The 202,521-nt window shown below is 55.8% G+C and carries 174 protein-coding genes, 1 rRNA gene, 3 pseudogenes and 4 riboswitches (1 of these 182 cut by a window edge); of the genes and pseudogenes, 108 read left to right on the forward strand and 70 right to left on the reverse strand.

Translation table 11 applies throughout. The features are described from left to right. The 3 genes from H8S02_RS06530 to H8S02_RS06540 all read right to left on the reverse strand — a co-directional run. Positions 1-353, reverse strand: partial view of a sirohydrochlorin cobaltochelatase gene (locus tag H8S02_RS06530; RefSeq protein ID WP_186969835.1) — the beginning only. It extends 640 nt beyond the left edge of the window; the window shows 353 of its 993 coding nt (coding positions 1-353); it begins with the start codon at positions 351-353; its stop codon lies beyond the left edge, outside the window. 170 nt (positions 354-523) lie between these two features. Further along, positions 524-724: riboswitch (cobalamin riboswitch) on the reverse strand. A 169-nt stretch (positions 725-893) separates the two neighbouring features. Next, positions 894-4,661: an S-layer homology domain-containing protein gene (locus tag H8S02_RS06535; RefSeq protein WP_186969836.1), complete on the reverse strand. Its 3,768-nt coding sequence runs from the start codon at positions 4,659-4,661 to the stop codon at positions 894-896. Between the two features lie 56 nt (positions 4,662-4,717). Then, positions 4,718-4,809, reverse strand: a riboswitch (cyclic di-GMP riboswitch). 138 nt (positions 4,810-4,947) lie between these two features. Continuing rightward, positions 4,948-5,038: riboswitch (cyclic di-GMP riboswitch) on the reverse strand. 271 nt (positions 5,039-5,309) lie between these two features. Continuing rightward, entirely contained in the window at positions 5,310-6,038 is a 729-nt protein-coding gene (locus H8S02_RS06540; RefSeq protein WP_186969837.1) for a transglutaminase-like domain-containing protein, read from the reverse strand. Between the two features lie 108 nt (positions 6,039-6,146). Then, positions 6,147-6,233, reverse strand: a riboswitch (cyclic di-GMP riboswitch). Positions 6,234-6,464: 231 nt separating this feature from the next. Here H8S02_RS06540 and H8S02_RS06545 point away from each other — a divergent pair. Then, entirely contained in the window at positions 6,465-7,541 is a 1,077-nt protein-coding gene (locus H8S02_RS06545; protein ID WP_186969838.1) for a 6-phosphofructokinase, read from the forward strand. A 57-nt stretch (positions 7,542-7,598) separates the two neighbouring features. On the opposite strand, the gene H8S02_RS06550 is transcribed toward H8S02_RS06545, so the two are convergent. The 4 genes from H8S02_RS06550 to H8S02_RS06565 all read right to left on the reverse strand — a co-directional run bounded on the left by H8S02_RS06550 (position 7,599) and on the right by H8S02_RS06565 (position 13,571). Beyond that, complete coding sequence (locus H8S02_RS06550) at positions 7,599-10,181, reverse strand: X2-like carbohydrate binding domain-containing protein (RefSeq protein WP_186969839.1); 2,583 nt, start codon at positions 10,179-10,181, stop codon at positions 7,599-7,601. Between the two features lie 70 nt (positions 10,182-10,251). Then, a complete protein-coding gene (locus H8S02_RS06555) occupies positions 10,252-10,992 on the reverse strand; it encodes a type 1 glutamine amidotransferase (protein ID WP_118685743.1) in 741 nt (246 codons plus the stop codon). Positions 10,993-11,007: 15 nt separating this feature from the next. Beyond that, positions 11,008-12,381, reverse strand: coding sequence for a Mur ligase family protein (locus tag H8S02_RS06560; protein WP_186969840.1), 1,374 nt, complete (start codon positions 12,379-12,381; stop codon positions 11,008-11,010). Positions 12,382-12,701: 320 nt separating this feature from the next. Beyond that, positions 12,702-13,571, reverse strand: a complete 870-nt coding sequence (locus tag H8S02_RS06565) for an AraC family transcriptional regulator (protein ID WP_186969841.1) — start codon at positions 13,569-13,571, stop codon at positions 12,702-12,704. Between the two features lie 294 nt (positions 13,572-13,865). Between H8S02_RS06565 and H8S02_RS06570 the strand changes: the two genes are divergently transcribed. Then, entirely contained in the window at positions 13,866-14,780 is a 915-nt protein-coding gene (locus H8S02_RS06570; RefSeq protein ID WP_186969842.1) for a sugar phosphate isomerase/epimerase family protein, read from the forward strand. A 590-nt stretch (positions 14,781-15,370) separates the two neighbouring features. Here H8S02_RS06570 and H8S02_RS12705 read toward each other — a convergent pair. The 4 genes and pseudogenes from H8S02_RS12705 to H8S02_RS06590 form a co-directional block, all read right to left on the reverse strand. Continuing rightward, positions 15,371-16,177 (reverse strand): annotated as a pseudogene (locus H8S02_RS12705) (PSP1 domain-containing protein); the annotation flags it as partial. A 52-nt stretch (positions 16,178-16,229) separates the two neighbouring features. Beyond that, entirely contained in the window at positions 16,230-17,114 is an 885-nt protein-coding gene (locus H8S02_RS06580; protein ID WP_186969844.1) for a hypothetical protein, read from the reverse strand. Then, on the reverse strand, positions 17,111-17,434 hold the full coding sequence (locus tag H8S02_RS06585) for a cyclic-di-AMP receptor (RefSeq protein ID WP_118685750.1): 324 nt from the start codon (positions 17,432-17,434) through the stop codon (positions 17,111-17,113). The genes H8S02_RS06580 and H8S02_RS06585 overlap by 4 nt, the downstream gene beginning before the upstream one ends. Before the next feature lie 69 nt (positions 17,435-17,503). Further along, positions 17,504-18,958, reverse strand: a complete 1,455-nt coding sequence (locus H8S02_RS06590) for an aminotransferase class I/II-fold pyridoxal phosphate-dependent enzyme (protein ID WP_186969845.1) — start codon at positions 18,956-18,958, stop codon at positions 17,504-17,506. Between the two features lie 506 nt (positions 18,959-19,464). Here H8S02_RS06590 and serC point away from each other — a divergent pair. From serC to H8S02_RS06635, 9 genes are all read left to right on the forward strand, one after another. Continuing rightward, entirely contained in the window at positions 19,465-20,556 is a 1,092-nt protein-coding gene (serC, locus tag H8S02_RS06595; protein WP_186969846.1) for a 3-phosphoserine/phosphohydroxythreonine transaminase, read from the forward strand. 26 nt (positions 20,557-20,582) lie between these two features. Beyond that, positions 20,583-21,734 (forward strand): phosphoglycerate dehydrogenase, encoded by a 1,152-nt coding sequence (locus H8S02_RS06600; RefSeq protein WP_186969847.1) that lies wholly within the window; start codon positions 20,583-20,585, stop codon positions 21,732-21,734. A 595-nt stretch (positions 21,735-22,329) separates the two neighbouring features. Next, on the forward strand, positions 22,330-23,724 hold the full coding sequence (gene rsxC / locus H8S02_RS06605) for an electron transport complex subunit RsxC (RefSeq protein ID WP_118685848.1): 1,395 nt from the start codon (positions 22,330-22,332) through the stop codon (positions 23,722-23,724). 15 nt (positions 23,725-23,739) lie between these two features. Further along, positions 23,740-24,747, forward strand: a complete 1,008-nt coding sequence (locus H8S02_RS06610; protein WP_186969848.1) for an RnfABCDGE type electron transport complex subunit D — start codon at positions 23,740-23,742, stop codon at positions 24,745-24,747. A gap of 3 nt (positions 24,748-24,750) precedes the next feature. Further along, a complete protein-coding gene (locus H8S02_RS06615; RefSeq protein WP_118722627.1) occupies positions 24,751-25,359 on the forward strand; it encodes an RnfABCDGE type electron transport complex subunit G in 609 nt (202 codons plus the stop codon). A 15-nt stretch (positions 25,360-25,374) separates the two neighbouring features. Continuing rightward, positions 25,375-25,998 carry an electron transport complex subunit RsxE gene (rsxE, locus tag H8S02_RS06620; RefSeq protein WP_118722626.1) on the forward strand — a complete coding sequence of 208 codons (624 nt, stop codon included), beginning with the start codon at positions 25,375-25,377 and terminating at the stop codon, positions 25,996-25,998. Next, positions 25,999-26,613 (forward strand): electron transport complex protein RnfA, encoded by a 615-nt coding sequence (locus H8S02_RS06625; RefSeq protein ID WP_118685757.1) that lies wholly within the window; start codon positions 25,999-26,001, stop codon positions 26,611-26,613. A 21-nt stretch (positions 26,614-26,634) separates the two neighbouring features. Next, positions 26,635-27,540 (forward strand): RnfABCDGE type electron transport complex subunit B, encoded by a 906-nt coding sequence (locus H8S02_RS06630; protein WP_407926397.1) that lies wholly within the window; start codon positions 26,635-26,637, stop codon positions 27,538-27,540. Continuing rightward, positions 27,540-27,941 (forward strand): Mini-ribonuclease 3, encoded by a 402-nt coding sequence (locus tag H8S02_RS06635; RefSeq protein ID WP_118685759.1) that lies wholly within the window; start codon positions 27,540-27,542, stop codon positions 27,939-27,941. Before H8S02_RS06630 ends, H8S02_RS06635 begins: the two co-directional genes overlap by 1 nt. Positions 27,942-27,999: 58 nt before the next feature. Here the strand turns inward: H8S02_RS06635 and epsC are convergent, their stop codons facing one another. After that, entirely contained in the window at positions 28,000-28,668 is a 669-nt protein-coding gene (gene epsC, locus H8S02_RS06640; protein WP_186969977.1) for a serine O-acetyltransferase EpsC, read from the reverse strand. Positions 28,669-28,836: 168 nt separating this feature from the next. Between epsC and H8S02_RS06645 the strand changes: the two genes are divergently transcribed. Beyond that, positions 28,837-30,039, forward strand: coding sequence for a nucleotide sugar dehydrogenase (locus tag H8S02_RS06645; protein WP_186969850.1), 1,203 nt, complete (start codon positions 28,837-28,839; stop codon positions 30,037-30,039). Between the two features lie 312 nt (positions 30,040-30,351). Here the strand turns inward: H8S02_RS06645 and H8S02_RS06650 are convergent, their stop codons facing one another. Further along, the gene (locus tag H8S02_RS06650; protein ID WP_186969851.1) at positions 30,352-31,260 is read right to left on the reverse strand and encodes a selenium metabolism-associated LysR family transcriptional regulator; all 909 of its coding nucleotides are present in this window, start codon (positions 31,258-31,260) and stop codon (positions 30,352-30,354) included. A gap of 158 nt (positions 31,261-31,418) precedes the next feature. On the opposite strand from H8S02_RS06650, the gene yedE reads away from it, so the two are divergent. The 3 genes from yedE to H8S02_RS06665 are packed head-to-tail and all read left to right on the forward strand — an operon-like array spanning position 31,419 to position 32,998. Then, positions 31,419-32,519, forward strand: a complete 1,101-nt coding sequence (gene yedE, locus H8S02_RS06655) for a YedE family putative selenium transporter (protein ID WP_186969852.1) — start codon at positions 31,419-31,421, stop codon at positions 32,517-32,519. 21 nt (positions 32,520-32,540) lie between these two features. Further along, positions 32,541-32,762: a sulfurtransferase TusA family protein gene (locus H8S02_RS06660; protein ID WP_186969853.1), complete on the forward strand. Its 222-nt coding sequence runs from the start codon at positions 32,541-32,543 to the stop codon at positions 32,760-32,762. Next, the gene (locus tag H8S02_RS06665; RefSeq protein WP_330601934.1) at positions 32,759-32,998 is read left to right on the forward strand and encodes a DUF3343 domain-containing protein; all 240 of its coding nucleotides are present in this window, start codon (positions 32,759-32,761) and stop codon (positions 32,996-32,998) included. Before H8S02_RS06660 ends, H8S02_RS06665 begins: the two co-directional genes overlap by 4 nt. A 386-nt stretch (positions 32,999-33,384) precedes the next feature. Here the strand turns inward: H8S02_RS06665 and H8S02_RS06670 are convergent, their stop codons facing one another. Together H8S02_RS06670 and H8S02_RS06675 are read right to left on the reverse strand one after the other, a co-directional pair. Then, a complete protein-coding gene (locus tag H8S02_RS06670) occupies positions 33,385-35,136 on the reverse strand; it encodes a vWA domain-containing protein (protein ID WP_186969854.1) in 1,752 nt (583 codons plus the stop codon). Position 35,137: 1 nt separating this feature from the next. Next, the gene (locus tag H8S02_RS06675) at positions 35,138-36,052 is read right to left on the reverse strand and encodes an AAA family ATPase (protein WP_456236874.1); all 915 of its coding nucleotides are present in this window, start codon (positions 36,050-36,052) and stop codon (positions 35,138-35,140) included. Between the two features lie 381 nt (positions 36,053-36,433). Here H8S02_RS06675 and H8S02_RS06680 point away from each other — a divergent pair, with 381 nt between their 5' ends. After that, positions 36,434-36,913: a sporulation initiation factor Spo0A C-terminal domain-containing protein gene (locus tag H8S02_RS06680; protein ID WP_186969856.1), complete on the forward strand. Its 480-nt coding sequence runs from the start codon at positions 36,434-36,436 to the stop codon at positions 36,911-36,913. A 212-nt stretch (positions 36,914-37,125) separates the two neighbouring features. Here the strand turns inward: H8S02_RS06680 and H8S02_RS06685 are convergent, their stop codons facing one another. Further along, positions 37,126-37,563: a sporulation initiation factor Spo0A C-terminal domain-containing protein gene (locus H8S02_RS06685; protein ID WP_186969857.1), complete on the reverse strand. Its 438-nt coding sequence runs from the start codon at positions 37,561-37,563 to the stop codon at positions 37,126-37,128. 994 nt (positions 37,564-38,557) lie between these two features. On the opposite strand from H8S02_RS06685, the gene H8S02_RS06690 reads away from it, so the two are divergent. From H8S02_RS06690 to H8S02_RS06765, 16 genes are all read left to right on the forward strand, one after another. After that, the gene (locus tag H8S02_RS06690) at positions 38,558-39,502 is read left to right on the forward strand and encodes a sugar ABC transporter substrate-binding protein (RefSeq protein ID WP_243166440.1); all 945 of its coding nucleotides are present in this window, start codon (positions 38,558-38,560) and stop codon (positions 39,500-39,502) included. A gap of 11 nt (positions 39,503-39,513) precedes the next feature. Further along, positions 39,514-40,806 (forward strand): sensor histidine kinase, encoded by a 1,293-nt coding sequence (locus tag H8S02_RS12550; protein WP_243166441.1) that lies wholly within the window; start codon positions 39,514-39,516, stop codon positions 40,804-40,806. Then, positions 40,799-41,476 (forward strand): response regulator transcription factor, encoded by a 678-nt coding sequence (locus H8S02_RS06700; protein ID WP_186969980.1) that lies wholly within the window; start codon positions 40,799-40,801, stop codon positions 41,474-41,476. Before H8S02_RS12550 ends, H8S02_RS06700 begins: the two co-directional genes overlap by 8 nt. Continuing rightward, positions 41,473-42,777: an ABC transporter substrate-binding protein gene (locus H8S02_RS06705; RefSeq protein ID WP_186969858.1), complete on the forward strand. Its 1,305-nt coding sequence runs from the start codon at positions 41,473-41,475 to the stop codon at positions 42,775-42,777. The genes H8S02_RS06700 and H8S02_RS06705 overlap by 4 nt, the downstream gene beginning before the upstream one ends. A gap of 205 nt (positions 42,778-42,982) precedes the next feature. Next, the gene (locus H8S02_RS06710; protein ID WP_186969859.1) at positions 42,983-43,408 is read left to right on the forward strand and encodes a PTS sugar transporter subunit IIA; all 426 of its coding nucleotides are present in this window, start codon (positions 42,983-42,985) and stop codon (positions 43,406-43,408) included. 19 nt (positions 43,409-43,427) lie between these two features. Further along, positions 43,428-43,922, forward strand: a complete 495-nt coding sequence (locus tag H8S02_RS06715) for a PTS system mannose/fructose/N-acetylgalactosamine-transporter subunit IIB (protein WP_117489526.1) — start codon at positions 43,428-43,430, stop codon at positions 43,920-43,922. Between the two features lie 39 nt (positions 43,923-43,961). Continuing rightward, positions 43,962-44,819, forward strand: coding sequence for a PTS mannose/fructose/sorbose/N-acetylgalactosamine transporter subunit IIC (locus tag H8S02_RS06720; protein ID WP_186969860.1), 858 nt, complete (start codon positions 43,962-43,964; stop codon positions 44,817-44,819). Position 44,820: 1 nt separating this feature from the next. Continuing rightward, positions 44,821-45,642: a PTS system mannose/fructose/sorbose family transporter subunit IID gene (locus H8S02_RS06725; RefSeq protein WP_118722616.1), complete on the forward strand. Its 822-nt coding sequence runs from the start codon at positions 44,821-44,823 to the stop codon at positions 45,640-45,642. A 90-nt stretch (positions 45,643-45,732) separates the two neighbouring features. Beyond that, positions 45,733-46,008: a hypothetical protein gene (locus tag H8S02_RS06730; protein ID WP_186969861.1), complete on the forward strand. Its 276-nt coding sequence runs from the start codon at positions 45,733-45,735 to the stop codon at positions 46,006-46,008. A 14-nt stretch (positions 46,009-46,022) separates the two neighbouring features. After that, positions 46,023-46,838, forward strand: a complete 816-nt coding sequence (locus H8S02_RS06735; protein WP_186969862.1) for a Cof-type HAD-IIB family hydrolase — start codon at positions 46,023-46,025, stop codon at positions 46,836-46,838. Continuing rightward, a complete protein-coding gene (locus H8S02_RS06740) occupies positions 46,835-47,641 on the forward strand; it encodes a Cof-type HAD-IIB family hydrolase (RefSeq protein WP_186969863.1) in 807 nt (268 codons plus the stop codon). The genes H8S02_RS06735 and H8S02_RS06740 overlap by 4 nt, the downstream gene beginning before the upstream one ends. A gap of 22 nt (positions 47,642-47,663) precedes the next feature. Further along, positions 47,664-47,831, forward strand: coding sequence for a MerR family transcriptional regulator (locus H8S02_RS06745; RefSeq protein ID WP_186969864.1), 168 nt, complete (start codon positions 47,664-47,666; stop codon positions 47,829-47,831). Between the two features lie 34 nt (positions 47,832-47,865). Beyond that, positions 47,866-48,519 (forward strand): PHP domain-containing protein, encoded by a 654-nt coding sequence (locus H8S02_RS06750; RefSeq protein WP_186969865.1) that lies wholly within the window; start codon positions 47,866-47,868, stop codon positions 48,517-48,519. Continuing rightward, the gene (locus H8S02_RS06755) at positions 48,506-48,763 is read left to right on the forward strand and encodes an HPr family phosphocarrier protein (protein WP_117489539.1); all 258 of its coding nucleotides are present in this window, start codon (positions 48,506-48,508) and stop codon (positions 48,761-48,763) included. The genes H8S02_RS06750 and H8S02_RS06755 overlap by 14 nt, the downstream gene beginning before the upstream one ends. Before the next feature lie 12 nt (positions 48,764-48,775). Continuing rightward, the gene (gene ptsP, locus H8S02_RS06760) at positions 48,776-50,425 is read left to right on the forward strand and encodes a phosphoenolpyruvate--protein phosphotransferase (protein WP_186969866.1); all 1,650 of its coding nucleotides are present in this window, start codon (positions 48,776-48,778) and stop codon (positions 50,423-50,425) included. 172 nt (positions 50,426-50,597) lie between these two features. Then, positions 50,598-50,813, forward strand: coding sequence for a hypothetical protein (locus H8S02_RS06765; RefSeq protein ID WP_186969867.1), 216 nt, complete (start codon positions 50,598-50,600; stop codon positions 50,811-50,813). A gap of 51 nt (positions 50,814-50,864) precedes the next feature. Here the strand turns inward: H8S02_RS06765 and H8S02_RS12710 are convergent, their stop codons facing one another. Continuing rightward, on the reverse strand, positions 50,865-50,996 hold the full coding sequence (locus H8S02_RS12710; protein WP_279287277.1) for a hypothetical protein: 132 nt from the start codon (positions 50,994-50,996) through the stop codon (positions 50,865-50,867). A 209-nt stretch (positions 50,997-51,205) separates the two neighbouring features. Continuing rightward, positions 51,206-51,412 carry a hypothetical protein gene (locus tag H8S02_RS06770; protein ID WP_186969868.1) on the reverse strand — a complete coding sequence of 69 codons (207 nt, stop codon included), beginning with the start codon at positions 51,410-51,412 and terminating at the stop codon, positions 51,206-51,208. Between the two features lie 232 nt (positions 51,413-51,644). On the opposite strand from H8S02_RS06770, the gene H8S02_RS06775 reads away from it, so the two are divergent. The 4 genes from H8S02_RS06775 to H8S02_RS06790 all read left to right on the forward strand — a co-directional run bounded on the left by H8S02_RS06775 (position 51,645) and on the right by H8S02_RS06790 (position 62,211). Beyond that, positions 51,645-57,512 carry an S-layer homology domain-containing protein gene (locus H8S02_RS06775; protein WP_186969869.1) on the forward strand — a complete coding sequence of 1,956 codons (5,868 nt, stop codon included), beginning with the start codon at positions 51,645-51,647 and terminating at the stop codon, positions 57,510-57,512. 108 nt (positions 57,513-57,620) lie between these two features. Next, positions 57,621-59,378, forward strand: coding sequence for a sensor histidine kinase (locus H8S02_RS06780; protein ID WP_186969870.1), 1,758 nt, complete (start codon positions 57,621-57,623; stop codon positions 59,376-59,378). Beyond that, a complete protein-coding gene (locus H8S02_RS06785; protein WP_118722609.1) occupies positions 59,375-60,979 on the forward strand; it encodes a response regulator in 1,605 nt (534 codons plus the stop codon). Before H8S02_RS06780 ends, H8S02_RS06785 begins: the two co-directional genes overlap by 4 nt. Before the next feature lie 2 nt (positions 60,980-60,981). Further along, complete coding sequence (locus H8S02_RS06790) at positions 60,982-62,211, forward strand: ABC transporter substrate-binding protein (protein ID WP_186969871.1); 1,230 nt, start codon at positions 60,982-60,984, stop codon at positions 62,209-62,211. An 804-nt stretch (positions 62,212-63,015) separates the two neighbouring features. On the opposite strand, the pseudogene H8S02_RS12555 reads toward H8S02_RS06790, so the two are convergent. Together H8S02_RS12555 and H8S02_RS06795 are read right to left on the reverse strand one after the other, a co-directional pair. Beyond that, positions 63,016-63,186, reverse strand: a pseudogene (locus tag H8S02_RS12555) (DUF6429 family protein); the annotation flags it as partial. 90 nt (positions 63,187-63,276) lie between these two features. Further along, positions 63,277-64,164 carry an AraC family transcriptional regulator gene (locus tag H8S02_RS06795; protein ID WP_186969872.1) on the reverse strand — a complete coding sequence of 296 codons (888 nt, stop codon included), beginning with the start codon at positions 64,162-64,164 and terminating at the stop codon, positions 63,277-63,279. A gap of 274 nt (positions 64,165-64,438) precedes the next feature. Between H8S02_RS06795 and H8S02_RS06800 the strand changes: the two genes are divergently transcribed. From H8S02_RS06800 to H8S02_RS06815, 4 genes are all read left to right on the forward strand, one after another. Beyond that, positions 64,439-65,617, forward strand: a complete 1,179-nt coding sequence (locus tag H8S02_RS06800; RefSeq protein WP_186969873.1) for a Gfo/Idh/MocA family protein — start codon at positions 64,439-64,441, stop codon at positions 65,615-65,617. Between the two features lie 130 nt (positions 65,618-65,747). Beyond that, positions 65,748-66,686, forward strand: coding sequence for a sugar phosphate isomerase/epimerase family protein (locus tag H8S02_RS06805; protein ID WP_186969874.1), 939 nt, complete (start codon positions 65,748-65,750; stop codon positions 66,684-66,686). An 85-nt stretch (positions 66,687-66,771) separates the two neighbouring features. Then, positions 66,772-67,776, forward strand: coding sequence for a sugar ABC transporter substrate-binding protein (locus tag H8S02_RS06810; protein WP_186969875.1), 1,005 nt, complete (start codon positions 66,772-66,774; stop codon positions 67,774-67,776). 153 nt (positions 67,777-67,929) lie between these two features. Then, on the forward strand, positions 67,930-69,582 hold the full coding sequence (locus H8S02_RS06815) for a solute:sodium symporter family transporter (protein ID WP_186969876.1): 1,653 nt from the start codon (positions 67,930-67,932) through the stop codon (positions 69,580-69,582). A gap of 239 nt (positions 69,583-69,821) precedes the next feature. Here the strand turns inward: H8S02_RS06815 and H8S02_RS06820 are convergent, their stop codons facing one another. After that, positions 69,822-70,970, reverse strand: a complete 1,149-nt coding sequence (locus H8S02_RS06820; RefSeq protein ID WP_186969877.1) for an SLC13 family permease — start codon at positions 70,968-70,970, stop codon at positions 69,822-69,824. 615 nt (positions 70,971-71,585) lie between these two features. Here H8S02_RS06820 and H8S02_RS06825 point away from each other — a divergent pair. After that, on the forward strand, positions 71,586-72,065 hold the full coding sequence (locus H8S02_RS06825) for a sporulation initiation factor Spo0A C-terminal domain-containing protein (protein ID WP_186969878.1): 480 nt from the start codon (positions 71,586-71,588) through the stop codon (positions 72,063-72,065). 180 nt (positions 72,066-72,245) lie between these two features. Here H8S02_RS06825 and H8S02_RS06830 read toward each other — a convergent pair whose 3' ends face one another. From H8S02_RS06830 to H8S02_RS06860, 7 genes are all read right to left on the reverse strand, one after another. Further along, a complete protein-coding gene (locus tag H8S02_RS06830; RefSeq protein WP_186969879.1) occupies positions 72,246-72,683 on the reverse strand; it encodes a sporulation initiation factor Spo0A C-terminal domain-containing protein in 438 nt (145 codons plus the stop codon). 791 nt (positions 72,684-73,474) lie between these two features. After that, positions 73,475-75,187, reverse strand: a complete 1,713-nt coding sequence (locus H8S02_RS06835) for a recombinase family protein (RefSeq protein ID WP_186969880.1) — start codon at positions 75,185-75,187, stop codon at positions 73,475-73,477. 13 nt (positions 75,188-75,200) lie between these two features. Next, the gene (locus H8S02_RS06840) at positions 75,201-75,380 is read right to left on the reverse strand and encodes a hypothetical protein (protein ID WP_186969881.1); all 180 of its coding nucleotides are present in this window, start codon (positions 75,378-75,380) and stop codon (positions 75,201-75,203) included. Between the two features lie 80 nt (positions 75,381-75,460). Beyond that, on the reverse strand, positions 75,461-76,663 hold the full coding sequence (locus H8S02_RS06845; RefSeq protein ID WP_186969882.1) for a RecQ family ATP-dependent DNA helicase: 1,203 nt from the start codon (positions 76,661-76,663) through the stop codon (positions 75,461-75,463). Beyond that, positions 76,653-78,260, reverse strand: a complete 1,608-nt coding sequence (locus tag H8S02_RS06850) for a hypothetical protein (protein ID WP_186969883.1) — start codon at positions 78,258-78,260, stop codon at positions 76,653-76,655. Before H8S02_RS06850 ends, H8S02_RS06845 begins: the two co-directional genes overlap by 11 nt. 367 nt (positions 78,261-78,627) lie before the next feature. Then, a complete protein-coding gene (locus H8S02_RS06855; protein ID WP_186969884.1) occupies positions 78,628-80,202 on the reverse strand; it encodes an RNA-directed DNA polymerase in 1,575 nt (524 codons plus the stop codon). A 218-nt stretch (positions 80,203-80,420) separates the two neighbouring features. Further along, positions 80,421-82,682, reverse strand: coding sequence for a hypothetical protein (locus tag H8S02_RS06860; RefSeq protein ID WP_186969885.1), 2,262 nt, complete (start codon positions 82,680-82,682; stop codon positions 80,421-80,423). 453 nt (positions 82,683-83,135) lie between these two features. Here H8S02_RS06860 and H8S02_RS06865 point away from each other — a divergent pair, with 453 nt between their 5' ends. Together H8S02_RS06865 and H8S02_RS06870 are read left to right on the forward strand one after the other, a co-directional pair. Beyond that, positions 83,136-84,038 carry a hypothetical protein gene (locus H8S02_RS06865; RefSeq protein ID WP_186969886.1) on the forward strand — a complete coding sequence of 301 codons (903 nt, stop codon included), beginning with the start codon at positions 83,136-83,138 and terminating at the stop codon, positions 84,036-84,038. A gap of 117 nt (positions 84,039-84,155) precedes the next feature. Then, a complete protein-coding gene (locus H8S02_RS06870) occupies positions 84,156-85,478 on the forward strand; it encodes an ATP-binding protein (protein WP_186969887.1) in 1,323 nt (440 codons plus the stop codon). A 69-nt stretch (positions 85,479-85,547) separates the two neighbouring features. Here the strand turns inward: H8S02_RS06870 and H8S02_RS06875 are convergent, their stop codons facing one another. Further along, complete coding sequence (locus H8S02_RS06875; protein WP_186969888.1) at positions 85,548-85,715, reverse strand: hypothetical protein; 168 nt, start codon at positions 85,713-85,715, stop codon at positions 85,548-85,550. 97 nt (positions 85,716-85,812) lie between these two features. Between H8S02_RS06875 and H8S02_RS06880 the strand changes: the two genes are divergently transcribed. From H8S02_RS06880 to H8S02_RS06905, 6 genes are all read left to right on the forward strand, one after another. Next, entirely contained in the window at positions 85,813-86,100 is a 288-nt protein-coding gene (locus tag H8S02_RS06880) for a DUF960 family protein (RefSeq protein WP_186969889.1), read from the forward strand. Positions 86,101-86,130: 30 nt separating this feature from the next. Beyond that, positions 86,131-87,222: an amidoligase family protein gene (locus H8S02_RS06885; RefSeq protein ID WP_186969890.1), complete on the forward strand. Its 1,092-nt coding sequence runs from the start codon at positions 86,131-86,133 to the stop codon at positions 87,220-87,222. A gap of 1 nt (position 87,223) precedes the next feature. Further along, positions 87,224-88,162, forward strand: coding sequence for a class II glutamine amidotransferase (locus H8S02_RS06890; protein ID WP_186969891.1), 939 nt, complete (start codon positions 87,224-87,226; stop codon positions 88,160-88,162). 174 nt (positions 88,163-88,336) lie between these two features. After that, entirely contained in the window at positions 88,337-88,519 is a 183-nt protein-coding gene (locus H8S02_RS06895) for a helix-turn-helix domain-containing protein (protein ID WP_186969892.1), read from the forward strand. A gap of 147 nt (positions 88,520-88,666) precedes the next feature. Next, positions 88,667-89,221, forward strand: coding sequence for a recombinase family protein (locus H8S02_RS06900; protein WP_186969893.1), 555 nt, complete (start codon positions 88,667-88,669; stop codon positions 89,219-89,221). A gap of 230 nt (positions 89,222-89,451) precedes the next feature. Beyond that, a complete protein-coding gene (locus H8S02_RS06905; RefSeq protein ID WP_118685803.1) occupies positions 89,452-90,057 on the forward strand; it encodes a recombinase family protein in 606 nt (201 codons plus the stop codon). Between the two features lie 223 nt (positions 90,058-90,280). Here H8S02_RS06905 and H8S02_RS06910 read toward each other — a convergent pair whose 3' ends face one another. The 6 genes from H8S02_RS06910 to H8S02_RS06935 form a co-directional block, all read right to left on the reverse strand. Then, complete coding sequence (locus tag H8S02_RS06910; protein ID WP_118722590.1) at positions 90,281-90,523, reverse strand: HPr family phosphocarrier protein; 243 nt, start codon at positions 90,521-90,523, stop codon at positions 90,281-90,283. An 18-nt stretch (positions 90,524-90,541) separates the two neighbouring features. Further along, positions 90,542-91,510: a carbohydrate kinase family protein gene (locus tag H8S02_RS06915; protein ID WP_186969894.1), complete on the reverse strand. Its 969-nt coding sequence runs from the start codon at positions 91,508-91,510 to the stop codon at positions 90,542-90,544. Beyond that, positions 91,503-92,906 (reverse strand): MFS transporter, encoded by a 1,404-nt coding sequence (locus tag H8S02_RS06920; protein ID WP_186969895.1) that lies wholly within the window; start codon positions 92,904-92,906, stop codon positions 91,503-91,505. Before H8S02_RS06920 ends, H8S02_RS06915 begins: the two co-directional genes overlap by 8 nt. 39 nt (positions 92,907-92,945) lie before the next feature. Then, on the reverse strand, positions 92,946-94,007 hold the full coding sequence (locus tag H8S02_RS06925; RefSeq protein ID WP_118722587.1) for an NAD(P)-dependent alcohol dehydrogenase: 1,062 nt from the start codon (positions 94,005-94,007) through the stop codon (positions 92,946-92,948). Between the two features lie 186 nt (positions 94,008-94,193). Then, positions 94,194-95,321: an ROK family transcriptional regulator gene (locus H8S02_RS06930; RefSeq protein WP_186969896.1), complete on the reverse strand. Its 1,128-nt coding sequence runs from the start codon at positions 95,319-95,321 to the stop codon at positions 94,194-94,196. A gap of 179 nt (positions 95,322-95,500) precedes the next feature. Next, positions 95,501-96,661, reverse strand: a complete 1,161-nt coding sequence (locus tag H8S02_RS06935; protein ID WP_186969897.1) for an S-layer homology domain-containing protein — start codon at positions 96,659-96,661, stop codon at positions 95,501-95,503. Positions 96,662-97,352: 691 nt separating this feature from the next. Here H8S02_RS06935 and H8S02_RS06940 point away from each other — a divergent pair. Further along, positions 97,353-98,054, forward strand: coding sequence for a DNA alkylation repair protein (locus H8S02_RS06940; RefSeq protein WP_186969982.1), 702 nt, complete (start codon positions 97,353-97,355; stop codon positions 98,052-98,054). A gap of 58 nt (positions 98,055-98,112) precedes the next feature. Here H8S02_RS06940 and H8S02_RS06945 read toward each other — a convergent pair whose 3' ends face one another. Then, on the reverse strand, positions 98,113-98,322 hold the full coding sequence (locus H8S02_RS06945) for a hypothetical protein (protein ID WP_186969898.1): 210 nt from the start codon (positions 98,320-98,322) through the stop codon (positions 98,113-98,115). A gap of 311 nt (positions 98,323-98,633) precedes the next feature. Here H8S02_RS06945 and H8S02_RS06950 point away from each other — a divergent pair, with 311 nt between their 5' ends. Together H8S02_RS06950 and H8S02_RS06955 are read left to right on the forward strand one after the other, a co-directional pair. Next, positions 98,634-99,644, forward strand: a complete 1,011-nt coding sequence (locus H8S02_RS06950; RefSeq protein ID WP_186969899.1) for a Gfo/Idh/MocA family protein — start codon at positions 98,634-98,636, stop codon at positions 99,642-99,644. A gap of 111 nt (positions 99,645-99,755) precedes the next feature. Further along, positions 99,756-100,406: a sugar phosphate isomerase/epimerase family protein gene (locus H8S02_RS06955; protein ID WP_186969900.1), complete on the forward strand. Its 651-nt coding sequence runs from the start codon at positions 99,756-99,758 to the stop codon at positions 100,404-100,406. 126 nt (positions 100,407-100,532) lie between these two features. On the opposite strand, the gene H8S02_RS06960 is transcribed toward H8S02_RS06955, so the two are convergent. Then, a complete protein-coding gene (locus H8S02_RS06960; protein WP_186969901.1) occupies positions 100,533-101,297 on the reverse strand; it encodes a hypothetical protein in 765 nt (254 codons plus the stop codon). A 399-nt stretch (positions 101,298-101,696) separates the two neighbouring features. Between H8S02_RS06960 and H8S02_RS06965 the strand changes: the two genes are divergently transcribed. The 13 genes from H8S02_RS06965 (at position 101,697) to H8S02_RS07025 (ending at position 117,305) form a co-directional block, all read left to right on the forward strand. After that, a complete protein-coding gene (locus H8S02_RS06965) occupies positions 101,697-102,290 on the forward strand; it encodes a recombinase family protein (protein WP_279287278.1) in 594 nt (197 codons plus the stop codon). A 20-nt stretch (positions 102,291-102,310) separates the two neighbouring features. Continuing rightward, positions 102,311-103,762: an ABC transporter permease gene (locus tag H8S02_RS06970; protein WP_186969903.1), complete on the forward strand. Its 1,452-nt coding sequence runs from the start codon at positions 102,311-102,313 to the stop codon at positions 103,760-103,762. A gap of 9 nt (positions 103,763-103,771) precedes the next feature. Then, positions 103,772-104,554, forward strand: coding sequence for an ABC transporter ATP-binding protein (locus H8S02_RS06975; RefSeq protein ID WP_186969904.1), 783 nt, complete (start codon positions 103,772-103,774; stop codon positions 104,552-104,554). Continuing rightward, complete coding sequence (locus H8S02_RS06980; protein ID WP_186969905.1) at positions 104,538-105,575, forward strand: glycosyltransferase family 2 protein; 1,038 nt, start codon at positions 104,538-104,540, stop codon at positions 105,573-105,575. Before H8S02_RS06975 ends, H8S02_RS06980 begins: the two co-directional genes overlap by 17 nt. Positions 105,576-105,591: 16 nt before the next feature. After that, positions 105,592-106,449 carry a glucose-1-phosphate thymidylyltransferase RfbA gene (gene rfbA, locus H8S02_RS06985; protein ID WP_186969906.1) on the forward strand — a complete coding sequence of 286 codons (858 nt, stop codon included), beginning with the start codon at positions 105,592-105,594 and terminating at the stop codon, positions 106,447-106,449. Positions 106,450-106,462: 13 nt separating this feature from the next. Then, complete coding sequence (galE, locus tag H8S02_RS06990) at positions 106,463-107,479, forward strand: UDP-glucose 4-epimerase GalE (protein ID WP_186969907.1); 1,017 nt, start codon at positions 106,463-106,465, stop codon at positions 107,477-107,479. Between the two features lie 18 nt (positions 107,480-107,497). Then, positions 107,498-108,604 (forward strand): UDP-galactopyranose mutase, encoded by a 1,107-nt coding sequence (gene glf / locus H8S02_RS06995; protein WP_186969908.1) that lies wholly within the window; start codon positions 107,498-107,500, stop codon positions 108,602-108,604. An 18-nt stretch (positions 108,605-108,622) separates the two neighbouring features. Continuing rightward, positions 108,623-109,633, forward strand: a complete 1,011-nt coding sequence (locus tag H8S02_RS07000; RefSeq protein WP_186969909.1) for a glycosyltransferase family 2 protein — start codon at positions 108,623-108,625, stop codon at positions 109,631-109,633. A gap of 84 nt (positions 109,634-109,717) precedes the next feature. Then, positions 109,718-110,686, forward strand: coding sequence for a glycosyltransferase family 2 protein (locus H8S02_RS07005; RefSeq protein WP_186969910.1), 969 nt, complete (start codon positions 109,718-109,720; stop codon positions 110,684-110,686). 44 nt (positions 110,687-110,730) lie between these two features. Beyond that, the gene (locus H8S02_RS07010; protein ID WP_186969911.1) at positions 110,731-113,346 is read left to right on the forward strand and encodes a polysaccharide pyruvyl transferase family protein; all 2,616 of its coding nucleotides are present in this window, start codon (positions 110,731-110,733) and stop codon (positions 113,344-113,346) included. Positions 113,347-113,348: 2 nt separating this feature from the next. Continuing rightward, positions 113,349-114,296, forward strand: a complete 948-nt coding sequence (locus H8S02_RS07015; protein WP_118722571.1) for a glycosyltransferase family 2 protein — start codon at positions 113,349-113,351, stop codon at positions 114,294-114,296. Next, entirely contained in the window at positions 114,293-114,706 is a 414-nt protein-coding gene (locus H8S02_RS07020; protein ID WP_118722570.1) for a GtrA family protein, read from the forward strand. The genes H8S02_RS07015 and H8S02_RS07020 overlap by 4 nt, the downstream gene beginning before the upstream one ends. 58 nt (positions 114,707-114,764) lie before the next feature. Then, a complete protein-coding gene (locus H8S02_RS07025; protein ID WP_207722082.1) occupies positions 114,765-117,305 on the forward strand; it encodes a YfhO family protein in 2,541 nt (846 codons plus the stop codon). Between the two features lie 97 nt (positions 117,306-117,402). On the opposite strand, the gene H8S02_RS12820 is transcribed toward H8S02_RS07025, so the two are convergent. From H8S02_RS12820 to H8S02_RS07045, 5 genes are all read right to left on the reverse strand, one after another. Further along, positions 117,403-117,540 carry an IS3 family transposase gene (locus H8S02_RS12820; RefSeq protein WP_407926396.1) on the reverse strand — a complete coding sequence of 46 codons (138 nt, stop codon included), beginning with the start codon at positions 117,538-117,540 and terminating at the stop codon, positions 117,403-117,405. A gap of 116 nt (positions 117,541-117,656) precedes the next feature. After that, positions 117,657-117,890, reverse strand: coding sequence for a transposase (locus H8S02_RS12825; protein WP_186969913.1), 234 nt, complete (start codon positions 117,888-117,890; stop codon positions 117,657-117,659). Next, positions 117,874-118,221, reverse strand: coding sequence for a Mu transposase domain-containing protein (locus H8S02_RS07035; protein WP_186969914.1), 348 nt, complete (start codon positions 118,219-118,221; stop codon positions 117,874-117,876). The genes H8S02_RS12825 and H8S02_RS07035 overlap by 17 nt, the downstream gene beginning before the upstream one ends. Next, positions 118,218-119,225, reverse strand: a complete 1,008-nt coding sequence (gene istA, locus H8S02_RS07040) for an IS21 family transposase (protein WP_186969915.1) — start codon at positions 119,223-119,225, stop codon at positions 118,218-118,220. The genes H8S02_RS07035 and istA overlap by 4 nt, the downstream gene beginning before the upstream one ends. 433 nt (positions 119,226-119,658) lie before the next feature. After that, positions 119,659-119,997: a helix-turn-helix domain-containing protein gene (locus tag H8S02_RS07045; RefSeq protein ID WP_186969916.1), complete on the reverse strand. Its 339-nt coding sequence runs from the start codon at positions 119,995-119,997 to the stop codon at positions 119,659-119,661. A gap of 439 nt (positions 119,998-120,436) precedes the next feature. Between H8S02_RS07045 and H8S02_RS07050 the strand changes: the two genes are divergently transcribed. The 3 genes from H8S02_RS07050 to H8S02_RS07060 all read left to right on the forward strand — a co-directional run bounded on the left by H8S02_RS07050 (position 120,437) and on the right by H8S02_RS07060 (position 124,533). Next, the gene (locus H8S02_RS07050; protein WP_186969917.1) at positions 120,437-122,623 is read left to right on the forward strand and encodes a zinc ribbon domain-containing protein; all 2,187 of its coding nucleotides are present in this window, start codon (positions 120,437-120,439) and stop codon (positions 122,621-122,623) included. 16 nt (positions 122,624-122,639) lie between these two features. Next, entirely contained in the window at positions 122,640-123,296 is a 657-nt protein-coding gene (locus H8S02_RS07055; RefSeq protein ID WP_186969918.1) for a hypothetical protein, read from the forward strand. A 778-nt stretch (positions 123,297-124,074) separates the two neighbouring features. Beyond that, the gene (locus H8S02_RS07060) at positions 124,075-124,533 is read left to right on the forward strand and encodes a sporulation initiation factor Spo0A C-terminal domain-containing protein (protein ID WP_243166447.1); all 459 of its coding nucleotides are present in this window, start codon (positions 124,075-124,077) and stop codon (positions 124,531-124,533) included. Between the two features lie 114 nt (positions 124,534-124,647). Here H8S02_RS07060 and H8S02_RS07065 read toward each other — a convergent pair whose 3' ends face one another. From H8S02_RS07065 to H8S02_RS07080, 4 genes and pseudogenes are all read right to left on the reverse strand, one after another. Then, the gene (locus H8S02_RS07065; RefSeq protein WP_186969920.1) at positions 124,648-125,457 is read right to left on the reverse strand and encodes a PD-(D/E)XK nuclease family transposase; all 810 of its coding nucleotides are present in this window, start codon (positions 125,455-125,457) and stop codon (positions 124,648-124,650) included. A gap of 45 nt (positions 125,458-125,502) precedes the next feature. Then, a pseudogene (locus H8S02_RS07070) lies at positions 125,503-125,997 on the reverse strand (sigma factor-like helix-turn-helix DNA-binding protein); the annotation flags it as partial. 23 nt (positions 125,998-126,020) lie between these two features. Next, positions 126,021-127,400, reverse strand: coding sequence for a recombinase family protein (locus H8S02_RS07075; protein WP_186969922.1), 1,380 nt, complete (start codon positions 127,398-127,400; stop codon positions 126,021-126,023). Then, positions 127,397-127,558 carry a hypothetical protein gene (locus H8S02_RS07080; RefSeq protein ID WP_186969923.1) on the reverse strand — a complete coding sequence of 54 codons (162 nt, stop codon included), beginning with the start codon at positions 127,556-127,558 and terminating at the stop codon, positions 127,397-127,399. The genes H8S02_RS07075 and H8S02_RS07080 overlap by 4 nt, the downstream gene beginning before the upstream one ends. A gap of 220 nt (positions 127,559-127,778) precedes the next feature. On the opposite strand from H8S02_RS07080, the gene pta reads away from it, so the two are divergent. Together pta and H8S02_RS07090 are read left to right on the forward strand one after the other, a co-directional pair. Then, the gene (gene pta, locus H8S02_RS07085) at positions 127,779-128,789 is read left to right on the forward strand and encodes a phosphate acetyltransferase (RefSeq protein WP_186969924.1); all 1,011 of its coding nucleotides are present in this window, start codon (positions 127,779-127,781) and stop codon (positions 128,787-128,789) included. An 88-nt stretch (positions 128,790-128,877) separates the two neighbouring features. Next, the gene (locus H8S02_RS07090; RefSeq protein ID WP_186969925.1) at positions 128,878-129,318 is read left to right on the forward strand and encodes a hypothetical protein; all 441 of its coding nucleotides are present in this window, start codon (positions 128,878-128,880) and stop codon (positions 129,316-129,318) included. 133 nt (positions 129,319-129,451) lie between these two features. Here the strand turns inward: H8S02_RS07090 and pdxT are convergent, their stop codons facing one another. Then, a complete protein-coding gene (gene pdxT, locus H8S02_RS07095; protein ID WP_186969926.1) occupies positions 129,452-130,006 on the reverse strand; it encodes a pyridoxal 5'-phosphate synthase glutaminase subunit PdxT in 555 nt (184 codons plus the stop codon). A 3-nt stretch (positions 130,007-130,009) separates the two neighbouring features. After that, positions 130,010-130,882, reverse strand: a complete 873-nt coding sequence (gene pdxS / locus H8S02_RS07100) for a pyridoxal 5'-phosphate synthase lyase subunit PdxS (RefSeq protein WP_118723230.1) — start codon at positions 130,880-130,882, stop codon at positions 130,010-130,012. Between the two features lie 262 nt (positions 130,883-131,144). On the opposite strand from pdxS, the gene H8S02_RS07105 reads away from it, so the two are divergent. Both H8S02_RS07105 and H8S02_RS07110 read left to right on the forward strand, forming a co-directional pair. Continuing rightward, positions 131,145-132,542: an alanine/glycine:cation symporter family protein gene (locus H8S02_RS07105; protein ID WP_186969983.1), complete on the forward strand. Its 1,398-nt coding sequence runs from the start codon at positions 131,145-131,147 to the stop codon at positions 132,540-132,542. A 292-nt stretch (positions 132,543-132,834) separates the two neighbouring features. Next, positions 132,835-134,232 carry an alanine/glycine:cation symporter family protein gene (locus H8S02_RS07110; protein ID WP_186969927.1) on the forward strand — a complete coding sequence of 466 codons (1,398 nt, stop codon included), beginning with the start codon at positions 132,835-132,837 and terminating at the stop codon, positions 134,230-134,232. A gap of 292 nt (positions 134,233-134,524) precedes the next feature. On the opposite strand, the gene aroF is transcribed toward H8S02_RS07110, so the two are convergent. Beyond that, on the reverse strand, positions 134,525-135,541 hold the full coding sequence (gene aroF, locus H8S02_RS07115; protein ID WP_186969928.1) for a 3-deoxy-7-phosphoheptulonate synthase: 1,017 nt from the start codon (positions 135,539-135,541) through the stop codon (positions 134,525-134,527). A gap of 182 nt (positions 135,542-135,723) precedes the next feature. Beyond that, on the reverse strand, positions 135,724-136,362 hold the full coding sequence (locus H8S02_RS07120; RefSeq protein WP_186969929.1) for a peptidoglycan recognition protein family protein: 639 nt from the start codon (positions 136,360-136,362) through the stop codon (positions 135,724-135,726). A gap of 1,316 nt (positions 136,363-137,678) precedes the next feature. Here H8S02_RS07120 and speD point away from each other — a divergent pair. The 5 genes from speD to nspC all read left to right on the forward strand — a co-directional run bounded on the left by speD (position 137,679) and on the right by nspC (position 143,702). Further along, positions 137,679-138,443, forward strand: a complete 765-nt coding sequence (gene speD, locus H8S02_RS07125; protein ID WP_186969930.1) for an adenosylmethionine decarboxylase — start codon at positions 137,679-137,681, stop codon at positions 138,441-138,443. A gap of 31 nt (positions 138,444-138,474) precedes the next feature. After that, positions 138,475-139,932, forward strand: coding sequence for an aminotransferase class I/II-fold pyridoxal phosphate-dependent enzyme (locus tag H8S02_RS07130; protein ID WP_186969931.1), 1,458 nt, complete (start codon positions 138,475-138,477; stop codon positions 139,930-139,932). A gap of 16 nt (positions 139,933-139,948) precedes the next feature. Then, positions 139,949-140,806 (forward strand): polyamine aminopropyltransferase, encoded by an 858-nt coding sequence (speE, locus tag H8S02_RS07135; protein ID WP_186969932.1) that lies wholly within the window; start codon positions 139,949-139,951, stop codon positions 140,804-140,806. Positions 140,807-141,310: 504 nt separating this feature from the next. Further along, a complete protein-coding gene (locus tag H8S02_RS07140) occupies positions 141,311-142,570 on the forward strand; it encodes a saccharopine dehydrogenase family protein (RefSeq protein ID WP_186969933.1) in 1,260 nt (419 codons plus the stop codon). A 1-nt stretch (position 142,571) separates the two neighbouring features. Next, complete coding sequence (nspC, locus tag H8S02_RS07145; protein ID WP_186969934.1) at positions 142,572-143,702, forward strand: carboxynorspermidine decarboxylase; 1,131 nt, start codon at positions 142,572-142,574, stop codon at positions 143,700-143,702. A gap of 809 nt (positions 143,703-144,511) precedes the next feature. Here nspC and H8S02_RS07150 read toward each other — a convergent pair. From H8S02_RS07150 to pyk, 3 genes are all read right to left on the reverse strand, one after another. Further along, positions 144,512-145,768 (reverse strand): M16 family metallopeptidase, encoded by a 1,257-nt coding sequence (locus H8S02_RS07150; protein WP_118723237.1) that lies wholly within the window; start codon positions 145,766-145,768, stop codon positions 144,512-144,514. Between the two features lie 124 nt (positions 145,769-145,892). Beyond that, positions 145,893-147,077, reverse strand: a complete 1,185-nt coding sequence (locus H8S02_RS07155; protein WP_186969935.1) for an LCP family protein — start codon at positions 147,075-147,077, stop codon at positions 145,893-145,895. A gap of 12 nt (positions 147,078-147,089) precedes the next feature. Then, complete coding sequence (pyk, locus tag H8S02_RS07160; protein ID WP_186969936.1) at positions 147,090-148,553, reverse strand: pyruvate kinase; 1,464 nt, start codon at positions 148,551-148,553, stop codon at positions 147,090-147,092. A gap of 341 nt (positions 148,554-148,894) precedes the next feature. Here pyk and H8S02_RS07165 point away from each other — a divergent pair, with 341 nt between their 5' ends. The 4 genes from H8S02_RS07165 (at position 148,895) to H8S02_RS07180 (ending at position 150,918) form a co-directional block, all read left to right on the forward strand. After that, the gene (locus H8S02_RS07165; RefSeq protein ID WP_186969937.1) at positions 148,895-149,815 is read left to right on the forward strand and encodes a sugar phosphate nucleotidyltransferase; all 921 of its coding nucleotides are present in this window, start codon (positions 148,895-148,897) and stop codon (positions 149,813-149,815) included. A gap of 13 nt (positions 149,816-149,828) precedes the next feature. Next, on the forward strand, positions 149,829-150,338 hold the full coding sequence (locus H8S02_RS07170; protein WP_186969938.1) for a hypothetical protein: 510 nt from the start codon (positions 149,829-149,831) through the stop codon (positions 150,336-150,338). A gap of 111 nt (positions 150,339-150,449) precedes the next feature. Next, a complete protein-coding gene (gene secG / locus H8S02_RS07175) occupies positions 150,450-150,686 on the forward strand; it encodes a preprotein translocase subunit SecG (protein ID WP_186969939.1) in 237 nt (78 codons plus the stop codon). 1 nt (position 150,687) lies between these two features. Next, positions 150,688-150,918, forward strand: a complete 231-nt coding sequence (locus H8S02_RS07180; protein WP_118685840.1) for a hypothetical protein — start codon at positions 150,688-150,690, stop codon at positions 150,916-150,918. A 548-nt stretch (positions 150,919-151,466) separates the two neighbouring features. On the opposite strand, the gene carB is transcribed toward H8S02_RS07180, so the two are convergent. The 4 genes from carB to pyrR form a co-directional block, all read right to left on the reverse strand. After that, the gene (gene carB / locus H8S02_RS07185; RefSeq protein ID WP_186969940.1) at positions 151,467-154,652 is read right to left on the reverse strand and encodes a carbamoyl-phosphate synthase large subunit; all 3,186 of its coding nucleotides are present in this window, start codon (positions 154,650-154,652) and stop codon (positions 151,467-151,469) included. Then, positions 154,652-155,746 carry a carbamoyl phosphate synthase small subunit gene (locus H8S02_RS07190; protein ID WP_186969941.1) on the reverse strand — a complete coding sequence of 365 codons (1,095 nt, stop codon included), beginning with the start codon at positions 155,744-155,746 and terminating at the stop codon, positions 154,652-154,654. Before H8S02_RS07190 ends, carB begins: the two co-directional genes overlap by 1 nt. A 78-nt stretch (positions 155,747-155,824) precedes the next feature. Then, entirely contained in the window at positions 155,825-156,742 is a 918-nt protein-coding gene (pyrF, locus tag H8S02_RS07195; RefSeq protein ID WP_186969942.1) for an orotidine-5'-phosphate decarboxylase, read from the reverse strand. 63 nt (positions 156,743-156,805) lie between these two features. Then, positions 156,806-157,327: a bifunctional pyr operon transcriptional regulator/uracil phosphoribosyltransferase PyrR gene (gene pyrR / locus H8S02_RS07200; RefSeq protein WP_118685845.1), complete on the reverse strand. Its 522-nt coding sequence runs from the start codon at positions 157,325-157,327 to the stop codon at positions 156,806-156,808. A 405-nt stretch (positions 157,328-157,732) separates the two neighbouring features. On the opposite strand from pyrR, the gene H8S02_RS07205 reads away from it, so the two are divergent. After that, the gene (locus H8S02_RS07205) at positions 157,733-157,903 is read left to right on the forward strand and encodes a hypothetical protein (RefSeq protein WP_158577044.1); all 171 of its coding nucleotides are present in this window, start codon (positions 157,733-157,735) and stop codon (positions 157,901-157,903) included. A 682-nt stretch (positions 157,904-158,585) separates the two neighbouring features. Here the strand turns inward: H8S02_RS07205 and iolG are convergent. Further along, positions 158,586-159,605, reverse strand: coding sequence for an inositol 2-dehydrogenase (gene iolG, locus H8S02_RS07210; RefSeq protein ID WP_186969984.1), 1,020 nt, complete (start codon positions 159,603-159,605; stop codon positions 158,586-158,588). Between the two features lie 419 nt (positions 159,606-160,024). Between iolG and H8S02_RS07215 the strand changes: the two genes are divergently transcribed. The 7 genes from H8S02_RS07215 (at position 160,025) to H8S02_RS07245 (ending at position 169,643) form a co-directional block, all read left to right on the forward strand. Next, positions 160,025-161,047 (forward strand): LacI family DNA-binding transcriptional regulator, encoded by a 1,023-nt coding sequence (locus H8S02_RS07215; protein ID WP_186969943.1) that lies wholly within the window; start codon positions 160,025-160,027, stop codon positions 161,045-161,047. Positions 161,048-161,122: 75 nt separating this feature from the next. Beyond that, positions 161,123-162,385, forward strand: coding sequence for a TolC family protein (locus H8S02_RS07220; protein ID WP_186969944.1), 1,263 nt, complete (start codon positions 161,123-161,125; stop codon positions 162,383-162,385). Between the two features lie 51 nt (positions 162,386-162,436). Beyond that, positions 162,437-163,669, forward strand: coding sequence for a TolC family protein (locus H8S02_RS07225; protein WP_186969945.1), 1,233 nt, complete (start codon positions 162,437-162,439; stop codon positions 163,667-163,669). Between the two features lie 30 nt (positions 163,670-163,699). Beyond that, the gene (locus H8S02_RS07230) at positions 163,700-164,869 is read left to right on the forward strand and encodes an efflux RND transporter periplasmic adaptor subunit (RefSeq protein ID WP_186969946.1); all 1,170 of its coding nucleotides are present in this window, start codon (positions 163,700-163,702) and stop codon (positions 164,867-164,869) included. A gap of 6 nt (positions 164,870-164,875) precedes the next feature. Next, positions 164,876-168,028, forward strand: coding sequence for an efflux RND transporter permease subunit (locus tag H8S02_RS07235; protein WP_186969947.1), 3,153 nt, complete (start codon positions 164,876-164,878; stop codon positions 168,026-168,028). A 139-nt stretch (positions 168,029-168,167) separates the two neighbouring features. Beyond that, positions 168,168-168,827: a hypothetical protein gene (locus H8S02_RS07240; RefSeq protein WP_186969948.1), complete on the forward strand. Its 660-nt coding sequence runs from the start codon at positions 168,168-168,170 to the stop codon at positions 168,825-168,827. Positions 168,828-169,025: 198 nt separating this feature from the next. Then, on the forward strand, positions 169,026-169,643 hold the full coding sequence (locus H8S02_RS07245; RefSeq protein WP_186969949.1) for a phosphate-starvation-inducible PsiE family protein: 618 nt from the start codon (positions 169,026-169,028) through the stop codon (positions 169,641-169,643). A gap of 245 nt (positions 169,644-169,888) precedes the next feature. On the opposite strand, the gene H8S02_RS07250 is transcribed toward H8S02_RS07245, so the two are convergent. Both H8S02_RS07250 and H8S02_RS07255 read right to left on the reverse strand, forming a co-directional pair. Continuing rightward, on the reverse strand, positions 169,889-170,839 hold the full coding sequence (locus tag H8S02_RS07250) for a TIGR03943 family putative permease subunit (RefSeq protein ID WP_186969950.1): 951 nt from the start codon (positions 170,837-170,839) through the stop codon (positions 169,889-169,891). 15 nt (positions 170,840-170,854) lie between these two features. Beyond that, positions 170,855-171,997 carry a CobW family GTP-binding protein gene (locus H8S02_RS07255; protein ID WP_186969951.1) on the reverse strand — a complete coding sequence of 381 codons (1,143 nt, stop codon included), beginning with the start codon at positions 171,995-171,997 and terminating at the stop codon, positions 170,855-170,857. Positions 171,998-172,148: 151 nt separating this feature from the next. Here H8S02_RS07255 and H8S02_RS07260 point away from each other — a divergent pair, with 151 nt between their 5' ends. Beyond that, on the forward strand, positions 172,149-172,868 hold the full coding sequence (locus tag H8S02_RS07260) for a M23 family metallopeptidase (RefSeq protein WP_186969952.1): 720 nt from the start codon (positions 172,149-172,151) through the stop codon (positions 172,866-172,868). A gap of 553 nt (positions 172,869-173,421) precedes the next feature. Here H8S02_RS07260 and H8S02_RS07265 read toward each other — a convergent pair. Genes H8S02_RS07265 through H8S02_RS07275 form a run of 3 tightly spaced genes read right to left on the reverse strand, consistent with a single transcriptional unit; the run spans position 173,422 to position 175,268 of the window. Further along, positions 173,422-174,192 carry a hypothetical protein gene (locus tag H8S02_RS07265; RefSeq protein WP_186969953.1) on the reverse strand — a complete coding sequence of 257 codons (771 nt, stop codon included), beginning with the start codon at positions 174,190-174,192 and terminating at the stop codon, positions 173,422-173,424. Continuing rightward, a complete protein-coding gene (locus H8S02_RS07270; protein WP_186969954.1) occupies positions 174,186-174,893 on the reverse strand; it encodes an ABC transporter ATP-binding protein in 708 nt (235 codons plus the stop codon). The genes H8S02_RS07265 and H8S02_RS07270 overlap by 7 nt, the downstream gene beginning before the upstream one ends. Before the next feature lie 6 nt (positions 174,894-174,899). Then, positions 174,900-175,268: a GntR family transcriptional regulator gene (locus tag H8S02_RS07275; RefSeq protein WP_118686692.1), complete on the reverse strand. Its 369-nt coding sequence runs from the start codon at positions 175,266-175,268 to the stop codon at positions 174,900-174,902. Positions 175,269-175,680: 412 nt separating this feature from the next. On the opposite strand from H8S02_RS07275, the gene H8S02_RS07280 reads away from it, so the two are divergent. Next, positions 175,681-176,583 carry a zinc ribbon domain-containing protein gene (locus H8S02_RS07280; RefSeq protein ID WP_186969955.1) on the forward strand — a complete coding sequence of 301 codons (903 nt, stop codon included), beginning with the start codon at positions 175,681-175,683 and terminating at the stop codon, positions 176,581-176,583. Positions 176,584-176,823: 240 nt separating this feature from the next. Here H8S02_RS07280 and H8S02_RS07285 read toward each other — a convergent pair whose 3' ends face one another. Beyond that, the gene (locus H8S02_RS07285; RefSeq protein ID WP_186969956.1) at positions 176,824-177,516 is read right to left on the reverse strand and encodes a PAS domain-containing protein; all 693 of its coding nucleotides are present in this window, start codon (positions 177,514-177,516) and stop codon (positions 176,824-176,826) included. Positions 177,517-177,803: 287 nt separating this feature from the next. Between H8S02_RS07285 and H8S02_RS07290 the strand changes: the two genes are divergently transcribed. Beyond that, entirely contained in the window at positions 177,804-178,730 is a 927-nt protein-coding gene (locus H8S02_RS07290) for an asparaginase (protein WP_186969957.1), read from the forward strand. Positions 178,731-178,990: 260 nt separating this feature from the next. Next, positions 178,991-180,358: a citrate/2-methylcitrate synthase gene (locus tag H8S02_RS07295; RefSeq protein WP_186969958.1), complete on the forward strand. Its 1,368-nt coding sequence runs from the start codon at positions 178,991-178,993 to the stop codon at positions 180,356-180,358. A 62-nt stretch (positions 180,359-180,420) separates the two neighbouring features. Here H8S02_RS07295 and rnhA read toward each other — a convergent pair whose 3' ends face one another. Next, positions 180,421-180,858: a ribonuclease HI gene (rnhA, locus tag H8S02_RS07300; RefSeq protein ID WP_118686697.1), complete on the reverse strand. Its 438-nt coding sequence runs from the start codon at positions 180,856-180,858 to the stop codon at positions 180,421-180,423. A 272-nt stretch (positions 180,859-181,130) separates the two neighbouring features. Between rnhA and H8S02_RS07305 the strand changes: the two genes are divergently transcribed. Both H8S02_RS07305 and H8S02_RS07310 read left to right on the forward strand, forming a co-directional pair. Then, on the forward strand, positions 181,131-182,435 hold the full coding sequence (locus tag H8S02_RS07305; protein ID WP_186969959.1) for a hypothetical protein: 1,305 nt from the start codon (positions 181,131-181,133) through the stop codon (positions 182,433-182,435). 145 nt (positions 182,436-182,580) lie between these two features. Beyond that, complete coding sequence (locus H8S02_RS07310) at positions 182,581-183,366, forward strand: HAD-IIA family hydrolase (protein ID WP_118686699.1); 786 nt, start codon at positions 182,581-182,583, stop codon at positions 183,364-183,366. 115 nt (positions 183,367-183,481) lie between these two features. Here the strand turns inward: H8S02_RS07310 and H8S02_RS07315 are convergent, their stop codons facing one another. Continuing rightward, a complete protein-coding gene (locus tag H8S02_RS07315; protein ID WP_186969960.1) occupies positions 183,482-184,591 on the reverse strand; it encodes a sensor histidine kinase in 1,110 nt (369 codons plus the stop codon). Between the two features lie 507 nt (positions 184,592-185,098). On the opposite strand from H8S02_RS07315, the gene gap reads away from it, so the two are divergent. The 4 genes from gap to H8S02_RS07335 all read left to right on the forward strand — a co-directional run bounded on the left by gap (position 185,099) and on the right by H8S02_RS07335 (position 188,975). Next, positions 185,099-186,127 (forward strand): type I glyceraldehyde-3-phosphate dehydrogenase, encoded by a 1,029-nt coding sequence (gap, locus tag H8S02_RS07320; protein ID WP_186969961.1) that lies wholly within the window; start codon positions 185,099-185,101, stop codon positions 186,125-186,127. Between the two features lie 224 nt (positions 186,128-186,351). Then, positions 186,352-187,254 (forward strand): tyrosine-type recombinase/integrase, encoded by a 903-nt coding sequence (locus H8S02_RS07325; protein ID WP_186969962.1) that lies wholly within the window; start codon positions 186,352-186,354, stop codon positions 187,252-187,254. A gap of 201 nt (positions 187,255-187,455) precedes the next feature. Continuing rightward, positions 187,456-188,016: an HNH endonuclease gene (locus H8S02_RS07330; RefSeq protein ID WP_186969963.1), complete on the forward strand. Its 561-nt coding sequence runs from the start codon at positions 187,456-187,458 to the stop codon at positions 188,014-188,016. 80 nt (positions 188,017-188,096) lie between these two features. Next, positions 188,097-188,975, forward strand: a complete 879-nt coding sequence (locus tag H8S02_RS07335) for a hypothetical protein (RefSeq protein WP_186969964.1) — start codon at positions 188,097-188,099, stop codon at positions 188,973-188,975. A gap of 511 nt (positions 188,976-189,486) precedes the next feature. Here the strand turns inward: H8S02_RS07335 and H8S02_RS07340 are convergent. Then, complete coding sequence (locus tag H8S02_RS07340; RefSeq protein ID WP_186969965.1) at positions 189,487-189,687, reverse strand: ribbon-helix-helix domain-containing protein; 201 nt, start codon at positions 189,685-189,687, stop codon at positions 189,487-189,489. Positions 189,688-189,807: 120 nt separating this feature from the next. On the opposite strand from H8S02_RS07340, the gene H8S02_RS07345 reads away from it, so the two are divergent. The 5 genes from H8S02_RS07345 (at position 189,808) to H8S02_RS07365 (ending at position 194,321) form a co-directional block, all read left to right on the forward strand. Next, positions 189,808-190,098, forward strand: a complete 291-nt coding sequence (locus H8S02_RS07345) for a hypothetical protein (protein ID WP_117752137.1) — start codon at positions 189,808-189,810, stop codon at positions 190,096-190,098. 20 nt (positions 190,099-190,118) lie between these two features. After that, positions 190,119-191,423, forward strand: coding sequence for a hypothetical protein (locus tag H8S02_RS07350; RefSeq protein ID WP_186969966.1), 1,305 nt, complete (start codon positions 190,119-190,121; stop codon positions 191,421-191,423). A 62-nt stretch (positions 191,424-191,485) separates the two neighbouring features. Continuing rightward, positions 191,486-192,400 carry an FxLYD domain-containing protein gene (locus H8S02_RS07355; RefSeq protein ID WP_186969967.1) on the forward strand — a complete coding sequence of 305 codons (915 nt, stop codon included), beginning with the start codon at positions 191,486-191,488 and terminating at the stop codon, positions 192,398-192,400. 201 nt (positions 192,401-192,601) lie between these two features. After that, positions 192,602-193,213 carry a recombinase family protein gene (locus H8S02_RS07360; protein WP_186969968.1) on the forward strand — a complete coding sequence of 204 codons (612 nt, stop codon included), beginning with the start codon at positions 192,602-192,604 and terminating at the stop codon, positions 193,211-193,213. 553 nt (positions 193,214-193,766) lie between these two features. Continuing rightward, complete coding sequence (locus tag H8S02_RS07365; protein WP_186969969.1) at positions 193,767-194,321, forward strand: hypothetical protein; 555 nt, start codon at positions 193,767-193,769, stop codon at positions 194,319-194,321. A gap of 64 nt (positions 194,322-194,385) precedes the next feature. On the opposite strand, the gene uraA is transcribed toward H8S02_RS07365, so the two are convergent. Genes uraA through rnr form a run of 3 tightly spaced genes read right to left on the reverse strand, consistent with a single transcriptional unit; the run spans position 194,386 to position 198,809 of the window. Continuing rightward, complete coding sequence (gene uraA, locus H8S02_RS07370; RefSeq protein ID WP_186969970.1) at positions 194,386-195,648, reverse strand: uracil permease; 1,263 nt, start codon at positions 195,646-195,648, stop codon at positions 194,386-194,388. A gap of 42 nt (positions 195,649-195,690) precedes the next feature. Beyond that, positions 195,691-196,533 carry a patatin-like phospholipase family protein gene (locus H8S02_RS07375; RefSeq protein ID WP_186969971.1) on the reverse strand — a complete coding sequence of 281 codons (843 nt, stop codon included), beginning with the start codon at positions 196,531-196,533 and terminating at the stop codon, positions 195,691-195,693. A gap of 20 nt (positions 196,534-196,553) precedes the next feature. Then, a complete protein-coding gene (gene rnr, locus H8S02_RS07380) occupies positions 196,554-198,809 on the reverse strand; it encodes a ribonuclease R (protein ID WP_186969972.1) in 2,256 nt (751 codons plus the stop codon). A gap of 312 nt (positions 198,810-199,121) precedes the next feature. Between rnr and trpS the strand changes: the two genes are divergently transcribed. The 4 genes from trpS to H8S02_RS07400 form a co-directional block, all read left to right on the forward strand. Continuing rightward, a complete protein-coding gene (gene trpS / locus H8S02_RS07385; RefSeq protein WP_186969973.1) occupies positions 199,122-200,183 on the forward strand; it encodes a tryptophan--tRNA ligase in 1,062 nt (353 codons plus the stop codon). A 130-nt stretch (positions 200,184-200,313) separates the two neighbouring features. After that, positions 200,314-201,069: an SDR family NAD(P)-dependent oxidoreductase gene (locus H8S02_RS07390; RefSeq protein WP_186969974.1), complete on the forward strand. Its 756-nt coding sequence runs from the start codon at positions 200,314-200,316 to the stop codon at positions 201,067-201,069. Beyond that, positions 201,066-201,863 carry a tRNA lysidine(34) synthetase gene (locus tag H8S02_RS07395; protein ID WP_186969975.1) on the forward strand — a complete coding sequence of 266 codons (798 nt, stop codon included), beginning with the start codon at positions 201,066-201,068 and terminating at the stop codon, positions 201,861-201,863. The genes H8S02_RS07390 and H8S02_RS07395 overlap by 4 nt, the downstream gene beginning before the upstream one ends. Before the next feature lie 598 nt (positions 201,864-202,461). After that, positions 202,462-202,521 (forward strand): 16S ribosomal RNA (locus H8S02_RS07400); the annotation flags it as partial.

Consider the following 202,521-nt stretch of genomic DNA (forward strand, 5'->3'; position numbering starts at 1 on the left):
TGGTCGATGATGATCTGGCTGGTGAAGCCGCGGCGGACCGAGTAGTCCGGGAACGCCTTCTGCATAGCGGCCTCGATCGCGCCGATGGTCTCGCGGCGGCTGTCGTTGTAGCTGGTGCCGAAGCTGACGACCAGCAGCTCGTTTTCGCCGATTTCGTCCTGATTGAGCGGATTATCCAAGCCTGCGTCACCCGTTTCGTAGTTTTCCTCGTCGTCTGCCTGTTCGGCCGCAGCGGTATCCGCGCCCTTGGTATCCTCTGCCTTGTCGTCGGCGGTCTGGCTGCCGCAGGCGGTCAGCGCTGCGAGCATCAGACTTGCGGAGAGCAGCAGTGCGCCCAGTCTCTTGAGTTTCATGTAGGTTTCCTCCTTTTTTTCCTGTCTCCGCCGGCAAGCGCACCGGGAAGAACGATAAAAAGGGTACAGAAAACACGCAGTCCCCCTGCGCCTGTGCGCAGAAAGGGACTGTAATCATGCAGAAGAATGCGGCATCAGTACAGTCAATGACTCGTGACCTGGAAAAGCTTTCCGTACCAACAGAGGCGGCAGGTTTCCTGACTTGCGGATCTGCGCACGCCGCCGCCTTCCCGATGCACAGCATCAGTGACATGAAAAGCGGAGTGTTCCCCGTTTACAGTGACGAGATCGTACAGGAATTGCACCTGTTTCCCTTTTAACCGCTGACCCGGCCGAGGTCGTTCAGCGGCACCGTCTGTTCGCTTGTTTATTTGTTTACGGGCAGAAAAGTCCTGCCGAATGATGTTATTATACACCGCAGCGCCGCGAAAGACAAGGGCAGCCGCCTGTTTTGTGCAAGTTCGGTAAAAATGTACAAGAAACCGGCGGCAGGGAGCAAAAAAACATCCCCCGACACAGGTCGGGGGATGCAGAAGAAATTTACTTTTCCAGTTCGGTCCAGTCGCGGGTCTCGCGCAGCTTGGTCCACTTCTCGAACTGGTTCTCCTTGGTCTGGTAGTAGTGGCTGTTGGTAGCCTCCTGTACGTCCAGATAGAACCACTGAGAAACGTCAGAGTTGTCGCTCCACTTGATCATATCGTCGTGCAGATCCTCTTCGGTCTCGGGGAGACGCTTGAGGACGCGGTTGACGAGCGTCATTGCCTCGGCACGGGTAATCTTGTTGTCCGGACGGAAGGTGCCGTCGGGATAACCGGTGATCCAGCCGTTGTTGGAGGCGGCGCTGATCTCGTTCTTCGCCCAGTGGGACGCGATGTCGCTGAAATCAGCAGTCGTCGTGTTGGCCTTGTCGTCAAAACGGGCTGCGATAGCCGCAAACTCAGCGCGGGTGATCGGCGCATTCGGATTGAATTTGCCGTGGCTGTCGCCCTTCACGATGCCCATAGCGCTCAGCGTAGAAACCGCGTGGTTGTACCATGCGCCGGCCGCTACGTCGGAGTAGCTGTTGGACTTGGTGGAGTTAGCGTCGCGGGTCTCGTCGGTCAGCAGACGGAAGAAGATGGTCGCGACCTCAGCACGGGTGATGCCGTTCTGCGGACGGACGGTCTTGTCCGGGTAGCCGACGATGTAAGCATAGTGATCGTCACCGTTCAGACCGGTCGGTACATCATCCGGAATGGTAACGGTAGGTCTGCGGTGGTGGCCGCCGGAGCTGCCGCCGCTGCTGTTCTTCGCGTAGGTGTAGGTGAATACGGTGTCCTTCTGAACCTTGTAATTATCGTAAGGGGACGTATCCCATGCGCCCGCATGGTAGCCGGAGTTCGGCTTGTCGCCAACGGCCGGGATACGGGTGACCGGAACCACAACGTCTTCGGCTTCGAACGCTTCGCCGGTTTTCTTGTCCTTGCACTGAACGTAAGTTACGATGTCAGCGTTGCCGCCGTCGTTCCACTCGCCGTTTACAACCTTGAATGTAAGACGGTACTCCCAAGCGTCCGGGATGTCGTTGCCGCCCTCGACGTTAAGGTAGTAGTACAGGTCGATGGTAACGTCCTTGGTCAGCTTTTCAAGGTTATCGGTAACGGTGGTCAGACCGGAAACGTAAACGTAGGTCTTGCCGTCAACGGTCTGATTTTTAGCATCAGCCTTGTACAGGTCGGAAACAGCCGTGTTCTCAGCAGCGGGCGTAGCCTCGCCCTTCACTACATTAACCTCAACGCCCTTCTCGTTGTAGAAGTGCTTGTTGACGGTATAGGTGTACTGCTTTGCCGGGTTTTTCTCGAACTTGCCCTCGATGACAACATTGTGCGCAGGCATCTTGAAGCCGCGGATATCGAATGCAGAATCCTTAGAGGTCCAGCCGTAGAAGGTGTAGCCTTCCTGAGTCGGAACGGGTCGGATTGCAACATCGGCATCGAAGTTGTAGACATCAGTGTAGACTACCTCAGTGCCAACCTTGTAGGTTACGTTGTACTGATTGATCTCGAAGGTAGCATCAAAGCGAACGTCCTGCGCCGGCATGGTGAAATGGCCGTTGTCATCAACCTTGATAATGTTTGCTACGTCAGCTGCCGGAGTCCAACCGGTGAAGGTGTAGCCTTCCTTTTCAGGATGAGCGGTTCTTACGGTTACAGTGGAGTCAACCGCATGGTCTTCGATGTCGCCGTACAGCGTTTTGTCAACATAGTAGGACACCTCGAAATCGTTCGGAACCCACTTTGCGTACAGATCCAGGCTGGTCATCAGCGTAGTCGTCTCGTATTTCGTGGTGCAGTTCTTATCGGTGTACCAGCCGCCGAAGGTGTAGTTTTCACGAGCAGTCAGTTTGGTATCCGCATAGCCGCGCGCCGCATATTCATTGCCGGTGGTAGCGGTGTAAACGTCGGTAACGTCATCGCCATAGTTGGAATGGTAGGTGACGTTAACATCTACGTTCTTGACGTAGCCGTCGACATGATAGCCGTCGGTATCGTCGTGCTTTACGGTGTACCAGACAACCTCAGCAATCTGCGGGTTGTAATTGGTGCCGAGCAGCGCGGTAATGTCGGCTGCCGAAGTGTTGGTCTTATCTGCGGGATAAGTCGTGCCGTTCCAGTTGGCCGCGGTGAAGAAACCGAGGTCGGACGGAAGAATCAGATAGCTGGAGTCAACGCCATTGGCACTGAATTCGCCCTTGTCAGCGGCCTCCTTGCCATCTTCGGTCAGATAGCCTTCGTAACCGGTCTTGCGAGTTACGCCCTTTACGCCGCCGTCCGAAGTCTCATTCGGCAGGTAATTTGCCGTACCCTGGCTTGCACCGCTCTTCGGAACGCCGCGGTTCGGCAGCAGGACGAAGTACATAGCCTTCTGGTTTTCCGGCTCCGGATTCGGGTTCGGAGTTTCCTTGGCGGTAAACTTTGCGTACAGAGTCAGGTTTGCATCCGGCATCGTGGTGCCGGTCCATTTCTGGGTCAGCGCCTCGTCAATGTACCAGCCGCCGAAGTCACAGTTATCCTTCGCAACTTCCGGGGTGTTAACCGTCGCATCGGGATAAACTGAACCTGCGGGGGTGTACGTGCCTTCAGCGCTCGTGATTTTGCCGCCGTTCAGCTTGTAAGTCAGCTGATGCGACTGTACCTTTGGCTCGACATAAATCTTGACGGTAGCTTCATCGCGCTTTGCCTTGGTAAGGTCAAGACTGAACCTGTACTCGCCGTCTACCTCACCAACAGTGCCCATAGTCGACGGGTCGAGTTCTACGCGGTTGATGGAATAATTCTCGGACTCGGTCTGACGAACGCGAACCGAAGAAACCGTGAAGGCCTTGTTGTACCAGAACTTCTTGCTGTCAGCGACAGTCTGCGTACCATTTTCCTCAACGATAACCTGATAGGTCACGCTGCGGCGATTAAGATGCTGTGTCTGTTCCTTGTCAACCGTCCAGTCGGAAACGTCGATCTGAACCATCTGAGAATATTCAGTACGAATCAGATAGTAGAATACCAGATGGTCGTTCCAAGCGAATGCAGTCCACTCGGAAGAATCCTTTGCACAGTACTCTAATCTGTCATTCTTGTAACGGATGCTGGTAATTTCGGTACCGGACTGGGTCTTGTCATCGTTAGACAGGGTGGTCTGGTGCTGCAATAAGCCATGCTGCACGCGAGCCTGCCAGAAAACGGTGTTGTAGGTCTCGTCTGCGGTCACATGGCGCTCAGACGGAGCCAGTTCAGCAACGGACTTGCCGTCTTCACCGACAGTATCCTTGTCGATGCTCAGCTTCCAGCTGCCATTGTCGTCTTTTGCGTGGAGGTTGGTAATCCAGTATTCAGCTTCAATCGTCTTAACGCCGTTCAAGCTATAAGCGTCGATGTCCAGCGATGCCATGCTGATTTCACTTTCCGGAGAATTGCTTACTACATCATTATTCTGAGAATTGTTTTTCGAATCTTCCGAAGCGTCGGAAGAAGCGTTGTTATTGCCAGACTCCGTGCTGTCCGTACCGCCGTTTGCTTCGTCGCCAGACGGAGCCGGTGCGGTATTCTGATTCTCGGGCTTTGCCTCGGTCTCAGAAGGAGTGGGATCAGCGGGAGTTTCGGTGGGGTCTGCTGCGGGAGTGGAATCAACCACCGGTACTGCGATTTCTTCGTTCGCCGGAAGAAGTGCGATGTCCTCATCGTCGGCCAGCGCCCAACTCGGGCACATGGTCAGCATCATGACAGTCGCAAGAGCTCCTGCGAGCAGACGTTTGCGCGTATTCTTTTTTAACATATGGAATGCCTCCTTGGTCAGCGTGCATGCTGATCGAGAGGAATTGCAGATGTATTTCTGGCAACCGGCTGCCATGCGGAAGGGGAACCTTCCGTTTAGGCCCTTGGCTTTGCGAGATCGGCTTTCACCGATAGTGCCTTTGTCTGTACAACTTGCTCCTCAACGAGCCGCACAGATCATGTGTGTTTGGGTTTGTGTGCATCTCAGAATGTAATGCAGTTTCAACCTCCAAATAAAATACCCCCTTTACAGTGCGCACAGCTCTGCGAAGGAGGTACATGGTATCACTGGCAACCGGCTGCCGTGCGGAGAAAAGAGCTCCGTTTAGGCCCGTGGCTTTGCGAGACCGGCTTTCGCCGATGGTGCTTTTGTCTGTACCGGTACCCGTTCGCGGGAGTCATGCACAGATTTCGCTGGTCGCTGTCTGCCGGTAAGGCAGCATGCGGAAAACATACTGAGTCCTTTTGCACGGCCGGACAGAATGCTGCGAATCAACACTTTCAGTATACTATAATTATCCGTAAACGACAAGTAAATAATGTAAACTGATTTTGATTCGCGGCGGATTTATACAAAATGACCGCTGATTAAGTACAGAAAAGGGTGAAGTCGGCGTCATCTGTATACAAAGTGGAAGAGTAAAAAGCGTTAAGCGGCTGCTGCGGCGAGCGTATCGCTGGTGTTCGTATAGGTCAGCGGGGATACGCAGTCATGCAGGTTCTTTGCGTTCCTGACATTGCGGGTAACGGCGTAGGTCAGGTCGATCTGGTACCAGCTGCCGTTCAGGTTGACCTTGTTCCATGCGTGATAGCTGGAACCGGCGTAGCCCTTGGTCAGTGCGCACGGGATGCCCTCGCTGCGGCACATTGCCGCGAACAGGGAAGAGAAATCGTAGCACATGCCGGTGGTGCCGTTCAGGGTAGCGGCGGTATCCGGGATGTACTTGGTGATCTTGCCGCTGGTGATCTCATTTGCCAGCTTGTAATCATAGGAGTAACGGTCTGCCATGTAGTTGTAGATGGCGACGACCTTTTCCTCGTCGGTCTTTGCGTTCTTGCAGAGCTCAGCAGCCTTGGCGGAAACAGCGTCACCCTTGGAGAACTGAATGTCCGAGGTGGAGACGAGGTAGGGAGCGAAGCGGTCCTTGACGGCAACGTTCATGGACCTGGACGCTACCTGCTCGTAAGAGGAGCCGGAAACGTTGCGGTACAGGGTTACAGTGTACTTGCCGTCACCCTGGTCGAGCGAGAACGAAGCATCCTTGCCGCTCGGGCAGTCGCGGTAAACCGTCTTGCCGCTGTTGTACTGGATGCCGACCTTGAGCTTGGCACTCGAGGTGTAGTTAACGGTTACATAACCGTGGGATGTGTTGCTCATGTCAACAATGTCATTCGCTGCCGCTGCGGTGAAACCCATCGAGAGGACAGCTGCTGAAAAAACTGTGCAAGCAAAACGAAAAAGCCGCTTCATATCCGGCGATCTCCTTTCGGTAACTGGCTGCCAGCCCTCTCAGAGGGGTAAGGCCCTATAGCTTTGCGTCGCCATCTTTCGATGGTTTTGCTATTATCGTTTGAGATGCGGTCAAAGCGACTGCATCATCTTTTTTTAGTGACTACAGTATAAACCCATACAGCGAGCTTTGTCAACAGAATTCCTGCAAAAAAATCAAAATTCGACAGAAAAATCTCATGCGCACAAATCGCAATGAAAAAAGTATGTAAAATCGCTTTTCCCGTGCGGCATAATATCCTATAATGGGGAGAAGAAAACCGCAGGGAGACCGGCGGGGGAAGGACGATGAATATGAAAATCGGAATGCTTACGAGCGGCGGCGACTGTCAGGGACTGAATGCGGCGCTCCGGGGTGTCGCAAAGACGCTGTATAACGAGATGGGCAAAGGCGTGACGCTGTACGGTATCCGCGACGGCTACCGCGGCCTGATCGAGGGAGACTACCATGAGATGAAGCCGGACGACTTTTCGGACATTCTGACGCTCGGCGGCACCATCCTCGGCACCTCGCGTCAGCCGTTCAAGCAGATGCAGCGCCCCGAAGAGGACAGCGAGCAGACAAAGCTGGATAAAATGCTGAAAACGGTGAAAAAGGCCGGATTTGACTGCCTGGTCATTCTCGGCGGCAACGGTACGCACAAGACTGCGAACCTGCTGCGCGAGAACGGCGTGAACGTCGTCACGCTGCCCAAGACCATCGACAACGACCTGTGGGGGACGGAGCTGACCTTCGGCTTCCAGTCGGCGGTGAACATCGCCTCGGAGGTCATCGACTCCATCCATTCGACCGCTTTTTCCCACTCGCGCGTGTTCATCGTCGAGATCATGGGTCACAAGGCCGGCTGGCTGACGCTGCACGCGGGCATCGCCTCGGGCGCGGACGTCATTGTCATCCCGGAGATCCCGTACTCCGCGAAAAAGATCGCGCAGGCCATCGAAAAGCGTGCGAAGGACGGCAAGCGCTTCTCGATCATTGCGGTCGCGGAGGGCGCGGTCAGCCGCGAGGAGGCGGCCATGAGCAAAAAGGAATTCAAGGCGGCACGCGAGGCCATGCCGTACCCGTCGGTATCCTACCGGCTCGCGGCGGAGTTGAAGGAGCTGACCGGGCAGGAGATCCGCGTGACCATCCCCGGCCATTTTCAGCGCGGCGGCGCACCCTGTGCGGCAGACCGCGTGCTCTCGAGCCGCTTCGGCGCGGCGGCCGCCGAGCTCATCCGTGAGGGAAAGTTCGGAAATATGGTCGCGCTGCGCGATGATAAGATCGTGGCCGTGCCGCTCTCCGAGGTGGCGGGCAAGCTGAAGACCGTGCCGCCCGACTGCGAGATCGTCGCGCAGGCGCGTGCGCTCGGCCTGTCCATGGGAGATTAATAAAAAAGCACCTCCGATATGCCTTTCCGGCTGTCGGAGGTGCTTTTTTATGCGGGTTTAACCGAGCTTTACGCGCTCGCGCAGAGAACCGGTGACCGAAAGCTGAACTGCCTGGGTCTTGTAGCCGGTGCAGGCCACCTGCGCTACATAGCTGCCGCGCTTGACGCTGAAGGAAGCGGTGCCGTCCGCGCCGGTGGTGATGGTCTTGCCGCCGATAGATACCGCCGCGCCGGAAAGCGGAGCGCCGTATTCGTTGGTGACGACGAGCTGGACCGTCTCGAGGATCTCGCCGGTCATCTTGACCGTGCGGCCGGAGGAGACGCTCGTGGTCTGCGTGATGGCCGAGGTGAAGCGCTCGTGCGTTGCCGTCAGCGTGTAGCTGCCGCGCTTGACGTAAACGGTCGCCTTGCCGTCCGAGTCGGTGACGAGGGTCTGTGCAGCGGTGCCGCTCTCGGCATCGTTCGGGGTGAAGGTGACGGTCGCGCCCGAGATGGGCAGACCGAGGTCATCGACCACGTTCGCGGTCAGCGCGTAGGTCGTGACGTAGTTGACGCGCAGCGTCGGGCTCTGGCCCTTGCTCATGACGAAGGTGAAGTCGGCGTAGGTCGCGCCGTCCTTGCCGAACTGGGCGACAGCGGTCTTGCTGAGGGTGACGGTCGAGCCGTCTACCTTGTACTGCCAGTTCTCCTCGAGCGTCTTGCCGCCTGCGCGGATGTTCTTGAGGGTCGCGCCGTCCGCCGGGTTGAGGGTGACGGAGACGTCCTGATAGCCGCCGGACGAGGTGTTCGCGTCGAAATCGACCGAGGAGGGAGCGACTTCATTGACCGGCGCGGAATCCGTGACGGTCAGCGAGCAGCTCGACGAGGAGCCGCGCGTGGGGACGAAGGTGATGGTGTAGCTGCCCTTGCTCTTTTTAGCGAGCGTCTCGCGCAGGAAGGTGACCGTACCCGAGGTTGCGTTGTAGTTGTAGTCCTTGCCGCGCTCGAGCACCGAGCTGCCGAGCTTGACCGTGTCGAGCAGGGTGCCGGCCGGCAGGCTGAGCGTTACGGTGACATCGGCGTGGTTTGCCGAGCCCTCATATTTGTCGAACGTGACCTGCGAGGGGCTGACCGCGCTGAGCGAGGAGTTGCTGACGACGATGCCGATGGCGGCCTTGGTGCCGTCCTCAAAGCTCAGCTCCGCGGTGTAGGTGCCGACAGACAGAGTGGACAGATAGGTCTTGTAGATGCGGATGCCGTTTTTGTCGGAGAGGATGTTGTAATCCGTGCCCTGACGCAGGTTCTTGCCGCCGACGGTGACGCGGGTCAGATCGTTCTTGTCCGCATTGAACAGAAATTCGTAGGAAAAGGCGATGTTGTCCTTGTTGTTGATGTCGATGGACAGGGTAGACGGGGAGACCGAAACGCTCGTCGAGGAGGCGGCGGACTTGCCCGCGATGGTGGCGGTGACGCCGCTGGCGAGCTGTACCTCAGCCGGCTGCATGACAAGCTCGCAGCCGCTCGCGTTCAGCTTTGCGGTCTGCACCGAGCCGTTGCCGGTGACGGTGGTCTTTGCATCCGCGGTCAGCTCGCTGATGAGCGTGCTGCCGGTGGTGACGATGGTGGAAGCGGCTTTGGTGTCCAGATCCCAGACCGAAGCGTCGAGCGAAAGGCTCGCGCCCTCACCGGTCACGGTGACATCGGAGAAGCCGCCTGCATTTGCGGAAAGACCGCTCTCAGAGAGCGAGGCGGAGGACTGCACCTCGGCGGTGCCGATATTGGTCGAGCCGGTCGCGATCACGGTCGGCTTGATGCCCATCGGGTTGGAGACGATGAGGTTCATCGCGGTCACGCCGTCGAGCGTGACGTTGCCGCCGCCGACGATGATATCGCCCTTGACGGTGACGTTGTTCAGGTTGACGTTGCCGGAGAGCACGCCCTCTGTGATGTAGAGATTGCCCTCGATGGTCGCGTCAGACAGCGTGCAGGCCGCCGAGATGGTGACGTTCTTCGTGTCGCCGTTGAAGGCGGCGGCAGTGTACTGTCTGCCGGACTCGCCGAGCGACGAGCCGAGGTAGAAGTACAGGATCTTGGCGATCTCGCCGCGCCTGAGGTTGCCCTGCGGCTTGAAGGTGCCGTCGGTGTAGCCGTTGATGTAGCCCTGAGAGACCGCCTCGGCGACGTAGCTCGTCGCGTAGGAGGAGATTTTGGACTTGTCGGTGAACACATCGAGCTTGGACGCGGACGCAGTCGGTGCATACTTGTGCAGGCGGCCGAGAATGGTCGCGGCCTGCTCGCGGGTCAGCGTGCCCTCCGGGTCCATCCTGTTGTTGCCCATGCCGTTGATGTAGCCGTGCTTGACGGCGATCTGGATGGTCTCATAGTACGTATCCGAGCTTTTGACATCGGAAAAGCTGATGGATGCCTTTTCGGTGAAGTCAAACGCGCGGTTGATGTAGCGCATGAATTCCCAGCGCGTGACCGAGGCCTCGGGGGTATAGTTGCCGGTCGAGGCGGAGGGGTTGATGATGCCGAGCTCGTGGAGCGAGGTCACATAGGGCTTCGACCAGTGCGAGTCGATGTCGGCCGCGAGCGCTGCCGGGACAGTGCCGGCGAGCAGGGCCGCCGCCAGAAAGGCGGAGAAAAATCGTTTCAGTTTCAAAAGTAATCACCTCTTATTATTTATAATAATACCACGTTTCAACAGGTCTGTGTGTTACACTTGTGTGTCATTATCCGTTGTGCGACAGACGCTCCTGCATATAGCGGTGGGCGTTCAGCTCGAGCGTGTCGTCGAGGGGCGCGAGCGGCTCTGCGCCGTCATAGCGGTGGTTGAGCGCGGTCTGAAGGATAAAATCGCACAGGACCGGGTTTTTCGGGAGCAGCGAGCCGTGTGAATACGTGCCGAACACGTTCTTGTAGCGCGCGCCCTCGGTCTTGTCCTCGCCGTTGTTGCCGTTTCCGGAGAGCATCATGCCGAGCGGGGCGACCTGCTCGCTGAGATAAGTCTTGCCGGAGTGGTTCTCGAAGCCGACGACGACCGTGTCGCCGCTCTCCGGGGTGGTCCTGAACATATAGTTGCCGATCATGCGCTCCTTTGCGCCGATGGTGTGCACGCCGATGGCGCCGATGAAGTCGAGCTGCACGCCGTCCCAGGTCTTGTAGTATTCGCCGAGCATCTGATAGCCGCCGCAGATGGCGAGAAAGGTCTTTTCCTCCTCGACCGCGGTGCGGATGTCCTGCGCCTTGCCGGAGGAAAGGTCGCGCAGCAGCACCTCCTGCTCGAAATCCTGACCGCCGCCGATGAAGAAGATGTCGTACTTGTCCGCGTTCAGCGGCTGGCCGATCGAGCATTCGTCGATATTGACCTTGATGCCGCGACCCTCAAGGCGGCGCTTCATGGTGATGATGTTGCCGCGGTCGCCGTACAGATTAAGGATGTCCGGGTACAGATGGCAGATATTGAGTTCCATTTTTTCCGTTCCTCCTTATTCGTAGAACGCCTTGACGTCGGTATGTCTGCCAATCTCGCCACGCAGGTCGAACATGGCGGTGTAGGTCGGCATGATGAAGGCCGGAGCTGCGTCCGCGGCGATCTCACCGAGCAGCTTTTCGTAGTCGCGGACAAGCTCGATGCGCTCGGCCGGGAAGCCTGCGTACTTGAGGCGGAGCGCCATGTCGTCCGCGCGCACGCCCGAGACGAAGATGCGCGTAAAGCGGCTCTGCTGCGCGGCGAGCGCCTCGAAATCGACGTCCCAGATCCAGCTGATGTCCGTGCCGTCCGCGAAGCGGTCGTTGAGCAGGAAGGCGAGCTTGCAGCTGCCGACGTCGTGCGAGATGAGGTTGATGACCTGATTGTAGCCGGCCGGGTTCTTGACGAGCATCATGCGCGCCTGCGCCTGTCCCAGACGGAACTGCTCGGCGCGGCCGAAGCCGCATTCGAACTGGCCGAGGGCGCTGACCGTGGTCTTTTCGTCGATGCCGACCACATGCGCGGCGGCAGCGGCAGCCGCGGCGTTATAGATGTTGTAGCCGCCCGGCAGGTTGACGTGCACCTCGTGAGCGTGTCCGAAAATATCGAGCACGATGTCCGAGGCGTCCGCGCCGGTCGAAATGACCTGTGTGACCGCGACCTCGGGGGCGACGCGGTGGTAGCCGCACTTCGGGCAGCGGAAACCGCCGAGATGGCCGTAGGTGCGGTAGTCATATTCGTACTGCGTCTTGCAGTGGATGCAGTAGACCGCATCGGACAGTTCGTGCGCGGTCTCCGAATAGATGGGGACGTTGACGCCGAAGCGGATGACAGGGTTCGGGATGCCGTCCTCGGCGAGCGAGGCGGTCAGCGAGCAGTCCGCGTTCAGACACAGCGTCGCGTTCGGGACATGGGTGATGCCCTCGCGGATGGCGTTCAGCGTATGCGTGATCTCGCCGTAGCGGTCGAGCTGGTCGCGGAAGATGTTGTTGACGACAAGGCATTCGACGGGAAGATATTCGCTCGTCCGGCGGAATGCGGCCTCGTCGCACTCGATGAGCGCGTGGGTGTAGGGGCATCTGCCCGACAGGGTGGCGTGCTGGGCGAACACGGCGATGATGCCGGTCAGCAGGTTCGCGCCCGACTTGTTGGAGAAATACCTGAGTCCTGCGTCAGCAAACGCCTGCTCGATCATGCGGGAGGTGGTGGTCTTGCCGTTCGTGCCGGTCACGACCGTGACCTTGACGCCGCGCGACAGCTCGCCGAGAATGTTTTTGTCGATCTTGAGCGCAAGTTTGCCCGGCAGGTTGGTGCCACCGCGGCCGAGCTTTCGCAGAACCGCACCCGATGCCTTGCATACCAGGACGGCCAGTCTGGTTCTAAGTCTCATATCCGGACCTCGTTTTCGTTAAAATTCATAGATATAACAAGTATACCGCATTTTCGGATATAGCACAAGGAGACAGGTGAAAAACTTCGGTCTCAAGATTATCGGTCTGCCGATAAAGCGCCTTTTTACGCAAAGGCAGCAGCCGCGCGGCAGCGCGCATTTAACAAGCTTTGCGAAGTAAAGCCATAAAAACCGGGGGCGTGTACCTCGGTTTTTATACTTCTGGAGGGAGAAAGTTTCCGCATGGGAACTTTCGGACGACCCGTGTTCTGCGAAGTCAGAACACAGATTGTCGGAAAAACGATAGTTTTTCGACAGTCTTATATCGGGTACTTCCGGAACAGGCCGGGGGCGATGCCGACGTTGCTGCGGAAGCTGTGGATGAAGTTTTCCTCGCTGTTGTAGCCGGTGGCGTAGGCGATCTCCTTGACCGAGAGCGGGGTCGAGGTGAGCAGATACTTCGCCTTGTCGATGCGGCGGAGGATGATGTATTCATAGGGAGAATAGCCGGTTTTGGCCTTGAACTGGCGCGAAAAGTGCGAAGAGCTCAGAGAGACCGAGGCGGCGACCTCCTGCACGCTCAGCTCCTCGAACAGGTGACGGTTCATGTAGCGGATGGCCTCTGCGATGCGGTCGCTGCCGGCGTGAGCCGGGGAGGTGTCGTCGAGCAGCAGCAGGCCGAGCATGCGGTGGAGCATCTGCGAGAGCTGTGCCTCGCCGGGGCGCTCGTCGGCGGCGCAGCCGGTGAAGATGCTGTCGAGCAGCTGCGCGATCTCGCTGACGCCCGAGGGCATAAAGACCTGTCGGCCGCCGTGCGCCTGAAGGATGCGGCGGTAAAACGCGCGCGTGTTCAGTCCGTTGAACAGCAGCCACGAGAATTCGAGGCCGTCCGAGGCGGCGTAGCGGTAGGGCTCGCGGCAGTCGAACAGCACGACCTGTCCGGCGGCGGCGAGCATTTCCTCTCCGCCGAGCGTCAGCTCCATCGCCCCGTCATGGACGTAGAACAGCATGATATTCTGGTTGTGGTCGCCCTGCATGGCGATTTCCGAGCGGTGGTCGAAGGAATACAGGCTGCTGCAAAAGTAATGACCGCCGCGCGTGGGGTAATAAAAAAGCTCGCGTGCAAGCGAGGACGGGGTGAAGAAATACCGTTCCGAGGTTTGATGCACGCCTTTCTCCGGGATCAGCATAAAACGTCACGCTCCTTTCCTGCATCATAGCAGAATTTACCCTTCCGCGCAAGAGTTAAAGCGCGTCCAGAAAAGAAAAAGCAGGAATTTATACGGAATAACGGATAAAATACGCAGACGTCCAGCATTTGTGCAAAATATAATCAGAAGTGCACAACCGAGAGAAAACAGCAGGATTTCGCAGTCATACGGCGAGATGTATCATTGGCAGAGCGGACAAATCGCCGTATAATAGAGCCATCGAAAGGGAAGCCGCCCTGGAAACGGCACAAAGAGACAAGGAGGAAAACATTCATGAAAATCGCATTTGACGTTGACGTTCTGGCTAAGCAGATGTCCATCAATGATTACGTACACAAGGTCGCAGACTGGGGCTACAAGTACATCGAGCAGTCCCCGCATCCGCGCATCAACCCGTTCTATAAGCATCCGCTGTTCTCCAAGGAGTGCCAGCAGGAGTATAAGCAGGCTCTCAAGGAGACCGGCGTAGAGATCTCGTCCTTCATCGTTGTTTACCGCTGGTCCGGCCCGACCGAGGAGCAGCGCCAGCACGCAGTTGCCAACTGGAAGCGCATGATCGAGATCGCGGTTGACATGGGCGTACCGGTCATCAACACCGAGTTCTCCGGCGACCCGAATCAGCAGGAGATCTGCAACGGCATGTTCTTCAAGTCCATGGAGGAGCTGCTCCCGATCATCGAGCGCGAGGGCATCCGTGTAGAGTGCCAGTCCCATCCGTATGACTTCGTTGAGCTGAACGACGAGGCGTGCGACATCGTAAAGTCCTTCCGTTCCAAGAACCTCGGCTACGTTTACTCGGCGTCCCACGGCTTCTTCTACGACCAGGGCAAGGGCGACGTCCGCCATATGCTCAAGTACGCCGGCGATGAGCTGACCCACGTACTTCTGGCCGACACCTGGAACCAGACCAAGGACTGCCGCTACATCGTCAATCCGCCCTGGCTCAACCAGCGCGGCCGCGCAGACTACACCATCCATCAGCACACCGCCATGGGCGAGGGCGAGGTCGATTTCGACGGCATCTTCGAGACCCTGCGCGACATGGACTTCGCAAACAAGCAGCTGAAAGCCGACGCTCCCAAGGTCGGCGGCGACAACATCATCTGCGTATCCTACTTCGGTTTCCCGGAGAAGATGGAGCAGCAGGCTCCCGAGGCGCTCGAGCGCATCAAGCGCGAGCTGCTGTAAGAGCGCCCCTTGCCGTAAGCGCATATCTTGCAGAAATCTCTCTCTTTTCAATTTCAAATATCTCAAAACGCAAAGGCGCTCCCGTCTACTCAGATGGGAGCGCCTTTGTCTGTAAAAAAGAAACGCAGACAAAAGTCTGCGTTTCGGTTTATCCTTCATTTTCTCCACAGCCTGTGGAGAACTTTTTATTCGGCGCTGTTCTGAGGGGCAGGCGCATTTTCGCCGTTCTGCGGACGGCGGTGTCTGCGGCCGCCGCGCGAGCGGCGGCGAGGTGCACCCTCGCGCGGTTCTGCTGCGGCATTTTCGCCGGTTTCAGCAGGATTTGCATTCTTTTCGATGCGCTCCGGCTTCTCAGGACGGGGCTGGCGTTCGCCCCTTGCCGGACGCTCCGGCTTTTCGGGGCGCGGCGGCCGCTCGCCCTTCGGCTGACGCTCGGGACGCTCGCTCCTCGGGGCACGCTCGCTCCGGGCCGGACGCTCCGCTCTCTGCGGCTTTACAGGGCGCTCGGGCGGCAGGGTCTCGCCGTTTTCCTCGCGCTGACGGCGCTCCTCGGCCATCGCGGCGGCGTTCTGGCGGTTGCGGCACGCGCCCTTGACCACCGTGCAGTCCTCACAGCGGAACTCGGTCAGCGAATGCTCGGGGCTGTCATCGAGCTGCACCTTGCAGATGCCGCGCAGCATCTGGGTCGTGATGACCTTGCCGCGGCCCTCGGGGGTATCGACAACGCTGCCCTGACGCGGCGTGATCTTCTGGAGCTCGGCGTAGGCCTCGTGCTCATATTTCAGGCAGCACATCAGACGGCCGCATACACCGGAGATCTTCGCCGGATTGAGCGAAAGGTTCTGGTCCTTGGCCATGTTGATGGAGACCGGATGAAAGTCGTCGAGGTAGGTCGAGCAGCACAGCTCACGGCCGCAGCAGCCGAGGCCGCCGATCATCTTCGCCTCGTCGCGCACGCCGATCTGGCGCAGCTCGATACGGGTGCGGAACACGCCGGCGAGATCCTTGACCAGCTCGCGGAAGTCTACGCGGCCGTCCGCAGTGAAGTAGAACAGCAGCTTGTTCATGTCGAACGTGCATTCCGCGGTCACGAGGTTCATTTCCAGGCCGCGGTCCTCGATCTTTCGCTTGCAGACGAGAAACGCCTCGTCCGCGCGCTTGCGGTTGCGCTCGAGCGTTTTCATATCCGCCTCGGTCGCAATGCGGATCATGCGCTTGAGCGGCTGCACGACCGACTGCTCGTTCACCTCGGTGTTGCCCTGCACGCACTCGCCGTATTCCAGACCGCGCGCGGTCTCGACGATTACGCCGGTACCGGCGGTGACTTCGGTATCCTGCGGGTCAAAATAATACATTTTTCCGTTTGATTTGAAACGGACTCCGATTATGGTCGTCAAAGGTTTGTCCTCCTGTATCTGTAAAGCAGGGCAGGCGCCCTGCGGGGAAGTGCTACTGGTAGCAGATGCGGTAAACGTCGCTCGTCAGCGCGCAGGTGACAGCGGCAGAGGCCGCGTTGCGCGAGATGCGGTGGACGAGCTCGTCCGTAAAGTCGTAAAAGGCAAGCAGACGCTCGGGCGTGAGCGCAGAGGCAAGCGCCTCAGACTGCTTTGTGAGCGCGGGCTGGAGCAGCGGCTCGTGCAGACCCTCCGCGCGGAAGATCGCGTCGCGCAGCGCAGCCTGCATGACGCCCATCACGCCGATGAGCGCGCGCCGGGGCGTTTTTTCCATGCCGAGCGCCGCGAGCATCATGCTGCCCTCGCGCTTTCCGGCGACGGCGGTCAGATAGGGTGCAAGCAGCCGGGTCGCCTCGTCGTCGGAGACGGCCTGCTCCTCCCCGGACGGCTCGAGCGCGAAGCGCGTGCAGCGGCTGCGCACGGTCTGCAAAAGCGCGTCCGGCTTTTCTGAGGTCAGGATGAAGAACGCGAAGTGCGGCGGCTCCTCAAGCTCCTTGAGCAGCGCGTTCTGCGCGTAGGCGTTCATATTGTGCGCATGGCGGATGACGGTCACGCGGCGCGCGCCGTCGTTCGGGATGATGGCGTTTTCCGCCTTGATGCGCCGCGCAAGATCGACCTTGAGCTCTTCTTCGCCCTCGTCGATGAGGGTAAGGTCGGGATGCACGCCGTCCTGCACCTTGCGGCAGGAAAGGCAGGCGCCGCAAGGGCGCGGCCCGTCCGCCTCGCACAGGATACCGGCGGCGAGTGCGGTCGAGAGCGTTTCCAGACTGCGGCTGTCGTCCCCCGAGAGCAGGATGGTCTGCGGCACGCGGCCGGCGAGCGCGCGCCGCAGGCTCGCCTTCAAGCTGCGGTTGCCGGGGAGCGCGTCAAAGGAGATCACAGCTTTTCAAAGCGCTCGACGCCGAGCACGAATACCGTTGCGCCGCCGACATCGACCTGTACCGGCGCGGACGGGAAAAAGCCCATGCCGAGCTCTGCGGTGGTCGGGATGATCTGCTTGCGCGTGGAGGAATGCTCGCGGATGATGTCGAAGCACTCGTCCAGACGGCTCTCGTCCAGACCGACCAGAATGGTCACGTTGCCGGCCTTGAGGAAGCCGCCGGTGGTCGCGAGCTTGGTGATGGAGAAGCCGGCCTTCATCAGGCTGCTGATTACGTCCTGTGCATCATCGTAATTGATGATCGCGAGTACCATTTTCATAGAAAAATCCCCTTTCGTTCCTGCGTCCGGAGACGATGATTTCCGAAACGTGCGGAAGCACCGCGGCCGTCACTTTTCCGGCATGACAACGGTGATCCTGTCTATATCATTGTACCATCTTTCGCGGATAAGTTCAACGTGCGCCTTTGTAATTTTCTCGCCGGGCCAGAGCAGCGGCACGCCGGGCGGATAGGGCGTCACGGGACGGGCGCAGACGCGGCCCTCGGCGTCCGAGAGCGACACCTCGGCGGAGGGTGCGAACCGGGCGTCGCGCACGCTCATGACGCGCTCGGCAGGGGGGAACGGCCGCGTTTCGGTCGGCAGAGCGGTCTCCCTGCGGCGGCGCGACAGCACGCGCAGGCCGCGTCTCAGACGGTGGATCGCGCCTGCGGTGTCGCTTTCGGTGAGGATGAACACGACGTTTCGCTCGTCCGCCATCTCGCAGGCGACGCCGTGCTCGCTCCACAGCGCATCGGCAAGCGCGTGGCCGGTGATGTCGGTGCCTGCGGTGCAGACGGTCAGACGGCAGGGGTCGAGCGAGGGGAAATCCCGTTCGGTGAGCGCGGTGAAAACCGTGTGTGCACAGATGTATTCGCGCATTTCACGGCAGACGGCGGCGGCCTTCTGGTATTTTTCGCGGCCGGGGCCTTCATTATATGCGCGTGCGAGGTCGATCGATGCCATGATGGGGTAGGAGGGGCTGGAGGTGCCGAACAGGGCGGTGTTCTCGCGCAGGGACGCGCGGTCTGTGCCCAGTCCGGAGAGCAGCACAGCCGCCTGCCCGAGACAGGGCATGGTCTTGTGCATGGAGAGCACGGCCATATCCGCGCCCTCCTCGACCGGCGAAGGCAGGCCGACCGCCGGGAAGTGCGCGCCGTGAGCTGCGTCGACGAGCAGCAGCTTTCCGTGTGCGCGGCACAGGTCGGCGAAGGCCGGAAGGTCGCGGCGCAGGCCGTAGTAGGTGGGCGAGGTGAGCAGGACGGCGCGGATGTCGGGATGGGCGAGCAGCTGACGCTCGGCGTCCTCGACGCGCAGCGCGCCCGTAATGCCGAACGGCTCGAGCAGGGGCGCGGAGAAGAAATACGGCGTGATGTCGAGCAGGGCGCAGCCGTGGCAGACCGAACGGTGCACCTCGCGGTCGATGAGCACGCTGCCGCCGCGGCCGACCGCCGCGCCGAGCATGGCGAGGATGCCCTGCGTCGAGCCGCCGGTGAGGAAAAAGCAGTCGTTCGCGCTGAAATAACGCGCCGCCGCGACCTCTGCGTCGCGGATCGGACCGTCGCCGAGGTAGAGGTTGCCCGTGCCGTAGGTCTCGGTGTAGTCGATGGCGAAAACATCGCGGAACGAGTTGAAAACCGGCTGTCCCTTGTGGCCGGGCATATGAAAGCGCGCCGAATCCGAGGTGGCGAGCAGCTGAAGTGCGTGGAAAAGCGGCGCGCCGGTAAACGGCATCAGCCGGTCGATGGCGTGGCGCTGGCGGCGGTGCAGGGATGCACGGCCGGCCGGCATTTTTCGATGGTGCATGAAGGGTGGCTCCTTACTATAATATATAAGTATTGTTTGTCAGATAAGCTAAGCTTGCGAAATGAAGCAGCCGCGCGGCAGCGCGCATAGCCCGTAGGCCTCTAACCTTGAAAAAATTCAATGAGAGCAAATCCGGGGGCGTGTACCTCGGTTTTTATACTTCTGGAGGGAGAAAGTTTCTGAACAGGAACTTTCGGACGACTCGTGTTCTGCGCGAGCAGAACACAGCTTGTCGGCGAAACTGTAGTTTCGCGACAGCTTTTTAAGTATAGCACGGCAGACCGGAAAATGGCAAATGAAACAGCCGGTATTACAGGCAGAGCTGAATTTTCAGCGTACTATTAAAAATTTTCATAACACCGATTAAAATGTATAATAGCAGGTGCATTTGACCGCGGATTTTTGGGAGATTTTTCGGTAGTCAATCGAAGTATTTTATATTATAATGGATATCACATTCCACAAATAAAACGGAATGTTTATTTTTGAAAGGCAGGCTATCAACTATGGCAGACAATCGTATCTACAATTTCTCCGCAGGCCCCTCCATGCTTCCGGTTCCGGTGCTCGAGCGCTGTGCATCCGAAATGCTGAACTACAAGGGCTCCGGCATGTCAGTCATGGAGATGAGTCACCGATCCAAGGTATATGACGGCATCATCACCGAGACTGAAGCGGCTCTGCGCCGTGTTCTCTCCATCCCGGACAACTACAAGGTGCTGTTCCTGCAGGGCGGCGCTTCGACCCAGTTCGCAGCGATCCCGATGAACCTGCTCAAGACCGGCAAGGCAGATTATGCCCTCACCGGCAACTTCGCAAACAACGCTTACAAGGAAGCGGTCAAGTTCGGCGACATCCATGTTGCCTTCTCCTCCAAGGACCGCAACTTCGACCGCGTTCCGACGCAGGCCGAGCTGGACATCCGTCCGGATGCGGATTACTTCTACATCTGCGCCAACAACACCATCTACGGCACCGAGTACCAGTACGACCCCGAGACCCCGGCAGGCGTACCGCTCGTTGCGGATATGTCCTCCAACATCCTCTCCAAGCCGGTAGACGTTTCCAAGTACGGCGTCATCTACGCAGGCGCGCAGAAGAACATGGGCCCGGCGGGCGTTACCGTCGTCATCGTCCGTGAGGATCTGCTCGGCAGCTACCCGCTGGAGAAGTATCCGGTCATGCTCGACTGGCAGACCATGGCGAACAAGGGCTCCATGTACAACACGCCCCCCACGTACGGCATCTACGTTCTCGGCCTCGTTCTCGAGTGGGTCGAGCAGATGGGCGGCGTCAAGGTCATGCAGGAGCGCGCTGAGAAGCGTTCCTCCATGCTGTATGACTACCTCGACTCGCAGGACTTCTACAAGGCTGTCGCAGAGAAGGCTTCGCGCAGCCACATGAACGTTACCTTCCGCACCGGCGACGACGAGCTCGACGCAAAGTTCGCCAAGGAGTCCATGGCGGCCGGCATGTCCAACCTCAAGGGCCACCGTTCGGTCGGCGGCATGCGCGCTTCCATCTACAACGCAATGCCGATCGAGGGCGTTGAGTATCTGATCGACTTCATGAAGAAGTTCGCCGCAGAAAACAAGTAAGAGATCGTTCGGCAAAGGAGAACAAAATGTATAACGTAAAGCTCTACAACAAGATTTCCAAGGTCGGTCTGGACGATCTGGATGCTGCGAAATATACCTGCTCGGAGGACTTCACCGACTATGACGCGGTTCTGGTCCGCTCCGCAAAGCTGCACGAGGTCGAGTTCCCGAAGGACCTCAAGTGCATCGCACGCGCCGGCGCCGGCGTCAACAACATTCCGATCGACCGCTGCTCGCAGGAGGGCATCGTCGTATTCAACACCCCGGGTGCGAACGCAAATGCGGTCAAGGAGCTGGTCATCTGCGCGCTGCTGCTCGCGTCGCGCAAGGTCGTACAGGGCGCAAACTGGGTAAAGGGCCTCAAGGGCACGCCGGACATCGGCCCGGCGGCTGAGAAGGGCAAGGCGACCTACGCAGGCCCGGAGATCGCGGGCAAGAAGCTCGGCATCATCGGTCTGGGCGCGATCGGCGTCAAGGTCGCAAACGCGGCTGTCGGTCTGGACATGGAGGTCTGGGGCTACGACCCGTTCCTGTCTGTCGACGGCGCACTCAAGCTCGACCGCTCGGTCAAGCACGTTACCGATCTGAACGAGATCTTCGCGAACTGCGACTACATCACCATTCACGTTCCGCTGAACGCTGACACGAAGAACACCATCAGCGCAGAGGCGATCGAGAAGATGAAGGACGGCGTGCGCGTCATCAACCTCGCGCGCGGCGAGCTGGTTGACACCAAGGCAATGGCGAAGGCACTCGAGAGCGGCAAGGTCGCGGCATACGTTTCCGACTTTGCTTCCGACGAGATCCTCGAGCAGGAGAATGCCATCACGCTGCCGCACCTCGGCGCTTCCACCCCGGAGAGCGAGGACAACTGCGCGAAGATGGCCGTTTACGAGATCACCGAGTACCTCGAGAAGGGTACCATCCGCAATTCGGTCAACTTCCCGAACCTCAAGGTTCCGTATGAGGGCGGCTACCGCGTCTGCCTCATCCACAAGAACATTCCGAACATGATCGCGTCCATCACCTCGGCGGTCCACACCAACATCGAGAACATGGGCAACCGTTCGCGCGGCGATTATGCCTACACCATCATCGACCTGGCAGACCAGCCGACCGAGGAGAACCTCGCAGCGCTGCGCGCCATCGAGGGCATGATCTCTGTCCGCGCAATCTAAAAGACTGCATATTCCACAGATTTCAGGAGAGCACAGCATACCGCTGTGCTCTCTTTTAGACTGTCGAAAAACTTCGTTTTTCCGACAATCTGCGTTTTGACTTCGCAAAACACGGACGTCCGAAAGTTCCCATGCGGAAACTTTCTCCCTCTCAAGGTATCCAAGCCGAGGTACACGCCCCCGGCTCGGAAGCGTTTGCGCAGCAAACGCTTTTGAATGCGCGCTGCCGCGCGGATGAAAATAGACTTTATCGACAGGCCGAGGAGAGCACAGCATACCGCTGTACTCTCTTTTGTGTCATGAAGTTGCTTTTCGCTAACCGACGGTCTGTCCGTTTCCGATGATGGAATATGGCTGAACTCATGCGTAATAAACAAAGGAAACTGAGGGAAAACAGACTCGGTTTGGCAAGATGAACAAAGAAAATATGTAATTTGGTTGATTTTTTTTGTAATTAGGACTTGCGCACAAGGTGCATAAAACAGTATAATCTATGTTGTATGGTTGCGCAGTTTGTGCAGCCTGCTCAATTCTGAAGAAGAGGAAGCCGGTCATGCCGGTTCTTCTTGCGCAAAATAACAGAGAGGTGAAAAAAATGGTGTATTCGTTCCGTGGCGGCATACATCCCGGCACTCATGCAGATCCGGGATATAAATCCGCGACAAACACCAAGCCGATCGAGAAGCTGGCTCTGCCCGACGAGGTAATCCTGCCGGTTTCCATGCACATCGGCGCCCCGGCGAAGCCGATCGTATCGGTCGGTGACACTGTGGATCTCGGACAGCCCATCGCAGAGGCCGGCGGCTTCGTCAGCGCTCCGGTCCACGCAACCGTTTCCGGCAAGGTAAAGGCAATCGAGCCGCGCCTGCATCCGAACGGCAGCAAGGTCCTGTCCATCGTTATCACGAATGACGGCGAGGACCGTCCGCACGAGTCCGTACATCCCTACGACTTCGCATCCATGTCCAACGAGGAGCGCATCGAGTGCATCCGTTCGGCAGGCATCGTAGGTCACGGCGGCGCGACCTTCCCGACCCACGTCAAGATCCAGTCCGGTATCGGCAAGTGCGACACGGTCATCATCAACGCCGCAGAGTGCGAGCCGTACATCACGTCCGACCATCGTCTGCTGCTCGAGCGCCCCGAGGAGACCATCGGCGGCCTCAAGATGCTCGCAGACCTGATGGGCGTACAGAACGCGATCATCGCAATCGAGGAGAACAAGGCTGACACCTTCCCGAAGATCGAGCAGCTGATCGCAGATGATCCGCGTCTGCATCTGTATCCCCTCAAGTGCAAGTACCCGCAGGGCGCTGAGAAGCAGCTCATCAATGCCTGCACGGGCCGCGAGGTTCCGTCCGGCAAGCTGCCGGCAGACGCAGGCTGCGCGGTATTCAACGTAGACACCGCGGGCGCGATCTACCGCCGCTTTACCACCGGCATGCCGGTCATCCGCCGCGTCGTCACCATCTCCGGCTCCGCTGTCGCTGAACCGAAGAACCTCGAAGCACGCATCGGCACCCCGATCGAAAAGCTGATCGACGCCTGCGGCGGCTTCAAGGAAGCGCCGAACAAGCTCCTGGCCGGCGGCCCGATGATGGGCAACGCCCAGTTCTCCCTCGACGCTCCGGTCGTCAAGGGCACCAACGCTTTCCTCGCCTTCGCAGGCGATGAGGACAAGCGCGTCAAGGACCCCCAGTGCATCCGCTGCGGCAAGTGCATCAACGCCTGCCCGATGCACCTCCTGCCGATCTACATGAACGTATACGGCAAGCAGGAGGACCTCGACAATGCTGTTGACTGCGGCATGATGGACTGTATCGAGTGCGGTTCCTGTGCTTATGTCTGCCCGGCTCGCATTCCGCTGGTCGCACAGTTCCGTCTGACCAAGGGCAAGATCCAGGCAAAGCGCATGGCAGAGCGCGCAAAGGCTGAGGCTGAAAAGAAGAAGGCCGAGGCTGAGGCGGCTGCCAAGGCAGAGAACAAGTAAGGAGGAAAAACGAAAATGGCTTATGATCTTAGCAAAGTAGTCGTAACCTCCTCGCCGCATATCAAGGCGGACGATGACACCCGGAGCCTGATGCTCGACGTGCTCATCGCGCTCGTTCCGGCACTGGCTGTTGCGATCTACACCTTCGGCGTCCGCGCACTCATCCATGTCATCATTGCGATGGTGTCCTGCGCCGTATTTGAAACCATTTACAACAAAATCGTAAAGCACGAGAACACGGTAGGCGATCTTTCCTGCTTCGTCACCGGCGTTCTGATCGCTTTCAACATCCCGGTCGCAGCTCCGCTGTGGCTGACCGTATTCGGCGGTCTGTTCGGCATCGTTATTGTCAAGATGCTGTTCGGCGGCATCGGCAAGAACTTCATGAACCCGGCGCTCGGCGCACGTGCGTTCATGATGGCTTCCTGGGCCGGCTTCATGACCACCTGGACCGCGCCGCACGCAAAGCTGCCGTTCTTCGGCAACGTTACCGTTACCGACGCGATCTCCACCGCGACTCCGCTCGCAAGCCTCAAGACCGGCACTCTGCCGGACGTTTCGATCGTTGAATCCCTGCTCGGCCAGACCGGCGGCGTCATCGGCGAGACCTCCGCGCTGGCGCTGATCGTCGGCGGCCTGTACCTGCTCTGGCGCAAGGTCATCACCATCAACATCCCGGCGGCGTACATCCTCACCGTTGCAGTCATCACCTTCCTCTTCCCGATGGGCGGCCAGAGCCACCTGCAGTGGATGCTGTATCAGGTGCTTGACGGCGGTCTGATGCTCGGCGCGATCTTCATGGCTACCGACTACGTTACCAGCCCGGTAACCCCGAAGGGCCAGATCGTATTCGGCGTAGGCTGCGGTCTGCTGACCGTATTCATCCGTTACTTCGGCGGTCTGCCGGAGGGCGTATCCTACTCCATCCTGATCATGAACACGCTGGTTTGGGCGATCGACAAGAAGACCCATCCGCGCAAGTTCGGTTATCAGCTCGACAAGGTTAAGAAGGAGGCGCAGTAAATCATGGAAAGCAACAAAAAGGAAGGCGGCATCGTACAGCTTGTCGTCGTACTGGGCCTCATTACGTTCATCTGCGCACTGCTGCTCGGCGTGATCAACGGCGTAACCGCGGACAAGATCGCGCAGAACGCAGTTGAAACCCGCGACGCTGCCATGGCAGAGATCATCCCGGACGCAGAGTTCGAGGACATGAACACCGCTATGAGCGCGGACGACGTTGCAGCAGCTGGCATCTCCCTGCCGGCAGGCCGCACCCCGGCGCAGATCGACGGCGTTTACAAGGCTACCAAGGACGGCGAAGAAGTCGGCTACTGCGTACAGGTAGAGCCGAAGGGCTTCGGCGGCAACGTTACCATGATCGTCGGCATCAACGCTGACGGCACGGTCGCAGGCGCAAAGGTTACTTCTCACTCCGAGACCCCGGGCCTCGGTGCGAAGAGCCAGGCAGACCCGAACTGGATCACCCAGTACGCAGGTCAGGCGGCTGACGGTCAGCTCCAGGTTACCAAGGACGGCGGTACGATCAACGCCATCACCGGCGCGACCATCACCTCCCGTGCAGTAACCGACGGCGTTAATACGGCGGCAGCATATGTCGCTACTCTGGGTTAAGGAGGAAAAGCCACAATGAAATTTTCTGAACAGCTGAAATCGGGCGTTATCCTCGATAACCCGGTTTTCATGCAGACGATCGGTCTTTGCCCGACGCTGGCAACCACCACTTCTCTGCAGAATGCGATCGGCATGGGCGCGGCGGCTACCGTCGTTCTCATCTGCTCGAACGTAGTTATCTCCGCGCTGCGCAAGATCATTCCGGACAAGATCCGTATCGCAGCCTTCATCACGGTCATCGCGACCTTCGTAACCATGATCGACCTGTCCATGCAGGCATTCCTGCCGTCGCTGGCTTCGTCGCTCGGTCTGTTCCTGCCGCTGATCGTAGTTAACTGCATCATCCTCGGCCGTGCCGAGGCGTATGCTTCCAAGAACAAGGTTCTGCCCTCCGCGATCGACGGCGTTGTCATGGGTCTGGGCTTCACCTTCGCTCTGGTTCTCATGGGCTTCTTCCGTGAGCTGCTGGGCGCAGGCACCATCCTGTCCGGCTACGTCAACGGCGTAAACGGCATCGCAGTTCCGTTCTTCAACTCCAACCCGATGGTCATGATGATCCTGCCGGCCGGCGGCTTCCTCATGATGGGCTTCATCCTCGCTGCGATCCAGAAGATCATGGCTGGAAAGGAGGACAAGTAAATGTCTTTTGCATTACCTGCCTCTATGGGCTTGACTGACATTCTGTCGCTCGCTATTGCGGCAATCCTGGTCAACAACTACATCCTCGTTCAGTTCCTCGGCTGCTGCTCGTTCTTCGGCGTTTCCAAGAAGACCGACACCGCGCTCGGCATGGGCATGGCGGTTATCTTCGTTATGGCGATCGCTTCCGCAGCATCCTGGGCTGTACAGTACTTCATTCTCGAGCCCCTCGGTCTGGGCTATATGCAGACCATCGCGTTCATTCTCGTAATCGCAACGCTGGTTCAGTTCGTCGAGATGTTCATGAAGAAGGCTATGCCGTCGCTGTACTCTGCGCTCGGCATCTTCCTGCCGCTGATCACCACCAACTGCGCGGTGCTCGGCGCGGCTAAGACCAACATCTCCAACGGCTATTCGTTCATCGGCTCTCTGGTATACGGTGTTGCAGCCGGTGTCGGCTACACGCTGGCTATCGTACTGTTCGCTTCCATCCGCGAGCGTCTGGACGCAACTTCCAAGTGCCCGAAGTGCTTTGAAGGCTTCCCGATCTCTCTGGTTGCAGCAGCTCTGCTGGCTATGTCCTTCATGGGCTTCTCCGGCCTGTCGATTTGGTAAGGGAGGACACAAGAAATGGATATGCAAAATGTTATTTACGCGGTTGCGGTACTCTTTATCATGGGTATCGTATTCGCGATCCTGCTCGGCGTTGCCGCTAAGGTCTTCGCCGTAGAGGTTGATGAGCGCATCCCGCTGGTACGCGAGTGCCTGCCGGGCGCAAACTGCGGCGGCTGCGGCTTCCCGGGCTGTGACGGCCTGGCTGCTGCGATCGTCGAGGGCCGCGCTCCGGTCAACGGCTGCCCTGTAGGCGGCGCCGCTGCGGCGGAAAAGATCGCAAAGGTACTCGGCGTCGAGGTTGCTGAGGGCGAGCGCAATGTCGCTCACGTCAAGTGCAACGGCGGCTGCAACGCAGTCGACAAGGCTGTATACGAGGGCCTTCAGGACTGCAACGCTGCAATGCGTGTTGCAGGCGGCCCGAAGGCCTGCGCATTCGGCTGCATGGGCCTCGGCTCCTGCGTCAAGGCGTGTGCGTTCGACGCAATTCACATCGTTGACGGCGTAGCAAAGGTCGACGTCGACAAGTGTGTTGCCTGCGGCAAGTGCGTTTCCACCTGCCCGAAGAAGATCATCGACCTCATCCCGGTCTCCAAGAAGGTTCACGTAAACTGCGTGAACAAGGACAAGGGCCCGGCTGTCATGAAGGTCTGCTCGAACGGCTGCATCGGCTGCCGCATGTGCGAAAAGACCTGCAAGTTCGACGCCATCCACGTTGTCGACGGCGTAGCCAAGATCGACTACGACAAGTGCAAGAACTGCAAGATGTGCACCAAGGCCTGCCCGAAGGGCTGCATCGAGCCGGTTCCGACCGCTGAGGAAGTCAAGAAGTTCAAGGAAATGCAGGCAAAGCAGGCTGCTGCCGCCAAGGCTAAGGCTGAGGCTGCAAAGGCTGCTGAGACTGCCGCTCCGGCGTCCGAGGACAAGTAATGGATTATCTTCATCCCAAGCTGGATGATGCCGCTATCGCCCGCATGTCGAGCCTCGCGCTCGCCCATGTGGGCGATGCCGTTTATGAGATACTGGTTCGCACCCATCTCGCCTGCGGCGGCACGCAGACAGCAAAAAATCTGCACAGTCAGACGATAACGCTCGTGCGCGCCTCCGCGCAGGCGAAGGCCATCGAGCACATCCTCCCGGACCTCACCGAGGAGGAGGAGACCGTCTACCGTCACGGCCGCAACGCCAAGCCCAAGACCGTGCCCAAGTCGGCAACGGTCGCGGAGTACGCCCATGCGACCGCGCTCGAGGCGCTGTTCGGCTGGCTGTATCTCAAGCAGAGATACGACCGCATCAATGAGCTGTTCGGCAGGATCGCCGAGACGTTCTGAACGCAAAAAATCCCTCCGAAGAGCGGTTCTCCGGAGGGATTTTGCTTTGCATATGAGATTATTCGTCGGCCTCGCGCTCGCGCGCCTCTTCCTTGCGGAGCTTCTGCTCGTTGGCGTAGACGCGGCTCTGCAGGCGGCAAAGCTCCTGTGCGAGCGGGTCGGGGAGGTTGATCTGATCGAGCGTGTACGCAGGGGAGGGGCCGATGCGCTGACCGGCGATCTTGACGACGCGCGCCTTGATGCCGACGACGGTGGAGTCGGGCGGGACCTCCTGCAAAACGACGGCGTTCGCGCCGATGCGGCTGTTGTCGCCGACGGTAAACGGACCGAGTACCTTCGCGCCCGTCGAGATCAGCACATTGTTGCCGATGGTCGGGTGGCGCTTGCCGGTGTCCTTGCCGGTGCCGCCGAGGGTGACGCCGTGGTAGATGGTGCAGTCGTCGCCGATCTCGGCGGTCTCGCCGATGACGATGCCCATGCCGTGGTCGATGAACAGGCGCTTGCCGATCTTCGCGCCGGGATGGATCTCGATACCGGTCATATGCCGCGCAAACTGCGAAAGCGCACGCGCGAGGAAAAAGTGCTTGTGTTGATAGAGCCAGTGTGCCTGGCGGTGGTAAAACAGAGCATGGAAGCCCTGATAGAGGAGGACGACCTCGAGCGTGGTGCGCGCCGCAGGGTCGCGGTCGCGGATAGAGCGAGCGTCGTCGAGCAGGCCCTTGAAGATCATAATACAGACATCCATTCGTTGGAAATTAAGCGAACCAGCCGTTTCGCTGAAAACACTATGTAATACATTATAGACGTATTCGCGTAAAAATTCAAACACTACGTTGAACTTTGCGAAAAAAGTGGTATAATGTAAGAAGATTACGCTGAATGAGGTAAGAAAACTATGAAAATTACTGTCATGGGTCTTGGCTATATCGGCCTGCCGACCGCGATCACCCTCGCTGAAGCCGGTTTTGAGGTCTGCGGCTTCGACGTCAACAAGAAAACCATCGAAACCCTTCAGGGCGGCCACATCCACATTGTCGAGCCGGGCCTGCAGGAGGCGTTTGAAAAGGCAGTCGCTCACGGCCATCTGCACTTCTCCGACACGCTCGGAAAGTCGGATGTGTTCTATATTTCCGTTCCGACCCCGTTCTACAAGGACGAGACCGGCAGCCACAGGGCGGATCTGAAGTTCGTCGAGTCCGCCGGCCGCATGGCAGGCAAGGTGCTCGAGGCGCCGAACCTCGTCATCCTCGAGTCCACCGTTCCGCCGCACACCTCTGAAATGCTCGCGCGCGTGCTGAGCGAGGAGTCCGGCATCCCGATGGAGAAGATCCATGTTGCGCACTGCCCCGAGCGCGTCATCCCGGGCAATATGATGTACGAGCTGAAGAACAACGACCGCATCGTCGGCGCGCGCACGCCCGAGGCGGCTGAGATGGCGGCTTCCATCTACGAAAAGGTCCTCGACAAGGGCGTCGTACACAAGACCGACGACCTGACCGCCGAGATGTGCAAGCTGACCGAGAATACCTTCCGCGACGTCAACATCGCTTACGCGAACGAGCTGTCCGTCATCTGCGACAAGATGGGCATCGACGTATTCGAGCTCATCAAGCTCGCCAACTGCCATCCGCGCGTCAATATCCTGACCCCGGGCGTCGGCGTCGGCGGACACTGCATCGCGGTCGACCCGTGGTTCATCTACGAGCAGTTCCCGGCGGAGGCCAAGGTCATCCTCGCTGCCCGCGAGCGCAACGAGAACAAGCCGGTCTTTGTTGCCGGCAAGGTCGTTTCCGAGATGAAGAAGGTCACGGATACGGTCGGCGTGCTCGGCCTGTCCTACAAGCCGGACGTTGACGATCTGCGCGAGTCCCCGTCCATCGAGCTCTGCCACGTTCTTCAGGAGAAGGGTGTCAACGTTATCGCTTGCGAGCCGTTCGCCAAGGACGCTGAGGTACAGGGTATCCCGAACGTTTCCTTCGAGGAGATCCTCAAGAAGGCGGACTACCTTGTGATTACTCTGGGTCATACTCTGTTCAAAGATAACAAGAAGTTGATCGCTGAAAAGCCGTACTACGACTGCGTCGGCCTGATGGAGTAAGAACGCAAAAAAAAGACTCCCCTGTTTGCATGTTGTCATCGCAGACAGGGGATTTCTGCGTTTATGCCGCGTCCGTCCCTCTGGACTTCTCTACACAAATATGGTAAGATATGCAGCAATCGAGCAAAGGTGCTTTACAGGGGTGCCTTTGCTCTTTTGTTTTATCAGGGGGAGGGAATGATATGCGCAGACCGGTCTGTGCAGGGCGTGTGCGTCCGTGCGCTGGCTATGAGCGGAGACACACTGTTCCGTTTCTTCGAGCAGTTCGAAAAGCTGCTGTGAGCGTGCGGAGACGGGGGGCAATGGTCAGGCTCATGCCTGCCGCTGCCCGGTCTGATAATATTCCTTCATGAAATCCAGAAAACGTCTCGTCTGCTCCGACATGCGGCGCGCGGACGGATACACGATGTAAAGTCTGCGCAGAAAGGCCGACTGCCCCAGCGGGAACAGCAGCAGTCTGCCCGACTGCGCATCGTTCTGCACGGTCGCGCGCGACAGGATGGAAACGCCCATGCCGAGCGTGATGCAGCGGATGAGCGAGGCCGCGTCATCCATGACGGCGATGACGTTCAGTTCGTCGAGCGACAACCCCATGTTCCGCAGAAAGTACAGCGTTTCCTGCTTGGTGCCCGAGTTGTCCTCGCGCAGCAGAAACGGCTCGCGCAGCAGCGCCCGCAGCGGCTCCTTCTGCTGCTGATATTCCCGGAAATGCGGCGTATTCGGTGCCGCGAGGACCAGCTCGTCCGATGTCACCGGCAGAAATCCGCAGCCGGGCGCGGCGGTTTTCGTGTCGGCAAGACCGATGTCGCAGCCGCCCTCGGAGACCCTGCGTATCACGTCCAGACTGTCCGAGCAGCTCGTGCGGAAGCGCACCTCGGGCGCCTGCGCATGATACGCCGCGAGCAGCTCGGGCAGAAGATGCAGCGACGGCACCGAGGACACGCCGATGTGCAGCGTAGCCTCCTGCTGACTGGTCAGCTCCAGAATCGCCTTGTGCCGCAGGTCGAGGATTTCCGCCGCGTAGCTGTACAGTCTGCGCCCGGCCGGCGTCATGGACAGCGCCTTGGTCGTCCGCTGTAAGAGCTGCGTGTGCAGCTCCTTTTCCAGATTGCAGATGTGCGAGCTGACCGTAGGCTGGGAAAGATACAGCTTTTGCGCCGCGAGCGAAAAGCTCTGATATTTTGCCGTGTATACAAAGGCCTCCAGCTGCCGAATATCCATTTGCCGCGCGTCCCTTCCGTTTCGTTTTCTCTATTATAGGCTGATTTATAGATTTTTTCAATAAGATACAATAAAATATCAATAGAATGAATTTCACATCAAAATCCAGCTGTGTTATACTTTTATCAGATATAAAAGCACAGTAAAGGGAGAAAAACATGAAATTTCTTGACAAGACATGGAAGCTCGCACTGTCCGGCGCGGTGGCCGGTCTGCTGGTCGCGCTGCTGGCGATCTACGGCAACCCGGCGAACATGGCCATCTGCGTGGCCTGCTTCATCCGCGACAGCGCCGGCGCGCTCAAGCTGCACACGGCCGCGCCCGTACAGTATTTCCGGCCGGAGATCGTCGGCTTTGTCTGCGGCTCGTTCCTGCTCGCCCTGCTGACGAAGGAATACAAGTCCACCGCCGGTTCTTCGCCGATGGTGCGCTTTATCCTCGGCGCCGCGATGATGATCGGCGCGCTCGTATTCCTCGGCTGTCCGCTCCGCATGGTGCTGCGCATGTCCGCGGGCGATCTGAACGCATGGGTCGCGCTCATCGGCTTTGCGGGCGGCGTTGCGACCGGCTCGTTCTTCCTCAAGAAGGGCTTCTCTCTCGGCCGCGCCTATGAGGCGAAGCCGCTGAGCGGCGCAGCCCTGCCTGTCCTGCTCGCCGCTCTGCTCGTCATCGGCACGGCGACCGGCGTTTACGCCATGAGCACCGAGGGCCCCGGCAGCAAGCACGCGCCCGTTATCCTTTCGCTGATCGCGGCGCTCATCATCGGCGCGCTCGCGCAGAAGAGCCGCATGTGCTTCGCAGGAAGCATCCGCGACGTCATCCTCATGAAAAACTTTGACCTGCTTAGCATCATTGCGGCGCTGTTTGCGGTCATGGCGGTCTACAATCTCGCCGCCGGTAATTTTCACCTCGGCTTCTCCGTTCAGCCGATCGCGCATTCTCAGCACCTCTGGAATATTCTCGGCATGTACGTTGTCGGCTTTGCGGCTGTTCTGGCTGGCGGCTGTCCGCTGCGCCAGCTTATTCTGGCCGGTCAGGGCTCGTCCGACAGCGCCGTGACCTTCCTCGGCATGCTGCTCGGCGCGGCGGCTGCGCATAACTTCGGTCTGGCCGGCGCGGCGGCAAAGGCTGCGACCGAAACCGAGGCGGCGGTTCCCGGCGGCCCGTCGGCGGCAGGCAAGATCGCCGTCATCGTCTGCATCGTCGTACTGTTCGTCATCGCAGGAACCAATCTGCGCCGAAAAAAAGCGGCTCGATAAGCCGAAAAAGGAGAAAATGCAATGGAAAACTTTGTTGAAGTAGATGTGCGCGGCCTTTCCTGTCCGGAGCCGGTGCTGCTGACGATGGATGCCATGCAGGACAATCCCGGCAGGGCTGTCCGCGTTCTCGGCGACGAGGCGCACACGCGTAGGAACATCGAAAAGATGCTCGACTACGAAAAAAAGAGCTTTGCAACGACCGTTCGCCCGGACGGCTGCTTCGAGATCACGTTTCAGGCGTGAAGCGGACGAGAAAAGCGTACCGGGTGCTCACGTTCCATACCACGGATGCGGCGATGGAGATGGAGGCGTTCTGCCGGGACAGCGGCATCCCCGGCAGGCTGACTCCTGTGCCGCGGCAGCTGTCGGCAGGCTGCGGCATCGCGTGGCGCATGGAGGCGGCGGTATTCGCGCAGTATCGCGCAGATATTGAGCGCAGCAAAATCGAGATCGAGCAGAGCGTCGAGCTTGCTCTCTGAGATATTCCAAAATGATAATAAAATAAAAGGAGGCTTCCCCAAGCGGGGAAGCCTCTCAGTCTGTCTATAAAGTCCGTTTTCACACAGGAAACACAAGCCGCGCGGTAGCGCGCATGAAAAAGCGTTTGCGTAGCAAACGCACGAGCCCGTAGGCCTCTATCCTCAAAAATATTTAATGAGAGCAACCGGGGGCGTGTACCTCGGTTTTCGTACTCTAAGAGGGAGAAAGTTTCCGCATGGGAACTTTCGGACGTCCGTGTTTTGCGAAGTCAAAACACAGATTGTCGGAAAAACGAAGTTTTTCGACAGTCTAAGGATTCCCGAAACGGGGAGCCTCTTTTGTGTTTTCTCAGAAAAATGAGTGTATCATGAGAGCTGCCGGAAAATCAGCCGGACAATTCCCGTATCTCCTCCTGAATGAGCTTTCCGGCGGCAGCGGCAAGCTGATCCATCCGCTGAATGCGGACGAGATCGTGCCCGTAGATCGTTCGTGCATCGGGGACGCTGACGTTCTCGCCCATAAAGACAGCGGCGACCCGTATGCCGCGCTGCCGCAGCGCCCGCACCTCCTCCGCCGTGTCCGCAACGCCTGCCGCGCCGTCATAGCTGCGGCTGAGGGGGCTTTGACCGGTGGGGAGGATGCGGCGGCTGTCGTCCGGACTGGCATCGGTCAGCAGGATGAGCAGATGCCGATCTGCCGGGGCGGTATCCATCAGCTTTCCCGCCATGCGCAGCGCCAGTCCGTCCCGGTTCCAGCCGGCGGCAAAGTAATTGAAAATTTTTCTTTCTGCGTTTTTTTCGCTGAAATCCTTGAGGATTCGCGCGACCGTAAAGCCGCGCAGACTGCAAAAGCTGCTGACGCGGACGGGAATGCCGCAGGCGGCCAGGCTTCTGGCCAGAATATAGCCTTGTGCAGCGATGGTCTCCTGACAGTGCAGGCGCGAGGCCGAGCCGTCGAGCAGCAGATCGACGGTAAAACCGGGATTGCTCTCCTCCTCGCTGCGGAGGAATACCCTTCCGTCGTTCAGCACCGGCAGCCGCCAGATGCGGCGGACGTCCGCGTGACCCTGCCGGGCGGATACGGCGTCCGGCTGCTGCTGCACCTGCATGCAGTTGCGGATATGCCCGGTCAGATGCAGGATGGCGCTTTGATACAGGTCATTGTTTTTGAGGAAATCCGCGCGGTTCCGCTCGGCCTGCTCTGCCGTTTGATCGAAAAGGTGCTGCACATCGGCACGCATGGTTTTGCCGGGCGCCGGCTCGCCCCGGGTAAACCAGAGATGGCAGCCGAGATGGTTGCCGGTGCAGGTCTGCTGCTCGATGAGCGCGAGCTCTTTTGGGGGATACAGACTGCGGCCGAAGCAGCCTTCCACATAATCCCGGTCTTCGTCCTCCTGCTCATTGGAGCGCAGCTGTGCGCGCAGGGCGTTGGACGCGCGAACCATGCCGTTTCCGCCTGCCGCCGCCGAGCGGTCAATGGCCAGATCGTCGGTGCGGACCATCTCGGTCGTGAACAGACGGGTCAGCAGCGGAACCCACCGTTCCCCGAAATGCAGAGAGAACGGCTTTTTTGCATGGGCATCGCCGTCAAAGTGCAGGTATTTCCGAAAGGCCTCGCGGATCGCGTCCGCAAGTTCCTCGCCGCTCAGCGTGCCGGGGCAGGCAAGCGCCGCCGACAGGCCTTTTTCCCACGGGGTCAGCACGGGCGGCTTCTGGCCCAGAACGGATTTCCACCGCGCGGACTGGACGGCGTACACAAGCTGGTTTTTCGCCATCCATTCCTGCCGGGAAAGCCGGTATTCCGAGGCGAAAAAAGCAGAGGCATGCGCGCGCCGCAGCCCATCCAGTGCGGGACGCCCGGGCAGCTCTTTTTCGTATACAGCGTTTTCGAGCGCGAGCCACGCCAGATCGTCGTACATGGTCTGACGGGCGTCGCCGGCCCACGAGGCGAACAGCTTTTTCGGCATATCGTCCCCGAACCACTTGTGCACGAGGCCGATGATGCAGTTCATGTAGAGATCAGGCTGGCCGTCCGAACGCATCGCCAGAAACTGTGGTTCGAATCTGTAGTCGCCGCAGACGGTCCAGACCTGATTGATGGCGCGCCTCTGGCAGGCGCTGTAAGCAGAAATTTTCATATCAGTCGGAAAACAGGCGGCCTCGGTCGAGCTTTTCCGGGATTCTGGCGGCGATGACGTCCCGGATGAGCCCCTGCTCGTAGCTGTCGAAGGCCTTGTTCGTAATGCCCATATCGAGTGCGGCTCCGGCGCGGAGACCCTTCCGGATGAGCCGCAGCGCGTCCAGCATGCCGCGGAGGTCGAGCGCCTTGGAGGAGATCTCGGCGTTCTCGCACTTTTTCTGAAGATCGAGGAACAGCTGCACGAACTGCTCGCGGTATTTCTTTTCCAGAGTGGGGAATTCCTCGGTCAGGAGCCGCTCCAGATTGCCGCCGTCGATGGCGGGCACCTGAATGACGGCGAAACGGCTGGTCAGCGCCTCGTTCAGCTCCCGGGTCCCGGCGTAGCCGTAGTTCATCGTGCCGATGAACCGTGCGGCCGGATGCACCTCCACCCGGTCATAGCCCGGCACATCGATCGACCGGCGGAAATCCAGCGCGGCGTGCAGAACCGCCAGCGCCTCGTTTTTCGCCATGTTGATCTCGTCCAGAACGCCGAAGCCGCCATAGCGCGCGCAGAGATAGATTGGGCCGGGATGGAAGGTCACCTGTCCGTTTTCAAAGGTATCCATGCCGATGAGACCTGCCGCGTCCATATTCACATGGAAGGACACATCCCAGCCGGGGCGCGCAAAGACCTGCGCCAGATTTTCCGCGAGCACATTTTTGCCCGTGGCCTTGCTGCCGGCGAGCAGCAGATTTTCTCCGCACAGAATGGCGGCGACAGCGGCCTCCCAGACCTCTTTTCCGTAATAGTGATACCGCGGTCTTGGCACGCGGTTCAGCAGCTCCGGCGGCGTGGGATAGGTTTTTCGATATTCTTCAATGCCGTCCCGAAGCTCTTTGCTGATCTGCTCCTGCTCTAAAAAATCCAACAAAATCGTGTGCTTCCTTTCTGCCGGGTGCGCAGCGAACACGCGCCTTTTTTCTGTCCTCATCATAGCATGCTGCATCCCGGAAATCAACAGCGCAGAGGACGATTTCAACGGCCCTGTCCGGGCAGCCTGCTGCTCATCAACCTGCTGCCGGTTGCCGGTATGTTCATGGATGTCACTCCGCCCTTCGGGGCGGTTTCCCGCCTGTAAATTTAAAATTCCGCCATAAAACTGTGGCTTTTATCATTTTTCACCAAAACGAACAAAAACACGGCATGAATTTCATTATTTTCAACGCAATATTCCTTGTGGCGCGGCACGGGAAATATGGTATAATATACAATATAAATAATGAATTATTATGCACTTTCGGGAGGTGTAACTATGGATAAGAACATGAATAAGGACGATTTTATGAACGATCTGTACGATTACCTCTGGATGCCGGAGGATGAGCAGGGAGCGCTGTACCTGCATCAGAATATTCTGTTTGGCCGCGCGGCTGACGAGGAGAAAATTGCCTGCGCAACTCTTCCGTATCTGTTCCGGCTCGGCATCACGCCGCAGATGCGCGGTTATGAGATCTTGTGCCGCGCCGTTATCCTGTACCTCCTTGACGGCATTCAGAATTCGACTCACCTTGCCTTGCTCATGACGATTGCCGTCGAGCGCGGCACCTCGCTTGCTTCTGTGGAGCGCGCCTGCGCCGCTGCGGTCAGATATGCGTGGAACGAAGGGTATATGTCCGCAGACGATGAGTGTCCCGATGCCATCACGTTCCGCGAAATGCCGACGTTGACACAGTTTATCGACCGTCTTGCAGCGGCTGTCCGGAGCAAGCTCGGCGACGAAATCAAGCTCTAAACGGGCAGTACATCAGGTATTGCGGCGAAAACTGCGCTTTTATCAGCAGGTAAAATTCGTCCGCTGCTCGCGCCTGCCCTATACTTCAGCATCGTTTTAATTTCGCAGCTGCTTTTCGGCAGCTGCTTTTTTGCGCAGAAAAGCTCCTGCTCCCGATTTGATTCGGATGCAGGAGCTTTTCGAAAGACGGCGTTTTCCCCATTTTTCGGCGTTTAAAGACCGATTGCCGCGCCGTATACGAGCCGGATCATATCCGCAAACGCGGTGATGCAGCCCTTGTTTGTCGGCTTGCGGCGGAATGTTAGAAGCGCCGTGCACGGGTCGCCCTTTATGCCGCGCAGGCCGCCGTTGTTCCATGCCGTCGCAATCGCATGGCGAATCGCGCGCTCCACCGCACTGACCGTCGTACCATGCTCCAAAGCAATCCGCGGGTAAATCGTTTTGGTGATCTCCCGCATCTCCGACGGATTGAGTAAAAACTCGACCACCGCACTGCGCAGATAGCAGTATCCTGTAACATGCGGCGGAATACCAAGCTGGTAAAGATAAGGCGTCAAGCGAAATTCAATCTCCCGCGCGAGAGCGGAGTGTTCTTTTTCGACAGATCCCGCTTTTTCCACAACAACTTCATCATTCATCATCAACATCATAACCACGACCTCCGATAAACAATTCTCTTGAATATGGTATGCAGAAAGGAAATTTCCTTCTTTGATTCCCATTATATCATGCGAAAAAACAGGAAAAAAGAAGAAAAATTCGATGAGTTATCCATAATCTTACTGCTGCGTCGAAAATCGAGACGCTGAACAGCAGGTTGCACAAACGGACGCGGAAAACCCCTCTTTTCGCGCTAAGATTCCGTTAACCGAAAGAATTCAAGGCCGTCTGTGAATGCGACACAGGAAGCCCCAGCCGCCCCCCGGATGAACGGCCGCTTAACCTGTTTTTCACACTGCGTGTCAATATTGTGCGAGAATGCTTCAAATTGCTGTAAAAAACGTCGAATGGCACGCTGTACGGTTTGAACTGCGCTCTTCTATGAAATTTTATATAAAATGAACAAATTCGACATGAAACGACAGAAACGGCATCACCGGACTGAATAAAAAGCCCCGGCCCTGTGTCGCCTTGACAAAGCCGGAGCGTATGCTATAATATAGACAAAGGGACGCTGTTACCGCAGTCAGACCCATTTTAAGTCAAATTTTTTTAGTCATTGACCGTTTGGGTACCAGCCGAGCGGTCAATGCGCTTTTATACAGAAAATGTACAGCAAGATGACTGCACACACTACAAGCCGAAAAGCCTTTTTCTGCACACGCGCCACCTCCTTCCTGCCACGAACCGTGGGAAAGGGAAAGAGGGTCTGACCGCTAAAAGTAACAGCGTCCGTCAGTATTATATCATGTGCAGTCGAAATCTGTCAACGAGCCGCCCTTCGGGGCGGTTTTTTGCTGCTTTCAGCCGAATTTTTGTTTCACAGTGCGCCTGTCGAGACGCTTCATGACCATCCTGCGGCTTCACGATACGCAGGCCTCGCCCGTAAAACGGATGATCTGACAAACCCGCCGCAGCCATCTTTTTCACCGGAAAAATTTATGTTATAATGGTGTCAGCTACTAAAGGAAAGGCGGGATATCGTTGCGCACAAGACCAATCCTTGCGGCAGCGGCGCTGCTGCTGGCGGCCGGACTTGCCGCTGTGACACATGGGGTTGTATCGCAGGCAGACGAGCCGCTCCGCATCGGCACGACGTACATGACGATGAACAACCCGTTTTACAGCGTCATCGATGAAGAACTGCGGCTGGTGATCGAAAGCCGCGGCGATATTCTGCTGACGCGCGATCCGGCACTCGATCAGGAGCGGCAGAACGAAGAAATCCGGGATCTGCTGCATGAAGATATCGACCTGCTGGTGCTTAATCCGGTGGATTACCGCGAGATCGAGCCTGCACTCCGCGAGGTGCAGAAGGCGGGCGTGCCGGTCGTGGTCATCGACTCGCAGGTCAGCAATCCGGATTTGGTCGCGTGCACGATCGCGTCCGACAACTATGGCGCGGGTGTGCTCTGCGCGGAGCACTTGATGAATACGTGCGATTCCGCGAAGGTCGTGCTGATCGAGCACGCTTCCACCAAGTCCGGCATGGACCGCATACAGGGCTTCTGCGACACGCTGGCGTCGCATCCGGATTTTCAGATCATCGGCCGGGCGGACAGTGCCGGTCAGCTTGAGGTCGCCATGCCGCAGATGGACCGGCTGCTCGAGCAGGGCATCGTGCCGGACGCGGTGATGTGCCTCAACGACCCGAGTGCGCTCGGCGCGATGGCGGCGCTGCAGGAGCATGGTCTGCTGGAAAAAACGACGGTCTACGGCGTGGACGGTGCGCCCGAGGCGAAAAGCATGATCAGTGAGGGCGCTATGACGGCTACGGCGGCCCAGTCGCCGATTCGGCTGGGACAGATCACCGCACAGACGGTGTACGCGATTCTGAACGGCGAGGACTACGAAAAAGAGATTACGGTTCCGGTCGAGCTGGTAACGAAGGACAACGTAAACGGATACGACATGGACGGCTGGCAGTAGGAGGGGACGGTATGGCACAGAGTTTGCAGTTTTTCCGCCGCATCATGCTGCTGCTGAACGTGACCGTGGGCGCATTCCTTGTGTGGGTGTTCGGCATGACGCCGGTACTGGCGGCGCGGCAGGCGGACGGCGTGGCGTTCGCACAGAATTTGAGCGCGCTGCCGGCCAAACCGTGGACGCTGGCCATCGCCGTGCTCGGCATGGCGGCGCTTATTCTGGCCGGTGTGCTGCGCCGGCGCGGACAGGGTTTCATCGGATGGATCGAGCCTCTGTTTGCATTATGTGTGATCTTTGCGCTGCATCTGGCCTACAACGGCCTGCTGCTTTATGTGGTCGTGGATCTGATCGACGGCCTGCACGGCAGAACGCGCCGCAGATTTCTCGGCGCGATGACTGCGCTGTTCCTGCTGACCGGACTGGGTGCATTGCAGGGCGCGCTACACGTGGTGCCCTTCTCGGAATATCTGCTGTATTTTGACATGCACACGCGGCAGCTTTTGCAGAGCGTGGTGGATCTGCTGGGTGCGCTGCACCTTATCCTGTTTGTGGTGTATATGGTGGTGCTCATCGGGCAGCGGACCGAGGAAAACTCCGCGATACGCCGCCTGAACGGCGAACTCGAGCAGGCGAACGACCGGCTCTCTGTCATGAATGAGCAGCTGAAAGCCTACGCCGCCGAGAGCGAACGCATGGCGGAAACGCGCGAGCGCAACCGTCTGGCACGGGAAATCCATGACACGCTCGGTCATGCGCTGACCGGCATCACCGCCGGTGCAGATGCCTGCATACAGATGCTTGAGATCTCGCCCGAGATGGCGAAAAAGCAGATGGAACGCATCGCGTCCACCGCGCGCGAGGGCATGAACGAGGTTCGGCGTTCGGTGCGGGCACTGCGGCCGGACGCGCTCGAGCGCATGCAGCTGACTGACGCTGTCGCGAAGCTGTGCGCCGAAATGCAGACGACCTCGCAGGCGGAGATCACGCTCGATTTGCAGACCGAGGATCTGCGCCTGTCGCCGGACGAGGAGGACGCGGTATACCGCATCGTGCAGGAGAGCATCACGAACGCCATCCGGCACGGACACGCGACGGCGGTGCGCGTGCGTATCGCGGCGGAGGAGCGCCGCCTCGGCATTACGGTAACCGACAACGGCTGCGGCTGCGCGAAGATCGAGCCGGGCTTTGGTCTGCGGCATATGCGTGAGCGGCTGCGGCTGCTGAATGGTACATTAAAGGTAAAGAGCGAAAAAGGATTTGAACTGCACGCGGAAATTCCGCTGCGATGGGGTGATGTATATGATTAAAGTGCTGCTTGCGGACGATCAGGAGCTGATCCGGGAAAGTCTGGGCTTTGTTCTGGGGGCGCAGGGCGATATTACGGTAGTCGGCATGGCGAAAAACGGCCGCGAGGCCATCGAGCTGGTGCGGAGCGAAAAGCCGGATGTCGTGCTGATGGACATCCGCATGCCCGAGGTAGACGGCGTGGAATGCACGCGCCTTATCAAGTCGGCGCACCCGAATATCAAGGTCATCGTGCTGACGACGTTCGACGATGACGAGTATGTGTTCAATGCCCTGCGGTTCGGCGCGTCGGGCTATCTCCTCAAGGGCGTTTCGGTGGCTGATCTGACAAATGCGGTGCGCGAGGTCGTGCGCGGCGGCTCGATCATCGCGCCCGATGTGGCGAGCAAGGCTTTAGAGATGTTCGCGCGCATGGCGAAGGGCAACCTTACCATCGGCGTAGACGAAAAGCAGACCGAGGAGCTGCAGGACAACGAATGGCGCATCATCCGCGAGGTCGGCGCAGGCCTGTCGAATAAGGAGATCGCGGCGGCGCTCTGTCTGTCCGAAGGCACGGTGCGCAACTATCTGAGCAGCATTCTCAGCAAGCTCGACCTGCGAGACCGCACGCAGCTCGCCATCTGGGCGGTGCAGACCGGCGTAGCCGGGCGGCCGTTCGGAGGTCCGCTGTGAAGGGGCTTGCAAAGCGCCTGACGGCGGCCGTGCTGCTGACGGCGGTGAGCCTGACGGCGACGATGTACAGCCGCGCGCGTCCGGTCGAGCTGCGGCTCGGCTTTATGGCGGGCAGCTACTGGGACGCGCCGAACGGGAACTGCTATGCCGTCATTGACGCGGCTGTCGAGCGGTTCGAGCGGGAGCACCCGAACGTGCATGTCACCTACACGAGCGGTATCCTCAAACGGGATTACTCGGAATGGCTCATCGACCAGTATCTGCTCGGCAGTGAACCGGATGTATTTCTCGTGCTGCCGGAGGATTTCGGAACGCTGTGCGAGCTCGGTGCACTGGCGCCGCTGGACGGCTGTCTCGCGCAGGATAAAGAGGTCTCCGACACGGATTTCTATCCCGCCGCGCTGCAAAGCGGTGCGGAGAACGGCGTGCAGTATGCGCTGCCATATGAGTGCGTGCCGACACTGATGTGCATCAACAAGAGCCTGCTCGAGAACGAGGGCATTACCGTGCCGTCCGGCGACTGGACGTGGGAGGATTTTTACAATATCTGCGCCAGGGTTACGCGCGACACGGACGGTGACGGCGAAATCGATCAGTTCGGCTGCTGCGGCTACACGTGGCAGGATGCGCTGACAGCAAACGGTGCATCGCTGTTCACCGAGGACGGCGGCAGCTGCCTGATCTCCGAGCCGAAGGCGGTGCAGGCGGTCGCATTTGCGCAGCGGCTTGGCAAGCTCACGGCGGAGACCGTGCCCTCGGCACGGGACTTTGATGAGGGAAAAGTGGCGTTCCGGCCGTTCCTGTTCTCGGATTACCGGACCTATCAGCCGTATCCGTGGCGCATCAAGCGCTATTCGGATTTTTCGTGGGACTGCATTCCCATGCCGCACGGCCCGGCAGGCGGCAACAGCTCGGAGCTGAGCACCGTGCTCGCAGGCATCAGCAGCCGTTCGGCGAACATGACGCTCGCATGGCAGTTTTTGCGCGAGCTGACCGCCAATGCGGACAATCAGTCCATGCTGTTCACGGACTCGCACAGCGTGTCCGCGCTGCGGAGCGTGACCGACTCGGACGAAACCCGCCGGATCCTGCGGCAGGACACGCCCGGCGAGAGCCGGAACGGCGTGGAAATGCTGTCGGACGTGATGGAGCAGGCGGTAGCGGCACCGCGCTTCCGCAATTATGATCAGGCGCTGCTGCTGACCGAAGGACTGGTGCAGAACGCGATGGAGGACGAGCATAATCTGTCTTTGCAGCTCCAGCGCGTCCAGCACGAAGTGCAGGAATATTTACAGGAATAATACGCGAATTTACAGGCGCCTGGCGCTCTGTTTGTGTGATATGCACAGACGGGGCGCTTTTTCTTTGCGTATTTTGATAGCCGGCATGACATTTGTCATATAAAAACAGGACGATTATCACAAGTGAGTCATGACAAAATGCAGATTTCATACAGGATAAAATCCGGTATACTATGCTCAACAAACAGGAAAGAGGGAACGGAAAATGAGATACCTGATTTTAGTCAGCCACGGGACCTTTGCTCCGGGTCTGCACAACACGCTCGGCATGATGGCAGGCAGCGACCGCGAGGACATCCGCTCGACCAGCCTGCTCGACGGCATGGATGTAGACACGTTCCGCGCAAACTTTGCAGAACTTGTCAAGGACATCACCGCTGAGGACGAGATCATTCTCACGGCGGACATCATCGGCGGCTCGCCGCTGACCACCGCACTCGATGTGCTCACCGAAAAGGGTCTGCTGGGCAAAACGCTTGCCATCGGCGGCATGAACCTGCCGCTCGTGCTGACCGCCGCATTCGCGGATGCGGATACGCCGCTCGATGAACTCGAGGCTGAGCTTACCGGCGAGGCAAAGGATCAGATCAAGCGTTTTGCCCTCGGCGGTGACGAGGACGACGATATTTGAGTATAAGGAGGAAAAAATTATGTCTATCTCTTTCATTCGCGTTGACGACCGCATGATCCATGGTCAGACCTGCACGCGCTGGGCGCTCGAGTATCCCTGCGACGGCCTCATCGCCGTAAACGACAAGGCGGCAACTACGCCGGTGCTCAAGGCGGCGTACAAGAACGCAAGCGACAAGAAAACCTTCGTGTGGACGCTCGATGAGTGGCGTGCCAAGTGCGGCAAGGTGCTTGCCAGCAAGGACCGCTACTTCCTCATCACCAAGGACCCGATCACGATGAAGAGCATCCTCGTGGATGATGGCTTTGACCCCGGTGAGGTCAAGACGGTCATCATCGGACCCTGCAACGACCGTCCGGGCGCGACCAAGCTGGGCAACAATCAGGCGATCACTCAGCCGGAGGCAGACGCACTCGAGGCCATCATGCAGAAGGGCTATGAGGTCGAGTTCGCGCTCATCAAGGAGGCCGCTATCGGCAACTGGAAGAAGTTCCGCGGTCAGTTCGGCTACTAAGCTCCGTTTCACAGAATAAAAAGAAAAGAGGGAGAACTTATGCAAGTTCAAGTCTGGCAGGCAGCATTGTTCGGATTACTCGCATGTCTCGCATCCATGCCCGGCCTCGGCGGTACGGTGCTCGGCAACTACACACTGGGACGTCCGCTGGTAGCGGGTCTGATCGTCGGTCTCATCATGGGTGACGTACAGACGGGTATTTATCTCGGCGCGGCCATTCAGGTCGTTTACATCGCGCTCGTAACGCCGGGCGGCACGGTTTCCGCTGACGTTCGTGCTATTTCTTATATCGGCATTCCGCTTTCCATGGTTGCCGTGCATTCCATGGGTCTGAACCCGGCGTCGCCGGAAGGTCAGGCGATGGCCGTAACACTCGGCTCGGCCGTCGGCACCATCGGCACCGTGCTGTTCTATGGCACGGCAACGGTAAACCTCGTTTGGCAGCACATGGGCTGGCGCGCACTGGAAAAGGGTGACCTGCGCAAGCTGTATGTGGTCGATATGGGCCTGCCGTGGATTTCTCACATCCTGTGCTCTTTTATCCCGACCTTCATCATCACCAAGGTCGGCACCAGCATGGTAGACCTGATGAAGGCTTATCTGCCGATGGACGGCGTGGCGATGAAAACACTGTTCACCGTCGGCTCGCTGCTCCCGGCAGTCGGTATCGCCATCCTGCTCAAGCAGGTTGCGACCAAGCCGGTCGACATTCTGGTATTCGTATTCGGCTTCACGCTGGCCGCGTGCATGGGCCTCAACCTGATCGCGGCGTCGATCGTCGGCGGTTTCTTCGCGGTCATCAACTACCGCATCAAGATCCTTGCTTTGCAGAAGGCCGCTCCCGCAGCTGCATCTGCTGCCGCAGCGGAATTTGATGACGATGAGGAGGAGATCTGACATGGCAGAAAAGAAACTTTCCAAGAAAGCGCTGAACAAATCGTTCCGCAACTGGTTTTACGGCCACCTGACCTGCTTCTCGCAGGAGCATATGCAGACGTTCGGCTACCTGTGCGCCATGCTGCCGCTGGTAGAGGAGCTGTACGACACTCGTGAGGAGCAGACCGAAGCCCTCAAGACCTACTCTGCCTTTTTCAATACCGAGCCGCAGCTCGGCACCGTCATCGTCGGCATGACCGCCGGCCTGGAAGAGGCCAAGGCAAACGGCGAGGACATCGACGGCGAGATGATCAACGGCATCCGCGCCGGTCTGATGGGCCCGGTCGCCGGTATCGGTGACAGCCTGCTCGTCGGCACGCTCATCCCGATTTTGCTGGGCGTTGCGCTCGGCATGTCCTCGGGCGGCTCGCCGCTCGGCGCGATCTTCTACATCATTGCGTACAACGTTATCCTGACCCTCGGCATGCGCCTGCTGTACTTCAAGGGCTATGAGCTCGGCGGCAAGGCGGTTGAGATGATCGTCGGTGAAAAGGCGAACGCCATCCGCGAGAGCATCATCATGCTCGGCACGGTCGTGATCGGTGCGGTTGCCGCAAGCTGGATCTCGATTACGACACCGCTCGTCCTGCCCGGTGATATTTCGCTTCAGAAGGATGTACTGGATACCATATTCCCCAAGATCCTGCCGCTGGGAACCGTTATGCTCTGCTACTGGCTGATGAGCAAGAAGAAAATGGCGCCGACGACCGTCATGCTCGTGCTGGTCGGCATTGCGCTGGTCGGCGTGCTGATTGGATTCTTTGATCCGCAGCTCGCATACTAATTCAGATTCACTCAGACTATATCACACTTTCACTTCTCTGGCCGTCGAGCATTTGCTCGGCGGCCGCCGTACAGGAAAGGAGTTTTCCCTATGATGAACAAAACCGCACTGCTGCACGAGGCCAAACAGCAGCAGCAGGCCCTGCGGCAGCTTTCCCACTGGAAGCGAATCGCCATGCTGCTCTCCTCCTGCGCGGCGGTGCTGGCCTGGTGGGGCATCGCGGGCAGCGGACTGCGCTTCGCGGGCGGCGTATGCGGCGTGGTTATCGCGCTGGTGTGCGCGGTCTGCGCGGCTGTGATCGGACGGGGCATCCGCAACGGAAACCGCAATGTCGCCAACATTCTGTCGGCGGCAGAGCAGGCGTAAAAGGAAGAAATGCGATGAATCAACAACAATATCGGCTGCTGTGCATGGATATTGACGGCACGCTGCTGAATTCCGCGCACGAGCTGCCGCCCGGCAGCCGCGAGGCTGTGCGGTCTGCGGCGAAGAACGGCGTGACCATCTGTCTGATGAGCGCACGGCCGCCGCAGGCGGTGTTCCCGATTCGTGATGCGCTCGGCGTGGACGGACCGCTGGCGTGCTGCGGCGGAGGGCTTATCCTGCAAGGAGAAAACCGCCTGGCAGACAGCCGCCTGACCTGTGCGTGCACTCAGACCGTTCTGCGGGAAACACAGGCGCGAGGCATCCACCTGAGCGTTTACCGCGACCTCGACTGGCTTATCGCCGCCGAGGACGAGTGGAGCCGCGCAGAGGCGCAGATAACCGGCGTACAGCCGATGGTCGCGCCGCTGGAGACGCTGTTTACCGACTGGGGCGACGCAGGCGCGCACAAACTGCTCTGCATGGGCGAAAAGAACAAAATCGATGAACTCATTCCGGTACTGGAGGCAAAGCACCTGCCGATGACGCTTGTGCGCTCCAAGGACGAATATCTGGAGGTCATACCGGCAGGCGCGGGCAAGGACACCGCCATGCACGTGCTGTGCGAAGCGCTGGGCCTCACACCGAACGAGGTGATGGCGCTCGGCGATCACGACATTGACGCGCCGCTGCTCCGCGCTGCCGGACTGGGCATTGCGATGGGAAACGCGTCACCGATCGCGCGGGCGGCGGCTGACGAGCTGACCGACTCGTGCGACGCGGACGGCGCGGCACACGCCATTTACCGCCACATCAGGGAGGTGCAGTCATGAAATACCGTTTACTCGCGCTCGACCTTGACGGCACGCTGCTGAATTCGCAGAAGGAGATCACGCCGGAGGTCAGAAAAGCGCTCGCGTGGGCAAAGGAGCGCGGTGTGTATGTCGTTCTCTCGACCGGACGCATTGTCGGCGAAGCGGCGGAGTTTGCCCGTGAGCTGCCCTGCGAGGATTTGATGGTTACGGCGGGCGGCACGGCGATCGCCACTGCATCGGATGAGCGCATTCTGCAAAGCTGGGACATGCCGTGCGAAATCGGCGCAAAGGCGGTCGAGGCGGTGCAGAGCCGGCCGGTGCGCGTGATGATCTACGTCGGCAGTAAAATTTACATCAACGAATATTCCAACCGCGATTTTGTCGCAAACTACCGCGTGGAGGGCTTTCACGCGAACAAAATCGTCGTGGAGGATATTGCCGGTGAGATTCGGAGAAACCATCTGAACGTCACAAAGGTGTACGCCATCGGCGAACGAGCGGTGCTCGAGCAGGCGCTCGCGGAGATTCGGCCGCTGCCGGGTATCACGATCACAAGCTCCGGCTCGGACAATTTTGAGCTTCTGCCCGTCGGTGCGGACAAGGGCCGCGCGCTGACTCGGCTGGGCGAGATGCTCGGCGTGACGCCCGCTGAAATGGCCGCCATCGGCGACAGCGACAACGACGCGGAAATGCTCCGCGCGGTCGGCATGCCGGTCGCGATGGGCAACGCAGACGCGGCGCTCAAGAATCTGGCAAAATACATCACCGCAGACTGTGACCACGACGGCGTGGCACAGGCAATCTATCACATATTCGAATAAAAACAGAGAAGGAGGAGGGCGCATGCCGTTTATGACGATTCCGGAAGCCGCGATCCTGTGGCATATTTCGGTCAGTGAGCTGCGCGAGCTCTGTGAGAACCATATGATTTTGGGCGCTGTGCGCGTGCATCAGCGCTGGTTTATCCCGGAAACGGCGGCCTGCCCCTCGGCGCAGCATCCGCTTTCCTGAACCCTGACGCACCGCCTGAACAGGAGGTCTTTCCATGGCACAAACCGATCTGCACATCCACAGCAGCCTGACCGCAGGCGGCGAGCTTTCGCCGCGCGCACTGGCCGAACGCTGCTGTGAAGCGCGGCTGACACTGGCCGCACTGACCGACCGGCGTGCCGTCAGCGGTGTGCCGGAATGTATCTGGCGCGGCGCACAGCTCGGTGTGCGCATCGTGCCCGGTGTGGAGCTGGACTGCCGCTGGAGGGAACAGGATTTTCTCGTGCTCGGCTATTGTCTCGACATCACCCATCCGGCGCTGCTGGAGATGGAACGGAATGCCCGGGAAAATCCGGTGCAGCCCCCGTTTACGGCCGAGCAGGCACTCGGCCTGATCCGCATGGCAGGCGGGCTGGCCGTGCTCGTGCCGCCGAATGAGATGGACGACACCTTCCCGGTGGCGGCATTCGACGGCATAGCAGCCTATGGCAGTCACGCCCGAGCGGACACTGCGCGGTATCTCTCACTGGCACGCAGATACGGTCTGCTCGTCACCGGCGGCAGCGGCTTTCTCAGCGAAAACAGGCCGCCGCACCGGCCGGGCGCCGTGGACTTTTACGGACAGGAACAGCGGATTTCGGCGGATTTTCTTGCCGCAGCAACCCATTTGAACAAAGAGAAAAGGAGTTTTCATCATGACAGCATTTGAGTACACCATTACGGATTCCATCGGCATTCACGCACGTCCGGCAGGCATGCTGGCGAAGGAAGCCGCGAAGTTTAAGAGCAAGGTTTTCCTGCACTTTGGCGATAAAAAAGCGGATGCACGCCGCCTGATCGCCATCATGGGCATGGGCATCAAACACGGCAATACCGTCCGCGTGGAAGTGGAAGGCGAGGATGAAGCGGAGGCTGCGGCGCAGATCGAGGCATTTTTCAAGGCAAACCTGTAAGGAGTGAGCGAGATGGAGCAGATTTTCGGCAAAGGCGTATCAAAGGGCGTAGCGGCGGGGCCGATCAGCTTTTACCGCCGCCCGAGCGGCGAAATTCCGCGTCGTTCGGTGACGGATACCGCGGCGAAGCTCGCGCGTTTTCATGATGCCTGTGAGACCGCGAAGGAGCAGCTCGGCGCACTGCATGATAAGGCGCTCGCTGAGGCAGGCGAGGATGCGGCCATGCTGTTCGAGGCCCACCAGATGATGCTGGACGATCTGGATTTTGTCGAGAGCATTGAGGGGCTCATCGAAAACGACCGCCTGAATGCGGAGGCCGCCGTCAGCGACACCGGCGCGCAGTTCGCGGAGATGTTCGCCGCGATGGACGACAGCTACATGCAGGCGCGTGCGGCGGATATTCGGGATATTTCGACGCGCGTGGTCGGCATTCTGACCGGCGAGGGCGAGAGCGGCATCGTGTCCGACGTGCCGTGCATCGTGGCAGCGGACGACCTTGCGCCGAGCGAGACCGTGCAGCTGGACAAGTCGCTTATCCTCGGCTTTATCACGGCGGGCGGCTCGGCGAACTCGCACACCGCGATCCTGGCGCGCACGATGGGCATTCCGGCGATCATCGGCGCGGGCGACGCATTGCAGGCCGAAATGGAGGGCAAATACGCTATCATCGACGGACAGACCGGCGAGACGGTCATCGAGCCGGACGACGCCGAGCGCGAGCGCCTGCTCAAAAAGCAGGCTAAGGAGAAGGCACTGAAAGAACTGCTCGATCAGCTCAAGGGCAAGCCGAATGAGACCAGAGACGGCCGGAATGTGATGGTTTACTGCAATATCGGCTCTCCGGCGGATATTGACGCGGTCCTGCAGAACGACGGCGGCGGCATCGGTCTGTTCCGCTCGGAATTTCTCTATTTACAGGGCAGCGACTACCCGACCGAGGACGAGCAGTTCGAGGCATACAAGACGGTCGCGGAGCGCATGGGCGGCAGGCGCGTTATCATCCGAACGCTGGACATCGGCGCGGACAAGCAGGCCGACTATTTCCATCTCGACAAAGAGGAAAATCCTGCGATGGGTTTGCGTGCCATCCGCATCTGTCTGACCCGGCCCGAGGTGTTCCGCACGCAGCTGCGCGCGCTGTACCGCGCGTCGGCTTACGGCAAAATCGCGATCATGTTCCCGATGATTACGTCGGTCTGGGAGGTGCAGGAGATCAAGCGTATCTGCCGCAACATCCGTGCGGAACTCACGGAGGAAGGTGTACCGATGGCGGACAAGGTCGAGCTCGGCATTATGATCGAGACACCGGCCGCCGTCATGATGAGCGCAGAGCTGGCGCGTGAGGTGGACTTTTTCTCGGTCGGCACGAACGATCTGACGCAGTATACGCTGGCTGTCGACCGGCAGGGCGTGGGTCTCGACCGGTTTTTCGACGCGCACCATCCGGCGGTACTGCGTATGATCCGCATGGCGGCGGAGAACGCGCACAGGGCGGGAATCTGGATCGGCATCTGCGGCGAGCTTGGCGCGGATGCGGAGCTGACTGAGACTTTCCTGTCGATGGGCATCGATGAGCTGTCGGTTTCGCCGTCGGCGGTACTGCCGCTGCGGTCGGCCATCCGGTCGATCGACACGACAACGCTTGCTCCGCTGGAGCTGTAAAAAAGAATAAAAGCAGTGGTACTCTTCACGTTTGAAAAGGGTATCACTGCTTTCTTTTGTTTTCACCCGATGTGCCGCCGCACGAGGTAAAAGACTGTTTGGCACAGATTTCCTTTGCATCCGTAATGCGCTGAAATGGAAATACAGGCAAGAGAGAAAAAGGGGAAAAGGCATGGCATACACGATCAAATACTATCTGCACTACGGAATTTTCGGAAGACAGCTGTTCGATACTATAATTTCGTGGGGGACGGCCGGAAAAGTGGCGCTTGCTATCTGGATTGCTGTCACTCTCGCGGAGCTGTTTGTTCTGTGGCGTATCCACAAGAAGGGCGGCTGCACAGACGAAAAAATCTCCCGGCCGGCGAGAGAAAACGGTCGGGAGTGATATGGAGACGAGAATCAGATTACCTTGGAAACTATTGATTTGAGTGAGAGATTATTCGAGGGTCAGCTTTTTGTCGGTGAGGAAGGACTCCTTGCAGTGAAATGCGATCTTGGTGATGTAGGCATCGTGCCAGCGCGGGATGAAGTCCTGATAGCACTCGCGGCATGCGCCATGCTTGCTCATGACCTCAACCAGAGGTCGGTCGGAACTGCGGCGGCCTGCGCCGGGTGAAGGGCGATCCGCATAATACGGTTCTGAGATTTCACAGCAGACCGACGAACAAAAAATGTATCATGGCGCTCGCACAGATGATGCAGGAACGGATGATCTGACAGAACCGAAAATCCCTCCGGAACCATTCGAACAGGGTGGAACCGGAGGGATTTCTGTATTTATGCCAGCCCGTCGCGGATGTGCGCGAGCGCGCCCTTTTCCAGACGGGATACCTGCGCCTGTGAGATGTGTATCTCGCCAAACGAAAGGAAATAAGGCTGAGGAGCGTTTGGATTTCTGTATTTATCGTACCGCAAAACAGCGGTTTTGTCAAGGTTTCGAAGATAAAAGAGGGAAAATGTTGTTTCAAGACGCCGGTCAGGCATATCATCCGGCAGGCGGTAACGCAGTGCTCTGCGCGGTCTGGACTGTTCTGACAATCGGACAACAAATACCATAGGAATTGTGCAACACCGAACAGGGTCAGAACAAACTCCTGCGGATCGCACAACAATTCTGGTTTTGCTTCATTTTCGCTTTGGCGCGGACACGGTACAATAATGGCAGCAGGAAGCCGATGAAATTCGGCCGACAACGAGTAAAGAAGGGAGAATGAAAATGAAACGCAAACGGATCTGTGCATGGTTTATTACACTGGCAATGCTGCTGACGATGCTGCCGTCAGCGCTTGCCGCATCATTTGCGGATACGCGCGGGCACTGGGCGGAGGATGCGATCAGCCGCTGGAGCGACCGCGGTGTCATCCAAGGCCACAATGGAGACTTTGAACCGGACAGTCCCATAACACGAGCAGACATGGCGGTTATCATAGACCGCATAATGGATTACCAGACCAAGGCAGAGAACAAATTCTCTGATCTGGATAATGCGTACTACAAAGACCCGATCCTGCGTGTGGCGCAGGCGGGCGTGATGCAGGGCGACGGAAAAAATGTCCGTCCAAAGGACAAGATCACCCGCGAAGAGGCTGTCAGCATGCTGGCGCGTGCGCTGTCGGTAACGGCAGGCGGCAGCTCGACGAGCTTTGCGGACAACAACCGCATTTCCTCGTGGGCAATGGCGAACGTAGCCGCTTTTGCAAAGAACGGCTATATTGCAGGCCGCAGCGGCAACCGCTTTGAGCCGCAGGCGAATATCACCCGCGCAGAAGTAGTCAAGCTGCTCGACAACATGATTTCGGATTACATCACCGAGTCCGGCACGGTAACGCCCAAGGGCACCGGCATTGTCATCGTCAAGGCCTCCGGCGTGACGCTGAACAAGGCGAAGCTGAGCGGCACGGTCATTCTCGGCGGCAAGGCCGGCGAAGTCAAGGCGATCGGCTGCGAAATCACCGGCAAGGTGGTCAAGATTCATAACTCTACTCTGACGACCGGCAGCACGGGCAGCTCCTCCGGCGGTTCTTCGGGCGGCAGCTCGTCTACGCCTGCGGCACCGAGCGCATATCCGCTCCCCAAGGGTCAGGAGACCTCCAAGAGCCTGGGCGTATTCAATTACGACATGACCTATTTCGTCACGCTGACCGCACAGGACGGCGCGGACATTTATTATGAGATCGCGGAAGGTGCAGACAAGGCAGCTGTCCCGACCACAGCAAGCAAAAAGTTCGATACCTATCAGTATCGTCAGATCGAGATCACCCAGCCGACCGCAAGCGCGAAAGGCCCGGTCACCAAGACCTATAACGTTAAGGCAGTCGCGGTGAAAAACGGCAGGACCAGCAGTGTAGCGAACTGGAACTACGATGTTACCAGCATCCCGCACCACGAACTGAAGGTTGGCGCACCGAAGGACTGGAACGGCAGCGACGTCCCGAACGTAACGCTCATTCAGGATTACGACAGCGACAAGATGTATCTGGTAGAAGGCACCGGCCGCGCAATGGTTCTGGATGCCGGCTACTTTGATGCAGAGGACGCGGCAAATCTGTACGAGACCGCACGAAAGATCGTCGGCGCAGGCAAGCCGATCGACCTTATTATCGGCCACCCGCACCCGGATCACGTGCAGATGACGCATCAGTTCCTGTGCAAGGAAAACAAGGATCTGGGCGCTGAGGTTTATGTCAACGAGCGCGGTATTGAGGTGCTGCGTGATTATGTCAAGCAGTTTGGCGTATCCTCCGGCATGTTCGCAGATGAGGCCGCTGCAAGCGCAGCCTATGATGCACAGCTGGAAACGCTGAAAAACGGTGACGTTTACGACATGGGCGGCACGAAATTTAATGTAATCGAGCTGCCGGGACACCAGGTGGCAGGCATCATGCTGTTCGATGCCGCGACCGGCAATCTGTTCACGACCGACCAGATCGGCAACAACCGCGCACACATCACGGACTCGTTCTGGATGCAGTTCGCAGACCTGTCCCCGACGTTCTTCGCGGACTCGATGGACGTTTACCTGTCCTCGCTTCAGATCGCGCTGGAGCGCGTTGACAGCCTCGGCACGGTAAAGCGCATCCTCACCGGTCACAACGACGTTGTACTGGACGGCACGGCAGGCTATCTGGACAATCTTCAGACGGCGGTGCAGAAGGTCGTTGACGAAGGCTGGAGCGCAGCGACTCCGACCCTGCGCACGCTGGACAGCTTTGAGGGATATCTGGAAAATACCAAGACTGTCGTAGTCGGCGACCGCCTGAAGGACATCAACTGGGTCGGCATCAACGTCAACAAACAGAATTACCTGTCCGACGGCTACCGCGACGGCAATCAGAACAAGATTGCAGACCTGTCCAACCTGTCTGTACACAAGAAGGGCGAGAAGGGCAACCTGCTTTGGAACGACCCGAATTTCGGCATCAATGTAAACTGGCAGTACCCGACGGACGGCACTAAGCCGACCCGCAAGAACACCACCAGCTTTGTCGCTGAGGTGGACGAGAAGACGACTTCGATCGAGATCGTTCCGACCGCAGCTTCCTCCGGCGCGAAGATCACTATTAACGGCGAAGCCGCAGAGTCGGGCAAGACTTATGTGGGCAAGCTGACTGGCAGCAGCGCGCGTTTTGTCATCGAGGTAACGGCAAAGAACGGTTCGGACAGCAAGCGTTACACGCTGAAAGTCAGACAGAAAAACAGCAATCAGGTTGAAGAACCGTATACCTACACAGATTATGATAACTATACTGATCCGTTTTATCCGGATGCACCGGGTACCTTCACGGTAACGCAGTATATGGCGCTGTTCTCGGATACCGAGGGCGCGCAGATCAAGTATACGGTGGACGGTTCTGATCCCAAGACTTCGGCAACTGCGAAGGTTTTTGATCAGACCAAGTTCAAGGCTGCCTCCGGCGCTGGCGGCGCAGAAGTGAAAGAACTCATCACCATCGGCGCAGACACGGACAACTGGGACGGCAGGGCAAAGCAGACCAAGGTAGAGCTGAAGGCTTATGCCTCCAAGGCAGGTATGGAGGACAGCAATGTTGTAACCTTTACCTACATCATTGACCGCATGGCGAAGAATGAGCATAAGAATCGCCTGATGTACGATGAAGGCGATATGAAGGTCTGGAATGTCATTGATTACGACAGCGACAAGATGTATCTGATCAAGGGCACCAAGGGTGCGCTGCTGATCGATGCCGGCATGGCACCGGAAGGTGCGGAAAACCTGTACGAGTATGTATCCAATCTGGCAGGCATGAAAGAGGTAGATCTCTATATCTCGCATGGCCATCCCGACCATACGACGCAGATCGGCGACTTCGTTAAGGCAGGCCGCAAGGTTTATATCAACGAAAAAGACATCCCGATGGCGTTGAACGGCGCAAACGACAAGACCCTGACAGCAGAGGACTTCACCTGCATCGAGGAGGGCTATCAGTTTGATCTCGGCGGCGTCGTGCTCGACAATTATGACATTCCGGGACATACGCCGGGCAGCATGATGCTGCTCGACAAGGCACACAACATTCTTTATTCGTCCGATCAGCTTGGCTGCAATCGCCGCAGCGTTGCAGACTCGCTGACACTGGTAAACAACGATGTTCGCGTACTGCTTTCCAGCCTGCGTATCTTCCGCGATAAGGTAACTGCACTGGACAAAGCGGGCGAAATCGATCTTGACAAACTGGTTACCTGGAGCGGTCATGATGATTATGAGATCAAGGATCTGCCCGGTCATCTGGACACGCTGATCACCGCGGCGCAGAACATCGTGGACTACGGTCCGGAAACCGCTATGCGCACTTCGGTACGCAACACCGGCGGCTCGGACGGCGCTTCCTTCGCAGGAGATCGCTACGCAGATAACGGCACCGGACACTTCATTTGCATGAACGGCAGCAAGGAAAATGTTCTGGCAGGTGAGAATTATACCGCAGTTGATGAACTGGCAAACCTGAAGGTCACGGTTTCCGACGAGACTAACAACAAACTGTGCGGCATTGCGAATATCCATCAGGTAGACGGCACCAATATGTACGCAATCCGCATGGGCAAGCAGAACACGCTGGCCGCGGAGGTGCCGGAAGGTACGAAGAGCGTTGATATTTATCCGACTGCAATGTCCTCGAACGCAACGGTCAAGGTCAACGGAACTTCTGTATCCGGCGGTAAGGTAAGCGTTGATCTGAATAACGGCTACAAGGAGATCACTATTGAGGTCACTGCACCGGATGGCACGACGAAGAAAACCTATGCACTGACCGTCCGCACCCATATCGACCCGGCAAACCCGTATGCAACGCTGTACACCGGCGAGCACACGGAAACCGTAACGCTGGCTAACGGCGAAACCCGCACCTTTACCTCTTATGTCCCGGAAGGCGCACGCGAATCCTGCGCAGGCGTATTTGTTCTGCCGAACAAGGACGAGAGCAAGTTCGACGCATGGAAAGCGCTTGCGGACAGCACGGATACGCAGGCAATCGATGCAGACTGGACCAAGCAGCAGGAAAAGTTCATCGTTGTTTATCTGAATGGCCTGACCTATGGCACGAGTGCAGCAGAACGTGCAGCAGATATTGACTACGTGAACAAGGTTTATGCAGCAGCCTCCGGCCGCACGATGTACTGCATCCATGAGGCGAAAAACTACATGGTAGGCTACGGCGAAGGCGGCACTATCGCACAGATGGCAGCAATGGATCAGACAGCCGTATGGGCAGGCCTGGCCACGGTCGATGCCGGTTCGGTTGAGGCTGACTGGATTGCAGAAAACGGCGCGAAGATGGCCTCCAGCCTGAACGGCTACAATGATATGGAGTCCTCCACCCGCAAGAGCACGATCCCGAAGAGCACGCTGCCGCTTCCGGTATGGATGATCGGTTCGGTCGACAACAATGCAAACGCACTGGCATACTGGAAGACTGCGGATCATATCACTGATAACGATAAGGTGGACGGCAATATCACCAAGTATACCCGCTCGGCGGGGTGGACCGCAGACGAGGATGCGTACAAGATCAACCGCGATACCGCAGCGTACCGCATCTGGACGAGCGAGAGCGCTCCGAAAAACACGGAGAGCACGATCTGGAATGACTTCCTGTTCGGCGTACGCCGCTGGATGGCAGACCCGGGCGGTGACCTGCGCGTTACCAAGGACCCGATCGCAGACCTTCATATGACCCGCCATTACGAAAAAGTCGGCGGCTGGATGCGTGAATGGTACGTTTACGTTCCGGAGAACGCAAAGAACAGCACGAATCTTCCTGTCGTATTCGCAAACCACGGCTACACGCTGAACGGCGGTGTTTACGCCGGTCAGACCGACTGGCACAAGGTCGCAGACGAAAAGGGCTTCATCGTTGTATTCCCGTCGGCAATCCCGGGCAGCATTTCCGAAAACGGCAATGCACCGTTCCCCGCATGGAATATTGCAATGGACCCGACCCGCATGGACGAAATCGAATTCTTCAAGTACATGCTGGACGATTTGAAGAAACACTATTCTATCGACACCGGCCGAGTTTATGCAACCGGTCATTCCTGGGGCTCTCAGATGACGCACGTACTGGCGCTGAATGAGCCGGAGATGTTCGCGGCAGTTGCACCGCTGTCTGGTTTCATCTTCAACGCAGCTGTATTTGAGCAGGTAGAAGCGGCCAAGGCAAAGGGCAGCTACCCGGGCGTTCCGGTTTACATGGCAGCAGGTACCGAAGGCGGCACCGAATGGGCAATCTGCCCGGTTCCGCTGGCAGAGGAAAATTCCTCCGGCAAGACGCTGAGCGACTGGTTCGCGCTGAATGGCTGCACCGGTTCTCTGGACTGGAGCAAGATCAACGGCAGTAATGCAACCAAGGGCAGCCTTGACTGGCAGAACGGCGGCGCGTTTACGAAGTCCGGCCGCTGGTACACCATGACCTGTGAGAAGAATGGCGTTCCGATGGTACAGGCGGAGATCGTAGATTACATGCCGCACGCTACCATGCCCGAGCACTCTGCCCGTGTATGGAACAACTGGCTGAGTCACTACAGCCGCAGTGCAGACGGCACACTCGTTTATAATCATCAGTAAATTTTCCATCTCATTTGCATGCAGACCCTGCCAGCTGGCAGGGTCTGCTCTTTCGTTTTCCGCCCCGGATGTGCTATAATAAATCCATCAACTCACGGAGGTGCAGCCATGAAAATCCGCCGGACAAAACCGACTATGAAGCAGCAGCTGTTTTTGTTTTTCATGCTGGCTGCGGTTCTGGTGTGCCTGATATTCAGTGCGTACTATTTCGTCTCCGAGCAGCGTGTGCTGCGGAACAATCTCGAGCGGGAGAACACGAAGAATTTGCAGTATGCGATTGAAAAGATCGAGGAAAATGCGATGCGCGTGGAGGAGTTCGCAAACCAGATCTGTCAGAACGGGCAGATACGCGCGCTGATGCTGGCAGATGATCCATTTGCTCCGGCGGAGACAATGGCGGTTGCATCCATGCTAGACGAGCAGTTTCAGTTCGTAACGGTTACGGAGGATATTCTGTCGCTTTATCTGATCGGAGAAAACGGTCTGGATATCCGACGCGGCAAGGAGGCGGCGCTGGTCGATCGGGATGCGGTGTACCGTGCTTTTTGCAGTGACGCATTTTTCGCAGATGGCGGCATTGCCTGCTGGGGCAGCGGCGCAGATAATCCGTGCCGGTTCAGCCAGTATGAGACCGTACTGCCGTATAGCCGCCGTATTATCGATGAGACCACCGGCAGAACCGCCGGTTATCTCGTCATCCTGCTGCGCGAGGCCGTGCTGACCAACATCGGTGATGCGCTGCTCGGTCAGAAGAACACAGCGTTCTGTCTGGTCGATACGACAGACTCGTATGTCGTGCGCAGCGACGGCTGGAAAAGGCTGTCGGCCCATACAGAACAGGATTTGCGCCGCATGGCGATGAATGAGGAACACAGGCTGCGGGATGCACCATACCAGTTTTTCAAGAGGAGCTCGAGCGTATATGACTGGTGCATTGTAGAAGCGGTATCGACCTACGAGTTTGCGCAGCAGCGCAGCATTCTGCTGCAGGCGTTCGTGGTAGTCGGTGCGCTGGCGCTGCTGCTGGCGCTTATTCTGGCATCCGTGTTCGCGGAGCGGCTGGTGCAGCCGATACGGAGCATGGCGGACGCGGTAGACCGTATTGCGCAGGGGCAGTTCGACTGTGCGCTGCCGCGCGACAGCGTGCAGGAATATGCCCGGCTGGAGCAGGGCATCGAGCAGATGCAGGACGATATCCGTGCGCTGCTGGACAGCCGCGTACAGCAGGAAAAGGAAAAACGCAAGGCCGAGGTCCGTATGCTCCGTGCGCAGATCAATCCGCATTTCATTTACAATACACTCAATTCGATCAAGATGATGGCGGTCATGCAGGGGTCGCGCGGTATTCAGAATATGACGGAGGCGCTGGGCAGCATCCTGCGGTCAAGCCTGAGCAAGGCAGAGGAGCAGATCACATTGCGGGAGGAGCTGGCTCTGCTGGAGCAGTATATCTATATTCAGAATATCCGCTACAAGGGGAACATTGAGTATGAGGTCGATGTGCAGGATGAGAGCCTGATCGATCTGCGGCTTCAGCGCTTTCTGCTTCAGCCGCTCATCGAAAACGCCATTCTGCATGGCATTGAAGCCGCGCCGCATCACGGCGGCACGATCCGTCTGACGGCATGGAGAGAAAAGCGGGAGATCTACATCTCTGTTGAGGACGACGGAGCAGGTATTCCGCCGGAGATCTTACAGCGCCTTCAGCGTCATGAACAGGTGACGCAGGGCAGCATCGGCGTTCACAATGTGGATGAACGTCTGCGCATGCTGTACGGCAAGGACTGCGGACTGTCCTTTGAGAGCGAGGAGCACGTTCGTACCTGTGTGACGGTACACCTGCGGGAAATGGGGGAGAGCAAATGAGAAAACCGCGCATACTGATCGCGGATGACGACACGATGGTTCGCATTGGACTTAAAACCGTCATTAACTGGGAAGAAAACGGCTTCGTTCTGGTCGGGGAGGCGGCGAACGGACTGGAGGCGATGCAGCTCGTACAGGAAAAGAAGCCGGACATCGTCATTACTGATATCAAAATGCCGGGCATGGACGGCATCGAGCTCATCCGTCAGCTGCGGCAGCAGAGCACGCCGCCGGAAATTCTGGTGCTGAGCAGCTACGACGAGTTCGAACTGGTCAAGCAGGCGCTCAAGCTGGGCGCACGGGACTATCTGCTCAAGCTGAACCTCAATCCGGAGGAGCTGCTGCACAGCCTGCGCGCCATTGCTGCGGAGAATACCGCCGCCTCGCCGCTGTTTTCTGGTGACGACGAGAAGAGCCGTGCGCTGCTGCGTCAGAATTTTCTGTGGGATGTGGTTTCTAATTACTACATGAACGGACAGCAGCTGGAGCAGTCCATGCGTGAACTGGAGATTCATCTGGAGGGCCGTCCGGTGTACTGCATGGTAATCAAGGTGGGCGAGGTGTACCGCTTTGAGGAAGCCACTGCAGAGGAGATACAGACGCTGCGTATTTCGGTCGTTAACATCACGGAGGAGATCGTCAGCGATGTCTGCTGCGGCTACTGTTTTTCCGGGCGTACCGGTGAGTTTGATGTCCTGCTGACTGCGCCGGTGTCGGCGCCGGACGAGGCGGTTCTGCGGCTGGCGAAGAGGCTGCGCAAAATGCTGCATGAATATCTGGAGCTCTCGTGTACGGTGCTGGTCGGCAGCAGCATGCAGCCGGGCGGCGCCGGCATCAAGGAGGCATTCTGGCGGGCAAATGCAGCCGTGTCGCAGCGGTTTTATGCATCGCATGACGGTGTGCTGCTGTGGCGGCAGGATATGGAGCAGACGAGGCAGGACAGCTACAGCCTGTCCGGTGTGCGTGCGGAGCTCAGCGAAATTCTGGTTTCCGGCACGCCGGAGGAGCTGGAGCGAGTGTTTGCGCGGCTCAAAACCGATATGCAGCGGCTGGCGCTCAGCCGTTCCACTGTGCGTGCGATCGCGCTCGAGCTGCTGTACATCGTGCAGGAGCATTTCGAGCGCAATGAACTGCCGATACGCACGGTTCTGACAAACAGCTGCCGCAGTTATGAGGAGCTGCTGCACATGGAAACGCTGGGCGAGGTAATCGCATGGCTTGACGCGCTCCGGCAGGATCTGTCTGATTTTCTCCTTCGAGAGAGCGAAAAAGGCGGTGCGAAGATCGTCGGCATGGCGCAGGACTGGATCGCGGCGCACTACCGCGAAGCAGCGTCCCTGCAGGAGGCGGCACGGGCGGTCAGCCTGAATCCGTCGTATTTCAGCACGCTGCTCAAGAAGTTTACCGGGAAAAGCTATACCGAGCTGCTGATGGAGTACCGTATTGAGCGGGCGAAGGAACTGCTGCTGCTCACGGATGCAAAGGTGTACCGCGTCGGACAGATGGTTGGCTATGAGGATAAATTCTATTTCAGCCGTATTTTCAAGAGGGTCACGGGCATGACGCCCGTCGAGTTCAAAAATCAGCGTCGGGAGGGATAGCGTTGCGGAAAAAAGGACTGCTGCTGCTGGCGGCGCTGCTCGCTCTGTGCGGCTGCACCGCGCAGAGCAATATCGCAGATGTCTCGCACAGGACAATGCTTACCGTGGTGCTGTGGGACTACGACAAGACCAGCTATGACTGGAAGCTGATACGGGCGTTTGAGGACAGCCATCCCGATGTGCAGGTCGAGGTGGTCAGCTATCCGGATGCCTACTACGACCAGAAAATGCAGGCGCGGCTGCTGAGCGGCAGGCAGACCGATGTGTTTCTCTGCCGTACGATGGACTCGCTGTACAAGCTGTATGAATACGGCATTGCGCAGCCGCTCGACGAACTGCTCGCGCAGTACGGACATGACCTGCGGGACAGTGCGGAGCTGGTGCAGATGCAGTTTGACGGACATCAGTACGGAATTCCCTACCGGCGGGATCGTTATGTGCTGCTGTACAACTGCGAGCTGTTTGACCGGGCAGGCATTCCGTATCCGAAAGAGCGGCTGACATGGGAGCAGGTGCACGAACTGGCGCAGCAGATGCAGAGCAGCCTGAGCGAGGGCGAGTACGCGATGATGTCGCTGCCGATGGATATTCAGTGGCTTGCAACGGGGAAAAACAGCGGTTATGATAATGCGGAAAGCATGCGACAGATCATCGGCTGGGTACAGCAGATGCAGCAGGAACGGTGCATGCAGCAGTACAGCACCTGCATCGCGCAGGATATACAGCAGCAGTGCTTTGAACTGGGGCAGTACGGCATGTACATCGGCGGTACGTGGTATCTGAATTATCTGATGACCGACTATCGGGCGGGGCGGTTTGATTTTCGCTGGGGCGTGACGGAAGCGCCGGTCTGGGCGGAGGACCAGAAGAGCAGTGAAACCGTTATCCAGACCGGCATGGGCATCTGCCGTTCCTCGCAGCAGCAGGAGCTGGCGTGGGAGTTCATCCGCTTTGCAGCGGGGGCCGAGGGTGCGAAGATCATGGCGGCGGAGCAGATGATGCCTGCATATCTGGACAGCGAGGTGGAGGAGATCTACCGGAACAGCTTTTACGGCGCGTATCTGGACCCGATGGTATATCTGGATCGGGAAACTGCGGTCGGTGCGTATCAGGATACCAGCAGGGAGCAGGAAATCCTGTGCGATGCCTTCCGGCAGAGCGTGACCGGGCAGAAGGATATCGACACGGCGCTGCGGAACGCGCAGCGGGAGATTGAGGAGCTGAGCAGTTGAAGACCACCTCCGCTCGACCGATTACGGCTTCCGTAATCAGCCTTTGGCAAATCTTGCGGGCACAGATATAATATGATTAAAATCCTGCGGTTACAGGACGCCGTCTTCTGCGAAAACATTCCCAAATCGGATTACATACGAGAAAAATAAAATTATATTCCGAAATCGGAATATAATTTGGTGAACGTCATAACGTGCGCTATAATGGGAACACTATAACGGCGAGGTGAGTGCGTTGGTAGAGCGAAAAGAATATCTGGAGCAGCTGAAGGCATGGAAAATCGAATAAAAAGCTCCAGCCCTGTTGCCTTGACAAAGCCGGAGCGTATGCTATTATATAAATATAAAGGGACACTGCTACAGCAGTCAGACCCTCACAGTCAAGAAATAGAATTGATGACCGTTTCGGTGCCTACCCGAGCGGTCATCGCGCTTTTATACAGAAAATGTACAGCAGGATGACTGCACACATAAAAAGCCGAAAAGTCTTTTTCTGTACATGCGCCACCTCCTTCCTGCCGCAAACTGCGGGAAAGGAAAAGAGGGGCTGACCGCTAAAAGTAACAGCGTCTGTCAGCATCATATCATACGCAGTCGAAACCTGTCAACGAGCCGCCCTTCGGGGCGGTTTTTTGCTGCGGTTTTGATGCTTTAAGAGGGAGAAAGTTTCCGTATGGGAACTTTCAGACGTCCGTGTTTTGCAAAGTCAAAACACAGATTGTCGGAAAGACAGACCCGGTTGCGTATTAAATCGCAGCCGGGTTTTTGGCGTATTCAGAGCAAAAAAAGGTGCTGTCTTTGTTCTCAGCTGCGCTTCCAGTCATCGATCCCATACCGGGCCAGAAGCTTTTGCGCCTGTTCCATACCGCTTTCGGTAATGTAAACGGATTTTGAGCGTGATGGATGACTACCCTGTCTGATGTAATCTGCATCAGACAGTTCATTCAGAATATCGAAGTTATACCCTTTCCAGGCGTAAAAATCGGTTGCTTCATCAAATTTCTCTCCCTGTGAAAACCGGGTAAGGTCAGGCGCTGCTGTGCGTGCGCGCTGCCGAGGTCTTTCCTATCTGTCTGCGGTACGCGACGGTCGGCCGTCGGCGGCGGAGAGCGCCTGTGAGAGATGTTCGCTGCGGTACTGCTTTGGAGAACTGCCGACCTTTTTCACGAACAGATTGATGAGACTGCCGCTGGTGGCGTAGCCGACCTCCTCGGCAATCTCACCGATCGGCTTCTGCGTGTGGACGAGCAGCACCTTGGCGCGCTCGATGCGCGAGTTGATGACATAATCAGCGGGGGAAAAGCCGGTGCGGCGCTTGAACATATGGGCAAAGTAGGACGTGCTCAGGCAGACGGACGAGGCGAGATCCTCAACCGAAATAGCCTTGCCGATGTTGGTACGGATGTACTGGATGGCCTGCTCGATCGGATCGTCCGCCGACATTTCCTGCGCGCTGGGCGCGAGCAGCAGGTCGAAAATCCGATAGATGCGCGCCGAGCTCTGCATGTCGGTTTCCACGCTGTTGCTGTTGTAGAACTGTACCATGTCATACAGCAGATTGCCGATGAGCGTGTTGTTCTCGCAGCGGATAAGCCAGTCCTGCTGGTCGGTGATGCTGCGGCAGAGCTCGTGCGAGTTGGAGCCGTCAAAGTGCATATAGACAAATTCCAGACCATCCTCTGCGTGGTAGTAGTGCGGCTCGACGCAGTCGATGAGCAGGACGTCTCCGGCCTCGGCGACACGGAATTCGCCGCGGTACTCTACGCGGAAGCGTCCCCTGCGGATGTAGACGATGAGCAGCGGCGGATAGCTGTCGCGCTTCATATAGTAATTGTCGGTGCAGAAATAGTGACCGCACCAGGTAGGGTAGAACAGCAGGTCTTTCGCTCTTTGAGATGGAGTGAAAGAGAAACATACGGATTTGCTGAGAATACCGGGGTCGACGCTCTGCATGTATTTTCCTCCCTCGCAGAATACATGAATGAAAGAACAGAATTGATGAACGAATTTTCTGCGTTTTCTGCACGAAAGCAGAATTGATGAATTTTACGGCAGAAACGCTTATTGAATGTGCTGTAAAAATATTTTATACTATGCTCAGAAGTTAGGAAATAGATACAATAAACAAAGCTAATGCGAATTTATTGTAGGTATTTCACAAAACTACAAGCATGTCTATTCAAAGCAGTATTCAACTATTTTTAATTTGAAGAAAGAAGGAAAAATTATGTTCATCGGTGAAAAGAAAATCGCTCGTCCGTTCCGCTGGGGCATCGTAGGCGGAGGCCGTACCTCCGGCGTAGGCTACAAGCATCGTCTGGGCGCAATGCGCGACAACACCTCCTTTGAGCTCAAGGCAGCAGCATTCGACCTCGATTTTGCCCGCTGCGTAGACTTCGGCAAGAACCTGAACATGGACGAGGAGCGCCTGTATCCGGATTACAAGACCATGTTCGCAGAGGAGGCAAAGCGCGAGGACGGCATCGAGGCTGTCGACATCGCAACCCCGAACTTCCAGCATTTTGAGGTCTGCAAGGCCGCTCTGGAGGCTGGCCTGCACGTTATCTGCGAGAAGCCGCTGTTCTTCAAGGTAGAAGAGGGCGAGGAGATCAAGGCTCTGGCCGAGAAGATGGGAAAGATCGTCTGCGTAACCTACGGCTTCTCCGGCTTCGACCTGCTCAGCCAGATGCGCTCCATGATCCAGAACGGCGACATCGGCGAGGTAACCATGGTAGATCTCCGCTACGCACACGGCTTTGCCTGCGACCCGACCGGCGACAAGCAGGCCGAGGGTCAGAAGTGGCGCGTAGACCCGGCAAAGTCCGGCCCGTCCTTCGTACTCGGCGACCTGTCCACCCACACCTTCTACATGTCCGAGCTGGTCTGCCCGCAGCTCAAGCTCAAGCAGCTGCTGTGCGACCGCCAGAGCTTCATCAAGTCTCGTGCTCCGCTGGAGGACAACGCTTACGTTCTGATGCGCTACGAGAACGGCGCGGTAGGCCGTATGTGGGCATCCGCTGTTAACGCAGGCGATATGAGCAGCCAGCACATCCGCATCGTCGGCACCAAGGCTTCCCTCGAGTGGAACGATATGCACCCGGATGAGCTGTACTACGAAGTACAGGGCAAGCCGCGTCAGACTCTGGTCCGCGCTATGGATTACCTCAATCCGGAAGCGCTCGAATATGAGCGCCTGGGCGCACTGCACTATACCGGCCTGATCGATTCCTGGAGCAACCTGTACACCCGTTTCGCGATCGCGATGGACGCGAAGAACCGCGGCGACGAGGAGACACTGAACAGCCTGGTTTACCCCGATCTGGAGCACGGCATCGACGGCATCCGCTGGGTACTCAAGTGCGTAGAGTCCGCTGACAAGGGCGGCGTATGGGTCGATTTTAAGTAATTTTACCCATTTATTTCTCAATTCTCCCATTTCTTTTTCTCTCTTCCCGCTGCTGCCGGACTCCCCCGGCAGCAGCACTCATTAATATCTTCCAATCTGTTGAAATACAAGAAAAAGTGAGGTAAACTATATGAAACTCGCAATCTGCACTGACGTATTCGCTGACCTGTCCTACACGGATATGCTCGACAAGGTAAAGTCCCTCGGCATTGACGCGGTCGAGATGACCGCCGGCGGCTGGGGCGCACGCAAGCACTGCAACACCGCCGAGCTGCTCGCGGACGCAGGCAAGCGTGAAGCGTTCATGATGGAGCTTGAAAAGCGCGGCATGCGCATTTCTGCACTGAACACCTCGTGCAACCCGCTCTGGCCCTCCAAGACCGGCGAGGAGTACAAGAAGTCCATGTATGACTGCGCAACGCTCGCAGGTCTGCTTGGCGTTAAGAAAATCGTAGCCATGGCCGGTCTGCCGGCAGGCAACGAGACCGACACCACCCCGAACTGGATCACCTCTACCGTTTCGTGGCCGGATTTCATGGCTCCGGCTTACGAGTATCAGTGGAAGGTAACCATCGCATTCTGGAACGAGTTCATCGCGCACTGCAAGAAGTGCGGCATTGAGCATATCGCCATCGAGGAGTTCCCGGGCACGATGGTTTGGTCTGCTTCGACCCTGCTCAAGCTGCGCGAGGCTACCGACCCGATGCTCGGCATCAATCTCGACCCGTCCCACATGATGGTTCTGGGCGCAGACCCGATCGCGGCTGCCCGTGCGCTCAAGGGCTGCATCTTCCACGTTCACGGCAAGGATGCGCGCATCGAGCGCGGTCTGGCTGACACCGACGGTCTGCTCGAGCCTCGTCCTGTTACCGAGTCCGCTGACCGCGTTTGGAACTACGTGGCTGTCGGCTGCGGCAAGGACCTGCAGTGGTGGAAGGAATTCTTCTCTGTATGCCACATGATGGGTTACGACGGCGACGTTTCGCTCGAGATGGAGGACCTGACCATGACGGTTGACGCCGGCGTTCATACCTCCATCGACGCGCTCCGCCAGACCATCAGCCAGTAAAATTTCACAACAATCCACATTTTTGCGTACCCCCAAAGGAAGGAAGTCAATCAGTTCGAAAAAAGAGAAAGGGTAGTGTTAAAGTATGAGAAGCAAACTGTTGTCCATGGTACTGACAGGCGCACTGTGCGTCGGCATGCTGAGCGGCTGCGGAGGCCAGACGGCATCGAATGAGGGCGGCTCGTCCGCCTCCTCGGACAAGCCGTATCACGTTACCGTGATCGTCAAGCACACAGACGGTCATTTTAACAAGGTCATCGCAGGCGCGCGCGCCTATGATGCGGAGCACGACAACGTGACGGTTGAAATCCAGTCGCCGACGGCGGCAACGGCGTATGACGAGCAGGTCAACATGATCGAAACCGCGCTCGGCAATCCGGGCATTGATGCGGTCGTGATCGCGCCGCAGCAGTCTACTTCTACCGCCACCCTTGTTTCGTCTACGGACAAGCCGGTCGTCGCGCTCGATACCGACTTTACGTCGGACAAAAAAGCCTGCTTTGTCGGCACCGGCAACGAGGACGCAGCGCTGAGCGGCGGCAAGGCGGTTGCTGAGGCCTGCAAGGCACTCGGCAAGGACAAGCCGACGGCTGTTATCATCGCAGGCGTACAGGGTGACGAGACGCACGAGGCACGTCTGCGCGGCTACCGCGATGCGATCGAAGCCGCAGGCGGTCAGGTGCTCGAAGTGCAGTACACTGACACCATGCCGGACAAAGCAGCCGCCGCTATGGAGGCGGTTATCCAGAAGTACCCGAACGGCGTAGACGCAGTTCTGTCCATCGCGGATGACATGGCGCTTGCAGCTGCAAAGGTTATCAAGGATTCCGGCAACACCAATTACGCAGATACCGTTCTGTGCGGCTTTGACGGCAATCAGTCTGCCATCGAGGCAGTTATGGACGGCTCGCTGACCATCGACATTGCGCAGATGGGCTATGATATGGGCTACAAGGCGGTCGAGGCGGCGGTCGAGGTTCTTGACGGCGGCAAGGTTGAGGGTTTCATCGACTCCGGCTCCAAGGTCGTCGACTCGAGCAATATCGACGACTACATCTCGGACATGAAGACCAAGGGCCTTTGGGAGTAATTCAAACCATATTTGACAGCATAAACAGTTTATTGACTGAGCGGACGCAGAGTTCGACACCTGCGTCCGCCTTAGCTATACGCATTTTTAAGCATTAAATAACAAAGATGGGAAATTAAAGCGGTTATAGACCGCGTGAAAGAGGGGATTCCAATGGTTTGGACAATGGCGACGTTTATCGGCTTCACGATACTTGTTGCAGTTATTTCGTATGTAAAAACAAAGGGTGATGACCAGTCGACCGCAGACGGCTACTTTCTGGCCGGGCGCGGTCTGCCGGGCTTCGTTATCGCAGGCTCGCTGCTGCTGACCAATCTGTCGGCAGAGCAGCTAGTCGGCACGAACGGACAGACATGGAGCGTCGGCATGAGCCCGATGGCGTTCGAGATCGTCGCGGCGCCGTGCTGCATCGTTCTGGCGCTGTTCGCCGCGCCGCGCTATCTGAAAAGCGGCATCACCACCATCCCGGAGCTGATCGGTCTGCGGTATGACAGGAGCACCAAGCTGTGGTTCTCCATCGCATATATCCTGCTGTACATCGTGGTTCAGATCCCGGTCATTCTGTACTCCGGTTCGCTGGTATTCGAGAACATTTTTAATGTTTCCGGCATTCTGGGCGTGACCAAGTTCCAGGCGGTCATCATCCTCTGCATCATCATCAGCATCATCGGCTCGATCTACGCGATCTTCGGCGGCCTGAAGGCTGTTGCGGTGTCGGATACGGTAAACGGTATCGGCCTGCTGATCGGCGGCTTCATGATCCCGTTCTTTGCACTTAGCGTACTCGGCAAGACGGCGGGCGGCGACGGACTGTCGGTCATTGACGGCATGCGCTTTCTGATCGAAAACCATTCGGATATGCTCAACTCCATCGCACCGGCGGACTCTCTGCCGCCTGCGGTTCCGTGGCCGACCGTATTTACCGGTCTGTTCTTCCTCGGCCTTCAGTCCTGGTGCACGCATCAGTCGTTCATCCAGCGTGTACTTGCGGCGAAGAACCTCAAGGAGGCACAGAAGGGCGCTCTTTACTGCGCATTTCTCAAGATCATCGGCTTTATGTACCTTGCGCTTCCGGGCGTTATCGCGTATGCGCTGTTTGAGCTGCAGGGCGATCAGGTGTCCATGATGGACGAAGCGTATCCGCAGCTGGTCGCGCAGGTGGTTCCGGCGCCGCTCATGGGATTTTTCGCCGCGGTCATGCTCGGCGCGATCCTGTCCTCGTTCAACTCGGTGCTCAACTCGGTAGATACCATGTTTACCATGGACATCTACGCGGAGTTCGTCGACCGGAACGCTTCCGAGGACAAGCTTGTCAAGGTCGGCAAGAATGTCGGCATCATCTTCGCGGTGCTGACCACCATCGTTGGTCCGCTGATCTACTTCTTCCCGGCGGGTCTCAAGACCTTCCTGGATTCCCTCGTAATGCTGATTGCACTGCCGGTTCTGACGGCCGTATTCGGCGGCTTCTTTTTCAAGCACCTGCCGAAATACAGTGCAAAGGTCATTCTCGTGCTGCACGTGGTCTGCTATGGCTCGTTCCTGCTGTTCCTCGGTAGCGAGTTCCATTATCTGTACGCCGTTTTCGTGCTGCTGCCGCTCGAACTGCTCGTCATGTTCCTCTTCAATCAGCGTAACAGGGCGAAGCACCCGGAGGCATGGGAGCAGAAGGACGTCGGCGCGGTCGACCTGACCCCGTGGAAGTATCGATGGGTCGCGACGGCTCTCATTCTGATCTGCGTCGCGGCGGTCTACATCGCGTTCTCGCCACTCGGCATCGGTACTTGGAATTATCCGCAGCCGTGGTAAAAGCTCTGTAAGCAAAAAGACTCGACAGACATTTGAACTGCACCCCATCTATTTAGATAGTATATCAACTGTCTAACAAATGGGGTGCAGTTCAAAGTGGTGTAAAGATTAATGATCTTTGTATTGGCACCGAAAATATATTTATTTCTCCGCGGCTTTTCTTCCAGGATGGGAGAGTGCCGCGGAGAATTTTTTGCGAAGAAAGAATTGCTATAGCTTTTGTAATTCAGGGAAAACCTTTATCTAAGAAAAAAATACAATATTAACATGAATATCATGAATATAATATTGGAGGCTGTGAATATTCCCAAATACCTTCCTCTCAGATTCCTGTTGTCTTTTGCAATATATTTGAAACTTATCAGGCTTGCCATGGATGCAATCAGAGTGCCGAGACCTCCAATATTGGTTCCGACAATTAAAGCCCGGTAATTATCTGTAAAGCCGGATAAAAGAAGCGCAGCGGGAACATTACTCATAATCTGACTGGCAAGAACAGCAGTAAGTGTTTCCCTTCCTGCCATGATTCTTTCCAGAAAACTGCTGAATTGCGGAATCCTTCCAAGGTTGCCGATAAAAATAAATAATGCGATAAAGGTGGCAAGCAGGGAGTAATCCACCCTGCTTATATTTTCCCTGTTTCTTAGCAGCGTATATATAAGAACCAATACAAGAGAAATCTGGTATGGAATGATACGTGCAACAGTGAGCAGGCAGATTGTAAATAAGATTAGGTAAGCGGCCAGGTATTCCATGTTAAGTTCTTTTCTGTCAGAGAATCCCAAAAGAGTTTTATCTTTTTCGGAACCGCATACGTGAGGTGCTTTGGCAGCGGCTGCCTGTATCCATATCAGAAGAAGGATAAGTGCTGTGGCGGAATAGGGAAGCATCAGGGTTATTAATTCTGCCGCGGACATCCCTGCTCTGGCATATAGATAAAGGTTCTGCGGATTTCCGATTGGTGTGAGCATGCTTCCGAGATTAGCAGCGATTGTCTGCATGGCTACTATTTTAAGAAGCCAGTAATTGCCCAGTTCCTTTGGCAGTTTATGCACAATGATCAGTGCAAGAGGAACAAAAGTAATCAATGCCACATCATTGGTGATCACCATTGACAGGAAGAAACATAAGAGTACCAACAGCCTGATCATACCCACAGTTCTCGATGTTCCCATCAGCAATTTTTGGGCAAGTATATCAAAAACACCAACAGCCTTCAAACCAGCTACAATTGCCATCAAACAGAAGAGGAGCCCGAGCGTCCTGAAATCGATATAAGTAAAATAAGCCTTATCCGGTCTGACCCAGAACATAGAAAGAAGCGCCAGGATCACTGCAATTGACAAAACAGTTTCTTTCCTGAAAAAAACATATATTTTTTGTAACATAATATTTCCTTTCCGTTCTGATACGACTGCGTATAAGTATATCACAGAAACATCCAGAAAAAAAGAATATCATTTTGTATTGTGGATTGTGTTTGCGATTACCGCCTCATTCCTGTATAATAAAAATGTTATCAATGGCGACATCAAATGTTTCAAAACTGTTTGACCATGCTGCACACAACGGTTCCAACTATCTGAATGGACACTGCTTTGTGAGTGTCATGCTCTGCGTAGCCTGTCTGGAATAGGGATAAAGTATCTTATCTTTCCGTTCCTCTTGGCTATCGTATGTGGCAGAAAAAAGAATCTAAACTGGAACTGGCAGCCTCCATGATCCGGCAGGTTATGCCTGAATTTCACAGCAAAGATCATATCATCATTCTTTGTGACAGCTGGTACATAAAACAGAATCTGGTTTCAATCGTTGATGAATATCCGAATCTGGATCTGATTGGCAATGCAAGGATTGATTCTGTCATGTATGATCTTGCACCTGCACAGACCGGTCGTCGGGGACGTCCTGCCAAACATGGAAAACATCTTTCTGTTGAAACAGATTTTACGTTTTCCAATGAAAAGATTGGTGATTATTATGCGCTTTCGGGAGGTGTAACTATGGATGAAAACATGAATAAGGACGATTTTATGAACGATCTGTACGATTACCTCTGGATGCCGGAGAATGAGCAGGGAGCGCTCTATCTGCATCAGAATATCCTGTTCGGCCGCGCGGCGGACGAGGAGAAAATTGCCTGCGCAACCCTTCCGTATCTGTTCCGGCTCGGCATCACGCCGCAGATGCGCGGTTATGAAATTTTGTGCCGCGCCGTTATCCTGTACCTCCTTGACGGCATTCAGAATTCGACTCACCTTGCCTTGCTCATGACGATTGCTGTTGAGCGCGGTACCTCGCTTGCTTCTGTGGAGCGCGCCTGCGCCGCTGCGGTCAGATATGCGTGGAACGAGGGGTATATGTCCGCAGACGATGAGGGCCCCGATGCCATCACGTTCCGCGAAATGCCGACAGTGACACAGTTTATCGACTGTCTTGCAGCGGCAGTCCGGAGCAAACTCGGTGACGAAATCAAGCTCTAAACGGGCGGTAATGCGGCGAAAACTGCGCTTTTATCAGCAGGTAAAATCCGTCCGCAGGCCGCGCCGGCCATACACTTCAGCATCGTTTGAATTTTGCAGCTGCCTTTCGGCAGCTGCTTTTTATGCAGAAAAGCTGACGTTTGGACGTAAAAACGGACGTTATTTTCCCTTTTTCGGTGTTTAAAGCCCGATTGCCGTGCCATATACGAGCCGGATCATATCCGCAAACGCGGTGATGCAGCCCTTGTTTGTCGGCTTGCGGCGGAACGTCAGAAGTGCCGTGCACGGGTCGCCCTTTATGCCGCGCAGACCGCCGTTGTTCCATGCCGCCGCAATCGCATGGCGAATCGCGCGCTCCACCGCACTGACCGTCGTACCGTGCTCCAGAGCAATCCGGGGGTAAATCGTTTTGGTTATCTCCCGCATTTCCGACGGATTGAGTAAAAACTCGACCACCGCACTGCGCAGATAGCTGTATCCCGTAACGTGCGGCGGGATACCAAGCTGGTAAAGATAGGGCGTCAAGCGAAATTCAATCTCCCGCGCAAGAGCAGAGTGTTCTTTTTCGACAGATTCCGCTTTTTCCACAACAACTTCATCATTCATCATCAACATCATAACCACGACCTCCGATAAACAATTCTCTTGAATATGGTATGCAGAAAGGAAATTTCCTTCTTTGATTCCCATTATATCATGCGAAAAAACAGGAAAAAAGAAGAAAAATTCGATGAATTATCCATAATCTTACTGCTGCGTCGAAAATCGAGGCGCTGAACAGCAGGTTGCACAAACAGACGCGAAAAATCCCTCTTTTCGCGTCAGGATTCCGTTAATCGAAAGAATTCAAGGCCGTCTGTGAATGCGCCGCAGGAAGCCCCGGTCGCCCTCCGGCTGAATAGCAGTTTAACCTGTTTTTCACACTGCGTGTCAATATTGTGTGAGAATACTTCAAATTGCTGTAAAAAACGTCGAATGGAATGCTGTACGGTTTGAACTGCGCTCTTCTATGAAATTTTATATAAAATGAACAAATTCGACATGAAACGACAGGATACGGTATTATCGGATTGAATAAAACGCCCCGGCCCTGTTGCCTTGACAAAGCCGGAGCGTATGCTTTAATATAAATATAAGGGGCGCTGCTACCGCAGTCAGCCCTGTCAGTTAACTAAAAAATAGTTGACTGTTTGGTGCCAGCCAAGCGGTCAACACGCTTTTATGCAAAAGATGTACAGCAAAACTACTGCACATATCAAAAGCCGAAAAGCCTTTTTCCGCACACGCGCCACCTCCTTCCTGCCACGAACCGTGGGAAAGGAAAAGAGGGTCTGACCGCAAAAAGTAACACCAGAAAAAGCAGTGATGAGCTTCACTTTTAGAGGCGGCATCACTGCTTTCTTTCGTTTTTACCCGAGGTGCCACCGCACAAGGTACGTCACGCTGTAATCGCCCTGATGGCCGGAGCGCGAGCGGGGGAAGGTCAGCTTCATCTGCGCGTCCGGGGACTGCGTCGCGGCGGACAGCACCGGCTCGGCGCGGAAGTCGCTTCCGGTGGTGAGGAAAATCTCCAGACGGATGCAGGTTCGGCTCTCATCCGCGTCTACGACGATGCGGTCGACGAGCGCCTTGGACATCTCGCGCGAAAAGCCGCAGTTTGTCTGCCACCGCTCCTCGATGGTGCGGCGCAGGCTTTCCACGCGCCGAATGCGCTGCTCGAGTGTTTTGTCTGCATTCTGCAATTCCTTTCGCTGCTGCTCGAGCGCGGCAAGCTGCTCGTTGCAGGCCTCATTGCGCTGCCTGAACTCCTCGTTCGAGAGTGCCCCGGCAAGCGCGAGATCGAGCAGCTTGTCCTTGCGGCGGGTGACGGTCTCGAGCTCCTGCTCGACCTTCGCGAGGGCAGGGGCATTGTCTTGCTGTGCGGCAAAGGCGCGCAGATTGTCGATGTACTCCTGCATGGCAGTCGAGCGCTCGTCCGTCACCTGCTCGAACACGCGCGCAAGAATGCGGTCGAGCTCATGGCTGTAGACCGTGGGGGAGTCGCAGCCACCCTGTTTTCCCTTTTCGCGGTACAGCTTGCAGTTCCAGCATTCCACCTCGCCGCGGCTTTTGCTTTTATACACATGCCTGTGGAAAGCTGTGCCGTGTTTCGCGCAGATGAGCTTGCCGCTGTAGGCATAGCGGTTCTGCGATGCCTGCGCGTGCTGCTTCATGGTCTGTCCGCGTGCGGCGAGCAGGCGGTTCGCCTCGTCCCACATGGCCTCCGGCACGATGGCAGGCACGCGGTCATCTTCGTGGACGAGCCACTTGTCCTCGCTCAGACGGTAGCTGCGCTTGTCGCGGTAGTCCCGGGAGGCATAGCGCCGACCGGCGTAGCAGCCCTTGTATTTCGGGTTGCGGATCATGCCGTACAGCGTGGAGTAGGTGAGCGGTCTGCCCTGACGTCCGCGAATGCCGCGCCGCTCAAGGTCGTTCGCGATGGCGCGCAGACCGAGGTCGCCTGCGGTGTAGCGCTCGAACACCTCGCGGACTATGGCTGCCTCGTGCTCGACGATCTCAAGCCGTCCGTCGACCTTGTTATAGCCGAACAGATTGTTCTGACCGAGCAGGACGCTGTTTTCCTGCGCACGCTTGAAGCCGAAACGGGTGCGTTCGGACAGCTTGCGCACCTCGTCCTGCGCGATGGAGGACATGATGGTGAGGCGTAGCTCGGCATCCTTGTCAAAGGTGTTGATATTGTCGTTCTGGAAATACACGCCGACACCGAACCGCAGCAGCTCGCGCGTGTAGCTGAGGCTGTCAAGGGTGTTTCGGGCGAAACGGCTGATCTCTTTGGTGATGATGAGGTCAAAGCGACCGCGCTTCGCGTCCTCGATCATGCGGAGGAACTGCTCGCGCCCCTCGACCGAAGTGCCGCTGATGCCCTCATCGACATAGCCGCCGGAAAACGTCCAGTGGGGATTGGCGGCAATGTAATCCTCAAAATAGCGTTTCTGATTGCCGAGACTGTTGATCTGCTCGTCTTTGTCGGTCGAAACACGGGCGTAGTAGGCCACAGCAAGCTCGGTGTCGAAGATGCTGCGGCCCTGCGCCTGCATTTCGTCCAGTCTGCGGACGTCCATGGAGCCGCCTCCCTCAGTTCAGAGTGGTGCCTCGGGGGTGTGTGCTGTCGCGGCCGTGGAGCCTTGTCAGCTTGTCCGTCTGCAAATGGCGGACGAAATCGTGCTCGTCACGGGTGATGCAGCCGCTGCGGAGCATCTCGTCGTTGAGCGCTAAAATCTGGTATACCTGCGCGCGTTCCAATTCGTTATTCATGAAAAATCCTCCTTTGTCATACGGGTGAATACCATATATATACAGATATAGTATATCAATGAGATGCGCGGTTGATACGCTCAACCGAAGTACTTCGCGATGCCCTTCCATGCCTTTTTCGGCTCGGCGATGACCTTTTTGAGCGCGTCAAGGCGCTTTTCGCCGCGATAGTCGGTTGTGTCATTGTTGTTCTGACGAATGATACGGCTGGCGTCTGCGAAGTCCGTTGGGGTGTAAAGCAGAACGGCGCGCGCCTTTTTGCCGTCGCGGCCTGCGCGACCGATTTCCTGTGCGTAGGCATCGATGCCGAGCGGCAGACCGGCGTGCACGACGAGTCGGACATCCGGGCGGTCGATGCCGAGACCGAATGCGTTCGTCGCAACGACGATCGGACGCTTTTTCGTGAGGAAATAACGGTGCACACGCTTTTTTCTGCCCTTTGGGAGCTCGCTGTAGTACGCTTTCGCCGAATATTTCTCCCCGCGCAGGTATTTCGTCGTGCGCTTGACATCGTTGACCGTCGGGCAGTAGACGATGGTCGCGCCGTTCCTGGGCTGGTGCTGCCGGAGCACAGCGTCAAGCATTTTGAGCCGCTGCGTGCGCTTGCGGCGCTTCACATTGTCTTTGCCGCGAACGTTGAATTCCTTGATGGAAAGCTTAATATTCGAACGTTTTACAGAGAAGAGAAAGCGTTTCGGTTCATCCATATGCAGGCTTCGTGCGATATAGCTGAAGTCTGAAGCGGTCGCCGTTGCCGTGAACGCAAGGATTTGCGGCGGTATGCGAAGCGACTTGATGAACGCGCCAATTTCGGCGTAAGCCGGGCGAAAACCGCGGTCGACCTGCGGCAGGATGTGCACCTCGTCCACGACAACGCGGCGCACATGCGCGGAGGCAAGCGCCTCGAAAACCTTGCGATTGCGAAGCTGCTCGGGGGCAAGGTACAGCAGGCCGCCGTTCTGCACGAAGTCGCGCAAAGTCGCTGCGTGGCGGTGCTTGCTGAGGCTCGAGTTGAGGAGGGCGGCGCGAACGCCCTTCTTCTTCAACGCGGAGACCTGGTCCTCCTGCAGGGCGAGCAGGGGAGAAAAAACGAGGGTCAGCTGTCCCGGCTCGTCGAGGAGAGCCGGGAGCTGGAAAAGGAGCGATTTGCCGCCGCCGGTGCAGAGGCGCACGAGAACGTCGCGGTTCTGGAGAATGCAGGAGAGAACCTTGCTCTGTTCTGTGCGAAGCCGGGTCACGCCAAGCTGATGCATGGCGGTGTATACATTATAATTATACATCATTATCTTCCTCCTGACCCGCCGGAATAGCCGGAATGACGGAATTCTTGAACATTTTCGCGGGTATCGCATAATAGCGCCGCGAGGTGCCATCAGTGTTAATTTTAATGTTCTCGCGCTCAAAGATTGAACGTTCTTTGAGTTCCTGCACGACATTCGGGGCGAGTTCGGAGCCGACACCGGCGCGCTGGAGCAGCCGTTCGAACTGCGCCGTGTTGTAGACGAGCATGGGAACGCCGTGGCTCGTATACGGGAACGCCACGGTTTTTTCGAGCTGCTCGAGAGTCTTCGGACGCGGCGAGATGGCATCCTTGTAACGTTCCGGGTCGAGCACAAAGGCAACGCAGTTATCGATAGTCAAGGTGCGCTGCACCTGTGCTTCGCGCTGCTCACGCATCATACGAGCTGTGAGCTGGTCAAAGGCTTCACGGCAGTCCTTACGGGTGAGGAGCGCCTTCCGGATGTAGAGCAGCACGAGAGAAATCCAGCGTTCGGGCGCTTTATAGCGGTAGGCGCTGGGGCGTGCGCTCAAGTCGGACAGCGCATCGTTCAGGTCCGACACAACCGTCGGAACATGCCGCAGCAGTTTCGCGGCGGCGAGGCGGAGCAAATCGGCTTCCGCATCGGTGAGCGTGTGCACGTTCTCCGGCACCTTCACGTTGTGCGCGAGGTGCGAAGGAAAATCTCGCGTTATCATCGTGACGGGGAACGCCGGAAGCGGACGGTCTGCCGCTTCGCCGATGTTGTGGCGGATGTGCGATACCTCAGTCAGCGCGTCCATGAGTGCCTTGCGCGCCGGGTCGCCGATCGGCTCGAGAACGATCATGCGGCCGGCTGCCGACAGCGGATAGACCGGCAGGGAAGCGTTCTCGAAGCGGAAGGTGAACACGCGCTCGAACGGTGCATTCGGCGAGCGGAGCAGGTCTACCGCATGAAAATGTTCGTCGACGCCCTCGCGAACGGTCGCAGACTGCGCGTTCGGCAGCATAAAGTTAAGGAGGAACGCCGGAAGATACTCCATGTCAGGAGCGGTCCAGACCGCGGAGAGGAGTGCAGCCTCGAGGACCGGAAGCGCGAGCGGGTCATTTTTGAGCAGCGCAAGGAACCGCTGTTCATCGAAATCGCCCAACTCCTGCGCGATTTGCACGTTATCGTCGATGTTGTCGAAAAGCTCGTCTGAGACATCGAATACATCATCGGCATACGCCTTGCGACGCGACAGCTCGTCGCACATGATGTATACCAGCTCGACTTCGCGGTCGGTGAGGCCGAGGCCCGGGAGCGGCGGATGCTTTTCCCACGCCGTGCAGCGAACGGCAAAGCGGTAGCGCATGTCGGGATAGCGAATTGCGATCATCGCCCAGCGCTCGCAGCCGTCGGGCCCGCTGACGGTCATGGTGTCGGTCCGCTCGGCGAGGAACCCGACGGTGAGGTCGTCGAACATCACAGAACCGTGTTTCGTGAGAAGAAAGCTGACGCTCGCGTTGGCGCGCCTGCGCAGATGCTTCGGCCAGCTGCCGTCCGCGATCCACTTCGAGTCAAGACGGACCACCGGCGCAGTGGCGGTCGCAGCGAGTTTGCGGTAGAGAATTTCGTTCATTTTTTGTCTTCCTTTCGTAAAAAACGGGTTTTCGAAACTTTTTCGTCTCGATGAATACATTGTAGCAGACAAGAAAATGATGCGCACGGAACCCTGCTCACGGGGTGAAATGAACAGAATGACGGTAAAAATGACACAAATCGAGGCAGAACCGCGTAAATCGCGTCTGTGTCCAAAAGTGCCGAGGGGGCTCGCTCACGGGGTGGTTAAAAATAAATTTGATCGAGCGCAAAAAAACGCTCCGACCTTCAATGGTCGGAGCGGAAATGCTGCTCAATTTGTCTTAACTGGTTTCATCTCCTCATTTGAGACTTTGCGATTTAGTGTTCATGGGGATACGTCGGATATCATCTATGATGCGTGTTATTTATTCTATATCAGTATTGGCTGTAGTGGTGCCATCTATTATTTCCTTTCGGATAAAACTGACTCCGGCTTTCTTCATTGCTTTCCACCGGTCGGATAAATTACCTTGGGATAAAGCTTCATAACAGAACAACCAGTAACGATCCATGTCTGTATTTTTCAGGTTTTTGGCTGCTTCATGAAGAGGTTTTACTCGTGAGGCTCTTCTATTCCAGTGATTTTGCTTCATGAAGTAAACCCAGGTCGTAGTCAGCAGCAGGCAATCACCGCTTTTGATTACATAGTCCAGCGCATTATGATAATCGTTTTCAAACTTTTCAAGCGTGAAGTCAAATCGAATTGCAAAATAAATTGCATAACACAGGCTTTCATAATTATTTAGTTTGACAGCATCGTAATATATTATCTCTGACAGAGATTTGATATCGCTTGTATTGACTTCATATGGTGTGAACACATACTCTTCCATTAAATGCAGAAGGTACGGATAAAGTGCAGCCATATGCATGAACCTCTTTGCCGCAAGCTTCTTTCCATTATCAGAAAGCTGTGCTCCTTTCAGTTTTTTGATGGCATAATTGATAATTGCGAAGTCCCCCGTTTCCGTTGCCAGCGATAATGCCGTGTCAATAAACGTGTTGACTTGCGGGTATTCCACCATTCCTGACGTACCAATTTTGGGCAAATCACTCAGTTGGTGCTTCCAGTTCTTCTCTATCCCAATAGGAAGTTCGATAATCTTTGTTTTCCTGTGATTTAGCGGCAAATCAAATTCACGAAGAGCTTGTTCGAGATCTTGCAGAAATCGCTGTGCTTCATCATGGCTGCCAACATAGCAATCATAATCGTCTATATTTCGAGTATAACGATAGCCCTTATCATAAAGCTTCTTATCGACTACAGTCAAAATAATCTCTGAAAGCAAATTTGAGGTATGTGGTCCGATAAGTAAACCGTGTGTTTCGCCATTGCGCATAGCTGAACATGCTTGATCAATCTTGTTGTACCAGCAAGAGTCATCACGGCTTGTTTTCTTTGCCCGTTTTTTCCCTACTAAAGCCCACGGAATGGAATGCGTATAGATGCTGGGAAAGCATGTGGAGATATCGGCTTGTGCAATGAAACGGCTCGTTCTCTGGTCATGCATCAGCAGATCTAACTCTGGGTTGCCATCTGTTCGCCAGTTTGAATAATTCATCTCAAAGATACGTTTCTCATTATGCTTTTTGCGAATATGAATTCGGCTGACACGATAACTCTGCCCATCTGTCTGTGCATGGAAATGAGTACGTAGTTCATTCCAGTTATCTCGAAGCAAAGAACACAATTCTTGGTATTTAAAAGGATTTGGAATCCCCATAAGTCGAGGTATGCTGATATTACGCATTACTCGAAAGGTTATGTAGTCATTCCACACTGCTGCAAATGGAGCAGATACTGTTTTGCAGTAATGAAAGAAAGAAACGGAAGTAAATAATGGTGGAAGCTTTTCAGCAAAGAGACCGTATGCAAGGAGGCCTTCATAGAGTTCATCAGAAGATATTTCATCCATAAAATCTGTGTACTTTTTTTCCATAATGTATTTACCTCCAGCTCTTTGTAGTTTGTCTATGAAAACCAGATTAGGATAATATCAGAACATATCCTATTATATCACACTAGAGAGAAATGAAAACGATCATGTCTGGCTGTTTGGTATATAGAAGAGAGTTTTGATGTTCAGATAAAAATGATCATATGGCGATCATTAGGCGGTACTGTATTGCTGAGGCGGGATGCGAAAAGCCGAGAAGCCTATTTTTCGTCATGGAGAGCGCGGATAGAGGATGACACGACACCACGCGAACGGAGAAACTTCAGGTATTTGTCAAAGAATTTAGAAGCGTTCTCGGGGACAAAAGAAGATTGGTTTTTGACAATAAACTCCCAGTATTGCGAGCCAGCTTGATTCAATATCTGGGCATATTCAAGCAAAGGGTCTGGATTGTGAGACTGATTATACTTGGAAATCTGAAGAGAAAGAAAAGGATCGAGGAAATCCTGTCCACATTTTTCGATTTCCTCTGCAAGCAGTGCATCCAGTTCGTTGCGTGGATAAAGCCACTCCATCGTTTGATACAGAAGCGGAAAATTACTGCCGGTGACATCGAGAAACAGAGTTTGAACTTGAATTTCACTCGGCTCCAGCCGATTAATATCAATCTGGTTTGTACGCAGAAAATGCTGCGCCCATAGCCAGAGCTGTTCTGCCTGCTGATTTTCCTCCTCAGCAATCTTATATGTGGTGCGGCAGTAGATGTCATCGGGATTGACCGAGACAAGATCCTTTTGCAATTGCTCTAAGATGCGCGCGGCTGCGCAAGAGCCAAGGTAGTAATCCGTGATACAGCGATCCTTATCGGCAGGGTCATCAGGGTCCTCACCATATTTTCTAATCAAGCAGAAGGGGAAAATCTGCCTGTGCAGTAGGGTGAAGAACATCCTTGTGCAGGGCCCGGAAACGAAATCGTTCGGCTCGAACAGCAGTGGCTGCGGCGTTACGGGTTGATCATACCAGCCGTCAAATGGGTTTTCTCGGTCGTAGGTATCCGCAGTTTCATGCATGTCAGCAAGCTCCTGTATATGATCCTCCGCCTGTGCTTCACGCTCAAACCAGAAGGCGGATGTGCCGGGCTGTGTGGACCAGTACTTCAAGACCTGTTCTGCAAAATCAGATACTGCAAGAAAATAGTCATTCATCACAGGAAAATCAAACGGCTTTTTGATGTGAAAGATACCGAATTCACGGATTTTCTTCTGTCCGAGTGGAACAAGAAGGGAAGTCGGCGCCTTTAGTGATTTGGACGGCGAGAACAAACCGCTCAGATTTTGATAAATCGGCGCATAGCTGCCGCTCTCCTTTGCCTGCGTCAAGGCCTCCTGCAATTCTTTCAGATGATTGCTCAGATGGCTTTTACACTCGTTCAGTGTGTAGGAAAGATTCTGTTCGGCATCCGGCGCGTTGATCAGCTCGCGCAGACGCTGCAGCGCAAGAAGATTGGGATTTCGTGCGAACTCCGGCTCGGCAAAGCAGCTGTAAATAAGCGTGTCAACATCGAGAGGAAGGTCCTCCGGCCAGTAATTAAAGTAACTGAGCAGAGGATTATCGAAATTACTGCCCGTAAGGGAAAAACTGTAGTATCGATCTTCGAAAAAGTCAATCCATTCCTTCAGCAGCCGTATGATCTTGATGAGATGAACGAAATAGGAGGTATCTGCGTCTGTAAGCGTATCGGGTATTTCTTCCGGAGCAGCGGCAGGAAAGCACTCATAAGAATCCAGGAGTGCCTCGCGAAGCCGTTCAAATGTCGAAACGGTATCGGCGGTTCGTTTGCAGCAGGTCTGATAATAGCCCCAGTATTTTTCAACGGAATACATAAAATAAGGGTGCCCGTCCATCAGTGGAAGAAAAGCGGCAGGCCGCAGCAAATAACGCATATCCGGCGTCCGTACATAGCGATGATACAGCACGGTGATTGCCTGCATAAACTCAGTGTCGAGCGTGCGGGGAAGCAAAGATCCATCCTTGGCATCCTTATAATAGATATGTAAAGGCTCACGCCGCAGATTAGACATTTTTATGCTGTGCCTCGGCAGTTCAGGGAACAGCAAGGAGAGATAGGATGCGTCTGGGATAGAAGGGGCGGATGCACTGCTGGCCGGATGCGGGAGATGCCTGCATTCTTTGATACGGTACTGCTTTTCGTATTCGCTCAGTACTGACATGATGATATCGGTAATCATGCAGTCGATCATAATGTCATACAAGCTGCACGTTTTAGCTTTGCATTTGTTGGTCGCTGGCTGAGAGCGGAGCCAGTGCAGGAACTTTATCGTATGTTCCGTGAGCAGCGGATACTTCTTTAGCTTATCATAAATCCAGCCCGGCAGCGGTTTGCCTTTCTCCCACGCGAAATAAGCGCGCAGATCGGCTTCGATCTCGCTGATCTTCTTCCTTTCGCGAAACGACTCGGACGGTTCGAGAACCTCGGACTCTGTAAATTTCGCAGACGGCACGGAAATGCCTCCTTCCTGATGGAGATGCGTAATCTTAGTTTAGTATTATTATAATACCGCAGAACAATAATTGCCAATATGCTTCTATATATAATATACAATCCCTCCGGTTATAGAGATAAAAGATAATGGATATATAAGATAATATCAATCTTTAGATAGATGATAAATATACAGGATAGTATGTATTGATCATTTTATGTATGATATGGTTTATAATCATATATTACTGTAATGTTCTGTTCGTATAAAATAGTATCTGCTTATAACAATATGATAATTTATATTGTGGAGGCGTGCGCGATGGGCGTTTATCATACGATACACACGTTAGAATTGCAGCGGAAAATTCCGCTGGGAGAAGTGAGCCGCTGGAGAGGGCGGCTGTATGAGCTGTCTGATCGATATGGGACAGGAGTTTATTCGAAATCAAAAGACGAACAGGAATTTTATATGTATGCGCAGAAGGGCGTGACGATCAATTTGCGTGCCGCTGTGAATTGCGGCTTTATTAAACTGACGATCAACTTAAACTCTGTGCTCTATGCAGAGCCGCAGAGGGTTGTACTGTTCTGCCCGGACAAAAACTATCTGGGCATATTCGACCGCAATCTGCGGGAGATTTTGCGGGACGCAGGACTGGGTGGAGCGGAAAAATTTGAATTTTCGCGCGTGGACTTCAGCGCGAACGCGAAGGTGGATGACCCGCTCGCATATATCGCTCTGGCAAGAAAGAGCGGCGTGCCGAACGGCTATCAAGAGACTTATCCGCGGTTTGATAATAAAAAGCGGAATAAACCGATAAAATATGCGTATTCCTTTGATTTGACGCACAATCGAGAGGATTATGCCGTCACGCTGTATTCTAAGGCAGACCAGCTGAAGGATGACCGCAATGCAGAACTGAGGGATATACAGGATGCGCAGAGACTGCTGCGGTTCGAGGCGAAATACGGTGCGCCGATGCTGAAAACGTACATCGGAATGCACGATCTGCATTATTCTAAGGAAAAACTGTACGATTTACTGTCAGCTTCGCCATCTGTCCTGCGCAGAGCAATGTGCAGCTGCTTTCCGGAGGGTACTTATTATTCGCTTCCGGCGGCGCGAAAGCGGCTCGATCGGGCTGCGCAATCAAAACAGCGCGAGCGGCTTTTGAAATGGATCGAGGAAACCTCGCGTATGAACAGCGCCTGCAAGGCACGGCGAAAGCTCTGCGAAGGTCTTTCTTTTTCGCAGCGTGCCGCGCTGATGCAGTTTCAGCGCGAAAGCGGTATCAATCCGGTCACGATCGGCCGGGACTGGAAGCGGCAGTCCCTCCCGAGCTTGCAGGAGGTATTCGAGCTCGAGACATGAAAGCCTGAGGGACAGAACAGAGAAATGGAAGTAAATGAGAATAATTTATGCTGTGAACAGCATAAACTTGATAAAATAAAAAGTTTGTGCTATGATGATGCAAAGGAGTGATGCCGCATGATCCGTTCACATACCCTCAGAAAAAGAGACCTTTACCTGAATAAGCTCATTGCATTTCAGGACACCGAGCCCATCAAAGTGGTAACCGGTATCCGCCGGTGCGGAAAGTCCAGTCTGCTCAAGTTGATGGCGGCGCATCTGCGCGGAAATGGAGTTTCGGATGAGCAGATCATTGAAATGAACTTTGAATCCTACGAGTTTCTGAAGATGACAGCGGACGAGCTGTATCGCTATGTCAAGGAACGCGTGCTTCCGGACAGGCGGATATACCTGTTTTTTGACGAACTTCAGCGCATGGACGGCTGGGAAAACGCCGTCAACTCGTTCCGCGTGGATTTCGACTGCGATATTTATATTACCGGCTCGAATGCCTATCTGCTTTCCTCTGAGTATTCGACCTATCTATCCGGACGATGTGTGGAAATCAAGATGCTGCCGCTGTCCTTTGCGGAGTTCGTTGATTTTTACGGCTTTACGATTAAGACGGTCAAGAGCGCACTTGGCGGCCAAAAGAAGAAAGCGGTCGATCAAGATGGTACGCAATACGAACTGCGTGAGATTTTTGACGCGTACATGCGTTTTGGCGGTATGCCCGGTATTGCCGACGTCGGCATGGAACAGGATAAGGCGCTGACTCTTCTGGAAGGCATCTATTCGACGGTTATTGTTCGTGACATTCTCGAACGGGAAAAGCGCAGAGGGCAGCGCCAGCTTACAGATGCTGTGCTGCTCAAGAAAATCGTCCTGTTTCTGGCGGATAACATTGGCAGTTCGGTTTCAATCTCTTCCATCGGCAACACACTGGTCAGTGAAGGGCTGCTCGATGACAGCGGCCGCCGGGGCAAGCCAAGTGCACACACGGTTCAGGCCTATGTCAATGCGCTGCTGGAGTCCTATTTTTTCTATGAAATCAAACGATTTGACATCAAAGGCAGGGAGTTCCTGCGCACACTGGGTAAATATTATATCGTGGACATCGGCCTGCGGAATTACCTGCTTGGATTCCGCAACCGCGACAGCGGACATGCGATTGAAAATGTTGTATATTTCGAATTGCTGCGCCGCGGCTATGATGTCGCAATCGGCAAGGTCGGCAACGCGGAAATTGATTTTATTGCAGCCAAAGCTGATGAAAAAATATACGTGCAGGTAACCGAGTCGATGGAGAGCGAAACGGTTCGCGCACGTGAACTGGCGCCGTTGCAGGGGATTGCAGATAACTATGAGAAAATCGTGCTTTCGCTGCATCCGGGACTGGAAACGTCCTATGACGGCATTAAATCCATCGATTTGATAGAGTGGCTGCTTGAAAATCAATAAACCGTATCAGCTCCTTTTTCGTTGATATATTATACTTATATATAACGAAAAGGAGGGAAAACAATGCCGCTAAACCATTTTATCTGCTCCTGCTGCGGCAAGAGCAAGCCGATCGATCAGCGCATCCTTCTCGGCGGGGATGCGCTTTGTCATGCCTGCGCCGAGGAATTCACGACGCTCTGCGACCGCTGCGGTGAGCGGGTGTACCGCAGAGAGACACGACAAGTCAATCATCACACGCTTTGTCCACAATGCTGTGGAAAAGTCCGTGCGCAAAACTGATCCCACTGAGAGTCATGCTTTCAGTGGGATTTTGCATTTTAAGGAGAAAATTATGTTTGAAAATCAGAAATTTCTGACGAGCGGCGTACAGAACGAGATCTCGTCGTGGCTGATAGACCTTATCTGGTGCATGGTTTTTAGCATGAAAACCGAACATAAGGACTATTTGCAGGTGTTTACCTTAACTAAAACGCCAACCGGTCAGCACATCGTCCACGAGCAGGAGCAGCCGCCCTATCGTTATGAACTCGATGTACCTTGTGACGATGCCGTAGATGCGAAGGTGTTCGTCATCGACGATTTGACGCATTCTACCATGCTGCTTGCCGAAGAGTATTAACATTCACCAAACGAAATGGAGGAACAACCAATGAAGGAAACGAGAATTTGTGCAAACTGCGGTGCAGAGCACCCGATTGAAGATATGTTTGAAGTAGAGGGAGACTGGCTCTGCGAGGACTGCGCCGACCGATTGACTGTCATCTGTGACCACTGCAACGAACGGATTTATGAGGAAAATGCTGTCGAGGATGACACGCACATACTCTGCGATCACTGCTTTGATGAGTATTACGTGCGCTGCGATGATTGTGGCCGCATTATTCATCGCGACCGCGCATACTGGGACGGAGACGACAACGCTTACTGCGCGTCCTGCTGGGGCGAACACTGCGAGGTCATCCACGAATACAGCTACACGCCCGATCTCGTGTTTCATGGCAAGGGCCTGCGTCATTTCGGCGTTGAGCTTGAAATTGATGACGGCGGCACGGTCAACAGCAACGCACAGAAGCTGCTGGATATTGCCAATAAGGACGCCGAAAACCTGTACATCAAAACGGACGGCAGTTTGGATGAGGGCTTGGAGCTTGTCACTCATCCGATGACGCTCGAGTATCAGCTGAACGAAATGCCATGGGAGCAGGTTCTTCGCAAAGCGCAGAGCATGGGTTATTTGAGCCACGCGGCCGGAACTTGCGGACTTCATGTTCACATCTCTCGCCTTGCGTTCGGCTGTACCTACGAGCAGCAGGAAGCCGCGATTGCCCGACTGCTGTACTTCGTCGAGAAATTCTGGGCCGAACTGCTGCGGTTCAGCCGCCGCACACAAAGCCAGATGAACCGCTGGGCAGCGCGGTACGGTATTCGTCTTACGCCGTCCGAGCAGATGAACCACGCGAAGAATTCCTGTGCCGGACGTTATACGGCGGTAAATCTTACGAACTCGGACACGGTTGAAATCCGGATGTTCCGCGGCACGCTCAAGCTGAATACCTTAAAAGCCACCTTGCAGATGGTCAACCATCTCGTCGAGGTGGCTGTTGCTATGTCTGACAGTCAGGTGCAGGACATGAGCTGGTTCGATTTTCTGGACAACATCACCGAACCCGCACTTATCCAGTATTTGAAAGAGCGTCGGCTTTATGTAAATGAACCTGTAAACACTTCGGAGGAGGAGTAATATGTGCAGTTTGTTTGGTTTAATCGATTTTAAGGAGTGCCTGAGCACCCATACGAAGAACAAAATCCTGAATACGTTAGCGCGTGAATGTCAAGTGCGCGGTACGGATGCAACCGGTATCGCCTATAACTTCAATGACCGTCTGCGGATTTACAAGCGTCCCCTTCCCGCTCGAAAAATGAAAATCCACATTTCGAACGGCGTGAATGCCGTCATGGGACATACCCGTATGACGACACAGGGCAATGCGCAGTTTAACCAGAACAACCATCCGTTTCTCGGCAAAGTTGCCGGAAACAGCTTTGCGCTCGCGCACAATGGCGTTCTCTGGAATGACAAAGAGTTACGCATGGAAGAAAATCTGCCGATGACGAGTGTTGAGACGGACAGCTATGTTGCCGTTCAGCTCCTTGAACAGCAGAAAGCCCTCGACTTTGACAGCCTGCAAGCTATGGCTGAGAAGGTCGAGGGTTCCTTTGTCTTTACGGTTCTGGATAAGGACAACTCCATCTGGTTCGTCATCGGGGACAATCCACTGTGCGTCATGTTCTACGATGGCTTTCTGATTTATGCCTCGACACAGGAAATTCTCTGCAAAACAATCAAAAAGCTGCGACTGAAAGCGCCCACTGATATTCTCGAACCGCAGGAGGGCGAGATCATGAAAATTTCTCACACCGGCCGTATCACTACCGGGACTTTCACACCGCACACGACGTACGAGCACTGGTGGCGCAAATATCCGTTCTACCGCAGCTATTATGAGGACACGCCGACCAGTTATGACGATCTGTTCAGCGTGGCGAAGGCATTCGGCGTAACCGCCGACGAGGTGCAGGCGCTTCTCGATTACGGCTGCTCCGAGGAAGAAATCGAAGAAATGCTGTACGACCCGGAACTCTTTCACGAGATGACCGGCGAGCTGCTGTATGCGTACTGAGGAGAGGAGGTGACCCGATGAAGGTAATCAAGAACACGCTGCTGTTCGGCATTAAGATTGTCGCGGCGGTGGCGGCGGCAGTCCATGTGCTGCGCGGCAAGGATGCGTCCGAGTAACAGATTGGCCTTTTCTGTGCGGAACAATGCAATAAACCACACAGAAAGGCGGATACGCATGAACCTGGACAAATATCCCGATGTGCTGACGCTGCGTGAGTGTCAGAAGATTTTGCAGGTGAGCCGCGGCACAATGCTGCGGCTTCTGCACGAAGGCGAGATCCCGGCGTTTCGCATCGGGAACCGCTGGCGCGTTCAGCGAAAAGAAATGCTCGAATTCATCGAGCGCAGCGAATACTGAAAACAACAGAAATGAACCGTTCCGTTTGGGCATACCCATGCGGAACACGCGGAAATCCTCCCGTTTAAGTCGATTTTGAGGTTTCGGAACGTTCCGAAATTTTCATCGGCTTAAACGGGAAATTTCTTTTTTGGAGGGAGACATATCATGAAAATCGGATATGTGCGCGTGAGCACGGAGGAGCAGAACACGGCGCGGCAGGAAATTATGCTGCGCGAGCTCGGCGTAGACGAGCTGTTCGTCGACAGGGCGAGCGGGAAAAACGCGGACCGGACGGAGCTGAACCGGATGATGAACTTTGTTCGGCGCGGCGACACGGTCATCGTTGAGTCGATCAGCCGCTTTGCAAGAAATACGCGCGACCTGCTCGACCTTGTAGAACAGCTGACCGCAAAGCAGGTAGAGTTCGTCAGCCGCAAGGAAGCCATTGACACGACAACGCCGACCGGCAAGTTTATGCTGACCGTGTTTGCGGCGGTGGCAGAGCTCGAACGCGAGTACATTTTGCAGCGTCAGCGTGAGGGCATTGCCATCGCCAAACAGCAGGGAAAGTACCGCGGCCGTCCGCCGAAGGTATATCCGGACTTCGAACGCATCGCAGCCCGGTGGCAGAAGGGCGAAATCACCGCCGTGCAGGCGATGAAGCAGCTCGGGATGAGCAAGACAAGATTTTACGAGCGAGTGAAGCGGCTTAAAAAGTAGAAAGCTGCATGTGCGGTGCGGCATACGCTGAAGCAGGATAGAGCTCCTGCCTTTTAAGCAGGGTGTCTAAGGTGATCGTGCGCAGAGACAGAAATGACCGGGCTGCTGATGTGAATTCATTGAAAAGTCAATAATGACGAAAATGGGGATTTTCTCTACAATAAAACAAAAGGCAGTACTGCATTGCACACGCGCGGTACTGCCTCAAACTTTTTATGGAGGAATTTCAAATGGAAAATCAAATCTACGGCTACATTCGCGTGTCCTCACGTGACCAGAACGAGGACAGGCAGGTGATCGCGATGCGGGAATTCGGCATCGCGGAGAAAAATCTGGTCATCGACAAGCAGTCCGGCAAGGACTTTGCAAGGCCGGGCTATCGCAGACTGCTGAGAAAATTAAAGCCGAACGACACTCTCGTGATTAAGAGCATCGACCGGCTGGGTCGCAATTATGATGAGGTGTTGGAGCAGTGGCGGCTGCTGACCAAGGAGAAACAGGTGGACATCGTGGTGCTCGATATGCCGCTTTTGGATACGCGGAAGGGCCGTGATTTGATCGGAACACTCATTTCGGACATTGTTTTGCAGCTGCTGTCCTATGTCGCCCAGACCGAGCGGGAATTTATCCATCAGCGGCAGGCGGAGGGTATCGCGGCCGCCAAGGCGAGAGGGGTCAAGTTTGGTCGAAAACCCAAGGAACGCCCGGCAGAATACGAGCATCTGCGTGATGAATGGCGGGCAGGACGCATTTCCGCACGCGCTGCGGCGCGTCAGCTGGGTGTCGCACATCGAACCTTCATGAAGTGGGTCGAACAGGAAAATTCAGATTGTTGATAAAAGTACACTGAAATAGACGCTCCTCGACGCGGTCGGTCAGCGCCTGGCTTCTTACGTTGGATAATTTCGACATAGGCGGCTCCTTTCGCTCTCCGTGAGCGGTTTTCTGCCTCTATTGTAGCGCGTGCAGAACGTTTTCGCAACAAAAACCCGCCCGGCTCTGATGCAGGAGAGAGAACGAGCCGGGCGGTATACGGAAATGAGAGAGAAGGAAGCGGGTTTACGGAACGAGGCAGTCGGGGAGGAGCGCGCGGAGCTGCCGGAGCAGGCCGTCGCAGTCGTCCGAGTAGATGACGAGCGTCAGCGGATTGCTCAGGTCGAGGCTGTAAATGCCGAGCAGGGACTTCGCGTCGATCGTGTAGCGGCCGGAAACCAGATTGACCTCATACGGGCAGGGAGTGAGAAAATCGACGAGTTTTTTGACCTGATCGGTCTGCTGCAAACGAATTTTTACTTCAGTCATATCCAGAATTCCTTTCCATCAGAGCAGAGGGGCGGAGGCGATACAGCTGCGGATTTCTTCCATGGAGGGCATGGCGGGGATAGCGCCGCCCTTTGTGGTGGTCAGACTGCCGGCGGCGTTGCCGAAGCGGACGATTTCGCGGAGCGCATCCTCGGGGAGCGCGCGCAGCTCCTCGGCGGTCTTGCCTTTCAGCAGGAAGTGGATTGCGCCCATGAAGGCGTCGCCTGCGCCGGTGGTGTCCACCGTCGGCACATCGAAGGTCGGGAGCGCCCCGGCACACACTGCGTTGCGGCAGTAAGCGCCCTTCGCGCCCATGGACACCAGTACGAGCGACGGCCCCATATCGAGCAGCGCCTTCGAGCCGCGTTCCGGGTCGCTTTCGCCGGTCACGAGCTGCATTTCCTCCTCGGAAACCTTGAGAATGTCCGCGAGGCGGATGCCTTCCTTCATCCGGAGAACCGCCTCTTCGGTATCGTCCCAGAGAAGCGGACGGTAGTTCGGGTCGAAGCTGACGAGTTTTCCCTTCTGCCGCGCATAGCGGGCCGCGGAGAGCGTCGCCGTGCGGCAGGGGTCGGCGGTCATGGAAACCGAACCGAAATGGAAGATGGCGCAGTCGTCGAGCAGCGCGGTATCGACCTCGGACTCGCGCAGCATGATGTCCGCGCCGGGGCTGCGGTAGAACGTAAACGAGCGGTCGCCGTTCGCGTCGAGCTGGACGAAAGCGAGCGTCGTGGGCACCTTTTCATCGACTGCCAGACCGGAAACGTCAATTCCGCTGTCGAGCAGCGTCTGCCGCAGAAAATCCCCGAAGCCGTCGCGGCCGACCTTGCCGATGAAGGCGGTCTTTCCGCCAAGCCGGGCGTTCATCGCCAGAACATTCGCCGGTGCGCCGCCGGGGTTGCGGGCAAAGAGCGCGATGCCCTGCGCGTTTTCTCCGTTCGGCGTGAAGTCGATTAGACATTCACCGAGAGCTGCAACATCAATCATTTTTAATCACCTCAAACTGCTTTTTCGCGTTCAGTTCAGTCATGATGCGGTTATACGAACGCTTGTTGATACGATAGAAGAACAGGACGGCCGCCGTTAACAGCCACAGCACGCCGGGAATCAGCGAGAAGGCGAGGTGCATGCTCGTCTGCACGGCGGCATTCTGCGTCTGATTGGGGACGAACTGCAAAGCGCCCAGAATGCCGGCGAGTGCCGAAGTGCCGATGGCCATGCCGAGCTTGTTGCCGAGCGACACAAAGGCGTACTGGAAGCCGTCGTTGCGCACGCCGGTTTTCCACTCGCCGTATTCCACGCAGTCGGGCACGATGGCGTAAATCGCGGTGTTGAAGCCGCAGAAGAAGAACTGCGAGAGCGCGGCAAACGTGTAGAACGGCACCGGGGTGGATACCGCGCTGAAGAAATACAGGGCAATCAGTGAAACGCCGGTTCCGGCGGAGAACAGCGCGGCGGTATGGCCCTTGTTGCCGAGCTTTTCGAACACGAAGGGGAACACGGCCGCACCGAGAATGGACGGCACAATTAAAATCAGAGAGTAGACCGTGAACAGGTTTTCGTTGCCCTCCACGTATTTGAAGTAATAGAGCAGGTCAGCGTTGCGGCCGTAAAGGGTCACGCCGAACAGGAACTGACCGGCGAGCGCAATCAGATACGGACGGTTCTGCGCCGCCGCCTGAAACTGCTTTTTCAGCGAAACCTTTTCGCGTCGGGGAGGCTGCACGACCTCCTTCGTCTTTGCGAAGCAGAACCAGTGGCAGAGCGTAAAGATGCCGCCGTAGAGCACCGTCACCATCAGGTAGCCGTGCGCGGCGTTGTCGCCGCCGAAGTGAGAGATGAGCGGAAGCGTGATGATGTTGAGGATGTTGATGGCGATCATCGCGCAGACCGAGCGGGAGGTGTTGATTTTCGCGCGCTCCTCGATGTTCTGCGTCAGCGTGCCGCACAGCGTACCGTAGGGAATGTTGACGCAAGTGTAGCCGAGCACCAGCACGCAGTAGGTGATGTACATATACAGGCTTTTCGCCCTGTCCGGCCACGCCGGATGCGCCCAGAACGTCAGCACCAGAACGACGGCGGTGAGCGGCGCGCCGATCAGCAGCCACGGGCGGTAGCGGCCCCAGCGGGTGCGGGTGCGGTCGCTGAGCGAGCCGATGACCGGGTCGTTTATCGCGTCCCAGAAGCGGGAGACCAGCATCAGCAGCGAAACCGCCGCCATGCTGATGCCGCAGACATCGGTGTAGAAAATCATCAGAAAATTGCCGACAAACATCCAGCTGAAATTGCAGCCGACGTCGCCCATGCCGTAGGCGATCTTGCTGATCAGCGGAACCTTGATATTGGTGTCTTGCTGCCGGGACGGTGCGGTGGTACTGCTCATTCGGCGCAGCTCCTTTCTCTCTTTACCCTGTTCCGAGGATTAAAGCCGGGTTTCGTCCGCGATTTTCACGACCGCCTTGACGATGTTCGCCTTGTCGGCGATGCTCTTGTCCATCGCGTTCTGGATGTCGTCAAAGTCGAAAATGTTGGTCACGACGCCTTTGAGGTTGATTTTGCCCGAGGCGACCGCGTCGATGGCCATGGGGTAGATGTGGCGGTAGCGGAACACGGTCTTGAAGGTCAGCTCCTTGTCAAGTGCGAGGCTGACGGGGAGCGTCATTTCGCCCGACTTGGAGTAGCCGACGAGAACGATGGTCGCGCCCTTGTGCACCATTTCGATGGCCTGACGGGTGGTGAACTCGGTGCCTGCGGTTTCGATGACCAGATCGCAGCCGAAGCCGTCGGTCAGGTCGAGAACGGCCTGCACGGCGTTCTGCTCCTTGCCGTTGATCACGCCGTCCGCGCCGAGCTCGAGCGCTTTGTCCAGACGCGCCTGCATGATGTCCACCACGTAAACGTGGGAAACACCCTCAGACTTGAGCGCCATCATGCTCATCAGACCGATGCAGCCCGCGCCCATGACAACGGCGGTCTGACCGGCGTGCGCGCCGCCCTGATTGGCCGCGTGGAAGCCGACCGCGAGCGGCTCGATGAGCGCGCCTTCGAGCGTGCTTACGTTGTCCGGCAGCTTGAAGCAGAGCGCGGCTTCATGCGCGACATACTCCTGAAAAACGCCGTCCACCGGGGGAGTCGCGAAAAATACAACATCCGGACAGAGGTTGTATTTGCCCTCGCGGCAGAATTTGCAGTGGCCGCAGGTCTTGCCCGGTTCGAGCGCAACGCGGTCGCCGACCTTGAGGTGCGTAACCTTCTTGCCAACCTCAACGACCGTGCCGCCCGGCTCGTGACCCAGAACGAATGGCGGCTCGACCACGTAATGACCGATGGCGCCGGTTTCGTAATAGTGCATATCGCTGCCGCAGATGCCGACATATTCGAGCTTTACCAGCACCTCATCGTCCTTCGGCGTCGGAATATCGCGCGTGGTGTAACCCATTTTGCCGATGCCGTTCATGACTGCTACTTTCATTTTGCCTTCCATAAAAATCCCTCCGCATTGTTATATGTATTTACTTTTATAAACTACTTATGAATGTAGCTATAAATTAGCACAGGGCAGAAAGATTGTCAATCCCCGCGGCAGCATTTCAGAGATATGCACAAGAGCGCGGACGTAAAATTGTGCAAAAAAATCAGGGACAGAAGTCTGTCCCCGAGAAAATTCAAGTTATAACGACTGAATAAACGACTCAATGTGCACGAGCGCCGCGCCGAGCGCGGAGGATTCCAGCTGATAGCGGCTGAATTTCAGGTAGCTGCTGTCCGGCTCGAAGGTGTTGTGCCGGGCCAGAAGCTCCCGCAGCGGCGCACCGAATTCGGACAGAAAACCGCCCACGTAGCCGCCGACGATCACATCGCAGTCAAAAATCATGCGCAGGTTGTTCACCGCGACCGCGAGATGGGCGAGGTATTCGTCCCACGCGGCCTGAAGCGTGCGGTCTCCGGCACGCAGACCGTCGAAAAACAGCGCAAGATTGCCGCCGGTCAACGCGGAGAGCACCTTTGCGGAGCAGTAAGCGTCCACGCAGCCGCGCTTGCCGCAGTAGCAGGGGCGGCCGTCCGGGACGAGGGTCATGTGGCCGAACTCGCCGGCGCGGAGGTGCTCCCCGACGTAGAGCGAGCCGCCCGTGAAAATCGAGCCGCCGACGCTGTTGCTCAGCGAGAGATAGACGAGGCTGTGCAGGTTTTCGCGGCCGCGGATCTCGGCGAGTCCGGCGGCGTTCGCGTCGTTGATGAAGCGGCAGGGGAAGGGGATGCAGCGGCTGAACTCCTCGACCGGCACGCCGCGCAGACCGAGCGCGTGGGAATAGACGAGCGTTTTCTCGTCCCGATCGAGAATGCCGGGCAGGGAAATACCGACGCCGAGCACGGTTTCCGTCGGGCAGCCCTCTTTTTCGAGCAGGCTCTTTACAAGCTCGGCGAGTCCGGCGGCGTAGGCGTCGCACCGCTCAAAGGGGCGCTTTTTTCGCTCAAACCGCACCAGTTCGCCGGATAAATCGACCAGAACCGCACCGATATGGTTCTGCGTTATTTCGAGACCGACCGCATAGCGGGCGTTCCGCACCGGGGCAAAGGCTTTCGCCTTGCGGCCGCCGGTGGACTCGAAGGTGCCGACCTCCTGCACCAGTCCCATTTCCATCAGCTCTTTGACGTTCTGGAGCACAGTCGGCCAGCTGTTGCCGACCTTGGCCGCCAGTTCGGGCTGGGAAATGCGCTCGCAGGCAAAAATGCTGCGCATCGTTCGAATGCGGTTGATTTTCTTTACATCGCGGTTGTTCGCTCCGCCTTTTATCATCTGGATGCGTCACCTCCGGATACGAAAACGACATCTGAAATGTAATTTATAAAGTCATTTCTATTATAGGGAATTCGGAGAGATTATGCAAGGGGAAACCTTTGATTCGGCGGAAGTTATAAAATAATAGAAACCCCGGAGCGGCTGCCCCGGGGTCTGTCTGCTGTCCAATCAAATTTTTAGTTCTTGCTGCGATACAGGAACGTTACGATCTGCGCTCTGGTGCAGCCGTCTGCCGGGGCGAATGTCGTTGAGGAAGTGCCGGTAGTGATGCCGTGCGCGACCGCCCACTGAACTGCATCGGCATAGAATGCGCCGTCCGCCAGATCGCTGAAGGCGAGATCTGCCTTGGCTGCGGGTTTGCCTGATGCACGCCACAGGAAGGTTACGACCTGATCGCGCTGTACCGTTACATTCGGGTCAAAGGAAGTTGCAGAAACGCCGTTCGTTACATTGTTCGCAACCGCCCACAGAACCGCCTGATAGTAATAATCCGAACGTTTGACGTCGGTGAACGGATTATCTACGCTGTTCGTCTGCGGAGAACCGGCAGCGCGCCACAGGAAAGTGACCGTCTGTGCGCGCGTACAGGTCTCCTGCGGCCCGAAGGTCGTTTCGGTCAGACCGGAAGTCACCTTGCTGCCTACCGCCCACTTCACCGCATCATAGAAGTAATCCGACTTGGCAATATCGGAGAATCCGGTATCGGGATCTTTCATCGGAGCCGTCGCAAAACGCGCCTCGATGGTGTGCGCGGTCTGCACCTTGACGAACTTATAGGACGCTACCGCACCGATGCTTTTGCCGTCCACCAGAACGTCCGCGATTTTATAGCCGTTATTTGCGGTAATCGTATAGTTCTGATTGTTGCCGTTGGTGATGCTGCTGGTACCGTTTGGGCTGATGCTGCCGCCAACGCCTGCCTTGGCCGTAATCGCATGCTTTTCTCGGGAGATATAGCCGCCCGAACCCTGCAGGACCGGGAAAGTTGTATACGCTTCGCCAAGTGCGCGTCCGTCTCGGCCAGTTCCCTTGAGGGTATAGTAGCCCGGCTTTGCATCCGGATCGACCCATACGCCCTTGTTACGGATATAGACTTCGGAAGGCTCCTGCCCCTCTTCATCTGTAATCGACCAGTCCACCTTGCTGAAAATATCGTTGCCGTCGGCGTCATAGGCATATACTACGGCTACCGTACCGCCGTACATGCCGGGCCAGCCGGCAAGATCGACCTTAACGGAAACAACGGTCGGCAGTTCTTCCTCCGCTGCGCTTGCCGAGAAGACAGCCATGCTGCATACCGTCATAAGCGCCAGCAACAGAGATACGATTCGTTTCATCCTTTTCAAATGTACCACTCCCGTAAATTGGAATTCGTCAATGTTTGATTTGTTTCAGTTTACAACATTTTCTGCGGGATGGCAAGGGCGTTCCGGGGGGTTCGCTTCGTGTGTTGCATGAAGATAACTTCGCTTTTGATTATTATCGGTATAGCACATAACAAAGCCGGAATCAAGCGTGATTTGGTCGTGGATTTTGTCCGGCCCACGCGGCTTTGTTCGAACTATTCGGATTCCATAGACAACATTATACAATAAGTTCTCAATATTTCAACGAATAGCCGCAATTTTTCGGGCGGTTCCATAACATTTATGGGCTGATGAATGACTGCCAGAAACATACAGAAATATACTTTTGCTGAAATTTTATATAACCAATATTGACAAGGCAGGCAGAGGGGGTATAATAAGCGTGTCAAATAGGCACAAGGGTACCCTTGTATCAGGATAGGACTATCCTGATACAATCCGTTCTAATGACAAAATTTTTCGGAGCGGAGCGGAGATACTTGCGGCCGAAGGTTCTGCAAATAAACGGAAAACCGCAGAACCGGAATATAAGCGGAAGTTGCCGCAATCCTCATGCGTTTTTGTGAGAATGTTAAGTAAAAAATAAACATCTTTCTGAGAGCAGCTGCACCTCACCGTGCGGCTGTTCCTTTATGGAAAAGGGGGGCATTCCTTGATGGGAATGAGCGAAAACAGGGCGCAGAGGGCGGTTTTAGAACGGCTTTTCGCCTTGCAGGACACGAAATACCGGGCGTTTCAGAGCAAGCTGATGCCGACCGTCGCGCCCGAAACCGTAATCGGCGTGCGCACGCCGCTGCTGCGGAACCTCGCAAAGGAGCTTGCGGGCACCGCCGAGGCGGCGGACTTCCTGCGCGTTCTGCCGCACGCATACTACGAGGAGAACAACCTCCATGCGTTCCTCGTGGAGAAAATCCGCGACTACGACGCAGCGCTCGCGGAAACCGAACGGTTCCTGCCGTACATCGACAACTGGGCGACCTGCGACTGCTTTTCGCCCAAGGTTTTCGCGAAGCATAAGGACGAGCTGCTGACGCCCGTCCGCCGGTGGCTCTTATCGGAAAAACTCTACACCGTGCGCTACGCAATCGGCATGCTGATGCGGCATTATCTCGATGCGGATTTCCGGCCGGAATACCTCGCGTGGGTGGCGGATGTGCAGAGCGAGGAGTATTACCTGAACATGATGCGTGCGTGGTACTTCGCCACGGCGGTCGCCAAGCAGCCGGATGACACGCTGCCGTATCTCACCGAGCGGCGGCTCGACGTCTGGACGCACAACAAGGCCATTCAGAAGGCCGTGGAGAGCTATCGCATTCCGCCCGAATTGAAGCAGCACCTTCGCGAAATGCGCATCCGCGCGTAAAACTTCCATAAAATACCGGAGCGCACGGCCCAAATCGTCAGGCTGTGCGCTCCGGTTTTTACTTATCGTCCTTATGGTTCATCGCGCTGATGACGGCTTTCAGCACGCTTTCCAGATAAGGAAGCTGACTGTGCGCGACGCTTTCTACCATAGGGGAGAGCGCCTTGAACACCGACAGCTTTTCCTTTTTCTCCTGTTTGCCGAACAGGATGTAATCGGTGGACAGGCTGAGTGTCGTCGCAATGCGGCACAGCGTCGGCACGGACATACCCTTGACGCCGAGTTCGATGTCGGAACAGAAATTTGCTTTTCACGCGAACAGGATATTTATAACGCAGTTAAGGCAATACCGCATAATTGGGCAAGAGCGATTTGCGAGTGAATTTTGCGTACTGACGAGGCGCGGTTTTGCGGTAATACTTGACGTATTACCGTGAAATCGCAACAAAGTCAGGGCACGAAATTTCCGCAAAGCGCCGCAGCTTTAATTGTGCGGTGTTACCTTAATGCATATCACTTTCTTCTCCCTGCGGGACGGCTCGCAGGGAGGGAAAACCCCGGCAGAAGGAGAAATATATTATGGAAACTTTAAGAATCGGACTCGTAGGCACCGGCGGCATCGGACGCACCCATATCGAACGCATCAACAACACGCTTCAGGACGGCAAGGTCGTTGCCTGCGCCGACCCGGCGAGCGCATTCGGCTTTTCGGTTGCCGAGAAGTACGGCATCAAGGGCTTCGAAAACCCCATCGACATGATAAACTCCCCGGAAATCGATGCCGTTATGTGCACCACGTCCGACCCGTATCACGAGGAGTACGTTCTCGCCTCCATCGCGGCAGGCAAGTACGTGTTCTGCGAGAAGCCGCTCGCGCCCAAGGCGGACGCCTGCAAACGCATCGTGGAGGCCGAGAGGAAGGCAGGGAAGAAGCTGGTTCAGATCGGCTTCATGCGCCGCTACGACGAGGGATACAAGCAGCTCAAGGCGGCGGTTGACAGCGGCAAGTACGGTGAAGCGCTGCTGCTGCACTGCGCACACCGCAACCCGTCTGTTCCGGATGACTGGGACAACTCCATGGCGGTAGAGAACTCCATGGTTCATGAGATCGACGTGCTGCGCTGGCTGCTCGGCGAGGACTACGCGACCGCTGAGGTCCGCTACGGCAAGTCCACGAACAACGGCCCGAAAGACTTGCACGACCCGCAGATCATGATCCTGACCACCAAGTCCGGCGTGCGTATCGACGTTGAGTCCTTCGTCAACAACAAAAACGACTACGACATCAAGTGCGAGATCGTCTGTGACGGCGCGGTGCTCAATATGCCGAAGCCGAACTACATCTCGGTAAACGCGAACGCAACCACCGGTCAGGCGATGTACACCGACTGTTTCCAGCGCTTTGCAGATGCGTATAATGCGGAAATCCAGACCTGGATCAACGCCTCCAAGGCAGGCTACGTTGACGGCCCGACCGCATGGGACGGCTACTGCTGCCAGGTTGCAGCGGCGGCGGCTTCCAAGGCACGCGAGACCCAGACCATTCAGCCGGTCGTCTACGACGAGATGCCGGACTTCTACAAGGCATAATTTCCCGCACTTTTCTTCAATTCATCTCAGAACCTATCTTCTCTCTTTTTTCTTCGGCGGGTGTGCGGCAATCCGCGCACCTGCTGCCTATTTTCAGGAGGTAATCTTTATATGAAACTCGCAATTTGCACGGATGTTTTTGCTGATCTGTCATACACGGACATGCTCGATAAGGTAAAGTCCCTCGGCATTGACGCGGTCGAGATGACCGCCGGCGGCTGGGGCGCACGCAAGCACTGCAACACCGCCGAGCTGCTCGCGGACGCAGGCAAGCGTGAAGCGTTCATGATGGAGCTTGAAAAGCGCGGCACTGAGCACATCGCTATCGAGGAATTCCCGGGCACCATGGTTTGGTCTGCTTCGACCCTGCTCAAGCTGCGTGAGGCTACCGACCCGATGCTCGGCATCAACCTCGACCCCTCCCACATGATGGTTCTGGGCGCAGACCCGATCGCAGCGGCGCGTGCACTGAAGGGATGCATCTTCCATGTGCACGGCAAGGACGCCCGCATTGAACGCGGTCTGGCCGACACCGACGGCCTGCTTGAGCCGCGCCCCGTTACCGAGTCCGCTGACCGCGTATGGAACTACGTTGCGGTCGGCTGCGGCAAGAACCTCCAGTGGTGGAAGAAATTCTTCTCTGTCTGCCACATGATGGGCTACGACGGCGACGTTTCTCTCGAAATGGAGGACCTCACCATGACGGTTGACGCCGGTGTTCATACCTCCATCGACGCGCTCCGCCAGACGATCAGCCGGTAAAACGTAAAATATAAAACAGTATAAAACCCCTTCCCGTTATTCCTCTCGTAACGGGAAGAGGTTGGTTTTTCGGGGGGTAAAGTCCATCATGCAGCCGGTCTGTGCCTTTGGTTCTCTCGTGAAATTTCAGGAGGTGTATCGATGGATCAATTCTCTGAGGTCGTTTAGCGTGATATGCGCAATATCATTGGCGTTATCAGCAGGCGATGGGGCGTTTTCGGCAGGGTAAGGGAGATAATAAAGCGTATCATCGTCACCTACTAACATCTGACAGAATTTCCAACCCAGCTGTTCATATGCATCAGCCGGCATGTCGTCGGTCGGAGCGCCGAGGAAAAAGATATACTGCTGACCGACTAAGGGGCTTTCCTGCATATCGGCTGCTTGGCGGATGATCGTATTTTCCAACTCTTCATCAGTCATATCGGTATAGCTTTCTCGATTATGTTCCGCCGCGGCAACATCTTTCATAGAAATATACCCGCCATATGCGTAGATCGTAATGTTTGACCTGTCCGACAGGTCGCCGGACAACACGTCTTGTACAGCGGCGCCAATAACGGTCCATGCGTTAGCGCCGATGGAAGTATATTCTATGTTATCGACTGTCGCCTGAACGATGGCAGTTGCGTGCGGAATGACTTCTTCGAGAACTGGGCGATATGCTAAATCAAGGCGGGAATTGTCGTTTATAACGGTTTTATCCTGATAAATTGAGGGCGTTTCTTGCTCGAAAAGTATGATTTCAGAGTCGGGAATTGGGGTTTCTTGGGGCAGGGGAGTGTTGTCTGTTGCGGAAGTCTGATCGTCAGCGCTCTGGCACGCCGTCAGCGAAATAATTACAAGGACGCTTAGGAGTAAAATGGATATTTTGGCTCGGTGATGCTTCACGACAGGTCGCTCCTTTCCGTTTATGGATAGATTTATTATATCGCTGTATCAATAGTCTGTCTATTCATTTGAAGAGGAAACGGTATATTCCCAATTTGATAAATAAAAACAGCAGGCACATTCGTGTCTGCCGTCCTGCTGCCCGTCACGGCTTTTGTGCTGTGGCGGGTATTTTTTTGCGTTGAAATGGCCTGTCCTTGCGGCTGCCGGAGATTGGCGGTCAAGGGTGTTGATAAAAGTACAGGTTAATAACCTGCCAAAGCCTTGTAGTTTCGCGTATTTTTTGATATAATTGTAAATACTTTAATGGAATAAGCAGTCCAAAGTAAAAATACTGTACACTGTGTAGTAAATCGTACTATTTGCTACGCTTTTGTCGAGCAATGTGAGGGTTAAGGAATGGAACCGAGAAGCTTTTATTACTCCTGCACACCGGAAGCTGACCGCGAAACGCAGTTTGAAAGCTTCCGTTCGATGGGAGCACACGAAAGCGAGATTTTCATTGATGTGTGCGGGCACAGAAAGTCGAGCCGCAGCAGTCTGGCGATGCTCAAGCGCATCGGCTTGCGTGAGGGCGACCGGCTGACTATTCCGACGCTGTACTGTCTGAGCGATTTGAAAAAGGGCCTTGCAGATGAGCTGAACTGGCTTCGACAGCACGGAATTCAGCTGCGGATTGCTGATATTCCGATGACAATGCGTTGCTCTGATGAAACGGAGCAGCGCCTTGCCAGCGAAATGCTGTATCAGGTGATCGATGCGACGGTTCTGAAGGAGCGCGAGGAAAAACGCCAGAAGCAGAGCGAAGGCATTCGTGCGGCACAGGAAAAGGGCGTGCATATCGGCCGCAAGCCGAAGGAGCGCGGCACTGAGTTCGAAACGCTCAAGCAGCAGTGGCAGCGCGGCGAGATCTCGCTCAGAGAAGCCGGAAGACGGCTCGGCGTGACGCATCAGACGTTTAAGAAGTGGGTGGAGGAACCCGAGGAAGATTAAGGATAAGGTTGTACAAATTCATGTCAAAAACACAGCAGGGGTTCTCGACAAGGGACCTGAAAAAGATTTTTTCGATTGTTTTCGTCGCGTACATGGTGCTTGCGGTGGCGTTTTATTTTCTCGCCGGAGAGCAGCTGCGTTATCGCGACTCGCGCGGCAATATTGAAATGCCAGTGGCGAATGCCGCGACGGTAGAACTGACAGCAGGTTCGGTTGTGGAACAGCAGTTCACGCCGAAAATTCAGATTTTTGAGCATCTTTCCGTGCAATGGGGCGTGTTCAACCGTGTCAATCACGGCACGGTGAACGTGCAGCTTGTGAACCTGGCAACGCAGAAAGTCCTGCTTGACCAGAATTTGCAGGCTGACCAAATTACGGAAGGTCAGGTTACGACGTTTGATTTCCCGGCAATGGAAACGGTCTGCAATGCACCGCTTGCGTTGCGTATCACCTCGCCCGATGCAGTGGCAGGTGACGCGCTCACGCCGGTGATGAAAACCGATGCAACGCTTGAAAACGGTCAGCTGTATGTCAATGGACAAGCTGTTGCAGGTGAACTCGCCTTCTCAGCAACTGGTCGAGACTATATCTGGACCGGTCTGCATTACTGGCAGTTCGCGGCGGCCGGCGCGGCAATCCTCGCGGCGCTGCTGCTCCTGCTGCTGCACAAGCACAAGACCGGTAAGAAAAGCTTTATTCTCAATGCGATGATTGCCCTGAGGCGGTATCGCTTCCTGATTAAGCAGCTGGTTGACCGCGATTTCAAGGCAAAGTATAAGCGTTCAATTCTTGGCGTGTTCTGGAGTTTTCTCAATCCGCTTTTGAACATGATCGTGCAGTATGTTGTGTTCTCCAATATGTTTAAGTTTGATATTCCATACTTTCCGGTTTATCTGCTTTGCGGTAACGTTGTCTTCAATTACTTCTCTGAGGCATGCGGCATGGCGCTTACATCTATTGTAGGTAACGCTGACCTCATTAAAAAAGTATATGTGCCGAAGTATATTTATCCGCTGACGCGCATTATGTCGTCGCTTATCAATATGCTGATTTCGCTCATCCCGCTCGCAGCGGTGGCGATTTTTTCGGGTCTGCTGCCGAATAAAACGTATTTTCTTTTGCCGTTCCCGCTGCTCTGCCTAGCACTGTTCTGTCTCGGACTGGGTATGCTGCTCGCATCGGCAATGGTGTTTTTCCGGGATATTCAGTTTCTTTGGGGTGTATTGACGACGATTTGGATGTATTTGACCCCTATTTTTTACCCGATTAGTGCTCTGCCGGACAGTATTCAAATGATCGTTAAAATGAATCCGCTGTACTTCTATGTAACGTTTCTGCGTTCATGCGTCATTGACGGTCTTTCGCCTGAACCGTTCATGTATGTGCAGTGCGCGCTTATTGCGCTAGGAATGCTTGCTGTGGGTGCATTCACGTTCAAAAAATCGCAGGACAATTTTGTCCTCTATTTATAAGGTGTGAAAATGAGCAAAAATGAAAAGCTGCTCCATGAGCAGAAGGAAAAAGTTGCAGAACTTCAAAAGCGAAAAATTATTGAGGTACAAAATGTTTCGATGCGCTTTCGGCTGACGGACGATAAAATCATGTCGCTGAAGGAGTTCGTAACACGCAAGCTGAGCGGCAAGTACAAGACCTCAGAATTCTGGGCGCTGAAGGATGTATCGTTCGATGTGTATCGCGGCGAGGTTGTCGGCATTATTGGCCACAACGGCGCAGGCAAAAGCACGATTTTGAAAGTCATTTCGGGCATTCTCAAACCGACTGAGGGATCTGTGACCTGCAGAGGCAACATCGTGCCGATGCTGGAACTGGGCTCGGGTTTCGACCATGATTTGACCGGACGCGAGAATATTTTTCTCAATGGCGCAATTCTCGGTTATACGGAAGATTTTTTGAAGTCAAAGTACGACGAAATTGTTGCATTTTCCGAACTAGGTGAGTTCATTGATGTGCCGATTCGCAACTATTCATCCGGTATGCTGATGCGTTTGGCGTTTTCGATTGCGACGGTTGTCAATCCGCAGATTCTCATTGTGGACGAGATTCTTGCTGTCGGTGACGCAAACTTTCAGAAAAAAAGCCGCAAGCGCATGCTGGAGCTTATGAGCGGCGGTACGACCGTGTTGTTTGTATCGCACAGCCTGGAGCAGATCCGCGAGATGTGCGATCGCGTGGTTTGGCTGGAACATGGACAGGTGCAGACTGTTGGAGAGACGAAAGAGGTGTGCGATGCGTATGAATCCTGAAAAAGTGTTGACGATTGCAATACCCGCGTATAATGCGTCAAAATTCTTGCCCAAATGTCTGCAATCTCTTGTCGATTCAAATGAGCTGGAACGTATGGAAGTCCTTGTCATCGATGACGGCTCCAAAGAGAGTCAAGATGAGGTTGTTCGTCCCTATATCGATCGTTTTCCGCAATCGATTCAAATGATTCACAAGGAAAATGGTGGACATGGTTCAGTTATCAACAAGGCTGCTGAGATAGCGACCGGAAAATACTTAAAAATTCTCGATGCTGACGATTGGGTCGTATCTAAAAATATGAAATCACTTTTAGATTCACTCGAGCGACTGAATGCTGATGTAGTCATCACTCACTTCGATATGGTCGATGCCGAAGAACGATTCCGTCAGCCCTTTGCAACTGAAAATGTGGAATTCGGGAAAATATATACCATGGACGATCTTGCGCAACTTCCCAAGTCCGTATATGCATGCAGCACCTTCCATGGCATATTTTATCGTCTTGCATTTTACCAATCGACACAGATCCGAATGTCTGAAAAGGTGTTCTACGAGGATCAGGAATATGCAACGCTGCCGTTTTGCTTTGCTTCTGGCGTTGTATTTCTGGATCTGACGATTTATCAGTACCTGGTCGGCCGTCCCGGACAAAGTGTATCGCATGAAAATCAAGTAAAGCGACTGCCAGAGATCAAGTTTATTTTGGATAGTCTGATTTGTTTCTATCAAACCCATTATGACATGTCTGAATCTCGAAAACGATATTTTCAATACAAAATAGGTGCTGTGATTTTGAGCTATTATGTCGCGGCCCTGCTTAAAAATCCGGATCGACGTAAAGGTCGGCATGATGCCGATGCACTCCGTCGGGAACTTCGCCAGAATAGCTGTGATTTGATGAAGGCAACGGAAAAGAAATATTGGATTACAAAAGGATTGCATTTCGTTCATATGACACCAGATGGGTTGGAAAGAATAAAAAGAACGCATTTTTATTACATATTGAAGAAATTTATTTGATAATGGGGATGGAGATTTGAAAGGTCTAATCTTAGCCGCAGGCAAAGGCACGCGCCTTTACCCGATGACAAAGCCGATGAGCAAGCCGCTGCTGCCGGTTTATGACAAGCCCATGATTTATTACCCGCTTGCAATTCTCATGCAAGCGGGCATTTCCGATGTCATGGTAATCGTTCCGCCGAACGAAACAGACACATTCTGCGCACTGCTTGGTGATGGAAGCCAGTTCGGCATTCATATCTGCTATGCAGAGCAGCCGGTTGCGCGTGGTATTGCGGACGCTCTTCTGATCGGTCGAGAGTTTGTGGGCAACGACTCGGTATGCCTTGTGCTGGGCGATAACATTTTCCACAGCGACACGCTGGCTGAGGTTCTGCGTAAGGGCGCACAGCAGCAGAATGGTGCAACGGTATTCGGCTACTGGGTCGAGAATCCGCGACCGTTCGGCGTGGTAGAGTTTGACGAGGATGGACGGGCTATTTCGATTGAGGAGAAGCCACGCCATCCGAAGAGCAATTACATAATTCCTGGCATTTATTTTTACGATAATCAGGCAATGGAGATTGCAGCAAGGCTCACGCCGTCTCAGCGCGGCGAGCTTGAAATCACTGATGTAAATCTGGAATATCTGCGCCGTGACCAGCTGCAGGTGCTCCCGCTCGAGCGGGACGTTGTGTGGCTGGATGCCGGTACAGCTGACAGCCTGATGGACGCCGGACAGACTATTCGAAATATCCAGGCTGAGACAGGACGCTATGTCGGCTGTCTGGAAGAACTGGCATTCAATCAGGGATGGCTGACGGAAGAGCAGGTGCACAATGCCGGACAAGAGCTCGGCATGACACTCTATGGACAGTACTTACAGTGCTTATAACGGAGGATAGAAAATGACAGTTTTGTTAGCAGGCGGCGCAGGCTATATCGGTTCGCACACCGCCGTGCAGCTTTTGATGAGCGGACATGACGTAGTAATTGCAGACGATTACAGCAACAGCTGTCCGGAGGTTATCAATCGTATCGAAGAAATCACCGGCAAACAGGTTCGCGCCTACGAGACTGACGTGAAGGACAAAGTCAAAGTACAGCAGATTTTCGCAGAAAACAAGATCGACTGCGTAATTCACTTTGCTGGACTGAAGGCAGTCGGCGAGTCAGTACAGCAGCCGCTGAAGTATTACCGAAACAATATCGACACCACACTGACGCTGCTCGAGTGCATGCAGGAGGCAGGTGTCAAGCAGTTTGTTTTCTCATCCTCCGCGACGGTTTACGGCGAGGAGAATGCGATTCCGTACATCGAAACGATGAAGCGCGGCAGCTGCTCCAACCCATATGGCTGGACCAAGGTCATGATGGAAGAAATTCTTGAGGGCGCGGCAAAGGCTGACCCGGAACTGACTGTCGTTCTTCTACGCTATTTCAATCCAATCGGCGCACATGAGTCCGGCCGTATCGGCGAGGATCCGCAGGGTATTCCGAACAATCTGATGCCGTATATCGCGCAGGTTGCCGTCGGCCGACGCGATCACCTCACGATTTTCGGCAACGATTACCCAACGCCGGACGGCACCTGCCGCCGCGATTACATCCATGTGATGGACCTTGCGGACGGCCATGTAAAGGCGGTTGAATACGCCGCACAGCATAAGGGCGTTGAGGTGTTCAATCTTGGTACCGGCACGCCGTACAGCGTACTTGAAATTGTGCACGCATTTGAGAACGCGACCGGCGTTGCAATCAAGCACGAGTTCGGCGCACGCCGTGCAGGCGACCTGCCGGAGTTCTGGGCGAACGCAGATAAGGCCGCAAAGGCGCTCGGCTGGAAGGCAGAGCGTGACTTGACGGCTATGTGCAGAGATACGTGGAGATGGCAGAGTGGGAACCCGGAAGGATATCGCAAGTAAAGGAAAGAAGGAAAGCAAATGAAAAAATATGATTATCTCATCGTCGGCGCCGGCCTTTATGGCGCTGTTTTTGCGCATGAAGCGATGAAACACGGCAAGTCCTGCTTGGTTATCGATAAACGCCCAAACATTGCAGGCAATGTTTACACGGAAGAAATGGAAGGCATCAATGTTCACGTTTACGGTGCCCATATTTTCCACACCAACAATCGTGAGGTCTGGGATTACGTCAATCAGTTTGCTGAATTCAACCGCTTTACAAACAGTCCGGTTGCAAACTATCACGGCGAGCTGTACAGCCTTCCCTTTAACATGTATACATTCAATAAGATGTGGGGTGTTGTAACGCCGGAGGAGGCTGCCGCCAAGATTGAAGAACAGCGCAAGGCCGCAGGCATTACGGAGCCGAAGAATCTGGAAGAGCAGGCCATCAGTCTGGTCGGCACGGATATTTATGAAAAGCTGATCAAGGGCTACACTGAGAAGCAGTGGGGCCGTCCGTGCACAGAGCTGCCGAGCTTTATCATCAAGCGTCTTCCGGTTCGCTTGACGTTTGATAACAATTACTTCAATGCGCTGTATCAGGGCATTCCGATGGGCGGATATACCAAAATGGTTGCCAATATGCTGGACGGCGCGGAAGTCCGTCTGAACGTTGACTACTTACAGCACAAGGATGAGCTGGATGCACTGGCCTCCAAGGTGCTGTATACTGGACCGATTGACGCTTATTTTGATTACAAGCTTGGCAATCTGGAATATCGCAGTGTGCGCTTTGAAACCGAAGTGTTGGATAAGCCTAACTTTCAGGGCAATGCCGCAGTAAATTATACCGATCGAGAGACACCGTGGACACGCATTATCGAGCACAAGTGGTTTGAGTTCGGCGCACAGCCGAAAACTGTTATCAGCCGCGAGTACTCGAGCGAATGGAAGCCCGGTGACGAGCCGTACTATCCGGTCAACGACGAGAAAAACGGTAAGCTGTACGCTGCGTACAAGGAGCTGGCAGATGATGAACAGAATGTCATCTTCGGCGGCCGTCTGGGCGAGTATAAGTATTACGATATGGACGCTGTCATTGCGGCAGCGCTGGAAAGTGCAAAAACGAACTTGGCAAAATAACATGGAGGAACCAAAATTATGGAAAAAATATTGTCCATCTCTGTTGCGGCATATAATGTTGCATCTACATTAAAAGAGACTATAGATCCTTTTATTGAATCTGGCGTATTAGACCAGCTAGATATTATGATTGTGGACGATGGATCAAAAGATGACACCGCAAAAATTGCTCAAGAATATGCAGATAACTACCCGAGCTCTATTCGTTTGATTAGCAAAGAGAATGGAGGATGGGGCTCCACTGTTAATACTGGAATTCGTCTTGCGCAGGGTAAATATTTCAGACAAGTAGATGGTGATGATCACTATAATGCTGAAAATATGCCTGCGTACATTGATGCGTTGCGGAACAGTGATGCAGATATGGTTATTACCCCTTATATTACATACGATGATAGCACCGGCGAAGTGTTTTCTCACGAAAATTGCAATCCAAACTGCGAAAATGGAAAAGTATATCAACTTGCAGATGTAGAGGCTTTTGCGCCGTTTATGCATAGCTTGGCAATGAAGACTTCGTGTATTCGAGACACGGTATCGATTACTGAACATTGTTTTTATACAGATACTGAATTCGTTTTAAAATCTTGTAATCAAGCGCATACGGTGATGTTTGTTGATTTGGAAATATATTGTTATCGCAGAGCGTCAGTGGGACAGAGCATGAGCTTGACAGGAATGGAAAAGCATTATGCGGAGCAGACAAAAGTGATTGATGTTATGCTGGCCTATATGGAAACTGAGGTAACTCGGTCTGAAGTCAGAAGAATATATGATAAATTACTTCTTGGAACATGCTGCTGGCAATATTTGGTGTTACTTTATATTAAGCCGACTTCTCAGCACAAACGTGATTTGATGGCATATGATGCCATGCTGAAAGACAGAGCACCGGGTTATTATAACCAAATTGGTATTGGAACGATTGACAAGCTGCGAAAGACGCATTTCTTGGGTTACGCTTTTGCTGCATGGCATAAGAAGAAAAAAGATAATCGATTTACTAAAGATGGACGGCTTATTTCTTAAGCACGGTTATATTTTGACTTATTGAAATCTCTTTGAAATTCAGCAAAAAAACAAACAAAGAAATATGAAATCGGAGAGCAAAATATGGGGACACCATTAGTAAGTGTAATTGTTCCGGTGTATAAAACACCGGAACAATTTTTAAGAGCCTGTATAGAGAGTATTCAGCAACAAACAATAAAAGATTTACAAATAATTTTAGTCGATGACGGCAGTCCGGATAAATGCGGTGATATCTGTGACCAATACGCAGAAAAAGATAAGCGGATTCAGGTAATACATCAAAAAAATGGCGGACCGAGTAATGCTCGAAATCATGGCATTGAGTGTATTCGCGGAAAGTATCTTATCTTTATAGATGCGGATGATGAGATATATCCCAAAGCGCTGGAAACAGGTATTGCAGCCATGGAACGAACGAATGCGCAATGTGCAGTGTTCGGATGGATAAATAATGAAACAGGTAAACCTGTAGACTGTAATGTTACAGAGATCGAACGCGTCATTACTGCTTCTGAAGCGATGAAGGAAATTGCCGGCGAAAACGATTTATGCGGAGGCGGCTATCCGTGGAATAAGATTTGGAATGTAGATGCGGTTCGAAATTCGCATAATGGTGAAATTTCTTTCTTTGATTGTACGTTATTCACATACGAAGATAAATATTGGGTACTAAATATGCTTTTCGGGTTAGAGCGAGTGGTATTATTGCCGGATGTTTTTTATAATTATCGTTTTGTGGAATCCAGTCTGACAAATAGCAGTGACTCGTGGAAACGTCGGCAATTTAACGCATATGCTGCATATGATAAAATCTGCGATTATTTACAGCCCATTAATCAGTCTGCATATCGAGCAGGGTTGTGTAAGTATTTTAGATTTAGCTATATTGATATGATGAATATGCGTTCTTGGCGCAATGAGGATATCGAATGGTATCGAAAAACCAAAAAAAGTGTACTTAAAGTCTGCAAGCGTATACATTTGGGAGATTTAAAAAAGTTTAAGCATTATATTGCATGGATTTTTTGTTTAATCTATTGCCGCATTTGATTGTTTATTACTGTATATAGAGCTATTTTGCGAGGAATTATCTGATGATATTAGAAGCACTGAGTGAAAAAGGTTTAGAATGTACAGGCTGTAGTGCCTGCATGAATAGCTGCCCTGTACATGCTATAACGAATAAGAAGGATAACTATGGTTTTTTGTATCCAAGTATCGATCAATCAGCGTGTGTTAAGTGCAATAAATGTGTAGATGTATGTCCTGTACTGAACTTTGAAACGAAAAGAGAAGAACCGATTTCCTGTTATATGCTAAAGATGGCGGATGATATATGTGCAGTTAGCTCTTCAGGCGGAGCCTTTACTGCGTTGTCAAAAGCAATCTTTGAAGCAGATGGAGTTGTATTCGGCGCAGCGATGGAAAGTGATCTTTCGGTTCATCATAGAATAGCCCACAATGAAGCAGAACTTGCATCGCTGCGTAAATCCAAATATGTTCAAGGCGATATGGGTACTACAGTGCAAAAGGTAAGACAACATCTTGAGAATGAAGATGCAGTACTTTTTGTAGGCTGTCCTTGCCAGGTTGCGGGATTAAAGCGTTACTTGGGACATCTGTATGAAAAATTATGGACTGTGGATGTGATCTGCCATGGAGTACCGTCGGCACAAATGCTGAGAGAATCGCTTGCAGAGATGCCAGATGTTTCATCAGTAGATTTTCGAGATAAAGATTATGGCTGGGAATGTCTGGGCATGACGGTAATTAGAAATGATGGTTCACGACATCGGCTTTCGTATAATGAAAGTCGGTACGAACAGGGATTTCATCCCAATATTACGCTTCGCGAAAGCTGCTATGACTGTAAATTCTGTGAATTTCCTCGGCAGGGCGATATATCTATCGGTGATTTTTGGAATGTTGAGAAATATTACCCAGAAGTCGATAAAAAAAACGGAGTAAGCTCCGTAGTGGTGAATACATTGCATGGAGAAATGCTGATAGAAAAAGTTCACAAGTATGTAAAATTATTAAAAGAGATACCTTTGAAGTGTTTGGAGGGGAATCGTCTGCAGGCCAAAATTTCAAAGCCCAAAGAACGAGAAGCATTCCTGCGGTTGTATCCGCAAAAAACATTTAATGAAGCTGTTTTGTATGCACAGCAAAATATACATGATATTGGCATCGTAGGTAATTGGTCATATCCGAATTATGGAACGGCGTTAACCTATTATGCGCTGTATCACACACTATGTAATATGGGATATACCGTGACGATGCTCAGCTGGCCTGAAGATTCACCGTGGAAACCATATGAAAAAGCTAATCTCTTTAAGAAAAACCCATACCCCACTTGGGATATAGCGGAGATTCCTGAATGTCGCTTGGATTTATATCAGTACAATAATCGGTGCAAAACATTTGTTCTAGGATCAGATCAATTATTAAATAATAATTTGTATAATGCGTTTGGTCGTTTTATTCAGATGGACTGGGTGAAGGGAAATCGCAAAAAGATAGCATATGGTGCTTCATTTGGAACTGATTATATTTGGGGAGATGACGCAGATCGTGCAGAAATGGCATATTTTTTCCAAAAATTTGATGCATTTTCTGTAAGAGAAACAAGCGGACGGGAACTCTTAGACAAGTATTACGGTGTAAAAGCACAGGTAGTAATTGATCCAGTATTCCTATTGTCTAGGTGTGAATATGACCGATTGGTTTCTAACGGAAAGGAACGCGTACCGAAGGAACAATTTGTTTTTGCGTATATTCTTGACCAAACGGATGAAAAACTGGATCAACTGCAAAAATGCATTGAATGGATTGGTATTCCGATGCGATCGGTCAGCGATGCAGCTCCGAATGAGCATCAGATCAGCGCATACCATGGATTTACCGAATATAATGTGTATTTGGAAGAATGGATGGCATATATACAATGTAGTGAAGCAGTAATTACAGATTCTTTTCATGGAACATGTATGGCGATTTTAGCCGGGAAACCGTTTTTAGCGATTAGCAATGATTCGAGAGGTATTGCTAGGTTCCGTACTTTACTGCAGCTTTTCAATCTGGAAGACAGATTGTGTGAAAATGCGAATGAGATAAGTAAAAAACGTAATTTACTGAAGCAATGTCCGGATCAGAAAGTGATTGCTCAATGTTTAAGTCGTGAAAGAAATAGAAGTATTGAATGGCTGAAAGATGCATTAACGCATCCATTGGGTTATAAAAAATTCTCTACCTACGATATTCTGGGCGATAAATGTGAAACTGCGTTAGCACATTCTAATGAAGGCTTATCAAGGGTAAATGATTTGGAAAGACTTCAGCGAGAAGGCGTAACAACAGAAACAAAACAATGGGAACAGCTTGAAGATCATCGATTGCGTTTGGATGGTGCGGACGATCGCCTTAACGGATTAGAGAAGTTACAGAGGGAATCGGTAACTACAGAGTCTAAACAGTGGAAACAACTCGAAGATCATCGGCTTCGTTTAGACGGTATTGTTGCAGAAAATGATTCACTTAAGATGAATATAAATCAAATGCTTAAGACTATTGAGAATCTTGAACAACAGAATGAAGATTTGAAGGAGCAGATTGGAAAAAGTGAAGAACAGATGAAGGAGTTGGAACATTGGTCAATACTGCATCGGATTCGACATTTTATAAAGGATAAGAGAAAGGGAAAATAAAATTGAAAAATATTTCAATAATCATCCCCTGCTACAACGAAGAAGCGGCGTTGCCGTATTTCCTGCAGGAGATACGGAAGGTGGCGGACAACATGTCCACCACCTTCCAATTGGACTTTGAGATCCTTTTTATAAACGACGGTTCGAGAGACAAGACTTTACAAATTCTGCGTCAAGCGGCGCAGGAGGACAAGCGTATCCGCTACATATCCTTTGCCCGTAATTTCGGCAAGGAGGCTGCAATGTATGCAGGCTTCCAGAATTGTACAGGCGACTATGCTGCGGTTATGGACGCGGATATGCAAGATCCTCCATCTTTGTTGCCGGAGATGTATCAAGCCTTGCAGAGTGGAGAATACGACAGCGTAGCAACACGCCGTGTTACCCGCAAGGGAGAGCCGCCTATCCGCAGTTTTTTCGCGCGGTGCTTTTATAAGCTGATCAACCGCATTTCGGACGCGGATATTGTAGATGGCGCTCGAGATTTCAGACTGATGACGCGTCAAATGGTGGATGCGATTCTGTCTATGACGGAGTATAATCGTTTCTCCAAGGGTATTTTCGGCTGGGTTGGTTTCCGTACCAAGTGGCTGCCATATGAAAACGTCGAGCGGGTTGCCGGTGAAACAAAATGGTCGTTCTGGAAGCTGTTTCTGTATTCGCTGGAAGGTATTACAGCCTTTTCGACCGCGCCATTGGCAATCGCTTCGATCGTTGGCATTTTGCTGTGCGTAGTTGCATTGTTATTTGTATGTGTCGTTCTCGTCAAAACGCTTGCATTCGGCGATGCAGTAGGCGGTTGGCCGAGTATGATGTGCGTTATTCTGTTTCTAGGCGGTGTGCAGTTGTTCTGCATGGGTATTCTGGGACAATATCTCGCAAAAACGTATCTGGAAACAAAGAAACGCCCGATTTACATCGTGCAGGAAACGAATGAGGATCGAGTATGAAAGAGAAAATTATTCAAAATACAGTCCTTCGTTTCATCCTGGTAGGTGTTATAAATACGCTGGTAGGCACGGCAATCATGTTTGGCTTGTATAATCTAGCGCATTGCAGCTATTGGGTCTCCTCGGCATCGAATTATATTCTGACAAGTATTTTGAGCTTTTTCCTGAACAAATTCTTTACTTTTCAGAATAAGGAAAAGAGCATTGGTCAGGTTGTGCGATTTGCGGTGAATATTGCAGTATGCTATCTACTGGCATATGGTATTGCAAAGCCGCTGTGCCTCTACCTGCTGAGCGGCGTAGTAACTTCAGTGCGTGATAATGTTTCGATGTTCGTAGGCATGTGCCTGTTTACGGCCTTCAATTATTGCGGTCAGCGTTTTTTTGCATTCAAGAAACGAAAGGGGTAAATTCTTGATGATACTATCACAGCGAAAAAGTAAAATCGGGGTAATTACCCTTTCGGGAATGATAACATTCACTATATTAATCATACTATTTGCGATTAAAGGTCTCGCTCCTTTTGGAGATCGTTCTCTAGTGGTTATGGATGGAGATATACAGTATCTTGACTTTTTCTCGTACTATAAAGATGTATTAATTGGAAATAACTCTATTGGATACTCGTTTGGGAAAACGCTGGGAGGATCTAATATTGCAGTTTTTAGTTATTATTTATCTTCTCCCTTCAATCTTTTGTTGATATTTTTTGGAAACGCGCAACTTCATACTTTTTTTGATTTAGTAGTTGCTTTAAAACTATCACTGTCGGCTATGACATTTGCTTTCTTTGCTATCAATAGATTCGATTGGGAGGTTAATGATAATAGTATAATTTATCTTCTGACTTCAATCGGATATGGATTATGCCAATATAATATTGCTCAAAGTAGTAATATTATGTGGTTGGACGGCGTATATATGTTGCCGCTTATTTTACTGCAAATTTCCAATATTGTTGCCCATAAAAAATTCTGGTCGCTTCCATTGATAGTCGGAAGCGCTATTATATTTAATTGGTATTCTGCAGGTATTGACTGTGTTTTCTCTGCTGTTTGGTTTTTGTTTGAATTTGCACTACATTCTATTGAACAAAAAGCTACTATCAAAAATTTCATTCAAAGCACACTAATATATGTAAGTAATATGATTCTGGGTGTACTGGTCAGTGCTGCCTTGTTTATTCCAACTATTGGTGCACTAAAAAAGAGTACACGAGGATCTTTGCATTTTGGTAGCTTAATGGATTTGTCGTTTTTGGGAGAATTTCCGTCGGCTATTCAAAAATACACATATGGCGCTACAAGTGAATTAGGAAGTGTTGCACTATTTTGCGGTAGTATTACAATCATTTTTGCAATGGCTGTACTTTTTTATCATGGAGTTGATATACGCAAACGAATATTATTCTCAGGACTTCTTGGCGGATCACTTCTAATTTTTTACTGGAATCCGCTGTATACGGTGTTTTCTCTGTTTCAATGGGTTAGCAGTTATCACTATCGCTATTCATATGTTTCTATTTTTTCTATTTTATTCATTTCAGTAATTGGTTATCATGAACTCAATGACGAAAAGCGAGCGCATCGTTTTTTCTCAACAGCTTTGATTTTCTCATCTGCACTAATCTTTTTGTATTATTGTAAGCCAATCAATGATCTTAAGTATGTTTATCTGACGGCATTAAGCATTGCATTGCAATCTGCATTAGTTTTGATTGCACGATTTTCTAAAGTAAATGCTTTCTCTAGAAATATATTATTTATTGCATTTGGAGGACTGTTCCTGTTTGATATTGCGTTCAATGCAAATTGTTTAATCAACTACTATTCTATTGATGGGATCAGTCGATATCAATCTTATCGAGAAGGGCAAGAGAATACTATTTCGACGATAAATTCAGCTGATGATTCACTTTATCGTATTTCTCAAACTACCACTCGCAATATGGGTGACAATGGATTAACTGCAAACTATAATGAAGGGTTGTCATATAATTATGCATCAATCAGTGGCTATACTTCTTCTCCAGACGATAACCAACGAGAATTTTTGAACAGATTAGGATATCCTATTAATGGTGAAAATATGTGTATCACCAACACATCAATTCTGGGTGCGGATTCTCTTTTAGGTGTTAAATACATCCTGTCACCTTATGATATAGAAGGTCTTGTAAAAATTCGTGAACCTGATAATAATGGAAAAAGCATTTATTTAAATCCATATGCATTCCCATTGGCTTTTACATATAAGGATACCGAATATACTCCGAAGAATACAACAAATCCATTTGAGTATCAGAACGAACTGTATCGTCAATTGTTTGGCTTAACAGAAAACTTGTATACCCCGGTGAAATACAATGTCCGAGTCAATGATGATGGGTATGGTGCCCAAATCCAACTGGATATGCCCGATGATAGCTCGACATTAGCCGTATATGGGTCTGTACCTTGGGAGTATGGTGCCAATTCAGCTATTTACATAAATGGCGAATTTATAACAGATTATGCATGCTGGCTTTCACCGACGGTATTTTATATTCCTAATGATGCTAATCAGTCATGCGAAATGGAAGTTAAAACAGATGCGGATAATTTCAACTGGGATATGGTACAATTTTATTCATTGAACTTGAATGTGCTATCTCAATATGCAAAAATCGCAAACAGTCAGCGGGTAGATACTTTATCCGTAGAAAACGGACTGGTTACCGCAAGTATATCAAGTACACAAGATGATGAACGACTGTTTATGTCTATTCCGGTAGATGATGGTTGGAATATTACCTTGAACGGAAAGAAAGCGGAAGTTGAATCAATCGGCGACTGCTTATATAGCATTAAGATAACTAATGGCACTAATAATATTGTACTGAAGTATCATATTCGATATTTGAAAATAGGTATTCTAATATCTTGCATGACCGTGTTCGGTATTATTGTGATGAAGATAATGCGATTCAAGAGAAAAAATAGTAGAAGTGGCGAGAAAAAAAGTATTTAATCTTGATATCAGCTCATATCCATACAGAAACTGTGTAAATGGTTCCCGTAGTTGTATTTTCAACAACATATTCTCGAATCTGAAGCCCACCAAAAGGCTAGAAAAAATTCAATGTAGAAATTGTTCCAGGAACCGAAAGGGTTTGATGCTTGTGAATTGAGGGCGGCAAGCCCTTTAAGTTGGCCTTGATCCTGCGGTCATTGTAGTAGTTCAGATATTCAATAGTAACCGTCAAACTGTGATAGAGTATAGATGAAAAATGACCGTGTCAAGTGAGGTTCACAAAAAGGATCCCTGAAAATGAAATCAAGTTGCGGTGAATAGCGCTGCCGTAATGGCTTCTTGGATAGGCTAGACTCTGGAGATAGACCGTTTTTCGGCATATTCCAGAACCATAAGATATGTTGTCAGCAGACGAACATAAGAGTTCTCATTAGGGAAAATTCTAATCACGCTGATGCGTCTCTGAATTTCACAATTCAACCGGTCAATCATATTGAAAGATAAAATTTTCCGAGCATCCGGCTTGGGAAATGCATAAAATCTCAGAGAGTTCTCCAGAACGTTTTCAAGTAACGGGATCACCGAGTTCTTTCAAGCTTGCGCAGGCGTTGTATTCCTGTTCCGGTGTCTTTCCAGAGTCAAGAAAATGCTGTACTGTCTTTTCTGTCATAAGTCCAACGGGCATTGCCCAGGTTTTGAAATCATCTTCGTTATATGTCAGATAACGCTGATGCTCCTGCGGCATGTGCTCCAGCTTCATCAACGGTTCACGCTGCTTTGTCTGCAAACGGCGGTGGCTCGCAACGCGGCTTCCATGGAAATACACTTCAACAATAGTTTTTGTTACGCGAATGTCCACTTTTTCGCCAATCAGATTATATGGAACGGAATATTTGTTCCGGCCGTCACTCACGAGATAGTCGTTCGGCACCTTGGCGGCAGATCAGACAGCGGCTTCAAACGGTGCAGCGGCAGCATATACGCCTGTTCTTCCTCAAGATAAGCGCTGCGGCGCGTGCCGGTGTGCTGCTTGAATTCCCGGTTGTTCAGTTCTTCGAGTTTTTCAGCAACAGCTTCGTTGAGTTCGCGCAACGAGAAGAACTTCATATCCTGCAGCGCCGCAATAATCCAGGTTTCCACCAGACGAACAGACGCTTCCGCAGCACTTTTGTCCTGCGGCTTGCGGACACGCGCCGGCACGATTGCGATACCGTAATACTCGGCAAGTTCCTGGTAACTGCGGTTCAGTATGGTTTCATAACGGGTGTTAGACGTTGTTGCAGTTTTGCAGTTATCTGGGATAAGCAGCCGTGTTACGCCGCCGAAATAGTTGAACGCATGAACATGACAGTTCAGCCAGTTCTCTGTTTTCATGTCGTCGCAGGCTTCTGCATAGACGTAACAACTGCACGGGAGCACCGCTACGAACAGATAAGCCGCACTCTGTGCGCCAGTAACTGAGTCATATACTGGAACAGTATCTCCAGCCCAGTCCACCTGGATTGTATCTCCTGGCTTATGCTGAATACGCATGGTTGCCTTGGTAATGCGAGCCCATTTGCGGTATTTGTCACCGAACTGAGTGCTCATGTACGGCGTGCGGCTGCTTTCATAGCATTTGCGGCAGTATTCTTCCCATAAAAGCGTCAGCGTAACGCCGGGCTTTGCAAGCTCACGGTGGATGTACGGATAATCCGGCTCAACGTAAGTGCTGATTTTCTGGTACTTGTCTGGGAAAAGGATCCGCTCCAGCTCGGCGTTGGTAATATCATCCTCAAGGGGCCAGTGGATATTGGCCTTGCTTGCTACCTCTAATACCTTACGAATAGTATGGTGTGAACAGCGTGCGCTGTCTGCGATTCTCCGCTGACTGTAGTCAAGATAGTCTAGCCGCAGGATTTTCAAATAGTCTGTCATTTCAAAACCTCCAGATAAATGTGTAACAGCAGTTGCCGTGCATATTCATTATAAAGGCTTTGGCGCTCTAATGCGGCAGAGTGGAGCTAAAACTCCGGCAAGCTTGGACTAAAACTCCGTGCAGATGGAGCTCTTATAGCGATTTATGCAAGAGGGCAGGATGAAGGTAGGAAATACATCGAGCAAAAAGCTCCAGCTCTGTCGCCTTGACAAAGCCGGAGCGCACGTTATAATAAAAATATAGAGGGACGCTGCTACCGCAGTCAGAACCCTTGTTAAGTATCGATTTTTAGTCGATGACCGTTCGGGGCCTAATCCGAGCGGTCATCGCGCTTTTATACAGAAAATGTACAACAGGATGACTGCACATACAAAAAGCTGAAACGGGAAGGACCATATTCATCGAGTATGGTCCTTCCCGTTTGTTTTTTTATTAATCCTCTTTATGATTCATGGCGCTGATAACCGTTTTCAGCACGTTTTCCAGATAAGGAAGCTGACTCGGTGTTACGCTCTCGATCATCGGAGAAAGCGCCTTGAATGCCCAGAATTTGTCCTTCTTTTCCTGCTTTCCGAACAGGATATAGTCGGTGGACAGGCTGAGCGTCGAGGCGATACGGCACAGCGTCGGGACAGACATACCCTTAATGCCGAGCTCGATATCTGAACAGAATTTCGGCGTAATATCCAGTTTTTCAGCAAACTGCTCGCGCGTCAGTCCTAAATACTCGCGCTGCTTGCGGATTCGTCCGCCAATCGCTATCCAGTCCATTCTGTTCCTCCGTCAAGTCTTTTCATTTAGTGTACCCCGGATAGTTCCTGCAAAGAATAAACTATTAGGGTGGAAATGAGGGAACTTTGGGTGTATAATAAAGACAACTGAGGGGGGACTGCCGATGGAGTACAGAGAGCATGCGTTTACGGTGCACGGAAGAGAAATCCGTTTTTCACATGCGCAGGATATCTATAATGCAATCGAACAGCAATTCTGGCCGCGATATAACGAGACGGTGAAAGATTTCGACCGGTTTTATTCGTCTAATATTTCTTCGTTTGAAGACATCTTTCGATACCTGCCTGAGGGAGCGGACAGCCGCATACGGAACCTTGTGATATCGTCCGTGGGTATTCTGCCGAGTGCTGGTGTTCTGTCCTATACGCCGGTGAGCTTTTACGGAGAATACGAAAACGAACTGATTTACGAACCCTGCATGAAGGAACTGTACGAGGCACGGGAGCAGATTGAGCAGGCTCGTGAGCAGCAGGAGCAGTACCGTGCCGCGCAAAAGGCAAGCCGGAGACACTGGCAGGGCGGCGGATTTGGTTTTTCGGGTGCGATCAAAGGCGCCGTGATGGCCGGTATGCTGAACGCAGGCAGCGGACTGATTCATGGTGTCGGCGACTCATTTGCCGCGGCAGGAGACTGGGCTCAGATCGCAGGCACGAAACGCCAGGTCTTTCAGCATGTGCAGAAAAGCGGAATGCTGAAGGAGGCGTTTTATCTCCGCTGCCAGCGCATCTTTTATGAGGTTTTAGAAACCGTCGGGTATGAACTGCATGTTGAAATGCCGGATTATGATGAGGAGAAAGCAAACGCGACGTTCAAAAATGCGGCGGCGCAGCACCGGAAGGGACAGCTTTCGGACGAACAGTATTTCGACTATCTGATAAAATGCGTGCAGCTTTATCCGTACAAGCCCAGCATATATGGAGAACTGTATCGACTGCATCCGGAGGACGATAAGGAACTACAGTCGCTGTCCGAATATCTGCATTTGCGGGAAGAATATCTGAAGCAGAGGGCGGCGGTCATTGAAGCACAGCTTTCCTATATTGCAGACATGCCGAGCGATACGATCATCGCAGTACAGAAGAAAATACAGGCGCTTGACGAGCTGGCGGAACGCTATCACGCAGCGGATGATAACGACTGGCTGAGCGAAAAAAACAAGGCCCAGGCGAAGCTGCAAGAGCTGCTCCGGCTGAAGGATGAACAGGAGCGCACCGCACTGGGCGTTCTCCTGCCGACAAAAGAGGAAGCGGACCTTGTTCGCATGGAATGGAGGCAGGTATCTGCTGTTCTGGATGACTATCCGTACCTGTCAGACATTGGTGCGGCACGAAAGTGCGCCGAAGCGCTGAAGGAAATTTCGGTCACGCATCCGCTGGTGCGCGAACAGGTCGAGCGGGTAGAAGACCAGGTGGTCATTTTACAGGCGAAGCAGGGTTCGTTCCAGGAGGAGATGACGCGGCAGTACCGGAAGATTTTCGGCAGTGCAGAACTTGGGGAATCCCTCGTCAATATCGACAGCGAGTACGATGAGAACTCGAATGCCGAGCTTGACCCGGAGAGCGAAAAGTTTATCAATATGATCTGCGATATGACGGTCGAAAGAATGCTGCTGTACAGCATGACAAGGCAGGTGCTGTGTCTGACTGATACCATGCTGCACATCACCACATTCGAGAACGAGCAGGCGCATTTTGTCCATTTTCCGCTGTACGGAGACAGAATTGAGATCGAATTTCCGTCCAGTACCATGATGGAGCTGCATACGCGCACGCAGAGAGCGCAGTTTTCACTGGAAGACCTCGAAAACGTGCCGCAATTCAAGGAAATGCTGCAAGCATTTCTCCGCGAAGCATCGATTTGCAGACTGTCGCCGTTTTCGGGTGCACTTAGCTGCAAACGTCTGCTCAGCCGGTTCGCGGCGGAACTGCCGCAGATCGATATCGAACGCCGAGAACGGATTGCGGAGCGAATGCAGCTGCTGAAAGATGCCGTGCTGTGCAGCAACCCATTCCCGGGGCAGGTACAGCAGGTGCTCCCTAATCCGATGTCGCGGTGGCAGACCGGAGAAGATGTCTGGCAGAGGATGCGCAGCATTGCGGAACAGCAGGAGCCGCCTGAAATCCCGACGGTGCTTTATCGGGACGCGCCAGAGGGCGCACAGAAACTCACGGCTTTCTTTACCGACCGGGCGGTGTACCGGCTGGACGGCGATGCGTGTGAACGGCTTGCGCTGAATGAGATTACGGAAATGACAGTGCATGCCACGTTAGCTGAACCGTATCTTCAGCTGAGCAATACGGTCGTTCTTCCGGCGGAAGAGATCGGTCCGCATCATCTCGGCGAGTTCGCACAGCTGGTCGGCAATATCGTACATGTGCTGCTTGGCGGCGTGATTGCGGAAGCGCTCTGCGAGCCTCCGCAGGAAGAGCCTGCGCTGCCTGCATCGTCGGTTCGGTTTTGCCCGTCCTGCGGCGAGGCAGTAGAAGAGGGCGCACGGTTCTGCGGCAGCTGCGGTGAACCGCTTTTCCGGTACTGCGCTTCGTGTGGTGCGGAAAACGATATAAGCGCCATGTTCTGTATGGAATGCGGCGAGAAAATGATGTAAACAGAGGAGAATTACAATGGCAATCAAAGATGCAACCTGTCCGGCCTGCGGAAAGTCGATCAAGCTGAATGATGAGAAACCGTTCGGCTTTTGCAGCTTCTGCGGACATAAGATCGATACGGCAGAGTATTTCAGCGCTAAAGTGCCTAAAGCGTCTGCTGTTCAGGCAGAAACGGATAAGCCGGAGCTTGCGGCAGCACCAATCTCGGCTCCGACTCCAACCCCGGCAGCAGCGCCGTCCATCAAGATTACGCAGGATGCGCAGAGCAGCGCGATCAGCCAGATCGAAGCGATGTTTACGCTCTGCTCGACCGAACAGGAATACATGGGCCTGCGTCAGCGCGTACTTGATGGAACTTACTCCGACCAGGACAAGGCGGTCATGGTATCCGAGCTGGACCGGCTGATGAGCAAGCGGCTGCACGACGAACTGGCGCTGGAGGCAGACCTGCCTGCGGCAAAAGAAGAGGTCTCCAAACTCGCGATGGGAACGGTATTGATCGCCGTTATCGGCCTTGTCGTGACGATGTTTTTCCCGATTGCGCTGCTGATTACCGCCGTTCTGGTGCTGTGCTGCATCGCGGGCGGCGCGAAGGACCGCAAGAGAAAGAAACAGTGCGTCCGGGCGCATAAGCATCTGGAGCAGTACCGCAAGCTCGGATATAAGCTTTGATTGAGACGCTATCAATGTAAAAAGTTCCGGCCGTGTCGTATTGACAAAGCCGGAGCGCACGGTATAATCAAACAGAAAGGGACGTTGCTACCGCAGTCAGCCCCTAATTGATCAAAACTTAAAGTAGTCGTTGACCGTTTCGGAGTCCACCCGAGCGGTCAATGCGCTTTTGTGCAGAAAAATGCACAGCAAAAATGCCTCACAGTGCGCCTGTCGAGATGCTTCGTAACATCCTGCGGCTTCACGGTACGCAAGCCGTGCTCGCACTCTGCGTAGTCGTTCGAGCACAGTTCTGTAGAGAACCTTGCGAAAAATAATGAATATTTATATAGCTAATTGTACGATAATGTCTTATCTGCTGGGGATATGTCGGTTTACTCCGGCTTTGTTAATTTTCATGAAATTTTCGAAACACTCTGGTGAAAATTCTGATGTGAAAAATCAGCAGATTTTCAGGGGATGGAGGGAATGAACGCGCGGAAATCTGTCACAGGGGCGAAAAATCAGCAAGCACTTTTTCGAAATAGGGAAAATGTGGCAAAACGGCACTTGCCGTGTTCGGACGATTTCCTTAACGGTATCTTAACACGAAGATGCAAAATTCGGGAAATTATTTGTATAAAATGCTGTCTGGAATACGGAATTTCGACGCGATAGGGAAATAATGGATATTACACGAAAAAATCATACTTTATTCCTTTGAAATCTTATGATATAACTTTTGTATAGGCAGGAGGTAAGCTGGAAATACAGAATCAAAAGGAAGGTCGTGTATAAGATGAAGAATAGAATTGAGCGGGGAACTGGGCTGCATGCGGAAAATCTGCGCACGATTGCTGCGAGAGAAATTGAATTTCGCTTAACGCCATATATCTTTAATCTCGGCATCCCGCCGCACGTTTCGGGGTACAATTATCTGCGTGATGCGGTGATTGAGCTGCTGCTCGAGCCTGCGGCACAGGTCGGAGTGACAAAATGTGTATATCCGAGCGTTGCCGCCATGTACGGCACAACGGTGCACGCGGTGGAGCGTTCGGTGCGGCACGCGATCACGTCGGCATGGAATGGCGGCGGCCTGCGCCGGGTGAAGGGCGATCCGCAAAATACGATTCTGAGATTTCACAGCAGACCGACAAACAAAAAATGTATCATGGCGCTCGCACAGATGATGCAGGAACAATATGGGAACCAGATTCCCGACTGGTATGGCGAAGCGGTATGTAACGAAACAGAATGACAGGGACACACCGAATCATCTGATAAAACCGAAAATCCCTCCGGAACCACTCGAACAGGGTGGAGCCGGAGGGATTTTTTGCTGTTATTCAGCTGCAATTTTTAGCGGGAGAGATTAAGCTGGCCTGCTCTCAGTCAGAGCCTTGACTTCGTCAACACTGATTTCCAGCGCATCGGCAATATCTTCATAGGTATATTTGCCGGAGTTCAACATACGCCGCGCAATCCTGACCATTCTGGCTTTATCGGCTTCACGCGCCGCTTCATTTCTCATATCTTCCATAGCCTTGCACATAGTCGCAACTCCTTCCGTATCTTCTTTGAAATAGCGAACTCTGTCCGCCAGAATTTGATAGTGCATCTCTTCGGCGCTGGTGCAGGAAAAGTCGTGCATGAGCTGCCCCAGAGCCGTATCGTCTTTGATCTGGGCGTTTACATACAGGATATGCGACTCGTCCCCGAACAATGCGCCGGTTTCTCTGACCGTCCGGTCAATGTGATAGATCGGACAGCTGCCGTCCAGTACATCATGCTCCGTGATGAAAATGACATAAGTTTCGTTCAGCTTCTCATATTCATCGCCGGGCTCGGTCACATTGGCGTCGAGCAGACTGCTGTTATAGCGGGCACGCTTGACGCCGGCGCCTTTGTCACTGCGCTGCACCTCGATATTGTAAACGCGGTCTGCTTCATCGACGGCCAGAATATCCAGCCGCACAGAGCGCCCCTGCAAATTCTTAATATCGTGCTGACCATGTACGCGCTGTACGCGCAGATCGGTGCGTTGTAAGATGATCTGGAGCAGGAACTCGGCACAGGCCTTGTCCTCAAACACCTTATTCATAAAATCATCATCCAGCAGGCGAAAACCGCGCAGCCGCTGCAAATCCTCTGCGTGCTTGCGCTCGAAATCCAGGTCGGACATAACGTCACATCCTTATCTATAATATACCATGGAAATCCGGGCGGTTCAAGCCGTGACGGCGGCTGTTTTCCCCGCTTTCTGCCCTTTTTCTTGTTTCCTTTTGTTTGGCGAAAGGTGTATCTCACGAGCGACCTCCATCTGGGTGCGGCCCTCGAAAAAGCGCAGGCGGATGATGCGCTTTTCGCGGTCATCCAGACCGTCGATGGCCTCGCGCAGGGCAATGGCGGCGAGCCAGTGGTCGTCCGTATTGCGCGTGTCGCCGACCTGATCCATGACGCAGACCGTGTCGGTGCCGTCATGAAAAACCGGCTCGAACAGCGAGACCGGGTCGAGAATGGCGTCGAGCGCGAAAACGACCTCCTCCTTGGGCACATTCATCGCCCGGGCAAGCTCGACAATATCCGGCTCGCGCTGATGCTCGCGCACGAAGGCCTCCTTGGCCTGAAGAGCACGGTATGCCGTGTCGCGCAGGCTTCGCGAGACGCGCAGCGTGCTGTTGTCGCGCAGGTAGCGGCGGATTTCCCCAATGATCATCGGCATGAACGTTCAAAGGGGAAAAACAGCTATCCGGCGCGGACCTCCGAGCGTTCCGCGCCCTCGATGGCGTAAAATATTTCGATGCGGTCATTTCGGAGCACGATCCTGTCCACGCAGGCGCGGACAAGCGACTGCTTCTCTCTCGCGTCCAGACTGTCCCACTGCGCGCCGACCGTGCGCAGTGCGCCGAGCGCGTCCTCTTTCTCTGCGTCCTGTCCGGCACGCTGCTGCACCGCGAGAAGCGCCTCCGAGGCGCGGTCTCTGTCCTGCTTCGCGCGTGCGATGGCGTCACGGAGCGTGTCGTCCTCGTCCTCGGCGTACAGCTCGTACAGCCGCCGCAGCCTTCGCTCCGCACGGGCGAGCGCTTTCCGGCAGCTCTGCTCGTCCTCGGCCGGGGCGGACGGCGGATCTGGCTGCGCGGCAAGCCGGGCAAGGTCTGCGGTCACGATGCGCTCGATCTCCTGCGCCATGATGCCGCGGTTCGGGCAGTTTTCGTCGTGGACGAGATGCGGCTTGGATTTGTCGCGCGAGTAGCAGACCAGCCGGTCTCCGGCGCGGCCCCATTTCTGATAGCGCATTTTTGCGCCGCAGTGGCCGCACACGAGCAGTCCGGTCAGCAGCTTTCCGCCGTCGGCGGCGCGCGGCCGGTTGGGGCGGTGCAGGCGGCGCTGCGCGCGCAGCCATGTCTCGCGGTCGATGAGCGGCTCATGGCGGCCGGGATAGCGCTCGCCCTTGTACAGGATAACGCCGGTGTTGCTCTCGCGGTCGAGGATCTGCCGCACGAGATGCTCGTAACGCAGACCGAGCGCCCGGGCGATGCCCCCGGCGGACTCGCCGGCGAGATAGCGCGCGTAGATCTCGCGCACGGTGTCCGCATCACGATTGGGCACGAGGATGCCCTTCGCGGCATCGTAATCGTAGCCGAAGGGGATCTTGCCGCCGCCCGGCCAGTAGCCCTGCCGGACGCGCTCGACCATGCCCATGCGCGTGCGCAGGAAGATGTTCTCGCGCTCGAGCTGCGCAAAGGCGGACAGAATACCGATCATGGCGCGGCCGTAGGGCGTGCCGGTGTCGATGTTTTCGTTGATCGAGACGAAATCCACGCCGTGCGGCGCGAAAACGTCCTCGATCAAGTAAAGCGTGTCCTTCTGGCTGCGGCTCAGGCGGTCGAGCTTGTAGACGACCACGCGCTCGACTTCGCCGCGGCGGATGCAGTCGATGAGCTGCGTCACGGCCGGGCGCGACAGGTTCGAGCCGGAAAAGCCGCCGTCCACGTACTGCGTGAAGCGGTCGATGCCCTTCATGCGGCAGTAGGCTTCGAGCTTTTCGGCCTGTGCGGCGAGCGAATAGCCCTCGTCGGCCTGCGCTTCGGTCGAAACGCGCAGGTATAAAGCGGTGTGTTTCATGGTTTTCCCTTTCCGGGACTGCGTTCCTCCGCCTTCAGTATAGCAGAGCGCGCACGCGGCGGCAATGGAACATGCTGGCGCGGCAGGGAGAAGGGCAGGACGAGCGGCGGCATCGCGCCGGAGAGCGGGACGCCGTTCAGATATCGGATGATCTGCATGGAAAAGCTCCTTTCCGCAGGGGAACATTGCCCTGCATCGGAAGTTTCCCCCGAAACTGCCCACTGCAACCCTGTGAGAGCCGGGGGTTCAGCTTTTCCGACAGGTAAAGCTAAATTTTGTCTTGTGAGCACGCCTGCACGGGTGTATAATGTATATAGAAAACGTTTGTCTGCGGGTGAGGTATGCCTGCACGGACGAGATAACGAAGGAGAATGAAATATGTTTGAGAACCTGATTTCGGCTCTGAAGGCTGAAAAGCGTACCATCGTATTTACCGAGGGCGAGGATGCCCGTATTCTTGAGGCTGCTTCCCGCCTGAAGAAGGACGGCCTGATGGACTCCATCCTGGTCGGCAACGTAGAGGCTGTTAAGGCTGCTGCTGCAAAGGGCGGCTTTGATATCGAGGGCATGGAGATCATCGATCCGGCAACCTATCCGGAGATGGATGCCATGGTAGCCAAGATGGTAGAGCTCCGCAAGGGCAAGATGAGCGAGGAGGACTGCCGCGCTGCACTGTCCAAGGGCAACTACTTCGGCACCATGCTCGTCAAGATGGGCAAGGCTGACGCTCTGCTCGGCGGCGCTACCTACTCCACCGCTGATACCGTTCGTCCGGCGCTCCAGCTCATCAAGACCAAGCCGGGCGCACACCTCGTAAGCTCCTGCTTTATTCTCGTTCGCGAGAAGGACGGCGTCGAGGAGAAGCTGGCTATGGGCGACTGCGCGATCAACATCGACTATCCGGACAGCAAGGACAAGGAAGGCAACGTAACCCTGAAGGGCAGCCAGAAGCTGGCTGAGGTTGCCATCGAGACCGCAAACACCGCAAAGGCTTTCGGCATCGACCCGAAGGTTGCTGTTCTGTCCTTCTCCACCAAGGGCTCCGGCAAGGGCGGCACGGTCGCTCTGTCCCGCGAGGCTACCGAGTACGCAAAGGAAATGAACCCGGATCTGGCGATCGACGGCGAGCTGCAGTTTGACGCTGCTGTATCTCCGGTCGTTGCTGCTACCAAGTGCAAGGGCTCTCCGGTTGCAGGCCAGGCCAACACCTTCATCTTCCCGTCCATCGAGGCAGGCAACATCGGCTACAAGATCGCTCAGCGTCTGGGCGGCTTCGCAGCTTACGGCCCGATCCTGCAGGGTCTGAACGCTCCGATCAACGATCTGTCCCGCGGCTGCAACGCAGACGAGGTTTACCAGATGGCGATCATCACCGCAGGCCTGAAGTAATTTCAGCTTAAAAACCGTATCATCAGCCGCCGGCGTGAAAACAAACCTTCGCGCCGGCGGTTTGTTTTTTCAGTGAGGAGGGAACGCAGTGAAACAAAGACTGACTTACGCGCTCGCCTCGTCTGCGGCGTGCATCGCGCTCGCGGCGTGGCTCGTGCCGTATGCGCCGATGCCGAAGGCGGAGGGCATCGGACAGATCGAGGTGCTGGGCACGATACAGGGACAGTATTCGGCGTATGTTACGCGCTGGCTCGACACGGATGAGGTGCGCCAGCTGCTGCCGCAGATCAAAATGAACAGCATTCCCGAAATTCTGGGCCGATACCCGGAGGGAAAGCTGACCTACCAGCTCGAGACGGATTATAACGGCCAGCCGCTCTATCTTTATTACTATCCGCCGGAATTCTATGTCACCTGTGACGGAAGATGGATGCACAGGCTGCGCGGCAGTGAGGACGCCGTGCAGCGCCTGCATGAAATATGCCTCGACGCCTGCGAGCAGGAATTGGCAGATACGATATACTGGTAGTAATATAATGCACAGATAAAACAAAAAGAACTCCTGCTCCGGCGTGAAAGAGGATTTTGCGAAATAATACGAAATGTAATATTATACGAAACGGAAACAAAAAGGACGCTCTTTTTTAGAGCGTCCTTTGGCCTTACATTTTGAGAAAATACTCGTGGATGGCGGTGCTGCTGTCAAGTTCGGGATGAAACGCGGTGACGAGCTGATTATCCTGCCGCGCCGCAACGATCTTGCCGCCGACAACAGCGAGCGCCTTCGCGCCGCCCGACACCGACTCGATGTAGGGCGCGCGGATGAAGGTCATCGGCAGCGTGCCGAGTCCCTCGAAGCTGTCGTTCGTGAAAAAGCTGCCGAGCTGACGGCCGTAGGCGTTGCGCTTGACCGCGATGTCCATGGTCGCGAAGCACGGAACGCCGCCGTCGACCTGCTTTGCGAGCAGGATGAGTCCGGCGCAGGTGCCGAAGACCGGCATTCCCTCCGCGATGCGCGCGCGGAGCGCATCGAACAGGTCGAGGTCGTGCAGCAGGCGGCGCATGACCGTGCTCTCACCGCCGGGGATGATGAGGCGGTCGAGCGGCTTTTCGAGGTCGCGTGCCTGCCGGATCTCAAAATGCGGCTCGCCCAGACGGTCGAGCATGGCGGCGTGCTCCGCGAACGCGCCCTGAAGCGCTAAAATTCCGGTTGCCATGGCTTACTTGCCGCGCTCCGCCATGAGCAGAGCGATCTCGTTTTCGTTGATGCCGACCATCGCCTCGCCGAGGTTGGTGGACAGCTCTGCGATCAGCTTTGCATCGGTGTAGTTCGTGACCGCCTTCACGATCGCCGCCGCACGCTTTGCCGGGTCGCCGGATTTGAAGATGCCCGAGCCGACGAATACGCCCTCCGCACCGAGCTGCATCATGAGCGCGGCGTCCGCCGGGGTAGCAACGCCGCCGGCTGCGAAGTTGACGACCGGCAGACGGCCGTTTTCGTGGACATACTGCACCAGCTCAACCGGAACGGCCAGCTGCTTCGCTGCTTCATACAGCTCGTCCTCGCGCAGGTTCTGCACGCGGCGGATCTCTGCGTTCATCGCGCGCATATGGGTGACGGCCTGTACAACGTCGCCCGTGCCCGGCTCGCCCTTGGTGCGGATCATGCTCGCGCCCTCTGCGATGCGGCGGAGCGCTTCGCCCAGATCACGTGCGCCGCAGACGAACGGCACGTTGAACCTGGTCTTGTCGATGTGGTAAACGTCGTCGGCAGGGGAGAGGACCTCGCTCTCGTCGATATAGTCGATCTCGATCGCCTCGAGGATCTGCGCCTCAACAAAGTGGCCGATGCGGCACTTTGCCATGACCGGGATGGAAACAGCCTCCTGAATGCCGCGGATCATGCCGGGGTCGCTCATGCGGGATACGCCGCCAGCCGCGCGGATGTCCGCCGGGATGCGCTCGAGCGCCATGACCGCGCAGGCACCGGCCTCCTCTGCGATCTTTGCCTGCTCCGGGGTGGTAACGTCCATGATGACGCCGCCCTTGAGCATCTGCGCCAGTTCCTTGTTGAGTTCGTAACGAGTAGCCATATGTATATATCTCCTTCGGATTAGTAGTTTTGCGGTTGATGCGGTTATTATAACGCCGTACTGACATGAATAAAATAATCAGTTTGTAAATATTTTATAAGGTCAGATGAAAAACTTCACCAAATTTACGGACGGCTCTTGATTTTCGGATCGCTGTCTGGTATTATACTGATATTATTTCGCAAGGGCGCGGGACGGTACAGTCTTGCGCCCTTTTGCCTTCTGCTGCGGCGCGGAGGGCAACGAAAGGATGGGTATAAAAATGGAGAAATTCACCGAGATGATCAATGCCCTCGACAGCTGGCTGTGGGGTCTGCCCATGATCGTGCTGCTGCTCGGCACGCATGTGTTCATGACCCTGCGCACGGGCTTTATTCAGCGAAAGACATTCACCGGCATCCGGCTGTCCGTGACCAAGGACCCGGATTCCCCGGGCGACGTCAGCCAGTTTCAGGCCCTGACGACCGCGCTCGCGTCCACCATCGGCACGGGCAACATCGTCGGCGTGGGCACAGCGGTGTTCATGGGCGGCCCGGGCGCGGTGCTGTGGTGCTGGCTGACCGGCGTGTTCGGCATCGCGACCAAGTACGCAGAAAGCCTGATCGCGGTCAAGTACCGCGTGAAAACGGCGGACGGCCGCATGATGGGCGGTGCGATGTACGCGCTCGAACGCGGCCTGCCGTGGAAAACGTTCGGCAGAGTGATGGCGGTGGTGTTCGCGCTGTTCGCGATGCTCGCATCGTTCGGCATCGGCTGCGGCACGCAGATCAACGCCATCGCGGAGGTCATGGAGAACAACCTGCCGTTCGCGTTCCCGCGCATCGCTGTCGGCATTATCTTCGGCATCATCACCGCGGTCGTCATCATCGGCGGCATCAAGTCCATCGCGGTCGTCTGCGAAAAACTCGTACCGTTCATGGCGGCGTTCTATGTGCTCGGCTGCATCGTTATCCTCGGCATCAACGCCGACTACATCCTCCCGGCCGTCAAGGCAATCCTGACGCTCGCGTTCCAGCCGGGCGCGGTCGCGGGCGGTCTGGTCGGCGGCGGCATCCGTCTCGCGCTCCAGTACGGTGTTGCGCGCGGCCTGTTCTCCAATGAATCCGGCATGGGCTCCGCACCGCTCGTCGCATCCGCGGCGCAGACGCGCAATCCGGTGCGTCAGGCGCTCGTCTCCGCGACCGGCACGTTCTGGGATACGGTCGTCGTCTGCCTGATGACCGGTCTGGTTCTGGTCTCGACCATCATGAAGAACCCGAACATCAACATGGACACCATCGAAAACGGCGGCCAGATGACGACGGCGGCGTTCTCGCAGATCCCGTACATCGGCCCGGCCATCCTCGTCATCGGCATCATCACCTTCGCCTACTCGACCATCCTCGGCTGGTCGTACTACGGCGAGCGGGCGGCGGAATATCTGCTCGGCCGCAAGGCGATCCTGCCGTACAAGGTGCTCTTCACCGCTATCGTCGTGCTCGGCCCGGTGCTCGCGCTCGACCTTGTCTGGACCATCGCGGATGTGCTCAACGCGCTCATGGCGATTCCGAACCTCGTGGCTGTGCTGCTGCTCTCGGGCGTCATCGCGAAGGAGACGCGCCACTATCTCGCGAACCTCGACGAGAAGGATACGGCAGAGATCCCGGTTGTACGCCGCTGAACTTATAAAAACACCTGTCTCCGATGAAAAAACTTGTGTTACAGGGGGGAATATGTTATACTGATAAGGCGTTTCGCGTATTATGACACTAAGCTGTCGCGCGGACGGCTCCCGTTTCAGAAGTTCGGGGGGCGAGGCACTATGCTTCGCTCCCTTTCTTTGTCTGAAAACGGGGGAAGAGTGTATGCAGGGCAGCACCGCATAATGGAACAGGAGCAATTTGCGGAAATTATGCAGTGTGCCGTAAATCTGGCGGAAACCGGTTCCGCCGAAAAAAGGAGACAGAAAAAACATGGAGGCATTCTCGAGCATCATCACCTCGCTCGAAAACTGGATCTGGGGCGCGCCCATGCTCATCCTGCTGTGCGGCACGCACATTTTTATGACGCTGCGCACCGGATTTATCCAGAAAAAGACGTTCACGGGCATTCGCCTGTCCGTGACCAAGGACCCGGACTCCCCGGGCGACGTCAGTCAGTTTCAGGCGCTGACGACCGCGCTCGCGTCCACCATCGGCACGGGCAACATCATCGGCGTCGGCACGGCGGTCTATCTCGGCGGTCCGGGCGCGGTACTGTGGTGCTGGCTGACCGGCGTGTTCGGCATCGCGACCAAGTACGCGGAGAGCCTGATCGCGGTCAAGTACCGCGTGCAGACCGCAGACGGCCGCATGATGGGCGGCGCGATGTACGCGCTCGAGCGCGGACTGAAATGGAAGAAATTCGGCAAAACGCTCGCCATGCTGTTCGCGCTGTTTGCGATGCTCGCATCGTTCGGCATCGGCTGCGGCACGCAGATCAACGCCATCGCGGAGGTCATCGAGACCAACCTGCCCATCGGCATTCCGCGCATCGCCATCGGCATCGTGTTCGGCATCGTTACCGCCATCATCATCCTCGGCGGCATCGAGAGCATCGCGACCGTGTGCGAAAAGCTGGTTCCGGTCATGGCGCTGTTCTATGTGCTCGGCTGCATCGTCATCCTCGGCATCAACTTCGACTACATCCTCCCGGCCTTCCGGGCGATCTTCACGCTCGCGTTCCGGCCGGGCGCGGTCGCGGGCGGTCTGGTCGGCGGCGGCATCCGTCTCGCGCTCCAGTACGGCGTGGCGCGCGGTCTGTTCTCGAACGAGTCCGGCATGGGCTCCGCGCCGCTCGTCGCGTCCGCCGCGCAGACGCGCAATCCGGTGCGTCAGGCGCTCGTTTCCGCGACCGGCACGTTCTGGACGACGGTCGTTGTCTGCCTTGTGACCGGTCTCGTGCTCATCTCGACCATCATGAAGAACCCGGCGGTGGATATGGCGAGCATCGCCAACGGCGGTCAGATGACCACGATCGCGTTCGCGCAGATCCCGTACATCGGCCCGGCCATCCTTGTGTTCAGCATCATCACCTTCGCCTACTCGACCATCCTCGGCTGGTCGTACTACGGCGAGCGGGCGGCGGAATACCTCATCGGCCGCAGGGCGATCCTGCCGTACAAGCTGGTGTTCCTCGCGGTCGTCGTGTTCAGCCCGGTGCTCGCGCTCGACCTTATATGGTCCATCGCGGACATTCTGAACGCGCTGATGGCGATCCCGAACCTGATCGCGGTGCTGCTGCTCTCGGGCGTCATCGCGCAGGAGACAAGGCACTACCTCAAGAACCTCGACGAGGAAGATATGACGGAGATACCGGTCGTAGACCGGTGATCTCCTCTAAGGGGGACGCTGTCCCCCTTAGATACGCCCCCGGTTCCTTGCGAAACCGGGGGCGATAACCCCCTCGCCCCTGCACGGCAGGGGCGGCCGCGCCGCCGCGGCGCGGGCAGCGGAGTAAAAGTCCGGCAGAGCTGGACTTTTACGGGGATTTTAATGCGGTGCTCTGCGGAGCGCCTGTCCTGCCTGTCTTGCCGAAGGCAAAATGCGGCAGGAAACTGCGCCCGAAGGGCGCGAAAAAGCACACCCATCAGGGTGTGCTTTTTCTATGTATATATTCCTTGATTTACGGCATCATTACGCGGCCTTCGAACTCGGCGCGGCGTTTGATGTCGGACATGACATGATCGAACTGGTCGAGGTCGAGCGACTGCGCGCCGTCGCACAGCGCGTGCTTCGGGTCGTTGTGCGCCTCGATGATCAGGCCATCCGCACCGGCAGCGATCGCGGCGCGGGAGAGCGGCTGAACCATGTCGCGGCGGCCTGCTGCGTGAGACGGGTCGATGATGATCGGCAGGTGGCTGAACATCTTGACGAGCGGAACAGCCGACAGGTCGAGGTTGTTGCGGATCATCTTTTCGAACGTGCGGATGCCGCGCTCGCACAGGATGACCTGCTTGTTGCCGCCGGCGAAAATGTACTCGGCAGCCATGAGGAACTCCTCCATCGTCGCGGACAGGCCGCGCTTGAGCAGGATCGGCTTGTTGCAGCGGCCGAGTTCCTTGAGCAGCATGAAGTTCTGCATATTGCGCGCGCCGAGCTGGATGATGTCGACGTCCGCGAACAGGTCGAGGTGCTTTTCGCTCATGATCTCGGTGACGATCGGCAGGCCGGTCTGGCGCTTTGCCTCGAGCAGCAGCTTGAGGCCTTCGGCCTCGAGACCCTGGAACGAGTAGGGGGAGGTGCGCGGCTTGAACGCACCTCCGCGCAGGAAGGATGCGCCGGCTGCCTTGACGCGCTCCGCGCACTCGACGATCTGCGCCTCGTTCTCGACCGAGCACGGACCTGCCATAACATTGAAGTAGCCGGCGCCGATCTTGCGGCCCGCGACCTCGATGATCGTGTCCTCGGGGTGGAATTTGCGGTTGACAGCCTTGAACGGCTCGGTCACGCGCTGTACGCGCTCGACCACGTCATACGCCATAATGTCACCTTCGTCCAGACGGGTCGTGTCGCCCATCAGGCCGAGAATAGTGGTATCCTCGCCCTCGGAATAGTTGATCCGCAGCCCCATATCCGTGAAATGCTGCATCAGTCGTTCGACACGTTCCTTGTCGCTGTTCTGTTTGAGTACAACGATCATTTCAGTTCACTCCTTCACAATGTGATAATTTTAATCGATCTGCTGTCCGCCGCTTTCTCATCGGAAGCAGACAGCGTACATTTTGCAGTATACCATAGCGTGCGGCAAAAAGAAAGAGCGATTTACGACAAATCGCCCCTGCTTTTTACGGTTCTTTTTTACACGGTTGCGCTGCGCTAACTCTAATTCTCTGCGTCGGCGGCCTTGAGCTCTGTGTATTTCTGCTTGACGGCGGCGCAGAACTCGTCCCAGCGGCCCTCGTTGATGAGTCTCGCGGGGCAGACCTTTTCCATGAAATCCTGATGCTTTTTGAGCGCCTTGTCCGGGTTCAGATTGTAGGAAAGGCACAGCTGCGCGCACAGCTTTTCCGTGTTGATGAGGGTCTGCTCGTAGTTTCCGCCCTCGTTGACGCACATTTCGATGCCGATGCCGTTCATGTTGCCGCCGTTCTCGGTCATCATGTCGCCGGCATGGTAGGCGGTCTCGGTGTCGGGGAGGTGGTGGTAGATCTCGTGGTCATCCACGGTGTAGTGCCACGAAACGATGCCGCTGTCTGCGTCGGCGTTCTGATGGATGAAGGAATTGTGCGCCGCGGCGTCCGCGCCGGCGGAGAAGTTGTCGGTCTCGTGAATGACGAGATATTTGATCTCGCGCGTCTGACCAGGGCGCGCACGGCTGCCCTCGGGGATGAAGTCGGTGTAAACGGGGATGCCGTCTATGTAGCTGAGGTTCGCGTCCTGCTGCGGCGTTTTCGTGAGCGCGCGCTGGGTGAGCATGCCGCCCATAAAGGAAAGCAGCATGAGCACGGCGACGGCGATCACAGCGGGATTTACGGCGCGTTTTCCCTTCTTTCTGCGGTGAAAAGCGGAAGTTTTCAAGCGTTATCTCTCTCCAATCCTGTCTTGTAATCTTATTGTACTACGATCGGCGCGGATTTTCCACCCGAAGGGGTGTAAACTTTTTATGACAAAAAAAGCAGGCTGCTTTTACCCTCAGCAGAGGGGAGACCCTCCGCCGATACAGCGGCGCAGCCGGTGGAGGCGACTTGACGCCCCATGGCTTTTACCCTCGGCAGAGGGTGAGCGGTTCCGCCGTTCCGGCGGCTTGCCGCCGCAGGCGAGATTGGCTGCCGATGGGCAGGCCGGGCATTGCCGCCGCCCGGCGGCGGGGGCAAGAGGGGAAAGACAACCAAGGTTTTCTTTCCCCTCTTAACTCCCCAAACTTTCCTTAGGACGCGACTCCCTTCGGTCGCGCGTCTAAATGCGAGAGGCCCACAGGGGCGTTTGCTGCTCCAAGGGCACACCCTTGATCGAAGCGGAGCTTTTCGCAGCAACGGCGTTCGCGCCCTGCACCGGATGGCCGCGCACTGTTATGCGCGGCAAATTACGCAAACTGACCTCAGGGCATAACAGCGTCCCAAAACCTGCCCGACGCACGGAACCGAGCCCCCGTAACCCCCGTTTCGCCGCGCAACCGAAGGGCGTCGCGGCGCAAAGGAAGGTTTGGGGGAGTCAAGAGGGGGAAAGGGAACCATGCGGTGCCCTTTTCCCCTTTTGCCCCCGCCGCCGGGCGGCGGCACTCCCACGCCATGTCATGGCGAATATCCCCGGCCCGGGGAGGGCCTGACTCGCCTCCACCGGCTGCGCCGCTGGATCGGCGGAAAGGTCTGCCTCCTGCTGACGATAAGGTTTTTAAGGATTTACAAAGCCTTTTACAAAGGCTTTTCCTGAAAAGCCTTGCATTCCACCCGGCGGTACGATATAATAAAACTACTCGGAGAGGCAAAGCCTTTACCAGCAGAATTTTTTTGACCGCCCTTTCCCTCCGGAAAGGCGCTAAGGCCATACGGACAGCCGGGTCAAATGCCGAACATGGCAACTTTGTTGCCTTATTGAATTTTTATAAGTTGGCTGACTAAAAGCCGTGTGCCGCGGGCGCATACACTTGTGAAACAATCAATAAGAGTAGTAAAAGTAACGATTCTTGCTATATAGACTCTTTCCTCTTCCACAGACACGAAAAACAGTGCGGTCACTCCGCGCGAGAAGAGAATGATTGATTTTCCCCAAGGTGAAAGCGTGCCCGGTGCACTCCCTTCCATCCGGGGATTTTTTTATTATTTTTGTGAGGATATGATATGGAGAACAAGCTTAAGCTCTACGGCTTTAACAATCTGACCAAGGCACTGTCCTTTAACATTTACGATGTCTGCTACGCAAAGACCGAGCGCGAGCAGCTCGACTACATCAAGTACATCGACCAGCAGTACAACTCCGAACGACTGACCGGCATCATGGAAAAGCTGACCGAGATGATCGGCGCACATGTGCTGCACATCTCCAAGCAGGACTACGATCCGCAGGGCGCTTCCGTCACCTTCCTGATCGCGGAGGAGCACATGAAGCCGGCGCTCGAGCCGGATACCATCGTGGCGCACCTCGATAAGAGCCATGTCACCGTGCACACCTACCCCGAGTACCATCCGGATACCTGCCTTGCGACCTTCCGCGTGGATATCGACGTGGCCACCTGCGGCGAGATCACGCCGCTGTCCACCCTCGACTACCTCATCGGCTCGTTCGATTCGGACATTATCACGATGGACTACCGCGTGCGCGGCTTTACGCGCGATATTGAGGGAAAAAAACTGTTCATGGACCACAATATGACGTCCATTCAGGACTTTATCGACCCCGCGACGCTCGACCGCTACGATGCCTACGACATCAACGTGTATCAGGCCAACCTGTTCCACACCCGCATGCTGCTCAAGGAGATCGACCTTCAGAACTACCTGTTCAACACCGACATCTACGAGCTGCCGCCCAAGACCCGTCTCAAGATCCACTCTGACCTCCGCCGTGAGATGATCGAGATCTTTTCGGGCAAAAACATTTACTAAACCCTAATTTCTGCCGAAAGAAGGCATTTCTATGGATCAATCCCGCGCGCCCATCATGGAGGCGCTCGAAAACTTCAAGGATATGCGCATTGTGCCGTTCGACGTTCCCGGCCACAAGCGCGGACGCGGCTCGCCCGAGCTGACGGCGTTCCTCGGTCAGCAGTGCATGACCGTGGATGTCAACTCGATGAAGCCGCTCGACAACCTGTGTCACCCGACGAGCGTCATCCGCGAGGCGGAGGAACTGGCGGCCGATGCGTTCGGCGCGTCGCACGCCTTCCTCATGGTCGGCGGCACGACGAGCAGCGTGCAGGCGATGATACTCTCGGTCGTGAAACGCGGCGACGAGATCATTCTCCCGCGCAACGTGCATCGCAGCGTCATCAACGCGCTCGTGCTCACCGGCGCGATACCGGTCTATGTCAATCCGCAGATGAACGACCGTCTGGGCATTTCGCTCGGCATGTCGGTCGCGGACGTCAAGGCCGCCATCGAGAAGCACCCGTCCGCGAAGGCGGTGCTCGTCAACAACCCGACCTATTACGGCATCTGCTCGAACATCCGGGAAATTGTAAGGCTCGCGCACGCGGCCGGCATGAAGGTGCTTGCGGACGAGGCGCACGGCACGCATTTCTACTTCGGGGAGAATATGCCGGTCTCCGCCATGGCGGCAGGCGCCGACCTCGCTTCGGTTTCCATGCACAAGTCGGGCGGTTCGCTCACGCAGTCGAGCTTTCTGCTGTGCGGCCCGTCGATGAACGCCGAACACGTCCGCCAGATTATCAACCTGACCCAGACGACCTCGGGTTCGTATCTGCTGATGGTCAGCCTTGACATTTCGCGCAAAAACCTTGCGCTGCACGGAAAAGAGATTTTCCGAAAGGTCGTTGACCTCACGACCTATGCCCGCGAGGAGATCAACCAGATCGGCGACTACTACGCCTACGGCGGCGAGCTCATCAACGGCGACACCGTGTACGATTTCGACACGACCAAGCTCGCGGTGAATACGCTCGACGTCGGTCTCGCCGGCATCGAGGTCTATGACATCCTGCGCGATTACTACGATATTCAGACCGAGTTCGGCGACCTCGGCAATCTGCTCGCCTATGTTTCGGTCGGCGACCGGGAGCGTGACCTCGAACGTCTCGTAGCCGCGCTGGCGGACATCCGCCGCCGCTATAAGCGCGACAAGGCGACGCTCATGCGGCAGGAATATATCTCGCCGCAGGTGGTCGCGGGGCCGCAGGAGGCGTTCTACGCGGACAAGCAGTCGGTCGCGCTCGACAGCTCGGTCGGCCGCATCTGCGCGGAGTTCGTCATGTGCTATCCGCCCGGCATCCCGATCCTCGCCCCCGGCGAGCGCATCACGCGCGACATTCTCGATTATATCCGCTACGCCAAGGAAAAGAACTGCATGCTGCTCGGCACCGAGGACCCTGAGGTGAACAGCCTTCAGGTCATCCGCGGCGTCATCAGCCCGGAATAAAAGGAGCGTTTTCCCCATGCAACTTACCTTTACCGAAATGCACACGCCGACGGTCGGCCTGCAAATTCAGGTGGACCGCCAGCTTCACACCGAAAAGAGCGACTTTCAGCGCATCGACGTATTTGAATGCGAGGAGTTCGGCCGCTTTCTCACGCTCGACGGCTACATGATGCTGACCGAGCGCGACGAGTTCATCTACCACGAAATGATGGTGCATGTGCCGATGGCCGTGCTCGGCGAGAAGATCAAAAAGGTGCTCGTCATCGGCGGCGGCGACGGCGGCTGTGTCCGCGAGCTGTGCCGCTACAAGCACATCGAGCACATCGACCTCGTGGAGATCGACGAGCGCGTTGTCGCGGTCTGCAAGGAGTATCTGCCCGGCGTGGCGTGCTCGCTCGACGATCCGCGCGTCCATATCCTGTATCAGGACGGCCTCAAGTACATCCGCCGCATCGAGGACGAATACGACCTCATCATCATCGACTCGACCGACCCGTTCGGCCCGGGCGAGGGTCTGTTCACGATGGAGTTCTACGGCAACTGCTACAAGGCGCTCCACGAGCACGGCGTGCTGGTCAATCAGCACGAAAGCCCGTTCTACAGGGGCGACGCGCTCGCCTGCCAGCGCGCACATCGCAATATCGTGCACTCGTTCGAGCTCAGCCGCCTGTTTCAGGCGCACATCCCGACCTATCCGTCCGGCCACTGGCTGTTCGGCTTTTCGTCGCGCGGCGTGCATCCCGTGCGCGACCTCGACCCGGACTGGTGGAACAGCCTCGGCCTCGAAACCGGATACTACAACACCAACCTGCACAAGGGCGCGTTCTATCTGCCGAACTATGTGCAGAAGCTGCTCGAAAAAGTAGAGGAATAACGAAAGCGTTTTCGATTTGCGCATCCGTTCTGCGAACGGGAGAATGCCGCACCCGCGGCGGAGGGCAAGAGGGTAGACACCAAGGTTTCTACCCTCTTAACTCCCACTTCCTTTTGCTTCATAGTCTGGCGCAGACCGGAGACCGACGACCGCTCCGAAACAGAGAACGGCAGAGGATTTTTTCTCTGCTGAGGATGGACTGCCTTCGGAGTCCGTCCTCTTGAGCAGCCTGTTCGCAGGGCTGGCTGCTATACTGCTACACAGACGATTTATCTTCTGCCGGGTGCGGCATAGCAGTGCCGCACAAATCGTTTACGGTTTGTTACAGACAGCACCTGCGAGGATAGATTGTACCAAACAGAGAGATTTGCATATGCCATGCGGTACGGTGCGCTTAGGAACTGCGTATCGTCGGCGCAGCTTCGCTTGTCTCTTGAGCGGCAGTTTAAATCATTCAACAAATCCAAATCATATCATTTAAGTTACACCAAGGAGGAACTAACCATGGGAAGAGCATTGATCATCGGCTGCGGCGGCGTTGCCGGCGTTGTCATTCACAAGTGCTGCCAGAACAGCGACGTTTTTGAGGAGATCATGATCGCGTCCCGCACCAAGAGCAAGTGCGACGCCATCAAGGAGAAGCTCGACGGCACGACAGCGACCAAAATCCGTACCGCAAAGGTGGACGCGGACAACGTGGACGAGCTGTGTGCGCTCATCGACGAGTACAAGCCGGACATCGTCATGAATATCGCTCTGCCGTATCAGGATCTCACCATTATGGATGCGTGCCTCAAGTGCGGCGTCAACTACATGGACACCGCAAACTACGAGCCGGAGGACACCGACGATCCGGAGTGGCGCGCCATCTACGAGAAGCGCTGCAAGGACGAGGGCTTTACCGCGTACTTTGACTACTCGTGGCAGTGGGCGTACAAGAAGAAGTTCGAGGAGGCCGGTCTGACCGCTCTGCTCGGCTCCGGCTTTGACCCGGGCGTAACGCAGGCGTACTGCGCTTACGCACAGAAGCATCTGTTCGATGAAATCGACACCATCGACATCCTCGACTGCAACGGCGGCGACCACGGCTATCCGTTCGCGACCAACTTCAACCCGGAGATCAACCTGCGCGAGGTATCCGCGCCCGGCTCCTATTGGGAGGACGGCCACTGGGTCGAGATCCCGGCCATGTCCATCAAGCGCGAGTACGACTTCGATCAGGTCGGCCACAAGGACATGTACCTGCTGCATCACGAGGAGATCGAGTCGCTCGCGAAGAACATCCCGGGCGTCAAGCGCATCCGCTTCTTCATGACCTTCGGCCAGTCCTACCTGACCCACATGAAGTGTCTGGAGAACGTCGGCATGCTGTCCACCACCCCGATCGAGTTCGAGGGCCATCAGATCGTGCCGATCCAGTTCCTCAAGGCGCTGCTGCCCGATCCGGCAACGCTCGGTCCGCGCACCAAGGGCAAGACCAACATCGGCTGCATCTTCACCGGCAAGAAGGACGGCAAGGAAAAGACCGCCTATATCTACAACGTCTGCGATCACGAGGAGTGCTACCGCGAGGTCGGCTCGCAGGCCATCAGCTACACCACCGGCGTTCCGGCGATGATCGGCGCGGCGATGCTGCTGACCGGCAAGTGGAACAAGCCGGGCGTGTACACGGTCGAGGAGTTTGATCCCGATCCGTACATGGAGGCGCTGAACAAGTGGGGGCTGCCGTGGCAGATCGACGACAAGCCGGTGCTGGTGGACTGATATGAGATTTACCGATCTTCCGACTCCCTGCTTTATCATCGACGAAAACCGTCTTGTGCAGAACCTTGCGGTGCTGCGCGACGTCGCGCGGCGCAGCGGCGCGAAGATCCTGCTCGCGCAGAAGGCGTTTTCCATGTTTTCGACCTATCCGCTGCTGCGCGAGTACCTCGCCGGAACGACCGCGTCCGGCCTGTTCGAGGCGCGGCTGGGTCACGAGGAATTCGGCGGCGAGACGCATGTCTATTCGCCCGCGTACACGCCGGACGAGTTCCATGAAATCCTGAACTATGCCGACCACATCGTGTTCAACTCGTTCACGCAGTGGAAAAAGTACGGCAATCTGGCGCGCGTGGCCGGAAAGAGCTGCGGTCTGCGCCTCAACCCGGAGTGCTCGACGCAGCCGGACGACCACGCCATCTATGATCCGTGCGGCCCGACCTCGCGTCTGGGCATCACCGAGGCGAACTTTCAGCCCGACCTGCTCGACGGCATCGAGGGTTTCCATTTTCATACGCTGTGCGAGCAGAACGCGGACGATCTCGTGCGCACGGTCGCGGCGTTTGAAATGCGCTTCGGCCGCTACATGGAGGGCATGAAGTGGCTCAACCTCGGCGGCGGCCATCACATCACCCGTGCGGACTACGATGTGGACGCGCTCGTCAACTGCATCATCTACCTGCGCGACAAGTACAAGGTGCAGATCTATCTCGAGCCGGGCGAGGCGGTCGTGCTGAACGCCGGCTATCTGGTCTCGACCGTGCTCGAGACCATGAAAAACCGCAAGGATATCGCCATTCTCGATACCTCGGCGGCGTGCCATATGCCGGACGTGCTCGAAATGCCGTACCGTCCGCCGGTCATGCGTGCGGGCGAGCCGGGGTGCAAGGCGTTCGATTATCTGCTGACCGGCCGCACCTGTCTTGCGGGCGACGTCATCGGCGAGTATTCGTTCGATGTGCCGCTGATGGCAGGCGAGCAGGTGGTTTTCGAGGATATGGCGCTGTACACCATGGTCAAGACCAATACGTTCAACGGTATGCCTCTGCCGCTGATTGCCGTCCGCCGTGCGGACGGCACGGACGAAGTCGTTCGCATGTTCAGCTATGAGGATTTCAAAAACCGCCTGTCGTAAAAAAACAAGACGACCGTCTCCAATCCGGAGACGGTCGTTTTCTATACCCTCAGTATAATTATACGATTTGCAATCATGAAATCTTCCGCCGATACAGCAGTGTGCCATGGCCTTTACCCTCAGCAGAGGGTGAGCGGTTCCGCCGTTCCGGCGGCTTGCCGCCGCAGGCGAGATTGGCTGCCGATGGGCAGACCGGGCATTGCCGCCGTCTGGCGGCGGAGGTGCTGGTGTTCACCGGCGGTGTACGCCGTGCCCACGGCGAGGGGCAAAAGGGGGCAAGGGCACCATATGGTTCCCTTGCCCCCTCTTGACTCCCCCAAACCCTCCTTTGCGCCGCGACGCCCTTCGGTTGCGCGGCGAAACGGGGGAAACAGGGGCTCGGTTCCGTGCGTCGGGCAGATTTTGGGACGCTGTCAGACCCTGAATTTACTTTGCGTAAACCGCCGCGCATAACAGTGCGCGGCCAGACAGTGCCGGGCGGCAGTTCTCCGCTGCGAAAAGCTCCGCTTCGATCAAGGGTGTAACCTTGGAGCACCAAACGTCCCTGTGGGCCCCTCGCATTTAGACGCGCGACCGCAGGGAGTCGCGTCCAAAGGAAGGTAAGGGGAGTCAAGAGGGGACAGGAAACCATGTTTGGTGTCCTGTCCCCTTTTGTTCCCGCCGGTGAACACCGGCTCTCCCGGGCCGCCGAAGGCGGCCATTGTGCACGCTCACTTTGAGCGTAAAGTCGCCTCCAGCGGCGCGCCGCTGTATCGGCGGAAGGTCAACCGTCAGCAGATGGAAAAGATTTTTAGGATGCCGTCCGGCAGTTACAGATGCTTCGACAGAAGCTCCCGATATTCGTCCTCTGCTCCCGGATTGCCGACAACGGCAAGCGACGCCTGCGCCGGGTCGAAGATCCGCCGCGCCAGCTCAAGAATATCATCCCGCGTTACGCTGTCGTAGCCGGCGAGCACATCCTCGATCCTCGAGACCTCGCCGCGGATCAGCTCGCTGCGGCCGATGGTCATCATGCGCGTACCCGTGCTCTCGAGACCCATGAGCAGCGTGGTCTTGGCCTGCTCGCGGGTACGGGAGATCTCGTCCTGCGCCGGGCCGTCTTCACAGAACTGATGCAGCTCCTGCAAAATGCGCTCGAGCGCGCGGCGCTCGGTCTCCTCGCCGAGACCGGTGTAGATCGACATCAGACCTGTGTCCTGATGCGGCGTGGTGAATGTGTAGATCGAGTAGCACAGACCGCTCCGCTCGCGGATGCTCTGAAACAGGCGCGACGACATGCCGCCGCCGAGGATGTTGCACAGCAGGTTCATCGTGAAGCGGTCCTCCGACAGCGCGGACACGCCGGGGAAGGACAGGCACAGGTGGTTCTGCTCGATCTCCTTGCTGCGGAGCACGAGCGAGGGCTTGTATACCGCCGGGGTGGTCTGGTTGCGGCCCGAGCCGGTCATGACCGAGAACAGGTCTGCGATATAGTCAAGATCCTCGTCCGTGAAATGGCCGGAGACCGCGATGACCGTGTCCTCCGGGCGGTAATACTCGTGCATGTATTTGTGCATGATCTCGGTCGTGATGGGCGCGAGCGTCTCCTCCGTGCCGAGGATGGGGCGGCCGAGCGAAGAGCCGTCATAGCACTTTTCGAACAGCTTGTCGATGGCGACGTCCTCGGGGGAGTCCTCATACATATCGATCTCCTCGAGCACAACGCCGCGCTCGAGCTCGATGTCCTCCTGCGCGAAGCGCGACTCGAGGAACATATCCGCGAGCAGGGCAATGCCGGTCTGGAGACGGCTGTCGAGCACCTTCATATAGTAGCAGGTGCATTCCTTGTCGGTGAAGGCGTTGGCCTGACCGCCGAGCGCGTCAATAGCGATGGCGATATGACGTGCGGAGCGCTTTTCCGTGCCCTTGAAGATCATGTGCTCGATGAAGTGCGAAATGCCGTTCAGCTCCGCCGGTTCATAGCGGCTGCCGTTGCCGACCCAGATGCCGACCGATACCGTGCGCACATTGTCCAGACGCTCAGAGATGATGCGCACGCCGTTTGGGAGAACTCGTTTTACATACATAATATCCGCTCCTATATTTCTTTCTTCCTGTTTGTCCTGCGGGGGGGAGTGAGGCGGCGGCGCCGCCGAAAAAAGCAGGGGAGCATAACCGCGGTCATGCTCCCCTGCTGCGATTATTTACTTGTTAATAATACACCCGATTGCCGTTTTCGTCCAGATAGTATCTGTCTCCGTCCGAGTCATAATAATCGCCGGTGGAGGCGTCGTAGCTGCCGCCCTCCTCGACGAGCGACTCGGGGTCGACCGTCTCGGTCTTATGGCTGCCGGCGGCCGGAGAAGAAGTGCCGGTCGTGCTGTCGGCGGGGTCATCGCTGTCCGTGCTGCCGTCGCTGCCGGAGGGAGCGGCTGTGCCGGGCGTTACATCGTTGTAGATGTACTCGTGCAGCTCGTCGGCCACGACGTCCACGTCGTACATGATGTACTCGTTGGACGAGCCGTAATACTTCCATTCGCCGTCGAGCGGAAAACGGACATGCTCCACAGCGGGGACGCCGTTTTTGACCGCGCCGACGATCAGGGGCGCAACGTCCGCCGGAGCGAGCGAGGTCGTGACGTAGGGCATGAGCCGGTTCATGATGCCGAGCAGGCCGTTTACGTCCATCGAGCTGATCTTCGCGAACATGGCGTTCAGCACGACGCTCTGGCGCTCGACGCGGCTCCAGTCGTCGCCGGTGTTGCCCTTGCGGATGCGGCCGTAGCACAGCGCCTGCACGCCGTCCAGCGTTTGCAGGCCGGTCTTTTCGACAGGGGAGAATTCCTTGCCCTGCTCGAGGCCGTAGTCGCGGATGACGCGGTTGAGCTCGGTCAGCTCATCCTCGGAGGCAACGTTGATCTCGATGCCGTCCAGCGCGTCCACGATCTCGACGACCTGCTCGAAGTTCACGGCGATATAGTCCTTGATGTCCGTGCCGAAGTTCTCGTTGATCGTGCGGATGGCGAGGCTCGGGCCGCCGCGGAAATAGGCTGCGTTGAGCTTGTCCTCTCCCACGCCGTCGATCTCGACGAGCGAGTCGCGCATCAGGCTGGACAGCTTGATCTTGCCGCGCGTGTTGTCGATCGTGACGATCATCATGCAGTCCGAATGGCTTTTTTCGTCCCCCGGACGGGTGTCCAGACCGAACAGGGCGATATTCGTGATGTTTTCGTCCGCCTGAATGCCGGCCGAGAGATCCTCGCCGGAGAGCGAGGAGTCATAGTGATAGCCGAAGACAGCGCGGTATCCGTACAGACCGATCGAGCCGGCCGTCGCGAGGATGACGACGACGGTCAGCAGACGGACGAGAATGCGACGGAAGCGTTTGAAAGACATAAGCGACCTTCTTTAGTCCTGAACGAACGGTGCAAAGGACAGCTCGGTGAGCTGGTGAACGCGCAGGGTGTTGGTGTAGTTGACATGGCCGACCGGCATGCCTGCGGTGATGGTGATGATGTCGCCGACGCGCAGGTCGAGGGTCTGGATGGCAGCCTGCTCAGACAGGCTGTACAGCTCGGTGCCGGAGGACGGGCGCTTTGCGACCAGAACCGGCTTTACGCCCCAGGACATGGACAGACGGTTGAAGGTCTGCTCGCACGGGGTAGCCGCGACGATGAGCGTGCCCGGGCGGTAGGTGGATACGGCGCGCGCGGTCGAGCCGGACTCGGTGAAGGCAACGATGCACTTCGCGCCGAGGTCAGCGGAGGTCGAGCAGGTCGCGTGGGAGATGGCGAGGGTCTTCATGTCGCCGGAAACGTGCATGTTCTGGAACTCCAGACGGGTGACGCGGCGGCGGTCATAGTGGATGGTGCGCTCGGCGTTCTCGGCGATGCGGCTCATGGTGGAGACGGTCTCTACCGGGTACTTGCCGACCGAGGTCTCGCCGGACAGCATGATCGCGGAGGTGCCGTCGTAGACTGCGTTCGCGACGTCGGAAACCTCTGCGCGGGTCGGGCGCGGGTTCTTCGCCATGCTCTCGAGCATCTGGGTCGCGGTGACGACGCGCTTGCCGCGGGAGATGCAGGTCTTGATGATGTTCTTCTGGATCTCCGGCAGCTCCTCGAACGGAACCTCAACGCCCAGGTCGCCGCGGGCGACCATGACGCCGTTCGCCTCGTCGAGGATCTCCTGGATGTTGTTTACGCCTTCCATGTTCTCGATCTTGCAGATGATCTCGACGTCTTCCTTGCCGTGCGCCTTGAGGATGGCCTTGATGTCGCGGACGTCCTGTGCGCAGCGAGTGAAGGAAGCGGCGATGAAGTCGATGTCCTGCGTCAGACCGAACTCGATGTCCTCGCGGTCCTTGTCGGAGATAAACTTCATGTTGAGCTTGATGCCCGGAACATTGATGGACTTGCGGTTGGAGAGCGGGCCGCCGTTGAGCGCCTTGCAGACGATGTCGGTGCCGTCGACGATCTTGAGCACCTCGAACGCGACCAGACCGTCATCGATGAGGATGCGGGTACCCGGCTGAACGTCGTTCGGCAGACCTTCGTAGGTGATGGAGACGATAGTGTTGTCGCCCTCGATGTCGCGGGTGGTCAGGGTGAACTCCTGGCCCTCGACGATCTCGATCTTGCCGTCCTTGTAGGTCTTGGTGCGGATCTCCGGGCCCTTGGTGTCGAGCATGATGCCGACCGGCATGCCGAGCTCCTTGCGGGCAGCCTTTACCGCGTCCATGCGCGCCTTGTGCTCCTCGTGGGAGCCGTGGCTGAAGTTCATACGGGCAACGTTCATGCCCGCCTTGATCATTTCGGGCAGGATACCGTCGGTCGCAGGACCGAGGGTGCAGATAATTTTAGTTTTGCGCATCAGTCATATTCCTCTCTGTATCAGATAACTAACGAAACGTGTATAACATTATATCAGACCTATTTTAGCACTTTTCGTGCGGTTTGGCAATCGTCCGCGAAAACGGCGGATTGTTTTCGTGCTTTTCGACAAAAAAGCAAATGCTGCGTGTCGGCGGATTGGGCAAGACCGCATAATCTCCTGCAGAAAAAGGTAAAAATGCACGGTCTCCGTCCCCTGCGCCGCGGCGGCGGCTTCGCTCTTGTATTTTACCCGCCCTTACGATATAATAAAAGTATCTAGGCGAAATACAGCACAGCGGCGGACGACACGAAAACGCCGCTTTGAAAGGAAGAAAACATATGAATAAACCGGTTCTGGTCATTATGGCGGCAGGTATGGGCTCGCGCTACGGCGGCCTCAAGCAGATCGACCCCATCGGTCCGAACGGTCAGATCATTCTGGATTACTCGGTCTACGACGCCCACCGCGCAGGCTTCGAGCGCGTGGTGTTCATCATCCGCCCCGAGCTGCACGAGGCGTTCGAGCAGGCCATCGGCGCGAAGGCGCGCCGCTTCATGCAGGTCGACTACGCCTACCAGACGCTCGACCGTCTGCCGGAGGGCCTGAAGGCGCCCGAGGGACGCGAAAAGCCGCTCGGCACCGCGCACGCGGTCTGGTGCGCGAAGGAGCTGACCGAGGGATGCCCGATCGCGGTCATCAACGCGGACGATTTCTACGGCGCGGACGCCTTCCGCAAGATGTACGACTATCTGTCGCAGGCGGAGGACGACGACAGGTTCCGCTACTGCATGGTCGGCTATCAGGTCGAGAACACCCTCACCGAGAACGGCACGGTCTCGCGCGGCGTGTGCACCGAGGACGAGCACGGCCTGCTCGCGCACATCATCGAGCGCACTTCCATCCACCGCGACGCGGACGGCGTCATCCGCTATGATGCGGACGGCGACGCGCCGGCCGGCGAGATCGCGCCGGGTACGCCGGTCTCGCTCAATCTCTGGGGCTTCACCCCGTCCTTTCTGCCCTCGCTCGACGAGGGCCTGCGCACGTTCTTCGCGGAAAAGCTGCCGGAAAATCCGATGAAGGGCGAATATTACCTGCCGTTCGCGGTCGACGCGCTCATCAAGGCAGGAAAGGCGACCGCAAAGGTCCTCAAGACCTCCGCGCGCTGGTACGGCGTGACCTACCGCGAGGACAAGCCGGTCATCACGGCGGCGGTTTCGCAGATGACGGCGGACGGCGAGTACCCGGAAGACCTGTAAAAAGGAGAGCGGCATGGATTTTTCGACTGAATTTGTCGCGCTGCGCGACCGGCTGCTCGAGACACAGGACAAGGCGTTCCGCACGCAGACCAATGTCGAGGTCGCGGGCCGCATGGCGGCGCTCTGCTCCTCGTTCACCATCAAGAGCGAGCGCAAGATCCTCGGTCTGATGCCGACGGGCGGCGTCGGCCACGCGCACGAATACCGCCTGCTGTTCGCCGTGCCGAAGCTCGGCGCGGACGAGCTTGCGGACTGGTGGGCGTATGCGGAAAAGGCATTCGAAACGCTCGTTGAGCCGGATGAAAACCACGATTTCTCCATCGTTTCGGTCATCCTCGCCGCCGGCGAGCTGGAAAAGGACGTGCCGAAGCGGCTGAAAAAGCTCGCGCATGAGCAGCAGTTCGAGGGCGGAAAGCACGGCTGGGGCTCGGTGCGCATGGCGTGCGTCGACCTCGAGGCGCATAAGCTCTGCGTGAGCCGCATGGGAGACTCGTTGAAAAATATCATGAAAGCTGCGCTTTGAGAGCGGAAAACTCTTGAAATACAGCGCGAAATATGATATAGTATCATGTACGCAATCTGACGCGGACGCTGTTCCGCGGTAAAAGAAAAATGTAATGGAGGAAAAAAACACATGACTACCGCACAGATCGCTCTTTCTGTCATCATGATCATCGCAAGCCTGTTCCTGATCGTTGTCGTTCTGCTTCAGGAGGGCGCGCAGCAGGGCCTCGGCGCCATCGAGGGCGGCGCAGACACCTTCTTCGGCAAGGGCAAGGCTTCCGCTTCTGACCGCATTTTTGCTCGTCTGACCTCGATCGTCGGCGTGATCTTCGTCATCGCAGCGATCGTTCTCAACATCGTTCACTAAAATGCCGGCGCAGACCATTCAGCGTCTGCTGCTCTTTCTGTTCGTCGCATTTGCCGCGCTGACTGCCTTCCAGCAGCTGCGCTACGGCATGATCTGCGGCCGCAGTGAGCAGGAGGACCGGCAGGATGACCCCAAGGCGAAGGCCTGCCACGCGCAGGCGATGCTGTACGCCGTGCTCGCGGCGGTCAGCCTGATCGCCAACATCATCGTCGGCGCACTGACGCGCGGATAACACAGAGGAAAAAGAGGATGCAGTTTCAAGCTGCATCCTCTTTTTTTCAGCTGTCGAAAGGTTCCGTTTTTTTTTCAGACGCCCGCGCTGCCGTATCAGCATTATGAAAACGGACTTTATCGACCGGCCGGAGAAGAATTTCCGTTCCGCTTGACCGTTTGAGGTCAATTTTTCCGGTATCCGCGCTATGGGTGAGGGGACTTTTCCTCTCGGCATGGCAGACAGAGCGATGCGTCTGACGGAGCGGGAACAGGATGCGGCGGCCGGTCAGGTGAGAGTTCGTTCTGTCAGACACAGGGAAAACTGCGATCTGACCCGACAGGTCTTTTCGTGCTGCCCGCCGTTTTTTCCTGCCGGGAAATCGGGATTTCCGGCCGGGAAATGGCGGTTTGCCGCCCGGAAAGTACACACAGAACAGGACAGCAGAGTACAGCACAGTACAGTAGAGTACAGCACAGCAGAGTACAGCAGAGTACAGCAGAACAGAAAAAGTCCGCCATTCCCCGAAGGGAACAGCGGACCTGGTTTCTGGTTTGTGGATGCTGCGGTCAGATCGAGTTGATGTCGATCATTTCGCAGTTTTCGATCTTGATGTCGCCCTCGAGGCAGCGCAGCAGTGCGGAAACAGTATCCATCGAGGTCAGGCACGGGATCGCGCGCTCGACCGCAGTGCGGCGGATATGCACCGAGCCAAGCTCCGGATGACGGCCCTTGACCGAGGTGGCGATGACGTAGTCGATCTTGCCGGACTCGATCAGGTCGATGATGTTCGGGGACGGCTCGTCTACGTTGCGGATGGCGTTGGTCGCGACCATGTGGCGGTTGAGCACGTTCGCGGTGCCGCTGGTGGCGTAGATGTCGAAGCCGAGTGCCTCGAAGCGCTCGCCGATGCGGATGGCCTCCTGCTTGTCCGAGTCGCGGACGGAAATCAGGACAGCGCCCTTCTTCTTCATCTGGAAGCCTGCGCCGGTCAGACCCTTGAGCAGCGCCTCGCGGAAGCTCTTGGCAACGCCGAGCACCTCGCCGGTGGACTTCATCTCAGGGCCAAGCTGGGTATCCAGATCACGCAGCTTCTGGAACGAGAATACCGGAACCTTGACCGCGTAGTGGTCGCTTTCCGGATGCAGGCCGGTGCCGCAGCCCATGTCGCGCAGCTTCTCGCCGAACATGCAGCGGGTCGCCAGATCGACCATCGGCACGCCTGTTACTTTGGAGATGTACGGAACGGTACGGGACGAACGCGGGTTTACCTCGATGACATAGATCTGGTCGTTGTACAGCACGAACTGAATGTTGACCAGACCGAGAACGGCGAGGTTCTTCGCGAGCGCCTCGGTGTAGCGCACGAGGGTGTCCTTGTGCTTCTTCTCGATGTTGATGGACGGGTAGATGGAGATGGAGTCGCCGGAATGGACGCCTGCGCGCTCGAAATGCTCCATGATGCCCGGGATGAGGATGTCGTCACCGTCGCAGATGGCGTCGACCTCGATCTCGCGGCCCATCATGTACTTGTCGACCAGAACCGGGTTCTCGACCTTGTTGCGGGTGATAACCTGCATGAACTCGCGGACATCGGCTTCCTTGTACGCGATCTCCATGCCCTGACCGCCCAGAACGTAGGACGGACGGACGAGGACCGGGTAGCCGAGCTCGTCGGCGGCCTTGACGGCCTCCTCTTCGGTCATAACCGTGTGGCCCGCCGGACGCGGGATGCCGCACTTCTCGAGGATGACGTCGAATTTCTCGCGGTCCTCGGCGGCGTCGATCGACCATGCCGGCGTGCCGAGGATCGGAACGCCCAGCTTCTCAAGGTGCGCCGCAAGGTTGATGGCGGTCTGGCCGCCGAACTGAACGATCGCGTAGTCCGGCTTCTCGGCCTCGACGACGCCGGTCACGTCCTCCGGGGTCAGCGGCTCGAAGTACAGACGGTCAGCGGTGTCGAAGTCGGTGGAGACGGTCTCCGGGTTGTTGTTGATGATGACGGTCTCGCAGCCGAGCTTCTGCAGCGCCCAGACCGCGTGAACCGAGCAGTAGTCGAACTCGATGCCCTGACCGATGCGGATCGGGCCGGAGCCGAGAACGAGGATCTTCTTCTTGCCGGACGGGGGAGCGACCTCGGTCTCCTCGTCATAGGTGGAGTAGTAGTACGGGGTCTCCGCCTCGAACTCCGCCGCGCAGGTATCTACCATCTTGTAGACCGGCAGACGCTTGACATCGGAAATGTCCTTGCCGGAGAGCTGCTCGATGGTCTTGTCGAGGAAGCCCATCTTCTTGGCGCGGATGTACAGGTCGGAGTCGATCTTCTCGGCGGACGCCAGCTCCTTCTCCATGTCGATGATGTTCTGGAACTTGTGCAGGAAGAATACGTCCATCGTGGTGATCTCGTGGATCTCGTCGATGGTCATGATGCCGCGGCGCAGCGCCTCGCAGATGTGGAACAGGCGCTGATCGTCTGTGCGGGCCACGCCCTTTTTGATCTCTGCATCCGACTGCTTCTGGATGCGCGGCGCGATCATGCTGTCCAGCTTGATCTCACAGCCGCGAACGGCCTTCATCAGCGCGCCCTCGAAGGTGTTGTCGATGGCCATAACCTCACCGGTGGCCTTCATCTGGGTGCCGAGGGTGTTGTCCGCGTAAACGAACTTGTCGAACGGCCAGCGCGGGAACTTGACGACACAGTAGTCGAGGGTCGGCTCGAAGCAGGCCTTGGTCTTGCCGGTGACGGCGTTCGAGATCTCGTCCAGACCGTAGCCGACGGCGATCTTTGCCGTTACCTTTGCGATCGGGTAGCCGGTCGCCTTGGAAGCCAGTGCGGAGGAACGGGAAACACGCGGGTTTACCTCGATAACGGCGTACTCGAAGGATTCCGGGTTGAGCGCGTACTGCACGTTGCAGCCGCCCTCGATGCCCAGCTCGGTGATGATGTTGAGCGCGGAGGTGCGGAGCATCTGGTACTCCTTGTCGCACAGGGTCTGGCTCGGCGCGACGACGACCGAGTCGCCGGTATGTACGCCGACCGGGTCAACGTTCTCCATGTTACAGATTGTGATGGCGTTGCCCTTGTGGTCGCGCATGACCTCGTACTCGATTTCCTTCCAGCCGGCGATGCACTTCTCGACAAGGATCTCGTCCACACGCGAGTACATGATGCCGGAGGCCGCGATCTCGCGCAGCTGCTCCCAGGTGTAGGCGATGCCGCCGCCGGTGCCGCCGAGCGTGTACGCCGGACGGATGATGACCGGCAGACCGATCTCGCGGGTGAAATCGACCGCGTCCTCAACCGTGTGAACGACCTTGGAGGCGATGATCGGCTCGCCGATCTTCTCCATGGTGTCCTTGAACATCTGGCGGTCCTCCGCCTTGGCGATGGTGGTCGGGTTTGCACCGAGCAGCTTGACGCCCATCTTCTCGAGGAAGCCGTTCTCGCACAGCTCCATGGCGAGGTTCAGACCGGTCTGGCCGCCGAGGTTGGGCAGCAGGGAGTCCGGGTGCTCCTTCTTGATGATCTCCTGAACGGCCTCGACCGTCATCGGCTCGATGTAGACCTTGTCAGCCATGGCCTTGTCGGTCATGATGGTCGCCGGGTTGGAGTTGACCAGAACGACCTCCAGACCCTCTTCGCGCAGTGCGCGGCAGGCCTGCGTGCCTGCATAGTCGAACTCGGCCGCCTGACCGATTACGATCGGGCCGGAGCCCAGTACCATTACCTTATGAATATCCTTGCGAAGCGGCATTACTGAGCGCCTCCTTTCGACTTTTCGATGTTTTCAATGAATTTATCAAACAGATACGAGGTGTCCATCGGACCGGGGCATACCTCGGGGTGATACTGCACGGTGAATACCGGACGGCCGATGTGCTCGAGACCCTCGACCGTGCCGTCGTTCAGGTTGACGTAGCGCACGCGGGCGATCTTCGGGTCGACCGACTCGCCGACAACGGCGTAGCCGTGGTTCTGCGAGGTGATGTAGGTGCGGTCCTCGTCGATGTCCTTTACCGGATGGTTGACACCGCGGTGGCCGTACTTGAGCTTGGTGGTCTGGGCGTCGATGGCCAGCGCCAGCAGCTGGTGGCCGAGGCAGATGCCGAAGATCGGCATATCGGACTTCAGCAGCTCCTTGAGGTTCGCGACGATTTCGACGTTCTCAGCCGGGTCGCCGGGGCCGTTGGACAGCATCACGCCGTCGTACTTGCCGACTACGTCCTCCGGCTTGGTGTATGCCGGAACGACGGTGACTTCGCAGCCGCGCTTGCACAGCTCGCGCTCGATGTTGTACTTTACGCCGTAGTCGAACAGCGCGATGCGGTACTTGGTTTCGCCCTCAGCCGGGTAAACGATGTTCTCCGCACAGGTAACGGTCTTGACCGCGTCCTTGACGACGTAGGCCTTCATCTCCTCGATGGTCTGCTCGTCCGGCTCGAAGCCCTCGGTGTAGATGACGCCGTTCATGACGCCCTCGCCGCGCAGCTTGCGCGTCAGACGGCGGGTGTCGATGCCGGCAAGGCCAACGACCTTCTGCGCCTTGAGGTACTCGTCGAGCGTTACCTTGCAGCGCCAGTTGGACGGGTACTCGCACATCTCGCGCATGATGAAGCCGGAGACCCAGCTCTTGCGGGACTCGTAGTCGTCAAAGTTGATGCCGTAGTTGCCGACGAGCGGGTAGGTCATGGTAACGACCTGACCGTAGTAGGACGGGTCGGTCAGGACCTCCTGATAGCCGGCCATGCCGGTGTTGAATACGACCTCACCGATGCTCTGTCCCTCGTAGCCGACTGCGGTGCCCTCGAACAGGGTGCCGTCCGCCAGCAGTAAGTATGCTTTTTTCATTCTTATATCTATTCTCCTTGCGTTTATCTCAAAGGTGACGGCGGGGTAAGGGCACCCCGCCCTGCGGATAGACGTTTTTTATTTAATTGCCGCTACGATGTCGTCGCGCATGCGGATCGCTTCTGCACGGGCAGCTTCCTTGTAGTCCTCGCCGTTGTTTCCGGTCTTTTTCCACGCGCACATGATGCCGCGGGAGGAGTTTACGATCGCGCCGAGGCCGTCGTCGTTGAACGCATTGGCGATGTCCTTCGCGGTCGCGCCCTGCGCGCCGTAGCCCGGCACGAGGAAGTAGCTCTTCGGCAGCAGCTCACGGATGATCTTCTGCTCCTCGGGATAGGTCGCGCCGACGACCGCGCCGATCTGGTTGTAGCCGCACGGGGTGTCCAGACCCTCGCCCCACTTTGCGACCATCTCAGCCATGCGCGCGTAGAGCGGCTTGCCCTCCATGTCGCGGTTCTGAAGCTCGCCGGAGGACGGGTTGGAGGTCTTGACGAGCAGGAACAGGCTCTTCTCGCGGCTGCGGCACTCCTTGAGGAAGGGCTCGACGCCGTCCGTGCCGAGGTAGCCGTTTACGGTGACGCTGTCGCAGCCGTAGGGCGCGATCTCGGTGTCGCCGACACGGGTCTTGCCGAGGTACGCCTCTGCATATGCGGAAGCGGTCGCGCCGATGTCGTTGCGCTTGATGTCACCGATGACGTACATGCCCTTGGCGTGCGCGTAGTCGATGGTCTCCTTGAGCGCCATCGCGCCGTAGGAGCCGAGCAGCTCATAATATGCAGCCTGCGGCTTGACCGCCGGGACGATGTCGCACAGCGCGTCGATCAGACCGCAGTTGAACGCAACAACGCTCTCGGCTGCTGCGCGCAGGGTCTCGCCGTGCAGCATCATGTTGCGCCCCGAAATATGCTGCGGAATGTATTCGAGACGGGCGTCCAGACCGGCTACGGTCGGATTGCCTTTTTCCTTGATCTTTTCTACTAAGGTTTGGATAGACATTTGGTTCTTCCTTTCTCATAGTGAGTGTATCATGCGGCTGCACGAGACAGCGGGGATGCTGTCTCAAAGAATAGCAACGTTATCTTCCCCGTCCACCTCGCGGAGGCGGACGCAGACCCTTTCCTCGTGCGAGGTCGGCAGGTTTTTGCCGATATAGTCCGGGCGGATGGGGAGCTCGCGGTGGCCGCGGTCGACCAGAACGGCGAGCTGGATGCGGCTTGCGCGGCCGAAGCAGGAGACCGCCTCGATCGCGGCGCGCACGGTGCGCCCGGTGTAGAGTACGTCGTCCACGAGAACGACGGTCGCGCCCTCGATGCGCGCGTCGGGGGAGGGCATCGGCGCGTCCTGCCGCGGCATGTCGTCGCGCCACGGCGTCACGTCCAGCTCGATGACCGGAGGAGTCGTGCCTTCGACCTCACCGAGCTTCTGCGCGATGCGCTGCGCGAGGTAAATGCCGCGGGTGCGGATGCCGGCGAGCAGGAGATGCTCGGCGCCCTTGTTTTTTTCGATGATCTCGAACGCGATGCGGGTCAGCGCACGGCGGATGCCGTCCGCGTCCATGATCACGGTTTTCTGACCTGCCATGCGACACTTCCTTCGAGAATAAACATGCAGCGAAATGAATAAACTTACGAACCGATATAAGAAAAATGACTTTCCGCACGATAAAAGACGCAGAAAGCCGCACTGAAGTTACACCTGTCCCCTGTTTCGGCTGACGGCGTATGCACTGTTTTCTGCCTTGTGCGGCTCACGGGCCGCTTCTTAAAGGCGGATTTTTCCAAATCGTACCGTGAACGGAGCCACGGTGTTCTCTATCATTATACTGTATGCGAGCGTTTTTGTAAACAGTCGATTGCGCAAAATATTCCGGATTTTGCAGGTGGATTTTGTCAGCGCTGACGGAGGAAGAAAGCGGGCGCGGCGGGACATAATAAGGGAGCGGCGCGGAGAGCAGCGCTGAAAAAAGCGAAAAACGGAGGAAGAAGTATGCAGGTATCACCATTTGTATCGGGTGTCGCGACGGGAGCGGTCGCGGGGGCAGTGATGAGCATTGTGGCGGCGAGTGCGATGCTGAACCCGTCGCTGCGGCATTCGGCGCAGCACGCAGCGAACCGGGCGGAGCACGCTGTGCACCGCGCAGTGAGCAGGATGGGATAAGCCCGCCCGAGGTGAGCGTGTACAATGGCCGCCTTTGGCGGCCGGGGATTGCCGCCGCCCGGCGGCGGGGGCAAAAGGGGCAGGGACACCAAGGTTTCCCTGCCCCTCTTGACTCCCCCTCATCTTCCTTGGGACGCGACTCCCTTCGGTCGCGCGTCTAAAAGCGAGGGGCCCACAGGGGCGTTTGGTGCTCCAAGAGCACGCCCTTGATGGAAGCGGAGCTTTTCGCAGCGGAATGCTGTCGTTCTGCACAGAATGGCCGCGCACTGTTATGCGCGGCGCCTTACGCAAGGGAAATTCAGGGCAGTAAAGCGTCCAAAAATCTGCCCGACGCACGGAACCGAGCTCCCGTACCCACGTTTAGCCGAGCATCTTCGATGCGACGGCTCAAAGGAAGGTCAGGGGAGTCAAGAGGGGACAGGAAACCATGTTTGGTGTCCTGTCCCCTTTTGCCCTCCGCCGTGGGCACGGCGTCTCCGCCGCCGAAGGCGGCAATGCTCACGCCCTCGGAGGGCGTAATCTCGCCTCCAGCGGCGAGCCGCCGGATCGGCGGAACCGCCTGCCGTCAGCAGACGGTTAAGAGAAAAAAGACCTCTGCTGAGGGCATAAGAAAAAGGCTCCCTTTTGTCAAGAGAGCCTTCTTTTCTTGTTTTACATCAGCGTACGCTGCGGATTTTCGGAATTACTCCTCAACCTTTACGTAAACGCCGCCGTTACGGCAGGACTCGGTAGCAGCCTTAGCCATCAGAACCGGACGCAGGCCGTCAACAGCGCCGACAGCAACCGGCTTGTCGTTGTTGATCGCATCAACGAAGGAGATAACCTGGTTGATGAATGCCTGGTTGTAGCGCTCGAGGAAGAACCACAGCGGCTTCTCGGACTTCGCGCCGTCTACGGTCATAACGGTGGTGGTGTTGACCAGATCGTTAGCGTCGGAAGCCATGCCCTTGGAGCCGAAAGCCTCTACGCGCTGATCGTAGCCGTAAACTGCCTGACGGGAGTTGTTGATGACAGCGATGCAGCCGTTAGCCATCTTCATGGTAACAACAGCGGTGTCAACGTCCGGAATGCCGGACTCTTCCTGCAGCTTCGGGTTAACGAGGCAGGAACCGACAGCGGAGATCTCAACAGCCTCGGAACCGGTTACGTAGCGAACCATGTCGAAGTCGTGGATCATCATATCATAGAAGATACCGCCGGAAACTGCAACGTAGGATGCCGGAGGGGGCTCCGGGTCACGGGAGGAAACGATAACGATGTGCGGATCGCCGATCGTGCCGTCCTTGACTGCGTCTGCAACTGCCTTGTGGTTGTGGTCGAAGCGGCGGTTGAAGCCTACCTGGAACTTGACGCCCTTCTCCTCAACGAGTGCGAGCAGCTTCTTGATCTTGTCGATATCATAATCGATCGGCTTCTCGCAGAATACGTGCTTGCCAGCCTGAACTGCTGCCATGGATACATCGCAGTGCGTGTCAGTGGAGGAGCAAACGAATACTACGTCTACTTCCGGGTTGTTGATAACGTCCATGAAGTCGGTGGAAACGTTGGTGATCTTGCGCTCTGCCAGCCACTCGCGTGCGCCGGACTTATCCAGCATCGGATCTGCTGCTGCGACTACCTGTACGCCCGGTACAGAGTTGATCAGGTTGTTGATGTGCAGCTTGCCGATACGGCCGCAGCCAACTACGCCGATTTTCAGAATGCCCATTGTAATTCTCTCCTTTTCAGTAGGTCGAGACTCCGGATGGTCAGTCTGCACAGCGCAGACCGCATTCCGCAGCTCTCCCTTGGATAACTTTATTATATCCCACTTGCCATCGTGCTTCAAGTGGGGATTTCATTTTTAGCGTACCGCCCAATTTTTGCATGTCCATTTGGTGAAAAGTACAGGAAATCACGGGCAAAAACGTGCAGAAGAGCCGTGCGTTGTGCAAAAATAAAAAATGCACAACCGAATGCGACAAATTCGCGCGCAGTGTCTAAAATGCACAGAATTGCTTGTGAAGCTTTGTTTGGTATGATAGAATAAACCGTGCAAACGTGAACTAAAATGCACAATTTACCGTGATTTCGTGCTGTGAACGAAAAAATGCACGAGAGAGTAAAAGGGAGATTCCTGCTATGAAGGTAACTGCACAGTGGATCGCGGATCAGTGCGGCGTATCGCGCGGAACGGTAGACCGCGTGGTAAACGGCCGTCCGAACGTCTCGCCCGAGGTGCGCGAGCGCATTCAGAAGCTGATCAGCGAATACGGCTACAAAACACCGACGCAGCGGCAGGCGGCCCGGGCGGGCCGCGGCGTGTACCGCATCGGCGTCATCCTGCCGAGCTGGGATGCGTTCTTCATCCGCCGCATGCGCGACGGCATCCGCACCGCGGTGCACAACCGCGGCCTGAACGACGTGACCGTGCTGGTCGAGGAGCTGAAGAACCGTTCTCCGCGCTCGTACTTCGAGGCGATCGGCCGCATGGAGGAGCGCGGCATCGACGGCCTGATCGTCACCGCGCCCGACACGCTCGTCATGCGCGAGGAGATCGACCGTCTGGTCGCCTCCGGTGTGCCGGTCGTGACCTGCGACTCGGACGTCTGCCAGAGCCGCCGACTGTATCACATCGGTCAGGATATGGTAAAGTCGGGCCGCGTCGCGGCGGGACTGATCGCGCCCTATGCGGAGGGCGGCGAGATCCTCGTCGTTACGGGCAACCGCGAGTTTGCGGCGCATGACCTGCGCGTGCGCGGTTTTCTTGACCGGCTGCACGAGCTGCGCGGCGACGACGTGGTCGTGAACGTCATCGAGAGCGTCGAAAAGTACGAGCTGACTTATGACGGCGTGCTGTACTACGCGAAGGGTCATCCGCGTCTGCGCGGCATCTACATGGCGAACGAGTCCGTGCGCGGCTGCATGGACGCGCTCGAGCGCGTCAGGCCGGCGCGCCGTATCCACGTGGTCTGCCACGACTTGACGCCCTATGCGCGCAAATACCTCGAGGAGGGGCGGCTGGACTTCATCATCGACCAGGACTTCTCCGCCCAGACCACGCGCGCGATCGAGGTGCTCGCGCACACGCTGCGCACGGGCGAATCGCCGCGCCGGAACATAGAATATATCCACACGAGCATCATCACGAGAGAACTGCTTTAAGGCAGCACCGCAATATTGCAAGAGCACGCATGGGGGCGCGCGTTCTCCGCAAGCGAGAGGAGACAAGGTATTTATATGAAACGAAAAGTCATCAGCGCACTGCTCGCCTGCACCCTGCTCGTAGGGTCGGCCGTGCCGGCGCTCGCGGCCGGGGAGACGGCGGCGGGGCAGACGCCTGCCGGCATCGGCGCGGAGGCGCCCGCGCTCAAGGTCCGGCAGATGGGCGTGCTGGCCGTGAAAAAGGCGGTGAAGGAGGATAACAGCACAGTGCGCATCCTGCGCAAGAACGCCTCCGCCATCGAGGACGCGGCGGGCGGCTCGTCATTCGGTTCGGCGTCGGTCAGTCCCGGCGCGACATACAGCGAGCTGGCGGACACGCTCGAGAAGATCCTGGAGAGCGGAACGCTGGACGGGGACACGAAAAAGGCCTATGAGGCGCAGATTACCGCGCTGCGCGGCAATGCGGAGAACATGAACCTGTCGGTGAGCGTGCAGTATCAGAGCGCGCTCGCGATGCTCTCGCAGCTCGACGATCAGGCCTACCAGCTGCGCCGACAGGCGGACAGCATCGCCAATCAGATGGCGATGGCGGCGCAGAACCTGCTGTATACGATGGAAACGCTGGACTGCCAGATGGAGAGCCTGAAAAACGGCATCGCGACCCTCGACCGCAATCGCGCGGTGATGAAGGTGCAGCGCAGCCGCGGCATGATCGGTCAGCTCCAGCTCGACACGGTGGAGAACCAGCGCGTGCAGCTGGTCAATTCGCAGCAGACGCTCGCCAATATGCGCGAGCAGATCGGTCTGTCGCTGTCGCAGCTGTGCGGACTGGACGCGGATACGCTCGTCGAGCCGTCCACGCTCATTATGCCCTATGAGGGCGAGCTTGACCGGATCAACGCGAAAACCGGCCTCGAGAACGCGAAAAAGAACAGCTTTGACATCTGGAGCAGGCGCGTGTCGCTGCGTGCGGCGCAGAACGTCTATGACAAGAACATTTCCGGCACGGCCGAGGCCGTGAAGGCGGCGGAGGACCAGCTTGCGGTGACGCAGGAGTCGGTCGAAACGGCCTACGCCACGGTCATTCAGAACATGAAGGACAGCCGCGTGTCGCTCACGGCGGCGCAGAACGCGCTGACGCAGGCGCAGGACGATCTCCGTCTGGCCTCCGTCAAGTATAAGCTCGGCACGATGAGTCGGCTCAGCTACCAGTCCGCTGAGGACGCGGTAAAGACCGCCGAGATCAACGTCAGACTCGCAAAGCTGACCGTTGCGCAGAACTACACGGCGTGCCAGTGGGCCGAGCAGGGCGTGCTGACGCTCCCGACCGGTGTTTAACATTTGATAAATCCATAAATCCCATTTCGCTATTAAGAAAGGTTGATACATATGAAGAGAGCAGCTGCCGCAGGACTTTGCGCGGCTCTGCTGTGCGGCATGTGCGCCCCGGCCTACGCGGCGGACACCGCAGCCGCACAGACCGCCGTGCAGACGCCGGTCAGGCTGACGTTCGATACGCTCGAAAAGACCGTGCGCGAGGGAAACGTTTCCATCCGCTCGTATCAGCAGACGGTGGAGAGCGCGGAAAAGACCGACGTTTCCGACCAGTACATCAACAAGTATTTCAATCTGTCGCAGCAGATCGACGCCTACGACAGGCAGATCAGGGAGCTGAAGAAGTCGCGAGACGGCATCACGGATACGGCGCTGCTCGCCTCGATCAACGGGCAGATCAAGCTGCTGCAGGCGCAGCGCGAGAGCCTGTACCGGCAGTATAACGATCTCGACGACGACGAGGACGACGCAAAGGACGAGCAGAAGAACACGGTCAACTCGACGCGCCGTCAGATGCAGAACAACGCGGACACCATCTGCATGTCGGCCGAGAACAACTACATTTCGCTCGCGTCCATGCAGTATTCGCTCGCACAGACCGAGCGCAGCCTGCAGCAGCTCGACCGCACCATCGCGCAGACGAAAAAGCAGGTCGCCCTCGGCATCGCCACAAAGAACGCGCTCTCCGGCCTGCAGAGCCAGCGCGAGCTGCTCGCGGCGAAGCAGAAGAGCGCGCAGACCTCGGCGGACAGCCTCAGGAACACGCTCGCCATTCAGTGCGGCTACCCGACCGGCACCGAGATCACCATCGAGGCGCTGCCGGGCGTGACAAATGAGCAGCTCGCCGCCATCGACTACGAAAAGGATCTTGCCGCCGCGCTCGAGAACAGCTATTCCATCTGGTCCGCCAGCGACAGCGTGCGCAAGGCGTCCGACGACTACGAGAACGACGTCACCAACAATCTGCACGCCTATGAGGCGGCGAAGATTCAGCGCGACGCGACCGAGGAGAGCGTAAAGAGCTCGTTCCGCAAGCTGTACAAGACCATGCAGGAGAAGATCACCGCCATGGCCGCCGCGCAGGGCGACCTGACGCAGGCGCAGAAGACCTTCGCGGTCTCCGAGCTCCAGTACAAGCGCGGCATGATCTCCCGGCTGAAATACGAAGAGGCGCAGGACACGTACACGACCGCTCAGGAGACAGCAGAAAACGCGCGTACCGACCTGCTGACCGCATACAACAATTACGAGTGGGCAAAGCGCGGCGTGATGTCGAGCGCAAACTGAGAAGACAGGCAAATTCTAAGGAGGAGACCGATGAAAAAACGTATTTTAGCGGCGCTGCTCGCAGCATCCATGGCGCTCTGCGCGGGCTGCGGCAGCCAGACGAGCGACGACGGGGAGGAGCAGACCGCAGCAGGCACCGCCGTTGAGGTGGCCGAGGTGACGAAGGGCGCGATGAGCACCGAATACTCGGTCAACGGCAAGGTCGTTGCGGACAACGAGGTGCAGGTGTTCCCGATGCTCGCCGGTCAGGTGCTGACGCTCAGCGTCAGCGAGGGCGACAAGGTCGCGAAGGGGCAGACTTTGCTGAACGTGGACACCTCGTCGGTCACCTCGACCATGTCCTCGCTGCGCGAGTCGTACAATGCGACCAAAACCGCGACCGAAAAGGCCATCGAGAACGCGCAGATCGGCGTCGAGCAGGCGCAGCTCGCCGTCGAGAACACCGAGGCGCTGCTCGAGGCAGGCGCGGCCGCTGAGCAGGATCTGACCAAGGCCAAGCAGGGCCTTGCGCAGGCGCAGGCCGGCGTACAGCAGGCGCGCGCGCAGCAGGCGGCATCTCTCGCCCAGATCCAGGCGAGCATGGACCAGATCAACAAGCAGGCCTCCTACGGCACGGTGACTGCGCCCTGCGCGGGCACGGTCACGGCGGTGAATGTCGTGCAGGGCGGCATGGCCTCCTCCGCACAGCCGGCGGTCGTCATCGCCGAGGACAGCCGCGTCAAGATCAACGCATCGGTCTCTGAGGATGTGTTCGCCGGTCTGCACACCGGCGACAGCGCGGGCGTGCAGATCTCCGTCCTGTCCGACGAGGTCAAGAGCGCGAAGATCGTCTCGCTCCCGGCAGCGGCCAACCAGCAGACTAATCTCTATGACGTATCGGTCTCGGTTCCGTCCGGCACCGAGCCGGCCATCGGCGCGTTCGCGACCGTCATCTTCTACACCGACCGCCGCGAGAACACGCTCTCCGTTCCGACCGACTGCGTGCTGACCGGCAACGACAACGAGCGCTACCTGTTCACCGTCGACGAGAGCGGCACGACCGCTGCGCGCGTGACCGTTGAGACCGGTCTGGTCGGCAAGACCAACACCGAGATCACCTCCGGCCTGAACGAGGGCGACCGCGTCGTCGTCAAGGGTCAGTCCTACCTGTCCGACGGCTCTGCCGTCCGTGTCGTCACCAGTGACGGCGGGGAGGGTTAAGGCTCGATGAAAGTAGCAGCAACCTTTATCAAGCACAACGTAATGACCATCCTTCTGTATCTCATGGTCATTGTGTTCGGCTTTTACAGCTTTTCTACCCTGCCGCTCGCGCTGATGCCGTCCATGGAGGTTCCGGCGGCGATCGTGTACGCGACCTATCCGGGCGCGGGCCCGGAGGACATCGAGCAGCAGGTCGCCAAACCGCTCGAGAGCGCGGTGGCCGGTCTGTCCGGTCTGGATACGCTCCAGTCCACCTCGTCGGAGAACATGGCGATGCTCGTCGTTCAGTTCACCGACTCTACCGACCTCGACGACGCGATGACCGACCTGCGCGACAAGGTCAGCCAGGTCAAGAGTCAGCTTCCCGACGACGCCTCCGACCCGACCGTCATGAGCATCGACATCGACTCCATGCCGGTCGTGCAGGTCGCGCTGCGCGGCTCTGATCTTGCGGCGCTCCAGTCCATCGCAGAGGACGAGATCTCCCCGGCGCTCGAGCGTCTGGACGGCGTAGCGTCCGTCGATGTTTCGGGCGGCTATGAGGACGAAGTCGCGGTCAAGACCAACGCCGCGCGCCTCAAGGGCTACAACCTCACCATTACCTCGGTCGCACAGCAGCTCGGCGCGGACAACATGGCCATCCCGGGCGGCGACCTCGACAACGGTTCGCAGACGCTTTCCGTCCGCACGGACGGCGAGTATTCCTCGCTGAACGACGTCAAGAACGCGCTCATCTCGCTCCCGGCCGGCGGTACGGTCCGTCTCAGCCAGATCGCGGACGTTTCCATGCAGCCCAAGGACCGCTCCACCATCGCCAAGGTCGACGGCGAGGAGTGCATCATGCTCTCGGTCAACAAGCAGTCAGGCTCGAACACCGTCAAGGTCGCGCAGAGCGCGGTCGACCGCCTGAACGAGGTCATCGCGGAAAACGATGCGCTTCAGGCAGACGTCGTTATGGACCAGTCCGACTACATCAACATGACCGTCGACAACGCGGTGCAGAACATCTGGATGGGCGTGCTGTTCGCAGCGGTCGTCCTGCTCGTGTTCCTGCGCGACCTCGGCGCGACACTGTCGCTGACCATCGCGATGCCGTGCTGCATCCTGTTTACCTTCCTTATCATGAACTTGTGCGGCATCACGCTGAACATGATGTCGCTCGGCGGCATTACGCTCGGCGTCGGCATGATCGTCGATAACTCGATCGTCGTTCTGGAGAACATCTTCAGCTACCGCGCGGACGGCTACAGCCGCTGGGACGCCTGCACGAAGGGCACGGGCGAGGTCATGACCTCGGTCACGGCGTCCACCCTGACCACCATCGCCGTATTCCTGCCGATCGCGCTGTCGGGCGGCATGACCGGTATGATGTTCAAGGAATTCTGTATCACCATCGTCGCGCTGCTGCTCAGCTCGCTCATCATCGCGCTGACGCTCGTGCCGCTGCTGTGCTATATACTGCTCGGCGCGTCCAATGTCAGCAAGGCCGCCTCGGCGGGCTCGGATGAGCTCAAGGCCACCACGATCGTGGAAAAGCCGCTCATGCGCCGCTACCGCAGCAGCCTGAAATTCCTCATCACCCACCGCTGGGCCGGCATCGCCATCACGCTCGCCATCTGCGTCCTCAGCGTCATCAGCATCGCCATGGCCGGCATGGAGCTGATCCCGGAGATGGACCAGGGTCAGGTTTCGGTCTCGGTCTCCATGCCGAACGGCTCGACCATGGAGGATACCGCGGCCATCCAGGACCGCATCGCGGGCATTGTCATGGATAAGGTGCCGGAGACCGAGCAGATCTACTACTCGACCGGCGACTCGACCTCCATCATGTCCTCCGCCTCCGGCGCGAGCGTCACGGTTTCGCTCGTCGACCTCGACAAGCGCGACCGCTCCGCGCAGGAGATCACCAAACAGCTCCGCCGCGACCTTGCGGACATCGCCGGCTGCGAGATCACGGTCTCCGCAAGCGAATCCATGAGCATGTCCACCGACTCGGACATCAGCGTAGAGCTGACCGGCGACGACTATGACCAGCTCGCCGCGACGGCGGACGACCTCGTGGAGAAGCTCTCCGCCATCCCGGACGCGATCAACGTCGAGTCCTCTGCCGGCGAGCAGACGCCGCGCGTCGCGGTCAAGGTTCGCCGCGAGAACGCCTCGCGCTTCGGTCTGACTCCGGCCGCCATCGGCGGTCTGGTGCGCGGCGAGCTGACCGGCTCGACGGCGACCACGCTGCGCATGAACGGCGAGGAATACGACGTTACGGTATCGGGCGACGCGGACGTCGCGACCAGTCTGGACGCGCTGCGCTCGATGCAGCTGCCGACCGCAACGGGCGGCAATGTGCCGCTGAGCTCGGTCGCGGACGTTTATACCGAGCTGAGCCCGCAGTCCATCGTCCGAAAGAACCAGAAGGAGACCGTCACCATCACCGGCGAAAGTGAGTCCGGCGACGCGAACGCCATCACCGAAAAGGTAAACGAGGTGCTCGACTCCTACGAGACGCCGGACGGCGTGGAGATCGGCGACGGCGACACCATGGCCTCCCAGATGGCTGAGACCACCGGCTCGCTCATGCTCGCCCTCGCGGTCGCGATCGCGCTCGTCTACTTCATCCTCGCGACCCAGTTCAACTCGTTCGCGCTGCCGATCGCGATCATGCTGATCCTGCCGATCGGCCTGCTCGGCTCGATGATGCTGCTCGCGCCGACCGGAAACCACGTTTCCATGGTCGCGCTGCTCGGCGTTATCATTCTGGCCGGTACGGTCGTCAACTCGTCCATCGTCCTGATCGACTATACCCTTCAGCGCCGGGAGCGCGGCGAGGACAAGAACACCGCCATCCTCAACGCCTGCCCGCGCCGCGTCCGTCCGGTCCTGATGACCGCGATGACCACCATCCTCGGCCTCGTGCCGATGGTATTCTCGAACGGTGAGGGCTCGGAGATGATGAAGCCGATGGGCATCGTCATGATGACCGGCATGGTCATCTCGACCGTTGCAACGCTGTTCATCACGCCGGTCTACTACTCGCTGACCGACAGCATCGCAGAGCGCCTGAAAAAGCTCGTTCACCTGCCGCGCCGCAAGGGCGGCAAGGGCAGAAAGGGCGGCGGCAGCGGCGAGAACACGGAGGAAACCCCGGCTTCTGCCGAATAAACCCGCCAGATTATCGTTGCAAAAATCAGTAAAATACTGTATGATAGGTGTATCAACGCCCGAAAGCGGAAACGGCTGCGTCAGCGCAGCCGTTTTTCCGGCCTTCCGGCAGATTTTGAGAGAGGGGAGACCGCAGTCCATGAAACGATGGCCTGTTGCCGCCGCAGTGCTTGCGGCATGCCTCACCGGCTGTGCCGGGGAAACGACCGCGACCGTCAATCCGCAGACGCAGGCGCTCGAGCGTGCCGAGCAGGCGGGATTGCTCCGGGAAGAGGAGAAAAAGCCGCAGCTGCTCAGCGTGTATGAGGCGCAGAAGCTCGCGGGCGAGCAGTTCGACAGCGAAAGCTATGCAGTAGCGCCGTCGCGCGAAACGCTGGAATGCGAGATCGAGGGAGAAACACATTCGTTTGCCGTGTTCAACGTCAGCCGCCGCGCGGACGGCGGCGCGGTCGGACAGGTGGCCGTGGACCGTGTGACGGGCGACCGGTACAGCTATCCCGGCGAGGGCGTTCTGGGGGAGTATGACGCCCTGCTCAGTGAGCCGGAGGACACGGAGACCGACTGGGCGGGCTGCTATGCCGCCTCCTCGGGCGCGTCGGTCACGCTCGAGCAGACCGGCGAGGGAACGTTCACCTTCACGTTCTCGGACGGCGTGACGGGCACGGCCTCGGCCGACCGCGACAGCGCAGCCTCCGAGGACGGCGAAACGCGCTTCCTGCTGCATGAAGATGTGCTGACCGTGATCGGCAGCGGCGAGACCGGAAACTATACTCGGGTCGAGCAGCCGGAAGTGCAGTAAAGAGCAGAAAGGACACAGACTTATTGTCTGTGTCCTTTTTTGTCAAAAATTCGTCGGTATTTTTGGCTATTTTATGAAAAATGTCGAATAGCATTGCCATCAGCCGAGGGCGTGTGCTATAATGTTTACAGATAAATTGTTAAGATTTTGTCAAAAAAACAGAAGAGAGAAAGAGTAGCAGCAAGAGGAGAAAAAGAGATGAAGAACCAGTTCAGAGAACGATTATCGTTCTGCGCGACCATGATCGAGATGGTGGTCGGCGGCCTTATCCTGATCGGATGCATCATATCGGGCATCGGTCTGATCGGCACGACCGACATCAGCGAGCTGCTCGGCGACGCGCATTACCTGCAGGACCGCATGAGTGATGCGTGCCTGATCCTGATCGGCGCGGAGATGCTCAAGATGATCACGAGCTATACCATCGACTCGGTGGTCGACGTCATGCTGCTCGCGATCGCGCGTCAGATGATCGTCGAGCATACCTCGCCGCAGGAAAATCTGCTGGCGGTGCTGTCGGTCGGCGTGCTGTTCGTCATTCGAAAGTTCCTGTACATTTCCCGTCTGGACAAGCGGCGCGAGCTGGAACGGAAAAGGAAAGAGGACAAGCAGAAGGGAAGCGCGCCGTCGCCCGCCGCAGAGAACGCGGAAGCGTCTGCTGCGGAGCCTCTCCAGAGCGACGAGATGCGCAAGCGCGACGAGTTCCACATCGACGAGGAGCTGGAGGAGCTGGAACGGCTCAAGGCCGCCGTCGAGCGCAAGGCGGAGGAGGAGCTCCGCCGCATCGAGCAGATGGAGAAGAACGTTATTCACTGAAGCTGCCGCGCGGCTGCTGTATTTACGGCAACACCGCACAATTAAAGCTGCGGCGCTTTGCGGAAATTTTGTGCCCTGACTTTGTTGCGATTTCACGGTAATACATCAAGTATTACCGCAAAACCGCGCCTTGTCAGAACGCAAAATTTGCTCGCAAATCGCTCTTGTTCAATTATGCGGTATTGCCTTACGTAAAAACCCCCTGCATGGACTGAAAAATGTCATGCAGGGGGTTCTTTTATCTTTTAGTTGAAGTAAACGATATCTTCCTTCGCCTTTTCGGCCGGAACGACCTCGATGGCGTGGAGCACCGGGCCTTCGCCGCGGTACTGCGGCAGCGTCTCGACCGTCACGGACGCCGTGACCGTGACCCAGTCGCGGACGCCGAGCTCTTCGGCCCTGTCATAGCGGCAGATGAAGCCGAGGAAGGTCACATCGTCTGCGCAGCAGACCATGCCGAAGCGGCCGGGCACGAACGAGCCTGCCGGAACATCCTTGCCGCGGTAGACCTGCGCGAGAAAACGGACGGTCTTGCCGTCGTACTTTTCCGGCTCGCCGGTCGCGTCGATGTACCAGAGACCGTAGTCCTCCGGCTTGATGTCGATGATGTCGGCGTCGATGTCGAACGGGAGCGGCATATTGCGCGAGTAGTCCTCGGAATTGCCGTTCAGATCGTCCAGATAGATGGCCGCGCGCGGGTTCATCGCCTTGATGTTCTTCTTGTAGAGCATCTCCTTGAGCGCGTCCGTGCAGCGGTTGAAAACGACCATGTCGGCGGTGGTGATGTGCTCGAACATCTGCGGGCCGATGTTGTTCGAGTAGACCTCGAAGGTGGTCGCGTCGACCGTCGTGATGATCTGGTACAGCTCCCAGCGCGCCGGGAACGCCTGCATCAGCGACTCGAGCTTCCACATGCCGTTGTACTCGACGATGATGCGGTCGGGGTTGTACTTCTGCTCGATGCGCTTGAGGATGTTCGGGGTCAAACGGTCCTCGGACTCGACCGGGACGAGAGCGGTGCCGTAGTGGGCGAGCCACTTTTCGTCGTATTCCTCAATGCCCTCCTCGCAGAGCAGCAGCGCGGTCACTTCGTTTTCGGTGAAATTCGGGTCGGCAAGGATCTCCTTGATGAACTTGGTCTTGCCGCTCTCCAGAAAACCGGTAAAGACATATACCGGAATGGGATTGTTAGCCATGTGGGGGTTCCTCCCTTAGTTTACGCCGAACAGGGAAGCGATGCGCTCCTCGTCCAGCTCGGAGCCGATGACGCACAGACGGCCGGTGTAGTCGGCCGAGCCGCGGCGGATCTCGGGTGCGCCCGGAACGTAGTCAAAGTGCAGCCACTCGCCGCCGTCTGCCGCCGGAACGATGCCCTTTGCGCGCAGAACCGTGCCGAGCGTAACATCGCCGAGCGCGGTGAGCGCTGCGGTGAGCTCGTCCTCGGTGTATTTGTGGGTCGTTTCCTTACCCCAGGAGGTGAATACCTCGTCGGCATCGTGGTCATGATCGTGGCCGCAGCAGCAGTGACCGTCATGGTCGTGATGATGGTGCTCGTGCTCATGGTCGTGATCGTGGTGATGCTCATGTTCGTGGTCATGGTCATGGCAGCCGCAGGTGCAGTCCTCGCCGTGCTCATGATGATGGTCATGCTCGTGATCGTCATGGTCATGCTCGTGATGATGCTCATGCTCCTCGTGGTCATGGTGATGATGCTCGTGATGCGGCTCGTGCGCGATCTCCTCGAGCACCTCGGCGACCAGATCGCGGCTGCCCTCCATGGTCGCGAGCAGCTGCTCGCCGGTCAGATCCTTCCACGGAGTCGTGACGATGCGCGCGTGCTCGTTCAGGCCGCGCAGCATGGCGACGGTCTCGTCGAGACGCTTTTCCGGGCACTCAGCGGTGCGCGAGAGCAGGATAGCGCCTGCATGCGCGACCTGATTCTCGAAGAACTCGCCGAAGTTCTTGAGGTACATCTTGGCCTTGAGCGCGTCAACGACGGTGACGAAGCTGTTGAGCTGAACGTCGAGGTGCGCGTTCTGAACCGCTGCGATAACGTCGGAGAGCTTGCCGACGCCGGACGGCTCGATGAGGATGCGGTCGGGGTGGTACTGGTCGACGACGTCGTGCAGCGCCTTGCCGAAGTCGCCGACGAGCGAGCAGCAGATGCAGCCTGCGTTCATCTCGTTGACAACGATGCCTGCGTCCTTGAGGAAGCCGCCGTCGATGCCGATCTCGCCGAACTCGTTCTCGATCAGAACGACCTGTTCGCCCTTGAGCGCGTCCGCGAGCAGACGCTTGATGAGCGTGGTCTTGCCTGCGCCCAGAAAACCGGAGATAATATCAATTTTAGTCATGATTGTCGCTCCATTTCATTAGTTGCTTTTCGCTTGATAGATATTATACCACATTTATCGCAAAAAGAAAAGTTTTTTAGTTAGCAAAGGCTAATTTTGTATAAGCGGAAAGCCGCGCGGACATACTGCGGATAAAAGGAGGGAAAAGACCATGAAACATTATGAACCGAAACATATCGCCGCGCTGTCCGACCGCGGATTTTACACGATTCTGACCGTGTGCGGACTGATCATCGCAGCGAGCGCGTGGGTGCTCTGGATGCACGCCGGGTCGAGTGCAGAAACTGCCGTTCCCGAGACGGGCGCGCCGGTCATCACGCCGGCGGAGGATGTTCCCGACCTGACCGTGCAGGATATTCCCGTGACGGCGGAGGAGCCGGAGAGCGGGGAAGAAACGCCCGCCGAGGCCGAAGAGCCTGTTTCCGTGCCGGAGCCGACACCGGCGGTCACGGTTTCCGCGCCGGTGTATACCCGGCCGACAGCCGGTGCGGTGCTGACGCCGTTTTCGGGCGATATGCTGCTGTTCCAGCCGACGCTCGGAGACTGGCGCGTGCACAGCGGCACGGATTTCGCCTGCGAGGCAGGGGAGAACGTTTCGGCGCTGACCGACGGCACGGTGCAGGCTGTTTTTGAGGACGGACTGTACGGAACGTGCGTCACGCTCGCGCATGCAGGCGACCTCAGGACCACGTACCGCGGTCTGAGCGAGGTGCGCGTGCGCGAGGGGCAGGCGGTTTCGTCGGGAGAGGCGCTGGGCGTGTGCGCGGCGGGCATTCCGGCGGAGGAAGCGATCGGCACGCATGTGCATGTGGAGGCATCCCGGGGGGATGCGGCGGTCGACGTGATGGAGCTTCTCGGAGAGGAGGAGTAAGCGCCCCATGGGACGCCGCCGCCCGGCGGCGGGGGCAAAAGGGGCAGGGACACCAAGGTTTCCCTGCCCCTCTTGACTCCCCGACCTTTCCTTAGGACGCGACTCCCTTCGGTCGCGCGTCTAAAAGCGAGGGGCCCACAGATACGTTTGGTGCTCCAAGGGTACACCCTTGATCGAAGCGGAGCTTTTCGCAGCGGAACGCCGCCGCTCTGCACCGGATGGCCGCGCACTGTTATGCGCGGCGCCTTACGCAAGGAAAATTCAGGGCCTAACAGCGTCCCAAAATCTGCCCGACGCACGGAACCGAGCCCCCGCACTCCCCGTTTAGCCGCGCGACCGCAGGGAGTCGCGGCGCAAAGGAGGGTTTTGGGGAGTCAAGAGGGGGCAAGGGAACCATACGGTGCCCTTGCCCCCTCTTGTTCTTGCCGGTGAACACCGGCACTCCCGGCCGCCGCAGGCGGCCACTCTTCACGCCCTAAGACAGGGCGTTTTTCGCCTCCAGCGGCGCACCGCTGTATCGGCGGAAAATTTCGCGTCTGCCCTTCGTAAGGGCTTATTCTAAGTTGAGCTTGTGCGTCAGAATATATCTGGTTCCGGCAAAGCAGACCGCCGCTGCTGCGGCGCTCACCAGACACAGGATCAGCACCACGAAATGCACGGCGCCGGAGCCCATCGACGCCCAGAACTGGCCAATCGAACGCGCCATGGACTCGCTGACGGCGTTGCCGCCGGCCATCAGCACGAGCATGCCGATGATCTGCACCGCAGTCGAGAGCACAAAGTACCACACGAACGCCATGAGCAGACGGTGCTTTTTCGCGAGGTGGCCGAGCGCGATGCACAGATAAATGAACAGCACGGCCGCAAAGGCGCACAGCACAAGCCACAGCAGACCCTCGAGTACATAGGGGACTGCGGCCGGGTCAAAGAAAGAAAATGTCGCAGGATTTATGCCGTGCGATAACAGGAGGATGCTCAGAAACGCTACAAGGCAGCTCAGAAAGCACATCGCAACGGCAATGATCGCCTTGCTGAAAATGTGCTGCGTAACCGAAACCGGCAGGGTGAACATCAGATAACCCTCGCCGCCGAGCAGGCTCTTGTAGAACCGCTGCACGAGGATGACAGCTGTCGCGACAAATACCGCCGCGAAGATCACGACATAGAGCATGCTCATGATAGCCGCCGGAATGCCGAACAGCAGCTCCGGAACCGCTTCCGAATACAGCAGGTGGTTGATGAGCGCGACGAGAATGATCGCGCCGTAGAGCGGCAGACAGGCGCGCGCGCACGCCTTCCACTCGTATTTCAGTAACTTTAACATGCAAATACCTCCCGGAACAGCATATCAACGGATTTTCCGTGTTCCTCGCGGATCGTGTCCACGCTTTCATGCAGGACCATTTCGCCGTCCTTGAGGAAAACAACCTCGTCGAGCACGCGCTCGATGTCAGCGATCAGATGGGTCGAGAGCAGGACCGAAGCGTCCTCGCTGTAGTTTGCGAGAATGGTGTTTAAGATGTAGTCGCGCGCGGCCGGGTCGACGCCTGCGATCGGCTCGTCGAGCACATAGAGCTGCGCCCTGCGGCTCATGGTCAGAATAAGCTGAACCTTTTCCTTCGTGCCCTTGCTGAGCGTTTTCAGACGGTCGAGCGGGGAAATGCGCAGCGTTTTGAACATTTCGATTGCCTTGACGCGGTCGAAATCCCTGTAGAAATCCGAGAAAAAGTCGATGACGTCCGTGATCTTCATCCAGTCGCTCAGATAGGCGCGGTCGGGCAGGTAGCTGACGATGCTGTGCGTGTAGCGTCCCGGCTGTGCGCCGTCCACGGTGATCATGCCCGAGGTCGGCTGAAGCAGACCGTTGAGCAGTTTGATGGTGGTCGTTTTGCCCGAGCCGTTCGGGCCGAGCAGGCCGATGAACCGGCCGCGCTCCAGATTCAGATCGAGATTTTTCAGTGCAGTAAAGCTGCCGTAGTTTTTTGTCAGGCCGCTGCATACGACCAGAGGCTTGTTCTGTTCCATAAAAGATCATTCCCCTTTCCCGTGCCGCTTTTCGAGAAGCGACAGGATTTCCTGTTCGGTAAAGCCGAGCTGGCTCATGCCGGCGAGAAACTCCGAAATCCGTTCGTCCGCAATCTGTTCGCGAATCTGTGCGATCATACTCCTATCCTCCGTTACATATCGTCCGCTTGTGCGGTTGCTGTGCATCAACCCCTCGCGCTCGAGATCCGCAAGGGCGCGCTGCATGGTGTTGGGATTGACCCCTGCCTGTGCAGCAAGCTCACGCACCGGCGGCACCTTATCACCCGCGTTCAGCTGGCCGCTGACGATCTGTTCGGTCAGCTTTTCCATGATCTGCTGGTAGATCGGGCGATCCCCACGAAGCTGCCACTGCATAGCCTCAGTCCTTTCTTGTTATGTTGTACTATGATAATAATACAATAACACAAACCTGTCAAGAGGGAAAATAAAAAAGATTTTCCCCTCGGCAGAGGGGAGCCTTGCCGCCGAAGGCGAGAGAGGCCCTCCCGGGCAGGGGGTTATTCGCCATGACATGGCGTGGGGAGTGCCGCCGCCCGGCGGCGGCATTCTCGCCGGTGAACACCGGCACTCCCGGCCGCCGCAGGCGGCCATTCTTCGCGCCCTAAGACAGGGCGTTTTTCACCTCCAGCGGCGCACCGCTGTATCGGCGGAACCGCTTGCCCTCTGCTGAGGAAAAAAGAGGGGCGTTCGCCGCCCTGCGGCGAAATATCTTGCACTGCGCGGCAGGATTTGATATGATGAAGATACCAGAAAGGGGGCGCATCATATGAAATGCCAGCACTGCGGTATCAACTTCGAGGACGGGGAACGGTTCTGCCCGATCTGCGGCGAGCGCGCCGGCAGCAAAGGCCGCCTCAGCGAGACGGGAAAACCCCTGTTTCCCCATAAAACTGTACGCCCGAGAGCCGAAAAAAAGACCGAACGCGAAAGCGTCCGATCTGCGATAGACCCACAGTATGAAAGCGTGCGCACGACCGCACAGCACAAAACGCATTCGCACGAAGCGCGTCCCATCGGCACGAAGGCCGTTCCTTCCGCCATGCCGAAAAAATCCGGCGGCGCTAAGGGCGGCCGCAAGGCGGGCGCGATCATCGCGGCGGCCGTTGTTCTGGTCAACTTTATCCCGACGATCATCAGCCTGATCGAGGACAGCACCGCGAATTTCCCGGAGCGGCTCCCGGATTTTGTTTACGATTTTACGGACGGCGACAGCAGCCATGATTATGATAATGCGGATACTTATATCGATCTGAGCATTCTGATCGGGGAGCAGATCGAACTCCCGCTGAGCGACGGCGCGACGCTCGCGCTTTATTTTGAACCCGGCGAGGACGGCTCGTATACGCTCGGCTATATTGCGCCGGACGGCTCGAAGCAGTATGTTGAGCAGGGCTATTCCAGCTGCTCGGAGGAAAGCGACAGCTGGTATGACGAGGAGAGATTCCCGACCGAGGATTACGAGTTTTATCTGACATGGATGACGAAAACCGAGGAAGCGGCATCGAATACTACGGTTCCGCCCTGGTATGATGCGCGCGGCGAGAGCGACATCTGGCTGTGCATCTACCGCAGCCGCACCGACGGCAGCATCATCCTGCAGGATATGGACCAGCTCGGCCTGTTCGGCGATACGGACATCTATGAACTGAACCCGACAGATCTGATCTGAACAAAGGAAGAAGGCACGCCTGTGGCGTGCCTTCTGCGCACGCAGGGCGTGCGCAATCTCCTGCCGCATTTTGCCTTCGGCAAAACAGGCAGGACAGGCGCTCCGCAGAGCGCCGCGTAAAAAATCTCCGTAAAAGTCCAGCTCTGCCGGACTTTTACTCCACTGCCTCGGGACTCGTGTCCCGAGCCGCCCCTGCCGTGCAGGGGCGAGGGGGCGTATCTAAGGGGGACAGAGTCCCCCTTAGAACGCATCTCCGCGGCGCAGCTGCGTCAGATACCGGTAAACGCTCGCCTGCGAGCAGTGCAGCACCTCGGTCACCTCGCGTACTGCGCCCTTCAGACGGAAATAGCCGTGCTTTTCCAGCTCGGAGATGATGTGCAGCCGCTCTTCGGACGTCAGCGCGTCCGCCGTGGTATTCGCCTCGAGCAGCATGCGGCGCACGGCCTCGGCGGCGGTCAGCTCGCCGTCCGGCGCGGCGGATGCCTGCCCGCTGTCCGACGGCCGGTTGAGACCGGCAATCTCGAGTCCCTCGATCTCCTGCCAGAAATGGTCCGGATGACACAGATGCAGCACTTCATCGACCAGATCGCGGTAGCGGTTGTCGTCGAAGCGCACGCTCAGCAGACCCTCCGGCTCGTCGTCGCCGTCGGCAAGGATGACCGCCGAGGAGCGCAGCAGGCGTCCGTCTGCGGTCACGCTGTGGCTGTTGACCAGCGGCTCGCGGTCGCCCTGACGGAAACGCTCGAGCATGGAAAGTCCTGCCGCGGCAAGCGGCGTGCCGAGCGGACGGCCGCTGTTCATTCCGCCGGCGATGAAGATCAGCGGACAGCCTTCGGCCCTGAGGTCGAACAGCGACAGCTCATAATCCTGACCGAGCATCTGCCCGAAGAACTCGATCAGTCTGTCGTATTTTTGCAGCAGTGGATGACGCATCCGGGGACTCCTCGCTTTCAGAAATGTAGACTGGTAATATTATACTTCAAAATACAGATGCTTGTCAAAACGCGGAAACGGTACAGCTGCGTGCGTATAAATGTACAAAACTGCATAAAAAATACAGAAAAACAGGGAAAAACGACGAAAAAACTGGAAAATTTGAAACGAGGAAAAATATGCCGAAAGTCAAAGGGGAAATCAATCTTTTCCTTGACTTGTCGCACAAAAAATACGGGAAAAATGAAAAATGCACAGGAAATTCAAGAGGAAACAAGGAGAAATTCATGGGAAATAACGTGAATTCGGCAGGAAAAATCCTGCTGATCGCAACGGGCGGCACGATCGCCTGCCGCGAGACCGGGCACGGTCTGACGCCCGTGCTCGACGGAGAGGGGCTGCTGCGCGAGCTGCCGGAGCTTTCCGGGGTGTGCGGGGTCGAGGTGCTCGACCTGATGCAGCGCGACTCGACCGACATCACAGCGGACGACCGGATGCAGATGGCGCGGGCGGTCTGGGAAAACCGCGGAGCGTATGACGGCTTCGTCATCGCGCACGGCACGGACACGCTCGCGTGCACGGCGGCGCTGCTGCATCATCTCCTGCCGCATATCGACCGGCCGGTCGTCGTGACCGGCTCGATGCTGCCGATGGGCGCGGAGGGCTCGGACGCGCCGGGAAATCTGCTCGATGCGCTGCGCGTGGCGGCGGATGGACGGTGTGGCGTGTATGCCGTGCTGCGCGGCAGCATCCTGCGCGGCACGAACGTCCTCAAGGTGCATTCGACTGCGCTCGATGCGTTCGTTTCGGCCAATGAGCCGCCGGCAGGCCGTGTTGCGGACGGAAACGTGATCTGGGACGCACCCGCGCCCGTAGAGGGAACGCCGCGCCTCGTGCAGCGGCTCGAGCCGCATGTGTTCGTGCTGCGGCTCACGCCCGACCTTCCGCCGTCGTTCTTCTCGGTCCTGCACGGCTTTCCGAGCGTCATTATCGAGACGTTCGGCGGCGGCGGCATCCCGGCGCACATGGAACAGGCCGTGCGTGCACTGATAGCGGACGGCACGCGCGTTTTCCTTACGACACAGTGCGTCGAGGGCGGCGTCCATCTGCATAAATATGAGGTCGGCCGCCGGGCGGAAGCCATGGGCGCGGTGTCGCTCGGCATGCGGACGGTCGAGGACGCGCTCGCCGCGATCATGTGTGGAGAACTGTAAAAAGCAAGGCGGCGGCAGATGAAAATTCAATGCTTTTGCATGGCAAAGTACAAAATTGTTTGCACGAACGGGAAAAAGGTCTTGCGTTCATGCAGGGTCAACAACCGCCAAAAGCCCATCATATCGCATTTTTGGCAGAATATATCCCCAAGATAAATTGACATATTTGCAGGAATGGGGTATGATATATTCATATCACTATTTTGAAAATAACCGCTGCGCCGGCTGGGGCGCCTCGGGAACAGAAAGGGGAAGGCCGGATGAACATTCAGCCTGATTTTGTAAAAGAAGAACAGTTGCAGGAACTCAGCGAAAGCTTCCGCCTGCATAACCAGCTCCCGCCTGACCTGTACACCCGTTACCGAATCAAGCGCGGCCTGCGAAACTCGGACGGCACCGGCGTTCTGGTCGGCGCGACCCACCTCGGCAACGTACACGGCTACATCCTCAACGAGGGCGAGCGCGAGCCGATCGAAGGCCGCCTGACCTACCGGGGCTATAACATATATGATCTCATTCACGGTCTCGAGCGCGAGGACCGCTTCGGCTTCGAGGAGATCGGCTATCTGCTCATGTGCGGCGAGCTGCCGACGCGCCGCCAGCTCAAGGAGTTCCAGCACGTCATTGGTCTGGAGCGCGCGCTGCCGGACAACTTCACCGAGGATATGATCATGCGCGCGCCGAGCCGCGACATCATGAACAAGCTCGCCAGCGCGACGCTCGCGCTGTATTCCTACGACAGCAACCCGGACGAGACGACGGTCGAGAACATTATGCGTCAGGGCATCAGCCTGACCGCCAAGTTCCCGGTCATCATCTCGCACGCCTATCAGGCGAAGCGCCGCTACTTTGACGGCGCGTCCATGTTCCTGCACGTGCCCGACCCGGAGCGCTCGACCGCGGAGAACATCCTGCACCTGATCCGCCCGGACGGCAAATACACCGACGACGAGGCCAAGCTGCTCGACCGCTGCCTCATCCTGCACGCAGAGCACGGCGGCGGCAATAACTCGACCTTTACCGTGCGCGTCACCTCCTCCTCCGGCACGGACACCTATTCCGCTATCGCGGCGGCGGTCTCCTCGCTCAAGGGCCCGCGCCACGGCGGCGCGAACCTGCGCGTTGTCAAGCAGTTCGAGGAGATCAAGGAGAACGTCAAGAACTGGAAGGACGAGGGCGAGGTCCGCGACTATCTGTGCCGCATTCTGGACGGCGCGGCAGGCGACGGCTCCGGCCTGATCTACGGCATGGGTCACGCTATCTATACCAAGAGCGACCCGCGTGCGGTCGCGCTCAAGCACGCAGCCCGTCCGCTCGCCGAGAAGAAGGGCATGACCGACGAGATGAACCTGATCGAGCTGGTCGAAAAGCTGACCCCCGAGGTGTTCGCGGAAAAGAAGGGAAGCGATAAGCCGATGTGCGCGAACGTCGATATGTATTCCGGCTTCGTTTACCGCATGCTCGGCCTGCCCAAGTCGCTGTATACGCCGCTGTTCGCGACCGCGCGTATCGTCGGCTGGATGGCGCACCGTCTGGAGGAGGTCACCACCGGCGGCAAGATCATCCGTCCGGCATACAAGCCGCTCGCAAAGGCCACGACTTATACCAATATTGACGAGAGAATGTAACAATTGACATGAAAAAGGCTGCCTCTATCAAAGAGGCAGCCTTTTCTGCGCTGTTTTCTGTTTTACTTATATTTCTGGTATTCCGCTACGGCGAGTTCGTCGCAGCGGTTGTTGTACGGGTTATCCGCGTGGCCCTTGACCCAGTGGAAGCGCACCTCGTGACGGTCGAGCAGGTCGAGCAGACGGCCCCACAGCTCGGGATTCTTCGCCGGCTTCTTGTCGCTCTTGACCCAGCCGCGCGCGCGCCAGCCCTTCGCCCAGCCCTTCGTGATGCCGTCGACGACATATTTGCTGTCCGAATACAGATCGACCGAGCAGGGCTCCTTGAGCAGCTCGAGCGCGGAGATCACGCCGAGCAGCTCCATGCGGTTGTTCGTGGTGGAGGGCTCGGAGCCGGACAGCTCCTTTTTCGCCGTGCCGTACTGCAAAATGGCGCCCCAGCCGCCCGGGCCGGGGTTGCCCGAGCACGCGCCGTCGGTATAAATGGTTACGTTTTTCATGATGAACCTCGTTTGCGTTTAAGATGATGTTATCATATCATATCTGGCCGCGCCGCGCAACGGCAGACGGGGACAGCGTGAGGAGTATCCCGAAGACTGTGTTCATAACAGACAAAATGTGCGGAAAATTCCCGTACAAAGTGTTGCTTATATGAATAATAATAGACAAATTCGACATAAAATGATTTACAAATACCCTCGTGAATGCTACACTGAAACTGAAAAAACCGGACAGAAAACAGGGACAGGATATTTGCCGGGAGGGCTCAGTTATGAATATGATGAACGATCCGCGCCTGCGCACGGACAGCTACGCGAAGATTTTCCTTTACAACACGCACGAGACCGTGGCCTGCGTGCCGCGCCACACCATCCGCATGAAGGACCGGGTGCGCCCGGACAAGCTGCGCGAGGCGGTCGAGCAGGCGCTGCTGCGCTTTCCGCATATGATGCTGAGCGTCGAGCGCACCGAGACCGGATTCCGCTACCGCACGAATGTGCGTCCGGCGGTCGTGCTGCCGTTCGACGGCGTTTCCGCGCGCTACACCATCGGCTCGGCCGACACGAACGGCTATCTGTTCCTCGTCGGCTATCACGAGGACACGATCTACATGGAATATCAGCATTCGATCTCGGACGGACGCGGCTTCGAGGAGTTTATCCGCTGTGTCCTGTTCCAGTATCTGAAGAACTGCGGCTGCCCGGTCGAGAACGACGGCACGGTCCGCGCGATGGATACCAGATGGACGCCGGAGGAGAGCGCGGACGGTTACGAACAGCTTGCCGACCGCGAGTTTTCCCCGGAGGGTATCTGGAAAAAGCCGGAGGCCGTCCACGCGCCTGCGGTGCAGTGGGAGGCGGCCGCGGGCGAGGTCGTCAGCGAGATCACGTTCCCGTTTTCGCAGCTGCACGCCTGTGCAAAGCGCATCGGCGTCAGCCCGCTCTCGATCATCGCGCCGCTCATGATGCGCGCGTTCGACCGCAAGTTCGGCGGCGGAGACAAGCCGGTCATCGCGCAGATCCCGGTCGACCTTCGTCCGCTGCTGCCGAGCGTCACGACGCGGTACTTTATCTGCTTCATCGACCTGCCGTATCTGCCGGAATACCGCAGCCTGCCGCTCGAGGAGGTGTTCCGCCGCACGAAGGCCTTCCTTGCCGGCCAGATGGAGCGCGAACAGCTGCTCTACCGCGCCAAGGCGGCCGCCGACCGCTGCGACATGCTGCATAAGGCGGATATGCCGCTTGCGGAGAAGATGCAGGCCGCGCGCAAGGTCACGATGGATTTCGTCCTCGAGGACAGCTTCCTCATCACGAACGTCGGCCGCTTCACCATGCCGGAGAGCTGCCGCCCGTATGTTCTGGATTACGGCGCGATCCTGCCGTGCGCGGTGCAGCCGTTCGCGCTGCTCATCTCGTCCTACGGGGATACGATGAAGCTGTCGGTGGCGCAGCGCGACAGCGATATGCAGATCGTTGGAGATCTGATGAGCAGTCTGCACGAGATCGGCGTGGAAGCGGAGAGCCGCAGCTATCCGTTCGTCGTGACGCGCTACGACGGCATGGCGTGCGAGGCATAAACGGACAGCCGGGAAAAAAGAACGTTTTAACACAGATTTATCTTGACGCGCTGCGGATTTCTGACGCATAATAAGAGTGTGAAAAACTATTCCGGCGGCGGCCTGCATTCCGGTCTGCCGACCGACCGAAAGGAGAACAAGCACTATGGCTGAAGATTTGGAACTTCTGCGCGAAAAGAAAGGCTTTATCTGCGATATGGACGGTGTCATCTATCACGGCAACCGTCTCCTTCCGGGCGTAACGGACTTCGTTGCGTGGCTTCAGAGGGAAAACAAGAGCTTTCTGTTCCTGACCAACTCCTCCGAGCGTTCGCCGCTCGAGCTGCAGCAGAAGCTGGCACGCATGGGTCTGGAGATCGGCGAGGAGCATTTCTATACCTCGGCGCTCGCCACGGCGCGCTTCATCGCGAGCCAGAAGCCGCACGCATCCGCATATGTCATCGGCGCTCCCGGTCTGGTCGGCGCGCTGTACGAGGCCGGCATCGTGATGAACGACGTCGACCCGGATTATGTCATCGCGGGCGAGACCAATACCTATAACTATCAGACCATCCTCAAGGCGGTCGATCTGATCAACAAGGGCGCGCGCCTCATCGCGACCAACTCCGACCTGACCGGCCCGTCCGAGCAGGGCATCATCCCGGCGTGCCGTGCGCTCGTCGCGCCGATCGAGCTGGCGACCGGCAAGACCGCGTACTACGTCGGCAAGCCCAATCCGCTCATGATGCGCACCGGTCTGCGCCTGCTCGGCGTACATTCGCACGAGGCGGTCATGATCGGCGACCGCATGGACACCGACATCGTTGCCGGCATCGAGACCGGTCTGGACACCGTGCTCGTGCTGAGCGGCTGCACCTCGCGCGCGGAAGTGGAGAACTACGCATACCGTCCGCACTATATTCTGGACGGCGTGGGCTGCGTCGCACCGTAAAACCTTTTTAATGCGCGCTGCCGCACGGATGCTTTTATCGCGCGAGCGGGATGTTATCGGAAGAATAAAAGAAGGAACGTCAACAGCTGGCGTTCCTTTTTTTGTGTCATATTTATTATAAAATGCTGAGCTCGACGTCCTCGACCGACATGGGACGGACGAAATCCGAACGGATCGAGCGGCCCGGCGCGAGCTTGGTAAGGGGCTCGAAGAGCGGGATGGCCAGACGCATTTCCGTGCCGCCGCCGGGACGCTGCGCACAGGTGAGCGTGCCCTCGTGCGCCTGCGCGACCAGCTGCGCGAAGGCCAGACCCAGACCGGGCTGCATGCCGCTCGCCGTCAGGCGCATGCGCTCGCGCGCGGACATGGAGGTGCACCATGCGCTGACCGCGCTGCGGAAGCGCTCGGGAGACAGACCGGGGCCTCTGTCGCAGACCGTCATGACCGCATATTCGAGCGTCTCGTCCTCGAAGGCCGGGCGCGTTTCGCAGGTGAGCGTGAAGGTAACGCTGCCGGGATCGGACGAGACCGCGACGGCATTCAGAAGCAGGTTATAGAGCGCGGCGCGCAGGCGTACCGCGTCGACATAGGACGAGCAGCGCATCGGGACGCTGGTCATGATGCAGTCGCGCCTGTCCTCGGGCAGGCGGCGCAGGATCTGGTCCGCGACATCCGAGCACAGACGCGACAGCTCGCAGTCATGGGCGTTGATCGTGCCGAAAACCGGCGGGTCGAGCAGCTCGGTGACATGGAAGGCCATGCGCTGAAGGCGGAACATCTCGCGGGAGAGGGCGGCGGCGAGTGCCGGGTCGGATGCCTTGGCGGCAAGGTCGTACAGGCGGGCGATCGAGGCGTTGAGCGTATCGCCGCATACATAGCTCAGACCGCGCGGCAGGCGGAGCGGCTGCGGCTCGAGCGCAACGAGCGCACCGTCCGGGTGCGGAACAACGGTCAGACGGCAGTCACCGACGTCGAGATGCTCGGTCATGCTGTTCGCGCCGCCGCCGGATGCGCAGTCCTCGACGAGCGCGACCGCCTCGTCGGACAGGGCGCTGGCCAGCAGGTCGCCGTTTTCGAGCTCGAGCAGCTCGCCTGCGGCTGCGGTCTGCGCACGGATGAGCCCGTGTGTGTCGACCAGAAGCATCGCGGCTCCGGATGCAGACGGCTGCCCGGAGAGCGCCTTGAGAGCATCGGTGTCAACCAGTGCAAAAAAATCATCGTTCATAGCTTTTTCCTCCTAAGATCTGTCCGGGAGTTTAGTATCTGCGGTTCGGCACAAAAATTCCGGTCAGTGCGGAAATTATGGATGCGGGAAGAACGGGCAGGCGCCTGGGCAGAATGCGGGGTTTGTTTTTTTAGGGAAGAAAGGTATAACCGCGCGCAGAGCTGCATATGCTGTCTGCGGAGGCGGAGAACCCTGTATGGATATTCAAATTATAACATGGAAAAAAACAAAAATCGACAGAAAGACACGCAAACCGTAAAATGTTTTTCCGGAGCAGATGCGTTTTTTTTATGGGCATCTGTTTGTGGAATGCTTGTCATTTTGGTGACTTTGTGGATAATAGCGGGGCGGAGACGGGCAGGCGGATGAAATATGTACAAAAAAGCGGCAGGCAATGATAAAAAAATCACAAATATTACACCTTGCGGCAAAGACACGCTTTAGTGTATAATAAATGTATCTACTAAAAGTATTTCAAACTTCAACATTTTTAGGAGGAACACTGAAATGGGTATCAAAGTAGGTATCAATGGCTTTGGCCGTATCGGCCGTATGGTTTTCCGCGCTGGTCTGAAGAACCCGAACATTGAGTTCGTAGCGGTAAACGATCCGTTCATGACCCCGGACTACATGGCATACATGCTCAAGTATGACACCATGCACGGTCGTTACGACGGCACCATCGAGTATGACGAGAACTCCATCACCGTTGATGGCAAGAAGGTTCTCTTCTTCGCAGAGATGGACCCGAAGAACATTCCGTGGGGCAAGGTTGGCGCTGACTACGTTGTAGAGTCCACCGGCGTATTCCTGACCAAGGAGAAGGCACAGGCTCACATCGACGGCGGTGCTAAGAAGGTCATCATGTCCGCTCCGTCCAAGGACGACACCCCGATGTTCGTAATGGGCGTTAACCAGAACACTTACACCAAGGATATGACCTTCGTATCCAACGCTTCCTGCACCACCAACTGCCTGGCTCCGATCGCTAAGGTTCTCGACGAGTCCTTCGGCATCGTAGAAGGCCTGATGACCACCGTTCACTCTGCAACCGGCACTCAGAAGGTTGTTGACGGCCCGTCCAAGAAGGACTGGCGCGGCGGCCGTGCAGCTTGCGGCAACATCATCCCGTCCACCACTGGCGCTGCAAAGGCAGTAGGCAAGGTTTACCCGAAGCTGAACGGCAAGCTGACCGGTATCTCCATGCGTGTACCGACCCTGGACGTTTCCGTAGTTGACCTGACCTGCAACCTGGCTAAGCCGGCTACCAAGGAAGACATCTGCGCTGCTATGAAGGCTGCTTCCGAGAAGCCGCTGGCAGAGGGCGGCCTGAAGGGCGTTCTGGGCTACACCGAGGATGCTGTTGTATCTTCCGACTTCCTGGGCGACGAGCGCACCTCTATCTTCGACGCTAACGCTGGCGTTTACCTGACCGACACCTTCGTAAAGGTTGTTTCCTGGTACGACAACGAGTGGGGCTACTCCAACAAGCTGCTGATGCTCATCGAGCACATGGCAGAGGTTGACAACAAGTAATTGTTGCCCACTGGCGTAAGACAGTGAATAATTCGCCGCTTATCTATCCGAAAAGTTCGGATTGTATATTGCTGGTAAAATCACTCTGTTACGGAAAATGTTGATTTGTTACGGTAGCGATTACGGATTTTATCTGTGAAACTGCAATAACGGATGGACTATTCCAATTAGAACAAATTGCACCTCTTTCTAAGGCTTAACGCCTGTGAAAGAGGTGCTTTTTTATGTTATTAACAGATGCAGCAAAGGAATTTGAGTTCAACTGTCAGTGCCGCAAGTTATCCGACAAGACTATACGGAATTACGGTAAACTGATTGGCTACCTGCTGGACTACTTGAAGGAGCAGCACAAGGTTCTCTGTTTGGAAGATGTACGACCGATGTGCATCAAAGCGTATCTGATGATGCTGCAAGAGCGTGGTGCGAAACCGCAGTATATCAATGACCAGTTGAAGGCGTTCAAGGTGCTGTTCCGCTATCTGTACGAAGAAGGCTACACCGACAGCATTTTGACCGAGCGTATCAAGAACGTGAAGCAGCCAAAAACCATTATCAAGACCTTCACAGAGCAGGAAGTTAAGAAAATGACCGAGTATTACAGTGGACACACGTTCATGGAAGTGCGAAACCGTCTCATGCTCATGACGTTCTTTGACACAGGCATCCGCGTCAGCGAGTTAATAGACCTCAAGCTGTCACAGGTCAAGGATGAGTATATCCTTATTCATGGCAAGGGAGATAAAGAGCGTGTTGTTCCGAAAAGTCCCCTGCTGAACAAATGGATGTTCAAGTACCTCAGCACGCGAGAGAACTTCTTTGCGCATCGCCGCGTACCCGAAAATGTGTTCCTCAGCCGCAACGGCAGACCTATGACTACAGAAGCGATACACCGTGTTATCAAGATAGCTGGCAAGGCCGTAGGCGTGAGCAGAGATATTCGCGTCAGTCCGCACACCTGCCGCCACACCTTCGCGCAGATGCAGTTGAAGAACGGACTGGACTTGTACAGCCTGTCTCGCTTGATGGGACACTCCAACATTTCCATCACACAGCGGTATCTGGAAGGACTGCGAGACTTCGAGGTGCTGAACGCTTGCAAGGCTACAGGGATTTTGATGAATTTGTGAGGTGTTGCTATCGCTGACAGTTCGTTCAAAAAAATTTTTTGATTGCCCCCCCTCACATTTTGGGCACTTTCGGTGTATATTATATACATAATATACATAGTAAAAACTTACAGCGCAAGCAAAATTAACAGGTAACATGATTGTAAAATCAAATTCAAAATCAAAGGAGGCGCTGAATATTAAGTAAAGGGCGGATTACGCATGAATTATGAAGAAATTTTTACAAAATATCCTGATATGGGTTGGATTGAGAATGGAGAACCCCATTTTAGCTTATCAGCTAAAATCAATCCAGAAGCAACGTATTGGGTAGACAATGCAGGTGATGTATACTACTACAACTGCAAAACGGGTGCAGCGCACGACCTGCATCCATATCTTTCCAAAGGCTATCCAACGATACGAATCTTAGGCAAAAATTATAGCGTATCTCGTTTGGTAGCAACAAATTTTCTGTACCAACCAGAAGGCACAACTGATGTACATCACAAGGACGGAAACAAGCAGAATAACCGTTCTACGAATTTAATATGGCTCACACATGCAGCGCATATGGCGTTGCACCATGGCAAGGCAGTTGTGCAGTTGGATAAGTATACCAGAAAGTTGCTCGGTACTTTTGAGTCAGCAGCAGATGCAGCGCGTAAAACAGGGTGCTATGCCTCTGGAATTATAGATTGCTGCAATCATCGTCTTGCGACTTCCGGCGGATTTATCTGGATGTGGTCAGAAGAATACTTTCACACCGATGATATAGCATAACATATTTGAAAGAACGAGCGGGAGCACTCCCGCTCGTTTCCCATTACTACATATAGTAATACTCAAAAGAGGTGAATTTAATGCCATCCGAGCAAGATATTCCTTTATATACAACTGACCCAACAACAGGCGAATTTGTGCCTGTTGAAAACGGACAATACCTTTCACCAGCAGAGATAGAGCGCCGCAGATACTTTCAGAAAAAGAAACAGCAGCAAGCCATACGCCACGCAGCCAATGATGAACGCACACGCAAATTTGGCAACTTCACATTCTGCCGCTACACGCTCTCTGCTCCGTTCTGGGCGGATATGTCTAATGCTGACCTCGTTCGACTGTTCTATCTCTCTACATGTATGCTGTACAAGCGCGACACCTTATACTACAGCAACGGCAGACAGCTAACGGCTGATAGCCTGCCCGAAGTGTTGCAGACCTCAGAGAGCACTTGCAGAAGATTTCTCGCAGAAATGGAACAGCAAGGCTACCTACAGATAGAAGATGGTGCTGTTATCATGAACACCGAGTATTTTGCGCGACAGAGTATCCGCCACTGGATAGGTGATGACCGCTCGTTCATCCGTGTGTACCATAACGCTTATCGCTATTTGTATCGTCAGTTGAAGAACAAACAACGCGGCCAGCTGGCCTATCTGATACGCATGATACCCTATCTGCATGAGGAACGCAACATTGTATGTGCTAACACGTTCGCACACGATGCAGACCGTATTACACCATTGGACGATAAACGCATTTGCGAAGCCGTAGAATATAACCCCAACCAATCAGCAAGGCTCATGAAGGACTTGCAAGCACTGCACCTTGAAAACGGACAGCCTGCTTTTATCTACAATGCTGAACAACGCTGCTTCATCGTGCATCCTGCACTGTTCTATGAAGGTGACGCACAAGGAGCAGTCCTTCGCGACATGAATGAAAACCACGAGAACGCATAGTGCAACAAGGGATGCACGACAAATACGGCTCGTATTTGCTCGACATGAATGACAGAGCATCGCTTGCTCTCTTTCCCTAATCTCAATAGCCCTATATTGTGTACCGATGTGCATTTATCCCTCTTTTCTTTAACAACCTCTTTTCAGAGAAACGCGCAGCGGTTCGCATAAGCACGGAAGTGCTTCAATAATAAAGTCTCTATCCGTTAGAGCATCTATCCTTTATCTGAGAAAAACGCCGCTAACTCCTACGAGCCAGCGGCGAATTTTTTACCATTAATAGGAAGAATATGGTAAATATGTTTCTGCAAAGTAGCAAAAACGATATACGATATATTTGATTTAATATATTTTTAATGCTTTGCTTGATGTATAAATTATATACTATTCATTGAATTGATATTTATAACATGCTTTTTATTATTGAAATAATATTCGTTTGTTAAATAATAAATCAATTATATAATATATAATTCGTACTTTAATCGTACTCCTATTATATTATTAAGCCTTACGGCTCATCAATAATTTGTAATTTATCTAATGCAAATTCAATGCATTTCAAAATTAACTCATTTCTGGTTCTTCCAGTACGAACAGATACCTTATCAAGCTGTTTTAGTACATCATTCGGCATACGACAAGATACCACGGATGTTTCACCGTAGTTCTTTTTCGCTCTAATAATAAACTTATCATCATTGTTGTTCATAATCATCATACCTCTGTATTATTCTACATGAATATTTGTAGTATTTGTATATTACAAAGGTTTACAAGTGTAATACGATGTGGTACACTGATAAAAAGAAATGAAAGGGATGAATTATTTATGGAAAAGAAAAATAAAAATATGGTTGCCGTAATACTCAAAGTCTATGCCATTGTTAATGCTATTATTGGCTGTATTATAGGTCTCAGCGGCCTGTCTGATTCCTATAACGAGATATTCAACATGGTATATACCATTTTTCTTGGAGCGTGTATCGTTGTCAGCTTTGGCATTTACGCATTTGGTGAAGTAGTACAGCTATTACAGGATATTAAGGATGGTACTAAGGGGACTATTACTACAATTCAGAAGCAGAACAATAACGATAATGACGAATTACCATCGATTTAATAGTTATAGAGGTGAATACCATGTCTGAAAAATATACCATAGTGCAGCATGAAAAGCGTCTGTTCTGGTTGCAGAACTGTCCTGTGCTGTTACATTCCTATGCACTCACAAAGAACAACACTAATAACAGCATTTTCTTGCAGTGTAAGTTTGAGAATATAGCTGATAAGCCTATTAAGGCTATGAATATCGCTGTTAAATGTTCTGATGTATCACATCAAGAATTGGCGAATGTTGATAACTTCCCCTATCTTGATATTAACGTACAGCCTTATACGCTGTTTGGAGATAAAACGCCTGTAGCTTTACCTAATAATACAACCAGAAATGTTCGTATTATTCCGTTAAAAGTTATTTTCAGTGATGATACTACATGGGAAAATACTTCCGAGCGGGCGTATGAATTGGCTGAGTATGAACAGCAGCCTATATCTTCGTTAGGTGAATTGGCAGACCAGTATAAGCGGGATTTGCATAAGATATGCACAGACAGTGAAAAGCATAATTATCTGCCTGCTAATGTAAATGGGTTTACTGTCTGCGGATGCGGAAAGGTTGTACTGCCTGATACGCAGTATTGTGCATCCTGCGGTGTAGATTTCTCAAAGTTATTTGCAATCAATAATTCCGAAATCCTTCACACAGAACAGCAGCAATACGACGAAGAACAACAAAAAATTGCATTACAGGAACAGCAAGACAAATTGCAAAAAGAAACGCAGCAGCTTCAATACAGAAAGAAATTACGGAAAATAATAAGTATTATTTCTTGCATCGTGCTGGTTATCATTATTGGAACTGTTGCAGGAACTACATATTCTCGCTATCGTCAGGAGCAGGGAGCAATTCGACAGGAACAAGAAGCACTCGAGAAAACCCAAGCTGCTGTAGAACAAATCACAAACGTTGAAAGCGATGACGCGCAAATCAGCAGTGATATAGAAGATAAGGTAATTACGTTCACAATTTCAGGAGCAGGCATCAATGCAAAGGATATGCCTAAAACGCTATCGGACTTATCCGAGCAAGATTTGCAATACCTATGGAATAATGACACATCTCACCTTGATTACGCGATAGATTCATGGTTAGGGCTAAAAGATTCCTATATAAATCTGCAGGGCAGCATAATGGACAAATATGTTGAATTAGGCGGCAGTGATGCATATTCAATACACACTGTATGCAATTCGGATGATAATATCAAAATATTTGAATTTGATGGCAATTCGCTAATCTATGATTACTGGGAGGAAATGGAGAGATACAGGGATTTTAGCAGTATAGAATTATTGGCAGCCCTGATAACTAGTCGTGGGAAATAAAGCCATCATTGAGCAATTCGTATTTAACAGAAATAAATATGGTTAAAAGGTGAATTTCAAAGATGAAAAAGTGTAAGCTTATATCAACTATTTTGTTATTGCTAATTTTCTCAACTGCTTGTGGCAGTGGCAATTCACAGCAGGAATCTATGTCTGCTACATCTGCCAACCAAGATGAATTTCTGCAATCCATGGCAACAGGTATCAGTGCTCGTCTTGCCGATGACACAGACACTTCAAATATGACTGATGAACAAGAAGCAGAGTATCTTTCAAAACTTGTGGATTGTGAACTATCTGAAATTTCAAAATATAAGAATGCGACATTCACCGACGAAACACTCAATGACTTAGCGCACGAATATATAAATGCCTGCAATTCACAAAAAATAGCAACAAAATATTATAAAAACGCACAACTTTATAACGCTTTATGGGAAAATTCTAGTCATATTCGTGCTGCTATTATTTCCTATTTATATCAGAACTACGAACTGCCTATCACAAGTGAGCAGGCCGCAGAATACAACACAACAGGAAGTGTATCTTATACCGTAGATAGCGATACCGCAAATTTCTTTAATGCTTTGAATGATGATGGTGATGTGCAGCTCAGCCAAGGTGATTTGTCCATTGTCGGAGTAGATAAAGAGCGAAAAGTTTTTGATGAGGTGTACTTCAATTTTTCGTATGTAGTACGAAATAATTCGACTGCAACACTAAATTCTATATCTGTTTACTGCTCGATACTCGATAAAAACGAAAATGTTATAGGCACTACTTCTGCTAATGTATACGCGACAATTCTGCCGAACAAAGATGTTTCCTGCGACGGTTCTATCATGTTGAGCGATTATCCCTCTGCTGCATATATCCGCATTGACAATTTGGCCTATGACGGGAATAACAACTCCATCGTACACGAATTAGCCGTAGATAGCACTGAAATTACTGAGCATATTATTGCAATTAACTAAGCAAAGAGGGATAGCCCTGTGCTATCCCTTTTCTTGTGTATTAATTGTTCGTAAAAGTGTACTTTTGCGAATATAACAATTCGCTATCAAATCCATGTTTGTAAATATCGTATTTTAATTTGCAAACATATTCGTAAACAGGTTGACTATTACGAATAACTCTGTTATACTATTCGCATAGAGTAAAGGAGATTTACGAACATGGACAATCGCACTTTCTACTATGCGCGTGTATCGAGCAAAGACCAGAACTTAGACCGTCAGTTAGCTGCGTTCAAGGCATTAGGCGCTGACGAGCGGGACATTATCACCGACAAGGAGAGCGGCAAGGACTTCAACCGAGCGGGCTATCAAGCCTTAAAGAACGGTATGCTCCGTCAAGGCGATACGCTTGTCATTAAGTCTCTCGACCGCCTGAGCCGTAACAAGCGCGACATTAAAACCGAACTTGAATGGTTCAAGGATAACAACATCCGTTTGAAGGTTATCGACCTGCCTACTACTATGATGGACTTGCCAGAAGGTCAAGAATGGGTATTTGAGATGGTGAACAATATTCTCATCGAAGTATTAGGCACGATAGCCGAGCAGGAACGCGCTATAATCAAATCTCGACAGGCCGAGGGTATCAATACCGCTAAGGCCAAAGGCGTGAAATTTGGGCGTCCTGCGCTCCAATTCCCCGCAAACTGGAACGAGGTATATACTCAGTGGAAGAATGGCGAAATCACTGCTAAAGTCGCTATGGAGAAAACAGGCACGAAGCGAACCAGTTTCTATAAGTTAGTGAAGCTATTCCAAAACAATCAATAATTAAGATTTACAAAGTTTACCTTTTTCTGCTTCTTCTATCGTTATATAGCTGCTAAACATATCCTTGTACAATTTTATTGACCGATACCGATATTTTGAGATTGACGAACTCTCACGACTATGATAAACTAATCCCAGTTCAAATAAGCCTGCCACTATCGAACGCCGATAGCGAACAGGACAAATAACCCAGTTATGCCTTAAAAGAGGTAAAAATTCTGTTCTAATTTTATATAGTTGAATATCCGTAGTCTATCACATATTTTCGTACATTTGAAACTTTTTCTGTGTATTAATAGATAAAATCGCCATAGAATAGTAATATTTGAAATTATTTTATCTTTTTGAATTGAGTGGGGCTACTCCAACAAGCTGCTGATGCTCATCGAGCACATGGCAGAGGTTGACAACAAGTAATTGTTGCCCACTGGCGTAAAGTCATAAAAATCGGCACCTGTTCTTTTTTAAGAGCAGGTGCCTTTTGCTTATGTCAGGTTTATTTCCCTTTTTCTGCGCTATAATGAAAGCACAAAGAGAAAGGGAGGCGCAGAATATGAGCATGGAGGACTGGGATTTCGGTTATTACGGAAAGGGTCTGGACGGATATGTGCATTTTCGGCAGGGCATAAAGGAGATCGAGAGCCACGCGCCGTACAGCAAGTGCCGTCACGGTCGCGATGACAGCCTCGATGATCTCGATGACCTTGACGAATACGACGATCCGGAGGATGACCTATTTTACGAGCTGCCGCAGAAAACGCCGGTCAGCAGCGCGAAGCCTGTGATGCCGTCGGAGAGCACGACGAAGGAATCAGACTCGAATCCGCAGACTGTACAGACATCTTCGCCGGAGGCTGAGCCGCAGCAGGAAACGCCGACAAAGAGAAGTATATGGGACTCGAAATGGTGGAAAAACAAGTGGGATTATGGGTTTGTCGTGAGCACAGTGATCTACCTGTTCTTTCTCATAGTGGAGGAGATCTTTCAGACGGAGGCAGGGGAAACGGTCGCCACAGCAACGGGAGCGGTATTCCTTGTATTCCTGGCGATCGAGGTCGTGCGGCTTGTGATGTGGATACTGAATCCTCCGCCTCCTCCGGGCTTTTAATCCCATGAAAAAAAGCGCCTGCATCCCGTTTCGGGAGCAGGCGCTTTGCTTGTTTGTGCCGGTATCAGACGTCGTTGGTGAGCTTTGCTCTGTCGAGAGCATGGAACACGAGGCTCATGATCATTGCGACGATGGCGGCGAGGGTCATGCCGGACAGCGATACATCGCCGAGCGACAGGGTCACGCCGGACAGGCCGGTGACGAAGATGACCGACGTCAGGATCATGTTGCGGTTCTTGCTGTAATCGACGTGGTTGTCGACCAGAATGCGCAGACCGGAGGTGCCGATCATGCCGTACAGCAGGAAGGAGATGCCGCCGATGACCGGGCCGGGGATGGTCTGGATGAGGGCGGCGAGCGGGCCGACGAACGAGCAGATGATGGAGATGACTGCCGCGCCGCCGATGACGCGCACCGAGTAGACCTTGGTGATCGCCATAACGCCGATGTTCTCGCCGTAGGTGGTGGTCGGGACCGAACCGATGAAGCCGGAGATCATGGTCGAGAAGTTATCCGCGAACAGCGAGCGGTGCAGGCCGGGGTCCTTGAGCAGATCGCGGCCGACGACCTTGCTCGTGACGAGCTGATGGCCGATGTGCTCGTTCGCGATGACGAGGATGACCGGCAGGATAATCAGAATGGCGTTGATGTCGAACTTCGGCGTCTGGAAGTTCGGAATGGAGATGAAGCTGGTGTGCAGCGCATCGACGATGGTCTGGGTGTCGATGACGCCGGTAATGACGCCCGCAATGTAGCCGCAGATGATCGCGATCAGGATCGGAATGGTCGAGAAGAAGCCGCGGAACATGACGCTGCCGAATACCGCAACGGCGAGCGTCACGAGAAAGGTGACGACCGTGCCGACGGTCACGCTGTCGCCGACGATGCAGCCGGTGGAAGCCGCCGAGCCGGCCAGCTCGAGACCGATGAGCGCGACGACCGGGCCCATGGCTGCCGGCGGCAGCACGACGTTTATCCAGTCCGTGCCGCATTTGTAGATGATGAGCGCGAGGATGCAGCCGCACGCGCCGACTGCGACGAAGCCGCCGAGCGCGTACTGGTAGCCCCAGTTCTGGATGACGATGGTCGCGGGTGCGATGAACGCGAAGGATGAGCCGAGGTAGGCCGGCGCCTTGCCCTTGGTGATCAGGATGAACAGCAGCGTGCCGATGCCGTTCATGAACAGCACGATCGCCGGGTTCATCTTGAAGATGAACGGGACCAGTACGGATGCGCCGAACATCGCGAACATATGCTGGATGGACAGCGGCACGAGCAGTCTCGGCGGGACCTTGTCCTCGACCTGAATGATTCTGTTGTTCTGCATGTGTTTTTCTTTTCCCCCTAAAATTTTTATTTCTATTATCCGTCAGACGAACAGCGCTTTGATGTCGTCTATACGGTCACACGTCATATTATACCCCATTTCATAGCCCCATTCCAGCTTTTTAATATCTTTTTCGAAGGTGGCGAGGGGTGCGTCCGGCTGGAGCAGGACCGTGTCCGCCGGGTTTTCCTCCGCGAGACGGCGGCACAGGCAGACCGTGTCGTTGTAGAGGCCGGGACGCGCGAGCATGGTTTCGGTCATGGCCGGGTATTTGCGGTGCAGCGCATGGGCGGCGAATTTCAAGCCGCGCGTCAGGGCCTTGCGGTAGCTTTTCGGCTGCGTCAGCACGATGAGGTTCTTTCTGTTGCCGTCGTGCAGGCTGCGGACGATGGGGATGGGGTCGGCGACGCCGCCGTCATAGAATGTGCCGCCGCTCAGCTGCACCGCCGGGAAGTAGAGCGGAATGGCGCAGGTCGCGCGCAGCATGGTGCAGGTGCGGTCGAGCTTCGCGCCGTCGAGATATTCGGCTCTGCCGGTCTCGGCGTTGGTCACGCCGACCAGAATGCGGCCTTTATAACGGTGATATGTCTCCCAGTCGAACGGGATGAGCTGGTTTGGGATGGTATCGAACACGAAATCCGTGCCGAAGATCGAGTGGTCGTGCGGCAGGTTGCGCACGCCGAAATAGCGGCTGTCGCCGCGGTAGCGCCGCAGCACCTCCAGATTGCGCCCGCGCTGGCGGGAGAGGTAGGAGATGGCATAGGTGATGCCGGCGGAAACGCCGACGACGTAGTCGAACATGATGTCATGGTCGAGCAGCGCGTCCATGACGCCGCAGGAAAATACCGGGCGGAAGGTACCGCCCTCTAAAACGAGTCCGGGCAATGCTGAGTCTCCTTTTGCTGTTATCTGCGTTTTCTTGTGGGCGGTTTTTTGCCCTTCTGGCCGCCGCTGCGGCCCCTGCCGTGCGAATGACGGCGGCGCGAAGCGCGGTTGCCGAAAGGCGGCCGGTCGTCATCGCGCGGCGCGCGCTCAGGCTTTTCCGAGACGGGCAGCGAGCCCTCCGCCGGGGCGAAGTCGATCTGGCCCGTGACCTCGCTCGCGGCGAGCAGCTTGACGCGCAGGGGCGTGCCGATGGTGAAGCGCTTGCCGGTGCGGCGGCCGACCATGGCCATGTGCTCCTCGTCGTACTGGTAGAAGTCGCCGGTCATCAGCTCGGCGCGGATCAGACCCTCGCAGCCGTTGGCGAGGGCGACGAAGATGCCGAACGACTGCACGCCGGATACTTCGGCGTCGAACTCCTCGCCGATGAACTGCTTCATGTAGGCGGCGATGAACAGCTTGTCGATGTCGCGCTCGCAGTTATCTGCCGCCTGCTCGCGGCTTGTGGACTGCTGCGCGGCCTCGGCGCACATGTTTTCGTCTGCGGCGGTGAATTCCTCGCCGGTGAGCGCCTTTTGCAGCATGCGGTGCGCGATGAGGTCGGGGTAGCGGCGGATCGGGGAGGTGAAGTGCAGATAGAACTTCGCCTTGAGGCCGTAATGGCCGATGCACTCATCCGCATAGCGCGCGCGGGCGAGCGAACGCAGCAGCAGGGTGGGCAGCACGCGCTGCTTCGGGTCGTTCTTCGCGCCGCGCAGCACGACCTGGAACTGGGCGGTGTCCTCGGGCTTGGACGGGTCGATGCGGTAGCCGAACGGGCGCGCGAACTGCGCGAATGCGCGCAGCTTGTCCGGGTCGGGGTTTTCGTGCACGCGGTAGACCGTCGGGTGCTCGCGCTTGCACATGAACTCCGCGACCGCCTCGTTGGCCTGAAGCATGAATTCCTCGATGAGCTTTTCGCTCTCGCCGCGCTCGCGGAAGCAGATCTCGACCGGCTTTCCGGCCTCATCCACGCGGATCTCCGCCTCCGGAATATCGAGCTCGAGCGCACCGCGCTCAATGCGGCGTTTGTAGAGCGCGTGGGCGAGATCGTTCATCTTTTCCGCCGTTTCGACGAGAAAGGCATATTCCTCGCGCAGACCCTTGTCACCGGCGAGGATCTTATTGACCTTGTTGTACGTCATGCGCGCCTTGGAGCGGATGATGGATTTGGAGAAGCGCGCACCGAAGCGGCGGCCGCTTGCATCCATCTCCATGAGCGCGGAGAAGGCGAGACGGTCGACGTTCGGGTTGAGCGAGCAGATGCCGTTGGACAGCGCGAACGGCAGCATGGGCACGACGTGACCGGGGAAGTAGACCGAGGTGCCGCGGCGGAACGCCTCTGAATCGAGCGGGGAGCCCGGCGTGACATAGTGGCTGACGTCCGCGATGTGGACGCCGAGCAGATAATGGCCGTTATCGAGCTTTTCGAGCGAGACCGCGTCGTCGAAGTCCTTCGCGTCGTCGCCGTCGATGGTAAAGATGAGCTTGTCGCGCAGGTCGAGACGCTTTCCTGCGCTGGCGAGGTCGACCTGCTGCGGAATGGAGTCCGCCTGCTTCAGGACCTCGTCCGGAAATACGTCGAACACGCCGTTTTCATGCAGGATGGCCGCGATAGACGCCTCCATCGTGCCGTTTTCGCCGAGCGCCGCCGATACGACGCCCTGCGGATGATAGGTGTCGTCGCCGTAGTTCGTTACCTCGACGGCCACGCAGTCGCCGACCTGTGCGTCGCCGATGTCGCGGCGGCTGACCGCGATCTCGGGGTACTTTTTGGACGAGGGCTGCACGAAAAATGCCTTGCCGCGCTGCACGAGCTCGCCGGTCAGCTCCTTTCCGGAGCGGCTGAGGACGCGCAGCACCGTCGCCTCGCGGCGGCCGCGGTTGTTTTTGCGCTCGCTGACCTTGACGAGCACCCTGTCGCCGTGCCATGCGCCGCCGCCGGCGTTCGGCGGAATGAAATAATCGTCCGGTTTGGGCTCACCCGGCTCGACGTCGGGCGCGACAAAGGCAAAGCCGCGCTCGGTCGCGAGGAACGTGCCGGTGGCGCAGCCGTAGTGCGAGGCCACCGCAAAACGGTTTTTCTTGTTTTTCATGATCTTTCCGTCCTGCGTCAGACGGTCGAGCGCATCCTTCAGCTCGTGCTTTCCGATGTCGGGCATCGCGCGGCGGATCTCCTCGATGCGGAGCGGCTGCGCGAGCAGCGTCAGCAGCCTGCCGTCAAGCGTATACTCCTCCATATCTTTCCCTCCGATCTGTAACGAAGAATATATTTCTAACCTGTAAGTATAGTATACCATTTCCGCGCCCGGATGAAAAGAGCAGTAAAACGACGGCGGGGGCGCTGCCTGTCGAAAAAGTGTAATATTTTCGAAAGAATCCTGTTTGTTTCGATGAACGGCCGCAGTTGACAGCGGCGCATTCTTACATTATAATTAATGCAATACCGTACGATTTTACTCGATGATGCGGTAAAATCCACCCATGTAAATCAAGTGCCGCGGAAACGGCTGAAAACCGGGCATCGCGTCCCGAAAAAGGGAGATATACCAATGAAACAGATCATTCTTACCGGCGACCGTCCGACCGGCCGTCTGCACGTCGGCCACTACGTCGGCTCGCTGAGCGAGCGCGTCAGGCTTCAGAATTCGGGCAAGTTCGACGAGATCTATATTATGATCGCGGACGCGCAGGCGCTGACCGACAACGCCGAGCACCCGGAGAAGGTCCGTCAGAACATCATGGAGGTTGCACTCGACTATCTGGCCTGCGGTCTCGACCCAGAAAAGGTCAACATCTTCATTCAGTCCATGGTGCCCGAGCTGACTGAGCTGACGTTCTACTATATGAACCTCGTCACGGTTTCCCGCGTGCAGCGCAATCCTACCGTAAAGTCCGAGATTCAGATGCGCGGCTTTGAGTCGAGCATTCCGGTCGGCTTTTTCTGCTATCCGATCAGCCAGGCGGCCGACATCACCGCCTTCCGCGCGACCTGCGTACCGGTCGGAGAGGACCAGATGCCCATGATCGAGCAGTGCCGCGAGATCGTGCATTCCTTCAACCGCATTTACGGCGAGACGCTGACCGACCCGAAGATCATGCTCCCGTCCAACTCCGCCTGCCTGCGTCTGCCGGGTACGGACGGCAAGGCGAAGATGAGCAAGTCGCTCGGCAACTGCATCTATCTGGCCGACGACGAAAAGACTGTCCGCACCAAGATCATGTCCATGTTCACCGATCCGGATCATATCCGCATCGAGGACCCGGGCAAGCTCGAGGGCAATACCGTGTTCACCTATCTGGACGCCTTCTGCACCGACGAGCATTTTGCGGAGTTCCTGCCGGAGTACAGCAATCTCGACGAGCTCAAGGCGCACTACACGCGCGGCGGCCTGGGCGACGTAAAGGTAAAGAAGTTCCTCAATAACGTCATGCAGTCCATCCTTGGCCCGATGCGCGAGCGCCGCGCCTACTGGGAGGCGCGCAAGCCGGAGGTCTATGAGATCCTCAGGAAGGGCAGCGAGGTCGCAGAGCGCAAGGCTGCGGAGACCCTCGCAGATGTCCGTGCCGCGATGAAGATCAACTATTTTGACGACGGCAACCTCATGAAGTAAGATTACGGCAAATACACACGAAACGGAGACCTGTCTGCAAGGAACGGTCTCCGTTTTCTGTTTGACGGGCGGGACGGGCTGTGCTACACTGATATATTATACCGAAACACCGGGAAATGGAGGGAGTTATATGAAGGCGCTGATTACCGGCGCTTCCTCGGGACTGGGGCGCGAAATGGCGTTCGCGCTCGCTGAGCGCGGCTGCGAGCTGGTGCTGTGCGCACGGCGCGAGGAGCGTCTGCGCGAGCTTGCGGCCGAGCTGCCGACCGTGTGCCATGTGATCGCGGCGGATGTGAGCGATGAGGAGGAATGCCGCCTGCTGTACAGTGCGGTGCGCGGCGACGATCTCGAGATCGTGATAAATAATGCGGGCTTCGGCCTGTTCGGCGAGTTTCTGGACACCGATCTGGACGAAGAGCTGCGCATGATCGACACGAATATCCGTGCGGTGCACATTCTGACCAAGCTCGCGGTGCAGGATTTCGCGAAGCGCGGCCACGGATATATTCTGAATGTCGCCTCGTCGGCCGGCTTCCTGCCCGGCCCGCTCATGGCGACCTACTACGCGACCAAAAACTATGTGCTCCGTCTGACACAGGCGCTGCGCGAGGAGCTGCGGCACAGAAACAGCGCGGTCAAGGTGTGCGCACTCTGTCCGGGGCCGGTCGACACCGAGTTCAACAAGGTCGCCGGCGTGAGGTTCGCGCTGAACGGTCTGGACGCGAAGCGTGTGGCAAGGGAAGCGGTCGACGGGATGTTCGCCGGGAAAACGGTCATCGTTCCGGGCCTTGCCATGAAGGCGATGACGGTCGCGCGGCATTTCGCGCCGGACAGCCTGCTCGCGCGCATCACCTACCATTTTCAGCATAAGAAGGGCGTAAAATGACAGCAGGAGAGATCAGAAAGACGTTGCAGCGCGAGTTTGTGCGCACGATACGCAAGCCGTTTATGGATGCGGTAAAGGAATATGACATGGTGCGCCCGGGCGACAGCGTCGCGGTGTGCATCTCGGGCGGCAAGGACTCCATGCTGCTCGGCCTGCTGCTGCGGGATTTGCAGCACACGGTGGATTTCGAGCTGAAATTTCTGGCGATGGATCCCGGATATGCGCCCGAAGGCCGCAGACATCTGGAGGAGAATGCGCGGAAACTGGACATTCCGCTCGAGATCTTCGATACAGATGTGCTGCGCATCGCAGGCAGCCATTCGGCGGAGCATCCGTGCTTCCTCTGCGCGAAAATGCGCCGCGGCTATCTCTATGCCGAGGCAAAAAAGCGCGGCTGCAACAAAATCGCCCTTGGCCACCATTATGATGACGCGATCGGCACGGTGCTGATGGGTCTGATCTACGGCGGCCAGGTGCAGGCGATGCTGCCGCGCGTGAAGGCGAAAAACTACGAGGGGATGGAGCTGATCCGTCCGCTTTACTTCACACGCGAGGCAAATGTTGTGGAATGGGCGGAATTCTGCGGACTGACCTTCCTGCCCTGCGACTGTCCGGCGAAAAAACTGGAAAACGACACAAAACGCGCGGAAATCAAGCAGATGATCGCGTCTCTTGCGTCGAGAAATCCGCAGATCGAGGCAAATATCTTCAATGCGGTCAAGAATGTGGATACGGGAAAGCTGCTTGGATGGCGCGATGAAAACGGCCGCCACAGCTTTCTTGACAGACTTTGAAAGAAAAACTCGGAATTGCAGTAAAAAAGTGTTGACACCGGCCTCTCGCTGTGGTATTCTATTAAAGCTGTCGCTGAGAGGCGCGGCGGTCGAGCTGAAAAGCGGCTTGAAAAGAATGAAAAAAGTTCTTGACAAACGGATTTCAGTTTGATATAATAAATAAGCTGTTTCGAAAGAGACGGCGGTCAGAAAAGTTTGATTTTTGAAAGATCTGCTTCAAAAACTTCGAAAAAAGTTTTGAAAAAGTTCTTGACAAATGAAAAACAGTCTGATATAATAAATAAGCTGTCAATGAGACGGCATCCGAAACCTTCGGAGGACAAAATGCTAACGCATTTTGTGTACCTTGATCGATTTCCTTATGAAATCGACACGCGGTGCAATTTTCCGCTGAAGGCAAAGGAAAATTGCACCTTGTAAATTAAACAACGATGTGCTTAAAATTTTGTTCGATATGAACAAGGTTGTAGTGCGAACCTGAAATTTCGAGAGTTTTTTACTCTTGGTAAATCGCTGGAAGTCACAACTCCAGTTAAAATAAAGTGACACGTCAGACTCTAAAGTCGGTTAAAACGAAGGAAACTTCGTCTTAATACAATTTTTAGAGAGTTTGATCCTGGCTCAGGATGAACGCTGGCGGCGTGCCTAACACATGCAA

Origin of the sequence: Agathobaculum hominis (assembly GCF_014288055.1) — a bacterium.
Classification (GTDB): Bacteria; Bacillota; Clostridia; order Oscillospirales; family Butyricicoccaceae; genus Agathobaculum; species Agathobaculum hominis.

Coding starts and splice junctions, on each gene's coding strand:
- H8S02_RS06930 (WP_186969896.1), bottom strand. CDS start 95,321: ATGATAAAAGGCGGAGCGAACAACCGCGATGTAAAGAAAATCAACCGC.
- H8S02_RS07225 (WP_186969945.1), top strand. CDS start 162,437: ATGAAGAGAGCAGCTGCCGCAGGACTTTGCGCGGCTCTGCTGTGCGGC.
- H8S02_RS06725 (WP_118722616.1), top strand. CDS start 44,821: ATGGCAGAAAAGAAACTTTCCAAGAAAGCGCTGAACAAATCGTTCCGC.
- H8S02_RS06735 (WP_186969862.1), top strand. CDS start 46,023: ATGAATCAACAACAATATCGGCTGCTGTGCATGGATATTGACGGCACG.
- H8S02_RS06975 (WP_186969904.1), top strand. CDS start 103,772: ATGAGCAAAAATGAAAAGCTGCTCCATGAGCAGAAGGAAAAAGTTGCA.
- H8S02_RS06745 (WP_186969864.1), top strand. CDS start 47,664: ATGCCGTTTATGACGATTCCGGAAGCCGCGATCCTGTGGCATATTTCG.
- pyrR (WP_118685845.1), bottom strand. CDS start 157,327: ATGGCAGGTCAGAAAACCGTGATCATGGACGCGGACGGCATCCGCCGT.
- H8S02_RS06805 (WP_186969874.1), top strand. CDS start 65,748: ATGAAACTCGCAATCTGCACTGACGTATTCGCTGACCTGTCCTACACG.
- H8S02_RS06625 (WP_118685757.1), top strand. CDS start 25,999: ATGTCTTTTGCATTACCTGCCTCTATGGGCTTGACTGACATTCTGTCG.
- H8S02_RS06770 (WP_186969868.1), bottom strand. CDS start 51,412: ATGCCTGACCGGCGTCTTGAAACAACATTTTCCCTCTTTTATCTTCGA.
- glf (WP_186969908.1), top strand. CDS start 107,498: ATGAAAAAATATGATTATCTCATCGTCGGCGCCGGCCTTTATGGCGCT.
- H8S02_RS06785 (WP_118722609.1), top strand. CDS start 59,375: ATGAGAAAACCGCGCATACTGATCGCGGATGACGACACGATGGTTCGC.
- H8S02_RS06585 (WP_118685750.1), bottom strand. CDS start 17,434: ATGAAAATGGTACTCGCGATCATCAATTACGATGATGCACAGGACGTA.
- H8S02_RS07270 (WP_186969954.1), bottom strand. CDS start 174,893: ATGGAACAGAACAAGCCTCTGGTCGTATGCAGCGGCCTGACAAAAAAC.
- H8S02_RS06540 (WP_186969837.1), bottom strand. CDS start 6,038: ATGAGCAACACATCCCACGGTTATGTAACCGTTAACTACACCTCGAGT.
- H8S02_RS06710 (WP_186969859.1), top strand. CDS start 42,983: ATGAGATACCTGATTTTAGTCAGCCACGGGACCTTTGCTCCGGGTCTG.
- H8S02_RS06810 (WP_186969875.1), top strand. CDS start 66,772: ATGAGAAGCAAACTGTTGTCCATGGTACTGACAGGCGCACTGTGCGTC.
- H8S02_RS06800 (WP_186969873.1), top strand. CDS start 64,439: ATGTTCATCGGTGAAAAGAAAATCGCTCGTCCGTTCCGCTGGGGCATC.
- H8S02_RS06895 (WP_186969892.1), top strand. CDS start 88,337: ATGAACCTGGACAAATATCCCGATGTGCTGACGCTGCGTGAGTGTCAG.
- H8S02_RS07265 (WP_186969953.1), bottom strand. CDS start 174,192: ATGTTAAAGTTACTGAAATACGAGTGGAAGGCGTGCGCGCGCGCCTGT.
- H8S02_RS07250 (WP_186969950.1), bottom strand. CDS start 170,839: ATGGCTAACAATCCCATTCCGGTATATGTCTTTACCGGTTTTCTGGAG.
- H8S02_RS06700 (WP_186969980.1), top strand. CDS start 40,799: ATGATTAAAGTGCTGCTTGCGGACGATCAGGAGCTGATCCGGGAAAGT.
- H8S02_RS07330 (WP_186969963.1), top strand. CDS start 187,456: ATGAATTATGAAGAAATTTTTACAAAATATCCTGATATGGGTTGGATT.
- rnhA (WP_118686697.1), bottom strand. CDS start 180,858: ATGAAAAACGTAACCATTTATACCGACGGCGCGTGCTCGGGCAACCCC.
- H8S02_RS06670 (WP_186969854.1), bottom strand. CDS start 35,136: ATGAAAATTTCTGCTTACAGCGCCTGCCAGAGGCGCGCCATCAATCAG.
- nspC (WP_186969934.1), top strand. CDS start 142,572: ATGAGATTTACCGATCTTCCGACTCCCTGCTTTATCATCGACGAAAAC.
- H8S02_RS07075 (WP_186969922.1), bottom strand. CDS start 127,400: ATGAAACACACCGCTTTATACCTGCGCGTTTCGACCGAAGCGCAGGCC.
- speD (WP_186969930.1), top strand. CDS start 137,679: ATGGAGAACAAGCTTAAGCTCTACGGCTTTAACAATCTGACCAAGGCA.
- H8S02_RS07150 (WP_118723237.1), bottom strand. CDS start 145,768: ATGTATGTAAAACGAGTTCTCCCAAACGGCGTGCGCATCATCTCTGAG.
- H8S02_RS07005 (WP_186969910.1), top strand. CDS start 109,718: ATGGGGACACCATTAGTAAGTGTAATTGTTCCGGTGTATAAAACACCG.
- H8S02_RS06715 (WP_117489526.1), top strand. CDS start 43,428: ATGTCTATCTCTTTCATTCGCGTTGACGACCGCATGATCCATGGTCAG.
- H8S02_RS06835 (WP_186969880.1), bottom strand. CDS start 75,187: ATGGACGTCCGCAGACTGGACGAAATGCAGGCGCAGGGCCGCAGCATC.
- H8S02_RS06565 (WP_186969841.1), bottom strand. CDS start 13,571: ATGCTGATCCCGGAGAAAGGCGTGCATCAAACCTCGGAACGGTATTTC.
- H8S02_RS06755 (WP_117489539.1), top strand. CDS start 48,506: ATGACAGCATTTGAGTACACCATTACGGATTCCATCGGCATTCACGCA.
- H8S02_RS07000 (WP_186969909.1), top strand. CDS start 108,623: ATGGAAAAAATATTGTCCATCTCTGTTGCGGCATATAATGTTGCATCT.
- H8S02_RS06865 (WP_186969886.1), top strand. CDS start 83,136: ATGTATGCGCAGAAGGGCGTGACGATCAATTTGCGTGCCGCTGTGAAT.
- serC (WP_186969846.1), top strand. CDS start 19,465: ATGGCAGACAATCGTATCTACAATTTCTCCGCAGGCCCCTCCATGCTT.
- H8S02_RS07060 (WP_243166447.1), top strand. CDS start 124,075: ATGAAGAATAGAATTGAGCGGGGAACTGGGCTGCATGCGGAAAATCTG.
- H8S02_RS07355 (WP_186969967.1), top strand. CDS start 191,486: ATGAAAAAGTGTAAGCTTATATCAACTATTTTGTTATTGCTAATTTTC.
- H8S02_RS07275 (WP_118686692.1), bottom strand. CDS start 175,268: ATGCAGTGGCAGCTTCGTGGGGATCGCCCGATCTACCAGCAGATCATG.
- H8S02_RS06820 (WP_186969877.1), bottom strand. CDS start 70,970: ATGTTACAAAAAATATATGTTTTTTTCAGGAAAGAAACTGTTTTGTCA.
- H8S02_RS07165 (WP_186969937.1), top strand. CDS start 148,895: ATGAATAAACCGGTTCTGGTCATTATGGCGGCAGGTATGGGCTCGCGC.
- H8S02_RS06815 (WP_186969876.1), top strand. CDS start 67,930: ATGGTTTGGACAATGGCGACGTTTATCGGCTTCACGATACTTGTTGCA.
- H8S02_RS07340 (WP_186969965.1), bottom strand. CDS start 189,687: ATGAACAACAATGATGATAAGTTTATTATTAGAGCGAAAAAGAACTAC.
- H8S02_RS06885 (WP_186969890.1), top strand. CDS start 86,131: ATGAAGGAAACGAGAATTTGTGCAAACTGCGGTGCAGAGCACCCGATT.
- H8S02_RS07295 (WP_186969958.1), top strand. CDS start 178,991: ATGAACATTCAGCCTGATTTTGTAAAAGAAGAACAGTTGCAGGAACTC.
- H8S02_RS06830 (WP_186969879.1), bottom strand. CDS start 72,683: ATGATGTTGATGATGAATGATGAAGTTGTTGTGGAAAAAGCGGAATCT.
- H8S02_RS07325 (WP_186969962.1), top strand. CDS start 186,352: ATGTTATTAACAGATGCAGCAAAGGAATTTGAGTTCAACTGTCAGTGC.
- rnr (WP_186969972.1), bottom strand. CDS start 198,809: ATGGAGGAGTATACGCTTGACGGCAGGCTGCTGACGCTGCTCGCGCAG.
- H8S02_RS07390 (WP_186969974.1), top strand. CDS start 200,314: ATGAAGGCGCTGATTACCGGCGCTTCCTCGGGACTGGGGCGCGAAATG.
- H8S02_RS07395 (WP_186969975.1), top strand. CDS start 201,066: ATGACAGCAGGAGAGATCAGAAAGACGTTGCAGCGCGAGTTTGTGCGC.
- H8S02_RS06855 (WP_186969884.1), bottom strand. CDS start 80,202: ATGGAAAAAAAGTACACAGATTTTATGGATGAAATATCTTCTGATGAA.
- H8S02_RS07110 (WP_186969927.1), top strand. CDS start 132,835: ATGGAGGCATTCTCGAGCATCATCACCTCGCTCGAAAACTGGATCTGG.
- H8S02_RS06560 (WP_186969840.1), bottom strand. CDS start 12,381: ATGAGACTTAGAACCAGACTGGCCGTCCTGGTATGCAAGGCATCGGGT.
- H8S02_RS07155 (WP_186969935.1), bottom strand. CDS start 147,077: ATGTCTTTCAAACGCTTCCGTCGCATTCTCGTCCGTCTGCTGACCGTC.
- H8S02_RS07285 (WP_186969956.1), bottom strand. CDS start 177,516: ATGCGTCATCCACTGCTGCAAAAATACGACAGACTGATCGAGTTCTTC.
- H8S02_RS07190 (WP_186969941.1), bottom strand. CDS start 155,746: ATGAAAAAAGCATACTTACTGCTGGCGGACGGCACCCTGTTCGAGGGC.
- H8S02_RS07105 (WP_186969983.1), top strand. CDS start 131,145: ATGGAGAAATTCACCGAGATGATCAATGCCCTCGACAGCTGGCTGTGG.
- carB (WP_186969940.1), bottom strand. CDS start 154,652: ATGCCGCTTCGCAAGGATATTCATAAGGTAATGGTACTGGGCTCCGGC.
- H8S02_RS06980 (WP_186969905.1), top strand. CDS start 104,538: ATGCGTATGAATCCTGAAAAAGTGTTGACGATTGCAATACCCGCGTAT.
- H8S02_RS06750 (WP_186969865.1), top strand. CDS start 47,866: ATGGCACAAACCGATCTGCACATCCACAGCAGCCTGACCGCAGGCGGC.
- H8S02_RS07170 (WP_186969938.1), top strand. CDS start 149,829: ATGGATTTTTCGACTGAATTTGTCGCGCTGCGCGACCGGCTGCTCGAG.
- pdxT (WP_186969926.1), bottom strand. CDS start 130,006: ATGGCAACCGGAATTTTAGCGCTTCAGGGCGCGTTCGCGGAGCACGCC.
- H8S02_RS07045 (WP_186969916.1), bottom strand. CDS start 119,997: ATGGACTGGATAGCGATTGGCGGACGAATCCGCAAGCAGCGCGAGTAT.
- H8S02_RS07350 (WP_186969966.1), top strand. CDS start 190,119: ATGTCTGAAAAATATACCATAGTGCAGCATGAAAAGCGTCTGTTCTGG.
- H8S02_RS07280 (WP_186969955.1), top strand. CDS start 175,681: ATGAAATGCCAGCACTGCGGTATCAACTTCGAGGACGGGGAACGGTTC.
- H8S02_RS06905 (WP_118685803.1), top strand. CDS start 89,452: ATGGAAAATCAAATCTACGGCTACATTCGCGTGTCCTCACGTGACCAG.
- H8S02_RS06955 (WP_186969900.1), top strand. CDS start 99,756: ATGAAACTCGCAATTTGCACGGATGTTTTTGCTGATCTGTCATACACG.
- H8S02_RS07260 (WP_186969952.1), top strand. CDS start 172,149: ATGAAACATTATGAACCGAAACATATCGCCGCGCTGTCCGACCGCGGA.
- H8S02_RS07240 (WP_186969948.1), top strand. CDS start 168,168: ATGAAACGATGGCCTGTTGCCGCCGCAGTGCTTGCGGCATGCCTCACC.
- H8S02_RS07335 (WP_186969964.1), top strand. CDS start 188,097: ATGCCATCCGAGCAAGATATTCCTTTATATACAACTGACCCAACAACA.
- pyrF (WP_186969942.1), bottom strand. CDS start 156,742: ATGTCTATCCAAACCTTAGTAGAAAAGATCAAGGAAAAAGGCAATCCG.
- H8S02_RS06945 (WP_186969898.1), bottom strand. CDS start 98,322: ATGTCCGTGCCGACGCTGTGCCGCATTGCGACGACACTCAGCCTGTCC.
- pta (WP_186969924.1), top strand. CDS start 127,779: ATGTTTGAGAACCTGATTTCGGCTCTGAAGGCTGAAAAGCGTACCATC.
- H8S02_RS07080 (WP_186969923.1), bottom strand. CDS start 127,558: ATGCAGATCATCCGATATCTGAACGGCGTCCCGCTCTCCGGCGCGATG.
- H8S02_RS06650 (WP_186969851.1), bottom strand. CDS start 31,260: ATGGATATTCGGCAGCTGGAGGCCTTTGTATACACGGCAAAATATCAG.
- H8S02_RS06680 (WP_186969856.1), top strand. CDS start 36,434: ATGGATAAGAACATGAATAAGGACGATTTTATGAACGATCTGTACGAT.
- speE (WP_186969932.1), top strand. CDS start 139,949: ATGCAACTTACCTTTACCGAAATGCACACGCCGACGGTCGGCCTGCAA.
- H8S02_RS06615 (WP_118722627.1), top strand. CDS start 24,751: ATGGAAAGCAACAAAAAGGAAGGCGGCATCGTACAGCTTGTCGTCGTA.
- H8S02_RS06720 (WP_186969860.1), top strand. CDS start 43,962: ATGCAAGTTCAAGTCTGGCAGGCAGCATTGTTCGGATTACTCGCATGT.
- H8S02_RS06970 (WP_186969903.1), top strand. CDS start 102,311: ATGTCAAAAACACAGCAGGGGTTCTCGACAAGGGACCTGAAAAAGATT.
- H8S02_RS06870 (WP_186969887.1), top strand. CDS start 84,156: ATGATCCGTTCACATACCCTCAGAAAAAGAGACCTTTACCTGAATAAG.
- H8S02_RS06910 (WP_118722590.1), bottom strand. CDS start 90,523: ATGACTGAAGTAAAAATTCGTTTGCAGCAGACCGATCAGGTCAAAAAA.
- H8S02_RS06600 (WP_186969847.1), top strand. CDS start 20,583: ATGTATAACGTAAAGCTCTACAACAAGATTTCCAAGGTCGGTCTGGAC.
- H8S02_RS06730 (WP_186969861.1), top strand. CDS start 45,733: ATGATGAACAAAACCGCACTGCTGCACGAGGCCAAACAGCAGCAGCAG.
- H8S02_RS06880 (WP_186969889.1), top strand. CDS start 85,813: ATGTTTGAAAATCAGAAATTTCTGACGAGCGGCGTACAGAACGAGATC.
- aroF (WP_186969928.1), bottom strand. CDS start 135,541: ATGATCGTTGTACTCAAACAGAACAGCGACAAGGAACGTGTCGAACGA.
- pdxS (WP_118723230.1), bottom strand. CDS start 130,882: ATGGCTACTCGTTACGAACTCAACAAGGAACTGGCGCAGATGCTCAAG.
- H8S02_RS07310 (WP_118686699.1), top strand. CDS start 182,581: ATGGCTGAAGATTTGGAACTTCTGCGCGAAAAGAAAGGCTTTATCTGC.
- H8S02_RS06920 (WP_186969895.1), bottom strand. CDS start 92,906: ATGAGCAGTACCACCGCACCGTCCCGGCAGCAAGACACCAATATCAAG.
- gap (WP_186969961.1), top strand. CDS start 185,099: ATGGGTATCAAAGTAGGTATCAATGGCTTTGGCCGTATCGGCCGTATG.
- H8S02_RS07010 (WP_186969911.1), top strand. CDS start 110,731: ATGATATTAGAAGCACTGAGTGAAAAAGGTTTAGAATGTACAGGCTGT.
- H8S02_RS07130 (WP_186969931.1), top strand. CDS start 138,475: ATGGATCAATCCCGCGCGCCCATCATGGAGGCGCTCGAAAACTTCAAG.
- yedE (WP_186969852.1), top strand. CDS start 31,419: ATGAAATTTCTTGACAAGACATGGAAGCTCGCACTGTCCGGCGCGGTG.
- H8S02_RS06645 (WP_186969850.1), top strand. CDS start 28,837: ATGAAAATTACTGTCATGGGTCTTGGCTATATCGGCCTGCCGACCGCG.
- rsxE (WP_118722626.1), top strand. CDS start 25,375: ATGAAATTTTCTGAACAGCTGAAATCGGGCGTTATCCTCGATAACCCG.
- H8S02_RS07230 (WP_186969946.1), top strand. CDS start 163,700: ATGAAAAAACGTATTTTAGCGGCGCTGCTCGCAGCATCCATGGCGCTC.
- uraA (WP_186969970.1), bottom strand. CDS start 195,648: ATGCAGAACAACAGAATCATTCAGGTCGAGGACAAGGTCCCGCCGAGA.
- H8S02_RS06545 (WP_186969838.1), top strand. CDS start 6,465: ATGAAAATCGGAATGCTTACGAGCGGCGGCGACTGTCAGGGACTGAAT.
- H8S02_RS06660 (WP_186969853.1), top strand. CDS start 32,541: ATGGAAAACTTTGTTGAAGTAGATGTGCGCGGCCTTTCCTGTCCGGAG.
- H8S02_RS07255 (WP_186969951.1), bottom strand. CDS start 171,997: ATGACTAAAATTGATATTATCTCCGGTTTTCTGGGCGCAGGCAAGACC.
- H8S02_RS06610 (WP_186969848.1), top strand. CDS start 23,740: ATGGCTTATGATCTTAGCAAAGTAGTCGTAACCTCCTCGCCGCATATC.
- H8S02_RS07365 (WP_186969969.1), top strand. CDS start 193,767: ATGAGCATGGAGGACTGGGATTTCGGTTATTACGGAAAGGGTCTGGAC.
- H8S02_RS07140 (WP_186969933.1), top strand. CDS start 141,311: ATGGGAAGAGCATTGATCATCGGCTGCGGCGGCGTTGCCGGCGTTGTC.
- H8S02_RS06965 (WP_279287278.1), top strand. CDS start 101,697: ATGGAACCGAGAAGCTTTTATTACTCCTGCACACCGGAAGCTGACCGC.
- H8S02_RS07055 (WP_186969918.1), top strand. CDS start 122,640: ATGGCAATCAAAGATGCAACCTGTCCGGCCTGCGGAAAGTCGATCAAG.
- H8S02_RS12710 (WP_279287277.1), bottom strand. CDS start 50,996: ATGAGCAAGCATGGCGCATGCCGCGAGTGCTATCAGGACTTCATCCCG.
- istA (WP_186969915.1), bottom strand. CDS start 119,225: ATGACAGACTATTTGAAAATCCTGCGGCTAGACTATCTTGACTACAGT.
- H8S02_RS06950 (WP_186969899.1), top strand. CDS start 98,634: ATGGAAACTTTAAGAATCGGACTCGTAGGCACCGGCGGCATCGGACGC.
- H8S02_RS07025 (WP_207722082.1), top strand. CDS start 114,765: ATGATAACATTCACTATATTAATCATACTATTTGCGATTAAAGGTCTC.
- H8S02_RS07020 (WP_118722570.1), top strand. CDS start 114,293: ATGAAAGAGAAAATTATTCAAAATACAGTCCTTCGTTTCATCCTGGTA.
- H8S02_RS07245 (WP_186969949.1), top strand. CDS start 169,026: ATGAAGAACCAGTTCAGAGAACGATTATCGTTCTGCGCGACCATGATC.
- H8S02_RS06795 (WP_186969872.1), bottom strand. CDS start 64,164: ATGCAGAGCGTCGACCCCGGTATTCTCAGCAAATCCGTATGTTTCTCT.
- H8S02_RS07305 (WP_186969959.1), top strand. CDS start 181,131: ATGAATATGATGAACGATCCGCGCCTGCGCACGGACAGCTACGCGAAG.
- rsxC (WP_118685848.1), top strand. CDS start 22,330: ATGGTGTATTCGTTCCGTGGCGGCATACATCCCGGCACTCATGCAGAT.
- H8S02_RS07235 (WP_186969947.1), top strand. CDS start 164,876: ATGAAAGTAGCAGCAACCTTTATCAAGCACAACGTAATGACCATCCTT.
- H8S02_RS06935 (WP_186969897.1), bottom strand. CDS start 96,661: ATGAAACGAATCGTATCTCTGTTGCTGGCGCTTATGACGGTATGCAGC.
- H8S02_RS06635 (WP_118685759.1), top strand. CDS start 27,540: ATGGATTATCTTCATCCCAAGCTGGATGATGCCGCTATCGCCCGCATG.
- H8S02_RS06590 (WP_186969845.1), bottom strand. CDS start 18,958: ATGCACCATCGAAAAATGCCGGCCGGCCGTGCATCCCTGCACCGCCGC.
- H8S02_RS07290 (WP_186969957.1), top strand. CDS start 177,804: ATGGGAAATAACGTGAATTCGGCAGGAAAAATCCTGCTGATCGCAACG.
- galE (WP_186969907.1), top strand. CDS start 106,463: ATGACAGTTTTGTTAGCAGGCGGCGCAGGCTATATCGGTTCGCACACC.
- H8S02_RS07215 (WP_186969943.1), top strand. CDS start 160,025: ATGAAGGTAACTGCACAGTGGATCGCGGATCAGTGCGGCGTATCGCGC.
- H8S02_RS06900 (WP_186969893.1), top strand. CDS start 88,667: ATGAAAATCGGATATGTGCGCGTGAGCACGGAGGAGCAGAACACGGCG.
- H8S02_RS07180 (WP_118685840.1), top strand. CDS start 150,688: ATGCCGGCGCAGACCATTCAGCGTCTGCTGCTCTTTCTGTTCGTCGCA.
- H8S02_RS06535 (WP_186969836.1), bottom strand. CDS start 4,661: ATGTTAAAAAAGAATACGCGCAAACGTCTGCTCGCAGGAGCTCTTGCG.
- H8S02_RS06825 (WP_186969878.1), top strand. CDS start 71,586: ATGGATGAAAACATGAATAAGGACGATTTTATGAACGATCTGTACGAT.
- H8S02_RS06780 (WP_186969870.1), top strand. CDS start 57,621: ATGAAAATCCGCCGGACAAAACCGACTATGAAGCAGCAGCTGTTTTTG.
- H8S02_RS07345 (WP_117752137.1), top strand. CDS start 189,808: ATGGAAAAGAAAAATAAAAATATGGTTGCCGTAATACTCAAAGTCTAT.
- H8S02_RS06570 (WP_186969842.1), top strand. CDS start 13,866: ATGAAAATCGCATTTGACGTTGACGTTCTGGCTAAGCAGATGTCCATC.
- pyk (WP_186969936.1), bottom strand. CDS start 148,553: ATGCGCAAAACTAAAATTATCTGCACCCTCGGTCCTGCGACCGACGGT.
- H8S02_RS06775 (WP_186969869.1), top strand. CDS start 51,645: ATGAAACGCAAACGGATCTGTGCATGGTTTATTACACTGGCAATGCTG.
- H8S02_RS06840 (WP_186969881.1), bottom strand. CDS start 75,380: ATGAATAACGAATTGGAACGCGCGCAGGTATACCAGATTTTAGCGCTC.
- H8S02_RS06630 (WP_407926397.1), top strand. CDS start 26,635: ATGCAAAATGTTATTTACGCGGTTGCGGTACTCTTTATCATGGGTATC.
- H8S02_RS06685 (WP_186969857.1), bottom strand. CDS start 37,563: ATGATGTTGATGATGAATGATGAAGTTGTTGTGGAAAAAGCGGGATCT.
- ptsP (WP_186969866.1), top strand. CDS start 48,776: ATGGAGCAGATTTTCGGCAAAGGCGTATCAAAGGGCGTAGCGGCGGGG.
- H8S02_RS06890 (WP_186969891.1), top strand. CDS start 87,224: ATGTGCAGTTTGTTTGGTTTAATCGATTTTAAGGAGTGCCTGAGCACC.
- secG (WP_186969939.1), top strand. CDS start 150,450: ATGACTACCGCACAGATCGCTCTTTCTGTCATCATGATCATCGCAAGC.
- H8S02_RS12550 (WP_243166441.1), top strand. CDS start 39,514: ATGGCACAGAGTTTGCAGTTTTTCCGCCGCATCATGCTGCTGCTGAAC.
- H8S02_RS06850 (WP_186969883.1), bottom strand. CDS start 78,260: ATGAACGAAATTCTCTACCGCAAACTCGCTGCGACCGCCACTGCGCCG.
- H8S02_RS07220 (WP_186969944.1), top strand. CDS start 161,123: ATGAAACGAAAAGTCATCAGCGCACTGCTCGCCTGCACCCTGCTCGTA.
- H8S02_RS06915 (WP_186969894.1), bottom strand. CDS start 91,510: ATGATTGATGTTGCAGCTCTCGGTGAATGTCTAATCGACTTCACGCCG.
- H8S02_RS07315 (WP_186969960.1), bottom strand. CDS start 184,591: ATGAACGATGATTTTTTTGCACTGGTTGACACCGATGCTCTCAAGGCG.
- H8S02_RS06740 (WP_186969863.1), top strand. CDS start 46,835: ATGAAATACCGTTTACTCGCGCTCGACCTTGACGGCACGCTGCTGAAT.
- trpS (WP_186969973.1), top strand. CDS start 199,122: ATGAAACAGATCATTCTTACCGGCGACCGTCCGACCGGCCGTCTGCAC.
- H8S02_RS06555 (WP_118685743.1), bottom strand. CDS start 10,992: ATGGAACTCAATATCTGCCATCTGTACCCGGACATCCTTAATCTGTAC.
- H8S02_RS07065 (WP_186969920.1), bottom strand. CDS start 125,457: ATGTCCGACCTGGATTTCGAGCGCAAGCACGCAGAGGATTTGCAGCGG.
- H8S02_RS07050 (WP_186969917.1), top strand. CDS start 120,437: ATGAAGGAACTGTACGAGGCACGGGAGCAGATTGAGCAGGCTCGTGAG.
- H8S02_RS06940 (WP_186969982.1), top strand. CDS start 97,353: ATGAGCGAAAACAGGGCGCAGAGGGCGGTTTTAGAACGGCTTTTCGCC.
- H8S02_RS07205 (WP_158577044.1), top strand. CDS start 157,733: ATGCAGGTATCACCATTTGTATCGGGTGTCGCGACGGGAGCGGTCGCG.
- H8S02_RS06925 (WP_118722587.1), bottom strand. CDS start 94,007: ATGGAAGGCAAAATGAAAGTAGCAGTCATGAACGGCATCGGCAAAATG.
- H8S02_RS06845 (WP_186969882.1), bottom strand. CDS start 76,663: ATGATGTATAATTATAATGTATACACCGCCATGCATCAGCTTGGCGTG.
- H8S02_RS07360 (WP_186969968.1), top strand. CDS start 192,602: ATGGACAATCGCACTTTCTACTATGCGCGTGTATCGAGCAAAGACCAG.
- H8S02_RS06765 (WP_186969867.1), top strand. CDS start 50,598: ATGGCATACACGATCAAATACTATCTGCACTACGGAATTTTCGGAAGA.